215 protein-coding genes, 2 pseudogenes and 1 riboswitch (2 of these 218 cut by a window edge) are annotated in these 230,686 nt (G+C 45.7%); of the genes and pseudogenes, 157 read left to right on the forward strand and 60 right to left on the reverse strand.

Features of this window, described 5'->3' with window-relative positions; genetic code table 11:
• The 16 genes from NST22_RS03530 to purD form a co-directional block, all read left to right on the forward strand.
• Nucleotides 1-775: the 3' portion of a hypothetical protein gene (locus tag NST22_RS03530; protein WP_003242783.1), read on the forward strand. Its footprint begins 29 nt before the window's first position; the window shows 775 of its 804 coding nt (coding positions 30-804); the start codon falls outside the window, past its left edge; it ends in the stop codon at nucleotides 773-775.
• Nucleotides 776-933: 158 nt separating this feature from the next.
• Nucleotides 934-1,101, forward strand: a complete 168-nt coding sequence (locus NST22_RS03535; RefSeq protein ID WP_003244066.1) for a Fur-regulated basic protein FbpA — start codon at nucleotides 934-936, stop codon at nucleotides 1,099-1,101.
• Between the two features lie 213 nt (nucleotides 1,102-1,314).
• The gene (locus NST22_RS03540; protein WP_009966729.1) at nucleotides 1,315-1,869 is read left to right on the forward strand and encodes a DUF5698 domain-containing protein; all 555 of its coding nucleotides are present in this window, start codon (nucleotides 1,315-1,317) and stop codon (nucleotides 1,867-1,869) included.
• A complete protein-coding gene (locus tag NST22_RS03545) occupies nucleotides 1,869-2,066 on the forward strand; it encodes an NETI motif-containing protein (protein WP_003219403.1) in 198 nt (65 codons plus the stop codon). Before NST22_RS03540 ends, NST22_RS03545 begins: the two co-directional genes overlap by 1 nt.
• Nucleotides 2,067-2,145: 79 nt before the next feature.
• A riboswitch (purine riboswitch) is annotated at nucleotides 2,146-2,247 on the forward strand.
• A 141-nt stretch (nucleotides 2,248-2,388) separates the two neighbouring features.
• On the forward strand, nucleotides 2,389-2,877 hold the full coding sequence (gene purE, locus NST22_RS03550; protein ID WP_003244134.1) for a 5-(carboxyamino)imidazole ribonucleotide mutase: 489 nt from the start codon (nucleotides 2,389-2,391) through the stop codon (nucleotides 2,875-2,877).
• Entirely contained in the window at nucleotides 2,870-4,012 is a 1,143-nt protein-coding gene (purK, locus tag NST22_RS03555) for a 5-(carboxyamino)imidazole ribonucleotide synthase (protein WP_009966735.1), read from the forward strand. The genes purE and purK overlap by 8 nt, the downstream gene beginning before the upstream one ends.
• Nucleotides 4,009-5,304 carry an adenylosuccinate lyase gene (purB, locus tag NST22_RS03560; RefSeq protein ID WP_019712794.1) on the forward strand — a complete coding sequence of 432 codons (1,296 nt, stop codon included), beginning with the start codon at nucleotides 4,009-4,011 and terminating at the stop codon, nucleotides 5,302-5,304. The genes purK and purB overlap by 4 nt, the downstream gene beginning before the upstream one ends.
• A 73-nt stretch (nucleotides 5,305-5,377) precedes the next feature.
• Nucleotides 5,378-6,103: a phosphoribosylaminoimidazolesuccinocarboxamide synthase gene (gene purC, locus NST22_RS03565; protein ID WP_003242871.1), complete on the forward strand. Its 726-nt coding sequence runs from the start codon at nucleotides 5,378-5,380 to the stop codon at nucleotides 6,101-6,103.
• A complete protein-coding gene (purS, locus tag NST22_RS03570) occupies nucleotides 6,096-6,350 on the forward strand; it encodes a phosphoribosylformylglycinamidine synthase subunit PurS (RefSeq protein WP_003219409.1) in 255 nt (84 codons plus the stop codon). Before purC ends, purS begins: the two co-directional genes overlap by 8 nt.
• Nucleotides 6,347-7,030 (forward strand): phosphoribosylformylglycinamidine synthase subunit PurQ, encoded by a 684-nt coding sequence (gene purQ / locus NST22_RS03575; RefSeq protein ID WP_003243954.1) that lies wholly within the window; start codon nucleotides 6,347-6,349, stop codon nucleotides 7,028-7,030. Before purS ends, purQ begins: the two co-directional genes overlap by 4 nt.
• Nucleotides 7,014-9,242 carry a phosphoribosylformylglycinamidine synthase subunit PurL gene (purL, locus tag NST22_RS03580; RefSeq protein WP_003244429.1) on the forward strand — a complete coding sequence of 743 codons (2,229 nt, stop codon included), beginning with the start codon at nucleotides 7,014-7,016 and terminating at the stop codon, nucleotides 9,240-9,242. The genes purQ and purL overlap by 17 nt, the downstream gene beginning before the upstream one ends.
• Nucleotides 9,218-10,648 (forward strand): amidophosphoribosyltransferase, encoded by a 1,431-nt coding sequence (gene purF, locus NST22_RS03585; protein ID WP_003233947.1) that lies wholly within the window; start codon nucleotides 9,218-9,220, stop codon nucleotides 10,646-10,648. Before purL ends, purF begins: the two co-directional genes overlap by 25 nt.
• Before the next feature lie 101 nt (nucleotides 10,649-10,749).
• Nucleotides 10,750-11,790, forward strand: coding sequence for a phosphoribosylformylglycinamidine cyclo-ligase (gene purM, locus NST22_RS03590; RefSeq protein WP_015715442.1), 1,041 nt, complete (start codon nucleotides 10,750-10,752; stop codon nucleotides 11,788-11,790).
• Nucleotides 11,787-12,374, forward strand: a complete 588-nt coding sequence (gene purN, locus NST22_RS03595) for a phosphoribosylglycinamide formyltransferase (RefSeq protein WP_015252651.1) — start codon at nucleotides 11,787-11,789, stop codon at nucleotides 12,372-12,374. The genes purM and purN overlap by 4 nt, the downstream gene beginning before the upstream one ends.
• Nucleotides 12,371-13,909, forward strand: a complete 1,539-nt coding sequence (gene purH, locus NST22_RS03600) for a bifunctional phosphoribosylaminoimidazolecarboxamide formyltransferase/IMP cyclohydrolase (protein ID WP_019712795.1) — start codon at nucleotides 12,371-12,373, stop codon at nucleotides 13,907-13,909. Before purN ends, purH begins: the two co-directional genes overlap by 4 nt.
• 15 nt (nucleotides 13,910-13,924) lie before the next feature.
• Nucleotides 13,925-15,193 (forward strand): phosphoribosylamine--glycine ligase, encoded by a 1,269-nt coding sequence (gene purD / locus NST22_RS03605; protein WP_003242993.1) that lies wholly within the window; start codon nucleotides 13,925-13,927, stop codon nucleotides 15,191-15,193.
• Nucleotides 15,194-15,232: 39 nt separating this feature from the next.
• Here the strand turns inward: purD and NST22_RS03610 are convergent, their stop codons facing one another.
• Complete coding sequence (locus NST22_RS03610) at nucleotides 15,233-15,652, reverse strand: Lrp/AsnC family transcriptional regulator (RefSeq protein ID WP_003242890.1); 420 nt, start codon at nucleotides 15,650-15,652, stop codon at nucleotides 15,233-15,235.
• Between the two features lie 143 nt (nucleotides 15,653-15,795).
• Here NST22_RS03610 and NST22_RS03615 point away from each other — a divergent pair, with 143 nt between their 5' ends.
• Nucleotides 15,796-17,070, forward strand: coding sequence for an amino acid permease (locus tag NST22_RS03615; protein ID WP_003242474.1), 1,275 nt, complete (start codon nucleotides 15,796-15,798; stop codon nucleotides 17,068-17,070).
• Between the two features lie 14 nt (nucleotides 17,071-17,084).
• Here NST22_RS03615 and NST22_RS03620 read toward each other — a convergent pair whose 3' ends face one another.
• Nucleotides 17,085-17,312, reverse strand: a complete 228-nt coding sequence (locus NST22_RS03620; protein ID WP_003233931.1) for a DUF2892 domain-containing protein — start codon at nucleotides 17,310-17,312, stop codon at nucleotides 17,085-17,087.
• A 128-nt stretch (nucleotides 17,313-17,440) separates the two neighbouring features.
• Between NST22_RS03620 and NST22_RS03625 the strand changes: the two genes are divergently transcribed.
• The 3 genes from NST22_RS03625 to NST22_RS03635 are packed head-to-tail and all read left to right on the forward strand — an operon-like array spanning nucleotide 17,441 to nucleotide 20,522.
• Complete coding sequence (locus NST22_RS03625) at nucleotides 17,441-19,183, forward strand: adenine deaminase (protein WP_003233929.1); 1,743 nt, start codon at nucleotides 17,441-17,443, stop codon at nucleotides 19,181-19,183.
• Nucleotides 19,184-19,209: 26 nt separating this feature from the next.
• Nucleotides 19,210-20,205, forward strand: a complete 996-nt coding sequence (locus NST22_RS03630; protein WP_003233927.1) for a DUF3048 domain-containing protein — start codon at nucleotides 19,210-19,212, stop codon at nucleotides 20,203-20,205.
• 2 nt (nucleotides 20,206-20,207) lie between these two features.
• Nucleotides 20,208-20,522, forward strand: a complete 315-nt coding sequence (locus NST22_RS03635; protein ID WP_003219429.1) for a YerC/YecD family TrpR-related protein — start codon at nucleotides 20,208-20,210, stop codon at nucleotides 20,520-20,522.
• 34 nt (nucleotides 20,523-20,556) lie between these two features.
• On the opposite strand, the gene NST22_RS03640 is transcribed toward NST22_RS03635, so the two are convergent.
• Nucleotides 20,557-22,134, reverse strand: a complete 1,578-nt coding sequence (locus NST22_RS03640; RefSeq protein ID WP_003233925.1) for an FMN-binding glutamate synthase family protein — start codon at nucleotides 22,132-22,134, stop codon at nucleotides 20,557-20,559.
• Between the two features lie 264 nt (nucleotides 22,135-22,398).
• Here NST22_RS03640 and NST22_RS03645 point away from each other — a divergent pair, with 264 nt between their 5' ends.
• The 5 genes from NST22_RS03645 (at nucleotide 22,399) to NST22_RS03665 (ending at nucleotide 29,774) form a co-directional block, all read left to right on the forward strand.
• Nucleotides 22,399-23,085, forward strand: coding sequence for a heptaprenylglyceryl phosphate synthase (locus tag NST22_RS03645; RefSeq protein WP_003233922.1), 687 nt, complete (start codon nucleotides 22,399-22,401; stop codon nucleotides 23,083-23,085).
• Between the two features lie 61 nt (nucleotides 23,086-23,146).
• Nucleotides 23,147-25,366, forward strand: a complete 2,220-nt coding sequence (pcrA, locus tag NST22_RS03650; protein ID WP_003233919.1) for a DNA helicase PcrA — start codon at nucleotides 23,147-23,149, stop codon at nucleotides 25,364-25,366.
• A 23-nt stretch (nucleotides 25,367-25,389) separates the two neighbouring features.
• On the forward strand, nucleotides 25,390-27,396 hold the full coding sequence (gene ligA / locus NST22_RS03655) for an NAD-dependent DNA ligase LigA (RefSeq protein ID WP_003233916.1): 2,007 nt from the start codon (nucleotides 25,390-25,392) through the stop codon (nucleotides 27,394-27,396).
• 15 nt (nucleotides 27,397-27,411) lie between these two features.
• Nucleotides 27,412-28,602, forward strand: a complete 1,191-nt coding sequence (locus NST22_RS03660; protein WP_003242795.1) for a CamS family sex pheromone protein — start codon at nucleotides 27,412-27,414, stop codon at nucleotides 28,600-28,602.
• Nucleotides 28,603-28,763: 161 nt separating this feature from the next.
• Nucleotides 28,764-29,774, forward strand: a complete 1,011-nt coding sequence (locus NST22_RS03665; protein WP_010886430.1) for a phosphotransferase enzyme family protein — start codon at nucleotides 28,764-28,766, stop codon at nucleotides 29,772-29,774.
• Nucleotides 29,775-29,811: 37 nt separating this feature from the next.
• Here NST22_RS03665 and NST22_RS03670 read toward each other — a convergent pair whose 3' ends face one another.
• Nucleotides 29,812-30,510, reverse strand: a complete 699-nt coding sequence (locus NST22_RS03670) for an MgtC/SapB family protein (RefSeq protein WP_010886431.1) — start codon at nucleotides 30,508-30,510, stop codon at nucleotides 29,812-29,814.
• Nucleotides 30,511-30,616: 106 nt separating this feature from the next.
• Entirely contained in the window at nucleotides 30,617-32,095 is a 1,479-nt protein-coding gene (gene opuE, locus NST22_RS03675; protein ID WP_003242814.1) for a proline transporter OpuE, read from the reverse strand.
• 413 nt (nucleotides 32,096-32,508) lie between these two features.
• Between opuE and gatC the strand changes: the two genes are divergently transcribed.
• The 3 genes from gatC to gatB are packed head-to-tail and all read left to right on the forward strand — an operon-like array spanning nucleotide 32,509 to nucleotide 35,716.
• Nucleotides 32,509-32,799 carry an Asp-tRNA(Asn)/Glu-tRNA(Gln) amidotransferase subunit GatC gene (gene gatC, locus NST22_RS03680; RefSeq protein ID WP_003219442.1) on the forward strand — a complete coding sequence of 97 codons (291 nt, stop codon included), beginning with the start codon at nucleotides 32,509-32,511 and terminating at the stop codon, nucleotides 32,797-32,799.
• A 15-nt stretch (nucleotides 32,800-32,814) separates the two neighbouring features.
• Nucleotides 32,815-34,272 (forward strand): Asp-tRNA(Asn)/Glu-tRNA(Gln) amidotransferase subunit GatA, encoded by a 1,458-nt coding sequence (gatA, locus tag NST22_RS03685; protein ID WP_003242878.1) that lies wholly within the window; start codon nucleotides 32,815-32,817, stop codon nucleotides 34,270-34,272.
• A 13-nt stretch (nucleotides 34,273-34,285) separates the two neighbouring features.
• Nucleotides 34,286-35,716 (forward strand): Asp-tRNA(Asn)/Glu-tRNA(Gln) amidotransferase subunit GatB, encoded by a 1,431-nt coding sequence (gene gatB, locus NST22_RS03690; RefSeq protein WP_003219444.1) that lies wholly within the window; start codon nucleotides 34,286-34,288, stop codon nucleotides 35,714-35,716.
• A gap of 14 nt (nucleotides 35,717-35,730) precedes the next feature.
• Here the strand turns inward: gatB and NST22_RS03695 are convergent, their stop codons facing one another.
• Nucleotides 35,731-36,600, reverse strand: a complete 870-nt coding sequence (locus NST22_RS03695; protein WP_003243222.1) for a TetR/AcrR family transcriptional regulator — start codon at nucleotides 36,598-36,600, stop codon at nucleotides 35,731-35,733.
• 131 nt (nucleotides 36,601-36,731) lie between these two features.
• On the opposite strand from NST22_RS03695, the gene srfP reads away from it, so the two are divergent.
• From srfP to rlmD (NST22_RS03710), 3 genes are all read left to right on the forward strand, one after another.
• Nucleotides 36,732-39,890, forward strand: a complete 3,159-nt coding sequence (gene srfP / locus NST22_RS03700; protein ID WP_003242663.1) for a surfactin resistance protein SrfP — start codon at nucleotides 36,732-36,734, stop codon at nucleotides 39,888-39,890.
• A gap of 322 nt (nucleotides 39,891-40,212) precedes the next feature.
• Nucleotides 40,213-41,124, forward strand: a complete 912-nt coding sequence (locus NST22_RS03705) for a diacylglycerol kinase (RefSeq protein ID WP_003233894.1) — start codon at nucleotides 40,213-40,215, stop codon at nucleotides 41,122-41,124.
• Between the two features lie 255 nt (nucleotides 41,125-41,379).
• Nucleotides 41,380-42,759: a 23S rRNA (uracil(1939)-C(5))-methyltransferase RlmD gene (gene rlmD / locus NST22_RS03710; RefSeq protein ID WP_003233892.1), complete on the forward strand. Its 1,380-nt coding sequence runs from the start codon at nucleotides 41,380-41,382 to the stop codon at nucleotides 42,757-42,759.
• 12 nt (nucleotides 42,760-42,771) lie between these two features.
• Here the strand turns inward: rlmD (NST22_RS03710) and NST22_RS03715 are convergent, their stop codons facing one another.
• A complete protein-coding gene (locus NST22_RS03715; protein ID WP_003233891.1) occupies nucleotides 42,772-43,674 on the reverse strand; it encodes a recombinase family protein in 903 nt (300 codons plus the stop codon).
• A 52-nt stretch (nucleotides 43,675-43,726) separates the two neighbouring features.
• Here NST22_RS03715 and NST22_RS03720 point away from each other — a divergent pair.
• The 4 genes and pseudogenes from NST22_RS03720 to NST22_RS03735 all read left to right on the forward strand — a co-directional run.
• A pseudogene (locus NST22_RS03720) lies at nucleotides 43,727-43,990 on the forward strand (recombinase family protein); the annotation flags it as partial.
• 74 nt (nucleotides 43,991-44,064) lie between these two features.
• Entirely contained in the window at nucleotides 44,065-46,704 is a 2,640-nt protein-coding gene (locus NST22_RS03725) for a class I SAM-dependent DNA methyltransferase (protein ID WP_003244282.1), read from the forward strand.
• 11 nt (nucleotides 46,705-46,715) lie between these two features.
• Nucleotides 46,716-48,515 carry a DEAD/DEAH box helicase gene (locus tag NST22_RS03730; protein ID WP_003233883.1) on the forward strand — a complete coding sequence of 600 codons (1,800 nt, stop codon included), beginning with the start codon at nucleotides 46,716-46,718 and terminating at the stop codon, nucleotides 48,513-48,515.
• Nucleotides 48,516-48,627: 112 nt separating this feature from the next.
• Nucleotides 48,628-49,776, forward strand: a complete 1,149-nt coding sequence (locus NST22_RS03735; protein ID WP_003244035.1) for a GIY-YIG nuclease family protein — start codon at nucleotides 48,628-48,630, stop codon at nucleotides 49,774-49,776.
• Nucleotides 49,777-50,037: 261 nt separating this feature from the next.
• Here NST22_RS03735 and NST22_RS03740 read toward each other — a convergent pair whose 3' ends face one another.
• The 4 genes from NST22_RS03740 to yeeF all read right to left on the reverse strand — a co-directional run bounded on the left by NST22_RS03740 (nucleotide 50,038) and on the right by yeeF (nucleotide 53,340).
• Entirely contained in the window at nucleotides 50,038-50,343 is a 306-nt protein-coding gene (locus NST22_RS03740; RefSeq protein WP_003242885.1) for a hypothetical protein, read from the reverse strand.
• A gap of 66 nt (nucleotides 50,344-50,409) precedes the next feature.
• Complete coding sequence (locus NST22_RS03745; RefSeq protein ID WP_003233877.1) at nucleotides 50,410-50,616, reverse strand: bacteriocin immunity protein; 207 nt, start codon at nucleotides 50,614-50,616, stop codon at nucleotides 50,410-50,412.
• Nucleotides 50,617-50,855: 239 nt separating this feature from the next.
• Entirely contained in the window at nucleotides 50,856-51,311 is a 456-nt protein-coding gene (locus tag NST22_RS03750) for a TIGR01741 family protein (protein WP_010886434.1), read from the reverse strand.
• Nucleotides 51,312-51,330: 19 nt separating this feature from the next.
• Complete coding sequence (gene yeeF, locus NST22_RS03755) at nucleotides 51,331-53,340, reverse strand: LXG family T7SS effector deoxyribonuclease toxin YeeF (RefSeq protein ID WP_003242909.1); 2,010 nt, start codon at nucleotides 53,338-53,340, stop codon at nucleotides 51,331-51,333.
• A 211-nt stretch (nucleotides 53,341-53,551) separates the two neighbouring features.
• Between yeeF and NST22_RS03760 the strand changes: the two genes are divergently transcribed.
• From NST22_RS03760 to NST22_RS03925, 34 genes are all read left to right on the forward strand, one after another.
• Nucleotides 53,552-54,574 (forward strand): hypothetical protein, encoded by a 1,023-nt coding sequence (locus NST22_RS03760; protein ID WP_003243884.1) that lies wholly within the window; start codon nucleotides 53,552-53,554, stop codon nucleotides 54,572-54,574.
• 161 nt (nucleotides 54,575-54,735) lie between these two features.
• Nucleotides 54,736-55,866: a response regulator aspartate phosphatase RapH gene (gene rapH / locus NST22_RS03765; RefSeq protein ID WP_003243267.1), complete on the forward strand. Its 1,131-nt coding sequence runs from the start codon at nucleotides 54,736-54,738 to the stop codon at nucleotides 55,864-55,866.
• On the forward strand, nucleotides 55,856-56,029 hold the full coding sequence (gene phrH, locus NST22_RS03770) for a phosphatase RapH inhibitor PhrH (protein WP_003242557.1): 174 nt from the start codon (nucleotides 55,856-55,858) through the stop codon (nucleotides 56,027-56,029). Before rapH ends, phrH begins: the two co-directional genes overlap by 11 nt.
• A 159-nt stretch (nucleotides 56,030-56,188) precedes the next feature.
• Nucleotides 56,189-56,908 (forward strand): YebC/PmpR family DNA-binding transcriptional regulator, encoded by a 720-nt coding sequence (locus tag NST22_RS03775; protein ID WP_003242611.1) that lies wholly within the window; start codon nucleotides 56,189-56,191, stop codon nucleotides 56,906-56,908.
• 133 nt (nucleotides 56,909-57,041) lie between these two features.
• On the forward strand, nucleotides 57,042-57,479 hold the full coding sequence (yeeK, locus tag NST22_RS03780; protein ID WP_003244206.1) for a spore coat protein YeeK: 438 nt from the start codon (nucleotides 57,042-57,044) through the stop codon (nucleotides 57,477-57,479).
• A gap of 114 nt (nucleotides 57,480-57,593) precedes the next feature.
• Nucleotides 57,594-58,178 carry a TetR/AcrR family transcriptional regulator gene (locus NST22_RS03785; protein WP_003243181.1) on the forward strand — a complete coding sequence of 195 codons (585 nt, stop codon included), beginning with the start codon at nucleotides 57,594-57,596 and terminating at the stop codon, nucleotides 58,176-58,178.
• 78 nt (nucleotides 58,179-58,256) lie between these two features.
• Nucleotides 58,257-58,700, forward strand: coding sequence for a nuclear transport factor 2 family protein (locus NST22_RS03790; RefSeq protein WP_003233857.1), 444 nt, complete (start codon nucleotides 58,257-58,259; stop codon nucleotides 58,698-58,700).
• Nucleotides 58,697-59,557 (forward strand): NAD-dependent epimerase/dehydratase family protein, encoded by an 861-nt coding sequence (locus NST22_RS03795; RefSeq protein WP_003243852.1) that lies wholly within the window; start codon nucleotides 58,697-58,699, stop codon nucleotides 59,555-59,557. The genes NST22_RS03790 and NST22_RS03795 overlap by 4 nt, the downstream gene beginning before the upstream one ends.
• Before the next feature lie 126 nt (nucleotides 59,558-59,683).
• Nucleotides 59,684-59,932 (forward strand): spore coat-associated protein CotJA, encoded by a 249-nt coding sequence (cotJA, locus tag NST22_RS03800; protein ID WP_003219489.1) that lies wholly within the window; start codon nucleotides 59,684-59,686, stop codon nucleotides 59,930-59,932.
• A complete protein-coding gene (cotJB, locus tag NST22_RS03805; RefSeq protein WP_003219491.1) occupies nucleotides 59,916-60,179 on the forward strand; it encodes a spore coat protein CotJB in 264 nt (87 codons plus the stop codon). Before cotJA ends, cotJB begins: the two co-directional genes overlap by 17 nt.
• Nucleotides 60,180-60,193: 14 nt before the next feature.
• Nucleotides 60,194-60,763: a spore coat protein CotJC gene (cotJC, locus tag NST22_RS03810; protein WP_003233850.1), complete on the forward strand. Its 570-nt coding sequence runs from the start codon at nucleotides 60,194-60,196 to the stop codon at nucleotides 60,761-60,763.
• A 124-nt stretch (nucleotides 60,764-60,887) separates the two neighbouring features.
• A complete protein-coding gene (locus NST22_RS03815; RefSeq protein ID WP_003244053.1) occupies nucleotides 60,888-61,430 on the forward strand; it encodes a GNAT family N-acetyltransferase in 543 nt (180 codons plus the stop codon).
• 22 nt (nucleotides 61,431-61,452) lie between these two features.
• Entirely contained in the window at nucleotides 61,453-61,755 is a 303-nt protein-coding gene (locus NST22_RS03820; protein WP_009966766.1) for a YesK-like family protein, read from the forward strand.
• Between the two features lie 114 nt (nucleotides 61,756-61,869).
• Nucleotides 61,870-62,499, forward strand: coding sequence for a YesL family protein (locus NST22_RS03825; RefSeq protein WP_010886435.1), 630 nt, complete (start codon nucleotides 61,870-61,872; stop codon nucleotides 62,497-62,499).
• Nucleotides 62,496-64,229, forward strand: a complete 1,734-nt coding sequence (gene yesM / locus NST22_RS03830) for a two-component system sensor histidine kinase YesM (protein WP_003243833.1) — start codon at nucleotides 62,496-62,498, stop codon at nucleotides 64,227-64,229. The genes NST22_RS03825 and yesM overlap by 4 nt, the downstream gene beginning before the upstream one ends.
• A complete protein-coding gene (gene yesN, locus NST22_RS03835) occupies nucleotides 64,229-65,335 on the forward strand; it encodes a two-component system response regulator YesN (protein ID WP_003244566.1) in 1,107 nt (368 codons plus the stop codon). Before yesM ends, yesN begins: the two co-directional genes overlap by 1 nt.
• 103 nt (nucleotides 65,336-65,438) lie before the next feature.
• On the forward strand, nucleotides 65,439-66,722 hold the full coding sequence (locus NST22_RS03840; protein ID WP_003243860.1) for an ABC transporter substrate-binding protein: 1,284 nt from the start codon (nucleotides 65,439-65,441) through the stop codon (nucleotides 66,720-66,722).
• On the forward strand, nucleotides 66,719-67,648 hold the full coding sequence (locus NST22_RS03845) for a sugar ABC transporter permease (RefSeq protein WP_003233835.1): 930 nt from the start codon (nucleotides 66,719-66,721) through the stop codon (nucleotides 67,646-67,648). Before NST22_RS03840 ends, NST22_RS03845 begins: the two co-directional genes overlap by 4 nt.
• Before the next feature lie 3 nt (nucleotides 67,649-67,651).
• Nucleotides 67,652-68,542, forward strand: a complete 891-nt coding sequence (locus tag NST22_RS03850; RefSeq protein WP_003233833.1) for a carbohydrate ABC transporter permease — start codon at nucleotides 67,652-67,654, stop codon at nucleotides 68,540-68,542.
• A gap of 15 nt (nucleotides 68,543-68,557) precedes the next feature.
• Nucleotides 68,558-69,592 (forward strand): rhamnogalacturonyl hydrolase YesR, encoded by a 1,035-nt coding sequence (yesR, locus tag NST22_RS03855; protein WP_003243366.1) that lies wholly within the window; start codon nucleotides 68,558-68,560, stop codon nucleotides 69,590-69,592.
• A gap of 22 nt (nucleotides 69,593-69,614) precedes the next feature.
• Complete coding sequence (gene yesS / locus NST22_RS03860; RefSeq protein WP_003233827.1) at nucleotides 69,615-71,900, forward strand: transcriptional regulator YesS; 2,286 nt, start codon at nucleotides 69,615-69,617, stop codon at nucleotides 71,898-71,900.
• Nucleotides 71,901-71,913: 13 nt separating this feature from the next.
• Nucleotides 71,914-72,612, forward strand: coding sequence for a rhamnogalacturonan acetylesterase (rhgT, locus tag NST22_RS03865; protein WP_003233825.1), 699 nt, complete (start codon nucleotides 71,914-71,916; stop codon nucleotides 72,610-72,612).
• On the forward strand, nucleotides 72,605-73,267 hold the full coding sequence (locus NST22_RS03870) for a YesU family protein (RefSeq protein WP_003233822.1): 663 nt from the start codon (nucleotides 72,605-72,607) through the stop codon (nucleotides 73,265-73,267). Before rhgT ends, NST22_RS03870 begins: the two co-directional genes overlap by 8 nt.
• A complete protein-coding gene (locus NST22_RS03875; protein ID WP_003233820.1) occupies nucleotides 73,264-73,890 on the forward strand; it encodes a YesL family protein in 627 nt (208 codons plus the stop codon). The genes NST22_RS03870 and NST22_RS03875 overlap by 4 nt, the downstream gene beginning before the upstream one ends.
• A 120-nt stretch (nucleotides 73,891-74,010) precedes the next feature.
• Nucleotides 74,011-75,873, forward strand: coding sequence for a rhamnogalacturonan lyase (gene rhgW / locus NST22_RS03880; RefSeq protein ID WP_010886436.1), 1,863 nt, complete (start codon nucleotides 74,011-74,013; stop codon nucleotides 75,871-75,873).
• A 45-nt stretch (nucleotides 75,874-75,918) separates the two neighbouring features.
• Nucleotides 75,919-77,757 (forward strand): rhamnogalacturonan exolyase, encoded by a 1,839-nt coding sequence (gene rhgX / locus NST22_RS03885; protein ID WP_010886437.1) that lies wholly within the window; start codon nucleotides 75,919-75,921, stop codon nucleotides 77,755-77,757.
• A gap of 157 nt (nucleotides 77,758-77,914) precedes the next feature.
• On the forward strand, nucleotides 77,915-78,568 hold the full coding sequence (locus NST22_RS03890) for a rhamnogalacturonan acetylesterase (protein ID WP_003244014.1): 654 nt from the start codon (nucleotides 77,915-77,917) through the stop codon (nucleotides 78,566-78,568).
• A 7-nt stretch (nucleotides 78,569-78,575) separates the two neighbouring features.
• The gene (gene yesZ / locus NST22_RS03895) at nucleotides 78,576-80,567 is read left to right on the forward strand and encodes a beta-galactosidase YesZ (protein WP_003242572.1); all 1,992 of its coding nucleotides are present in this window, start codon (nucleotides 78,576-78,578) and stop codon (nucleotides 80,565-80,567) included.
• Between the two features lie 43 nt (nucleotides 80,568-80,610).
• Nucleotides 80,611-83,184 (forward strand): hypothetical protein, encoded by a 2,574-nt coding sequence (locus NST22_RS03900; protein ID WP_003243379.1) that lies wholly within the window; start codon nucleotides 80,611-80,613, stop codon nucleotides 83,182-83,184.
• Nucleotides 83,185-83,305: 121 nt separating this feature from the next.
• Nucleotides 83,306-84,814, forward strand: coding sequence for an extracellular solute-binding protein (locus NST22_RS03905; protein WP_003244341.1), 1,509 nt, complete (start codon nucleotides 83,306-83,308; stop codon nucleotides 84,812-84,814).
• Nucleotides 84,815-84,868: 54 nt separating this feature from the next.
• The gene (locus tag NST22_RS03910) at nucleotides 84,869-85,825 is read left to right on the forward strand and encodes a sugar ABC transporter permease (protein ID WP_003244086.1); all 957 of its coding nucleotides are present in this window, start codon (nucleotides 84,869-84,871) and stop codon (nucleotides 85,823-85,825) included.
• A 13-nt stretch (nucleotides 85,826-85,838) separates the two neighbouring features.
• The gene (locus NST22_RS03915; protein ID WP_003242715.1) at nucleotides 85,839-86,726 is read left to right on the forward strand and encodes a carbohydrate ABC transporter permease; all 888 of its coding nucleotides are present in this window, start codon (nucleotides 85,839-85,841) and stop codon (nucleotides 86,724-86,726) included.
• Nucleotides 86,727-86,734: 8 nt separating this feature from the next.
• The gene (gene lplD / locus NST22_RS03920) at nucleotides 86,735-88,075 is read left to right on the forward strand and encodes an alpha-galacturonidase LplD (RefSeq protein WP_003244472.1); all 1,341 of its coding nucleotides are present in this window, start codon (nucleotides 86,735-86,737) and stop codon (nucleotides 88,073-88,075) included.
• Nucleotides 88,076-88,157: 82 nt separating this feature from the next.
• Nucleotides 88,158-88,853, forward strand: a complete 696-nt coding sequence (locus NST22_RS03925) for a DUF421 domain-containing protein (protein ID WP_003233805.1) — start codon at nucleotides 88,158-88,160, stop codon at nucleotides 88,851-88,853.
• A 36-nt stretch (nucleotides 88,854-88,889) separates the two neighbouring features.
• Here the strand turns inward: NST22_RS03925 and hmoA are convergent, their stop codons facing one another.
• The 3 genes from hmoA to NST22_RS03940 form a co-directional block, all read right to left on the reverse strand.
• A complete protein-coding gene (gene hmoA / locus NST22_RS03930) occupies nucleotides 88,890-89,216 on the reverse strand; it encodes a heme-degrading oxygenase HmoA (protein ID WP_003243958.1) in 327 nt (108 codons plus the stop codon).
• A 103-nt stretch (nucleotides 89,217-89,319) separates the two neighbouring features.
• Nucleotides 89,320-89,682 (reverse strand): VOC family protein, encoded by a 363-nt coding sequence (locus tag NST22_RS03935; protein ID WP_003233803.1) that lies wholly within the window; start codon nucleotides 89,680-89,682, stop codon nucleotides 89,320-89,322.
• A gap of 91 nt (nucleotides 89,683-89,773) precedes the next feature.
• Nucleotides 89,774-90,268, reverse strand: a complete 495-nt coding sequence (locus NST22_RS03940) for a hypothetical protein (protein WP_339232956.1) — start codon at nucleotides 90,266-90,268, stop codon at nucleotides 89,774-89,776.
• 197 nt (nucleotides 90,269-90,465) lie between these two features.
• Here NST22_RS03940 and NST22_RS03945 point away from each other — a divergent pair.
• The 4 genes and pseudogenes from NST22_RS03945 to NST22_RS03960 all read left to right on the forward strand — a co-directional run bounded on the left by NST22_RS03945 (nucleotide 90,466) and on the right by NST22_RS03960 (nucleotide 93,405).
• Nucleotides 90,466-91,337: pseudogene (locus tag NST22_RS03945) on the forward strand (STAS domain-containing protein).
• Between the two features lie 154 nt (nucleotides 91,338-91,491).
• Nucleotides 91,492-91,659 (forward strand): YezD family protein, encoded by a 168-nt coding sequence (locus NST22_RS03950; protein ID WP_003244522.1) that lies wholly within the window; start codon nucleotides 91,492-91,494, stop codon nucleotides 91,657-91,659.
• A 109-nt stretch (nucleotides 91,660-91,768) separates the two neighbouring features.
• Nucleotides 91,769-92,413 (forward strand): Bax inhibitor-1 family protein, encoded by a 645-nt coding sequence (locus NST22_RS03955; RefSeq protein ID WP_003244397.1) that lies wholly within the window; start codon nucleotides 91,769-91,771, stop codon nucleotides 92,411-92,413.
• Nucleotides 92,413-93,405, forward strand: coding sequence for a DMT family transporter (locus NST22_RS03960; protein WP_003243771.1), 993 nt, complete (start codon nucleotides 92,413-92,415; stop codon nucleotides 93,403-93,405). The genes NST22_RS03955 and NST22_RS03960 overlap by 1 nt, the downstream gene beginning before the upstream one ends.
• A 23-nt stretch (nucleotides 93,406-93,428) precedes the next feature.
• Here the strand turns inward: NST22_RS03960 and yetL are convergent, their stop codons facing one another.
• A complete protein-coding gene (gene yetL, locus NST22_RS03965) occupies nucleotides 93,429-93,932 on the reverse strand; it encodes a transcriptional regulator YetL (protein ID WP_003233796.1) in 504 nt (167 codons plus the stop codon).
• A 162-nt stretch (nucleotides 93,933-94,094) separates the two neighbouring features.
• On the opposite strand from yetL, the gene NST22_RS03970 reads away from it, so the two are divergent.
• Nucleotides 94,095-95,204: an FAD-dependent oxidoreductase gene (locus NST22_RS03970; protein WP_003243182.1), complete on the forward strand. Its 1,110-nt coding sequence runs from the start codon at nucleotides 94,095-94,097 to the stop codon at nucleotides 95,202-95,204.
• A 34-nt stretch (nucleotides 95,205-95,238) separates the two neighbouring features.
• Here the strand turns inward: NST22_RS03970 and NST22_RS03975 are convergent, their stop codons facing one another.
• Nucleotides 95,239-96,309: a DUF3900 domain-containing protein gene (locus tag NST22_RS03975; protein ID WP_003233793.1), complete on the reverse strand. Its 1,071-nt coding sequence runs from the start codon at nucleotides 96,307-96,309 to the stop codon at nucleotides 95,239-95,241.
• A 149-nt stretch (nucleotides 96,310-96,458) separates the two neighbouring features.
• Here NST22_RS03975 and cypD point away from each other — a divergent pair, with 149 nt between their 5' ends.
• From cypD to NST22_RS04010, 7 genes are all read left to right on the forward strand, one after another.
• Complete coding sequence (cypD, locus tag NST22_RS03980) at nucleotides 96,459-99,644, forward strand: bifunctional P-450/NADPH--P450 reductase (RefSeq protein WP_003242884.1); 3,186 nt, start codon at nucleotides 96,459-96,461, stop codon at nucleotides 99,642-99,644.
• 446 nt (nucleotides 99,645-100,090) lie between these two features.
• Nucleotides 100,091-102,010: a lipoteichoic acid synthase LtaS1 gene (gene ltaS1 / locus NST22_RS03985; protein ID WP_339232971.1), complete on the forward strand. Its 1,920-nt coding sequence runs from the start codon at nucleotides 100,091-100,093 to the stop codon at nucleotides 102,008-102,010.
• Nucleotides 102,011-102,245: 235 nt separating this feature from the next.
• Complete coding sequence (locus NST22_RS03990; protein WP_003244408.1) at nucleotides 102,246-103,010, forward strand: glucose-1-phosphate cytidylyltransferase; 765 nt, start codon at nucleotides 102,246-102,248, stop codon at nucleotides 103,008-103,010.
• A 6-nt stretch (nucleotides 103,011-103,016) separates the two neighbouring features.
• Nucleotides 103,017-103,985 carry a GDP-mannose 4,6-dehydratase gene (locus NST22_RS03995; protein ID WP_003244102.1) on the forward strand — a complete coding sequence of 323 codons (969 nt, stop codon included), beginning with the start codon at nucleotides 103,017-103,019 and terminating at the stop codon, nucleotides 103,983-103,985.
• A gap of 23 nt (nucleotides 103,986-104,008) precedes the next feature.
• On the forward strand, nucleotides 104,009-104,920 hold the full coding sequence (locus NST22_RS04000) for a putative nucleotide-diphospho-sugar transferase (protein WP_003243130.1): 912 nt from the start codon (nucleotides 104,009-104,011) through the stop codon (nucleotides 104,918-104,920).
• Nucleotides 104,921-104,948: 28 nt separating this feature from the next.
• On the forward strand, nucleotides 104,949-106,127 hold the full coding sequence (locus tag NST22_RS04005) for a glycosyltransferase family 2 protein (RefSeq protein ID WP_003233779.1): 1,179 nt from the start codon (nucleotides 104,949-104,951) through the stop codon (nucleotides 106,125-106,127).
• On the forward strand, nucleotides 106,128-107,063 hold the full coding sequence (locus tag NST22_RS04010; RefSeq protein WP_009966783.1) for a putative nucleotide-diphospho-sugar transferase: 936 nt from the start codon (nucleotides 106,128-106,130) through the stop codon (nucleotides 107,061-107,063).
• 30 nt (nucleotides 107,064-107,093) lie between these two features.
• Here the strand turns inward: NST22_RS04010 and NST22_RS04015 are convergent, their stop codons facing one another.
• The 3 genes from NST22_RS04015 to NST22_RS04025 form a co-directional block, all read right to left on the reverse strand.
• Nucleotides 107,094-108,323, reverse strand: a complete 1,230-nt coding sequence (locus tag NST22_RS04015) for an MFS transporter (protein WP_003243467.1) — start codon at nucleotides 108,321-108,323, stop codon at nucleotides 107,094-107,096.
• A gap of 110 nt (nucleotides 108,324-108,433) precedes the next feature.
• Nucleotides 108,434-109,141 (reverse strand): YjjG family noncanonical pyrimidine nucleotidase, encoded by a 708-nt coding sequence (locus NST22_RS04020; RefSeq protein ID WP_003244307.1) that lies wholly within the window; start codon nucleotides 109,139-109,141, stop codon nucleotides 108,434-108,436.
• Nucleotides 109,142-109,232: 91 nt separating this feature from the next.
• Nucleotides 109,233-110,618: an amino acid permease gene (locus tag NST22_RS04025; protein WP_003242995.1), complete on the reverse strand. Its 1,386-nt coding sequence runs from the start codon at nucleotides 110,616-110,618 to the stop codon at nucleotides 109,233-109,235.
• A gap of 249 nt (nucleotides 110,619-110,867) precedes the next feature.
• Between NST22_RS04025 and yfmT the strand changes: the two genes are divergently transcribed.
• From yfmT to NST22_RS04060, 7 genes are all read left to right on the forward strand, one after another.
• Nucleotides 110,868-112,325, forward strand: a complete 1,458-nt coding sequence (gene yfmT / locus NST22_RS04030) for a benzaldehyde dehydrogenase (RefSeq protein ID WP_003244104.1) — start codon at nucleotides 110,868-110,870, stop codon at nucleotides 112,323-112,325.
• A gap of 13 nt (nucleotides 112,326-112,338) precedes the next feature.
• Entirely contained in the window at nucleotides 112,339-113,199 is an 861-nt protein-coding gene (locus NST22_RS04035) for a methyl-accepting chemotaxis protein (RefSeq protein ID WP_003233767.1), read from the forward strand.
• A gap of 134 nt (nucleotides 113,200-113,333) precedes the next feature.
• A complete protein-coding gene (locus NST22_RS04040; RefSeq protein WP_003244423.1) occupies nucleotides 113,334-115,223 on the forward strand; it encodes an ABC-F family ATP-binding cassette domain-containing protein in 1,890 nt (629 codons plus the stop codon).
• A 122-nt stretch (nucleotides 115,224-115,345) separates the two neighbouring features.
• A complete protein-coding gene (locus NST22_RS04045) occupies nucleotides 115,346-115,792 on the forward strand; it encodes a YfmQ family protein (protein ID WP_003243426.1) in 447 nt (148 codons plus the stop codon).
• A gap of 124 nt (nucleotides 115,793-115,916) precedes the next feature.
• Entirely contained in the window at nucleotides 115,917-116,339 is a 423-nt protein-coding gene (locus tag NST22_RS04050) for a MerR family transcriptional regulator (protein WP_003243655.1), read from the forward strand.
• Nucleotides 116,340-116,404: 65 nt separating this feature from the next.
• On the forward strand, nucleotides 116,405-117,595 hold the full coding sequence (locus tag NST22_RS04055) for an MFS transporter (RefSeq protein ID WP_003233759.1): 1,191 nt from the start codon (nucleotides 116,405-116,407) through the stop codon (nucleotides 117,593-117,595).
• A gap of 290 nt (nucleotides 117,596-117,885) precedes the next feature.
• Nucleotides 117,886-118,041, forward strand: coding sequence for a hypothetical protein (locus NST22_RS04060; RefSeq protein ID WP_010886440.1), 156 nt, complete (start codon nucleotides 117,886-117,888; stop codon nucleotides 118,039-118,041).
• Nucleotides 118,042-118,160: 119 nt separating this feature from the next.
• On the opposite strand, the gene NST22_RS04065 is transcribed toward NST22_RS04060, so the two are convergent.
• Complete coding sequence (locus NST22_RS04065) at nucleotides 118,161-119,717, reverse strand: ABC-F family ATP-binding cassette domain-containing protein (RefSeq protein ID WP_003233752.1); 1,557 nt, start codon at nucleotides 119,715-119,717, stop codon at nucleotides 118,161-118,163.
• 172 nt (nucleotides 119,718-119,889) lie between these two features.
• On the opposite strand from NST22_RS04065, the gene NST22_RS04070 reads away from it, so the two are divergent.
• On the forward strand, nucleotides 119,890-121,020 hold the full coding sequence (locus tag NST22_RS04070; RefSeq protein ID WP_003233750.1) for a DEAD/DEAH box helicase: 1,131 nt from the start codon (nucleotides 119,890-119,892) through the stop codon (nucleotides 121,018-121,020).
• A gap of 67 nt (nucleotides 121,021-121,087) precedes the next feature.
• A complete protein-coding gene (locus NST22_RS04075; protein ID WP_003243349.1) occupies nucleotides 121,088-121,534 on the forward strand; it encodes a GNAT family N-acetyltransferase in 447 nt (148 codons plus the stop codon).
• 52 nt (nucleotides 121,535-121,586) lie between these two features.
• Here NST22_RS04075 and NST22_RS04080 read toward each other — a convergent pair whose 3' ends face one another.
• Both NST22_RS04080 and NST22_RS04085 read right to left on the reverse strand, forming a co-directional pair.
• The gene (locus NST22_RS04080; RefSeq protein WP_003242607.1) at nucleotides 121,587-122,606 is read right to left on the reverse strand and encodes an NADP-dependent oxidoreductase; all 1,020 of its coding nucleotides are present in this window, start codon (nucleotides 122,604-122,606) and stop codon (nucleotides 121,587-121,589) included.
• 481 nt (nucleotides 122,607-123,087) lie between these two features.
• Nucleotides 123,088-124,308 carry an MFS transporter gene (locus NST22_RS04085; protein WP_003233743.1) on the reverse strand — a complete coding sequence of 407 codons (1,221 nt, stop codon included), beginning with the start codon at nucleotides 124,306-124,308 and terminating at the stop codon, nucleotides 123,088-123,090.
• A 335-nt stretch (nucleotides 124,309-124,643) separates the two neighbouring features.
• On the opposite strand from NST22_RS04085, the gene NST22_RS04090 reads away from it, so the two are divergent.
• A complete protein-coding gene (locus NST22_RS04090) occupies nucleotides 124,644-126,107 on the forward strand; it encodes a formylglycine-generating enzyme family protein (protein ID WP_003244287.1) in 1,464 nt (487 codons plus the stop codon).
• Between the two features lie 572 nt (nucleotides 126,108-126,679).
• On the opposite strand, the gene yfmF is transcribed toward NST22_RS04090, so the two are convergent.
• The 5 genes from yfmF to NST22_RS04115 form a co-directional block, all read right to left on the reverse strand.
• A complete protein-coding gene (gene yfmF, locus NST22_RS04095) occupies nucleotides 126,680-127,480 on the reverse strand; it encodes a Fe(3+)-citrate ABC transporter ATP-binding protein YfmF (RefSeq protein WP_003233737.1) in 801 nt (266 codons plus the stop codon).
• A 12-nt stretch (nucleotides 127,481-127,492) separates the two neighbouring features.
• Nucleotides 127,493-128,494 carry a Fe(3+)-citrate ABC transporter permease YfmE gene (gene yfmE / locus NST22_RS04100; RefSeq protein ID WP_003243506.1) on the reverse strand — a complete coding sequence of 334 codons (1,002 nt, stop codon included), beginning with the start codon at nucleotides 128,492-128,494 and terminating at the stop codon, nucleotides 127,493-127,495.
• Complete coding sequence (fecD, locus tag NST22_RS04105) at nucleotides 128,491-129,492, reverse strand: Fe(3+) dicitrate ABC transporter permease FecD (protein ID WP_003243835.1); 1,002 nt, start codon at nucleotides 129,490-129,492, stop codon at nucleotides 128,491-128,493. Before fecD ends, yfmE begins: the two co-directional genes overlap by 4 nt.
• 71 nt (nucleotides 129,493-129,563) lie before the next feature.
• Nucleotides 129,564-130,511 carry a Fe(3+)-citrate ABC transporter substrate-binding protein YfmC gene (gene yfmC / locus NST22_RS04110; RefSeq protein ID WP_003243996.1) on the reverse strand — a complete coding sequence of 316 codons (948 nt, stop codon included), beginning with the start codon at nucleotides 130,509-130,511 and terminating at the stop codon, nucleotides 129,564-129,566.
• Nucleotides 130,512-130,619: 108 nt separating this feature from the next.
• The gene (locus NST22_RS04115) at nucleotides 130,620-130,988 is read right to left on the reverse strand and encodes a YfmB family protein (RefSeq protein ID WP_003233730.1); all 369 of its coding nucleotides are present in this window, start codon (nucleotides 130,986-130,988) and stop codon (nucleotides 130,620-130,622) included.
• 243 nt (nucleotides 130,989-131,231) lie between these two features.
• Between NST22_RS04115 and NST22_RS04120 the strand changes: the two genes are divergently transcribed.
• The 10 genes from NST22_RS04120 (at nucleotide 131,232) to nosA (ending at nucleotide 141,521) form a co-directional block, all read left to right on the forward strand.
• Complete coding sequence (locus NST22_RS04120; protein WP_003233729.1) at nucleotides 131,232-131,579, forward strand: general stress protein; 348 nt, start codon at nucleotides 131,232-131,234, stop codon at nucleotides 131,577-131,579.
• A 190-nt stretch (nucleotides 131,580-131,769) separates the two neighbouring features.
• Nucleotides 131,770-133,032: a pectate lyase gene (locus tag NST22_RS04125; protein ID WP_003244025.1), complete on the forward strand. Its 1,263-nt coding sequence runs from the start codon at nucleotides 131,770-131,772 to the stop codon at nucleotides 133,030-133,032.
• A gap of 126 nt (nucleotides 133,033-133,158) precedes the next feature.
• Nucleotides 133,159-134,595, forward strand: a complete 1,437-nt coding sequence (locus tag NST22_RS04130) for an anion permease (protein WP_003233725.1) — start codon at nucleotides 133,159-133,161, stop codon at nucleotides 134,593-134,595.
• Between the two features lie 126 nt (nucleotides 134,596-134,721).
• Complete coding sequence (gene yflR / locus NST22_RS04135) at nucleotides 134,722-136,350, forward strand: two-component sensor histidine kinase CitS (RefSeq protein ID WP_003242967.1); 1,629 nt, start codon at nucleotides 134,722-134,724, stop codon at nucleotides 136,348-136,350.
• Nucleotides 136,322-137,002: a two-component response regulator CitT gene (citT, locus tag NST22_RS04140; protein WP_003242754.1), complete on the forward strand. Its 681-nt coding sequence runs from the start codon at nucleotides 136,322-136,324 to the stop codon at nucleotides 137,000-137,002. Before yflR ends, citT begins: the two co-directional genes overlap by 29 nt.
• A 2-nt stretch (nucleotides 137,003-137,004) precedes the next feature.
• Nucleotides 137,005-137,964 (forward strand): tripartite tricarboxylate transporter substrate binding protein, encoded by a 960-nt coding sequence (locus NST22_RS04145; protein ID WP_003242528.1) that lies wholly within the window; start codon nucleotides 137,005-137,007, stop codon nucleotides 137,962-137,964.
• Nucleotides 137,965-137,990: 26 nt separating this feature from the next.
• Nucleotides 137,991-138,116, forward strand: a complete 126-nt coding sequence (locus NST22_RS04150) for a hypothetical protein (RefSeq protein ID WP_003233716.1) — start codon at nucleotides 137,991-137,993, stop codon at nucleotides 138,114-138,116.
• 43 nt (nucleotides 138,117-138,159) lie between these two features.
• The gene (gene citM / locus NST22_RS04155; RefSeq protein WP_003242978.1) at nucleotides 138,160-139,461 is read left to right on the forward strand and encodes a citrate transporter CitM; all 1,302 of its coding nucleotides are present in this window, start codon (nucleotides 138,160-138,162) and stop codon (nucleotides 139,459-139,461) included.
• Nucleotides 139,462-139,516: 55 nt separating this feature from the next.
• Complete coding sequence (locus NST22_RS04160) at nucleotides 139,517-140,311, forward strand: MBL fold metallo-hydrolase (RefSeq protein ID WP_009966790.1); 795 nt, start codon at nucleotides 139,517-139,519, stop codon at nucleotides 140,309-140,311.
• A 118-nt stretch (nucleotides 140,312-140,429) separates the two neighbouring features.
• Entirely contained in the window at nucleotides 140,430-141,521 is a 1,092-nt protein-coding gene (gene nosA, locus NST22_RS04165) for a nitric oxide synthase (protein WP_003243309.1), read from the forward strand.
• Here the strand turns inward: nosA and NST22_RS04170 are convergent.
• Entirely contained in the window at nucleotides 141,512-141,787 is a 276-nt protein-coding gene (locus NST22_RS04170) for an acylphosphatase (protein WP_003243829.1), read from the reverse strand. The two genes, nosA and NST22_RS04170, sit on opposite strands and share 10 nt — an antisense overlap.
• 66 nt (nucleotides 141,788-141,853) lie before the next feature.
• On the opposite strand from NST22_RS04170, the gene NST22_RS04175 reads away from it, so the two are divergent.
• Complete coding sequence (locus NST22_RS04175) at nucleotides 141,854-142,519, forward strand: MOSC domain-containing protein (RefSeq protein WP_003243175.1); 666 nt, start codon at nucleotides 141,854-141,856, stop codon at nucleotides 142,517-142,519.
• 40 nt (nucleotides 142,520-142,559) lie between these two features.
• Here the strand turns inward: NST22_RS04175 and NST22_RS04180 are convergent, their stop codons facing one another.
• The 4 genes from NST22_RS04180 to map form a co-directional block, all read right to left on the reverse strand.
• Nucleotides 142,560-142,697, reverse strand: coding sequence for a YflJ family protein (locus NST22_RS04180; RefSeq protein ID WP_003233704.1), 138 nt, complete (start codon nucleotides 142,695-142,697; stop codon nucleotides 142,560-142,562).
• Nucleotides 142,698-142,853: 156 nt separating this feature from the next.
• Nucleotides 142,854-143,009, reverse strand: coding sequence for a hypothetical protein (locus NST22_RS04185; protein ID WP_003244572.1), 156 nt, complete (start codon nucleotides 143,007-143,009; stop codon nucleotides 142,854-142,856).
• 106 nt (nucleotides 143,010-143,115) lie between these two features.
• A complete protein-coding gene (locus NST22_RS04190; RefSeq protein WP_003242951.1) occupies nucleotides 143,116-143,430 on the reverse strand; it encodes a DUF3243 domain-containing protein in 315 nt (104 codons plus the stop codon).
• Nucleotides 143,431-143,511: 81 nt separating this feature from the next.
• The gene (gene map, locus NST22_RS04195) at nucleotides 143,512-144,261 is read right to left on the reverse strand and encodes a type I methionyl aminopeptidase (protein WP_003233698.1); all 750 of its coding nucleotides are present in this window, start codon (nucleotides 144,259-144,261) and stop codon (nucleotides 143,512-143,514) included.
• A gap of 171 nt (nucleotides 144,262-144,432) precedes the next feature.
• Between map and nagE the strand changes: the two genes are divergently transcribed.
• Nucleotides 144,433-145,791, forward strand: a complete 1,359-nt coding sequence (nagE, locus tag NST22_RS04200; protein ID WP_003243372.1) for an N-acetylglucosamine-specific PTS transporter subunit IIBC — start codon at nucleotides 144,433-144,435, stop codon at nucleotides 145,789-145,791.
• A 32-nt stretch (nucleotides 145,792-145,823) separates the two neighbouring features.
• On the opposite strand, the gene ltaS is transcribed toward nagE, so the two are convergent.
• On the reverse strand, nucleotides 145,824-147,773 hold the full coding sequence (gene ltaS, locus NST22_RS04205; protein ID WP_003233694.1) for a lipoteichoic acid synthase: 1,950 nt from the start codon (nucleotides 147,771-147,773) through the stop codon (nucleotides 145,824-145,826).
• Nucleotides 147,774-147,873: 100 nt separating this feature from the next.
• Between ltaS and NST22_RS04210 the strand changes: the two genes are divergently transcribed.
• The 3 genes from NST22_RS04210 to NST22_RS04220 all read left to right on the forward strand — a co-directional run bounded on the left by NST22_RS04210 (nucleotide 147,874) and on the right by NST22_RS04220 (nucleotide 149,962).
• Nucleotides 147,874-148,011 carry a hypothetical protein gene (locus tag NST22_RS04210; protein ID WP_010886442.1) on the forward strand — a complete coding sequence of 46 codons (138 nt, stop codon included), beginning with the start codon at nucleotides 147,874-147,876 and terminating at the stop codon, nucleotides 148,009-148,011.
• A gap of 18 nt (nucleotides 148,012-148,029) precedes the next feature.
• Nucleotides 148,030-148,422, forward strand: coding sequence for a DUF1992 domain-containing protein (locus NST22_RS04215; RefSeq protein WP_003233692.1), 393 nt, complete (start codon nucleotides 148,030-148,032; stop codon nucleotides 148,420-148,422).
• Between the two features lie 124 nt (nucleotides 148,423-148,546).
• Nucleotides 148,547-149,962, forward strand: a complete 1,416-nt coding sequence (locus tag NST22_RS04220) for a sodium:alanine symporter family protein (RefSeq protein WP_003243631.1) — start codon at nucleotides 148,547-148,549, stop codon at nucleotides 149,960-149,962.
• On the opposite strand, the gene NST22_RS04225 is transcribed toward NST22_RS04220, so the two are convergent.
• The 4 genes from NST22_RS04225 to NST22_RS04240 are packed head-to-tail and all read right to left on the reverse strand — an operon-like array spanning nucleotide 149,959 to nucleotide 153,951.
• On the reverse strand, nucleotides 149,959-151,035 hold the full coding sequence (locus NST22_RS04225; RefSeq protein WP_003243872.1) for an endospore germination permease: 1,077 nt from the start codon (nucleotides 151,033-151,035) through the stop codon (nucleotides 149,959-149,961). The two genes, NST22_RS04220 and NST22_RS04225, sit on opposite strands and share 4 nt — an antisense overlap.
• A 23-nt stretch (nucleotides 151,036-151,058) precedes the next feature.
• Nucleotides 151,059-151,259 carry a hypothetical protein gene (locus NST22_RS04230; protein ID WP_003233686.1) on the reverse strand — a complete coding sequence of 67 codons (201 nt, stop codon included), beginning with the start codon at nucleotides 151,257-151,259 and terminating at the stop codon, nucleotides 151,059-151,061.
• A gap of 15 nt (nucleotides 151,260-151,274) precedes the next feature.
• Nucleotides 151,275-152,429, reverse strand: a complete 1,155-nt coding sequence (locus NST22_RS04235) for a Ger(x)C family spore germination protein (protein WP_003243672.1) — start codon at nucleotides 152,427-152,429, stop codon at nucleotides 151,275-151,277.
• Complete coding sequence (locus NST22_RS04240; protein ID WP_003233683.1) at nucleotides 152,410-153,951, reverse strand: spore germination protein; 1,542 nt, start codon at nucleotides 153,949-153,951, stop codon at nucleotides 152,410-152,412. The genes NST22_RS04235 and NST22_RS04240 overlap by 20 nt, the downstream gene beginning before the upstream one ends.
• A gap of 192 nt (nucleotides 153,952-154,143) precedes the next feature.
• Here NST22_RS04240 and treP point away from each other — a divergent pair, with 192 nt between their 5' ends.
• The 4 genes from treP to NST22_RS04260 all read left to right on the forward strand — a co-directional run bounded on the left by treP (nucleotide 154,144) and on the right by NST22_RS04260 (nucleotide 158,854).
• Nucleotides 154,144-155,556, forward strand: a complete 1,413-nt coding sequence (gene treP, locus NST22_RS04245) for a PTS system trehalose-specific EIIBC component (protein ID WP_003233682.1) — start codon at nucleotides 154,144-154,146, stop codon at nucleotides 155,554-155,556.
• Between the two features lie 70 nt (nucleotides 155,557-155,626).
• On the forward strand, nucleotides 155,627-157,312 hold the full coding sequence (gene treC / locus NST22_RS04250; protein ID WP_003244272.1) for an alpha,alpha-phosphotrehalase: 1,686 nt from the start codon (nucleotides 155,627-155,629) through the stop codon (nucleotides 157,310-157,312).
• 20 nt (nucleotides 157,313-157,332) lie between these two features.
• Nucleotides 157,333-158,049, forward strand: coding sequence for a trehalose operon repressor (treR, locus tag NST22_RS04255; protein WP_003233679.1), 717 nt, complete (start codon nucleotides 157,333-157,335; stop codon nucleotides 158,047-158,049).
• Nucleotides 158,050-158,188: 139 nt separating this feature from the next.
• A complete protein-coding gene (locus tag NST22_RS04260) occupies nucleotides 158,189-158,854 on the forward strand; it encodes an NAD(P)H-dependent oxidoreductase (protein WP_003243096.1) in 666 nt (221 codons plus the stop codon).
• Nucleotides 158,855-158,890: 36 nt separating this feature from the next.
• On the opposite strand, the gene NST22_RS04265 is transcribed toward NST22_RS04260, so the two are convergent.
• Nucleotides 158,891-163,279, reverse strand: coding sequence for a multifunctional 2',3'-cyclic-nucleotide 2'-phosphodiesterase/3'-nucleotidase/5'-nucleotidase (locus NST22_RS04265; RefSeq protein ID WP_010886443.1), 4,389 nt, complete (start codon nucleotides 163,277-163,279; stop codon nucleotides 158,891-158,893).
• 242 nt (nucleotides 163,280-163,521) lie between these two features.
• Here NST22_RS04265 and yfkM point away from each other — a divergent pair, with 242 nt between their 5' ends.
• A complete protein-coding gene (gene yfkM / locus NST22_RS04270; protein ID WP_003243504.1) occupies nucleotides 163,522-164,040 on the forward strand; it encodes a general stress protein 18 in 519 nt (172 codons plus the stop codon).
• Between the two features lie 39 nt (nucleotides 164,041-164,079).
• Here yfkM and NST22_RS04275 read toward each other — a convergent pair whose 3' ends face one another.
• Complete coding sequence (locus tag NST22_RS04275; RefSeq protein ID WP_003243812.1) at nucleotides 164,080-165,270, reverse strand: MFS transporter; 1,191 nt, start codon at nucleotides 165,268-165,270, stop codon at nucleotides 164,080-164,082.
• Nucleotides 165,271-165,362: 92 nt separating this feature from the next.
• A complete protein-coding gene (locus NST22_RS04280) occupies nucleotides 165,363-165,578 on the reverse strand; it encodes a DUF1128 domain-containing protein (protein WP_003243712.1) in 216 nt (71 codons plus the stop codon).
• 202 nt (nucleotides 165,579-165,780) lie between these two features.
• Between NST22_RS04280 and yfkJ the strand changes: the two genes are divergently transcribed.
• From yfkJ to NST22_RS04295, 3 genes are read left to right on the forward strand one after another with little or no spacing between them, the layout of a single operon-like run.
• Complete coding sequence (gene yfkJ, locus NST22_RS04285; protein ID WP_003243480.1) at nucleotides 165,781-166,251, forward strand: protein-tyrosine-phosphatase; 471 nt, start codon at nucleotides 165,781-165,783, stop codon at nucleotides 166,249-166,251.
• 17 nt (nucleotides 166,252-166,268) lie between these two features.
• Nucleotides 166,269-166,589: a hypothetical protein gene (locus NST22_RS04290; protein ID WP_003242981.1), complete on the forward strand. Its 321-nt coding sequence runs from the start codon at nucleotides 166,269-166,271 to the stop codon at nucleotides 166,587-166,589.
• A gap of 23 nt (nucleotides 166,590-166,612) precedes the next feature.
• A complete protein-coding gene (locus NST22_RS04295) occupies nucleotides 166,613-167,440 on the forward strand; it encodes a YihY family inner membrane protein (RefSeq protein WP_003242564.1) in 828 nt (275 codons plus the stop codon).
• A 198-nt stretch (nucleotides 167,441-167,638) separates the two neighbouring features.
• On the opposite strand, the gene NST22_RS04300 is transcribed toward NST22_RS04295, so the two are convergent.
• On the reverse strand, nucleotides 167,639-168,814 hold the full coding sequence (locus NST22_RS04300) for an MFS transporter (protein ID WP_003243008.1): 1,176 nt from the start codon (nucleotides 168,812-168,814) through the stop codon (nucleotides 167,639-167,641).
• A gap of 167 nt (nucleotides 168,815-168,981) precedes the next feature.
• On the opposite strand from NST22_RS04300, the gene cax reads away from it, so the two are divergent.
• Nucleotides 168,982-170,037, forward strand: a complete 1,056-nt coding sequence (cax, locus tag NST22_RS04305; protein WP_003242902.1) for a calcium/proton exchanger — start codon at nucleotides 168,982-168,984, stop codon at nucleotides 170,035-170,037.
• Between the two features lie 70 nt (nucleotides 170,038-170,107).
• The gene (locus NST22_RS04310) at nucleotides 170,108-170,902 is read left to right on the forward strand and encodes a YfkD famly protein (protein ID WP_003233657.1); all 795 of its coding nucleotides are present in this window, start codon (nucleotides 170,108-170,110) and stop codon (nucleotides 170,900-170,902) included.
• A gap of 38 nt (nucleotides 170,903-170,940) precedes the next feature.
• Here NST22_RS04310 and mscC read toward each other — a convergent pair whose 3' ends face one another.
• Both mscC and yfkAB read right to left on the reverse strand, forming a co-directional pair.
• Nucleotides 170,941-171,783, reverse strand: a complete 843-nt coding sequence (gene mscC / locus NST22_RS04315; RefSeq protein ID WP_010886444.1) for a mechanosensitive ion channel protein MscC — start codon at nucleotides 171,781-171,783, stop codon at nucleotides 170,941-170,943.
• The gene (gene yfkAB / locus NST22_RS04320) at nucleotides 171,784-172,905 is read right to left on the reverse strand and encodes a radical SAM/CxCxxxxC motif protein YfkAB (RefSeq protein WP_003233655.1); all 1,122 of its coding nucleotides are present in this window, start codon (nucleotides 172,903-172,905) and stop codon (nucleotides 171,784-171,786) included.
• A 144-nt stretch (nucleotides 172,906-173,049) separates the two neighbouring features.
• Between yfkAB and NST22_RS04325 the strand changes: the two genes are divergently transcribed.
• Together NST22_RS04325 and pdaA are read left to right on the forward strand one after the other, a co-directional pair.
• A complete protein-coding gene (locus tag NST22_RS04325; protein WP_003223132.1) occupies nucleotides 173,050-173,235 on the forward strand; it encodes an SE1561 family protein in 186 nt (61 codons plus the stop codon).
• 100 nt (nucleotides 173,236-173,335) lie between these two features.
• Complete coding sequence (gene pdaA / locus NST22_RS04330) at nucleotides 173,336-174,127, forward strand: delta-lactam-biosynthetic de-N-acetylase (RefSeq protein WP_003244439.1); 792 nt, start codon at nucleotides 173,336-173,338, stop codon at nucleotides 174,125-174,127.
• A 37-nt stretch (nucleotides 174,128-174,164) separates the two neighbouring features.
• Here pdaA and NST22_RS04335 read toward each other — a convergent pair whose 3' ends face one another.
• Together NST22_RS04335 and corA are read right to left on the reverse strand one after the other, a co-directional pair.
• On the reverse strand, nucleotides 174,165-175,025 hold the full coding sequence (locus tag NST22_RS04335) for an NAD(P)-dependent oxidoreductase (RefSeq protein ID WP_003243106.1): 861 nt from the start codon (nucleotides 175,023-175,025) through the stop codon (nucleotides 174,165-174,167).
• Between the two features lie 98 nt (nucleotides 175,026-175,123).
• A complete protein-coding gene (gene corA, locus NST22_RS04340; protein WP_003233650.1) occupies nucleotides 175,124-176,083 on the reverse strand; it encodes a magnesium/cobalt transporter CorA in 960 nt (319 codons plus the stop codon).
• A gap of 118 nt (nucleotides 176,084-176,201) precedes the next feature.
• Here corA and NST22_RS04345 point away from each other — a divergent pair, with 118 nt between their 5' ends.
• The 12 genes from NST22_RS04345 to NST22_RS04400 all read left to right on the forward strand — a co-directional run bounded on the left by NST22_RS04345 (nucleotide 176,202) and on the right by NST22_RS04400 (nucleotide 189,583).
• Complete coding sequence (locus tag NST22_RS04345) at nucleotides 176,202-177,065, forward strand: DNA-3-methyladenine glycosylase (RefSeq protein ID WP_003233646.1); 864 nt, start codon at nucleotides 176,202-176,204, stop codon at nucleotides 177,063-177,065.
• Between the two features lie 113 nt (nucleotides 177,066-177,178).
• Nucleotides 177,179-178,579: a 23S rRNA (uracil(1939)-C(5))-methyltransferase RlmD gene (gene rlmD, locus NST22_RS04350; RefSeq protein ID WP_003233644.1), complete on the forward strand. Its 1,401-nt coding sequence runs from the start codon at nucleotides 177,179-177,181 to the stop codon at nucleotides 178,577-178,579.
• A 623-nt stretch (nucleotides 178,580-179,202) separates the two neighbouring features.
• Nucleotides 179,203-179,469, forward strand: a complete 267-nt coding sequence (locus NST22_RS04355; protein WP_009966802.1) for a YfzA family protein — start codon at nucleotides 179,203-179,205, stop codon at nucleotides 179,467-179,469.
• 731 nt (nucleotides 179,470-180,200) lie between these two features.
• A complete protein-coding gene (locus tag NST22_RS04360; protein WP_003243992.1) occupies nucleotides 180,201-181,178 on the forward strand; it encodes a tRNA-dihydrouridine synthase in 978 nt (325 codons plus the stop codon).
• A gap of 195 nt (nucleotides 181,179-181,373) precedes the next feature.
• The gene (locus NST22_RS04365) at nucleotides 181,374-181,826 is read left to right on the forward strand and encodes a DUF6884 domain-containing protein (protein ID WP_003233638.1); all 453 of its coding nucleotides are present in this window, start codon (nucleotides 181,374-181,376) and stop codon (nucleotides 181,824-181,826) included.
• 29 nt (nucleotides 181,827-181,855) lie between these two features.
• On the forward strand, nucleotides 181,856-182,545 hold the full coding sequence (locus tag NST22_RS04370; RefSeq protein ID WP_003243897.1) for a hypothetical protein: 690 nt from the start codon (nucleotides 181,856-181,858) through the stop codon (nucleotides 182,543-182,545).
• 231 nt (nucleotides 182,546-182,776) lie between these two features.
• Complete coding sequence (gene acoA / locus NST22_RS04375; RefSeq protein WP_003242898.1) at nucleotides 182,777-183,778, forward strand: acetoin:2,6-dichlorophenolindophenol oxidoreductase subunit alpha; 1,002 nt, start codon at nucleotides 182,777-182,779, stop codon at nucleotides 183,776-183,778.
• A gap of 3 nt (nucleotides 183,779-183,781) precedes the next feature.
• Nucleotides 183,782-184,810 carry an acetoin:2,6-dichlorophenolindophenol oxidoreductase subunit beta gene (gene acoB, locus NST22_RS04380; protein WP_003243124.1) on the forward strand — a complete coding sequence of 343 codons (1,029 nt, stop codon included), beginning with the start codon at nucleotides 183,782-183,784 and terminating at the stop codon, nucleotides 184,808-184,810.
• Between the two features lie 13 nt (nucleotides 184,811-184,823).
• A complete protein-coding gene (acoC, locus tag NST22_RS04385; protein ID WP_003244059.1) occupies nucleotides 184,824-186,020 on the forward strand; it encodes an acetoin dehydrogenase complex dihydrolipoyllysine-residue acetyltransferase in 1,197 nt (398 codons plus the stop codon).
• A 20-nt stretch (nucleotides 186,021-186,040) separates the two neighbouring features.
• Nucleotides 186,041-187,417: an acetoin dehydrogenase complex dihydrolipoyl dehydrogenase gene (gene acoL, locus NST22_RS04390; protein WP_003243007.1), complete on the forward strand. Its 1,377-nt coding sequence runs from the start codon at nucleotides 186,041-186,043 to the stop codon at nucleotides 187,415-187,417.
• Between the two features lie 115 nt (nucleotides 187,418-187,532).
• Complete coding sequence (gene acoR / locus NST22_RS04395) at nucleotides 187,533-189,350, forward strand: acetoin dehydrogenase operon transcriptional activator AcoR (protein ID WP_003244100.1); 1,818 nt, start codon at nucleotides 187,533-187,535, stop codon at nucleotides 189,348-189,350.
• A gap of 53 nt (nucleotides 189,351-189,403) precedes the next feature.
• Nucleotides 189,404-189,583, forward strand: coding sequence for a small acid-soluble spore protein H (locus NST22_RS04400; protein WP_003244276.1), 180 nt, complete (start codon nucleotides 189,404-189,406; stop codon nucleotides 189,581-189,583).
• A gap of 35 nt (nucleotides 189,584-189,618) precedes the next feature.
• Here the strand turns inward: NST22_RS04400 and NST22_RS04405 are convergent, their stop codons facing one another.
• Genes NST22_RS04405 through NST22_RS04430 form a run of 6 tightly spaced genes read right to left on the reverse strand, consistent with a single transcriptional unit; the run spans nucleotide 189,619 to nucleotide 193,461 of the window.
• Nucleotides 189,619-189,948: a YnfA family protein gene (locus NST22_RS04405; RefSeq protein ID WP_010886445.1), complete on the reverse strand. Its 330-nt coding sequence runs from the start codon at nucleotides 189,946-189,948 to the stop codon at nucleotides 189,619-189,621.
• A gap of 49 nt (nucleotides 189,949-189,997) precedes the next feature.
• Nucleotides 189,998-190,540, reverse strand: a complete 543-nt coding sequence (locus NST22_RS04410; protein WP_003244119.1) for a YfjD family protein — start codon at nucleotides 190,538-190,540, stop codon at nucleotides 189,998-190,000.
• A gap of 9 nt (nucleotides 190,541-190,549) precedes the next feature.
• Nucleotides 190,550-191,107: a YfjD family protein gene (locus NST22_RS04415; RefSeq protein WP_003244496.1), complete on the reverse strand. Its 558-nt coding sequence runs from the start codon at nucleotides 191,105-191,107 to the stop codon at nucleotides 190,550-190,552.
• 31 nt (nucleotides 191,108-191,138) lie between these two features.
• Nucleotides 191,139-191,906 carry a hypothetical protein gene (locus NST22_RS04420; RefSeq protein WP_003243767.1) on the reverse strand — a complete coding sequence of 256 codons (768 nt, stop codon included), beginning with the start codon at nucleotides 191,904-191,906 and terminating at the stop codon, nucleotides 191,139-191,141.
• Nucleotides 191,907-191,917: 11 nt separating this feature from the next.
• Nucleotides 191,918-193,141 (reverse strand): hypothetical protein, encoded by a 1,224-nt coding sequence (locus NST22_RS04425; protein ID WP_003243998.1) that lies wholly within the window; start codon nucleotides 193,139-193,141, stop codon nucleotides 191,918-191,920.
• Between the two features lie 5 nt (nucleotides 193,142-193,146).
• On the reverse strand, nucleotides 193,147-193,461 hold the full coding sequence (locus tag NST22_RS04430; protein ID WP_003243177.1) for a WXG100 family type VII secretion target: 315 nt from the start codon (nucleotides 193,459-193,461) through the stop codon (nucleotides 193,147-193,149).
• Between the two features lie 335 nt (nucleotides 193,462-193,796).
• Between NST22_RS04430 and glvA the strand changes: the two genes are divergently transcribed.
• The 16 genes from glvA to lnrN all read left to right on the forward strand — a co-directional run bounded on the left by glvA (nucleotide 193,797) and on the right by lnrN (nucleotide 212,900).
• Nucleotides 193,797-195,146: a maltose-6'-phosphate glucosidase gene (glvA, locus tag NST22_RS04435; protein ID WP_003244008.1), complete on the forward strand. Its 1,350-nt coding sequence runs from the start codon at nucleotides 193,797-193,799 to the stop codon at nucleotides 195,144-195,146.
• A 64-nt stretch (nucleotides 195,147-195,210) separates the two neighbouring features.
• A complete protein-coding gene (glvR, locus tag NST22_RS04440) occupies nucleotides 195,211-195,975 on the forward strand; it encodes a MurR/RpiR family transcriptional regulator GlvR (RefSeq protein ID WP_003233607.1) in 765 nt (254 codons plus the stop codon).
• A 14-nt stretch (nucleotides 195,976-195,989) separates the two neighbouring features.
• Entirely contained in the window at nucleotides 195,990-197,573 is a 1,584-nt protein-coding gene (gene malP, locus NST22_RS04445) for a PTS maltose transporter subunit IIBC (RefSeq protein WP_003233606.1), read from the forward strand.
• Between the two features lie 105 nt (nucleotides 197,574-197,678).
• Nucleotides 197,679-199,400 (forward strand): ABC transporter ATP-binding protein, encoded by a 1,722-nt coding sequence (locus tag NST22_RS04450; RefSeq protein ID WP_003243936.1) that lies wholly within the window; start codon nucleotides 197,679-197,681, stop codon nucleotides 199,398-199,400.
• Nucleotides 199,394-201,208, forward strand: a complete 1,815-nt coding sequence (locus tag NST22_RS04455) for an ABC transporter ATP-binding protein (RefSeq protein ID WP_003244082.1) — start codon at nucleotides 199,394-199,396, stop codon at nucleotides 201,206-201,208. The genes NST22_RS04450 and NST22_RS04455 overlap by 7 nt, the downstream gene beginning before the upstream one ends.
• 154 nt (nucleotides 201,209-201,362) lie before the next feature.
• Nucleotides 201,363-201,767 carry a DoxX family oxidoreductase CatD gene (gene catD, locus NST22_RS04460; RefSeq protein ID WP_003244204.1) on the forward strand — a complete coding sequence of 135 codons (405 nt, stop codon included), beginning with the start codon at nucleotides 201,363-201,365 and terminating at the stop codon, nucleotides 201,765-201,767.
• A 17-nt stretch (nucleotides 201,768-201,784) separates the two neighbouring features.
• Entirely contained in the window at nucleotides 201,785-202,642 is an 858-nt protein-coding gene (gene catE, locus NST22_RS04465) for a catechol 2,3-dioxygenase (RefSeq protein WP_003233597.1), read from the forward strand.
• Nucleotides 202,643-202,735: 93 nt separating this feature from the next.
• Nucleotides 202,736-203,680, forward strand: coding sequence for a helix-turn-helix domain-containing protein (locus NST22_RS04470; protein WP_003243004.1), 945 nt, complete (start codon nucleotides 202,736-202,738; stop codon nucleotides 203,678-203,680).
• Nucleotides 203,681-203,854: 174 nt separating this feature from the next.
• Nucleotides 203,855-205,303 carry a sugar porter family MFS transporter gene (locus NST22_RS04475; RefSeq protein ID WP_003244331.1) on the forward strand — a complete coding sequence of 483 codons (1,449 nt, stop codon included), beginning with the start codon at nucleotides 203,855-203,857 and terminating at the stop codon, nucleotides 205,301-205,303.
• Between the two features lie 26 nt (nucleotides 205,304-205,329).
• Nucleotides 205,330-206,271, forward strand: a complete 942-nt coding sequence (locus NST22_RS04480; RefSeq protein WP_003244504.1) for a sugar phosphate isomerase/epimerase — start codon at nucleotides 205,330-205,332, stop codon at nucleotides 206,269-206,271.
• Nucleotides 206,272-206,280: 9 nt separating this feature from the next.
• Nucleotides 206,281-207,462 (forward strand): Gfo/Idh/MocA family oxidoreductase, encoded by a 1,182-nt coding sequence (locus NST22_RS04485; protein WP_010886447.1) that lies wholly within the window; start codon nucleotides 206,281-206,283, stop codon nucleotides 207,460-207,462.
• Nucleotides 207,463-207,585: 123 nt separating this feature from the next.
• Entirely contained in the window at nucleotides 207,586-208,788 is a 1,203-nt protein-coding gene (gene lnrJ, locus NST22_RS04490) for a two-component system sensor histidine kinase LnrJ (protein ID WP_009966811.1), read from the forward strand.
• Entirely contained in the window at nucleotides 208,785-209,447 is a 663-nt protein-coding gene (lnrK, locus tag NST22_RS04495) for a two-component system response regulator LnrK (protein WP_003242530.1), read from the forward strand. Before lnrJ ends, lnrK begins: the two co-directional genes overlap by 4 nt.
• Before the next feature lie 143 nt (nucleotides 209,448-209,590).
• Nucleotides 209,591-210,526, forward strand: a complete 936-nt coding sequence (gene lnrL, locus NST22_RS04500; RefSeq protein ID WP_003244346.1) for a linearmycin resistance ATP-binding protein LnrL — start codon at nucleotides 209,591-209,593, stop codon at nucleotides 210,524-210,526.
• A gap of 12 nt (nucleotides 210,527-210,538) precedes the next feature.
• A complete protein-coding gene (gene lnrM, locus NST22_RS04505; protein ID WP_003242483.1) occupies nucleotides 210,539-211,729 on the forward strand; it encodes a linearmycin resistance permease LnrM in 1,191 nt (396 codons plus the stop codon).
• A gap of 13 nt (nucleotides 211,730-211,742) precedes the next feature.
• Complete coding sequence (gene lnrN / locus NST22_RS04510; RefSeq protein WP_003243650.1) at nucleotides 211,743-212,900, forward strand: linearmycin resistance permease LnrN; 1,158 nt, start codon at nucleotides 211,743-211,745, stop codon at nucleotides 212,898-212,900.
• 72 nt (nucleotides 212,901-212,972) lie between these two features.
• Here lnrN and padR read toward each other — a convergent pair whose 3' ends face one another.
• Entirely contained in the window at nucleotides 212,973-213,521 is a 549-nt protein-coding gene (padR, locus tag NST22_RS04515) for a transcriptional regulator PadR (RefSeq protein WP_003233588.1), read from the reverse strand.
• A gap of 272 nt (nucleotides 213,522-213,793) precedes the next feature.
• Here padR and estB point away from each other — a divergent pair, with 272 nt between their 5' ends.
• Both estB and NST22_RS04525 read left to right on the forward strand, forming a co-directional pair.
• Nucleotides 213,794-214,426 (forward strand): esterase EstB, encoded by a 633-nt coding sequence (estB, locus tag NST22_RS04520; RefSeq protein WP_003243184.1) that lies wholly within the window; start codon nucleotides 213,794-213,796, stop codon nucleotides 214,424-214,426.
• A gap of 188 nt (nucleotides 214,427-214,614) precedes the next feature.
• Nucleotides 214,615-215,703: an acyltransferase family protein gene (locus NST22_RS04525; protein WP_003242504.1), complete on the forward strand. Its 1,089-nt coding sequence runs from the start codon at nucleotides 214,615-214,617 to the stop codon at nucleotides 215,701-215,703.
• A gap of 35 nt (nucleotides 215,704-215,738) precedes the next feature.
• Here NST22_RS04525 and NST22_RS04530 read toward each other — a convergent pair whose 3' ends face one another.
• Together NST22_RS04530 and NST22_RS04535 are read right to left on the reverse strand one after the other, a co-directional pair.
• Nucleotides 215,739-216,356: a TetR family transcriptional regulator gene (locus NST22_RS04530; protein ID WP_003243967.1), complete on the reverse strand. Its 618-nt coding sequence runs from the start codon at nucleotides 216,354-216,356 to the stop codon at nucleotides 215,739-215,741.
• Nucleotides 216,322-217,575: an MFS transporter gene (locus tag NST22_RS04535; protein ID WP_003242507.1), complete on the reverse strand. Its 1,254-nt coding sequence runs from the start codon at nucleotides 217,573-217,575 to the stop codon at nucleotides 216,322-216,324. The genes NST22_RS04530 and NST22_RS04535 overlap by 35 nt, the downstream gene beginning before the upstream one ends.
• Nucleotides 217,576-217,698: 123 nt before the next feature.
• On the opposite strand from NST22_RS04535, the gene bstA reads away from it, so the two are divergent.
• Nucleotides 217,699-218,235, forward strand: a complete 537-nt coding sequence (bstA, locus tag NST22_RS04540) for a bacillithiol transferase BstA (RefSeq protein ID WP_003243944.1) — start codon at nucleotides 217,699-217,701, stop codon at nucleotides 218,233-218,235.
• Here the strand turns inward: bstA and NST22_RS04545 are convergent.
• Entirely contained in the window at nucleotides 218,232-219,788 is a 1,557-nt protein-coding gene (locus NST22_RS04545; RefSeq protein WP_003243108.1) for an MFS transporter, read from the reverse strand. The two genes, bstA and NST22_RS04545, sit on opposite strands and share 4 nt — an antisense overlap.
• Nucleotides 219,789-219,898: 110 nt before the next feature.
• The gene (locus NST22_RS04550; RefSeq protein WP_003244538.1) at nucleotides 219,899-220,381 is read right to left on the reverse strand and encodes a MarR family transcriptional regulator; all 483 of its coding nucleotides are present in this window, start codon (nucleotides 220,379-220,381) and stop codon (nucleotides 219,899-219,901) included.
• A gap of 171 nt (nucleotides 220,382-220,552) precedes the next feature.
• On the opposite strand from NST22_RS04550, the gene mprF reads away from it, so the two are divergent.
• Nucleotides 220,553-223,123 (forward strand): bifunctional lysylphosphatidylglycerol flippase/synthetase MprF, encoded by a 2,571-nt coding sequence (mprF, locus tag NST22_RS04555; protein ID WP_003242495.1) that lies wholly within the window; start codon nucleotides 220,553-220,555, stop codon nucleotides 223,121-223,123.
• A 17-nt stretch (nucleotides 223,124-223,140) separates the two neighbouring features.
• On the opposite strand, the gene NST22_RS04560 is transcribed toward mprF, so the two are convergent.
• Nucleotides 223,141-224,118: an iron-siderophore ABC transporter substrate-binding protein gene (locus NST22_RS04560; protein ID WP_003242746.1), complete on the reverse strand. Its 978-nt coding sequence runs from the start codon at nucleotides 224,116-224,118 to the stop codon at nucleotides 223,141-223,143.
• Nucleotides 224,119-224,248: 130 nt separating this feature from the next.
• Between NST22_RS04560 and NST22_RS04565 the strand changes: the two genes are divergently transcribed.
• The 4 genes from NST22_RS04565 to NST22_RS04580 all read left to right on the forward strand — a co-directional run bounded on the left by NST22_RS04565 (nucleotide 224,249) and on the right by NST22_RS04580 (nucleotide 227,946).
• Nucleotides 224,249-225,250, forward strand: coding sequence for an iron ABC transporter permease (locus tag NST22_RS04565; RefSeq protein WP_003242478.1), 1,002 nt, complete (start codon nucleotides 224,249-224,251; stop codon nucleotides 225,248-225,250).
• Nucleotides 225,247-226,278 carry an iron ABC transporter permease gene (locus tag NST22_RS04570; protein WP_003243057.1) on the forward strand — a complete coding sequence of 344 codons (1,032 nt, stop codon included), beginning with the start codon at nucleotides 225,247-225,249 and terminating at the stop codon, nucleotides 226,276-226,278. Before NST22_RS04565 ends, NST22_RS04570 begins: the two co-directional genes overlap by 4 nt.
• Nucleotides 226,279-226,392: 114 nt before the next feature.
• Nucleotides 226,393-227,274 carry a PhzF family phenazine biosynthesis protein gene (locus NST22_RS04575; protein WP_003242763.1) on the forward strand — a complete coding sequence of 294 codons (882 nt, stop codon included), beginning with the start codon at nucleotides 226,393-226,395 and terminating at the stop codon, nucleotides 227,272-227,274.
• Nucleotides 227,275-227,361: 87 nt separating this feature from the next.
• A complete protein-coding gene (locus NST22_RS04580; protein ID WP_003243940.1) occupies nucleotides 227,362-227,946 on the forward strand; it encodes a nitroreductase in 585 nt (194 codons plus the stop codon).
• Nucleotides 227,947-227,984: 38 nt separating this feature from the next.
• On the opposite strand, the gene NST22_RS04585 is transcribed toward NST22_RS04580, so the two are convergent.
• The 3 genes from NST22_RS04585 to NST22_RS04595 all read right to left on the reverse strand — a co-directional run bounded on the left by NST22_RS04585 (nucleotide 227,985) and on the right by NST22_RS04595 (nucleotide 229,319).
• On the reverse strand, nucleotides 227,985-228,176 hold the full coding sequence (locus tag NST22_RS04585; protein ID WP_003233561.1) for a YfhD family protein: 192 nt from the start codon (nucleotides 228,174-228,176) through the stop codon (nucleotides 227,985-227,987).
• A 66-nt stretch (nucleotides 228,177-228,242) separates the two neighbouring features.
• Nucleotides 228,243-228,353, reverse strand: a complete 111-nt coding sequence (locus NST22_RS04590) for a YfhE family protein (RefSeq protein ID WP_003223230.1) — start codon at nucleotides 228,351-228,353, stop codon at nucleotides 228,243-228,245.
• 54 nt (nucleotides 228,354-228,407) lie between these two features.
• The gene (locus NST22_RS04595) at nucleotides 228,408-229,319 is read right to left on the reverse strand and encodes a TIGR01777 family oxidoreductase (protein ID WP_003244332.1); all 912 of its coding nucleotides are present in this window, start codon (nucleotides 229,317-229,319) and stop codon (nucleotides 228,408-228,410) included.
• An 88-nt stretch (nucleotides 229,320-229,407) separates the two neighbouring features.
• Here NST22_RS04595 and recX point away from each other — a divergent pair, with 88 nt between their 5' ends.
• From recX to NST22_RS04610, 3 genes are all read left to right on the forward strand, one after another.
• The gene (gene recX, locus NST22_RS04600; RefSeq protein ID WP_003243354.1) at nucleotides 229,408-230,202 is read left to right on the forward strand and encodes a recombination regulator RecX; all 795 of its coding nucleotides are present in this window, start codon (nucleotides 229,408-229,410) and stop codon (nucleotides 230,200-230,202) included.
• Nucleotide 230,203: 1 nt separating this feature from the next.
• A complete protein-coding gene (locus NST22_RS04605; protein WP_003244592.1) occupies nucleotides 230,204-230,518 on the forward strand; it encodes a YfhH family protein in 315 nt (104 codons plus the stop codon).
• A gap of 142 nt (nucleotides 230,519-230,660) precedes the next feature.
• A protein-coding gene (locus tag NST22_RS04610) for an MFS transporter (RefSeq protein ID WP_003243500.1) crosses the window boundary here: on the forward strand, nucleotides 230,661-230,686 show its beginning. It continues 1,168 nt past the right edge of the window; 26 of the gene's 1,194 nt are visible here — the first part of the coding sequence; it begins with the start codon at nucleotides 230,661-230,663; its stop codon lies off the right edge, out of view.

Raw genomic sequence — 230,686 nt, forward strand, 5'->3', positions numbered from 1 at the left:
AGAAGAAATTAACCAGAGTGAAAGAATAGATGCAGATGAAGAACCGCTATCGAGAATGTCCAGAAAGGCGAGCCGGCAAAGCAAGCAGAAGCAAAAACAAAAGCAGAAACCGCGCCAGGAACGCGGTGAATCAACTGTTAAAGACAAGCTTGCGTCTGTTTGGGCAGCCATCAACAGATATTGCGGTTTTGCGTTCTCGATTTTAAAATCTCCGGCGAAAACTGTCGTAACGGATGGTTTTTCTCATTATAAGTACGGTCTGATTTCAATGCTTATATTCAGTATCATTTTTTCAATTGGGAATTGGTTTCAGTTAAAGGCAAGCTGGAATCGGCCGCTCGGTTTCGGAGAACGCCATCATGCTTTCTATGACGGGTTTTTAGTTGTTCTTGTGTATTTGCTGATCTTTTTCGCGGTAATGGTCTTTGCTATATGGGCTGTCTCCCGCTATATGATGAAGCAGAAGGTGACGTTCAGAGAAGCGGCTGCCGTATTGGGTTCATTGCTTGTACCCGTAATTGCTGTTTCAATCCTTTGGCTGATCTTTGCGATCGTAAATATCCCAATGCTGACAGTACTGTTTACGGTGCTGATCTTGTTTTCCATCTTTTTTATCATCGCGCTGTATGTACAGCGTGTGTACCAGGCGGCACAAGATGCACCAATTGATTATATCTATTGTGTATTTGCAGTAGTTGCGATAGCGCTGCTGTTTACGGCAGTGACTTGGCCGTTTATTTCTGAATATATTACGGCGTCGTTGATTCCGCTTTAATGAAAAAACCGGCTAATCCTAGCCGGTTTTTTTATGTCACACTTTTTACAAATATATCTAAAAAACATAGTTGATTTGTAGGATTAACCCGTGTATGATGGGGAAAATGCTGAAAACGTCCAGCGCAAAAACCTTTATGTTTAAGGAGGATGATGGACATGGCTGATGTACTTCGCCGAGCAATTAACCAAAAGAAGCAATTTTTAAAAACCAAATTACTGCTCTCGGAATTTTATCAAGGAAGAGGGGAACAGCTTGCTGACTACACGCTGAGTGAGCTTGAGAAAGAATACAAGTCCCTTCAGAAAATGAAAAAAGAGATCTGACAATAGATATAAAGAGGTGAGTCTGCTGAAAAGCGGGCTTTTTTGTTTTGATTTTGAAAAGGCGAGAAAGAGGGTAAACTACTACTGTTCAACACATAAAAGCGTGTCGAAATATTTTGCTTAAGCTTACGGGCGAAGCTGATTGTAAACGGCTCATTTCTCTAGTAGAATATGAATGCTTTGTGCAAGCTGAAGAGTAGGGGGATGAATAAAATGATGCAAACCATCTTATCAAATGGGATAGCCATGGTTCTCATAATTCTCATTATTAATATTGTCTATGTGTCATTTTTTACGATAAGAATGATTTTAACGCTGAAAGGACAGCGTTATTTAGCGGCCGGCATCAGTACGATTGAAATACTGGTTTATGTGACAGGACTGAGTCTGGTGCTCGATAACTTAGACCAGATTCAAAATGTGATCGCGTACGCGCTCGGTTACGGTCTTGGCGTAATTGTCGGCATGAAAATAGAAGAAAAATTGGCGCTTGGCTATATTATGGTCAATGTGATTACGAAGGAGCTCGATCTTGATCTTCCGAAGCAGCTCCGTGAAAAAGGCTACGGCGTGACAAACTGGGTGGCAGGCGGGCTTGAAGGCGACCGCACAGCCCTTCAGATCCTGACGCCGAGAAGATATGAACTCCAGCTATATGATACGATTAAAACACTTGATTCAAAAGCCTTTATTATTGCGTACGAACCAAAAACAATCCACGGCGGCTTCTGGGTCAAAGCGGTGAAGAAGAGGAGAATTAAAGAATAATGGCAAAGCCGAAGAAGAAAAAGTTTGAAGTGACAGAGCAGCAAACGATTGATGCGGTGCTTCAGCAAATGAAAGAAGAAGGATATCTGCCTGTAAGGCGAATGGAAGAGCCTATTTTTATGGAAAAAAAGGAAAATGGGTCAATTCAGATCGTTCCGTGCGGGAAAAAAATCGTATTTGAAGGGAAATTGATCTAAAACACGAACATTAGTAGAATGAATTTTTGTATCGTTCGATAATATCGTTGACATTATCCATGTCCGTTGTTAAGATAAACATGAAATCAAAACACGACCTCATATAATCTTGGGAATATGGCCCATAAGTTTCTACCCGGCAACCGTAAATTGCCGGACTATGCAGGAAAGTGATCGATAAAACTGACATGGATATATCGCAGAAGCGAACGACTGACGATACATGTACCATGCCCGGTTTGTATTGCTTCCTCATAAGTGCAATGCAGAGCGGGTATTTTTTATTTTCTGAAAACAAAAGCATTAGAAGGTGGGGAACAGAATGCAGCCGCTAGTAGGAATCATCATGGGAAGCACTTCCGATTGGGAGACAATGAAACACGCATGCGACATACTTGACGAACTCAATGTTCCGTACGAAAAAAAGGTCGTTTCCGCTCACCGGACGCCTGATTTCATGTTTGAATATGCTGAAACTGCTAGAGAAAGAGGCATCAAGGTGATTATTGCCGGTGCCGGAGGAGCGGCGCATCTGCCAGGGATGACGGCTGCGAAAACAACACTGCCAGTCATTGGAGTTCCGGTTCAGTCCAAGGCGCTGAACGGAATGGATTCACTTCTTTCCATCGTCCAAATGCCTGGAGGCGTGCCTGTTGCGACAACATCCATCGGCAAAGCGGGTGCTGTGAACGCAGGCCTGTTAGCGGCGCAAATTTTGTCAGCATTTGACGAAGACCTTGCCCGTAAGCTGGATGAGAGAAGAGAAAATACAAAACAGACAGTGTTAGAAAGCAGTGATCAGCTTGTCTAAACAAATCATCTATCCGGGAGCTGTAATCGGCATTATCGGCGGCGGCCAGCTTGGGAAAATGATGGCTGTGTCCGCCAAACAAATGGGGTATAAAGTCGCGGTCGTTGATCCGGTGAAAGATTCGCCGTGCGGGCAGGTTGCGGATGTCGAAATTACCGCTCATTATAATGACCGTGAAGCGATTCGAAAATTGGCTGAAATCAGCGATATCATCACATATGAGTTTGAAAACATCGACTATGATGCGCTGCATTGGCTAAAAGATCATGCGTATCTCCCGCAAGGAAGTGAGCTGCTGCTTATTACCCAAAACCGTGAAACAGAGAAAAAAGCAATTCAATCCGCGGGCTGTGAAGTCGCACCGTACAGCATCGTCAAAACAAAGAATGAATTGAAACAGGCAGTACAGGAGCTCAGGCTTCCGGCAGTGCTGAAAACATGCCGCGGCGGGTACGACGGCAAAGGCCAATTTGTGATAAAAGAAGAGGCGCAAATGGAGCAGGCAGCCGCTCTGTTAGAACACGGAACTTGCATTCTTGAAAGCTGGGTTTCTTTTAAAATGGAACTGTCGGTGATCGTCGTTAGATCGGTAAACGGTGAAATTTCAACATTTCCGACAGCTGAAAACATTCACCACAACAATATTCTTTTCCAAAGCATCGTGCCCGCACGGGTAGAGAAAGGGATTCAGCAGAAGGCTGCTGATCTCGCAGTTAAGCTTGCAGATGAGCTTAACCTTGTCGGACCGCTTGCTGTTGAGATGTTCCTGACAGAGGACGGAGAGCTTTTGGTCAATGAACTGGCGCCAAGACCGCACAATTCAGGGCATTATACGCTGGACCTTTGCGAGACGAGCCAGTTTGAGCAGCATATCAGAGCGGTATGCGGGCTTCCGCTTGGGAAGACAGATTTGCTGAAGCCGGGCATGATGGTGAATCTTCTCGGCGATGAAGTGAAGCTTGTTGAGGAAGACCCGGAGCTTTTAAAAGAGGCAAAGCTATATATATACGGAAAACATGAAATCAAAAAAGGCCGCAAAATGGGGCATATTACATTTATGAAGCAGCCTGAAGACGAATGGATTCAGGAGATCACAAATAAATGGATGAATAGAGACGGAGGACAAGCAGAATGATCGAACGTTATTCAAGACCTGAAATGTCCGCGATTTGGACGGATGAAAACAGATTTCAAGCATGGTTAGAGGTTGAAATTCTTGCCTGTGAAGCGTGGGCGGAGCTTGGCGTCATTCCGAAAGAAGATGTAAAGGTTATGCGCGAAAACGCGTCATATGACATCAACCGCATTTTAGAAATCGAAAAGGACACGCGCCATGACGTTGTCGCTTTTACGCGCGCTGTATCCGAATCACTGGGCGAAGAAAGAAAATGGGTGCATTACGGCTTAACGTCAACTGACGTTGTTGATACGGCTCTTTCCTACTTATTAAAACAGGCAAACGATATTTTGCTCAAGGATCTTGAGAGATTTGTTGACATTATAAAAGAAAAAGCGAAAGAACATAAATACACAGTCATGATGGGGCGCACACACGGCGTACACGCTGAGCCTACAACATTCGGCTTAAAACTTGCGCTTTGGCATGAAGAAATGAAACGTAATCTTGAGCGCTTCAAACAAGCGAAAGCAGGCATCGAGGTTGGAAAGATTTCCGGTGCTGTCGGCACATATGCGAACATTGATCCATTTGTTGAACAATATGTCTGTGAGAAGCTCGGATTGAAAGCAGCACCGATTTCCACTCAAACCCTTCAGCGTGACCGCCATGCTGACTATATGGCAACACTTGCTTTGATCGCGACAAGCATCGAGAAATTCGCTGTGGAAATCCGCGGACTGCAAAAGAGTGAAACACGTGAAGTAGAGGAATTTTTCGCGAAAGGGCAAAAGGGTTCATCTGCAATGCCGCATAAACGAAATCCGATTGGCTCTGAAAACATGACAGGCATGGCGCGCGTGATCCGCGGCTACATGATGACAGCTTACGAAAATGTTCCATTATGGCATGAGCGCGATATTTCTCATTCTTCAGCAGAACGAATTATTCTTCCGGATGCGACAATTGCGCTGAACTACATGCTGAACCGCTTCTCCAACATCGTGAAGAACTTAACGGTCTTCCCGGAAAACATGAAGCGCAACATGGACCGCACTCTCGGCCTTATCTATTCTCAGCGTGTGCTCCTTGCTTTGATTGACACAGGCCTGACTCGTGAAGAAGCCTATGATACAGTTCAGCCGAAAGCAATGGAAGCGTGGGAAAAACAAGTGCCGTTCCGCGAGCTTGTGGAAGCGGAAGAGAAAATCACGTCACGTCTTTCTCCAGAAAAAATTGCTGACTGCTTTGATTACAATTACCATCTGAAAAATGTTGATCTGATCTTTGAACGTTTAGGTTTAGCATAGAAGAAGCTTTTAGCGGCTTCTTCTAAGCCGCCGCAGTTTGAAAATTCCCAACATTCGGGTTAGGAGGCCTTCCGTGAATATTGTGAAGAATGAACTTTTATACGAAGGAAAAGCAAAAAAGATCTACAAAACCGATGACGAAAACACGCTGTATGTCGTGTATAAAGACTCCGCCACTGCCTTTAACGGCGAGAAAAAAGCAGAAATCAGCGGAAAAGGGCGCTTAAATAATGAAATTTCAAGCCTCATTTTCAAACACCTTCATGCTAAGGGCATTAACAATCATTTTATCGAGCGCATTTCGGAAACGGAGCAGCTCATTAAAAAGGTAACGATTGTGCCGCTTGAAGTCGTGGTAAGAAATGTTGTGGCAGGAAGCATGTCCAAACGTCTCGGCATTCCAGAAGGCACGGAGCTTGAGCAGCCGATTATCGAGTTTTACTACAAGGATGACGCGCTGGGTGATCCGCTCATCACAGAAGATCATATTTGGCTTTTGAAGGCGGCGACTCCTGAGCAGGTAGAAACCATTAAGTCCATTACAACAATAGTAAATGAAGAGCTTCAAAGCATCTTCGACGATTGTCATGTCAGATTAATAGATTTCAAGCTTGAATTCGGTTTAGATGCAGAAGGGCAAGTGCTTTTGGCGGATGAAATATCTCCTGACACATGCCGCTTGTGGGATAAAGAAACGAACGAAAAGCTGGACAAAGATTTATTCAGACGCAATCTGGGAAGCTTAACCGACGCATACGAAGAGATTTTCAATAGACTGGGAGGCATTCATCATGTATAAAGTAAAAGTTTATGTCAGCTTAAAAGAAAGTGTACTAGATCCACAAGGGAGCGCTGTCCAGCATGCCTTGCACAGTATGACTTACAACGAAGTTCAAGATGTGCGCATCGGGAAATACATGGAGCTTACCATTGAAAAATCTGACCGTGATCTTGACGTGCTAGTGAAAGAAATGTGCGAAAAACTTCTTGCGAACACAGTGATTGAAGATTATAGATATGAGGTTGAGGAGGTAGTCGCACAGTGAAATTTGCGGTGATTGTGTTACCCGGCTCCAACTGTGATATCGATATGTATCATGCTGTAAAGGATGAGCTCGGCCATGAAGTGGAATACGTCTGGCATGAGGAAACAAGCCTTGACGGCTTCGACGGCGTGTTAATTCCGGGAGGATTTTCTTACGGCGATTACTTAAGATGCGGCGCCATCGCCCGATTTGCGAATATTATGCCAGCTGTCAAACAAGCAGCGGCTGAAGGAAAACCTGTTCTTGGCGTCTGTAACGGATTCCAGATTTTACAGGAGCTTGGGCTGCTGCCAGGCGCAATGAGACGCAACAAAGATCTGAAGTTCATTTGCCGTCCGGTTGAATTGATTGTTCAGAACGACGAAACCTTATTCACAGCTTCCTACGAAAAGGGAGAATCGATTACAATCCCGGTTGCCCATGGTGAAGGGAATTTCTACTGTGATGACGAGACGCTTGCTACATTAAAGGAAAACAATCAAATTGCTTTCACATACGGCTCTAATATTAATGGAAGTGTCAGCGACATTGCCGGTGTCGTGAATGAGAAAGGCAATGTATTAGGCATGATGCCTCACCCTGAGCGCGCGGTCGATGAACTGCTTGGAAGCGCCGACGGTCTTAAATTGTTCCAGTCTATCGTGAAAAATTGGAGGGAAACTCATGTCACTACTGCTTGAACCAAGTAAAGAACAAATAAAAGAAGAGAAACTGTATCAGCAAATGGGTGTCAGTGATGATGAGTTTGCATTGATAGAATCCATTCTTGGAAGATTGCCGAACTACACAGAAATCGGAATTTTTTCTGTCATGTGGTCTGAGCATTGCAGCTATAAAAACTCAAAGCCGATTCTGCGTAAATTCCCGACAAGCGGCGAGCGTGTGCTGCAGGGGCCGGGGGAAGGCGCCGGAATCGTTGATATCGGTGATAACCAAGCGGTTGTGTTCAAAATTGAATCACATAACCACCCATCAGCTCTCGAGCCTTACCAAGGCGCTGCGACTGGCGTAGGCGGAATTATCCGTGATGTATTCTCAATGGGTGCACGCCCAATCGCTGTATTGAACTCTCTTCGATTTGGTGAACTGACTTCACCCCGCGTGAAGTACTTGTTTGAAGAAGTAGTAGCGGGTATCGCCGGATACGGCAACTGTATCGGCATCCCGACAGTCGGCGGAGAAGTGCAGTTTGACAGCAGCTATGAAGGAAATCCGCTCGTCAACGCAATGTGCGTCGGTTTAATCAACCATGAAGACATCAAAAAAGGCCAGGCAAAGGGTGTCGGCAACACAGTAATGTACGTAGGAGCGAAAACAGGGCGTGACGGCATCCACGGCGCTACGTTTGCTTCTGAAGAAATGTCAGACTCGTCTGAAGAAAAGCGTTCTGCTGTCCAAGTCGGCGATCCGTTTATGGAGAAGCTTTTGCTTGAAGCATGTCTGGAAGTCATCCAATGCGACGCCTTAGTCGGCATTCAGGATATGGGAGCTGCCGGTTTAACAAGCTCAAGTGCAGAAATGGCAAGTAAAGCCGGTTCTGGCATTGAAATGAATCTTGACCTGATTCCTCAGCGCGAAACAGGCATGACCGCGTATGAAATGATGCTTTCTGAATCACAAGAACGGATGCTTTTGGTTATTGAGCGCGGACGTGAGCAGGAAATCATCGATATTTTTGACAAGTATGATCTTGAAGCGGTTTCTGTCGGACATGTGACAGATGATAAAATGCTTCGCCTGACACATAAAGGAGAGGTTGTGTGCGAGCTGCCTGTTGATGCCTTGGCAGAAGAAGCACCGGTTTACCATAAGCCTTCTCAAGAGCCTGCTTACTATCGCGAGTTTTTGGAAACAGACGTTCCGGCTCCGCAAATTGAAGATGCGAATGAAATGCTGAAGGCCCTTCTTCAGCAGCCGACGATTGCGAGTAAAGAGTGGGTTTATGATCAGTATGACTACATGGTGCGCACGAATACAGTTGTCGCTCCTGGGTCTGATGCTGGTGTTCTCAGAATCCGCGGAACGAAAAAGGCGCTGGCGATGACGACAGACTGTAACGCGCGTTATCTCTATCTTGATCCTGAAGTCGGAGGGAAAATTGCTGTCGCTGAAGCAGCGCGCAACATCATTTGCTCAGGCGCAGAACCGCTTGCGGTGACAGATAACCTTAACTTCGGAAACCCTGAGAAGCCGGAAATCTTCTGGCAGATCGAAAAAGCGGCAGACGGCATAAGCGAAGCGTGCAATGTTCTCAGCACTCCGGTTATCGGCGGTAACGTATCGCTTTATAACGAATCAAACGGCACGGCGATCTATCCGACACCAGTTATCGGCATGGTCGGCCTAATTGAAGATACAGCGCACATTACAACACAGCATTTCAAACAAGCAGGAGATCTCGTATACGTGATCGGCGAAACAAAACCAGAGTTTGCCGGAAGCGAGCTGCAAAAAATGACAGAAGGCCGTATTTACGGCAAAGCGCCGCAAATCGATCTTGATGTCGAGCTGTCTCGTCAAAAAGCACTGCTTGACGCGATTAAAAAAGGCTTCGTTCAATCTGCGCATGATGTGTCTGAAGGCGGCTTAGGCGTAGCGATTGCGGAAAGTGTCATGACGACGGAAAACCTTGGCGCTAATGTGACTGTAGAAGGGGAAGCGGCGTTATTATTCTCTGAATCTCAATCCCGCTTCGTCGTTTCAGTGAAAAAAGAACATCAAGCTGCGTTTGAAGCAACTGTCAAAGATGCGGTTCATATTGGTGAGGTAACAGCTGACGGAATTCTGGCGATTCAAAACCAAGACGGACAACAAATGATTCATGCGCAAACGAAAGAGCTTGAACGCGTATGGAAAGGAGCTATCCCATGCTTGCTGAAATCAAAGGCTTAAATGAAGAATGCGGCGTTTTTGGGATTTGGGGACATGAAGAAGCCCCGCAGATCACGTATTACGGTCTCCACAGCCTTCAGCACCGAGGACAGGAGGGTGCTGGCATCGTAGCGACTGACGGTGAAAAGCTGACGGCTCACAAAGGCCAAGGGCTGATCACTGAAGTATTTCAAAACGGCGAACTCAGCAAAGTAAAGGGAAAAGGCGCTATCGGGCACGTTCGGTACGCAACGGCTGGAGGCGGCGGATACGAAAATGTTCAGCCGCTCCTCTTCCGTTCCCAAAACAACGGCAGCCTGGCGCTTGCTCATAACGGAAATCTTGTCAATGCCACTCAGCTGAAGCAGCAGCTTGAAAATCAAGGGAGCATCTTTCAAACCTCTTCGGATACAGAGGTTTTGGCTCACCTGATCAAAAGAAGCGGACACTTCACGCTGAAGGATCAAATTAAAAACTCGCTTTCTATGCTGAAAGGCGCCTACGCGTTCCTGATCATGACCGAAACAGAAATGATTGTCGCACTTGATCCGAACGGGCTGAGACCGCTATCCATCGGCATGATGGGCGATGCTTATGTGGTCGCATCAGAAACATGCGCATTTGACGTCGTCGGCGCAACGTACCTTCGCGAGGTAGAGCCGGGGGAAATGCTGATCATTAATGATGAAGGCATGAAATCAGAGCGTTTTTCCATGAATATCAATCGTTCCATTTGCAGCATGGAGTACATTTATTTCTCCAGACCAGACAGCAATATTGACGGTATTAATGTGCACAGTGCCCGTAAAAACCTTGGGAAAATGCTGGCTCAGGAATCCGCAGTTGAAGCTGACGTCGTAACCGGGGTTCCGGATTCCAGTATTTCAGCGGCGATCGGCTATGCAGAGGCAACAGGCATTCCGTATGAGCTTGGCTTAATCAAAAACCGTTATGTTGGCAGAACGTTTATTCAGCCGTCCCAGGCTCTGCGTGAGCAAGGCGTCAGAATGAAGCTGTCTGCGGTGCGCGGGGTTGTAGAAGGCAAACGCGTCGTGATGGTGGATGACTCTATCGTACGCGGAACAACTAGCCGCCGGATTGTCACGATGCTTAGAGAAGCGGGTGCGACAGAGGTGCATGTGAAAATCAGTTCACCGCCGATCGCTCATCCGTGCTTTTATGGCATTGATACTTCCACACATGAAGAACTGATCGCGTCTTCGCATTCTGTTGAAGAAATCCGTCAGGAAATCGGAGCCGATACCCTCTCATTTTTGAGTGTGGAAGGGCTGCTGAAAGGCATCGGCAGAAAATACGATGACTCGAATTGCGGACAGTGTCTCGCTTGCTTTACAGGAAAATATCCGACTGAAATTTACCAGGATACAGTGCTTCCTCACGTAAAAGAAGCAGTATTAACCAAATAAAACTTGAAAAATGACATAAAGGCAGCGCAGTTCGGCTGCCTTTCTCTTTCTGCCCTCGTTCGGGGAGATATTTTGAAAAGCGCCTTAAAGGAGTGAATAGGATGTCTGAAGCATATAAAAACGCAGGAGTTGACATCGAAGCCGGATATGAAGCTGTCAAACGAATGAAAAAACACGTGGAGCGCACGAAACGGCTTGGCGTTATGGGCAGCCTTGGCGGTTTTGGCGGCATGTTTGACCTGTCTGAGCTTTCTTATCAAAAACCAGTTCTCATTTCGGGAACGGACGGTGTCGGCACAAAATTAAAGCTCGCTTTTTCCATGGATAAGCATGACACGATTGGCGTGGATGCTGTTGCAATGTGTGTCAATGACGTGCTGGCACAAGGTGCAGAGCCGCTGTTTTTCCTCGATTATTTAGCGGTTGGCAAAGCGGACCCAGTGAAAATTGAACAGATTGTACAAGGTGTTGCGGAAGGCTGTGAGCAGTCAGGTTCAGCCTTAGTCGGCGGTGAAACGGCTGAAATGCCGGGACTCTATACAGCTGATGAATACGATATTGCCGGTTTCTCAGTCGGAGTGGCAGAAAAGGACGAAATCGTGACTGGAGAAAATATCGAAGAGGGCCATCTGTTGATCGGCCTCAGCTCCAGCGGCCTTCACAGCAACGGCTTTTCCCTTGTCAGAAAAGTGCTTCTGGATGATGCGGAGCTGGACCTCGATACAACATATGAGCCGTTTGAACGCCCGCTTGGCGAGGAATTGCTTGAACCGACAAGGATTTACGTGAAGCCTGTGCTTGCCGCGGTCAAAAGCGGAAAAATCGACGGCATGGCGCACGTGACAGGCGGAGGATTTATTGAAAATATTCCGCGTATGCTTCCGGAAGGCTTAAGTGCGGAAATTGATCATGGCTCATGGCCGATCCCGCCGATTTTCTCTTTCCTGCAAGAGTACGGCAAGCTGAAGGAAGAAGACATGTTCAACGTCTTTAATATGGGGATCGGTTTTGTTTTGGCTGTCAAAGAAGAGCATCTGACAGATGTGATCAGAACGCTTGAAAGCCATGGCGAAAAAGCCTATTTAATCGGGCGTGTGAAAAAAGGTGAAGGCGTCACATTCGGCGGTGCGGCACTTTCATGAAAAAGTTTGCGGTATTTGCATCAGGAAACGGTTCAAACTTCGAAGCCATCGTTACGCGTTTGAAGGAGGAGAACTGGGATGCGTCAGCAGCGCTCCTCGTTTGCGACAAACCGCAGGCGAAAGTCATCGAACGGGCGGAAGCATTCCACATTCCATCCTTTGCATTTGAGCCGAAGTCTTATGAAAACAAGGCCGCATTTGAACAAGCCATCATTGAACAGCTTCGTCTTCACGAGGTTGAATTGATTGTTCTTGCCGGCTATATGAGGCTAATTGGTGATACGCTCCTTCAAGCATATGGAGGAAAAATCATTAACATTCACCCGTCGCTTCTTCCGGCGTTTCCTGGGATCGACGCAGTCGGACAGGCGTTCCGGGCGGGTGTGAAGGTGGCCGGAATCACCGTGCATTATGTCGATGAAGGAATGGATACAGGTCCGATCATCGCTCAAAAGGCAATCGAAATTGATGAACATGATACATTGGAAACAATCGAACAGCGGATTCACAAGCTTGAGCATAAATGGTATCCGAGTGTGATTAAACAGCTATTAGGATTAAATAACAGAGGTGAAAAGGCATGACCATTAAACGTGCGTTAATCAGTGTTTCAGATAAAACAAATCTCGTTCCTTTCGTAAAAGAACTGACAGAGCTTGGCATTGAAGTCATCTCCACAGGCGGAACGAAAAAGCTTCTTCAAGAAAACGGTGTGGATGTGATCGGAATTTCTGAAGTGACAGGCTTCCCTGAAATTATGGACGGCCGGTTAAAAACCCTTCACCCGAATATTCACGGCGGCCTTCTGGCGGTTCGCGGCAATGAAGAGCATATGGCGCAGATCAATGAACACGGGATTCAGCCGATTGACCTCGTTGTCGTCAACCTCTATCCATTTAAAGAAACGATTTCTAAGGAAGACGTCACATATGAAGAAGCGATCGAAAATATCGACATCGGCGGACCTGGCATGCTGCGTGCGGCATCAAAGAACCATCAGGATGTCACGGTTATCGTCGATCCGGCCGATTACAGCCCAGTGCTAAATCAAATCAAAGAAGAAGGCAGCGTATCTCTTCAGAAAAAACGCGAGCTCGCGGCAAAAGTATTCCGTCATACTGCGGCATATGATGCACTGATCGCTGACTATCTGACAAATGTTGTCGGTGAAAAAGAACCAGAGCAATTCACTGTGACATTTGAGAAAAAACAATCGCTTCGCTATGGAGAAAACCCGCATCAGGAAGCAACTTTCTATCAAACAGCTCTTCCTGTCAAAGGCTCCATTGCGCAAGCAGAACAGCTTCACGGAAAAGAGCTTTCTTACAACAACATTAAAGACACGGATGCGGCAGTTCAAATCGTTCGTGAATTCACTGAACCGGCTGCTGTTGCTGTGAAGCACATGAACCCGTGCGGTGTAGGAACAGGAAAAACGATCGCAGAAGCGTTTGACAGAGCGTTTGAAGCGGATAAAACATCTATCTTCGGCGGCATTATCGCGCTGAACCGTGAAGTGGACAAGGCAACTGCCGAAGCGCTTCACAACATTTTCTTAGAAATCATCATTGCGCCTTCATTCAGCCAAGAAGCGCTCGACGTCCTGACTGCGAAGAAAAATCTCCGTCTGCTGACGCTTGACGTATCCGCCGCTGTTCAAAAGGAAAAACAACTGACATCTGTTCAAGGCGGGCTGCTGATTCAAGATTTAGATATGCACGGCTTCGATGATGCTGAGATTAGCATTCCGACAAAAAGAGAGCCGAACGAGCAAGAGTGGGAAGACTTGAAGCTTGCTTGGAAAGTCGTGAAGCATGTGAAATCAAATGCGATTGTTCTCGCGAAGGACAACATGACAGTCGGCGTGGGAGCAGGCCAAATGAACCGCGTCGGATCGGCAAAAATCGCAATCGAGCAAGCAGGGGAAAAAGCGAAGGGCAGCGCGCTCGGTTCGGATGCATATTTCCCAATGCCAGATACTGTCGAAGAAGCGGCAAAAGCGGGCGTTACAGCCATCATTCAGCCAGGCGGATCGATCCGAGATGAGGATTCCATCAAAAAAGCGGATGAATACGGCATTGCCATGGTATTCACCGGCATCAGACACTTCAAACATTAAGGGGATGAAAACGACGTGAATGTATTAATTATCGGTAAAGGCGGAAGAGAACATACGCTGGCGTGGAAGGCAGCGCAAAGCAGCCTCGTCGAGAATGTATTTGCCGCTCCCGGAAATGACGGCATGGCAGCTTCCGCTCAGCTTGTAAACATTGAGGAAAGCGACCACGCAGGGCTTGTCTCATTTGCAAAACAAAATCAGGTCGGCCTGACCATTGTCGGCCCTGAGGTTCCTTTAATTGAAGGTCTGGTGGATGAATTCGAAAAAGCGGGCTTACATGTGTTCGGTCCGTCAAAAGCTGCGGCGATCATCGAAGGAAGCAAACAGTTCGCTAAGGATTTAATGAAGAAATACGACATTCCGACCGCAGAATACGAGACGTTTACATCCTTTGATGAGGCGAAGGCATATGTGCAGGAAAAAGGTGCTCCGATTGTGATAAAAGCAGATGGACTTGCAGCTGGAAAAGGCGTTACTGTGGCTATGACAGAGGAAGAAGCAATTGCGTGCTTGCATGACTTTCTTGAAGATGAAAAGTTCGGTGATGCGAGCGCGTCCGTTGTCATTGAAGAATATCTTTCTGGTGAAGAATTTTCTCTAATGGCCTTTGTCAAAGGGGAAAAGGTGTATCCGATGGTGATTGCCCAGGATCACAAGCGGGCGTTTGACGGAGACAAAGGCCCGAATACAGGCGGCATGGGCGCCTACTCGCCAGTTCCGCAAATTTCGGAAGAAACGGTCCGCCATGCTGTAGAAACGATCGTTAAGCCGGCTGCAAAAGCAATGGTACAAGAAGGCCGTTCCTTCACTGGCGTTTTGTACGCTGGATTGATGCTTACTGAAAACGGCTCGAAGGTCATTGAATTTAATGCCCGTTTCGGCGATCCGGAAACACAGGTCGTGCTTCCGCGCATGGAATCTGATCTGGTACAGGTGCTTCTTGATCTTTTAGATGATAAGGAAGTTGACTTAAGATGGAAGGATACCGCGGCAGTGAGTGTTGTGCTTGCATCAGAAGGGTATCCGGAAAGCTATGCAAAAGGCACGCCGATCGGCAGCCTTGCAGCAGAAACTGAGCAGGTCGTGGTCTTCCATGCCGGAACGAAAGCAGAAGGTGGAGAGTTCGTTACAAACGGGGGGCGCGTCGCCAATGTGACGGCTTTTGATGAAACGTTTGAAGCGGCTAGAGACCGAGTGTACAAAGCGGTTGATGAAATTTTCAAACCGGGACTCTTTTTCAGAAAAGACATTGGGGCACGCGCTTTAAAGGCTGCCCAAAAATAAGTGAGGAAAACCCGCAGAATAGCTGCGGGTTTTTTGTTATCAAAAAGCGGGATGGCAGCTAGAAGAAGAAAGCACAACGAGCGTGGTTGGTTTTCCATGGGCCATCGAGGTGTCAATAAAATCCTCAAGCGTATGTACCGATTCAGTCACGACCTTTGTCACATAGCTGTACATCCCCGTGATGCGGTGGTTTTCTGCTACATCAGGATGCGATGTTGCAAAGGCGGCGTAGTGCTTGCAGCTTTTCGGCTCCATGAGAATAAAAGCGGTGACATGCTTGTTTAGTTTTTCGTAACAGATATTCGCGCTGTAGCCGGTAATCACTCCTTTGTCTTCCAGCTTCCTGACACGCTCCGCCGCGCTTGGCGAGCTGAGTCCGACAAGCTTTCCCAGCTCAACCATCGTTAATCTGCCGTTTCGCTGCAAATGCGAGAGAATCTGAAGGTCTGTATCGTCCATTTGTCTGGCTCCTTTACATATTTAGGCGAATGAATGAAAATTCCTTTGATCGTAAGGTAATGCTGTTGATTTAACTTCATTGTAGCATATGGATGCCGTCTTATTTTTTCTATAATAAAGCCATCAATCAGAGAGGGGGCATCATGTTGCCAGAATTGCAGCGCTCTATTACTTGGATACAAGGGACGGCGTTAACGATTGGGGCGGTTTTAGGATGCGGGATATTAATCCTGCCGTCTGTCACCGCGGACACGGCCGGCCCCGCTTCTTTATTTGTTTGGGTGTTCATGTCCTTCTTATCCTTTTTTCTTGTCGGCACGCTGGCCCGGCTTGTGAAAATAGCGCCTAGCGCGGGAGGAATCACGGCTTATGTGCAGCTGGCCTTTCAGAAAAAAGCCGGGGCTATTTTGGGCTGGATCATGTTAGGGTCCGTTCCGATCGGCGTTCCCATCATCGCTTTGACTGGCGCGCATTACGTCAGTTACATCACAGAGGCGGCCGATTGGCAGATTACATTGATTGCTGGTTGCATGCTGGCTATATCTATTTTGCTTCATATGAGAGGGATTCAACTATCAGCAAACATTAGTACACTCGTTATATGTGTCATCGTATTTCTGCTTGTCACTTCTATTGCTGTGTCATTGCCACACGTCACGATAGCAGAATTCAAGCCGTTTCTTCCGCATGGCTGGTCTGCCGCTGGATCTGTTTCTGTTATGATTTTTTTCTCTTTTGTAGGCTGGGAAATGATTACCCCGTTGGCTGAGGAATTTCATCGTCCTGAAAAAGATGTCCCGCTCAGCTTGTTTTTGGCAGCGTCTTGTGTGGCGGGGCTGTATATCATGCTGTCATTTGTGACCGTGGGTACTCATTCATATGGAGAGAATGGAGAAATTGCATCGCTTGCCATGCTCATTTCAAAAGGAGCAGGAGAAAGCGGTGTATATGTCACGGTATGTTTAGCGCTGTTTATTACATTCGCCACCATCCATGCCAATATTGCCGGTTTTTCAAGAATGGTGTACGCATTGGCGAGAGAGGGGCACATACCCGTATTTTTTGGAAAACTCAGTGCGACAAAACGTACGCCTATTCGCGTTTTGACAGCGATGGCCGCAGTGTTTGGCTTAGTGCTTGCAGCGCATGGTCTGTTTCAAATCGATTTGACGACTCTGTTGAAAGGGCCGAGCGCGGCTTTTATCGCATCTTACATATGTACAATGGCGGCAGCACTGAAACTGCTGGGCAGGAGAGATATAGGCTGGTGGATGGCGCTCGGGGCATTTGTGGCGTGCGCGGTGATTTATTCATTCAGCGGCTGGGCACTGCTTTATCCGGCAGTGCTGGCAGCTGCAGGATATTTCTATATGAAAACAAAGGGTGGGCATAAAAAAAAGCTTGATCACGTTTTGTGATCAAGCTTTTCCATTTATCCGTTTTGATGCTCGTTATTTCCAGAATCGCTGTGTTGAAACATGTAGGTCACAGGACAGAAGCGCAAGATTCCCGAACCCGCTTTCATGGCCCCCATAAAGATGTAAAAGAGATGCATTCTGCACCAAGGTTTTTTCGTAAACTTTGCACTGGCGGCTGACATAATCGTCAATCCGCAGGCGATTCTGAACACGGCATTGATGAGACTGATGTTTGGCTTCAAGGAAATCCGCTCCTTTTACTTAAAAAAGTTTTTTAATCGAACCTTCAAAAATTTGTAACGTTTTTATCGTGCGTGATGAGGAAGGATGTGATACCATGAGTCTAATACATGTAAAGGAGAGTATGTGAATGTCCGAACGCACCTTTAACTGGAAAAACAAAGACATCAGGGCACAGGTTGATGTTGTAGACTCAAAGCTGCTTCCAACGCTCCTTTTACGGAATGCTCTCGTCTTAAATCCATATGTAAAACAATGGCTGAAAAAAAACATTTGGATTTATCAGGACCGCATTGTTTATGTGGGTCATGAACTTCCGAATAGAGCCGAAGAAATTCATACGATTGATTGTGAAGGAAAATACATTGTGCCAGGTTATATTGAACCGCACGCACATCCTTTTCAAATATATAATCCCCAAACACTGGCGGAATATGTGTCTCAATACGGAACAACGACATTCGTGAATGATAACTTATTTTTGCTTTTGCAAAGCGGAAAAAAGAAAGCGCTTACGATTTTGAATGAACTCAAAAAGCAGCCTGTCCAGTATTTTTGGTGGTCACGCTATGACCTCCAGACCGAGGTTCTGAACGAGGACCACGTCCTTCCATTTGACGTCAGAAAACAGTGGATTGAACATCCGGATGTGATTCAAGGCGGAGAAATGACCGGATGGCCTCGCCTGGTAGATGGTGATGATTTAATGCTCCACTGTATGCAAGCTACAAAGAAACAGAGAAAACGTATTGAAGGGCATTTTCCCGGCGCTTCTGATAAAACGCTTACAAAAATGAAGCTGTTCGGTGCGGATTGTGATCATGAAGCGATGACAGGTGATGAAGTGATGAGAAGGCTGGAACTGGGCTATTATGTTTCCCTTCGGAACTCTTCCATTCGCCCCGATGTAAGAAAAATCTTGCAAGAGCTGCATGAGAAGGGCTTCCGCTATTATGACCACTTCTTTTACACGACAGATGGCGCAACCCCGAATTTCTATAAAGGCGGCATGACAAACGAGCTGATTCGCATTGCGTTAGAAGAAGGCGTACCTGCAATCGACGCCTACAATATGGCATCATTTAATATCGCAAAGTATTACCAAATGGATGATTATTTAGGAGTTGTCGGACCGGGCAGACTGGCATCGCTAAACATACTGGAAGATCCGTTAAATCCGAATCCAGTGACTGTTCTGTCAAAAGGGACCATTCTGCGTGAAAACGGCTGTGATTTGAAGGCGTTTACAAAGACGGACTGGCACAAAGGCGGTCTTGTCCCGCTTGAGCTTTCATATGATATGACGATGGATGACTTGCAGTTTTCTATGCCGATGGGCGTGAAAATGCGGAATGCGGTTATTATGGAGCCATATATGATTGAGATCGACAATTCGATGGAACAGCTCTCGTTTGACCATGATGAAAGTTATTTGACGATGCTCGACAGACACGGGAAATGGCGCGTCAATACGATGATAAAAGGGTTTGCCTCAAGCGTGCAGGGATTTGTAAGCTCCTTTACGACGACGGGCGACATTGTCGCGATTGGAAAAAATAAAGCGGATATGCTGCTCGCTTTCGCCCGCATGAAAGAAATCGGAGGAGGAATTGTTTTAGCGGAGAACGGAAACATTCTGCATGAAATCCCGCTTGCGCTGTGCGGCTGCGCCTCTTCGGAAGCGTATGAAGACGTGCTTGAGAAGGAACAAAAGCTGAGAGATCTTTTGACTGAAAGAGGCTATGAGTTTTGCGATCCTATCTATACGCTGCTCTTTTTGCAAAGTACGCACCTTCCGTATATACGCATTACGCCAAGAGGAATATTCGACGTCATGAAAAAAACTGTACTCTTTCCATCGATAATGCGTTAAAATATAAAAGAGCAGGGAGCCGACATATGAAAAAATGGATGACAGTTTGCGCGCTGTGTTTCGTGTTTTTTCTGCTGGTATCCTGCCAGCAGAAGGATGCTGTCCCGGATACTGCAAAGAAGCTGAAAGCTCCTTTAACGGGGCTAAAGACTGAACAGAAAGTGACTGAACGCCGCCCTGTTGCTGTTGTGGTGAACAATCACCCGAAGGCGAGGCCGCAGTCGGGTCTGTCTAAAGCCGACATTGTCATAGAAGCGCTAGCCGAAGGGCAAATCACAAGATTTCTGGCCATTTTCCAAAGCCAGATGCCTGAAACTGTCGGACCTGTGCGGAGCGCGCGGGAATATTTCGTCACTCTCAGCAATGGCTTTGACAGCATATTTGTCCATCACGGCTGGAGTCCCGGCGCCAAAAAGCAGCTGGAATCCGGAGCTGCCGATTATATGAACGGATTGGATTTTGACGGAAGCTTATTTTGGAGAGCTGATTTCAGCAAACCGCCCCACAATTCCTATACGTCTTATGATTACATAAAAAAGGCGGCAGAACAAAAGGGTTATAAGCTGAAGCAGGAAACAAATCCGCTGCTGTTTCAAACATCAGATGCAAAACCTGCAAATGAATCTTACAATGTTCGGGTAGATTATGGAACAAATAACGTTACAAATCTTGTCGAATACAACTATGATAAAAAAGCTGAATTTTATACAAGAAGCTCTGATGGTGTCATAACGACAGACCGGGAAACCGGAAAGCCGGTTGCAATGCAAAATATTTTCATTGTTGAAGCCAGCCATCATATTATTGATCAAGATGGAAGGCGGGACATCGACTTGGAATCAGGAGGAAAAGGTCTGTTGTTTCAGCACGGAAACGTCATTGAAACAGACTGGAAACAAGTGAATGGCAGAATTGTGCCGGTAAAAGACGGCAAGTGGCTTCCGTTTGTGCCAGGAAAGACTTGGATCAATATCGTACCTGATCTTGATGCGGCTTCCATTAGTAAAGGAGAAGGTGTGTAACGATGCAAATCGATAAATTACGCGGCAAAGAGCTGGACCAGTTATTTAACTCGATCTTATCGCTGAAAGACCTGGAGGAATGTTACCGATTCTTCGATGATCTATGCACAATTAACGAAATTCAATCGCTGGCTCAGCGCCTTGAAGTGGCGCGCATGCTTCGCGAAGGAAACACGTATCATAAGATTGAAACAGAAACAGGCGCTTCCACGGCTACGATTTCCCGTGTGAAACGCTGCTTAAATTACGGAAATGACGCTTATGAAATGGCGCTTGACCGTGTGAAGGAGACGGAAACAGAGTCTTCTTCCAAATAAAAAACCGCCCTGCCGTCTGGCAAGGGCGGTTTCTTTATGAAACAAATTGATGGATCAGGTTGTCGATATTGATGATACTGCCATCCTCTTTCCGATAGACAACATGCTCCTTGGAAAAATGAATCGGCGAATTAATCCCTGCTGCGGCTGCAAGGTTAAATAGTCCCTCGCGCAATGAAATAACGTAGTTGCAGACACGATGCTGTTTTTCCTCAACGCTCAGTGCTTTTTGCAATTTCGGATCTGTCGTCGCCACACCTGCCGGACAGGTGTTGGTGTGGCAGACGAGAGCGCGGATGCAGCCAACGGAAAACATCATGCCGCGTGCGATGTTAACAAAGTCAGCGCCGAGGGCTAAGGCGACCGCGATTTTATCAGGAGTCAGGAGCTTTCCGGAAGCAAAGATTTTCAGCTGGCTGCGCAAGCCGTACTGTTTAAGAAGCGTGTCCACAATAGGCAGCGCTGTCATAATCGGAAGGCCGACTGTATCCGCGAGCTCGTAAAAGGAAGCTCCGGTACCGCCTTCACTTCCGTCGATCGTGATAAAATCCGGATGCTTTCCGCTTTTCTGCATATGAGAGAAAAGCTCATGCAATTCTTCAGGATGCCCTGCGACCAGTTTGATGCCGACTGGCTTTTGTCCGACATCTCTAAGTTTTTCAATAAAGTCGAGCATTTCAGGAGGGTTTGAGAATTCATAAAAGCGGTTCGGGCTGTCAATCGACTTTCCAGGTTCGACATTCCGAATGTCTGCCACTTCCTCTGATACTTTGGCGCCGTCCACATGGCCGCCGCGGGTTTTCGCTCCTTGTGCCAGCTTTAGCTCAAACGCTTTAATCTGGTCAATCCTGCTTTTTCTTTTAAATTCCTCCCACGAAAATTCCCCGTTTCTTTTGCGCACGCCGAATAGGCCCGGTCCGATTTGGCAAATGATATCGGCGCCGCCCTTTAAGTGATATTCAGACAATCCCCCTTCACCTGTATTCATCCAGGTGCCGCCTGCCAGATGGAGCCCTTTTGAGAGCGCCGTAACAGCCCGTTCTCCAAGAGAACCGTAGCTCATGGCAGACTGGCCGACTAAGCCCTTCACATAAAATGGCTTCTCGCATGTATGCTCGCCAATCACCTGTACATCATCAGGATGGAGAAAATACGGGTCTGCCTTGATATGTTCGGCATGCTCCTTGCGTTTGAACAGATTGTCAGCATCCATTTTATAGATTTGGGTTTCAATTTTTGGCGTTTGATTTACATGCATTTCTTCCCTTTGTTTTGGAAACATAGCGTTACGGATATAATAGCCAGGTTTATCAAAATCTCTTACAGATCCAAAGCCCATCATTCTGCTTTTGTATTTGCCGGAGATGACGGTTTGCTCATATTCCTTTCGTGAAAATGGCTGCTCTTCATTGTCATTGCTGTATAAATACTGTCTGAGCTCCGGCCCGATTTTTTCAAGGATATACCGAAACCTTCCGATGACGGGATAGTTGCGAAGAATTGAGTGCTCCTGCTGTTTTTCATCCTTTATGTAGATCCAGGCAAACAAGACGATCGGGATAGCGATGATCCCAATGATAAATGCGATGAGTGCTATTATGATGGTTTCCATCTCTCAGCCTCCCTTTTTATGTAACCATTTCCACAGTAGAACACTTTCCAAACAATAGCAGAAGGAATCTGGTGAAAAATGTGTGCTCCTGCCGATACAGGACTCACCATGCAGGTACTGCCATATGCTCTCTTTTTTTATGAAAAAAGAATCAAAACACCTTTTTCAGTGAATAACGAGATTAACGGCTTTTTCCGTTTTTCCGCGCTATGTGAATTTGTTATAATGTTTAAATGGTAACAAACGAATGGAGGAACGTATGACGTGTACGATGTAACGGAGTGGAAGCATGTCTTTAAACTCGATCCAAATAAAGATTTGCCTGACGAACAGCTGGAGATTCTTTGCGAATCAGGAACGGATGCGGTCATTATCGGAGGAAGCGATGGTGTGACAGAGGATAATGTCCTGCGGATGATGTCTAAGGTAAGACGGTTTTTGGTGCCGTGTGTCCTAGAGGTATCAGCGATTGAAGCGATTGTTCCCGGCTTTGACTTATATTTTATTCCGAGTGTATTAAACAGCAAAAACGCGGATTGGATTGTCGGAATGCACCAGAAAGCCATGAAGGAATACGGAGAACTGATGTCTATGGAAGAAATCGTGGCGGAGGGCTACTGCATCGCAAATCCAGATTGCAAAGCCGCGGCACTGACTGAAGCGGACGCCGATCTGAATATGGATGATATTGTCGCCTATGCGCGTGTGTCGGAGCTGCTGCAACTGCCGATTTTTTATTTAGAATACAGCGGCGTGCTTGGAGACATAGAAGCTGTCAAGAAAACGAAGGCTGTATTGGAAACGTCCACCTTGTTTTACGGCGGCGGCATCAAGGATGCGGAAACGGCCAAGCAGTACGCAGAGCATGCGGACGTGATCGTTGTAGGCAATGCGGTGTATGAAGATTTTGACAGGGCTTTGAAAACAGTAGCGGCTGTGAAAGGCGAGTAGTAAATTGTACGGATTTGGTTTATGATAGAACGTATGTTTTGTATAGGCGGGTGAACAAATTTTGAATTATATTAGCAATCAATTACTAAGCGGTTTAAACCCCGTTCAGCAGGAAGCAGTCAAAACAACGGACGGGCCTCTTTTGCTGATGGCGGGAGCGGGTAGCGGAAAGACGCGTGTCCTGACCCATAGAATTGCTTATTTAATGGCAGAAAAGCATGTGGCGCCGTGGAACATTCTGGCGATCACATTTACAAATAAAGCGGCACGCGAAATGAAAGAACGTGTGGAAAGCATCCTCGGACCCGGCGCGGACGATATCTGGATCTCCACATTCCACAGCATGTGCGTGCGGATCTTGCGCAGAGATATCGACCGGATTGGGATCAACCGAAATTTCTCCATCCTTGATACGGCTGACCAGCTTTCAGTGATCAAGGGGATTTTGAAGGAGCGCAATCTTGATCCGAAGAAGTTTGACCCGAGAAGCATCCTCGGCACGATCAGCAGTGCAAAAAACGAATTGACCGAACCGGAGGAATTCTCTAAAGTTGCTGGCGGCTACTACGATCAGGTGGTCAGCGATGTATATGCTGATTATCAGAAGAAGCTATTGAAAAACCAGTCGCTCGATTTCGACGATTTAATTATGACGACGATTAAACTGTTTGACAGAGTGCCTGAAGTGCTTGAATTTTATCAGCGCAAATTCCAGTACATCCACGTTGATGAGTATCAGGATACGAACAGGGCACAATACATGCTCGTTAAGCAGCTTGCCGAGCGTTTCCAGAACCTTTGCGTTGTGGGGGATTCTGATCAGTCAATCTACAGATGGCGCGGCGCGGATATCACCAACATTCTTTCATTTGAAAAAGATTATCCGAATGCAAGCGTGATTTTGCTAGAACAAAACTATCGTTCAACGAAACGGATTTTGCGCGCGGCTAACGAGGTCATTAAAAACAACTCTAACCGCAAACCGAAAAATTTGTGGACGGAAAATGATGAAGGCATCAAGATTTCCTATTATCGCGGTGATAATGAGTTCGGTGAAGGACAGTTTGTGGCCGGCAAAATTCATCAGCTTCACAGCACAGGCAAGCGGAAGCTGTCGGATATCGCCATATTATACCGGACAAACGCGCAGTCCCGTGTGATTGAGGAAACGCTTCTCAAAGCGGGCTTGAACTATAACATTGTCGGCGGCACAAAGTTCTATGACAGAAAAGAAATTAAAGACATTCTTGCGTACCTGCGCCTCGTATCCAATCCGGATGACGATATCAGTTTCACGCGCATTGTCAATGTGCCGAAGCGCGGAGTCGGCGCGACATCACTTGAAAAAATCGCTTCGTATGCGGCCATAAACGGCTTGTCCTTTTTCCAAGCGATTCAGCAGGTTGATTTTATCGGCGTCAGTGCCAAAGCGGCAAACGCGCTTGACAGCTTTAGACAGATGATTGAAAACCTGACCAATATGCAGGATTACTTATCCATTACAGAGCTGACAGAAGAAATTCTTGATAAGACGGAATACAGAGAAATGCTGAAGGCTGAGAAATCGATCGAAGCCCAAAGCCGTTTAGAAAATATCGACGAGTTCCTGTCTGTTACGAAAAACTTTGAACAGAAAAGTGAAGACAAGACACTCGTTGCGTTCCTGACAGACTTGGCATTGATCGCAGATATTGATCAGCTCGATCAGAAGGAGGAAGAGTCAGGCGGCAAGGATGCGATCACCCTGATGACACTGCACGCCGCGAAAGGACTGGAGTTTCCGGTTGTTTTCTTGATGGGGCTTGAAGAAGGCGTCTTCCCGCATAGCCGTTCACTCATGGAGGAAGCGGAAATGGAAGAAGAACGCCGCCTTGCGTACGTTGGGATTACAAGGGCGGAACAGGAGCTTTATCTGACCAATGCTAAAATGCGCACCTTGTTTGGCCGGACAAATATGAACCCGGAATCTCGCTTCATTGCTGAAATACCGGATGATTTATTGGAAAACCTAAATGAGAAAAAAGAAACAAGAGCGACGTCTGCGAGAAAAATGCAGCCGAGACGCGGCCCTGTTTCACGCCCGGTATCCTACGCCAGCAAAACAGGCGGCGACACCTTGAACTGGGCAGTCGGAGATAAGGCGGGCCATAAAAAATGGGGAACAGGAACTGTCGTCAGCGTGAAAGGCGAAGGAGAAGGGACAGAGCTTGATATTGCCTTCCCGAGCCCTGTCGGCGTGAAACGCCTGTTAGCAGCATTTGCTCCTATTGAAAAGCAGTAATTGAAGAGGAAAGGAAGAAGCAGATGGACAAAGAAACAGCGAAGCAGCGGGCAGAAGAACTGCGCCGCACCATCAACAAGTATAGCTATGAATATTACACCTTAGATGAACCGAGCGTCCCAGATGCCGAATACGACAGATTGATGCAGGAGCTGATCGCGATCGAGGAGGAGCACCCAGACCTCAGAACGCCTGACTCTCCTACGCAGCGCGTCGGCGGAGCCGTGCTTGAAGCGTTTCAGAAAGTCACCCACGGCACACCGATGCTCAGTCTGGGCAACGCCTTTAATGCTGATGATCTTCGTGATTTCGACCGCCGTGTGCGCCAGTCCGTCGGCGACGATGTGGCGTATAATGTGGAGCTGAAAATAGACGGTCTTGCTGTTTCTCTCCGTTATGAAGACGGCTATTTTGTCAGAGGGGCCACAAGAGGTGACGGGACGACGGGAGAGGATATCACGGAGAATCTGAAGACGATCCGCAATATCCCCCTTAAAATGAACCGTGAGCTGTCGATCGAAGTGCGCGGCGAGGCGTATATGCCGAAGCGTTCGTTTGAAGCACTCAATGAGGAACGGATTAAAAATGAGGAAGAACCGTTCGCCAATCCGCGAAATGCCGCGGCGGGATCTCTCAGACAGCTCGATCCGAAAATTGCAGCGAAACGAAACCTCGATATCTTCGTCTACAGTATAGCGGAGCTTGACGAGATGGGTGTAGAGACGCAAAGCCAAGGGCTTGATTTTCTCGACGAACTCGGATTTAAAACGAATCAGGAACGAAAAAAATGCGGCAGCATAGAAGAAGTCATTACGCTGATCGATGAGCTTCAGGCGAAGCGCGCGGACCTGCCGTACGAAATAGACGGCATTGTCATTAAAGTCGATTCTCTCGATCAACAGGAGGAGCTCGGTTTTACGGCGAAAAGCCCGCGCTGGGCCATCGCGTATAAGTTTCCTGCTGAAGAGGTCGTGACGAAGCTTCTCGATATCGAATTAAATGTCGGCAGAACGGGTGTGATTACGCCGACTGCGATTCTTGAGCCGGTAAAAGTTGCCGGCACAACGGTCTCAAGAGCATCCCTTCATAACGAAGATTTAATTAAAGAGAAGGACATTCGGATTTTGGATAAGGTTGTCGTCAAAAAAGCGGGCGATATCATCCCGGAAGTTGTGAATGTCCTCGTTGACCAGCGCACAGGAGAAGAAAAGGAATTCAGCATGCCGACGGAATGTCCTGAATGCGGCAGTGAACTCGTCCGGATCGAAGGAGAAGTGGCGCTTCGCTGCATTAACCCTGAATGTCCGGCGCAAATCCGGGAAGGGCTTATCCATTTCGTTTCCCGGAATGCCATGAACATTGATGGGCTCGGCGAACGAGTGATCACACAGCTGTTTGAGGAAAACCTTGTCCGCAATGTGGCAGATTTATATAAGCTGACGAAGGAACGAGTCATCCAGCTCGAGCGCATGGGCGAAAAGTCCACTGAAAACCTGATCAGCTCCATCCAAAAATCAAAAGAAAATTCGTTAGAGCGCCTGCTGTTTGGGCTTGGCATCCGTTTTATCGGATCAAAGGCCGCAAAGACGCTTGCCATGCATTTTGAAAGCTTGGAGAACCTGAAAAAAGCCTCTAAAGAGGAACTTCTCGCGGTAGATGAAATCGGTGAAAAAATGGCTGATGCTGTGATCACCTATTTTCATAAAGAAGAAATGCTTGAACTCTTGAATGAACTTCAGGAGCTGGGCGTAAACACGCTCTACAAAGGCCCGAAAAAAGTAAAAGCAGAGGACAGCGACTCTTACTTTGCTGGTAAAACAATTGTTCTGACAGGAAAGCTGGAAGAGCTGTCAAGAAACGAAGCCAAAGCGCAAATCGAAGCGCTGGGCGGAAAGCTGACTGGAAGCGTCAGCAAAAACACAGACTTAGTCATCGCCGGAGAAGCGGCGGGAAGCAAGCTGACAAAAGCACAAGAGCTGAACATTGAAGTGTGGAATGAAGAACAGTTAATGGGAGAGCTAAAGAAATAAGAGGAGTGTTTTCTATTGAAAAAGACGTTGGCATTGGCGGCAACGGCGGCAGTATTAATGCTGTCTGCCTGCTCGTCAGGTTTCGGGGGGGAGAAGGAGGAAGAGATTACGCAAAAGACGGCGAAATCGTCAGAAAAAGCGATTGTCCCGAAATATAATATCTCTGACTCCTATTACAAAATGGTGCTGCCGTTTAAGGCAGGCAAAGCGCGCGGCTTAACAACGGAACAGCTGAATACAAGGCTGGACATTGACGAATTTGAAACAGGGCTGATGCGCCTTGCCCAAGATTCTTTCTCAACTGACGATTATCTGTTCCAAGAAGGACAATATTTAGATGAGGATACAGTATTAAGCTGGCTGGCACGGAAAAAAACGGGCTCTGATTTGAAAAAAGCCGAAAAAGAAGATAAGAACTTCAAAAATGAAGGCTTGAACCCGGCGCTCCCGAGTTCTGGTTCAACAGAAGAAAAGAACGAAAGCAGCCCAATTTATTTAGCATCCATGCTTGAGCACGATTATTTAGTCAGAAAAGACAAGAATTCTATCCAGCTTGGCGGCGTCATGATCGGACTGGCGTTAAACTCAGTGTATTACTATCGTGAAAAAACTGGCGACCCGCAAAAAGAAGTGGAGATTAAAGACAGCACGCTTCGCCAGCAGGGAGAAAAAATTGCACAGGAGGTTATTAACCGCCTCCGCAAAAAAGATAACTTGAAGAATGTGCCGATTACCGTGGCGCTCTACAAGCAGGCGTCAAAAACATCGATTGTGCCGGGGAACTTCATCGCCAAAACAGAGGTCAAAGCAGGCTCTACTGATATCTCAAATTGGGATGACATCAATGAAAAATATGTATTCTATCCGGCGGATACAACCACAGCAGAAAAGTACCCGGATGACACCGAGGTCTTTAAGCGGTTCAAAAACTCAATTGAAGAATATTTCCCGAACTATACAGGCGTTGTCGGTACAGCGCTGTATGAAAATGATGAAATGAAGAAAATGAAGATTGACATACCAATGCAATTCTACGGAAAAAGTGAAGTTGTCGCGTTTACCCAGTTCTTAACGGGTGAAGTGATGGACTACTACTCTAAGAGCTCAGTTGATGTCGAAGTCAATATCACGTCCTCAGACGGACAGGAAGCGGTCATTATCCGCAATGCCGGAGATAAAGAGCCGACTGTTCACATTTATGACTGATAGAAAACCCTTGTGCCATATTGGCACAAGGGTTTTTATGTTACAATTAACAGGAAAAGGGAAAATATTTTCACTTCTGCCGAAACACAAATCAAGGGGAGGTATGTTGATGCTGGAAATCGTGTGAAAACAATCATTATCAAATCTATAGCAATGAAAGGATGTTAGACGTGCATAAAGATATCAAAAAAATATTTCATGAAGAGCAGGTTTTGGCAGAAGCTGCAGCGAGATACGGTTTCTCAAAAGATCAGGTGCGTTTTCTGGCTGATGCGGAAAACTATGTATATGAATGTATGAAAGACAATCAACCTTATATTTTAAAGATTACCCATACGATTCGGAGATCTTCTGATTATATGATGGGAGAGATGGAATGGCTCCGTCACCTTGCAATAGGGGGAATTTCAGTAGCCAAACCGCTCCCGTCGCTGAACGGAAAAGACGTAGAAGCAGTGCCGGACGGAAACGGCGGGTCATTTTTATTGAGAGTGTATGAGAAAGCGCCGGGGCAAAAAGTGGATGAATCGGACTGGAATGAAACGCTATTTTATGAGCTTGGCAGATACACAGGCAGCATGCACAGCCTGACAAAAAGCTACAAATTGAGCAATCCCGCTTTCAAAAGACAGGAATGGGATGAAGAGGAGCAATTAAAGCTGAGAAAATATGTGCCTGAAGATCAGATAAAGGTGTTTCAGCAAGCCGATTCTTTGATGAATGAACTGCGGAGGCTCCCGAAAAGCCAGGACAACTACGGCTTGGTGCATGCGGATCTGCACCATGGCAATTTTAACTGGGATCATGGCAAAATCACGGCATTTGATTTTGATGATATCGGCTACAACTGGTTTGTTAACGATATTAGCATTCTTCTCTACAATGTCCTGTGGTATCCTGTTGTGCCATATGATGATAAAGCTGCGTTTACAGAAGAATTTATGACGCATTTTATGAAAGGGTACTGGGAGGAAAATGAGCTTGACCCTGCATGGCTGATGATAATACCTGATTTCCTCCGCCTTCGCCATATGCTGATTTACGGATTGCTGCATCAGATGTTTGACCTTAACACAATAGGAGAAGAGGAAAAAGAAATGCTGGCCGGTTTCAGAAGAGATATAGAGAATGGCACGCCGATTACAGCATTTGATTTTTCAGCACTGGTGTAGATAGAAAAAGCCAATGGGATTCCAGTCCCATTGGCTTTTATAATGTATCACACTTCACGCCGACTACGCCTTCAATGGCTTTAATGTCATAGTAGACATCGGTCGTGTATCTGTTTTTATGGACGCGGACCTTCACTTCCATAATTGGAAAATCCTTTTCGCCTAGGTCGTCGATCCGAACGGAGTGTGCTTTGATATCTCTTCTTTTCATTTCTTTTAAAATCTCTGTCATTTTGTCTTTATCAGAAAGTGACATTCTGATGCGGATGTCTTTTTCCTGCAGGCGGTCGGGGCCGATTTTTCTGACCACCCATGGGAGAAATTCCACACTGATCAGGATGAACAGAAGACTGGCAAACGCTTCTTTATAAAAACCGGCTCCCGTAGCAAGCCCGAGCCCCGCTGCCCCCCAGATCATGGCCGATGTCGTCAGGCCGGAAATGACATCATTGCTTTTTCGCAGGATGACACCGGCGCCGATAAACCCGACGCCGGAGATGATTTGTGCCGGCAGACGAAGCGGATCCATCATGATGCGGTAGTATTTAGGGAAATGATATGCCGCATTAATACTGACGATCGTCAGCATGCATGAGCTGACTGCGATGACAATACAGGTTTTTAATCCGAGCGGCTTATTTTTTAATTCGCGTTCAAGCCCGATGACCATGCCAATCAATGTGGCAATGCCCAATTTCAATAAAATATCAGGATCAATATACCAGCTCAACAGCAAACTTCCCCCTTCTCTATGGTGTTTTTAAATAAATATGATTTTCTCACAGTATTTATAGCAAAACAAGAGCACAAAAGCCACCAAGCTGCGCTTGATGGCTTATTGCTTACTTTTTGCGTTTTAACAGCTTTTCCATGACACCGAATAATCGGTAAGAGGCTTTTGCAGGACGTTTTGTGATCATGCTGACAATGATGCCGGCAATCATACTGAGAATAAACCCAGGGATGATTTCGTACACACCGGTTGATTTTGCCAGGCCGGTTGTAATCCAGATCAACACGGTCGCAGCCCCGACAATCATGGCAGCAAGCGCGCCCCATTCGTTCATTCGTTTCCAATACAGACTGAGCAGAATCGCAGGCCCGAAAGCTGAACCGAAGCCGGCCCAAGCGTATCCGACCAAATCAAGAATGGTGCTGTTCGGGTTCAATGACAAGAGTACCGCGATAACGGCAATGACTAAGACGGACAATCGCCCGATCATGACCAATTCTTTATCAGAAGCTTTTCGTCTGAAAAATGACCGGTATAAATCCTCTGTTACAGCACTTGCTGTGACCAAGAGCTGTGAGGAAATCGAACTCATGATGGCAGCCAAAATAGCTGACAATAAGAACCCTGTAATTAATGGGTGGAACAAGATTTTAGAGAAGATAATGAAAATCATCTCCGGATCTTTTACAGCAACTCCGAATTTATGGGCGTATGCAACACCGATTAAACCCGTCAGCACGGAACCTAGAACTGTAATGATCATCCAGCTCATGCCGATTCGGCGTGCAGGTTTTAAATCTTTAATGTCTTTAATGGCCATAAATCGGACGATGATATGAGGCTGGCCGTAGTAGCCCAACCCCCAGGCTAAATAGGAAATAATGCTAATGACGCTCGCGCCTTTAAAAATATCCAATAAATGTGGATTAACAGCGTCGATTTCATGGAAAGTCGGAGCAACGCCGCCCACATGGGTAAAAGCAACGATCGGCACAAGCACTAGTGCTGCAAACATGATCGCACCCTGCACGAAGTCAGTCAGACTGACAGCAAGGAAACCGCCAAACAGTGTGTATAACACGACAACTGCGGTGGTCAGAAACAGGCCTAATTTGTAATCCGCACCAAAAGCAGATTCAAACAGCCGTCCGCCAGATACCATACCGGAAGAGGTATACAATGTGAAAAAGATCATGATGATCAATGCAGATACGATTTTCAGCAGTGATGAAGAATGCTGGAATCGTTTATCAAAGAAATCAGGAATTGTAATCGCATCATCTGCCGCTTCTGTATAAGCACGCAGCCTTGGAGCCAGCAGCAAGTAATTTGAGTACGCCCCGATTGTAAGACCTAAAGCAAGCCATAAGGTGGACAGCCCTGTCGCAAACATCGCGCCGGGAACACCCATCAGCATCCATCCGCTCATATCGGCCGCGCCGGCAGACAAAGCAGTAACGAATGGTCCGAGGCCTCTTCCTCCAAGCATGTAATCATTGATGTCAGTGGTTTTCTTGAATGCATACCAGCCGATTAACAGCATGGCAATAAAGTAAATTCCTAAAGATATAATAATTTCAATACTCACGTTTTACCCTCTCTTCATTTCTAATAATGTTGCATCACCTCTCAAATTGATGGTGCCAGTTAAGCAGCCTGGCGTAAGTGCAAAACAAAAGAAATTCTTTTGCGGGTGCACTTGGTAACTTAACCTAACAAAGTATTCCCGGCCATTCAAGCGATGAAACATTGATCATAAGCTGGAAATACCGTTGCAAACCTAGAAGGGAATAAAGAATAAAACGCTTTCAAAAAATAATTAAAGTAAAAATATTCAGAAAAATATTTCGTTTCTCCTTCTCCTCATTTTAGTATAAAATATATAGGGTATTGTTTCGAAAACACAGGCCTGTCTCAAGGCGTTTTGTTGCTTTAAAGGGCTTGTTTTTGATATGATCAGTATTATATGACTTAACGGAGAAATATGTGGAGGTGGATCATATGTCACGAATTTCAATAGAAGAAGTAAAGCACGTTGCGCACCTTGCAAGACTTGCGATTACTGAAGAAGAAGCAAAAATGTTCACTGAACAGCTCGACAGTATCATTTCATTTGCCGAGGAGCTTAATGAGGTTAACACAGACAATGTGGAGCCTACAACTCACGTGCTGAAAATGAAAAATGTCATGAGAGAAGATGAAGCGGGTAAAGGTCTTCCGGTTGAGGATGTCATGAAAAATGCGCCTGACCATAAAGACGGCTATATTCGTGTGCCATCAATTCTGGACTAAAGGAGGGACACAAGAATGTCATTATTTGATCATAAAATCACAGAATTAAAACAGCTCATACATAAAAAAGAGATTAAGATTTCTGATCTGGTTGATGAATCTTATAAACGCATCCAAGCGGTTGATGATAAGGTACAAGCCTTTTTGGCATTAGATGAAGAAAGAGCGCGCGCATACGCGAAGGAGCTTGATGAGGCGGTTGACGGCCGTTCTGAGCACGGTCTTCTTTTCGGTATGCCGATCGGCGTAAAAGATAATATCGTAACAAAAGGGCTGCGCACAACATGCTCCAGCAAAATTCTCGAAAACTTTGATCCGATTTACGATGCTACTGTCGTTCAGCGCCTTCAAGACGCTGAAGCGGTCACAATCGGAAAACTGAACATGGACGAATTCGCCATGGGGTCATCTACAGAAAACTCAGCTTACAAGCTGACGAAAAACCCTTGGAACCTGGATACAGTTCCCGGCGGTTCAAGCGGCGGATCTGCAGCTGCGGTTGCTGCGGGAGAAGTTCCGTTTTCTCTTGGATCTGACACAGGCGGCTCCATCCGTCAGCCGGCATCTTTCTGCGGCGTTGTCGGATTAAAACCTACATACGGACGTGTATCTCGTTACGGCCTGGTCGCATTTGCGTCTTCATTGGACCAAATCGGACCGATTACACGTACGGTTGAGGATAACGCGTTTTTACTTCAAGCGATTTCCGGCGTAGACAAAATGGACTCTACGAGTGCAAATGTGGACGTGCCTGATTTTCTTTCTTCATTAACTGGCGACATCAAAGGACTGAAAATCGCCGTTCCGAAAGAATACCTTGGTGAAGGTGTCGGCAAAGAAGCGAGAGAATCTGTCTTGGCAGCGCTGAAAGTCCTTGAAGGTCTCGGCGCTACATGGGAAGAAGTGTCTCTTCCGCACAGTAAATACGCGCTTGCGACATATTACCTGCTGTCATCTTCTGAAGCGTCAGCGAACCTTGCACGCTTTGACGGCATCCGCTACGGCTACCGCACAGACAACGCGGATAACCTGATCGACCTTTACAAGCAAACGCGCGCTGAAGGTTTCGGAAATGAAGTCAAACGCCGCATCATGCTCGGAACGTTTGCTTTAAGCTCAGGCTACTACGATGCGTACTACAAAAAAGCGCAAAAAGTGCGTACGTTGATTAAGAAGGATTTCGAGGACGTATTTGAAAAATATGATGTTATTGTTGGACCGACTACACCGACACCTGCGTTTAAAATCGGTGAAAACACGAAGGATCCGCTCACAATGTACGCAAACGATATCTTAACGATTCCGGTCAACCTTGCCGGCGTACCGGGAATCAGTGTGCCATGCGGATTAGCAGACGGACTTCCGCTCGGCCTGCAAATCATCGGAAAACACTTTGATGAAAGCACTGTATACCGCGTTGCTCATGCATTTGAACAAGCAACAGACCATCATAAAGCAAAACCTGAACTGTAAGGGGTGAAAAGAATTGAACTTTGAAACGGTAATCGGACTTGAAGTCCACGTTGAGTTAAAAACAAAATCAAAAATTTTCTCAAGCTCTCCAACGCCATTCGGCGCGGAGGCGAATACGCAGACAAGCGTTATTGACCTCGGATATCCGGGCGTCCTGCCTGTTCTGAACAAAGAAGCCGTTGAATTCGCAATGAAAGCCGCTATGGCGCTCAACTGTGAGATCGCAACGGATACGAAGTTTGACCGCAAAAACTATTTCTATCCTGACAACCCGAAAGCGTATCAGATTTCTCAATTTGATAAGCCAATCGGCGAAAACGGCTGGATCGAAATTGAAGTCGGCGGCAAAACAAAACGCATCGGCATCACGCGCCTTCATCTTGAAGAGGATGCCGGAAAACTGACGCATACGGGCGACGGCTATTCTCTTGTTGACTTCAACCGTCAAGGAACGCCGCTTGTTGAGATCGTATCAGAGCCGGACATCCGCACGCCGGAAGAAGCGTACGCATATCTTGAAAAGCTGAAATCCATCATCCAATATACAGGCGTTTCTGACTGTAAAATGGAAGAAGGCTCACTTCGCTGTGACGCCAATATCTCTCTTCGTCCGATCGGCCAAGAGGAATTCGGCACAAAAACAGAATTGAAAAACTTGAACTCCTTTGCGTTTGTTCAAAAAGGCCTTGAGCATGAAGAAAAACGCCAGGAGCAGGTTCTTCTTTCCGGCGGCGTCATCCAGCAAGAAACTCGCCGTTATGATGAAGCAACGAAGAAAACCATTCTTATGCGTGTCAAAGAGGGATCTGACGACTACCGTTACTTCCCAGAGCCAGATCTAGTCGAGCTCTACATTGATGATGAATGGAAGGAACGCGTAAAAGCAAGCATTCCTGAGCTTCCGGATGAGCGCCGCAAGCGTTATATCGAAGAGCTTGGCTTGCCTGCATATGACGCAATGGTTCTGACGCTGACAAAAGAAATGGCTGATTTCTTCGAAGAAACCGTTCAAAAAGGCGCTGAAGCTAAACAAGCGTCTAACTGGCTGATGGGTGAAGTGTCAGCTTACCTAAACGCAGAACAAAAAGAGCTTGCCGATGTTGCCCTGACACCTGAAGGCCTTGCCGGCATGATCAAATTGATTGAAAAAGGAACCATTTCTTCTAAGATCGCGAAGAAAGTGTTTAAAGAATTGATTGAAAAAGGCGGCGACGCTGAGAAGATTGTGAAAGAGAAAGGCCTTGTTCAGATTTCTGACGAAGGCGTGCTTCTGAAGCTTGTCACTGAGGCGCTTGACAACAATCCTCAATCAATCGAAGACTTTAAAAACGGAAAAGACCGCGCGATCGGCTTCCTAGTCGGACAGATTATGAAAGCGTCCAAAGGACAAGCCAACCCGCCGATGGTCAACAAAATTCTGCTTGAAGAAATTAAAAAACGCTAATAAAAAAGCAGCCCTTAGAGGCTGCTTTTTTTATGGTCAAATTGAGATAAAGACAAGATGAGGGCCCGAAGCCTTTCAACTTCTTTGTCGTTGGTTCCGGCCAAATTGGACAGCATGCCTTTAATAATCGGCTTGCGCGGTTTATCCTGAGTCAATTCTTCCTCGATAACATCAAGTGACACGGTGATATCCTCGGGCAGCGTGCTGTTTTCTTTCACTTTCTGAATGTCCTCAAGCAGCTGGTCTTTTCCCGCAGGCATCGGGTTAAAAATGTCTTTTGATACAATCGGATTGAGTGCAGAACGGCTCAGCCCCTGTACAAGATCATCCAGTCTCTCAATAATAAAGGCTGAGATTTCTTCTGCATCGATATTAAGCTCACCGTTAAATACCATCACGTTCATATAGGAATGCACAATGCCTCTTGCCATGATGGACAGATCTGCGACATACCGCTCGATTCCTTCGCCATAGGATACCAGCAAGGCGTTCCGGTACAGCTTATCCGTCTCCATGGTTACTTTGTAAAAGTATTGCTTGATTTCTTGATTTTCCGGAATGATATTTTCGGTAAGCAAAAGAACGATAAAATCTTTATGATCGCGAAAATCCTCAAATTGAGCGCCAATTTGCTTTTTTAACACTTCCTTAGGCGGCTTTCCGGCGAGATCTTCTTCTATATTTTTCATTTTGTTCATAGACATACCGATATAATATTCACAGGCAGATAACAGCAGCGCTTCTTTCGATTTGAAGTGCAAATAAAAAGCGCCCTTCGAAATGCCGCATTCACTGGCGATTTCTTGGATCGTCGTAGCTGCGAATCCTTTTTTCGCAAATAAACGAATGCTGGTTTTTATGATTCTCTCTTTTTTTTCATTCATGACGTGCTTCCCCTTAATCCTTGAAAAATTTAGTAAAATTTTCTGGTATATGAGTTGACGTTGTTGCGTTATAACGTTTAGTATTATATAGAATGACCAGTCAGTCAATAAAAAATGTAATGGAGGATATGATGAACCACGTTATTAATTTCGTTCTGAAAAACAAATTCGCCGTATGGCTGATGACGATTATTGTAACGGCAGCCGGCTTGTATGCGGGTATGAATATGAAGCAAGAGTCTATTCCTGACGTGAACATGCCTTACTTGACGATCAGCACGACATATCCGGGTGCAACACCAAGCCAAGTGGCTGATGAAGTGACCAAACCGGTTGAACAAGCCGTACAGAACTTGGACGGTGTCAGCGTTGTGACGTCGACGTCCTATGAAAACGCATCGTCGGTCATGATTGAATATGATTATGAGAAAGATATGGACAAAGCGAAAACAGAAGCAGCTGAAGCGTTAGAAAACGTCAACCTGCCTGATGACGCGAAGGATCCGGAGATTTCACGCTACAGCTTGAACTCATTCCCGATTCTGACGCTGAGCGTGTCCAGTGATAAAGATAATCTGCAAGAGCTGACGAAACAAGTGGAGGACAGCCTCGTTTCTAAGCTTGAAGGCATAGAAGGCGTTGCGTCCGTCCAAGTATCAGGCCAGCAGGTGGAAGAGGTTGAATTCTCTTTCAAAGAAGACAAACTGAAGGAATACGGCCTTGATGAAGATACAGTCAAGCAAGTGATTCAAGGTTCAGATGTGACAACTCCGCTTGGATTGTACACATTCGGAAATGAAGAAAAATCTGTCGTCGTCAGCGGCGATATTGAAACAATTAAAGATTTGAAGAATATGAGAATCCCGACGGCATCTGCTTCAAGTGCAGGCAGCAGCGCAGCATCTCAAGCAGGTGCGCAGAGTGCTCAAGCAGCCCAAAGCGCGCAAGCGGCAGCACAGGTGCAGCAAAGCGCAAGCACAGCAGTGCCGACGGTCAAGCTTTCTGACATTGCTACAATTAAAGATGTGAAAAAAGCTGAATCCGTTTCACGCACAAATGGCAAAGACAGCATCGGCATCAACATCGTCAAAGCAAACGATGCGAATACGGTAGAGGTTGCCGACGATGTCAAAGCTGAGCTGAAAAAGTTCAAAGAAGACCATAAAGGCTTCAATTACAGCGCAACTCTCGACATGGCGGAGCCGATCACACAGTCAGTTGACACGATGTTAAGCAAAGCCATCTTCGGTGCTATTTTTGCGATTGTGATTATTCTCTTATTCTTAAGAGATATCAAATCAACATTAATTTCTGTTGTTTCAATTCCATTATCATTGCTGATCGCACTCCTTGTGCTGCAGCAGCTTGATATCACATTGAATATTATGACGCTCGGCGCAATGACCGTTGCCATCGGACGTGTAGTCGATGACTCCATCGTTGTGATCGAGAACATTTACCGCCGCATGAGACTCAAAGATGAGCCGCTCCGCGGAAAAGCCTTGGTTCGTGAAGCGACGAAGGAAATGTTTAAACCGATCATGTCATCAACGATTGTGACAATCGCGGTATTCCTGCCGCTCGCACTTGTAGGCGGACAAATCGGTGAATTGTTTATTCCATTTGCCTTAACGATTGTTTTTGCGCTTGCCGCATCCCTAGTGATTTCAATCACGCTTGTGCCGATGCTCGCACACAGCCTGTTCAAAAAATCATTAACCGGTGCGCCGATTAAAGCGAAAGAACACAAACCTGGCAGACTTGCAAACATCTATAAAAAAGTATTGAACTGGGCGCTGAGCCACAAATGGATCACGTCTATCATCGCGGTTCTGATGCTCCTTGGAAGCTTGTTCCTCGTACCGTTAATCGGTGCCAGCTACCTGCCGTCCGAGGAAGAAAAAACGATGCAGCTCACATACAGCCCAGAACCGGGTGAAACGAAAAAAGAAGCCGAAAATGAAGCTGAAAAAGCGGAAAAAATCCTGCTTGACCGCAAGCATGTCGATACGGTTCAGTATTCATTAGGCTCTGGCAGCCCGCTTGCCGGAGGAGATTCTAACGGTGCGTTATTCTATATCAAATATGAAAGCGACACACCTGACTTTGATAAAGAAAAAGATAACGTTCTGAAGGAAATCCAAAAGCAATCTGACCGCGGAGAATGGAAGTCACAGGACTTCAGCTCTTCAGGCAATAATAACGAATTAACATACTATGTGTATGGCGATTCTGAAAACGATATTAAAGACACGGTCAAAGACATTGAAAAAATCATGAAAGATGAAAAGGATCTGAAAAACGTAAATTCAGGCCTTTCCAGCACATATGATGAGTACACATTTGTCGCTGACCAAGAAAAACTAAGCAAGCTCGGTTTAACCGCGTCTCAAATTTCTCAGGCCTTAATGTCACAAACATCGCAAGAACCGCTCACCACTGTGAAAAAAGACGGCAAAGAGCTTGATGTGAACATTAAGACAGAAAAAGACGAGTATAAGAGTGTGAAAGATTTAGAGAATAAAAAGATCACTTCCGCGACTGGCCAGGAAGTCAAAATCGGCGATGTGGCAAAAGTGAAAGAAGGATCAACATCAGATACCGTGTCAAAACGTGACGGAAAAGTCTATGCAGATGTCACAGGTGAGGTTACCTCTGACAACGTCACAGCCGTATCAGCTGCTATCCAGAAGAAAATCGATAAGCTTGACCACCCTGATAACGTATCGATTGACACAGGCGGCGTATCAGCGGATATCGCTGATTCCTTCACGAAGCTCGGTTTAGCGATGCTGGCAGCAATAGCGATCGTTTACCTTGTGCTCGTGATTACCTTCGGCGGAGCACTAGCGCCATTTGCGATTCTGTTCTCATTGCCGTTCACAGTCATCGGTGCCCTGGTCGGACTTTACGTATCAGGTGAAACGATCAGTCTGAACGCCATGATCGGTATGCTCATGCTGATCGGTATCGTTGTCACGAATGCCATTGTCTTAATTGACCGCGTGATTCATAAGGAAGCGGAAGGCCTGTCTACGAGAGAAGCGCTCCTGGAAGCCGGCTCTACACGACTCCGTCCGATCCTGATGACAGCCATTGCGACAATCGGCGCCTTGATTCCATTAGCCCTCGGCTTCGAAGGCGGAAGCCAGGTCATTTCAAAAGGACTCGGCGTAACGGTTATCGGCGGTTTAATCAGTTCAACGCTTCTGACGCTCCTGATCGTGCCAATCGTATATGAAGTATTGGCGAAGTTCCGCAAGAAAAAACCGGGAACGGAAGAAGAGTAAAAAACAAAAAGCCTCAGCTCTGCTGAGGCTTTCAGCTTGTTGAAAAACCCTCGCATTCGTTGTCAGGTCTGCGCGTCGGTGCTCACGAATTCTACATTCGCTCCGCTCCAATGCTCCCCCTTCCTAGACTACAAGGGTTTTCAATCAAGCTGAAAGAATGTTAAGGATGACAAAAGCTCAAAACAAGAATCAGTTTTGAGCTTTTGTGCGTTTTCACCTGTAAGATTATGTACATTTTGTTGCGATTTTTTTAACTCATAGTATAATTAAAGGTTGTTAGTGTAAAAATGGATCGGATACTCTTAAGTAGGATGATGAGATAATGAAACGTGCACGCATAATATACAATCCGACTTCAGGACGGGAGATCTTTAAAAAGCATCTTGCCCAGGTCCTGCAAAAATTTGAACAAGCCGGCTATGAAACCTCCACCCATGCGACGACATGCGCAGGAGACGCTACACACGCTGCCAAGGAAGCGGCATTGCGTGAGTTTGACCTGATCATTGCGGCAGGCGGAGACGGAACGATCAACGAGGTCGTCAACGGGCTTGCGCCTTTAGACAATCGTCCGACACTCGGTGTGATTCCTGTCGGCACAACGAACGACTTCGCCAGAGCGCTCGGAATCCCACGCGAGGATATTTTAAAAGCGGCAGATACGGTCATTAACGGCGTTGCCCGCCCGATTGATATCGGACAGGTCAACGGCCAGTATTTTATCAATATCGCCGGCGGAGGCCGTCTGACGGAGCTGACGTACGACGTGCCAAGCAAACTGAAAACAATGCTCGGCCAGCTTGCTTATTATTTAAAAGGAATGGAAATGCTGCCTTCACTTCGTCCGACAGAAGTCGAGATTGAATATGACGGCAAGCTGTTTCAAGGTGAAATCATGCTGTTTTTGGTCACGCTGACAAACTCCGTCGGCGGGTTCGAAAAGCTCGCGCCGGATTCCAGCCTGAATGACGGCATGTTTGATTTGATGATACTAAAGAAAGCAAACCTTGCTGAATTTATCAGGGTCGCCACGATGGCGCTTCGCGGAGAACACATCAACGACCAGCACATTATTTATACAAAAGCGAACCGCGTGAAAGTCAATGTATCAGAAAAGATGCAGCTGAACCTGGACGGCGAGTACGGCGGCATGCTGCCGGGCGAATTCGTGAATCTGTACCGGCACATTCACGTCGTCATGCCGAAGGAGAAAGCGGAACAGTTGGATGACTAAAACTTGGCTTGGTAAGCCAAGCTCAGAATGTTGACAAAATCCTAAAACAGTTTTCGTTTTAGGATTTTGTCATCTTTTCAGCGTGATTGAAAACCTTTGAAGTCTAGGAAGGGCGAGCATCGGAGCACAGCGAATGTTGAATTCGTGAGCACCGAAGCACAGGCCTGACAACGAATGCGAAGGTTTGCCTACACGCTGAAACTTGGCTTGAATAGGCCAAGTTTTTCTTTCGCTTAAAACTAGAGGTGATTATAGATGAAAATGAAACCCCCAGTAGAAAAAAATGAATACTACGATGTGACATTTGAGGATTTGACACATGAAGGAGCGGGCGTCGCAAAGGTCCAAGGCTTCCCGATCTTTGTGCCGAATGCCCTACCCGAGGAAAAAGCCCAAATCAAAGTGACACGCGTCAAAAAAGGGTTCGCCTTCGGCCGCCTGATTGAGCTGAAGGAAGAAAGCCCGCATAGAACGGACGCCCCATGCCCGATTTACAAACAATGCGGAGGCTGCCAGCTTCAGCACATGACCTACGAAGGCCAGCTCCTGTTTAAACAGAAACAAGTCAAAGACGTCTTAGAACGCATCGGCAAGCTGGACCTTTCAAAAGTCACCGTGCACCCGACACTCGGCATGGAAGACCCGTGGAACTACAGAAACAAAGCACAGGTGCCGGTAGGAGAACGGGAAGGCGGACTCGTCGCGGGATTCTATCAGCAAAGAAGCCATGACATCATCGACATGAGCGCCTGCCTGATCCAGCAATCCAAAAACGACGAAGCCGTTCAAGCTGTCAAAGACATTTGCGCAAACTACGGTGTCAAAGCCTACAACGAAGAACGCCACAAAGGCTGGCTCCGCCACATCATGGTCAGATACGGCGTTGTTACGGGCGAAATGATGATCGTCTTCATCACAAGAACAAGCGACTTCCCGCACAAAGCGAAGATCATCGAAGACATCACAGCGCAATTCCCGCACGTCAAATCCATCGTGCAAAACATCAACCCAAACAAAACAAACGTCATTTTTGGCAACGAAACAAACGTCATCTGGGGCGAAGAATACATCTACGACCTCATCGGAGACGTCAAATTCGCCATCTCCGCCAGATCGTTTTATCAGGTCAACCCAGAGCAAACAAAAGTGCTCTACGACAAAGCGCTTGAGTACGCTGAGCTTCAAGGGGAAGAAACCGTCATCGACGCTTACTGCGGCATCGGAACGATTTCTCTCTTCCTGGCAAAGCAGGCGAAAAAAGTGTACGGTGTAGAGATTGTGCCGGAAGCAATTGAGGACGCGAAGCGAAACGCCGAATTAAACGGCAACACAAACGCAGAGTTTGCTGTTGGAGAAGCGGAAACCGTGATTCCAAAGTGGTACGAAGAAGGCATTACAGCTGATACGCTGGTCGTCGACCCGCCAAGAAAAGGCTGCGACGAAGCCCTCCTGCGGACAATTGTGGAGATGAAGCCGAAGCGGGTAGTGTATGTGTCCTGTAATCCTGGCACGCTTGCGAGAGATTTGCGGGTGCTTGAGGATGGCGGGTACGTGACGCGCGAAGTGCAGCCTGTGGATATGTTTCCGCATACGAATCATGTGGAGTGCTGTGTGTTGATAAAATTAAAAGAATAAATAGTCAAAAATCTATGCTGATGGAACTGTTGGTTCTCTAAAACGATAATTGATTTCAATGGTTCCATTTGCATGTACTTCTATTTCATCTACTAACAAATGAAGCATTTCGGGGGTAAGTGTACCTTCCTTCATGAATTTATCTAAGCTCTTTTTAAAATCAATTATTTCTTTTTCAATCTTTTGAAATTCTAGGTCCTTAGATAGTTGGTGAAGGGTAGTTTCAAAATTTGAAATATCTTCATTGGTGATATTTATGGCTAATTGGTAATCTTCTTTAGATATAACACCATTAGCAAGAGAGATAACTAAATTGGATTTATCTCTCTTTTTATCGTTTAATTTTTCATTAATTTCGATTATCTTAGATTCGATTTTTTCTTTGTACTTTAACGCTTTTTCACTTAATTCTTTAAAATAATTTTCCTTACTGAATTTCAAATATATCTTATTTAGGTTGGTTATTACTTTATCAGTTAAATCTATTTCACTTACGTAATGATCACTACATGCTTTTAAACCATGTTTATTATAACTTCCACAAACATAACCTTTTCGATTCTTTTTAAAATGCATTGACCTCCTGCAATCTTTGCAAACCGCAGTATTTGTAAAGAGATGTACTTCAGCTTGAGGTCTCCTTCTTTTTCTAGTTATTAAAATCTCTTGTACAATAAGAAAGTCTTCTAAAGGTATGATTGGTTCGTGGCTTTTTTCAATAATTATTTGGTTTTCTAGGTTAACTGACCTTCTTCTTTTACTGGTAACACTCGGTCTATATTCTCTACATTGTTGTAGTGTCCCAGTATAGTGAGGATTTTCGAGAATTTTTCTTATTGAAGATCCGTGCCATTTGTCAGTAGCGTTCTTTTTGCGGGCAAGCTGCGAGGGACTAGTGACCCCTTCGTTATACAATCCCCTTGCTATTGCATCAAAGCCTTTTCCAGCAATATATTCTGAAAAGATTCTAATATTTACTATTTTCTCTGCGTTTGCTGAATTTGAGAGAGATATGATTGTAGAACGAACTCAAGAAGGTAAAATGTTGGCCAAGCAGAATCCGGATTTCCGAGAAGGAAGACCCAAAAAGTTCACAAAGCAGCAAATCAATCATGCATTAACATTACTAGAAAATCATTCGTATAAACAAGTTGAAGATATGACTGGGATATCAGTTTCTACACTTGTAAGAGCTAAAAAGAAGAAAGCTGCTGAAGCTATAAATGGATAAATATTGTGAATTAATTATTCAATATCTTGAGAAATTTTTATAAAAGTAATCAAAAGTTTAATGGGGGAAACGAAATGGCGCTCATTGATTTAGAAGATAAAATTGCTGAAATAGTGAATCGAGAAGATCATTCAGATTTCTTGTATGAATTACTCGGTGTATATGATGTTCCACGAGCTACAATTACGCGCTTGAAAAAAGGAAATCAAAACCTTACAAAACGGGTTGGTGAAGTACACTTAAAGAATAAGGTGTGGTTTAAGGAGGCTAAGAAAGGAAAGCTCTTTGACGCCCTTATTGATATAGAACAACAAGTTGAATATCTTTCAGCTAAGCCACGATATTTATTAGTTACTGACTATGATGGAGTATTAGCGAAAGATACAAAAACATTAGAGGCTCTTGATGTTAAATTTGAAGAACTTCCTCAGTATTTCGATTTCTTCCTTGCTTGGAAAGGTATTGAGAAAGTAGAGTTTGAAAAGGAAAACCCCGCTGATATTAAAGCAGCCGAACGTTTTGCACGGATATATGATGTACTTCGTAAAGAAAACAATATTATTGAGACTAATAGAGGGTTAGATTTATTTCTTATTCGTTTACTGTTTTGTTTTTTCGCAGAAGATACTGACATCTTCAAACGAAATAGTTTTACGAATTTAATTAAGACTTTGACTGAAGAAGATGGTTCAAATCTAAATAAATTATTTGCTGATTTATTTATCGTGTTAGATAAAAATGAACGAGACGATGTTCCATCTTATTTAAAAGAGTTTCCGTATGTAAATGGCCAGTTGTTTACTGAACCACATACAGAGTTGGAATTTTCTGCCAAATCCAGAAAGTTAATTATTGAGTGCGGTGAATTATTAAACTGGGCTAAAATCAATCCTGATATCTTTGGTTCAATGATTCAAGCTGTTGCTTCTGAAGAAAGCCGTAGTTATTTAGGTATGCACTACACAAGTGTCCCCAATATAATGAAGGTTATTAAACCGCTTTTCCTAGATAAACTTAATCAGTCTTTTTTAGATGCATACGATGATTATACAAAACTTGAAAATCTTCTAACACGAATCGGCAAAATTAAATTCTTTGATCCTGCATGTGGTTCAGGGAACTTTTTGATTATTACCTACAAAGAATTACGGCGTATGGAAATCAATATTATAAAACGACTTCAAGAACTCTTGGGAGAGTATCTTTATGTACCTTCAGTAACTTTATCTCAATTTTACGGAATAGAGATTGAAGATTTTGCACATGACGTTGCAAAATTATCACTTTGGATTGCTGAACATCAAATGAATGAAGAATTAAAAAATGAAGTTCATAATGCAGTACGCCCAACGTTACCACTTCATACAGCAGGGGATATTCGTTGTGCAAATGCTATTAGGGTTGAGTGGACTGAGGTTTGTCCCGCACAAGGATCTGAAGAAGTATATGTTTTTGGTAATCCACCGTATCTTGGTTCAAAAAAACAAAACAAAGAACATAAATCTGATATGTTATCAATTTTTGGAAAAGTCAAGAATGGTAAAATGCTTGATTATATTTCTGCTTGGTTTTACTTTGGTGCTAAATACGCTTCAACTACAAATGCAAAAGTTGCCTTTGTATCAACAAATTCAGTTACTCAAGGGGAACAGGTTTCTATCTTATGGAATGAGTTATTCAAGTTTGGAATTCAAATCAATTTTGCCTATAAATCTTTTAAATGGGCGAATAATGCTAAAAATAATGCTGCGGTAATTGTTGTGATTGTAGGTTTTGGCCCGTTAGATACCAAAGTAAACAAGTATTTATTTGTTGATGAAACGAAAAAGCTAGTTTCTAACATTAGTCCCTATTTAACTGATGGTGAAAATATTCTTGTTTCTTCTAGGACGAAGCCAATTTCAGACTTACCCAAACTGCATTTTGGGAACATGCCTAATGATGGCGGAGGATTACTCTTTACCATTACGGAATATACAGACGCAATCAATAAGTATCCTGAATTAGTTCCCTATTTTAAAAAGTTTATAGGTTCAGTAGAGTTTATTAATGGTGGTTTACGGTATTGTTTATGGCTTAATGAAGCAAAATATGAAAAAATAAAGTCTAATCCTCTAATACAAGAAAGAATCTCAATTTCAAAAAATCACAGGGAAAAATCAACAGATAAAGGAACGAATAAACTTGCATTAACTCCGTGGAAGTTTAGAGATACTCATGAAACAACTAATTATTCCATTGTTGTTCCATCTGTGTCTTCTGAAAATAGATTTTATATTCCAATGGGATTAGCAGGTGCAGATACAATTTTGTCAAATCTAATTTATGTAATTTACGATGCAGAAATTTACCTTCTAGGCATTTTGATGTCACGGATGCATATGACTTGGGTAAAAGCTGTAGCCGGAAGATTAAAAACTGACTATAGGTACTCTGCAGGTTTATGTTATAACACTTTCCCTATTCCTGAATTATCAACAAGAAGGAAGAATGAAATTGAAGAAGCAATTCTTGAAATTCTTGATCTTCGTGAAGAGCAGGGTGGTACATTAGCAGAGCTTTATAACCCTTCAACAATGCCAATTGAATTAAAAGTAGCACATGAAAAGTTGGATGGAATTGTAGAAAGAGCGTATCGTCAAAAACAATTTGAATCTGATGAAGAACGCTTAGAAGTATTGCTTAAATTGTATCAAGAAATGACAGAACGGTAGGTGTAAGGTGTATGGAAAATATAATTGAAATTAATTATAACCAAACTGGTAAAAGTAAGAAAACAAATGAATACGGTATGCGTGAAATGCAGGCAAGAGCTTTTGAAAAACGTAACTCACAATATCTCTTAGTTAAAGCACCGCCAGCTTCTGGGAAATCTAGAGCTTTAATGTTTATCGGTTTGGATAAGCTCATAAATCAAGGTTTGAGGAAAGTGATTGTTGCTGTACCTGAACGCTCTATAGGTTCTTCATTTAAAAATACGGATTTAAAAAGTTATGGTTTCTTTGAAAATTGGAAAGTTGATCCTAGAAATAATTTAACTGTTGGCGGAGATAACTCTAAGGTTAAATCTTTTGTTCGTTTTATGGAATCGGACGATCAGGTGTTAATATGTACGCACTCTACTTTGCGATTTGCGTTTGAAAAAATTGATGATAAAGCATTTGATAATTGTTTACTTGCAATAGATGAATTTCACCATGTATCGGCAGATGTCAATTCTCGATTAGGTGAATTGTTAAGAAGTATTATTCATAATTCATCAGCACATATTGTAGCGATGACTGGGTCGTATTTCCGTGGAGATTCTGTACCAATTTTATTACCAGAAGATGAGGAATTATTTGACAAGGTAACTTATTCCTATTATGAACAACTTGATGGATATGAATATCTAAAGGGATTTGGTATAGGATATCACTTCTATCAAGGCCAGTACACATCAGCTATTAATGAAGTATTGGATACAAATAAGAAAACAATCGTTCATATTCCAAATGTAAACTCAGGGGAATCGACAAAGGATAAGTACGATGAAGTTGGTAAGATACTTGATATGATTGGTGAAGTTGAATATCAAGATGATGATACTGGAATTATTTATGTTAAGCGACATTCTGACGGTAAAACATTGAAAATTGCAGATTTAGTAGATGACCAAGTTGGAAGAGAAAATGTCGTTGCGTATTTGCGTAATATTGAAGCCCTAGACGATTTAGATATAATTATTGCTCTTGGTATGGCGAAAGAGGGCTTTGACTGGCCGTTTTGTGAACATACTTTGACAGTTGGTTATCGTGGCTCACTTACAGAAATAGTACAAATAATTGGGCGCTGTACACGTGATAGTTACAATAAAACCTATGCTCAATTTACCAACCTAATCGCAATGCCTGATGCAAAGGATGAAGTAGTGACTTATACAGTGAATACAATGCTTAAAGCTATTTCTGCCTCACTTTTGATGGAGCAGGTCCTTACACCTGACTTTAAATTTAAACGTAGAAGAAATGAAAGTGAAAAATCTTCTACTACAGGAGAATTATTCGTTAAGGGATTGAAAGAACCATCAACAGAAAATGTCAAAAAGATTATTGAAAATGATATTAATGATTTAAAAGCAAAAATCATGCAAGATTCACAAGTCCAAAAAACATTTAGTGGAGAAGTAGATCCCAAAGTATTGAACAAAGTGTTGATTCCGAAAGTTATTCAAAAAGTATATCCAAATTTATCAGATGAGGAAATTGAGGAAGTTAGACAGCACGTTGTTCTAGATACAGTTATGAAAGGTGCTAAGTCTGAAGTTGTAGGAAGTAAAGAATTTATAAGAATGGCAGATAAGTTTATAAACATTGAGGATTTAGATATCAATCTGATTGATTCCATCAATCCGTTCCAAAAAGCATTTGAGGTTCTATCGAAAGAATTGAACTCACCAGTGCTAAAACTGATTCAGGAAACTATTGATGCAAAACGTATTAATTTTGATGAAGATGAACTAGTATTCATATGGCCAAAGGTTTAGGAATTTTATCGTTCAACTGGTAGAAGACCTGATTCAAAATCTGAAGACCCACTTGAAAGGCGTATGGGTGAAGCTGTATTATACATGCAAGAGCTTAGGAGGAAACGTGAAAATGGCAAGTAATAGATACCATTCTATTAATGAAATCATGGAAAGTCAGCTGTTTTACCAAATCACAACACCACCTAAGAAAACACAAAAAGCCCAGTATGATCCTGAAGTTGAAAAGTTTTTGGAGATTATTGAATTCGTCAAAGAAAATGGGCGAGAACCCCAAAAAGTCCCTACTGATTTAACTGAAAGAAGTTTAGCAAGTCGATTAATTGGGATTCGGAAAGATCCTGATCGTATGGAATATTTGAAAGAGTATGATGAAATTGGATTACTTGAAGTAAGATCGAAGGAACTAACAATTCCTAAAATTTCTTCAATTGATGATATTCTAAAAAGTGGCTCATCTGCATTATTAGGTGATAATTTAAATAATGATATAACTAGGTCAATTTTTGATACAAGTTCACTTCAAAAGGTTACGACAATGCCTGAATACGTTGCAAAGCGTAAAAAAATAAAAGATTTTGGAAAGTTTGAAGAGCTATTCAAGAAGTGCCACAAGGAAATTACAGAGGGTAAACGAAAAATTTTAACTTTCAAAAATGAACAAGACATACAGTCAAATAGTTTTTATATATTAAAAGGAGTTCTTCTTTATGTTGAAGATGTGGGAGAACGTAAAAAAGCAAAGGGAAAAACCAATGCTAGACTTCGATGTATATTTGAAAATGGAACGGAATCAGATATGTTACTACGTTCCTTATCAGCGGAGTTATATAAACATGGTAGACGTGTGACCGACAATGAAGATACATTGTTGGATAATGTTAGAGAAGATGATGTTTCGACTGGCTTTATTTACGTACTAAAATCTTTGAGTACAGATCCGCAAATTAGTTCCATTAAGAATTTATATAAGATCGGTTTTACAACTGGTTCAGTAGAAAATAGAATCAGGAATGCAGAAAATCAATCAACTTATCTTTATGCTCCAGTAGAAATTGTAACCACATATCAAGTGTTCAATATGAATGCTAGCAAATTTGAGACGGCAATCCATCATGCGCTAGCAAATAATAATTTGGATGTTTCTATTTTGGGGGCAAATGGAAAGATGTTAGTTCCTAAAGAGTGGTTCGTTGTCACACTTGAAGATTTACAAGCTGTAATAGATGAGATTGTGATGATGGTTCATCTTTATGACTAAATTAGTATATTAGGATTTTAGTATTAATAATAATTTTATAGTAGACTATGAAAAAATTTGATGCCATAACAATAACTTGTTCCGCTTTGGAGTTTGTCACAATTGTAGAATTATGTGTTGCGAGTATTAATAGGAAGGGGTTGAGCGACCGCAAAAAAAATTTTCGGTGCTGTCCGCAAAAGGGAGTTTGGGTGTTTTGCGTTATATTTGGTTGTGTGAAGGTTAGCGGAAACTCAATTCGTGAAGTTAGGATTGCGGTTATTACGACTGAGTAGTTTCGTCATACTCTTTTAGCAGTTTTTCTGTCTTATGCATTTCTTTGAGCATCGGATTCATGTAGTCGTTAGCTGATTCTAGATATGCTCTCGTCAGAGTGTCTAGTTTATTTCTAACTTTAGAGAGGTCTTCTTCGAATTTTCCATCCGATGATTGAAGGATAAATTCTTTTGCCTCTTCATATCTTTTTAATATGTTTTTCACCATTGGAGTTGGATTCTTTTGATTTATTGTTTTTATTACAGTGATTGTTAAATTTATTTGTTTTATTAATTCTTTTCTTACTGTCAAGGTGATGCTCCTTTTAAATCTCTATTCTATTTGAGAGTTGCTATATCTGTTTAATGGTTTGATAGACTACTCATCTTTATAATTTAGAGCAATTTTTACAACTTGTTCCGCTGTGTAATCTTCATTGCTCCAGAAAATTAAATCACTTGGTGCCGGATAAGGAACATTTTTCTCTAATAAATCGAGATATTCACTGACTTTCTCATCATCTAATGTTGGGTTCATTAATTCCTTTACAAGAAAGATCAACTCTTCTTTTGTCAGTTTATCCATTGTTTGCCCTCCAATAGATTGTATCTCCATTGATTTTACAAATGACTTTATTTCTTCTGATAATGTTATAGGTTGTTTGCATAATGATAGATAATTGTCTTGAGAAAAGTTAGTCTCATTATAGAGTTTATTAATTGTATTTATAACAATATATTCATATGGAAAACCTCTAAAATATCTTTATTTTAGATTGGTTTATAAAAAATAGCTCAGCAGAGTAGGGCTGAGCCATTTTTTAATTATAGACCGAGGTAACTAATTACAAATTCTTTATCATCCTCATCTTCAGGCAAAATACCAAGGTTTTTATATTCCCATATTGCGATTCTTTCATATCCATCTAATTCTGAGGCTAAAATATCATCATAATTATAATCTAATTGGAATTCTCCGCTACGATCCAATGTTAGTGTAAGGTTAGTCCAAACATCATCGTTATTATTTCTGTGTTCAGTTCTTAATTCTTCAAAAAGTTCTCTTAGTTCTCTTAACAACGTCTTGAAAATATCCTTGCTTACGTTGTAATGGCTAGGTATATCTTGTGAATAAATAATTTGATTATTTTCTGGTGTTCTGAAATGAAAAAGAACCATTGTGGAATCATCTAATACTTCTGCATAAAGATATATCTTTGTCCATTCACCAGGTATGATGTCATTGAGTTTTTCTCCAATAAGTTGATACAAATCTTGCATCTTCCTAGTTTCCATTCTTCTAACCCCCAGGCTGATTTTTAATAGAGACGCTTATTTCTTTTCTGCTCCCAATTTTGTAGGTTACATCGAAATATGATGGTCTAAGTGAATCCCCAGAATAGACTGGTTCTATTTGAACTGCTACTTTTTTAGGTGGTTTTTTGCTTAGGGCTTTTGCCCACTCCTGCTCCATCTCATACCATTTCCCACCGCTCCTATTAATCTGAGAATTCATCGGCACGATATTGTCAAACTGGCCTGAGCCTTTGAATTGGGTGGCGATTAAATGGCCGCCGTCATCGTCAGGCTTTCGGTCCTGGGGCTTTCCAGCATTCGTTTGTGCATATTGGTTTCGTTTCGCTTCTCCCAGCTGCAAGTCTGCTTTGACACTTGTAATTCTACCATAGTTGTCAGTCGTGTACGTGTAGCCTTCTTTTGTTTTGTAGATGATATTAGGCTTCAGCACTTTCTTTCTGCTCCATCTTGCGAAATGCTCGCCGTATTTGACGGTTACCGGCGGTACATGTGGCGCTGGAGTTCGTCTTCCGCTTGATGACGTTCCGTATGGTTTCGGCAGGATGACCTTGGCGAATTTTTGCAGTCCTTCTTTAAGCGTGACCCCGTTGACTGCGTTGTAAGGAACGCCTGCCGGCACTAAATCATGACGGGGATGATACGGGAGAATATCCGCAAGTGTGAGATCTCCGATTTGATTTAACTTGGTTTTGACGTGTTTTTTTGATACTTCAATGCCTGTGTTTACTTTTTGTTTGATGTGATCAACGGTTTGTTTTGAGACTGTTATGGCTTTTTGGGCTGTTGCTGATTTGCTTGCTGCTGTTTTGACTTTGGTCGTCACTTTGGCGGCTGTGCCAGTTTTTGAGACGGCTCCTACGCCTTTTGTGCCGACAATTGATGTGACAACAGTGCCAACCGCATATGACACCCATCTTGCTCTTGAGTAGGTGTCACCATTCACCATGTCTTTTTGATACGATTCTTCGATTGCCGCTGAAATGGCTTCATACGTTTTGATCGGGTGAGCCATCGCTCCGGTAATCGCTTCAACGGTTCCTCCCGGATCTGTGACCATATCCCACAGGCCTACGACCGCGTCTTTCCCGGAATCATAAAGGCCGACGGCAACCCCTTTGAAGCCTGCTTCAAGCTCACGCGTGTTTTCAATTTGGGTGAAGTATCTCTGTTGTTCAGCTGTCAGATTTTCATAGCCGATCGTTTTTGCCATTTCGTAGAATTCATCGGCATCTGCATAATCGTAGTTTTTCAGTCTTTCTTTCAGTTTCTCAATCTCGCGTTCCTTCGCTTCCTCTTTCTTAATCTTCAAGTAAGCCTCAGTCCGCTTTTCAATGTCGCCTTTTTTCTTATGTATGTCACTCTCACGGTACGCCTTGGCGTTGTAGTGGATGGGTGTGGCGTTTTTGCCTTTACCCGTTGCTTCTTGGAGCTTTTGGAAGTCGGATTTGATGAATTGTTCGTTTGGTTCAGACAGGGCGTATTCTGTTTTCAGGTCTTCGTCCAAGGCGTCCAATTTTTCCAGTGTTTTTTTGCGTTTGTCGTTGGCATCGGCCAGCTCGTCTTTGAAGGTTTCTGTTGAAAACAGGTCGAGCGGGAGGATGTCGTCGATATCGTTTAGGATGTCTTTCATCGCTTTTTTCTGTTCGGACATGATGGATTTAGATTTTTTATTGGCATTTGCCAGTTCGTGCTCCAGGAAGGATTCTTCGATGTATGCGTCTGAGAGGCCTTTGTCTTCGGCGGCTCCGGCGATGCTGTTGAAAAATGCGATTTTCATGTCGATGTAGTCGATCCACTGGTCGGCGACGCCGACGTGGTCGTGATAGAATGCCTTGATGTTGCTGGCGCCTTTTCCTGAGAATTCACTGTCACTGAGATCAGCGACTCCTTTTAACGCTTTTCTCAAGTTGACCATTTGCGTTCTTAGTTCTTTGTACTCTTTTGCACGGTCTGTCGCTTCCGAAAGCAGTGTTTTCGCTTCAAATACTTTCATGACCATTTCCCTTCTTTTGTTCGCTCAATATCAAAATTTTACCACGGGTCGGGATAAGGTGGGGGTGAGAACGTGTTTTGGTGGAAAAATGAGTCATTTGGCATGTGTCTTTATTCGTGGAGGGATTGGAGGAAACATGGTCGAAATGATATTGATTGCTACACATTTTTTGGAAGTTTGTATTCTATATTGTTTTTTAAGGAGCATGTTGATGACGAAAAAACGGATTACATTTGGTTTATTAGTTTTAATGGTATGTGTCATCCTGTTTGTTCTGTATGTTCAGTTACGCAATAAAGATAGTATTCCTGTCCAATCTTCCGCCATTCACCCCGAAGAAGACCGCATCTTTTTTATTTACTCCAATCCTTTCATAAAAGAAAGCGTGCTGCTTTCAACCTCTACAGGCGAACGGTTTAACAGGCGTACGTTTAAGGTGGCGGATGTGCCTTATATTCAAACGAAATCTTATGCATCAACAGACCTTGTATTATTGGCGGAACACGAGCCTTTTTACTACACGCTGGAGAAGGATGTGATCAAAGAGCATCCGCTGTCAGATCCATTTGCGTTTTGGTATGAGGGGAAGGATGTCACTATTGAGGCCTATAATGTTGATACGACGGGAAATGAGATCCACATAAACGACAGAAAAACGAAAAAGGAATATACCCTTACCTTGCCTCCGCTTGTCACAATGGGGGCCAGTGATGAGAACTTTATTTATATCATTCAAAGCATGTCTATTTACGTGATTGACAGAAAAACAGAGGAAATGATTGAGACCCTGAGCTTAGCCTCATACGCTGATCAATTCGCAGACTCGGAGGAATTTATCGTCGCGAGCTCGGATCATAAATTGACTGTGATTGAAAAAGGGACATGGAAGACGACATATATTGCGTATCCTGAAGATCTTGAATATGCAGATACTGTGTACTATGACAAAGAAAGCGGCAGTTTTTACGTGGCGTACGAGGACAAAGAGGGTGGAGCGAACTTGCTGGAATATGGGGAGGATTTTTCTATTCACACATACAGCTTGAAATTCCCTTATATGGAGGCGAAGTTTAAGGGGAATCTATTGTATATAGTTGCCCAGGAAGAGCATAAAAAGGGCATCGGCGGATACGTGGGTGTGTTTGATATCCATTCTAAGGAGATGCTTTATCAGTTTGATTTGCCTGAGGAACAGGTGAAGGTTCAGGATTTTGTTGTGGTTGACAATAAGTGAATACTATATGAAATAGAATGACAAAGACCCTTGCATAAAGGGTTCTTTTTTATGAAAAAAACAAATTGACAGGATGAAAAAACAATTTCTTCCTTCTATATTGTTTTCAAAATTTGGGATTGATAGAATATGACATATCTCATAGAGAAGGAGGGAAGCCGTTGAGTCAAGCCATACCGTCTTCGCGTGTTGGTGTTAAGATTAATGAATGGTATAAAATGATTCGCCAGTTCAGTGTTCCGGATGCTGAGATTCTGAAAGCGGAGGTTGAGCAGGACATTCAGCAGATGGAAGAAGATCAGGATTTACTGATCTATTATTCTCTGATGTGTTTTCGGCACCAGCTGATGCTTGATTATTTGGAGCCGGGAAAAACATACGGGAATCGCCCTACAGTGACAGAGCTTCTTGAAACGATCGAGACCCCTCAGAAAAAACTCACAGGTCTTTTGAAATACTACTCTTTGTTTTTCCGCGGCATGTATGAATTTGACCAAAAAGAATATGTGGAAGCGATCGGATATTATCGCGAGGCGGAGAAAGAACTGCCGTTTGTGTCAGATGATATTGAGAAAGCGGAATTCCATTTTAAAGTGGCAGAAGCGTATTATCACATGAAGCAAACCCATGTGTCGATGTATCATATTCTTCAAGCCTTGGACATTTATCAAAACCATCCTCTATACAGCATTAGAACGATACAAAGCTTGTTTGTGATCGCCGGCAACTATGATGATTTCAAACATTATGATAAAGCGCTCCCGCATTTAGAGGCGGCGCTGGAATTGGCAATGGACATTCAAAATGACAGGTTTATCGCCATTTCTCTATTGAACATTGCAAACAGCTATGACAGATCAGGAGACGATCAGATGGCTGTAGAACATTTCCAAAAAGCGGCGAAAGTAAGCAGAGAGAAAGTGCCTGATCTGCTTCCGAAAGTCTTGTTTGGATTAAGCTGGACATTATGTAAAGCGGGCCAAACACAGAAGGCGTTTCAGTTCATAGAGGAAGGATTAGACCATATCACAGCACGTTCTCACAAATTTTATAAAGAATTGTTTCTGTTCTTGCAGGCCGTGTACAAGGAGACTGTTGATGAACGAAAAATTCATGATCTTTTAAGCTATTTCGAAAAAAAGAACCTGCACGCTTACATTGAAGCATGTGCCCGGAGTGCTGCCGCTGTTTTTGAAAGCAGCTGTCACTTTGAACAAGCAGCTGCGTTTTATCGGAAAGTGCTGAAAGCCCAAGAAGATATTCTAAAAGGAGAGTGTTTATATGCCTATTAAGAAAAAAGTGATGATGTGTCTGGCTGTTACTCTAGTTTTCGGAAGCATGTCGTTTCCAACCCTGACAAACTCCGGTGGATTTAAGGAATCGACAGATCGAAATACGACGTATATCGATCATTCCCCTTACAAACTTAGTGATCAGAAGAAAGCCCTTAGCTAGGGCTTTTTCTTGCTTTACGGAAGACGTTCCATTTTCCACATCGCGGCATTCCTTCTATTTCTAACGCAAGACACTCGAAACAACCAAACCATTTGAGGTATAATGGATAAAGTGAATAACAGTATTTAGATTGATATATATGAAAGAGAGTGGAACATCATGGGCCGTAAGTGGAACAATATTAAAGAGAAGAAGGCGTCTAAGGACGCAAATACGAGTCGGATTTATGCGAAGTTTGGCCGTGAGATTTATGTGGCGGCGAAACAGGGCGAGCCTGATCCGGAATCCAACCAGGCGCTGAAGGTTGTGCTTGAACGTGCGAAGACTTACAGCGTGCCGAAAAACATCATTGAACGTGCGATCGAGAAGGCGAAGGGCGGAGCGGAAGAGAATTACGATGAGCTTCGTTATGAGGGCTTCGGGCCGAACGGATCAATGATTATCGTTGATGCGCTGACGAATAATGTAAACCGTACGGCGCCGGAAGTGCGTGCGGCGTTCGGGAAAAACGGCGGAAACATGGGTGTGAGCGGATCTGTTGCTTACATGTTTGACGCGACGGCTGTAATCGGTGTGGAAGGCAAAACGGCTGACGAAGCGCTTGAAATCCTGATGGAAGCGGATGTTGATGTACGTGACATTTTAGAAGAGGATGACAGCGCGATCGTGTATGCCGAGCCTGATCAATTCCATGCGGTGCAAGAGGCGTTTAAAAACGCGGGTGTCGAGGAATTTACAGTAGCGGAGCTGACAATGCTTGCGCAAAGTGAAGTAACGCTTCCGGATGATGCAAAGGAACAGTTTGAAAAATTGATTGATGCATTAGAAGATTTGGAAGATGTTCAGCAGGTATATCATAACGTTGATTTAGGTGAGTAAGGAGTGAGCAGGCTGTTATGGCCTGCTTTTTTTGTCCCGGAAATTGTTTTAGCTGTATGTAGGCGGCCGCCTATACGATCTATAAGATATTCTCATACTCTGGACTGTAACCTATGTGAAGGAGAGAGTAAATATGACTGATACAAGACATATGTATGGCGGACCTGGTTTTGGTCATTATCAGGGCTTTGGTATTGGCCACCCGGGCTATGGCATGCAAAGCACAGGCTATCCGGGCTATGGCATGTATGGAGGCCACCCGGGCTATGGCATGCAAGGCTACCCAGATCACGGCATACATGGAGGAGTCGGCGGCTATCCGGGATATGGTGGGTACGGCGGTTACCCAAGCGGCGGCTATGGAGGCTCTCCGGGAACTGGAAGCTATCCGAGCATGCACCATGAAAATGATGGCCATCACCACTATTATCACCATCATCATGATGGAAAAGATAATCTTCATCACCATCATCACCATGTTGGAAAGGATAATCATCACCACCATCATGATGGTCATTATGGCCACCATCATCACCATATGGGCCACTGGGGAAAAGACGGTTATAAATAAAGAAGATGATGATAAAAAGAGGACACTCTTGCAGATCAAGAGTGTTTTTTTAGCTTTTTTCTTGACTGTTCAGTCTGGAAAATGGTAACATTTGTTTCAGGAGGTGATCATTTTTTGGGGAGGAATAAAGAATTTGATACGGCGCTTGTTCTTCACAGGGCGATAGAGGTTTTTGGAGAGTATGGCTACGAAGGAACGTCTCTTCAGGATCTGCTCTCTCATTTAGGCATTGCGCGCCAAAGTTTGTATGATACGTATGGAACGAAGCGTGATTTGTTTTTGTCCGCTGTGAAATCGTATCTTGAAGGGAAAAACGCTGCCGTTATGGAAAGGCTTGAAGCGCCAGGATCTGTAAAGGAAGCCATTCGTGATATTTTTCAGGAGGGTGTCAATGCCCTGAGGGATCCGGAACGGGCGAAGGCGTGCTACATTATTAACAGCGCGATTGAACAGATCCCGCATGACCCTGAGCTTGCCCGGTATTTTGAAAGACAATCCAAGCAGCTTGAGGACGCTTTTTATCACGGGCTTTTAAGAGCGAAGGATCAAGGAGAATTGAATGGCGAAGATACTGATATATCTGCGCTTGCTCGGTACCTGAATCAGAGCAGGCTGTCACTGACATTTATTGCAAAAGTGACGGCAGATATGGATCGGCTTCAGGACCATGTTGACGTGAGTTTATCAGTGCTTGATTAACATGTGGTAAAGGATTCTTTGCCCATGTATGTACTTTTTGGACTGAATAGTCTAGAAATAAAAATGAGGTGATGATGAATGTTGATGAATGAGTTTGAAAAAGCATGTGAAACATTGAGAAAGTTTATGGCTTATATGCTTGAGAAGGACATGAAGAGCTGGACGGAGCTTTGGGATGAGAATGCTGTATTTGAGTTTCCTTATGCGCCGGAGGGATCACCAAAAAGAATAGAAGGAAAAGCGGCCATTTACGATTATATTAAAGATTATCCTAAGCAGATTCATCTTTCTTCATTTACCGCTCCGACAGTGTACCGTTCAGCAGACTCGAATACGGTGATTGCGGAGTTTCAATGTGACGGCCATGTGATTGAGACTGGACTGCCTTATCGCCAAAGCTATATCAGTGTCATCGAAACGAGAGACGGCCGCATTGTGCGTTATAGGGATTATTGGAATCCGCTTGTTGTAAAAGAGGCCTTTGGAGGATCATTTTTGCAAACAGAGGAGAGTGGGAAATGATGAAACAGAATCCGATTTTAATCACGGGCGGGACCGGCACAGTCGGCAGCCGAATCGCCAGCCGTTTAATAAAGCTGGGATACAGAGTGCGTATTGCAAGCCGGAAAAAGGGCGCGCTTGCTGATGCTGAGTATGTGTATTTTAATTGGAAGTACGCCTCCAGTTTTACGCCTGCTCTGGAACAGGTAAAACAGATCTATCTTGTTGCTCCGGTCGGTGTATTTGATCCGGCTCCCTATGTGCTTCCCTTTTTAAAGGAAGCAAAGCGTCTCGGCGCAAAGCGGGTAGTGATGCAAAGTGCGTCTGTTGTCTCCGAGAACGGTCCCGTGTTTGGCGCGCTTCACCAGGCAGTGCGCGAGTTTCCAGAATGGACGGTGCTGCGGCCCTCATACTTTATGCAAAATTTCATCAATGTCCAGCACCGCATGTCTATTCAAACGGAGGGGCGCATCACAACGGCTTCGGGTGAAGGAAAACTTGGGTTTATTGACGCTGATGACATCGCAGAAACAGCCGTCAGGGCTTTGATTGATGATGTTCCTCATCAAACACATCATATTCTGACAGGTCCCGAGGCGCTGAGCTATGCCGAAGCGGCGGAGATCATTGGAGCTGCGGCGGGACGCCGGGTGGAGCATGTCAGCATTTCTCGTTCCGAGCTGCAGCATAAAATGGAGGCAGGAGGTTTGCCCGCGGATTATGCCCATTTTATGGCGAAGCTTGATGAGGCAATTAGCCATGGTGCGGAACATCGGGTAACGGATACAGTGAAGCGTGTGACGGGAAAAGAACCTCGTTCGCTGTCAGAGTTTGCGGCTGCTCATGCTGCATATTGGACCTCATTTTGGACTGAATAGTCTAGAAAGACCTTCGGCGCTTCCGAAGGTCTTCTTATTGAAAAAGCTAAGTCGTGTTTTAGTCATAATCATGCCTCCTGCCTCATACCTATTAAGGTCATTGTTTTTGAGAAAGGAGGAGCCGGAATGAAGGATATGCAGCCGTTTACGCCTGTCAAATCATATACGCCCTTTCACAGCCGTTTTGATCCCTGTCCGCCCATAGGGAAGAAATATTACAGAACGCCCCCTAACCTTTATATGACCTTTCAGCCTGAGCACATGGAGCAGTTTTCGCCGATGGAGGCTTTGAGGAAAGGCACCCTTTGGAAGGATCTCTATGATTTTTATGAAAACCCTTATCGAGGGGGAGACGCACATGGCAAAAAAGGTTGACGCCGAATATTATCGTCAGCTAGAGCAAATACAGGCTGCTGATTTTGTGCTTGTTGAGCTGAGTCTTTATTTAAATACACATCCTCATGATGAAGATGCGTTGAAGCAATTCAATCAATATTCCGGCTATTCAAGGCACTTAAAAAGACAGTTCGAATCCTCTTACGGACCGCTTCTGCAGTTCGGCAACAGCCCCGCGGGCAAGGATTGGGATTGGGGAAAAGGGCCATGGCCGTGGCAAGTATAAGGAGGAATGCCTGAATGTGGGTGTATGAAAAGAAGCTGCAATACCCTGTCAAGGTCAGTACGTGCAACCCGACGCTGGCGAAGTATTTGATTGAGCAGTATGGCGGAGCGGACGGCGAGCTGGCCGCGGCTCTCCGGTATTTGAACCAGCGTTATACGATTCCTGATAAGGTCATCGGCCTTTTAACAGATATCGGCACGGAGGAGTTTGCCCATTTGGAAATGATTGCGACCATGGTCTATAAGTTAACGAAAGACGCCACACCGGAGCAGCTGCGTGAAGCTGGGCTTGGCGATCATTACGTCAATCACGACAGCGCGCTTTTTTATCATAATGCGGCGGGCGTGCCGTTTACCGCGAGCTATATCCAAGCGAAGGGCGATCCGATTGCCGATTTATACGAAGATATTGCCGCAGAAGAAAAGGCGCGGGCGACGTATCAATGGCTGATTGATATTTCGGATGATCCTGATTTAAACGATTCCCTGCGTTTTTTGCGTGAGCGTGAAATCGTACACTCTATGCGCTTCAGAGAAGCGGTTGAAATTTTAAAAGAAGAACGGGATAAAAAGAAGATTTTCTAATAGGCAGATTGGCCTCTCTTTCATACACCCTTTTACATACAGAGAAAATGGTCTGTTTTTGCAGTTTGGTCTGCATTATAATCAAGGTGTGTGTGCAAGCTTACTTTTTGATTGGGAGGCCTTTATGACAGCTTTTAAGATTGAGAACGAAACGATTGCAGATGGATTTTACGCGTGTCCGGCCGTCTATGAGGATGCAGAATCGATTACCGGGTTGCTCGTCCGAACAGCTGAATGGCTCCGGGATCGGGGTTCTAACCAATGGAGCGGACTTCTCAAAGGGCAAGATATACATGATATCACGGGGTCAATTGAAAAGGGACATGTGTTTGTGTTTAAAAAAGATGAAGAGCTTGCGGCTGTCGTGATGCTGCTGCCTGCACCGAGCGAGTGGGACCGGACGCTTTGGGGAGACGATGGGCATGAGGAGTCCATTTATTTACACCGCCTCGCAGTAAGCCGCCGGTTTGCGGGACAGGGGCTTGGAGCCCGCGTCCTTCAGTGGGCGGAGACGGGCATACACTTTCCGGAAAAAACGCGGATCCGGCTTGACTGTGTCGCTGATAGTGACGCCCTGCATTCCTTTTATCGGCGTATGGGATATGAATTCATGGGTGCTGATGCGTCCGGATATCATTTGTTTGAGAAAGAGATTACGGCAGAATAAGCGTCCTTTGCAGGGGGCTTTTTTGTCTTTTTCTAAAAGGGAGGCAGGCGATGTGTGGTCAATATTATTTGTGACAGGGATTGTGACGGCTTGTCTGTTTGCTGGCGTATCCGTATTGATGCGGATGAGATTTCCTGACAAAAGTCGGCCGGAATGGATGTTGGCCGGGCTGATCGTCCTTGGTGTGTTTGCGATCTGGTACAGCCTCGTGTATGTACGCGGCTGGGAAGGGGCTGCGCTCGGAATGCTTGGATTCAATGTCATTTTCGGAGCCATTGCCGGATATTTGATCGATAAGGCCATCCGGCGTTACAGGAAAAGATAAGGCTGCTGCCGTCTCTCAACAGGTCGAAATTTTCACAGACCGGCAGGAATTTTCTTTCGAAAGGAGAAATACATATTACTTTAAAATGAAAGCGTTTTCCAAAGCAGGAAGGTGATGTTGATGATACACAGTGTGGCAAATGGGCTGAATCATTTTTGTACGTGGGTGATGAGACTGGCCTATTTGAATGTGCTTTGGATTTTGTTTTCTCTTGCAGGCCTGGTTGTATTTGGGCTGATGCCCGCTACTGCCGCGATGTTTACAGTGGCGAGAGAATGGGCGAAGGGGAATACAGATGCCCCGGTGTTTTCTGTCTTTTTTCGGACGTTTAAAAAGGAATGGCGGGCATCACAGATCCTCGGGCTTATCGTTGTGACGGCTGCCCTGTTTCTGTTTGCGGATATGCGGATAGCGGCTCAGATGGACCAGCCTGTGCTCGTCAATGTATTCGTGAGCATTAGTTTGATTTTCGCGTTTGTTGTGCTGTATGTGTTCCCGGTATTTTCTCATTTTGACGTAAAAATCAGAGAGGTGCTGAGCATCAGCTTTTTCATTGCCTTCAGTCGTCCGGCGGTGACGCTTTTGATGGCAGCGGGCGCTGTCGGTGTGCTTTGTCTCGTTCTGTTTCATGTCACGTTTCTATTGTTTTTCAGCGGGAGTTTACTCAGCCTGATCTTAACGAAGCTGTCCTTTAAAGCGTTTCGGTCAATGGATCAGCGGCAGGAGAAAGAAAAGGCGGCATGAAGAAAAGAGTTGCTGGCTGGTACAGGCGGATGAAGATTAAGGATAAGCTGTTTGTGTTTCTATCGTTGATTATGGCCGTATCCTTTCTGTTTGTATACAGCGGGGTCCAGTATGCCTTTCATGTGTATGATGAGCAGATTTACCGCAAGTCCTCGGAGGTGCTTCGGATGTCTTCTGAAAGGATCGAAGACGAGCTGAAGAAGATAGAGGATGTGTCATATGAAATCATTACAGACGAACAGATTCAGCGCATCCTGAGCATGCAAAATCGGGATGATACGTATGATCAATATCAAATGAAGCAGGAGCTGTGGGATCAGCTTGCGGGATATGCCAGCGATGAAAAGTACATCGATTCCATTCATGTGATTGATGCCCGCGGCTCAGAGTATTCAGCCGGAAGCAGTTCTTCAGATCTTTTGCAGCAGGAGCAGGAAGAGGTATTTAAGCGAGCGAAAGCGAAAAGTGGAAGAAATCTTTGGATGACGCTCGGCGGGTCAGACCCCGTCCTGATTTCAGCACGGCAGATCAGGTCCTATCACCAGCTGAGTCTGAACGGCTTGGGCATGGTACTGATCCAGGTCAATGTAAAACAGATGATTCGTGATGTGCCGAAGGATTGGGGCGATTCAGTCGGAGACATTATGATTGCTGACCAAGGCGGTAATTTGGTGTATACGGCACATGCATCAGCGCATGTTCCTGAGGCAGCAAAAGAGACGTTGAAGCACCCCGGTTATGACTTGATAAAAAAGAATGGCAAACGTTACTTTATTTCTTATCTTCAATCATCCTACCAAAATTGGAGCTACTATAACGTTATCCCCTTTGATCAGATGTTCGCAAAAATTTCCTTTATGAAAACAGTGATCGGCACATGCTTTCTTCTCTTTTTCTGTGTGGTTTTGCTTTTCGGAAGGAAAATCGCCAACAGCATCACGGAGCCGATTGAACAGCTTGTGACCGCGATGAAATCGGTACAGCACAGCGGCATTGAAGCAGGTGTGTCGCTTTCTCTGCCGGAACATACACAGGATGAGGCCGGCATGCTGAACCGCCATTTTACTGTCATGATGAAACGGATTAATGAGCTGATGGAAGAAAATGTGGAAAAACAGCTCATCATTAAAGAAACCGAATTGAAAGCACTGCAAGCCCAGATCAATCCGCATTTTTTATATAACACGCTCGAGTCCATCAATTGGCTGGCCAAGGCGAATCAGCAAAAGCAAATCTCAAAAATGGTGGAATCGCTCGGTTTTCTTCTGCGAAACAGCATACATATGAAGAAGGATATCGTGACCATTCAGGAGGAGGCGGACATTGTACGTCACTATATGACCATTCAGCGATTTCGATTTGAAGAGCGCCTGAAATTCACGTTGGATATTGACGATGAGGTGAAGCATTGCCTCATTCCGAAACTGACGCTCCAGCCGCTTGCGGAAAATGCGATTCAATACGCGCTTGAACCCTTTACAAGGCCATGCGCCATCCGGATTCAGGCGAAAAAGGCGAAGGGCTGTGTCTGTATTACGGTCGAAGATAACGGCCCTGGCATGGATGGACGGATTCTTGAATCAACGGGTGGAAGAGGAATCGGACTTTGGAATATTCGCGAGCGCATCAGCCTGACATTCGGAGAGCCATACGGATTGCGGATTCATAGTGAGCATGAAAAGGGGACGAGGATTGTGATCACAATACCGTGCCGAAATGAGGTGGTGTGATGTATAAAATACTGCTGGCTGATGATGAGAGGATTATCCTTGATGGAATGGCGGGAATCATTGAGTGGGAGTCGCTTGGCGCCTCATTGATCGGAAAAGCGCAGAACGGACATGAAGCATATGAAAAGATTGTACATAAGCAGCCGCATATCGTCATCACAGACGTCAAAATGCCCGGCATGGACGGGCTTGAGCTGATCAAAAAGGTGTCAGCCGTCAGCCCGTCGGTGCAATTTATCGTCCTGTCCGGGTTTGGAGAGTTTGAGTACGCAAAGGAAGCCATGAAATATGGGGTGAAGCATTATTTGCTGAAACCCTGCAATGAACAGCAGATTATCAGCTCGCTGGAGGAAATCATTGCTGAGCTGAAGCGGCAAGATGTGCACAAAAAGAAAACAGCCCATCTGAAACACGAGCTGGACCATATCCGTTCCTTTGCAGCCGATCAATACTTGGAAGGCTTGATCGCCGGTGTGGCCCAGCTTTCTCCGCCGCCTTCACTTGCCGGAAAAAAGATCCGCCTCTTGATCTTAAAAGGGGAACAATCTATTGATGCTGCAGCCAGAGAGGCACTCGGATCGGCACTGACAGCGGTTTGCAGCAGCGGTGAATGGACCGTGCTCGCCGTAGAGGAGAACGCCGCTGAAAAGGTGGCGGAGGTTTTTGCGGACCGCAAGATGGCCATCAGTCAGGCGGGAGAACTCCGGCACGCGGGGCAGCTGTTTCGTGACACAGCTGAAGCGTCTGGTGACCTGCATGGGAGCGCAGTGATTTCAAAAATGATCAGGCTTATTGCCGACGAGCTCGGAAATCCGAATCTGTCCTTAAAATGGGCGGCGAAGGATATGCTGTTTATGAATCCTGATTATCTCGGGAAGTTATTTAAGCAGGAAACAGGCGAGAAATTTTCCCAATATGTTACACGGGTGCGTCTTGAGCATGCGATGAAGCAGATGAAAATAAGGAGGGACGTGAGCGTTTCAGAAATTGCTGAAGAAATCGGGTTTGGCGATAATCCGAAGTATTTCAGTCTTGTTTTTAAAAAATATACCGGTCTGACACCGTCAGAATTCAGAAGAAAACAGGGAGGCGCTTCCGCAGGATAGCCATCTCTGTTTTTTTGACTTTCGCCACTGTTTTTTGAGTGTTTCGCCCTATCCGAACGCTTTAAAATAAAATGTAAGCACTTACATTAAAGGGGGGATTGGTTTGAAGAAGATTTGTTACGTGCTGTTATCCCTTGTCTGCGTCTTTTTGTTCAGCGGATGTTCAGCGGGTGAAGAGGCCTCGGGAAAAAAAGAAGATGTTACACTCAGAATCGCGTGGTGGGGCGGGCAGCCAAGGCATGATTATACAACTAAGGTAATTGAACTATACGAGAAAAAGAATCCGCACGTCCATATTGAAGCGGAATTTGCGAACTGGGATGACTACTGGAAAAAGCTTGCGCCCATGTCTGCCGCCGGCCAGCTTCCTGATGTCATTCAAATGGATACCGCTTACTTAGCCCAATACGGAAAGAAGAACCAGCTGGAAGATTTAACGCCGTATACAAAGGATGGAACGATTGACGTCAGTTCAATCGACGAGAATATGCTGTCGGGCGGAAAAATCGACAATAAGCTTTATGGATTTACGCTAGGTGTCAACGTGCTGTCTGTGATTGCCAATGAAGATTTGCTGAAAAAAGCCGGTGTGTCTATCAATCAGGAAAACTGGACGTGGGAGGATTACGAGAAGCTGGCGTATGATCTTCAGGAAAAAGCCGGTGTCTACGGTTCCAACGGAATGCATCCGCCTGATATTTTCTTCCCTTATTATTTGCGCACAAAGGGTGAGCGCTTTTATAAAGAAGACGGCACTGGCCTCGCGTATCAAGATGATCAGCTGTTTGTCGATTACTTTGAACGGCAGCTGAGGCTAGTGAAAGCGAAAACGTCCCCAACACCTGATGAAAGCGCACAGATTAAAGGGATGGAAGACGATTTTATCGTCAAAGGCAAATCAGCGATTACATGGAACTACTCCAATCAATATTTGGGCTTTGCCCGGCTGACAGACTCGCCGCTGTCTCTCTATCTGCCGCCGGAGCAAATGCAGGAAAAGGCGCTGACACTGAAGCCCAGTATGCTGTTTTCCATTCCGAAAAGCTCTGAGCATAAAAAAGAGGCAGCGAAATTTATTAATTTCTTCGTGAATAATGAGGAAGCGAACCAGCTGATTAAAGGCGAGCGAGGCGTTCCAGTCTCCGACAAGGTGGCGGATGCGATTAAACCGAAGCTGAATGAGGAAGAAACCAACATCGTGGAGTATGTAGAAACCGCGTCAAAAAACATCAGCAAAGCCGATCCGCCAGAGCCTGTGGGAAGCGCGGAGGTCATCAAGCTGCTGAAAGATACGTCAGATCAGATTCTGTATCAGAAGGTATCGCCGGAAAAAGCCGCCAAAACGTTCCGGAAAAAGGCCAATGAGATATTAGAGAGGAATAATTGACGGGAAATGGGGCTGACGCAATGAAAAAAAGCCGGAGTATAAGAAAAGACAATCTGGCGGGATATGCTTTTATTTCTCCGTTTATCATCGGGTTCCTATGCTTTACGGTGATTCCGATGGGGGCGTCCCTGTTTCTGTCCTTCACGAGCTATGACTTGTTTACGGCGCCGAAATGGATCGGGCTCGACAACTTTAAGGAAATGTTTACGGGTGACGAAAAGTATTGGCAGTCTCTGAAGGTGACGTTTACGTATGTGCTTGCCGGGGTTCCGCTCCGCCTCGGCTTCGCGCTTTTTATCGCTGTCATTTTAAACAATGCAGCAAAAGGAACGGCCATTTACAGAACGCTCTTTTATCTGCCTTCGATCATCGGCGGGAGCGTCGCCGTGGCGATTATGTGGCGCAATATTTTTGGCAATGACGGGGTCATCAATGCGCTGCTGTTTTTTGTCGGGATTGATCAAAAAATTCTTTGGTACCAGAATCCGACAAGTGCGCTGTGGACATTGATTCTGCTGTCCGTCTGGCAGTTCGGGTCGTCAATGCTGATTTTTTTGGCCGGGCTGAAAAACATTCCGTCTTCGTATTTGGAAGCGGCAAGTGTGGATGGGGCAAATCGGGTGCAGCGTTTCTTCAAGATCACGCTTCCGATCCTTACACCGATTATTTTCTTTAACCTAGTGATGCAGACGATTTCTGCTTTTATGACATTTACACCTGCCTATATCATTTCGAAGGGCGAGGGCGGGCCGCTTGACGGGACACTTCTCTATTCGCTCTATTTGTTCCAGCGTGCGTTTAACTATTTTCAAATGGGCTACGCATCGGCGATGGCGTGGGTCATGCTTGTCATTGTCGGGCTGATTACGCTCATATTGTTTAAAACATCGTCATATTGGGTTCATTACGAGTCAAAGGAGGAATGACGGATGGAGCCGGTCAACCAGCCTGTCAGAGAAGCCCCGGTTTTTGAGAGAAAAAAAGCCGGGCGCGTCAGTCCCAAACGCATACTGTTCCATGTTTTTACGGCAACGCTGGCGGTGTTGCTGCTGTACCCGGTTATTTGGCTGTTTGTCAGCTCGTTTAAAGAAAGCGCCAGTATTTTTACAACCTCACATTCTCTCATTCCAGACCCTTTTATTCTCAGTAACTATGCTGAAGGGTGGAAGGGCATTGCGGGACAGCCGTTTCTGACGTTTATTAAAAACTCGGCGATTATTGTCGGGCTGTCAACAATCGGTGCCGTCATGTCATCGGCTGTCATTGCGTACGGATTTGCGCGTATACCGTTTAAGGGAAAAAAATTTTGGTTTGCGTGCATGATGGGGACGTTAATGCTGCCTCATGAAGTGTTGATGATTCCGCAGTATATTATGTTTGCGAAATTAGACTGGCTGAATTCCTTTAAACCAATTGTCGTTCCGCAATTTTTCGGGCATGCGTTTTTTATCTTTCTGATGATCCAGTTTATCCGGACGATTCCCGAGGAGCTGGATGAAGCCGCGCGAATCGACGGATGCGGACGCTTTGCCTGCTTTTGGCGGATCATTCTCCCGCTGATTGCCCCCGCGCTTGCGACGTCTGCGATTTTCTCCTTCTATTGGAAGTGGGAGGAGCTGATTCAGCCGCTCTTGTATTTGAATAAGCCGGAGCTTTACCCTGTTTCACTTGCGCTGAAGCTTTTTCTCGATACAGAGTCGGCTTCGAACTGGGGCGCGATGTTTGCCATGTCAGCCGTCTCGTTATTGCCTGTGATTCTTGTTTTCTTTTTGTTTCAGAAATATATCGTTCAGGGCATCAGTACGACCGGATTAAAATAAAAAGGAGTGTTGCAGATGGCACAGCTTATCTTTGATGAAGAAAAGGTGACGTCGGTTATTGACCGGATCGTGAAACGGACATTTCAGATGGATTTTGCGTGGGATTGGCCGGGCGGCGTTGCGTTTTACGGTGTGGCGGAGGCCTATGAAGCGACGGAAAACGAGGAATATATCAATCTGTTAAAAACGTGGGTGGATGAACAGCTGGAGGATGGGCTGCCGCCGCTTTCGATCAACGGAGTTTCCATTGGGCATACGCTTTTGTTCCTCCACAAGGTGACAGGTGATGACGTGTATTTGGAAACAGCGGCCGAGATGGCGGAATATGTGCTGCATAAGGCGCCGCGCTTTGGCGAGGGTATCCTTCAGCATACGGTGAATGCGGCAGAATACGTATTCCCTGAACAGGCATGGGCGGATACGCTGATGATGGCTGGGCTGTTTATGCTGAGAATCGGGCGGGTCATGGAGCGTGAGGATTATTTTGAAGACGGCCTGCGCCAGTTTCACGGACATGAGGATGTGCTTCAGGACCCTGTCACGAATTTGTACTACCACGCCTGGGACAACAAAGCGCAAAATCATCTGTCGGGGATTTATTGGGGCAGGGCGAACGGCTGGGCGGCACTCACGATGGCAAAGGCGCTCCCGCTTATTGAGGTGACACATCCTTCCTTTATGATCATCGACGGATCGCTCAGAGACCAGCTGAGCGCGCTTGTCCGGCTTCAGGATGAATCAGGGCTGTGGCATACAATTTTGGATGATCCGGATTCTTATCTGGAGGTTTCGGCATCAGCGGGTATTGCTTCTGCTCTGATGTCGAGCGGAAAGCTGTATACAAAATATGTGCAGAAATCGCTTGCCGCCATTTTGGATGCAGTGGAAGAGGACGGACGGGTCAGCAGGGTATCGGCCGGGACAGCCGTCATGAAAAATGCCGAAGGATACAAACAGGTGCCTTACAAACGAATACAAGGATGGGGGCAGGGACTTGCGCTGACGTTTCTTGCTGATGTTTTGAAAACGAAAAAACGCTTGTATCAGTAAAGATAGCGGCGGGGGGAGAGGGATGAAAAAACAGCCTCAACAGAAGGAACGGGTTTCTCGCTGGAAGGGAACGTATTTCAAAAGAAACTTTGTCTTCATTTTGCTGATTGCCTGTATTCCCGGATTGCTGACTGGCGGCGCAATCTACTTTCTTTCGATCGACAAGGTGGAGAAAGAGCTGCAGAGATCGCATGAAACACAGGTGGCGCGTGAGGTCAGCCGAATGGATGAGAAGCTGGGAGTGCTTGAACTGGCACTCACCCAGATGGCCTACGATTCTTCACTGATGAACGGATTGGCCGAGAGGGATTTGGAGAAAGACTTTACGTTCTCCTATCAATTAACGAAAAAGCTGTTTCTTTTGCGGGATCAGCAGCCGCTGATCGAGCAGGCTTCCATCTTTCTGAACAGCCCCCGGCCACTTGTGCTGAGCCCTGAATACAGCGCTTTGACAGAACAGGAGGCGCTTCGCAAGTATCGCTCGCTGCTTGCCTCAGACCACAGCATTTATTGGAAACGGTCGGGAAACCAAGCGATGCTGATCCAGCTCATTCCGGGCGCGGCGGAGAAACCGTTCGGCGCGATCATGCTGGCGGTTGATCCGAAAGAAATGGAATCAATCCTGCAAAGCTTGTCCCCCTATCCTGATGGCAGTGCGTTGCTTTTAGATCAAAATCGAGAGGTGCTGTTTCATGAGGGGGAAAAAGATTTTGAAAAGACTTTACTTCATGAGATAAAAAAACAGCCTGCTGAGAACGGCCATTTTCAGATGGAATGGGAAGGCAAGGTGTATTCTGTCTCCTTTGGAGAAATGAACCGGATGCATCAGCAATGGACCTTTGTGTCAGCGGCGCCTCTTTCAGCTATTACAGCGCCGATGGTGTTTTTATCAAAAGTGATCATCGTGATGCTGGTCATTTGCATCGGTTTGGCGGTGTGCATGACATGGTATGCATCAAAAAAAATCTATCGTCCCATCCAGCATTTGCTTGGCTTGTTTACCGGAGGAGAGAAGAAAACATGGCAGGCGTCCGGGCAGGATGAATTCAAATGGATTGAAAAGAGATGGCAGGATCTATCCCTTGAAAGCCGGAAGCTCCAACAGCAGCTCCTGCGGCAGACGCCCCATATGAAAAAGAGTTTTTTGCAGCATCTCTTACAGAGCGATTTTTACTATGACAACGAGGAAAGCCTCAGATTTCGGATGGAGGAGGCTGGCTGGAACATCGGCGGAAACGTGTTTCATGTGCTTGATCTACAGGTGACAGGGCTCCGCTGTGAAAAAAGCATCTTCCGTGAAGGTGATGAACAGCTTGCCGTGTTTACACTGACTAATATCGCTGAGGAATTGGCGGCTAAACGCGTTTTTCAGCTCTCCATACTTGATATCGGCCGGCTTTCTGTCACCGTTCTTGTGATGAAAACAAACAGCTCTGATCTGAAGGCGTATATAACGGAGCTGGCACGCCAATTTGGAGATGTAACCGGACTATGCCTGACCTCGACATTGAGCAGCAAGACGGAGCGTGTCACGGAAATTCCTTCTTTATTTCAGGATGTGAAATGCGGCAAATCCCGCAGGAAGTTTGCTAACCGGGATCAGGTCATTGATTTGCAGGCCGACTTCCCTCGGGATGAGCAGTTCGCTCCTTATTACCCTTTTGAGCTGGAAAAACAAATTGTTCAGACCATCCGGCTGGAAAGAAAACAGGAAGCCAAGGAACTGATAGATGGATGTATGAAGGAACTGTCGGAAAAAGCGGCCATAGACAGGCATGTGCATTCCGCCCTGATTCAGCTGTTTTCCCGCATTCAGGAGGATATTTTGCATTCCGGGCTCAATCCCAGCGAACTGTTTCAGCACCGGAATCCGTTTCTTGATATTTCAGAATTGCGCGAACCTAACGAAGCGGCGGCCTGGCTGATGGATGTAGTGGTGACGCCTTACCTTTCCAAGCTTGAGGGCAGAAAAAACAGACAGCAAAAGCAGCTGGCAGAACGTGTGATTGCGATGATTCACGAACAGTATATGGCGGACATTTCATTGGAAAGCTGTGCCGATGCGCTTGGCATGAATTCCTATACGTTAAGCAAGGCATTTAAGCAAGTGACCGGCATTAATTTTATCGATTATGTGACCCAGATCAGAATCGAAAAGGCGAAAGAACTGCTGGTCAATACGAATAAAAAAATTCATGATGTGTCTGAAGAAGTCGGCTATCGCCACAATTATTTCAATCGGATTTTTAAAAAACAGGTCGGCATGCCGCCGGGTGTCTTCAGGCAAATGTATCAGGAAACGCCGTGAAAGGAGAGAACATGTGATGAAGAAACCGATTCAAGTATTTTTAGCGGGGGATTCCACTGTGAGTGACTGCCCGCCTCATGAAGCGCCGATGGCGGGGTGGGGGCAGGTATTCGGGCAATTGTTTTCTGAAGGTGTGCTGGTCCGCAATCATGCCAAAGGAGGAGCGAGCACCAATTCTTTTGTGGAGGAAGGAAGGCTTCAAGCAATTGCCGAGCACATCACACAAGGCGATTATTTGTTGATTCAATTCGGCCACAATGACCAAAAACCGCGGGGGACGAAGCCGTACTCCACATTTCAGCAGTTTCTTACCTTGTTTGCAGATACGGCACGCGAAAAGGGCGCGCATCCTGTGTTCGTCACATCGGTGCAGCGCCGCCGCTTTGATGAAAACGGACGGATCGAGCATACGCTCGGTGAGTATCCCGATGCGATGAAAGCACTGGCGAAGGAGCTCGATGTACCTGTGATTGATCTGCTTGCGAAAACAAAGGTGCTGTATGAAGCATACGGGCCGGAGGAGTCGAAGCGATTGTTCGTTTGGTTTCAGCCGAATGAACATCCGAATTACCCGGACGGCATTGAGGACAATACGCATTTTTCGGAAAAAGGTGCAATGGAGGTTGCGAAGCTTGTGGCAGAAGGCATTGAAGAGCTCGGACTTCCGCTTAAGGACCACCTTGTGAGCCGGGAGGGAAAAGAACATGTATAAGGAAGGCGCTTGCTTGTACCGCAATCCGCTCCGGTCTAAAAGCGATGTGAAGGATTGGCGGATGGAGGGAGGCGGACAGATCTCATTTGACGATCACAGCTTGCACCTGTCACATGTCCAGGATGAAGCGCACTTTGTCTTTTGGTGTCCGGAAACCTTTCCAGACGGCATCATTGTGACATGGGACTTCTCTCCGATCGAGCAGCCTGGACTGTGTATGCTGTTTTTTGCCGCTGCGGGTATTCGCGGCGAGGATTTGTTTGACCCAAGTCTCAGGAAAAGAACAGGAACATACCCTGAGTATCATTCAGGAGATATCAATGCCCTCCACCTGTCGTATTTCCGCAGAAAATACGCGGAGGAAAGAGCGTTCCGCACCTGCAATTTAAGAAAAAGCCGCGGTTTCCATCTCGCCGCAATGGGGGCCGATCCGCTGCCTTCTCCAGACGACGCTGATTCTCCGTATCGTATGAAGCTGATCAAAGACAAAGGCTATGTGCACTTTTCAATCAATGGTCTGCCCATTCTTGAGTGGATGGACGACGGCAGCACATATGGGCCTGTGTTAACAAAAGGAAAAATCGGGTTCCGGCAGATGGCCCCCATGAAAGCCGTTTACAGGGATTTTGCCGTGCATCAAGCGGTGAGAAGATGAAGACGACTGTAACGGATGCGCTTTATGCAGGCTGCGAAGCGGTGGTGAAAATAGCATGGCTCAACGGGCTGTGGCTGTTGTTTACACTTTTGGGCGGCGTTCTTTTCGGATGGGCGCCGAGCACAGCTGCGATGTGTGCCGTTATAAGGAAATGGCTGATGGGGCAAAAGGATGTCCCGATATTTTCGTTATTTCTCGATACCTATAAAAAAGAGTTTCTCAAGGTTAATGCGATCGGATTGGCGTTTTCGGCTCTTTTGCTCATATTGTCTGCCAACTATCATTATTTTTCTGCCAGTACGAATTGGCTGTCCTTTGCCGTAACAAGCTGCACGCTGCTTGCAGGGCTTTTGTATATCATCGCGCTGATGTATGTGTTTCCCCTTTATGTGCATTACCAGCTCCCGCTTCGCAAATATATTCCGCAGGCACTGCTGTTTGGCGCCATGAGACCGCTGACAACTGGCTGTATGCTGATCGGGTGCGGATTTGTCCTTTATTTGCTGTATACGCTTCCTGGCCTGATCCCATTTTACGGCCCGTGTTTATTTGGGCTTGTGTTGATGTTTTTTGCTCTTAGGGGATTTCAAAAGACGGAGGCCCAGCACCATCAAGCCGGGTAACAAAAAAATGACAAATAAGCAAAAAAGTGCAGTGTCCGAAATAGGCAGATGCAAAAAAGTGAAATTGAAGACAGCTCACAAAGCGCATAAAATCCAATTTAAGTAAGCGCTTACAGATAAATGAGAAGGAGCTGTCTGATGATTAGACGAAGGAAACGCATGTTTACCGCTGTTACGTTGCTGGTCTTGTTGGTGATGGGAACCTCTGTATGTCCTGTGAAAGCTGAAGGGGCAGCGCGGCAGATGGAAGCGCTGAACCGGGGGCTTGTAGCGGTCAAGACGGACGGGGGCATTTTTGTCAGCTGGCGGTTTCTTGGAACCGAAAACGCATCTGTTTTGTTCAATGTGTACAGAGACGGGCAAAAACTGAATGCTGCGCCTGTCAAAACAACGAACTATGTGGATAAAAACGGTTCGGCGGGCTCAACGTATACGGTTCGGGCTGTTGTAAACGGTACCGAACAGCCGGCTTCTGAAAAAGCCTCCGTATGGGCGCAGCCGTATCATTCCGTCCCGCTGGATAAACCGGCTGGCGGCACGACGCCAAAGGGTGAATCTTACACGTACAGCGCTAATGACGCAAGTGTTGGCGATGTGGATGGTGACGGGCAATACGAGCTGATCCTGAAATGGGACCCGTCCAACTCAAAAGACAATTCACAGGATGGCTATACGGGTGACGTGCTGATTGACGCGTATAAACTGGACGGCACAAAGTTATGGCGGATCAATCTCGGCAAAAACATCAGAGCGGGCGCGCACTACACCCAGTTTATGGTGTATGACCTTGATGGTGACGGAAAAGCAGAAGTGGCAATGAAAACGGCAGACGGGACAAAAGACGGCACGGGCAAAGTAATTGGAAATGCCAATGCAGATTACAGAAATGAACAGGGGCGTGTGCTTTCAGGCCCTGAATATCTCACTGTGTTTCAAGGTTCAACCGGGAAAGAGCTTGTCACCGCAAATTTTGAACCGGCGCGCGGCAATGTGTCGGATTGGGGAGACAGCTACGGCAACCGTGTTGACCGTTTTCTCGCCGGCATTGCCTACCTTGATGGACAGCGGCCGAGCCTGATCATGACCAGAGGGTATTACGCTAAAACCATGCTAGTTGCCTATAACTTCAGGGACGGAAAGCTGTCAAAGCTTTGGACGCTGGACTCCTCAAAGTCAGGAAATGAAGCGTTTGCCGGACAGGGGAATCACAACCTGAGCATCGCGGACGTTGACGGGGATGGAAAAGATGAGATTATTTTCGGCTCAATGGCTGTTGATCATGACGGGAAAGGCATGTACTCGACCGGCTTAGGCCATGGGGATGCCCTCCATACAGGAGATCTTGATCCGGGCCGGCCGGGGCTTGAGGTGTTTCAAGTTCATGAGGACAAAAATGCAAAATACGGCTTATCTTTCCGGGATGCTGCAACTGGAAAAATCCTTTGGGGCGTTTATGCCGGCAAGGATGTAGGCCGGGGAATGGCTGCTGATATTGACCCGCGTTATCCGGGACAGGAGGTGTGGGCAAACGGTTCTCTCTACTCAGCGAAAGGGGTCAAAATCGGAAGCGGGGTTCCGTCCTCGACCAACTTCGGCATCTGGTGGGACGGCGATCTGCTCCGGGAACAGCTGGACAGCAACCGAATTGATAAGTGGGATTATCAAAACGGCGTATCGAAAAATATGCTGACTGCATCAGGCGCAGCGGCTAACAACGGCACAAAAGCAACACCAACGCTTCAGGCTGATCTGCTCGGTGACTGGCGCGAGGAAGTGGTGTGGAGAACGGAGGACAGCAGTGCTCTGCGCATTTACACGACGACCATTCCGACTGAGCACAGGCTGTATACGCTGATGCACGATCCGGTGTACCGGCTTGGCATCGCCTGGCAAAATATCGCCTATAACCAGCCGCCGCACACAAGCTTCTTTTTAGGAGACGGCATGGCGGAACAGCCAAAACCAAATATGTATACGCCTTAACTGAAAGGGGGAAGGAACGGGCTGCGCGCAGCCCGTTCCCATCAAATGAAACCAAAAAAGAGGCAAATGGAATACCTGACCAGAGGTTTGATTGCGGTACAGACAGAACAGGGCGTGTTTGTCAGCTGGCGTTTTCTCGGCACGGATCATGAGACGACGGCTTTTCACCTTTATCGGGATGGAAAGCGGATCACCCGCGATCCAATCGCTGAAAGCACTAATTTTCTCGATCAAAACGGAACGGCTGACTCTGTTTATCAAGTGGCGGCTGTCAATAAAGGACGGGAAGAAAAGCTTTCCAAGAAAGCTCGTGTTTGGCAGGAAAATGTCCTGGAGGTTCCTCTTGCCAAACCGGAAGGCGGTGTGACGCCGGACGGAAAGCCGTACACTTACAGCGCCAATGATGCCAGTGTCGGGGATATAGACGGGGATGGAGAATATGAAATGATCCTGAAGTGGGACCCGTCCAATTCAAAAGACAACGCTCATGACGGTTATACCGGGGAGGTGCTCATAGATGCCTATAAACTGGACGGCACCTTTTTGTGGCGCATCAACCTCGGCAGAAACATCAGAGCGGGTGCTCATTACACGCAATTTATGGTGTATGACCTTGACGGTGACGGAAAAGCAGAAATCGCCATGAAAACAGCTGACGGCACAACAGACGGGAAAGGACATATCATCGGTGATGAGCAGGCCGATTTTAGAAACGAACAGGGCAGAATTTTGTCCGGTCCGGAATATTTGACCGTGTTTAAAGGAGAAACCGGTGAGGCGCTCACGACCGTGGAATATGAACCGCCCCGCGGCAAGCTGGAGGATTGGGGAGACGGCTATGGAAACCGGATGGACCGTTTTCTCGCCGGGACCGCTTATTTGGATGGGGAGCGGCCGAGCCTTGTTATGGCGCGCGGCTACTATACGAGAACCGTGCTCGTGGCATACGATTTCAGAAACGGAAGGCTCAAAAAACGATGGGTATTTGACTCCAACCAGCCGGGACATGAAGCATACGCAGGACAGGGGAACCACAGCTTGAGCGTGGCGGACGTCGACGGAGACGGAAAGGATGAAATCATATACGGCGCAATGGCTGTCGATCATGACGGAACCGGCCTGTACTCAACGGGCCTCGGGCACGGAGACGCGATGCATGTAGGGGATCTGGACCCGTCACGAAAAGGGCTTGAAGTGTTCCAGGTGCATGAGGACGCCACGAAGCCGTACGGACTGTCGCTGCGAGATGCCGGAACCGGTGAGATATTATGGGGCGTCCATGCTGGAACTGACGTTGGCCGGGGCATGGCGGCTCATATTGATCCAAGCTACAAAGGATCGCTCGTCTGGGGAATTGATCCGCCGGGCAATGATGGCATGTCGTACGGGCTTTTCACGAGCAAAGGCGAAAAAATCAGCGACAAAGCGCCCTCTTCAGCCAATTTCGCCATCTGGTGGGACGGTGATTTGGTCAGAGAACTGCTTGATCATGACTGGGACGGAACGATCGGCAGGCCAAAGATTGAAAAATGGGATGCTGAAAACGGCTGTCTGAAGACGATATTTCAGCCGGCCGGCGTGTTGTCCAACAACGGCACGAAAGGAAACCCGGTTCTTCAGGCCAACCTGTTCGGAGACTGGCGGGAAGAAGTGATATGGAGAACGGAAGACAGCAGCGCGCTCCGTATCTATACAACAACACATCTCACCCGCCACTGCTTTTACACGCTGATGCATGATCCGGTTTACAGGCTCGGCATCGCCTGGCAGAATACCGCCTACAACCAGCCGCCGCACACGAGCTTTTACCTCGGAACGGGAATGAAAAAACCGCCGAAGCCCGCCCTGTACATAGCGGGAAGCAAAGCGGAGGCGCCGCTGTAGGAGGACTAAGGGATAAGACGCAAAGGCTGAACGCTACGCCAAGATGATTAGAGAACTGGCAGGACGAACCAATGCTCAAGCGCTGTACGCACCGGTTTTTTCAAGGGAAGAGCTATCCGTGATGGAAGCTGTATAAAAAACGAGGAGGAATGAAAAAATGGCAAATCATATTTATCTTGCCGGCGATTCGACTGTTCAAACGTATGGAGACAGCACAAATCAAGGGGGCTGGGGGCAGTTTCTCGGCTCGCATCTGCCGGAGCATATTCAAGTGATCAACAGAGCGATCGGGGGAAGAAGCTCGAAAACATTTGTGGAAGAGGGCAGGCTTCAGGCAATCCTCGATGTGATTGAGCCGGATGATTGGCTGTTCGTGCAGATGGGCCATAATGACGCGTCAAAAAATAAGCCGGAGCGCTACACCGAGCCCTATACTACTTATAAACAATATTTAAAGCAGTATATCGCAGGCGCGCGGGAAAAAGGCGCCCATCCGCTTCTCATTACCCCCGTAGCCCGCTTTCATTACGAAAACGGCGTGTTTTTGAACGATTTTCCTGATTACTGCATTGCCATGAAGCAGACGGCCGCTGAGGAGAATGTCCAGCTCATTGATCTGATGGAGAAAAGTCTCGCTTTCTTTACTGAGAAGGGCGAGGAAAAAGTGTACACCTATTTTATGATTTCAGAAGGGATTAACGATTACACGCATTTTACAAAAAAAGGCGCAAATGAAATGGCGAAACTTGTGGCAAAAGGCATAAAGGAGCTCGGCCTGCCATTGACAGAATCGATCATCAAAGAAAGGTGAAAATGTGATGAGAAAACTGTATCATGGCGCTTGCTATTATCCGGAATTATGGGATGAAGAGACGATTCAGCAGGACATTGACATCATGCGTGAAGTTGGCGTAAATGTTGTGCGGATCGGCGAATTTGCCTGGTCAGTCATGGAACCTGAAGAAGGAAAAATTGACGTCGGTTTTTTCAAAGAAATCATCGCCCGGCTGTATGATAGCGGGATCGAAACGATTATGTGCACGCCGACGCCTACCCCGCCGATTTGGTTCTCACATGGCCGGCCCGAACGCATGCATGCCAATGAAAAAAGAGAGATCATGGGGCATGGCTCCCGTCAGCATGCCTGTACGAACAACCCGTATTTCCGAAAAAAAGCCGCCATCATCACCACAGCCATCGCCAAGGAGCTTGGCCGGCTCCCGGGGCTGATCGGATGGCAGCTAGACAATGAGTTTAAATGCCATGTTGCAGAATGCATGTGTGAGACATGCTTGCGCCTATGGCATGACTGGCTCAAAAATCGCTACGGGGTAATTGAGCGCTTGAATGAAGCTTGGGGAACCGATGTGTGGAGCGAGACCTATCAGACGTTTGAGCAAGTCCCGCAGCCGGGACCGGCCCCGTTTCTGCATCATGCCTCTCTACGCACTATGTATCAGCTGTTTTCGATGGAGATGATCGCTTCGTTTGCGGATGAACAGGCCAAAATCATCCGCTGCTATTCAGATGCGCCGATCACGCATAACGGATCAGTCATGTTCAGCGTGGACAATGAGCGAATGTTTCAGAATCTCGATTTTGCCTCCTATGACACGTACGCTTCGCAGGAAAACGCCTCTGCCTTTTTATTGAACTGTGATTTATGGAGAAATCTGAAACAAGGGCGCCCGTTTTGGATTTTGGAAACGAGTCCGTCGTATGCCGCCTCGCTTGAAAGCTCCGCTTACCCGCACGCAGACGGGTATTTGCAGGCCGAAGCCGTATCGTCCTACGCCTTAGGGAGCCAGGGGTTTTGCTACTGGCTATGGCGACAGCAGCGTTCAGGCAGCGAGATTTCCCACGGTTCGGTTCTCAGTGCCTGGGGCGAACCCACCATCGGCTATCAAAATGTGCTGGCGGTTGAGCGGGCAAGAAAGGAAATCGAGCCTATTATTCTATCGACTGAACCCGTTCAAGCCGAGGCGGCGATGACTTACTCTGACAGAGCAAAAGCATTTATTAAAACTGAGCCTCACCGGGGACTCCGGCATCGTTCGCTTGTGACGCATTTTTATGAACGTATTCTCAACACGGGGATTCACCGTGACCTTATTCCGGAAGGCGCTCCACTGGACGGCTATCGCTTGCTGTTTACGCCATTTGTGCCGTATTTGTCTTCTGAATTTATCAAAAAAGCTTCGGCATTCGCTGAAGCGGGCGGCATCTGGATCACCGGGCCGCTGACAGGAGGACGCACATGCGAGCATACCATTCATACCGATTGCGGACTTGGCGAACTTGAGAAAACGTCAGGGATCAAAACACTTTTTACCTTTCCGATGAATGAGAACGTGAATACAGGAAAAGCGTTTGGCATCACGGCGCCGCTCGGACTGTGGAGCGCGGTGTTTGACACAGAGAGCGGAAACACCCTTGGCACGGTTGAAGCAGGACCGGGGGCGGGCCATGCTTTTCTGACGGAACGGAATTACGGCGAGGGGAAAATTGTCATGCTGGGCTCGCTTCCATCCGGGAAAGAAGGGGATGCGATGCTGGAAGCGCTCGTCAGGCATTATGCGGAGGAAGCTGTTATTTCCAGCCGGTCGGATGTGACACCCGGCACGATCGTTGCCCCGCGTATAGGCGAAAACGGCCTTGTGTGGATCGTTGTGAATATGGATGGAAAAGGCGGGAGCGTGACATTGCCGGAATCGGGAACGGATTTGTTGACGCACCGCTTGGAAAAGGCGGGGAGACTGGCGGTCGGACCGCATGAATACCGTGTGATTCAATTTGACAATCACAGCTGATTCTTTGTATCGAATCAGCTTTTTTCTATGGAGGGAGAGACAGATGAAAAAGATCAAATGGTTATCAGGACAGCCAAAGGTGACAAGCGGCGTGACGTGGGGCATGCCATGGAAAAAAGGAGAATTAAAAAAAGGAGACCGTCTGGCGCTTATGAATGAAAACGCGGAAACGCGATATGTGCAAAGCGAACCGTCGGCCTATTGGCCGGACGGGAGCATCAAGTGGACGAAGCACGCGGCGGTGTTTGGCGGTCAGGAAAACCAAAGCTTTACAGTGCACAAAAGAGAAGTGCCGCAGCCAACTGAATCGCTCAGCATTCTTGAGACAGAGCATGATATCCAAGTGGATACAGGAGCACTCGTTTGTACCATTCATAAAACAGGATCTGATTTCATTCAATCATTGCAGATCAATGGAAAGCCGATCGCCGCAGGCGGGAGGCTCGTTGCGATAAGAGAAACGAGAAAAGAGTCAGCGGCGAAAATGGTTCTTTTGCATGAAAGGTCTGTCAGCTTTATCAAACGGGCGGCGATTGAGCAGAGTGGTCCTGTCAAAGCAGTAGTCAAAATCGAGGGAGTGCATGTGCTTCATAAAACGTATGAGGAATGGCTGCCGTTTGTCATCCGATTAACGTTTTATGCCGGGCTGTCTGAGATCGGCCTTGTGCACACGCAGCTGATTGACAGGAGCGGTAAACTAGAATTCGTTAAGGGGCTCGGCATCGAATTCGACCTTTTTTTGGAGGGAGAGCCGTACAACCGCCATTTCCGCTTTGCGGGAGAGAAAGGGATGTATAAAGAACCCGCCCAGCTGTTTGGCACACGTAAATTCAATGAACGATATCCGCTTTATGAAAAACAAATCAATGGCGAAATGCTGTCTCCAGATGAAGAGCATAAGGAATGGTTTGCACATGGCACACAGAATGCGGTTTGGGACGATGTCAAGATCGTGCAAGATTCCAGCGATCATTACAGCCTGTCAAAACGGACCGGAAAAGATTATGCGTGGGTTGGAATGCTGCATGGCAGCCGGGCGAAGGGGCTCTGCTATGCGGGCGGAAAAAATGGCGGTGTGGCTCTCGGCCTGCGGTATTTCTTTGAGAAATATCCTTCAGCACTGGAAATCACAGGTCTTGCCGGCAGCCGCCCCAAAATGACTATCTGGCTTTGGCCTCCGGACGGCGAAGCGATGGATTTGCGGCATTATACAGGAAACACTCACGTGGCCAGCGCGTATGAAGGCTTTGATGAAATGCGCTCTGATCCGACAGGCATTGCGAACACAAATGAAATAAGCCTGGCGTGCTTTTCGCACATGCCGTCTGACGAAGTCCTCAATGCGCTGGCTGACAAATGGCAGGCGCCCCCGCTCATTGTATGCGAGCCGGACGTCTATTACGAATCAAAAGCACTCGGGGTATGGAGCATCATTGACACATCCCATCCGCTCAAAAAAGAGCTGGAAGAACAGCTTGATGCGGCCTTTCTGTTTTATAAAAAGGAAGTAGAGCAACGCAGATGGTACGGTTTTTGGCATTATGGCGATGTCATGCATACGTATGACCCGATCCGGCATATGTGGCGGTACGATCTCGGCGGATACGCATGGCAAAACAATGAGCTCGTTCCGACCCTATGGCTGTGGCAGGCGTTTTTCCGCTCAGGCAGAGAGGATATCTTCCGAATGGCAGAAGCCATGACCCGCCATACGAGTGAAACGGACAGCTTTCACCTCGGTGAATATGCCGGGCTTGGCTCACGGCATAATGTTGTGCACTGGGGATGCGGCTGCAAGGAAGCGAGAATCAGCATGGCCGGGCTTCATAAATTCTATTATTATCTGACGGGTGATGACCGGACGGGAGATCTTTTGACAGAAGTGAAGGATGCCGATTATGCCCTTGTCAAAACCGATCCGATGCGCGCTTTTTACGAGAAAGGCAAGCACCCGACTCACGCCAGAACGGGACCGGACTGGGCGGCGTTTTGCTCGAACTGGCTGGCGGAATGGGAGCGGACCGAAAATTCGGAATATCTCAAAAAAATCGAAACGGGAATCAACTGTCTGAAGCGGCTGCCGCTCCGCTTATTATCTGGCCCGACATTTGAATATGATCCGGCGACCTCGATGCTTCATCATATGGGAGACGGCATTGCGGGCGGATATCATATGATCATTGCCTTCGGCGCGCCGCAAGTGTGGATGGAGCTGGCTGAGCTTCTTGATGACTGGGAATGGGAGGATATGCTGAGTGAATTCGGCGAATTTTACACACTCAGTGATGAGGAAAAACGAAAAAAAAGCGGAGGCGCTCTTCATGACGGGCATTTTCACTGGCCGATGTTCGCCGCCGGTATGACAGCCTACGCCGCAAGAAAAAAGCAAGATCCTCATCTCGCCGCCAAAGCGTGGAATCTTTTGCTAGAAGATAAGCTCAGCCATACGCCGCTTCCGATCAAACCGGAGCGCATCGAGACATGGACGCAGCTAGAGGAGCTTCCATGGGTGACAACGAACACTGTCTCTCAATGGTGTTTAAATGTCATAGCGGCGCTGGAACTGATCGGAGATTCCCTTCCGGCAAAAAAAGAAACATCGGGCAAAAAAGGATAACAGCCGGAATTTCATAGGAGAAATGGTGCAAAAAATGAAGATTGCAAGAATTTATGTAAGCGCTTTATATTGAGAGGGGCAAAGGGGAAATGCAAATTGAAAAAAGGGGGACTTACGCAACATGAAAATAAGAATGCGAAAAAAATGGATGGCCTTGCCGCTTGCTGCCATGATGATCGCCGGATGCAGCCATTCGGAAACATCCAATTCAGCAAGCGGTTCGAAAGATACGATCAAAATTATGGCGCCGCTCTTATCGCCGGAAAGCCCAAGTGATAAGAGCCCTTCATTAAAAGCGCTCGAAAAATACACAGGCAAAGAGATTAAGGTCACATGGGTGCCTGATTCATCCTACAACGACAAATTCAACATCGTCATGGCTTCAGGAGAGATGCCTCACGCGATTGTCATTAAAGATAAGTCAGCCGGCTTTATCAAATCTGTCAAAGCAGGGGCGTTTTGGGAGCTGTCTCCTTATTTAAAAGACTACAAGAATTTAAGCCAGGCAGATGAAAAGATTTTGAAGAACAGCTCGGTGAACGGCGAGGTGTACGGAATCTACAGAACGAGGGATCTGATCAGGGCGTGTATGATCATCAGAACCGACTGGCTGAAAAATGTCGGTCTGGATATGCCGGAAACGCTTGATGATTTCTATGAAGTGCTGAAAGCCTTTAAGGAAAAAGATCCTGACGGAAACGGCAAGGATGATACGTACGGCATGGTCGTGCCGAAATGGATGGGACTCGGCAACGGAAGCCCATGGGATGTTCTGCAAATCTGGTTCGGCGCTCCGAACCGCTACGGTGTTGAAAACGGAAAGCTGATTCCAGATTTTACAACGAAGGAATACATGGATGCGCTCACGTTTTTTAAAAAGCTCTATGATGAGGGCTTGATCAATAAGGACTTTGCTGTCATGGATTCTGCGAAGTGGAATGATCCGGTTGTAAAAGGAAAAGCGGGTGTCATCGTTGATACAGGCTCAAGAGCGTCTCAAATCCAAAGCGCGATGGAGGAGGCGGATGAGTCGAACAAGGATATCATTGATATCGTCGGCTCGCTTGAGGGACCGAATGGCAAGCGCACCTTCCCGACATCTGGTTATTCAGGCATGATCACGATACCAAAATCAAGCGTCAAAACCGAAAAAGAGCTGAAAGAGGTGCTGTCCTTCCTCGATAAGATGAATGATAAGGAAGCGCAGATTCTCACGAACAACGGAGTGAAGGGCCGCAATTACGAGCTCAAGGACGGCGTATTCACCTCACTTGAAAAAAACAATAAATCTCTCCTGTATGAGCATGAAGGCTTGGCACAGTTCAGCATGTCGATTCCGAAAAGCGAGTATTACATCGAAGACCAGAAAACCAAGCTCTTCCAGCATCGCAAGGACATCATAACCGAAGGAGAAAAAATAGCCGTCTTTAACCCTGCTGAGTCGCTTGTATCTGATGTCTATACCCAAAAAGGAGCCCAGCTTGACAACATCATCCTCGACGCGAGAACACAATTTATCATTGGAGAAATTGATGAAAAAGGGTTCGATGATGCGGTGGAGCTTTGGAAAAAAAGCGGCGGCAATGAACTGATGAAGGACTTGAACAAATTGTACCAATCGTCAAAATAAACCGATGCGCCTGCCTTTCGGCGGGCGCCCCGGTATCACGAAAGGAGAACAGATATGGAAACAGTGCCGAAGAAGAGAGATGCACCTGTTCTCACCGCTGGAAAAGGCATCAGCTGGATGGCTGCGCTCAAACGGGACAAATGGCTTTATCTTCTTCTTATTCCCGGTCTGCTTTATTTCTTGATTTTCAAATACTTGCCGATGTGGGGTGTGCTGATCGCTTTTAAAGACTATTCGCCATATCTCGGCTTCTGGAAAAGCGAATGGGTCGGCTTTGATTATTTCAAAGACTTTTTTATGAATCCGGATTTTTTCCGGCTGCTGCGCAACACCCTCATGCTGGCGAGTCTGGATCTTTTGTTTGCCTTTCCCGCGCCTCTCATTTTGGCTCTGCTTTTGAATGAGGTAAGAAAGGCCGTGTATAAAAGATGTATCCAAACCTTTATTTACGTACCCCATTTTGTATCATGGACAATTGTGGTCAGCATCACCTTCGTTTTCTTTACTGTCGATACAGGTGTGATCAACAAATTGATTATGAGCCTGACAGGTGAGCAGATTTCTTTCTTGTCGGATGCAGACTGGTTCCGGCCAATGATTGTGATGCAAAGCATTTGGAAGGAGACAGGCTGGGGAACGATTCTATTTTTGGCAGCGCTTGCTACGGTTGATCAAGAGCAGTATGAAGCGGCCATCATGGACGGAGCGGGGCGGTTCAGGAGAATGTGGCATATTACGCTGCCGGCGATTAGAAGCACCATTATCGTTTTGTTGATTTTAAGAATCGGCAGCTTTTTGAATCTTGGCTTTGAACAGGTGTATTTGATGACGAACTCACTCAACCGCAGTGTGGCTGACATCTTCGACACGTATGTGTACATGATGGGGATTACCCAAGGGGCGTATAGCTACAGCACGGCGGTCGGTTTGTTTAAATCAGTTGTCGGGATTATCTTGATTTTTGGCGCCAATTACATTGCGAAAAAGTTTGATCAGGAAGGATTGTTTTAGAGGAGGGAGAGGTATGGCTGAAATTCACACGATGCACAACACCAAAGCCGGACGGGTGTTTGACGTCTGCAACATTCTGTTTCTCGGCGGTGTCGGCGCGATTACCATTTTGCCGTTTTTATATATTATCGCCGGTTCCTTTGCGACAGAAGCGGAACTCGCCCAGCGGAGCTTCTTTATTTTCCCGAAAACCTTTACACTTGATGCTTACAAGTATGTGTTTTCGACACCGACGTTCCTTCGAAGCATGGGCGTGTCCATCTTCATCACGGTGGTTGGGACGGCTGTACAGCTGTTTTTTACCTTCACGATGGCGTATCCGCTGGCGAAACGGCATGTGAAGGGACGGAATCTGCTGTTGAATCTGGTGATTTTCTCCATGCTGTTTTCAGGCGGCATGATTCCGACGTACCTTGTCGTAAAATCACTTGGCCTTTTGGATACGTATTGGGCATTGATTCTGCCGATGGCGATTAATCCGTTCAACCTTATTATTATCAAAAACTTCTTTCAGCAGCTGCCGCGCGAGCTGGAGGAATCAGCAAAAATTGACGGCTGTTCCGAAATCGGCGTCTTCTGGCGGATCGCCCTGCCTCTGTCAAAGCCAGTTATTGCGACCTTTGCGCTGTTTTATGCGGTCGGGATTTGGAATGATTTCTTCCACGCTCTCTTATATATCAATGACAGTGCAAAATGGCCGCTGCAAATGGTGCTTCGCCAAGTCACAATTTTATCGGATTTAACGGCGACCAATGGTGATACGATGCAAAATGCAGTTCCGCCGGAGCAGGGAATTAAACTCGCTGTCATTGTCATTGCGACGCTGCCGATTTTGGCGGTCTATCCATTTTTACAAAAACACTTTGCAAAAGGAATGCTGATCGGTTCGGTGAAAGGCTGAGAAAGGGAGTGTTTCATATCAGTACATTAGATCAGATTAAGATTGCCTATATCGGCGGGGGGTCCCAAGGCTGGGCCAGAAGCCTGATGAGTGATTTGTCGATTGATGAACGGATGTCAGGCACGGTGGCGCTCTATGATCTTGATTTTGAAGCCGCTCAGAAAAATGAAGTGATCGGCAATCACAGCGGGAACGGCAGATGGAGATATGAGGCTGTTTCTACTTTGAAAAAGGCGTTATCAGCCGCGGATATCGTCATTATTTCCATTTTGCCGGGATCACTGGATGATATGGAAGTCGATGTGCACTTGCCTGAGCGCTGCGGTATTTATCAGTCTGTAGGTGATACTGTCGGGCCTGGAGGGATCATCAGGGGCTTGCGTGCTGTGCCGATATTTGCGGAAATTGCCCGGGCAATAAGAGACTACGCACCTGAATCATGGGTCATTAATTATACAAACCCGATGTCTGTCTGTACAAGAGTGCTGTATAAAGTGTTTCCCGGCATCAAAGCGATTGGCTGCTGCCACGAGGTATTCGGGACGCAAAAGCTATTGGCGGAAATGGTCACGGAAAGGCTGGGGATTGAGGTGCCGCGGCGTGAGGATATCCGCGTTAATGTGCTCGGCATTAACCATTTTACATGGATCACAAAAGCCTCTTACCGCCATATTGACCTGTTGCCTATATTCCGTGAATTCAGCGCGCACTATGGGGAATCAGGATATGAGCTGGAGGGGGAATGCTGGAGGGACAGCGTCTTTTGTTCGGCACACCGTGTTGCGTTTGATTTATTTGAAACGTATGGCGCCATCCCTGCTGCGGGTGACAGGCATCTGGCAGAGTTTCTTCCCGGCCCATACCTCAAACAGCCTGAAGTATGGAAATTTCATCTCACACCTATATCATTCAGAAAACAAGACAGAGCTGAGAAACGACAAGAAACAGAACGGTTGATCGTGCAACAACGGGGCGTTGCTGAGAAAGCTTCGGGAGAAGAAGGCGTGAACATCATAGCGGCTCTTCTCGGATTGGGTGAACTCGTCACAAATGTAAATATGCCGAATCAAGGCCAGGTCTTAAACCTTCCTATACAAGCCATTGTCGAAACAAACGCATTCATCACAAGGAACCGTGTCCAGCCGATTTTGTCCGGAGCGCTTCCGAAAGGTGTGGAAATGCTGGCGGCTAGGCATATATCCAATCAGGAGGCAGTGGCGGACGCAGGTTTAACAAAGGATACTGGCCTCGCGTTTCAAGCCTTCCTCAATGACCCGCTTGTCCAGATTGACCGCAGTGATGCAGAGCAGCTTTTCAATGACATGCTCCAATGCATCATGCAAAGCTGAGCTTGCCGATTAGCTCTTTCCGGTTTAGAAAGGAAAGCATTGACCATACTGATAGTATAATCAAGAAGTAGGTGCTATCAATATGGGAAATTATTTAAGTGTTGCGGTAGAACTGGTCTGCGGTTTAGGCATTTTATTTATCATCTTAAAGCTTCTCGGGAAAACCCAATTTTCTCAAATTACGCCGTTTGACTTTATTTCTGCTTTAATTTTAGGTGAATTGGTCGGAAATGCCGTCTACGATCATGAAATCAAAATCAAAGAAATTATTTTTGCTTCGCTATTGTGGGGCGTGCTGATTTATATTATTGAATTTATCACGCAAAAAATGAAATCATCGCGAAAGTTCTTGGAGGGCGAGCCGAATATCGTCATCCGCAAAGGGGAGCTTCAATATAAAGTAATGAAGAAAAATAAGATAGACATTAACCAGCTGCAAAGCCTATTGAGGCAAGCTGGGAGCTTTTCGATCCAAGAAGTAGAATATGCGATTCTTGAAACAAACGGGATGGTCAGCGTGCTTCCAAAATCAGACTTTGACAAACCGACAAATAAGGATTTGCAGATTCCTTCGAAGTCCGTTTCTCTGCCGATCACGTTAATCATAGATGGAGAGATTGTGCGGGATAATTTGAAGGAAGCAGGTGTGGATGAACAGTGGCTGAAACAAGAATTGAAAAAGAAGAACATTGATAAGACAGAGGACGTGTTATTTGCAGAATGGCATAAAAATAAGCCGCTGTATACTGTAACGTACGAACAAAGCAGATCAACATGACTCTTAGAAAAAAGCTTGCAGCAAGGCGCAAGCTTTTTATTGATTGTATGTCCCTTGTTTGACAGCACGTACATGGTACATGCTCACTTCAGTGCTGATCAGATAGTCAGGCTTTGGTTTGCCTTTGTTTGCTTTATGGCCGGCGATATGCGCATCGCTTTTTTCCCATTGCTTCCAGTGATCCTCTGATTCCCAGCGAATCATGACAACAACTTCTTCATCACCGCGGCGCACATTTTTCTCAAGCACTGTCACATCAATTAAACCTTCTTGTTTTTCAATGATTCCTTCAGCGCTGAAACGTTCTATGACTTTATCTGCAAAGCCTTCTTTAACCGTCATTTTTCTCAACTGTACAAACATTTGTCTCACTCCAATCATTCTCACATATGAATAATTGTAAATGAAATTCATTCTCAATGTCAAAGAAAGCGCAGGGCGGAATCGAACCGCCGTGCGCAACAGTTTATTCTTTTAATAAAAACACATTTCCGTCTTCGTCCTTAAATTGAACGAAGGTGCCCCACTCCATTTGATTGGGCTCACCGAGAAATTCTACACCGTTTGTCTTCATTTTCTCGTATGTACCAAAGATGTCTTCGCATTCAAACACAATAGAAGCCTTCATTTGCTCTGAGCCTTTCATCATGGCTTTCGGGTAAATGACTAAACGAGTCTCGGCTCCTTTTGGCGCAACCTCCAGCCAGCTTGCTTCAGGTCCCATTGGGTGATCCGCTGCAATATCAAAGCCTACCTTCTCTGTCCAAAATTGCTTCGCTTTCTGCTGGTCCTCGACATATACAGCAACAGTGCCAATTTGTTTGATCATAGGGAAACCTCCAAGTTGAAAAGATAATAATACTATAACCTGTTTACGGCCGAAGTAACATAAAAAAATCAGCCGGGAAACCGGCTGATTATTAAAATGAGCAGCTTACAACATCGATGTGATTTGTGTCTAAGGCGAAATAAACCCAGCGGCGCCGTGAGGAATCCCAATAAAAGCCGCCGACGGATCTTCTGCCAAGGATGATCGGGTAAAACCAAAATGAGCGGCCATTGGTTAACCAGACATAGGTAAATCGGAAAAGGCAAGGACGAATGGTGATTGGTTCAACTAACAAAACGGCTCCTTGAGAACCCTGCGGTTTTGGGGGGTTCGCTGGTATTTGGGAAGGAGGAGGTCCCTGCGGCGCACCGCCGAAGCCTGGGCTGGCACCGCTGCCAATACCAGGGCCGGAGCCGCCGCCAAAGCCTGGAACAGCACCACCGCCAATGCCAGGACCGGAGCCGCCGCCAGAGCCCGGAACAGCGCCGCTGCCAATGCCAGGCCATGGATATCGGTATTCATATTCAAAAGCAGGCCAAGGCTCATAAAAATGCCCCGCAAACATATAAGGATCAACATAATACATGTGATAACGTCCTTTCTCATTGTAAACTGTACATTGCAGTTTATGCGGGCGGACTCTTATTGGTGCATTCGCCTAAGGATATGAAGCTGGAATGCTCTCAGAGAGCAGAATCATTTGATTTTTCTCTAGTCTTATTCACAATTCCGATTTATCATTTTATAATGAAAGTGCTTCTATTACGAAAAAGGAGACAGACCGTGAATATCGATCAATTATTATATCAATATATCATAGACAACACTGCGGATATTACTGAGAAATGGTTCAGTTTGCGTTGCCAGCTAAAAGGCGAGCTATATTCCGCCAGCCATTTAAGTGAAGAAACGAAAACACTTTTAACCGAGCAGCATACATTTACCAATATAACAATCGCAAGCGCATTTCTGGAGGATCAAACCGATTTTCAAGAAAACATGACAAAATGGGCGCAAAACGTTGCGAAAAACAGGGTAGAGCAGGATGTTCAAGTGCATGAGGTCGTAGAAGCCATATCCAATTCAAGAATCTCATTCTGGGACGCAGTCGCCACATTTATAAAAGAGAATCAGGAGATTGTGACAAATGAGGATGCAGACCGATGGAACCGCATTGTGAATCAGTCGTTCGATAAGCTGATTATTGAATTCTCCGAGCAGTACCAAAAATTCATGCTGATGAGGCTTACATCTCAGCAGGAACTGATCTCAGAGCTTGGCTGCCCGGTCATTTCCATTGCCGATGGAATCGGGATATTGCCGCTTATCGGCTCCATTGATACAAAACGGCACAGGTCATTTTAGAAACAGTGCCGGTCCGCTGTGTCGAGAGAAAAATCACAAGCCTCGTCGTTGATCTTTCGGGTGTTCCGATTGTGGATACCATGGTGGCTCAGCAATTGTACAACCTGTCTAAAACACTTTTCTTATTAGGCGTCAAAGCCGTATTTTCAGGAATTCGCCCGGATGTGGCCCAAACATCGATTCAATTGGGGCTTGATTTTAGTGAATATGAAACGTACGGCACGCTGAAGCAGGCATTAGAAAACATGGGTGTCCGCTGTATTGTTGAGGAATTGGAAGAAAACAAATAGGAAGTTTCCAGGCATATGATTGTCCGTCACCGGGTGATCATATGCCTTTTTGATTTGAACAGAAATCACCATTGATTTATCGAAAAAAACATAATATTATAATTCTTATAAGAATACTGTGAATTAAAACCTATTCAACAGGGGGGAAGGTCTTTTGGTTTCTAAATCAACGATTGATCCGGAAGTGATTGAAAAAATCATCAGCTCGCTGGAAACACTCGATTTCGGCACGGTTCAGATTACGGTTCATGATTCTCAGATTACCCAAATTGAGAAAATAGAAAAGCACCGTTTTTCGCTGAAAAGGAAAGAATCAAAATGATAATGTAAAGGGCGTTTGTTTTCATTAAATTCTCCTTAAAACATATACATATTTCATCCAATTTTTATATAATAGACCTTTAAGATCATTTTTTAGGAGGATTTTTGACATGCAAGCTACGGTTCACGAGAGTAAGCAATCGATCATGCAACGCATTTTGACAGTCTTTGTCTTCACATTGCTGATCGCGACTGTCGGCCTTTTTATCGGCCAATTTGTTCCTGTCGCTTTGATGCTGCCGCTTTCTATTCTTGAAGTGGCGATGATTATTCTGGCCTTCTGGATGCGCAGAAGAAAAGCGGTCGGGTATGCGTTTGTATATACATTCGCGTTCGTTTCCGGCATTACCTTATTTCCGATCGTCAGCCATTACGCTTCCATCGCCGGCGCCTATGTCGTGCTCGAAGCCTTTGGCTCTACATTTGTCATTTTTGCCGTCTTGGGCACAATCGGCGCAAAAATGAAGAAGGATTTATCCTTCCTGTGGTCGTTTCTGCTGGTTGCGGTGCTCGCACTCGCAGTGGTAGGGATTTTCAACATTTTCAGCCCGTTAAACTCAGCGGCGATGATGGCGTATTCCGTGATCGGAACCATCGTCTTTTCCCTTTACATTTTGTATGATTTGAACCAAATCAAGCACCGCCACATTACGGAAGACTTGATTCCGGTTATGGCGTTATCGCTGTACCTAGACTTTATCAACTTGTTCATCAACCTGCTCCGCTTCTTCGGCATTTTGAGCAGTGATGATTAATGAAAAAGCGTCTGTCATTGGATAGGCGCTTTTTGCCATACATCAAAAAGGCAGGTGGAGTATTGGTGAAAAAACAAATGGGCGCATATGTATCTCTGGCAGCAGCTATGGCGATCGTCGGCAGTTCTGTCGTTGTCGGCAAGCTGATGGTCGAACGGATTCCGGTCTTTCTTTCCTCAGGATTGCGTTTTTTGATCGCTTCTGTCGTATTGCTCATGCTGCTGTTTTGCATTGAAAAAGGGTTTCCGGCTTTGACGAAAAAAGATGTGTTCGTATTACTGGTGCAATCATTCACAGGCGTGTTTTTGTTCAGTATTTGCCTGCTGTATGGGGTTCAATATACGACGGGAACGGAAAGCGGCATTTTGACAAGCACAACCCCCATGTTGATCGGTATTTTATCCTTTTTCCTGCTGAGAGAAAAAATTGAGAAAAAGACGCTGATCGGCATTTTGCTGGCGGTTTGCGGCGTAATGGCGATTAATTTGTTTGGAGCCGGGAGCCAAGACGGGACGCCGCACGCCTTATTCGGGAACATGCTGATCATTGCTGCAGTCATTGGCGAAGCGTTGTTTACATTGATGGCCAAGCTGCTATCCCCGCATATTTCGGCACTGGCGATTTCGACCTTCGTATCGCTCTTCGGCTTCCTGTTTTTTCTCCCGTTTGCTTTGTTTGAGGCCTCTTCATTTGATTACAGCGTGCCGACTGTTTTGGATTGGTCGTATGTGCTGTATTACGCGCTTTTTGTCACTGTTTTGGCGTTTTACTTATGGTATAGCGGGGTGACGAAGGTGCCGGCGGGTGTATCGGGCATTTTCACATCCGTTCTTCCGGTCTCAGCTGTCATTTTGTCAGGCGTGATATTGAAGGAGCCATTTGAGTTTGTGCATTTCATCGGCATTGCATGTGTCATCGGCGGCATATTTGTTACGGTCATAAAGAAAAAACAGCCGGATGCGTATCCGGCTGCAGAAGAAAAGACGCTATAGCCTGTCCGGATCGGACGGGTTTTTTAGTCTTTAAACACGCTCAGCCTTTCAAAAAGATCACCAAGCATCTTCACGAACATGTCTTTTTCCTCGTCGCTGTAGTTTTCCATGACAGCGGATATTTTGCTGAAATGGCCGGGCAGAAATTGCTCCAGGCGTGCTTTGCCTTCTGTTGTCAGTTCAATGCTGATTTTTCGTTTATCCTCTGTGTGATGCCTGCGGCTGACAAAACCGTCTCTCGCCAGCCCGTCTAGCAGGCCTGTAATTGTTGCTTTCGTGACATTTGACCGCTTGGCAAGCTCTGTCGGACTTAACCTATGATCCTTGGCATCAAAGAGCAGCATCAGGATTTTGAATTTTCCTTCTGAAAGCCCTCGGCCAGCAAAGTAATGCTCCATCACATGATTCATTTTTTTTGAAATATCAAAAAGAGATAAAAACAATTCAAGAGAGCCGGCGTCAATATTGGCATACGTTTCGGCGTGCTCTGTTATATGCTTATATTTCGGTAAATGTTTTAATTCCATCGCAATTAGCTCCCGTACATTCGTTGTGACACGATTATAAAGGAGGGAAAACCATAACGCAACTTGGCTTGGAGATGATTGACAGCTTTTCTTGGGACATAGTAAGGTAATATAGTTAGGCGCCTAACTAATACATATAGAGCTGAAAAGGTGGTTATTGATATGAAACATATGTTAATAGCAGGAGGCGGAATCGGCGGCTTGTCAGCGGCCATTTCTCTCCGTAAGGCAGGGTTTTCCGTCACCTTATGTGAAGCGGCTTCAGAAAATCGAAAAACAGGTGCGGGGATTCTTCAGCCGCAAAACGCACTGGCGGTGTTGAAAGAACTGGGCGTATTCGAAGATTGCTGTAAGCACGGCTTTCAAACAGAATGGTTTAAAACGTTTGATGAACAGGGGAATTTGCTGTTTCAAGTCAGTGAATCCTTTTTAGACGATTCACTTCCGGGACGCAATAATATCCTGCGCAAAACGTTAAATGACATTCTCATGAAGCATGCCGAGGCAGTGGGTGTAGACATCAAGTGGGGGAAAAAGGTTGTCGCCTATGAAGAAACTGCTGAATCGGTCACTGCCTTATGTGAAGATGGAGAAAAGATGCAGGCTGACATTCTGGCGGGCTTTGACGGCATTCACTCCGTTGTTCGTGATAAGATGCTGCAAAAGGAAACGGAAAAAGAGCATCTCGGCATGGGAGCGTGGCGCTTTTATATCGAACTTCCTGATTACACATTCGAGGACGCAACATTCATGTATAGAAGCGGAGACACACAAATCGGGGTGGTGCCATTGGCACAACACGCTGGCTATGTCTTCGTCCTCCAGCCTTGCACGAGCGATTACTGGGATGAGGAAGATACCCGGTTTGATAGAGTAAAAGAGATTCTTTCTGGTTTTCGGGGGCTGGATTTTGTCACAAAGCACATGTCAAAACAGCATCCTGTCATCTTTAACAAACTGGAGCAGGTCGCCGTGCAGGAGCCATGGCATAAAGGCCGCGTCATCATCGGAGGAGACGCCGCCCACGCCGGTGCGCCAACCCTGGCACAAGGAGCGGCAATGGCGATCGAGGATGCCATCGTCCTCGCCGAAGAACTCCAAAACCACGCCGACCACGAAACAGCATTACAGGCGTACTATAAAAGAAGAGCCCCACGAGCGCTCAAAGTCCAGAACCTATCATCTGAAATCGTCCGCCGCAGGCTGAAAGGAGAGCCGGGAGCGGAAGAACTGATTGGGGAGTGCTATGCGGTGTTGAGGGAAGGGTATTAAATAGGAAAAGTCCAGAAAGTGATTTCTGGACTTTTTAGTCTTGCTCTGTTTTATTCCTTATCCGCTCAATCACCTCATGCAGCCCCTCAGGCTTATAAAACTCCACCGGTGAACTGCCTTTCTCAAACGAAATCGTCTCGGCTTCAATCAGCGCGACATAGCGCCCGTTTACTTTTGCGAGATGAATAGAATCGCCAAAATCCGCTAGCAATCCCTTAATCTCTGTTTCTCCGACTTTCATTTTCAGCTGGGCCTCTGGCGTGTGCTCGATGATTTGGGCGGAGGCTTCGATGACTTGATGGGTGTCGAGGCGCTCTTGGATTTCCCGTTTTTCGCTTGCTTCCCAAATCTCAATGTCGTGCTCGAACTGCTTGAGTTCTTCGCTGTTGTCTTCAAATGTCTCGTAGACGTGCTCTTGTACCATGTTCATGACCTGATTTTTCATGATTTCTGGCATCGATTCTCCGTACTCGACGAATTTCAGAAAGTCCTCAAAATAGCGGGCGTGCGAGGCCTGGTGGATTTTCAGTTCACCTTCCTCGACCATTCCTTCCTCTGGCATGTACGGGTATTGGATGCTTTTCATGTTTTTTGTCGTGATCGCCATTTCGACTTTTTTAATGAGAGAAGACGCGTCAGAGATGCGGGCGACCTTCGGCTCAAAATCACATTTCATAATGAAGACAAATGACTCATCAAAGTATTTTCTCGGCACGGCCGAAGCGACGAGAAACACGCCGCCGCGAACCGCGCTTGTGTCAAGGTACGTGCGGACGAACTGCTCGCTCAGCTCATTGAAGTCTTCTTTTGTTTCCGCCAGACGCGCGCGGTTGAACATGTTGTAGTTTGGGTTGGAATCGAGCTCGTGGCCGGGCTCGACGATAAAATGGCCGATTTTCGTCGGCACCTGCTCGGACTGCGGATGGCGGTCGGCTTTCCGTTTAACGATTTTTTTCAGTTCCCCGTCGAGAAAGTCCTTCAGCTCGCTTTCTTCAAATTCTCCCGTATCAAGGGTCTGGAAGTGCTTGAACTGCTTGTTCGCCTGCTCATCTTTGCCTTCCACCTGTATGACATAAAAGGATAAAAACCGAATTTCAAAATCCATATATAAACTCACCTTATTCGCGTATTGTACAGCTTCTCAAGTATAGAAAAAACAGCGATCATGCGTCAATTGGGAGAACGGAATAATCATGACCATGAAAGGGAAATGTAGTCAAATAGAAGGCATTTCATACGGAAAGGAATGGTTCGATGAAGGAAACAAGCCCGATTCCTCAGCCGAAGACGTTTGGGCCGCTCGGCAATTTGCCTTTAATTGATAAAGACAAACCGACGCTTTCGCTGATCAAACTGGCGGAAGAACAGGGCCCGATTTTTCAAATCCATACACCCGCGGGCACGACCATTGTAGTGTCCGGCCATGAATTGGTGAAAGAGGTTTGTGATGAAGAACGGTTTGATAAAAGCATTGAAGGCGCCTTGGAAAAGGTTCGCGCATTTTCCGGTGACGGATTGTTTACGAGCTGGACGCATGAGCCTAACTGGAGAAAAGCGCACAACATTCTGATGCCGACGTTCAGCCAGCGGGCCATGAAGGACTATCATGAGAAAATGGTCGATATCGCTGTTCAGCTCATTCAAAAATGGGCAAGGCTCAACCCGAATGAAGCAGTCGATGTCCCGGGAGATATGACCCGGCTGACGCTCGACACCATTGGGCTATGCGGGTTTAACTACCGCTTTAACAGTTACTACAGAGAAACGCCCCACCCGTTTATCAACAGCATGGTGCGGGCGCTTGATGAAGCGATGCATCAAATGCAGCGGCTTGATGTTCAAGATAAGCTTATGGTCAGAACAAAGCGGCAATTCCGCTATGATATTCAAACGATGTTTTCGTTAGTCGACAGCATTATTGCAGAGCGCAGGGCGAATGGAGACCAGGATGAAAAAGATTTGCTCGCCCGCATGCTGAATGTGGAAGATCCGGAAACTGGTGAAAAGCTCGACGACGAAAATATCCGCTTTCAGATCATCACGTTTTTGATTGCCGGCCATGAAACAACGAGCGGCCTGCTTTCCTTTGCGACTTACTTTTTATTGAAGCATCCTGACAAACTGAAAAAGGCGTATGAAGAGGTCGATCGGGTGCTGACGGATGCAGCGCCGACCTATAAACAAGTGCTGGAGCTTACATACATACGGATGATTTTAAATGAATCACTGCGCTTATGGCCGACAGCTCCGGCTTTCAGCCTTTATCCAAAAGAAGACACAGTCATTGGCGGAAAATTTCCGATCACGACGAATGACAGAATTTCTGTGCTGATTCCGCAGCTTCATCGTGATCGAGACGCTTGGGGAAAGGACGCAGAAGAATTCCGGCCGGAACGGTTTGAGCATCAGGACCAAGTGCCTCATCATGCGTACAAACCATTCGGAAATGGACAACGGGCCTGTATCGGCATGCAGTTTGCCCTTCATGAAGCCACACTTGTGTTAGGCATGATTCTAAAATATTTCACATTGATTGATCATGAGAATTATGAGCTTGATATCAAACAAACCTTAACACTTAAGCCGGGCGATTTTCACATCAGTGTTCAAAGCCGTCATCAGGAAGCCATTCATGCAGACGTCCAGGCAGCTGAAAAAGCCGCGCCTGATGAGCAAAAGGAGAAAACGGAAGCAAAGGGTGCATCGGTCATCGGTCTTAACAACCGCCCGCTTCTCGTGCTGTACGGCTCAGATACCGGCACCGCAGAAGGCGTCGCCCGGGAGCTTGCTGATACTGCCAGTCTTCACGGCGTAAGGACAAAGACAGCACCTCTGAACGACCGGATTGGAAAGCTGCCGAAAGAGGGAGCGGTTGTCATTGTGACCTCGTCTTATAATGGAAAGCCGCCAAGCAATGCCGGACAATTCGTGCAGTGGCTTCAAGAAATCAAACCGGGTGAGCTTGAGGGCGTCCATTACGCGGTATTTGGCTGCGGCGACCACAACTGGGCGAGCACGTATCAATACGTGCCGAGATTCATTGATGAGCAGCTTGCGGAGAAAGGCGCGACTCGGTTTTCTGCGCGCGGGGAAGGGGATGTGAGCGGTGATTTTGAAGGGCAGCTTGACGAGTGGAAAAAAAGCATGTGGGCGGATGCCATCAAAGCATTCGGACTTGAGCTTAATGAAAACGCTGATAAGGAACGAAGCACGCTGAGCCTTCAGTTTGTCAGAGGGCTGGGCGAGTCTCCGCTCGCTAGATCGTACGAAGCCTCTCACGCATCCATTGCCGAAAATCGTGAACTCCAGTCCGCAGACAGCGATCGAAGCACTCGCCATATCGAAATTGCATTGCCGCCGGATGTTGAATATCAAGAGGGCGACCATCTTGGCGTATTGCCAAAAAACAGCCAAACCAATGTCAGCCGGATTCTTCACAGATTCGGTCTGAAGGGAACCGACCAAGTGACATTGTCGGCAAGCGGCCGCAGTGCGGGGCATCTGCCATTGGGCCGTCCTGTCAGCCTGCATGATCTTCTCAGCTACAGCGTCGAGGTGCAGGAAGCAGCCACAAGAGCGCAAATACGTGAACTGGCGTCATTTACAGTGTGTCCGCCGCATAGGCGCGAATTAGAAGAACTGTCAGCAGAGGGTGTTTATCAGGAGCAAATATTGAAAAAACGAATTTCCATGCTGGATCTGCTTGAAAAGTATGAAGCGTGTGACATGCCGTTTGAACGATTTTTAGAGCTTTTACGGCCGTTAAAACCGAGATACTATTCGATTTCAAGCTCTCCAAGAGTGAATCCGCGGCAAGCATCGATCACAGTCGGTGTCGTGCGCGGCCCGGCGTGGAGCGGCCGTGGCGAATACAGGGGTGTGGCATCAAATGATTTAGCTGAGCGTCAAGCCGGTGATGATGTCGTGATGTTTATCCGCACACCGGAATCCCGGTTTCAGCTTCCGAAAGACCCTGAAACGCCAATTATTATGGTCGGGCCAGGCACGGGAGTCGCGCCATTTCGCGGTTTCCTTCAAGCCCGCGATGTTTTAAAGCGGGAGGGCAAAACGCTCGGTGAGGCTCATCTCTATTTTGGATGCAGGAACGATCGGGATTTTATTTACCGAGATGAGCTTGAGCGGTTTGAAAAAGACGGAATCGTCACTGTCCACACAGCCTTTTCCCGAAAAGAGGGCATGCCGAAAACATATGTCCAGCATCTCATGGCTGACCAAGCAGATACATTAATATCAATCCTTGACCGCGGTGGCAGGCTTTATGTATGCGGTGATGGCAGCAAAATGGCCCCGGATGTGGAGGCGGCACTTCAAAAAGCGTATCAGGCTGTCCATGGAACCGGGGAACAAGAAGCGCAAAACTGGCTGAGACATCTGCAGGATACCGGTATGTACGCTAAGGATGTCTGGGCAGGGATATAGATAAAGAAGACTGGAGACATCCAGTCTTTTTAGTCCTTTCGAAAAAATGGTGATCGCGCTAAACATTGATGCATACAATAACTTCAGTCCGCCGGAAGGGCGGGCTGTCTGCAAAACCTATTTTTCGTTTTTGCTAGTTTATGTTATTCTTATACTCGGTATCTATTTCTTTTTTCAAAAGCACACATGACAAAAGAAATCCTTTTTTTATTTCCGAGAAAAAAATGTGAAACGAAATGAAGGTTTCTTTCGTCCAGTGATTGGTTTCCAAATGGTTGTAATAAAAATGATATGGTGCGAAACATAAATATTCCGGCTTGCCGCGGTGTATTTATTGTTGTGTGATGCCTTGATTTTGTTTGGAAAGAAGGAATTGGAAGGCAGGATATAAAGAGCAGGTAAATATGAATGAAGAACTTAAAGTGTTTAAGAAAGTAGAGGTTGCCATGAAGAAACTTTTTTCTTACAAACTTAGCTTTTTTGTGCTGGCTGTTATACTGTTTTGGGCAAAAACGTATTTATCCTACAAGACTGAGTTTAATCTTGGGGTAAAAGGCACAACTCAGGAGATCCTCCTGATATTTAACCCATTCTCAAGCGCCGTCTTCTTTTTAGGACTGGCTTTGCTGGCGAAAGGGCGTAAATCAGCCATTATTATGCTGATTATCGATTTCTTGATGACATTTGTGTTATATGCAAATATTTTATTCTATCGTTTCTTTGACGATTTCTTGACGTTCCCGAACATTAAACAGTCCGGAAACGTTGGAAACATGGGAGACGGGATTTTCAGTATCATGGCCGGTCATGATATTTTCTATTTCTTAGATATTATCATTTTGATTGCGGTATTGATCTGGAGACCTGAATTAAAAGAATACAAAATGAAAAAACGCTTTGCATCTTTAGTGATCCTTTCTGGGATCGCACTGTTTTTCATCAACCTGCACTATGCGGAAAAAGACCGTCCGCAACTGCTGACAAGAACGTTTGACCGCAATTATATTGTGAAATATTTAGGTTTATACAACTACACCATTTATGACGGTGTACAGACGGCTCAAACAGAGACGCAAAGAGCCTATGCAAGCAGCGATGATTTAACAAGTGTCGAGAATTACACGACGTCTCATTATGCGAAACCAAACGCCGAGTACTTCGGCTCTGCCAAAGGCAAAAATATCATTAAAATTCACCTCGAAAGCTTCCAGTCATTCCTGATTGACTACAAGCTAAACGGTGAAGATGTGACGCCTTTCTTAAATAAACTTGCGCACGGCGGGGAAGATGTGACGTATTTTGATAACTTCTTCCATCAGACAGGCCAGGGAAAAACATCTGATGCCGAGCTGACAATGGATAACTCGATCTTCGGTCTTCCTGAAGGCTCCGCGTTTGTGACGAAAGGCGAAAACACCTACCAGTCGCTTCCTGCGATTTTAGACCAGAAGGAAGGCTATACAAGCGCCGTCCTGCATGGTGATTACAAATCGTTCTGGAACCGTGACCAGATTTACAAACATATCGGATATGACAAGTTCTTCGACGCAAGCACGTATGATATGTCAGATGAAAATGTGATTAATATGGGGCTTAAGGATAAGCCGTTCTTTACAGAATCGATTCCAAAGCTTGAATCTCTTAAACAGCCATTTTATGCGCATTTGATTACATTGACAAACCATTATCCGTTTAACCTTGATGAAAAAGACGCGTCTCTTAAAAAAGCGACAACAGGCGATAACACAGTTGACAGCTACTTCCAGACAGCGCGTTACCTTGACGAAGCGCTTGAGCAATTCTTCAAGGAGCTGAAGGAAGCCGGCCTGTATGACAACTCAGTCATCATGATTTACGGTGACCATAACGGTATTTCTGAAAACCATAACCGAGCGATGAAAGAGATTCTTGGAAAAGAGATCACAGATTATCAAAACGCACAGAACCAGCGTGTGCCGCTGATGATCCGCGTTCCTGGCAAAAAAGGCGGAGTGAACCATACGTATGGCGGCGAAATTGACGTCATGCCGACACTTCTGCACTTAGAAGGAATTGATTCTCAGAAATATATCAACTTTGGTACTGATTTATTCTCTAAAGACCACGACGATACGGTGGCATTCAGAAACGGAGACTTCGTAACGCCGAAGTACACATCAGTCGACAATATCATTTACGATACGAAGACAGGTGAAAAACTGAAAGCGAATGAAGAAACGAAGAATCTGAAAACAAGAGTGAACCAGCAGCTGAGCCTTTCAGACAGTGTCCTGTACAAAGACTTGCTGAGGTTCCATAAACTAAATGATTTCAAAGCCGTTGATCCGTCAGACTATCATTACGGCAAGGAGAAAGAAATCAAATAAGATGAAAAAGAGCCTTGAGCGGGCGCATTGCCTTCGCTCAAGGCTCTTTTTTTGGTTATACAACCAACTTGAAAAAATAGATTCCATTTGGTCACCAAGGCTGGCTTTCTCTCATATCATTACAGTAGATTTTGAAACCGGATTGAAATCGGACAAATTATCGGGGAAATGCCTTGATAGATTGTGAAGATGTACCAGGTTTCGAACTCAATATTCATAGAGATGAGGGGTAGAGATGAAAGCGGTCATTCTCTGCGGCGGAAAAGGAACGAGAATGAGTGAAGTCACGAATGACATTCCTAAACCGCTCGCCATGATAGGCGGCAAACCGATTCTATGGCATATTATGAAAATTTATCAGTACTACGGAGTAAACGAGTTTATTCTGCTTTTGGGCTATAAAGGAGAAAAAATCAAGGAATACTTTCTCGACTATGAATGGAAGCACAACAGCCTGACACTCGACAGCTCTACGGGAGAGGTACAGATGCTGGGGCAGCCTGAAACGTGGAAAATTACGTTTTTGGAGACTGGGGTAGATACGCTGACAGCCGGAAGAATCTTGCAGGCGAAAGACTATATCGGTGATGAAACATTTCTGCTCACCTATGGAGACGGGCTGGCCAATATCAATCTTTTCCATCTCATCAGCTATCATCAGACAAAAGGTGCTGCCGCGACTGTCACCGGCATTGACAAAGTCTCGCAGTTTGGCACCTTGACAGTTGAGGATGGCATGGCGAAAACATTTTCTGAGAAGACATCAAGTGATGGAATCATCAACGGCGGATTCTTCGTTCTTAGTCCAAAGGTTTTCGATTATTTGCCGAAGGACGGGAACACGATGTTCGAAGATGAACCGCTGAAGAACCTTGCCAAAGATGGGGAGCTTGCTGTGTACCGCCATTACGGATTTTGGACGGCCATCGATACGTATAAAAATCTCTTAGAAGTCAACAAAATGTGGAATCAAGGACAACAAGTATGGAAGGTATGGTGAATTGATTTGAGTTTCTGGAAAAATAAAAACGTATTTGTCACGGGATGCACAGGTCTTTTAGGAAGCTATTTGGTGAAAGAGCTGATCGAACAGGGCGCAAACGTTACGGGGCTAGTCAGGGATCATGTGCCTCAATCCAATCTTTATCAGGGAGAACATATCAAGAAAATGAACATCGTGCGGGGCTCTCTTGAGGACTTGGCTGTGATTGAACGCGCGCTTGGCGAGTATGAGATCGACACAGTCTTTCATCTTGCTGCACAAGCGATTGTCGGCGTGGCAAACCGCAACCCGATTTCTACCTTTGAAGCGAATATCCTCGGCACCTGGAATATTCTCGAAGCCTGCCGCAAGCATCCGTTAATTAAGCGGGTCATTGTCGCTTCAAGTGATAAAGCTTACGGCGATCAAGAAAACCTTCCATACGATGAAAACATGCCGCTGCAAGGCAAGCACCCGTACGACGTCTCAAAAAGCTGCGCAGATCTGATCAGCCACACCTATTTTCACACGTACGGGCTTCCGGTCTGCATTACGCGCTGCGGAAACTTATACGGCGGCGGAGATTTGAACTTCAACCGCATCATTCCTCAGACGATTCAGCTTGTGCTGAACGGGGAAGCGCCGGAAATCCGAAGCGACGGCACATTTGTACGGGACTACTTCTATATTGAAGACGCCGTTCAGGCTTATCTGCTTCTTGCAGAAAAAATGGAAGAAAACAATCTTGCCGGAGAGGCCTTTAACTTCAGCAATGAGATCCAGCTGACCGTACTTGAACTGGTAGAGAAAATATTAAAGAAAATGAACAGTAATCTGAAACCTAAGGTGCTGAATCAGGGAAGCAATGAAATCAAACATCAATATTTATCCGCGGAAAAAGCAAGAAAGCTGCTGAATTGGACACCGGCCTACACTATTGATGAGGGACTTGAAAAAACGATTGAGTGGTATACGGAATTCTTCAAAAAGTAATGTGAAACGAGGTGAACAAGACTGTGACCAGCGCGTATTGCACCGTTTTATCAAAAGGAAGATTATATCAGGCAGTCGCTTTGTTTAAGTCGTTAGAGCAAGTTGATCAAGACAGTCCCATTTTTATACTTTGCATGGATGAAGATACGCACCGCGTGTTACAGAAGCTGAAGATGAAGCAGCTGAACCTTGTGCCGGTGGCCGCTCTTGAAAATGAATTGCTGCTGAAGCTGAAGGAAACTAGAGATCAAAGTGAGTATTGCTGGACGATGAAGCCGATCTTTCTGCAAGCTGTGCTGAACAGCAATCCTGAGCTGGAGCGTGTGACGTATATTGACGGGGATCTCTTTTTCTATGCAGATCCATCGCCGATTTTTGAAAACCAGCCGGACTGCTCGGTGTTGCTTTCACGAGGGGATATTGTAATCCCTTCTTTTGAGAAAGAGCAGATTGACATGCTGCAGCGTCTTTTAGGCAGATATAATTCCGGGTTTATCAGCTTCAAGCATGATGATGCAGGCACGGATTGCTTGGAGTGGTGGAAGGAACGCTGTCTTGAGGAATGCAAAAATGCACCGGGTGAAGGGAAATTCGGTGATCAGGGCTATTTGGATTATATGTCTGAGCTGTTTCCGAATGTGTGTGACATTACAACACCCGGCGTGAACATCGGCCATTGGAATTATGGACAGCATACGTTTTCCTGGAAAGATGGCCGGATCGTGCTGGAGGATGGCAGTCCGCTGATCTTTTATCATTTCAGCGGATACCGAATCGTCAGCATCAATGAAATCAAACAGATTCATGAAACAACCCGCACAGATCTGCCGTTTGTGCATGAACTGTATCAAGAGACACTGCCGCATATCATTCAGCACATGCAAACGTTAGACCCTGAATTTAACGGTTTTGCTTCAAAAGATGACAACAAATAAATGAGTAAATACAGGAAGTGAAAATGAAGTGAAAGCAAGCGTTATTATTCCTGCATATAATTCGAAGGAGCGTCTTTACAACAGCCTTCTGTCATTAAACCAGCAGGAGTGCGATGAAGAATTTGAAGTCATTGTAGCGGACAATGGCTCTGAGGACGGGACGCTCTCGATGCTTGAGTCATTTCAAGCTGATTTTCCGCTGATCTTTACACGGATTAAAGAAAACAGGGGCATTGCGTACGGACGAAATCAGGCGCTTCGCAATGCCAGAGGAGACATCCTGATTTTCCATGACAGCGATATGCTTGCGGCAAAGGACCTTGTGGCAAAACATATTAAAGCCCATGAGAACGAAGAGAATCTCGTCGTGTGCGGGTTGTTTTGGAAACGGATCTACAGTTTTTACTATGAACGATTTGAAGAAGAACATAAGGAACAGCTCGCAAAGCTCACAGGTGAAATGCCGAAGAAAGACAAACAAAAGCTGCTGGAGGAAGCGGACATCAAAAACGGAAGCTTTCTTGATAAAAGCTTTGACCTCGATACCGACTTTATAGACGTGCTCAAGAAGATTTTAGATGAGTACGGCGATGACTTGAAAGGCTATCATATGCCATGGCGCTTTTTTATCACGAATAATTCCTCTGTGAAACGCAAGCATGTGGTTGACCTCGGTTTATTTGACGAAGGCATTGTGCGGTACGGGTTTGAGGATTATGACCTCGGGATCAGGCTTCATCAGGCCGGATTGACCTTCAGGCTTCGCCGTGATATTGTCAGTGTTCATCAGGAACATCCAAGCAATTGTAAGTCTGTAGACGATATTCGGGCAAACATTGCCTATATGTGCGATAAATACAATAACATCCGCTCCTTAGACGTTCATCTCGCTTTTAATGGGCCGTTCCCGCCTGACATGACGAACAGAATCATGGCTGATATTCAAAAGCTGCTGGAATCACAGAAATATGATATGCTGCTGAATCTGTTTCTTGAGCTTCTGCATGTTGTTAAAGAGCGCAACATTGATCCGGATTGGCGAAAGAAATCCCCAAGGGTGACGGCGAAAAGCTTTGATTTGCAAACTGTCCGCAAGCTTCTGCCTAAGGCGAAGAAAAAGCTAGGCGTGAACGATTTTGCCAACGCACTGTATGCGCTTGTCAACGATTTGCTGCACGTGGATCTTAGATCATTGGATGTGGTATAAGTGAGTACATTTCATTTTTCAACGATAGTGTCAAGGACACATATCTTTAAGCTCATGCCTATGATTCATTCTCTCCATGAGCATTGCGATGATTTTCATTTATATGTGCTGTGTGTCGACCAGAAAGCGTATGAATTGCTTCAGCACGTTCCATGGGAGCATGTAACCTTTGTGCAGCTGCATGAAATGGAAGACCCGGAGCTGTTGAAAGCGAAAAGCAACAGAACGTTTCATGAATATTGCTGGACGTTAAAGCCCGCCTTTTTGTTTCATGTGATGAGCAAGTGGGATGACGCTGAATACTTTGCCCATATGGATACGGATCTATTTTTCTTTTCTGATCCGGCACGTATTTTTGCAGAAAACCCAACGGCGTCTCTGTATTTGACTGATCATCGTAATTCGCCGCGCTTCATGTCCTACTACGACCGAACCGGACGCTTTAATACAGGCTTTGTCGGCGCCGGTAATACAAAGGAAGCATATGAAGCGGTGTGGCAGTGGAGACAGGACTGTATTGAATTTTGCACGGTCGAAATGGATACGGAACGAAAGACATATGGTGATCAAAGATATGTGGAGAAATGGCCGGAGCAGTTTAAAGGTGTTCATGTTGTCAAATCCATAGGAGCCAATACAGCGCTTTGGAATATCGAAAACTATAAGGTCGGGCAAAAGGACGGCCGCGTGTATATAGATGAAACGCCGCTGATTTTCTATCATTTCTCTGGGTTTACGCTGGTGACAGAAAAAGAGTTTAATCTTTGCTGGTACTACCGGATTGAAGACGAAGCGACAATTAAGATGATTTATATGCCCTATATATTAAATCTGAAAAGATGGATTGATGAAATACAGTCGGCGTTTCCGGACTTTGCGGATGGCTTTATCCCGAAGCACGCAGTGCCTGACACTCATTTTATCCAGCTGGATTAAAAAACCCCCTGCCGCCTGGCAGGGGTTTTTTCAGCTATGCCATTCTCTCAGCTTCTGGTCACTTGGCAATAGGAAGGCAAGGATGCCGAGGACAGGGAGAAAGGCAATGGCGATCATCGTCGGGGTCAGTCCCGCGGCATCAATCAGAGCGCCCAGCGCCACAGCGCCGATTGCGCCCATCCCGAAGGCAAGCCCGACGGTTAAACCGGACATTGTGCCGATTTTTCCAGGAACTAGCTCCTGTGCGTAGACGACCGTTACAGAAAAGCTCGACATCAGAACCAAGCCAATCAATGCGAGCACGCCGTAGGCGAGAACCGGGCCGGCAAATGGCAGCACAATCGCCAGCGGCGCCGAGCATAACAGCGAACCGAGGATAACGAAGCGTTTTCCAAAACGGTCTGCAAGCGGGCCGCCGAGAAACGTGCCGATCGCGCCGAACAGCAAGAAGACAAAAATATAGCTTTGTGCCTGCTGAATGCTTACGTGATAGGTATCCATCGCGTAAAACGTGTAAAAGTTACCGATCGCACTCGTATACCAAGAACGAGCAAAAATGAGAAATATAATAATAATAAGAGCAGATACAACAGATTTGGTGATGGCCGTGTTTTCAGCCGTTTTCTTTTGCTTGCCTGATTTCTGGGCAAGGCTGCCGAGACGTGAGGCGTACCATTTCGCAATATACATGAGAAACATAACAGCAAGCGCGGCGACAAGCGTGAACCAAACAGCGCCGAATTGCCCGAGCGGCACAAGGATCAGCGCGGTGATCAGCGGTGCCATCGCCTGGCCTGAGTTTCCGCCCACCTGATAAATCGATTGGGCGAGCCCGCGTTTTGTGCCGGCGGCCATATACGCCACACGGGAGCCCTCCGGATGGAAAATGGCCGAGCCTAATCCAATGAAAAACACACAGCATAAGATCGTTATGAATGACGGGGCAAATGCAAGGCCCAAAATGCCAAGCATGCTGGCGGTCAAACCGACTGGCAGCGCATACGGCCGCGGCCGTTTATCGGTATACCAGCCGACAACAGGCTGCATGACGGATGACACCATGTTTAATGTGAAAGCAATGATGCCGAGCTGTGTAAACGTCAGGCTCATGGAGCGTTCCAAAATAGGGAACATGGCCGGAATCACAGCCTGAAGCGAATCGTTGAGCATATGGCAAATTCCGATAATAATCAAAATCGGATACACCGTGGTGCCTGGTTTTTGAACTGTTTTTTCTTTTAACGGGGCGGCGATAGCCATTGAGTCTCCTCCTTACATATATAACCAAAGCATACCACCATATTATTCATAAGGTGAAGAATTTATCAAGAGGAAAAAAGATTCTTATGAAAGAAATACCGTCAGCCTGATTAGCAGCTGACGGTATTTTCGATATTCAAAATGTGATATAGCTCTTCAAGCTTACGAATCTCATAGGTTGGTATGATCTCTGGCACATTCGGCTTCATGTCAGGGTTCATCCAGCAAGTATCAAGCCCGGCGAGCTGTCCGCCTTTGATATCAGCAGTTAGTGAATCCCCGATGATTAATGTGTGCTCTGCTGAAAATTGAGGAATCCGTTCAAACACGTAATTGAAATATTCCTTCATCGGCTTTTGGAAGCCGGTGTCTTCAGAAACGAAAATGTCCTTGAAGAATGGAAATAATCCTGAATCACGGAGACGCTTATATTGTGTGTGAGACACGCCGTTTGTCACGATGTACAAATCAAACTGTTGCTGCAGATTTGAGATGAGATCAAATGCACCGTCAATAAGCTGATGTCCTTCTTCAAGAAAGCGGCGGTATTTTTGCTCAAGCAAAGCGCCGTCCGCTTCGTAACCGTACTCCTTGAGCAAAGCGGAAAAACGTGTGTTTACGACTTCATCCCGTGTCATCTTACCTTCTTCAAAGGCTCTCCAGAGACCTTGATTGATGGTTTTATACTGCGCCTTCATGTCATTTGTTAAAGGAATGTTCTGATCTTCAAACAGCAAACGCAGGGCTAAAGCTTCTGCCGCTTGAAAATCAAGGATGGTATCATCTACATCAAATAATAAAGTGCGGTATCGCTTCATCTGTGTGTCTCCCTTTCTCATATGTATTCAAAGTATAGCACATAAAAAAAGGAAAAAGCCGGCGGGTGAGGCACCGCCGGCTGAAAAGAGATTATTTGTTTAATAAGCTGTGTTTTCTCGAATATAGGAAGTAAACCAGCGTTCCGACAGCGATCCAGATGACAAATGAAAGCCATGTGACGCCGGGAAGGCTGTACATGAACCAAAGGCAGATGCCTGCGCTGATAATCGGCACAACCGGAACGAATGGCACTCTGAAGGACGCTTTGATTTCAGGATGTTTCTTTCTTAACACAATGACAGCAATGGAAATGACCGTAAACGCGGCAAGTGTTCCCATGTTCACCAGATGGGCCAGCGTTCCGAGGTTAATAAAGCCGGCGATTCCCGCTGCAACGATCCCTGTCAGCCATGTGTTGCGGAACGGGGTTTTAAATGACGGATGAACCTTTGCGAACAATCCAGGCAGAAGGCCGTCTCTGCTCATGGCAAATGTCAAGCGGACCTGTGCGTACAGCAAAGCGAGCATCACCGTCGTAATCCCGATAATCGCACCGACAGAAATAATTCCGGCAACAGCGTCCTGTCCGACGAATTTCAGCGCAAAGGATACAGGATCTCCGACATTCAATTTGGCATAAGGCATCATGCCTGTCAGCACAAGCGATACCGCGATGTACAGAACCGTACAGACGGCTAGAGCTGAAATAATGCCGACGGGCATGTTTTTTTGCGGATTTTTCACTTCCTCTGATGCGTTAGAAACCGCGTCAAACCCAAGGTACGCGAAGAATACAGTGGCAGCGCTAAGTATGACGCCTTTCATCCCGAATGGCATAAAAGGAGACCAGTTATCCGGTTTCACATAGCCGATGCCGACAATAATGAACAATAATATGATCGCGATTTTCATCAGTACGATGACGTTGTTAAAGCGTGTGCTTTCCTTGACGCCTCTGCTGACAATCGCAGTGATGAGGAGAATGATCACCGCAGCCGGAAGGTTAAATACGGCGCCCGCCATGCTTCCCGGCGCTCCTGTCAGTGCAGCCGGAATATGAAGATTGAAGCCGGCAAGCAGTGATTGAAAGTATGAAGACCAGCCGGTGGCAACCGCCGACAGTGCAATGACATATTCAAGCATGAGATCCCATCCGATCAAAAAGGCGAGCAGCTCTCCAAGTGTCACGTATGAGTATGAGTACACGCTTCCCGAAATCGGAATGGAAGACGAAAACTCAGCATAACAGAAAGCAGCCAGCGCACAGGCGAGCCCCGCTAAAATAAACGATATGATGAGGGCGGGACCTGCACCGGTCGCTGCCACTGTTCCTGTAATGACAAAAATCCCTGTACCGATGACACAACCGATACCGAGCAAGGTTAAATCAAATGCGCTTAACGTACGGGCAAGGCTTTTTGACTTGCTCTGCGCACTCAATGTTTCAAGCGGTTTTTTTCTAAATAATGAACTCATCAAAAGTTCCTCCTAGAAATATTCAAAATATTCTAATCATTATATGCAGTTCTTGTTGTATTATATTGTCGAAATTTGACGTAGTCAATAAAATATTTTTCTGCTTTAAATGATAGAAGCGAAACAGCGTTGTCGTATCATAGGATAGTAATTTTTACTAATCGTATATTCAATTTTATGCAAGATGAACCGATAGAAAAAATAGATTCGCCCATATTTTGATTTGCGGTTATAAAGGAGATGCTGACCATGTTTCAATATGAAGAGTTGAATAAACAGTTTATCGGCGGGAAATGGCAGGAGGGCAGCAGCCCAAATGTATTGGAAAACAAAAATCCTTATACTCAAAAAACATTCACAACATTCCGTAAAGCGACTGCTGACGATGTAGATGAAGCGTATCGGGCAGCGGCGCTGGCAAAGAAAAAATGGGATGCGGTCAACCCGTTCGAGAAAAGAACCATTTTAGAAAAAGCCGTCACGTATATTGAAGAAAATGAAGAAGCCATTATTTATTTGATTATGGAGGAGCTAGGCGGTACAAGGCTCAAAGCAGCTTTTGAAATCGGTCTTGTCAAAAACATCATAAAAGAAGCGGCAACGTTCCCAATCCGCATGGAGGGGAAAATTCTTCCGTCAACAATAGATGGCAAGGAAAACAGATTATATCGCGTGCCGGCAGGCGTTGTCGGTGTCATCAGTCCGTTTAACTTCCCATTCTTTTTATCTATGAAATCAGTGGCGCCTGCACTCGGAGCCGGCAATGGCGTTGTGCTAAAGCCGCATGAGGAAACGCCGATTTGCGGCGGAACGCTGATTGCGAAAATTTTTGAGAACGCGGGAATTCCAGCGGGGCTGCTGAATGTTGTTGTCACAGACATTGCTGAAATCGGCGACAGCTTCGTTGAGCATCCAGTGCCGCGGATCATCTCATTTACCGGTTCTACGAAAGTCGGCAGCTACATCGGACAGCTTGCGATGAAGCATTTTAAAAAGCCGCTTCTTGAGCTTGGCGGGAACAGCGCCTTCATCGTACTTGAGGATGCAGATATAGAATATGCGGTCAATGCGGCGGTGTTCAGCCGATTTACACATCAAGGGCAGATTTGCATGTCAGCCAACCGCGTGCTTGTTCATTCTTCTATTTATGACAAGTTCCTTGAGCTGTACCAGGCAAAAGTGGAATCGCTGAAAGTCGGCGACCCAATGGACCCTGATACGATTATCGGGCCATTAATCAACAGCAGACAGACGGACGGGCTGATGAAGACTGTAGAGCAAGCAATTGAAGAAGGCGCTGTACCAGTGAAGCTTGGCGGATTTAACGGGACGATCGTGGAACCGACGATCTTAAAAGACGTCAAACCGTTCATGAGCATTGCCAAGGAAGAGCTGTTCGGACCAGTCGTCTCCTTTATGAAGTTTGATTCAGAAGACGAAGCGGTGGATATCGCAAACGAAACCCCGTTTGGCTTGAGCGGTGCCGTACATACGTCAAATCTTGAGCGCGGCGTGGCTTTTGCGAAACGCATTGAAACAGGCATGATTCACGTCAATGACACGACCATCAATGATGAACCGAATGTAGCCTTCGGCGGTGAAAAGCAATCAGGCCTCGGCCGTTTAAACGGTGAGTGGAGCCTCGAAGAATTTACAACGCTGAAATGGATCTCGGTCCAGCACGAAAAACGCAGCTTCCCTTATTAATGAAAAGGAGTGAATGGAATTGACCATAAATACGGAAAAAGAAACCGCAGATATTCTGGACGCATTTATCAAAGTAGCCCCTTATTTAAACAGCCTGGTTCAGGATGATATTACAATCGGCATTTATGATACGGAAAAACTGCTCGTGAATATACCGGCCAAAACCTTTTCGCTGAACGTAAAAGCCGGCGATCCGCTGCAGGAAGGGGATATCATCACAGATGCCATCCGCAGCAATCAGAAGAAGACGAGCATGGTTCCGAAAGAATTGTTCGGCTTCCCATTGATCGCGCGTGCCATCCCGCTGCACGACGAGAATGGAAGAGTCATTGGAGGCGTCGGCCTCGGAACGAGCCTTGAGGAGTCGTCAAAGCTGCATGATGTCGCGGAAAGCTTATCAGCTGTTGTTGAACAAACAGCCGCGGCTATTTCCGACATTTCTGAATCAATTAACGGGTTTTCAACTCAAATGTCGGGCATTTCCTCTCAGGCGAAAAAAGTAAGCGAAAGCGCCGGTGAAATCGCCGATATTTCAGTAACTGTTAAAGGCATCTCGGACCAAAGCAATCTGCTCGGCTTGAACGCCGCGATCGAAGCGGCAAGAGCAGGGGAGTCCGGAAAAGGATTCTCTGTCGTCGCAGATGAGATCAGAAAGCTAGCGACGCATTCAAAAGAAAATGTCGGCCAAATTGACCAGATTACGAAAAAAATCCACAGCCTGCTGAAAGGGCTGGAGGAATCCATTGAGTCGATTAACCAGCATACAGACGGACAAGCCGCTGCTGTTGAACAAATTTCCGCCACGATGCAGGAGATTTCAGGAAGCGCGCAGCATCTTGCGAAAATGGCCGAAAAAGCGCTTGAGGAAGAGTAAGAGACCGGGGACAAACATCCCCGGTCTTTTTCTTATCCTGCATTTCCATGAAATTCGTCTGACGTTTTACTAGTTTTATTCCAGCGGCTGATTTAAAATGTACACATGAACTTACGTGAGGATTGATAGGAACCATGAGCATATTAAAAGCGGAAAATCTTTATAAAACATACGGAGATAAAACATTATTTGACCATATCTCCTTTCATATTGAAGAGAATGAGAGAATCGGATTAATCGGGCCGAACGGAACAGGAAAATCAACGCTGTTGAAAGTGATTGCCGGCTTGGAATCTATCGAAGAAGGAGAAATCACGAAATCCGGAAGCGTGCAGGTCGAATTTCTTCATCAAGACCCGGAGCTGCCTGCGGGGCAAACAGTGCTGGAGCATATCTATTCCGGTGAATCGGCTGTGATGAAAACCTTGCGTGAATATGAAAAAGCGCTGTATGAACTGGGGAAAGATCCCGAAAATGAACAGCGCCAGAAACACCTGCTGGCAGCACAAGCGAAAATGGACGCGAACAATGCATGGGATGCAAACACCTTGGCAAAAACCGTATTGTCTAAGCTGGGCGTCAACGACGTAACAAAACCGGTCAATGAGCTCTCAGGCGGCCAGAAAAAACGGGTGGCCATTGCCAAAAACTTAATTCAGCCCGCTGATTTGCTCATTTTGGACGAGCCGACAAACCATTTGGATAATGAAACGATTGAGTGGCTTGAAGGGTATTTAAGCCAATATCCCGGCGCCGTCATGCTGGTGACGCACGATAGATATTTCTTAAACCGTGTCACCAACCGCATTTATGAGCTTGAAAGAGGCAGCCTCTACACTTACAAAGGCAACTATGAAGTGTTTTTAGAAAAACGCGCGGAACGGGAAGCGCAGGCTGAGCAAAAGGAAACGAAGCGGCAAAACCTGCTGCGCCGCGAACTGGCTTGGCTCAGACGAGGAGCGAAAGCCCGCTCCACAAAACAAAAAGCGAGAATTGACCGGGTAGAGACGCTTAAAGAGCAGACAGGCCCTCAGTCATCAGGTTCACTCGATTTTGCCATTGGCTCGCACCGTCTCGGAAAACAGGTTATTGAAGCGGAGAACGTCATGATCGCTTATGACGGCCGCATGCTCGTCGACCGTTTTAATGAACTTGTCATACCAGGTGAACGGATCGGGATCATCGGGCCGAACGGCATCGGGAAAACAACGCTGTTAAATGCCCTTGCCGGCCGTCATACGCCGGACGGAGGCGATATTACGATCGGACAGACGGTCAGAATCGGCTACTATACTCAGGATCATAGTGAAATGAACGGTGAGTTAAAAGTCATTGACTATATAAAAGAAACGGCGGAGGTCGTAAAAACGGCAGATGGCGATATGATTACAGCTGAACAAATGCTCGAGCGTTTCCTCTTCCCGCGTTCGATGCAGCAGACGTATATCCGCAAGCTGTCCGGCGGGGAAAAACGCCGTTTATACTTGCTTCAGGTTCTCATGCAGGAGCCGAATGTCCTGTTTCTCGATGAGCCGACGAACGATTTGGATACTGAAACATTAAGCGTTCTTGAGGATTATATTGACCAGTTCCCAGGCGTCGTCATCACCGTATCCCATGACCGCTATTTCCTTGACCGCGTCGTCGACCGTTTGATTGTATTTGAAGGAAATGGTGTCATTTCCCGCTTTCAAGGCTCCTATAGCGACTATATGGAGGAGTCAAAAGCGAAAAAAGCGGCCCCAAAACCGGCAGCTGAGGAAAAAACGGCTGAAGCCGAGCCGAAGAAAAAACGGAAAAAGCTTTCTTACAAAGACCAGTTGGAATGGGACGGCATCGAAGATAAAATTGCCCAGCTGGAAGAAAAGCATGAACAGCTTGAAGCTGACATCGCCGCAGCAGGCAGTGATTTTGGCAAAATCCAAGAGCTGATGGCCGAGCAGGCGAAAACGGCGGAAGAGCTTGAGGCTGCGATGGACCGCTGGACAGAATTGTCCCTCATGATCGAAGAACTGGAAAGCTAAAAAGCGTGGCCGCAGCAGGCCGCGCTTTTTTTCACATAATGGACAAAAACGAACCGGCCTGCTTATGTTAGGATAAAGTTGTGTGTCAGCGGCACATGGAAAACTAACGGAGATGATGAAGTATGACATGGGCGATCGTGATGTTAATTCTCATGAGTCTGGTGAAAATCGTATTAACCTGTCTTCCTACAGGCGTCATAGAATGGCTGCTCGGCAAATTTGAAGTGCACGCCAAGCTGAGTGACGAAAATGCGAGTCTCTCTCTAGATGGAAAACGCCTCGAGGGTGCAGAGAAGCAGAAAGTGATTGATCAATTTAACGAAGCTATCTTCCTGGAAAAATATTATATCTATCCAGGTGATGAAGAGCGTTATTTACATCCGGAAAACGGCGGCACGCCTCTGGTGATAGATACAAAAAAAGGAAAAAAAGACGTGAAGCTGTTCGTGTACCGCTACGACGACCATATCGACGTCGTGAAACAGTACAAGAAGAAAGTGATCGCGTATCGAGTGCTTTCTGAAAGCCTTCAAAAAGAGTCTCTGTCAGTGGCGGGAAGTTTAGCTTAAACAGGAAAGTGAAAGACGGGTGCTGTATGCTGCTCGTCTTTTTTATTGTTTTTTAAAACTTAACGTTTACGTTAAGGTTCAAAAGGTGTATAATGGTAACAGAAACGGCGAAGGGGGATTTACCTTGGAATGGATGAAGATTGATCAAGTGGCCAAAAGAAGCGGGCTGACAAAGCGGACCATCCGGTTTTATGAAGAAATCGGCTTGATTCCGGCGCCGAAACGGACAGACGGCGGTGTAAGGCTTTATTCAGAGGATGATATGGAGGAGCTTGAGAAAGTCATCAGCACAAAAGAGGTGCTCGGTTTTTCCCTTCAGGAGCTTCAGCATTTCATGGAAACCAGCCGCCAGCTAGAGTTAAACAAAGAGGGGTATTTGTTGTCACTGGATCCTAAGGAACGGAAAGAAAAACTGGAGGAAATTCAGGAAACCCTGAATCACCAGCTGGATTTGATTGATGAGAAAATCCGCACATTCCAAAGCTTTAAAGAACGCCTGCAGGGCATGAAAGGCAAAGCGGAACGCGCCATTCAATCAATCGAATGAAAAGTTTGTTAAACGCTATTTTTGTAGCGTTTCTTTTAATGGAATAAAGATGGAGGTTAGGTCAAATGGATAAGACAACACAAGTGAATCAGAAAACGGGTTTGCTCAGCCAGCCAAAAGCGGTATGGGCTGTCGCGTTTGCCTGTGTGATTTCTTTTATGGGAATCGGGCTGGTCGATCCAATTCTTCCGGCCATTGCCGCACAATTGCATGCTTCACCTAGTGAAGTATCACTCTTGTTTACAAGTTATTTGCTTGTAACCGGATTTATGATGTTTTTCTCAGGAGCCATTTCCAGCCGCATCGGCGCGAAATGGACATTAATTCTCGGACTTATTTTTATTATTGTGTTTGCGGGGCTTGGCGGCAGCTCAAGCTCAATCGCTCAGTTAGTCGGCTATCGCGGCGGCTGGGGATTAGGGAATGCTTTGTTTATTTCAACAGCGCTTGCGGTCATCGTTGGCGTGTCAGTCGGCGGCAGCGCCCAAGCGATTATTTTGTATGAGGCCGCGCTCGGTCTCGGGATTTCTGTCGGGCCGCTTGCAGGCGGAGAGCTCGGAAGCATTTCATGGCGCGCACCGTTTTTTGGAGTATCTGTCCTGATGTTTATTGCGTTAATCGCGATTTCTTTCATGCTTCCGAAGCTGCCGAAACCGGCGAAACGCGTCGGTGTGTTTGATGCGATGAAGGCACTCAAATATAAAGGCCTGCTGACAATGGCGGTATCGGCATTCCTATACAACTTTGGATTTTTTATTTTGCTAGCTTATTCTCCGTTCGTACTGGATTTAGATGAACACGGTCTTGGATATGTCTTCTTCGGCTGGGGCCTTCTGCTGGCGATTACGTCAGTCTTTACGGCGCCGCTCGTGCACAAAGCGCTGGGCACAGTGCGTTCGCTAGTCGTTCTCTTTATCGCCTTTGCGGCCATTCTCGTTATTATGGGGATCTGGACAGACCATCAGACTTTGATTATTACATGTATCGTTGTCGCTGGTGCTGTCCTCGGTATGGTGAATACGATCATGACAACCGCTGTGATGGGTTCTGCGCCGGTTGAACGTTCAATCGCGTCTTCAGCCTACAGCTCAGTCCGCTTCATCGGCGGCGCGCTCGCCCCGTGGATTGCAGGAATGCTGTCAGAACACTTTACTGCAAGCACACCATATACAGTAGGCGGAATCGTCGTTTTTGTCGGCATGCTTGTCCTTCTCATGGGACGTAAACATCTTGCTGGAATTAAGGCGGGGCATTAATAACGAAAGACACTGCGCATATGCAGTGTCTTTTTATTCGTTATAATGCATCATAATCGAATTGGTGCAGGAAAGGACAACCTTTATGACACAATTTTACTATTTTCCGGCTGAAAACTCCCTTTAGAAACCGGTTTTTTCGGTCAGCAAGAACGGCGTTCGCGGAAAGGGCATCCGCTTCGGTCAGGCATTGATGCGGCTGGGATTTATCTTGCAGAAGCTGAGAATGTGTCCGTTCATTTACGATTGCCATTTCAGTGATGGTTCATGCTGTAGAGGGGACGTTTGCCATGGATAAGGCAAAACCTGACGAATATGATCAGAAATGTTTAGAAACGCTCTATCAATACATACACAGCGTCATGAAAAACAGCTTTTCTCGGTCGAGTGGTTTACCGCTTGGGAAGATGAGGAGGATTTTGAGCTGTCTGCCAAAAGAGAGCTGACACTTGATGAATTCACATCTCCATTGCAGCTCATTTTAAAAGACAGAGAGCTTTTGAGAATCGTTCAGAAAAAATGGCAGTAAAAAACCCGCCCTTTAGCAGGCGGGTTTTTTTATAAATTAAAGCACTTTCGTCGTCCAAGACTCGCAGTTCCACGTTTCTGTCGCAATATCCATATAAAAGTCTGGCTCGTGGGAAATGAGCAGAATGGAGCCTTTATATTCTTTCAGGGCGCGCTTGAGCTCTTCCTTGGCATCGGCATCCAAGTGGTTTGTCGGCTCATCGAGCACCAGCAGGTTTGTTTCTGAGTTGATTAGCTTGCACAATCTGACTTTCGCTTTTTCGCCTCCGCTTAATACGGAGACGCGGCTTTCGATATGCTTTGTCGTCAGCCCGCATTTTGCCAGAGCGGCACGGATTTCATACTGCGTATAAGAAGGGAATTCGCTCCATACTTCTTCGATGCACGTATTGTTGTTTGTTTCCTTGACCTCTTGCTCGAAATAGCCGGTATAGATGTGCTCACCGCGTTCAACAGAGCCTTCGAGCGGCTGGATTTCACCAAGCAAACTTTTCAGCAATGTCGTTTTTCCGATCCCATTCGCGCCGTAAAGGGCGATTTTTTGGCCGCGCTCCATGCGGAGGTTGAGCGGACGGGACAGCGGGGAATCGTAACCGATCACGAGATCCTTCGTTTCAAAAATCAGCTTGCCTGACGTTCTCGCCGGCTTAAAGTGGAATTCCGGCTTTGGCTTTTCTGCCGCAAGCTCGATCATATCCATCTTATCGAGTTTCTTTTGGCGGGACATCGCCATGTTTCTCGTGCTGACACGCGCTTTGTTGCGGGCGACGAAATCCTTCAGCTCCGCGACTTCCTGCTGCTGCTTTTTGTAGGCCGCTTCAAGCTGCTGTTTTTTCACCTCGTAGACTTCCATAAACTGATGGTAGTCGCCGACATAACGTGTCAGCTCTTGATTTTCAACGTGATAAATCAGGTTGATGACACTATTCAAGAACGGAATATCGTGGGAAATCAGGATGAACGCGTTCTCGTATTCCTGCAGGTAGCGTTTCAGCCATTCAATATGCTGTTCATCAAGATAGTTGGTCGGCTCATCGAGAAGCAGAATTTCCGGCTTTTCAAGGAGAAGCTTAGCGAGAAGGACCTTTGTGCGCTGTCCGCCGCTCAAATCGGTGACATCTCGCTCTAAACCGATATCGCTCAAACCGAGACCGCGGGCGATTTCTTCCACCTTGGAATCAATGACATAAAAATCATTGTTTGTCAGCGCGTCTTGAATGACGCCGACTTCTTCAAGCAGCTTCTCGAGCTCGTCGGGATCAGCCTCGCCCATTTTGTTGTAAATCTCGTTCATTTCCTCTTCCATCGCAAATAAATAATGGAATGCGTCTTTCAGGACGTCGCGAATGGATTTTCCTTTTTCCAGCACGGTATGCTGATCAAGGTATCCGACACGGACATTTTTTGACCATTCGACTTTTCCCTCATCAGGTTCAAGCTTTCCGGTAATAATATTCATGAAGGTTGATTTTCCTTCACCGTTTGCGCCGATCAAGCCGACGTGCTCGCCTTTTAACAGGCGGAAGGAAACGTTATTAAAAATGGCCCGGTCCCCGAAACCGTGGCTTAAATCCTTTACAGATAAAATACTCATGTTTACACCTCTATCGTTATCAAACACGCACAATCGGCGTGTAATATTCACCCTTTTGATTATAAAGGAGGATTCGGAATGTTGAAAGGTATAGGAAAGAAAAAGAAAAATTGCGTTCCGGGCGAGGTTTTGAGATACTATGGAATAGATTTCAGGAATTGAGGAGAACAAAATGACGCAAACTTGGCCATTTTTACATAATGCACAATCATTTATACAAGAGAATTGGAATGCTTCCGGCTTTCAAAAGCCAACCCCTGTTCAGGAGCAGGCAGCCCAGCTGATCATGGACGGAAAGGATGTCATTGCAGAATCGCCGACAGGCACAGGGAAGACGCTGGCGTATGCGCTGCCGGTCTTGGAGCGGATCAAACCAGAGCAAAAGCATCCGCAGGCGGTGATTTTAGCGCCTTCCCGTGAGCTGGTCATGCAGATTTTTCAGGTGATTCAGGATTGGAAAGCGGGCTCAGAGCTGCGCGCGGCTTCCTTAATCGGCGGGGCGAATGTGAAGAAACAGGTCGAAAAGCTGAAGAAACATCCGCATATCATCGTCGGCACGCCAGGCAGGGTGTTTGAACTGATTAAAGCGAAGAAACTCAAAATGCATGAAGTGAAAACGATCGTGCTTGATGAAACGGATCAGCTCGTCCTGCCGGAGCATCGCGAAACGATGAAGCAAATCATTAAAACAACATTAAGAGACCGCCAGCTTCTATGTTTTTCTGCCACGCTCAAAAAGGAAACAGAGGACGTGCTCCGCGAATTGGCGCAAGAGCCTGAGGTGTTGAAGGTGCAGCGAAGCAAGGCGGAGGCAGGGAAAGTGAAGCATCAATACCTGATTTGCGACCAGCGCGACAAAGTGAAGCTGCTGCAAAAGCTGTCAAGGCTTGAAGGCATGCAGGCACTCGTATTTGTGAGAGACATTGGCAACCTGAGTGTATATGCGGAAAAACTGGCATATCACCACGTTGAACTCGGCGTTTTGCACAGTGAAGCGAAAAAAATGGAGCGAGCGAAAATCATTGCCACATTCGAAGACGGAGAGTTTCCTCTTTTATTGGCGACTGACATTGCCGCACGCGGTTTAGATATTGAAAACCTGCCATACGTGATTCATGCTGATATTCCAGATGAAGATGGCTATGTCCACAGATCAGGACGAACAGGCCGGGCCGGAAAAGAAGGCAACGTGCTGAGCCTTGTGACAAAATTGGAGGAATCTAAGCTGAAAAAAATGGCGAAGAAGCTTGGTGTTGAGCTGAGTGAAGCTGTGTATGCAGGCGGAAAACTGAAGACGAAATAAAAAGAAGGGCGAAGAGCCCTTTTTTTGTTGTAAAATAATAGAAAAGATTTTGCGCGGAGGTGGGAAAATGGCTTCAATAGACAGGTTTCAAGTAATGCAGGAGCCAGAGCTGAAAATCCTTGAACACTGGTTTGAGAATGAGGATACCAGACGGAGAATGGATGGGATGCTGCTATTAGATGAGTGGTATGCACGAGTAAATAAAGATAAACACGATACTGTCATCATGGCGTATGATGGACAGCTGCCGGCAGGGATGGTCGTTATTGAGTTCGGAGAGGAGCGGACATATATTGGATTGATCGTCAATCCTTTGTACCGGCTTAAAGGGTATGGAAAACAGATACTGCAAAAGCTGATGACCGAACCTGATTTTACTAGCGTGCGAGAATGGGTGGCATGCATTGAAGAAGACAATCGAATCAGTTTAGCTTGCTTTCAAGCAGCAGGATTCACTTTAGAAGACACGGAACCTGATGAAGATGGTTTTCTTACGCTGATTCTTCGCAACTGATCTCATCGAAACACAAAAGGAGGGCAAAAAGCCCTCCCGTTTTCATCTTCATTCAGCTCGGATCACTGACCTTGATCAGCTGTTTCCCTTTATTTTCTCCCTTAAATAAACCGAGAAACGCGTCAGGAATGTTTTCGAAGCCTTCTGTGATGGTTTCCTCGTAATGGAGTTTACCAGCCTTCAGCCATTCTGCCAGCTGTTTTGCTCCCTCAGAAAAACGATCGGAGTAGTCGCTTACGATAAAGCCTTGCATCAGCGACTTCGTTTTAATGAGTTTTGATTGGACACGAGGGCCCATGTCATCTGCTTCGCTTTCTGCGTTATAGGAAGAAATGGCGCCGCACACCGGAATGCGGGCAAATTCATTGAGCAGATTCATCACCGCGTCTGAAATCGGTCCGCCGACATTGTCAAAATACACATCGACACCGTCAGGACAAGCGTTTTGAAGCGCTTTTTGGATATCATCCGCTGTTTTGTAATTGATGGCTTCGTCAAACTGAAGCTCCTGTTTTAAATAGTCGATTTTTTCATCAGAGCCCGCGATGCCGACGACTCGCGCGCCTTTGATTTTGGCAATTTGCCCGACTGTTGAACCGACGGCTCCGGCAGCTCCTGAGACAACCACGGTTTCGCCTTCCTTCGGGCGTCCGATGTCCAGCAATCCGAAGTATGCTGTTAAGCCGGTCATTCCCAAAATGCCGAGATAGGCCGAAGCGGGAGCAAGGCTTGTATCAATTTTTCGCAAGGCAGACTCGCTCACAGCGGAAAATTCCTGCCAGCTGAGATTTCCGATGACGATATCGCCTTTTTTCAGATGATTCCCGTCTGACACAACTTCAGCGATAACCCCTCCAGAAAGCGCTTTATCCAAGGCGAACGGCTCAACATATGACTTCGTATCCTGCATACGGCCGCGCATATAAGGGTCAACCGATACATAAAGCGTTTTGACAAGCACTTCCCCTTGCTTGGGTTCAGGAACCGGAATGGTTTCAAAGCGAAAGTCTTCATGAACAGGAATACCTTGTGGACGTCTTGCTAATTGAATTTGCTGCTGAGATGCTGTCATTTTCATCCTCCTATCACTTGGTTGACACCACTGTAACATGGACAGGAGAGGAAATACAAAAGGTAAGCTGGCATACAAAAAAGGTTATAGATGAGCTTATGCTTTCTACAAGCTCTTTTGTTTTAAAAGTTCTCTTTAGTCATTTATCATTATTAGAAAACAGAACAGAAAAAGAGCTCCTGTACACCTAGCTAAGATTGGCTAGTGTGTATGTCGATTCTTTTTCATATTCTTGCAAGCATCTGCGAGGGGGAGCTTAGTCGTTCACATTTTGCTTTCGCATCAATCTGCAATAGCAAAGTCTATGCGATTTTTTTACATCAGCAAAGATTTGTTCAATTTTTTCCTTTTATGCCGAGTTTTTCTGAAACAGATAATTGATGGTACTCAACCATTTTCTTTTGGTCAATAAAGTAATGTTTACTTATTAATTAAACACGCGAAAAAGCAAACGAAAACATAATTAAATTTTATATATTTATTAAAAGCTTATATGTTTATTTACCTTTTTTTTGAATTGTAATTGAGAAAATCCATATATTGCGGACACTAATAAAAGAATACCTGCTGAAACATAAACTAAACGAACTCCAAGGAAATCTGAAATAGCCCCTATAGCCAGAATTGAAAACATAAAAATGAACTGTACTAAAGAAGACCTTGCAGACATTATATTAATTCGAGTTTGCTCGGTTGTTATGTTCTGAATAAGTGTTTCTTGTGTAAGATCTCTTAATATATAAGCCGGCCCCATAAAGAGAACCAAAATTAGAGCTAAGTATGAATTACTTATAAAACCATATATTAAAGTTAAACTTCCATATGAGACAGCGCCAATTAACATAAAATTAATTAACTTATTTTGAAATCTCTCCGACAGCTTATATATTATAAATCCCCCTATCATCGAACCTAAATAATATGCTCCATTAATAAATCCCCACCATGATTCTCCTTTATGCAAGACTTCGTTAACGAAAGCTAAAGAGACAGATCCTATCCAAATCATTCCTGCCCATGACTCAATTAAATCCATAATAATAATTGTTCTAAGTTTCTTTTGGCTAAATAAATACCGCCAACCACTTACTATACTCTTATTGGGAGAATTTTTTTCACGTATGACAGAATTAGCGTGGCCATGTGGTAGACAAAATAAAAGAGAAAGAAGAGATGTAAACAACAAAAAGATAGTAAGTATAATGGTATATCCCTCACCTAAAAATGCAATTATGAGACCACCTAAAGACCAGCCTACAAATTGAAAAGTTTGGTCCACTGTAGATAATAATCCATTTGCTTTTACTCTTCTATCAGGAGAGATTATTTCCCCTATAATTGCACTTTTTAAAGGTGAGAACCATCCATTAAAAAAGGAAATACAGCTAATAATAATAAAGACTAAAATGAGAGTTTGATTAGAGTAAGTTCTTAATAAAGCATAGAACAAACATATTAATAACAGCATTTGTATCAATTGAGAAATAATTATTGTAAGAGGCAGTTTTAATCGAATTGTTATTAACGGTAATATAGCACTTCCAAAAATACGAAAAATAATACTTATTAATGTCACCATAGAGGCGATGGTTGTCGAATTGGTCATTTTAAACAAAAACGAAATCACTACCATAGTATATAGAGAAAAACCTAAATTTGTAGTGGTCTGGCTAAATAAAATAGAATAATAACCTTTACTCATATGTATCCTCCCTTGGAATAATTTTTCTCGGTAAAGAGCTTAAACATATTTAAACACCTTAAAACAACAAAAGTAAAGAAAAAATTTCCTTGTAAACTATTTACTTTTATTCTATTTATTGTTATTGTTTATTTAAGTTCTCTGACTATTCTATCAATATTCAGGGAACCACATATCTTATTAAAGGGGGGAAAACCATGAGAAAATTAAGAAAAAACTGGAGAAAATCGATTGTTAGCCCGGTTCTTTATACTAATGAAAAATGGTAAACACTTAGGGAATAGCATTTAATGCTATTCCTTATTTCAACAAACAAATCGGGAGGTTATCGTAATTTGACTCTATTAATGCAAGATCATAAATCAATTTACAATAAAGATATAGAAATATTAATTGAAGTTGAAGAACTTATTACTTCTGTTCCAGAAAATAAAAAAAATGATTTTAAGAGTTTAATCGATAATAGAATTATGACTCTACTAAATAAAATTCAACACCCTGTAGCAGCGGAAAATGTGTTTGGGATGTGTATTGCTTATCCGAATACTTACATAAGGTATAGATTAATTGATTTCGTTGAAAAATGGGTACCTTATTTCTCTGCTGTAGAAACTATAATCAATCTAACCCAGGATCCGGATGATTTAGTTTCTTTTAAAGCTATGGATGTCTGTGCAAATCATAAAATTGAAGAATCTGTAGCATATTTGTCTTCGATTATTGATGATGTCCGGGAGAGTATAAGCTACCCTAAAAAACCTGTGGGATTAGGGGCCCAAAAAGTATTAAGTACATTATTAGATATATTCGGTGTTGAAAAACATGAAGAGCTAGTAATGCTAAAAAATTATTTTGATCAAAATGGTATACTTCCTAATAACTTTGACTTTGAAGAAAAAATTCCTCAAAGTCTAATAGAGGAATTCGAAAAAACAGAAGAAGATGGGATGATTTTAATTCCGGGTGGCTTTTTTGAATTCGGTTTAAATGAAAATGAAATTCCTGACAAAACATTTAATTGGAAAGATGCTGTTCCTAGACAAAAAGTATGGTTACCTCCATTTTTTATCGATAAGTATCCTGTTACAAATAAAGATTATGATATCTTTACCGAGTTCATAGAGGAAAATGGGCATATATTCTGTCATCCTAATGAACCGCAGAATAAACAACATAGAAGAAATACATATTGGGATGATAGGTATTTAGATAATCATCCCGTTACAGGTATAGATTTTTATGATGCATTTGCTTACGCAAGATATAAGGGGAAAGAATTGCCAACCGAGTTTCAATGGGAAAAAGCTGCTCGAGGCGAAAAGGGTAATGTCTGGCCTTGGGGAGATAAATTTGATCCTGCAAAGGTTCAATATGCTGGAAGTCTTTATAATGAACCCATTACTTCTTTAAAGTCCTGGAGAGAAAATTTATTAAAAGCTCATGCTGATAAAGAATTAAATCATTTAACAAGTGATATTTTTGAACAAAATGGTGAAAGTCCCTATGGAGTATGCGGTATGATCGGCGGAACATGGGAGTGGACTAGAAGTGAGCTTAAAACAAAGAGAGCTTTCCACCCTATTTTTGAGAATGTACCATTTAATAGTGTTAACTCATTTGCCGTTCTTAAAGGAGGATCATTCTTCTCTCATCCAGGCTTAATGTTCCCTTCTTTTAGAGCAAAAGATATTCCTTTCTGTCGACACAATGAAATGGGGATTAGATGCGTAAAGAATATTCCAGTATATAAAATTAGAGAATCAATTAATGGGCCAATTACTAATAAAGCAATTTATTAATCATTCTAGGTTAGAGACTTGATAAAAGTATACTAACATTGTGTAGTAATGTTCAGCTTGTAGAAAAAACAATGTTTTTTCTACAAGATTTTATTTTAAATGCTTTTCAAAATTATCAGGGATTGAGAATCAGAAAAAGAGCCATTAAGCTCGATCTTAGCTAGGTATTACGATCTTCTGTATATTATTGTGAGAAATATAGAAGATTCAGTTAGTTAGCATTTCGATTTTAAGCTGAGCCTGCAATAGCAAAGCATCTGTTTTGATTATTCTTTTTCTGATACATAAGCTAATTTTGTCGCTTTTCTTTTTTGTCTTTTCACGCATTTCGAGGATGACTTACTATAATTCTTTCAGCTTTTCTATGTGTTAAGATTCGAATAGATGAAATAACTTTAACAAGTTGGTCAATAAGAACAGATTTAACTTTATGTTAAAAGAGTATCTCGTATAGAACATAAGAAGAATGACGAGTTTTTTAAGATTATCATCAATTATGTGAGAATAAAATATTATAAGGGAAAATGAAGGCTGTCACGTTTCTCGACAGCCCTAGGGAATTCCTCTCCTTTTCATTTCGCCCGTAATTTCGGGCACAGTCCCGTCGGCAGGCACATTGGCTTCTGGTCGATCGGGCTTCTCATGATGCAGCATTCCAAGCCGAAGACTTCACGGAAAAATGGCTGGGTGAACACATCTTCCGGTGTTCCGGCGTTGTATATTTTTCCGTCCAGCACACTGATCAGATAGTCAGCATATTGAGCGGCTTGGTTTAAATCATGGAGCACCATGACAACGGTGCGGCCATGGTCGCGGTTCAGCTTTTTCAGCAGTTCAAGCACTTCAATCTGATGTGAGATGTCTAAATACGTGGTCGGCTCATCAAGCAAAAGCAAATCAGTGCCTTGCGCAAGTGCCATGGAAATCCAGGCTCTTTGTCTTTGGCCGCCTGAGAGGGCATCAAGTGTCCGATCCTTCAGTTCAATCATGCCCGTTGCTTCCAGCGCCCACTCTACCATGTCATGATCCTCTTGGGTATGCTTGGATAACAGCTTTTTGTGAGGATGTCTGCCAAAATAGCATAATTCCTCTACCGTCAATCCTTCAGGAGCCTGAGGAGATTGTGGAAGAATGGCCAGTTTTTTTGCGACTTCTTTTGATGGCTGGCGGTGGATGTCTTTTCCTTCTAGTAGCACTGTACCGCTTTTTGGGGCCATCAGCCTGGCGAGCGATTTGAGGATTGTTGATTTACCGCAGCCATTAGCGCCGATGAGCGCAGTGATTTTTCCTTCTTCTATCTTTAAGTCGACTCCGTCAATAATCACTGTACTGTCATATGAAAGAGTGAGCTGGTCTGCAGCCAGTTTTCCCATGGTATCCTCTCCCTACTGTTTCCTCGCTTCGAATTTCAATAAATATAAGAAATAAGGCGCGCCGATCACGGCTGTCAGTATTCCGGCAGGTATTTCAACCGGAGGCATGATGCCGCGCCCTAACGTATCTGCAATTAATAATATAATAGCACCAATCAATGCCGATGCAGGCAGTAAATATTTAGCTTTTTCTCCGGTAAGCCGTCTGGCGATATGCGGAGCAAGCAAGCCGATAAAACCGATTGAGCCGACGACGGCTACACAGCTTCCCGCCAGCGCCACCGCGGTGAAAATCAGGATGAATCTCAGCCGGTTTGCGTTTTCTCCGAGACCCTGTGCAAGCTCATCCCCGAGTGACATAAGATCCAGCTTCGGTATGAGTATGCAGACGATCGGAAAAAGAATCAAAAGCCATGGCGCAAGCAGCTTGACTTCTTCCCAGTTTCTTCCCCAGAGGCTTCCTGTCAGCCAAATGAGTGCAGCATTCACGTCGCCTGGAAACTTGACCATCATATATTGCATTCCGGCGTGGCAGACCGCGCCTAAAGCAATGCCTGATAAAGCCAGTGAAGAGGGCTGAATGCTCTTTTTTCGGGCTATCATTAATAATAGTACAGCAATAATGGCGGCTCCGGCAAATGCGGAGAACGGAAGCACGTATACCGGCGACTCAGGAAAGATGAGAATCACAGCCATCGCCGCAAGTCCGGAGCCTTTTGAAATGCCGACAACGTCCGGGGAAGCGAGCGGATTTCGGATCACACCCTGTAAAATCGCTCCGGCAGCGGCAAGTCCAGCACCTGCCAAAATCGCTAATATAATGCGGGGAAGGCGATATTGCTGGATGATAAATTCAAAGGAATGATCCAGTCCCAGCAGATTCGTCACTACCGCATCAGGTGAAATGTATAATGCACCGATTCCAATGCTGATGACGGACAGAACGATTAAAATCACGGCCAATATGAGTATCGCCAGTAAGGGGCGTTTTTGTTTTCTGGTTGTTTTCTTCATTTCAGGTTTCGCCCTTTCCTTGCCAAATATAAGAAAAACGGCGTTCCGATAATCGCGGTGACAATGCCGACCGGTGATTCATAAGGAAATGCAATCCATCTGGCCAGAACATCTGCGTACACCAGCAAAATGGCACCGAACAGTGCCGAAAACGGAAGCACGTATTGATAATGTTCTCCGATCAGCTTGCGGACAATATGCGGGACGAGCAGCCCGACAAAGCCAATCGGCCCGGCGACGGCTACGGAAGCGCCGGAAAGAATTAAAATAATCAAACTGATCAGAATCCTGATGCCGTTCATATTTTGTCCAAGCCCTTTTGCTGTTTCGTCTCCGAGACCGAGAACAGAAACAGAACCGGAAAATACGAGGGCAAGCCCGATGCCAATGACAGAAAAAGGAGCGATGGTTATGACGTCCTGCCAGTTGCTGCCGTCGATTGCGCCTGTCATCCAGTACAGAACATCCTCACCTGACTCATTTAAAATAATGATGGCCTGTGTCATAGAGGAGAGGAACAAGTGCACGGCCATTCCTGACAGCGCCAGCTTGACAGGCGTCATTCCGCCGGATGAGGCAATCATATACACAATCGCGCCGCCTGCTGCCGCACCCGCAAAAGCGAATATAACAGATGAATAGGGCGATGCCGGCAGAATGACGAGAGAAGCAACAACAAAAAGCGATGCACCCGCATTCACACCGAAAATTTGGGGTGAAGCCAGAGGATTTCTGGTCATAGCCTGCATCAGCGCCCCTGCTACAGCTAGGCTGGCGCCGACAAAAACGCCGATTAATGTGCGGGGAAGGCGAAGAGTAGAGATGATGAGCTGTTCCTTTGAACCGTCCCATACAAAAAGATATTTCAATGAATCTATGATGCTGATGTCTGAGGCTCCTACTGAAAGATTCAGCCCAAGCCCAAATATAAAAATAATCAGTGCAATGATAAACATCATCAGTCTTGATGATGAGCGCCGTTTGGCTGAATGATACAACAGTCTCACTTCCTTACTGCGTCTGGTTGCAAAAACGAAGAAGCAAGGATTCCCCTCGCTTCTCATTTGTCCTATTTATTATACACTTTTTTAAGCACATCTTTGGCGCTTGTTTCACTAGACTTGATGCCTCTGAATCTTGTCCAAGTGTCACGGTCCGCATCATAGACTTGTCCATTTTTCACCGCTTTGAGATTTTTCCAGAGCGGGTTCGTTTTCCACTCATCTACAATGGTTTTGCCTTCGTTGGCTGAGATGAACAAAATATCAGGATCGATTTTGCTCAATTGCTCAAGGCTGACCTCTTGATAGGCGTTATCTGACTTCACAGCGTGTGTAAAGCCTAGCATTTTAAAGATTTCTCCGTCATAGGATGATGATGTATGAAGCTGGAAGGAATCCGCTCTTGCAACGCCGAGAACGATGTTGCGGTTTTCATCTTTCGGAAGTTCGGCTTTTAGATCGTTGATGACTTTTTTGTGCTCGGCAAGCTTTTCTTTTCCTTCATCTTCTTTATTTAATGCTTTAGCAATGGTCGTAAAGCTGTCGATCGTTTCGTCATATGTCGCTTCACGGCTTTTTAATTCAATCGTCGGGGCGATTTTTTTCAGCTGTTTATAAATGTTTTTATGGCGCTCAGCGTCAGCGATGATTAAATCAGGCTTCAAGGAACTGATGACCTCAAGATTGGGTTCGCTGCGTGTGCCTACAGATGTGTAATCAATGGAGCTGCCGACAAGCTTTTTAATCATATCTTTTTTGTTGTCATCTGCGATGCCCACCGGCGTAATGCCGAGATTGTGAACGGCATCCAAGAATGAAAGCTCAAGCACAACCACCCGCTTAGGTGTGCCGCTTACTGTCGTTTTTCCTTCTTCGTCATGGATCACTCTGGAATCCTTAGACTCGCTTTTGCCGCTTCCGTTGTTATTCTGGCTTGATGAACAGCCGGATACAATGAGGCAGGCGAGCAATAAAACACTCATGATGGCAATCAACTTGTTAGAATAGGTGCGCATGTCATTCTTCCTTTTTTCAGATTTAGTAATGAGAATCATTATCACATGTAACACTATAATAGCATGGCTTATCATGTCAATATTTTTTTAGTAAAGAAAGCTGCGTTTTTACTGCTTTCTCATGAAAGCATCATCAGACACAAATAAGTGGTATGCAGCGTTACCGTGTCTTCGAGACAAAAACGCATGGGCGTTGGCTTTAGAGGTTTCGAACATATCAGCAGTGACATAAGGAAGGAGAGTGCTGAGATAACCGGACAATTTCTTTTCTATTTCATCTGTTAGTGCAAATTCAATGTCGCCGATATTCATGATAATCGAGAAAACAAAGTCGATATCGATATGAAAATGTTCCTCGGCAAAAACCGCAAGCTCGTGAATTCCTGGTGAACATCCGGCACGCTTATGGAAAATCTGTTTGACTAAATCACTCACAATCCAAGCATTGTATTGCTGTTCTGGTGAAAAGTATTGCATTAGACATACCTCCTGCTCGTACGGATAAAGGCAGCGTTTCATGGTCGTGTGCTCCGTGCAGCGGCTTCTCCTTAATTTTGATTTTTCTGAAAATAGGTCCCGTTCCTATCACTTTACCATGGACGGAAAACAAATAGCTACTACCATTCCTCCTGTTTTTCTCTTCAATGTTCTGGAATCTGTTTCAGGTACAGACGATCGGGTATGAAAGAAATATAGAAAACATGAAGGAGGAATATCGACATGAAACCAGTTGTAAAAGAGTATACAAATGACGAACAGCTCATGAAAGATGTAGAGGAATTGCAGAAAATGGGTGTTGCGAAAGAGGATGTATACGTCTTAGCTCACGACGATGACAGAACGGAACGCCTGGCTGACAACACGAACGCCAACACGATCGGAGCCAAAGAAACAGGTTTCAAGCACGCGGTGGGAAATATCTTCAATAAAAAAGGAGACGAGCTCCGCAATAAAATTCACGAAATCGGTTTTTCTGAAGATGAAGCCGCTCAATTTGAAAAACGCTTAGATGAAGGAAAAGTGCTTCTCTTTGTGACAGATAACGAAAAAGTGAAAGCTTGGGCATAAAGCAAGGAAAAAACCAAAAGGCCAATGTCGGCCTTTTGGTTTTTTTGCGGTCTTTGCGGTGGGATTTTGCAGAATGCCGCAATAGGATAGCGGAACATTTTCGGTTCTGAATGTCCCTCAATTTGCTATTATATTTTTGTGATAAATTGGAATAAAATCTCACAAAATAGAAAATGGGGGTACATAGTGGATGAAAAAAGTGATGTTAGCTACGGCTTTGTTTTTAGGATTGACTCCAGCTGGCGCGAACGCAGCTGATTTAGGCCACCAGACGTTGGGATCCAATGATGGCTGGGGCGCGTACTCGACCGGCACGACAGGCGGATCAAAAGCATCCTCCTCAAATGTGTATACCGTCAGCAACAGAAACCAGCTTGTCTCGGCATTAGGGAAGGAAACGAACACAACGCCAAAAATCATTTATATCAAGGGAACGATTGACATGAACGTGGATGACAATCTGAAGCCGCTTGGCCTAAATGACTATAAAGATCCGGAGTATGATTTGGACAAATATTTGAAAGCCTATGATCCTAGCACATGGGGCAAAAAAGAGCCGTCGGGAACACAAGAAGAAGCGAGAGCACGCTCTCAGAAAAACCAAAAAGCACGGGTCATGGTGGATATCCCTGCAAACACGACGATCGTCGGTTCAGGGACTAACGCTAAAGTCGTGGGAGGAAACTTCCAAATCAAGAGTGATAACGTCATTATTCGCAACATTGAATTCCAGGATGCCTATGACTATTTTCCGCAATGGGATCCGACTGACGGAAGCTCAGGGAACTGGAACTCACAATACGACAACATCACGATAAACGGCGGCACACACATCTGGATTGATCACTGTACATTTAATGACGGTTCGCGTCCGGACAGCACATCACCGAAATATTATGGAAGAAAATATCAGCACCATGACGGCCAAACGGATGCTTCCAACGGTGCTAACTATATCACGATGTCCTACAACTATTATCACGATCATGATAAAAGCTCCATTTTCGGATCAAGTGACAGCAAAACCTCCGATGACGGCAAATTAAAAATTACGCTGCATCATAACCGCTATAAAAATATTGTCCAGCGCGCGCCGAGAGTCCGCTTCGGGCAAGTGCACGTATACAACAACTATTATGAAGGAAGCACAAGCTCTTCAAGTTATCCTTTTAGCTATGCATGGGGAATCGGAAAGTCATCTAAAATCTATGCCCAAAACAATGTCATTGACGTACCGGGACTGTCAGCTGCTAAAACGATCAGCGTATTCAGCGGGGGAACGGCTTTATATGACTCCGGCACGTTGCTGAACGGCACACAGATCAACGCATCGGCTGCAAACGGGCTGAGCTCTTCTGTCGGCTGGACGCCGTCTCTGCATGGATCGATTGATGCTTCTGCTAATGTGAAATCAAATGTTATAAATCAAGCGGGTGCGGGTAAATTAAATTAAGAAAGTGAAAAACACAAAGGGTGCTAACCTTTGTGTTTTTTAATTAATTAAAATGTTTATTAACTTAGTTAAGGAGTAGAATGGAAAAGGGGATCGGAAAACAAGTATATAGGAGGAGACCTATTTATGGCTTCAGAAAAAGACGCAGGAAAACAGTCAGCAGTAAAGCTTGTTCCATTGCTTATTACTGTCGCTGTGGGACTAATCATCTGGTTTATTCCCGCTCCGTCCGGACTTGAACCTAAAGCTTGGCATTTGTTTGCGATTTTTGTCGCAACAATTATCGGCTTTATCTCCAAGCCCTTGCCAATGGGTGCAATTGCAATTTTTGCATTGGCGGTTACTGCACTAACTGGAACACTATCAATTGAGGATACATTAAGCGGATTCGGGAATAAGACCATTTGGCTTATCGTTATCGCATTCTTTATTTCCCGGGGATTTATCAAAACCGGTCTCGGTGCGAGAATTTCGTATGTATTCGTTCAGAAATTCGGAAAAAAAACCCTTGGACTTTCTTATTCACTGCTATTCAGTGATTTAATACTTTCACCTGCTATTCCAAGTAATACGGCGCGTGCAGGAGGCATTATATTTCCTATTATCAGATCATTATCCGAAACATTCGGATCAAGCCCGGCAAATGGAACAGAGAGAAAAATCGGTGCATTCTTATTAAAAACCGGTTTTCAGGGGAATCTGATCACATCTGCTATGTTCCTGACAGCGATGGCGGCGAACCCGCTGATTGCCAAGCTGGCCCATGATGTCGCAGGGGTGGACTTAACATGGACAAGCTGGGCAATTGCCGCGATTGTACCGGGACTTGTAAGCTTAATCATCACGCCGCTTGTGATTTACAAACTGTATCCGCCGGAAATCAAAGAAACACCGGATGCGGCGAAAATCGCAACAGAAAAACTGAAAGAAATGGGACCGTTCAAAAAATCGGAGCTTTCCATGGTTATCGTGTTTCTTTTGGTGCTTGTGCTGTGGATTTTTGGCGGCAGCTTCAACATCGACGCTACCACAACCGCATTGATCGGTTTGGCCGTTCTCTTATTATCACAAGTTCTGACTTGGGATGATATCAAGAAAGAACAGGGCGCTTGGGATACGCTCACTTGGTTTGCGGCGCTTGTCATGCTCGCCAACTTCTTGAATGAATTAGGCATGGTGTCTTGGTTCAGTAATGCCATGAAATCATCCGTATCAGGGTTCTCTTGGATTGTGGCATTCATCATTTTAATTGTTGTGTATTATTACTCTCACTATTTCTTTGCAAGTGCGACAGCCCACATCAGTGCGATGTATTCAGCATTTTTGGCTGTCGTCGTGGCAGCGGGCGCACCGCCGCTTTTAGCAGCGCTGAGCCTCGCGTTCATCAGCAACCTGTTCGGGTCAACGACTCACTACGGTTCTGGAGCGGCTCCGGTCTTCTTCGGAGCAGGCTACATCCCGCAAGGCAAATGGTGGTCCATCGGATTTATCCTGTCGATTGTTCATATCATCGTATGGCTTGTGATCGGCGGATTATGGTGGAAAGTACTAGGAATATGGTAGAAAGAAAAAGGCAGACGCGGTCTGCCTTTTTTTATTTTCACTCCTTCGTAAGAAAATGGATTTTGAAAAATGAGAAAATTCCCTGTGAAAAATGGTATGATCTAGGTAGAAAGGACGGCTGGTGCTGTGGTGAAAAAGCGGTTCCATTTTTCCCTGCAAACAAAAATAATGGGGCTGATTGCGGCTCTGCTGGTCTTTGTCATTGGTGTGCTGACCATTACGTTAGCCGTTCAGCATACACAGGGAGAACGGAGACAGGCAGAGCAGCTGGCGGTTCAAACGGCGAGAACCATTTCCTATATGCCGCCGGTTAAAGAGCTCATTGAGAGAAAAGACGGACATGCGGCTCAGACGCAAGAGGTCATTGAACAAATGAAAGAACAGACTGGTGCGTTTGCCATTTATGTTTTGAACGAAAAAGGAGACATTCGCAGCGCCTCTGGAAAAAGCGGATTAAAGAAACTGGAGCGCAGCAGAGAAATTTTGTTTGGCGGTTCGCATGTTTCTGAAACAAAAGCGGATGGACGAAGAGTGATCAGAGGGAGCGCGCCGATTATAAAAGAACAGAAGGGATACAGCCAAGTGATCGGCAGCGTGTCTGTTGATTTTCTGCAAACGGAGACAGAGCAAAGCATCAAAAAGCATTTGAGAAATTTGAGTGTGATTGCTGTGCTTGTACTGCTGCTCGGATTTATTGGCGCCGCCGTGCTGGCGAAAAGCATCAGAAAGGATACGCTCGGGCTTGAACCGCATGAGATCGCGGCTCTATATCGTGAGAGGAACGCAATGCTTTTCGCGATTCGAGAAGGGATTATTGCCACCAATCGTGAAGGCGTCGTCACCATGATGAACGTATCGGCGGCCGAGATGCTGAAGCTGCCCGAGCCTGTGATCCATCTTCCTATAGATGACGTCATGCCGGGAGCAGGGCTGATGTCTGTGCTTGAAAAAGGAGAAATGCTGCCGAACCAGGAAGTAAGCGTCAACGATCAAGTGTTTATTATCAATACGAAAGTGATGAATCAAGGCGGGCAGGCGTATGGGATTGTCGTCAGCTTCAGGGAGAAAACAGAGCTGAAGAAGCTGATCGACACATTGACAGAGGTTCGCAAATATTCAGAGGATCTCAGGGCGCAGACTCATGAATTTTCAAATAAGCTTTATGCGATTTTAGGGCTGCTTGAGCTTGGGGAGTATGATGAAGCCATTGATCTGATTAAAGAGGAATATGCGATACAAAATGAACAGCATGATCTTTTATTCCATAACATCCATTCGCAGCAGGTGCAGGCCATTTTGTTAGGGAAAATAAGCAAGGCATCGGAAAAGAAGGTCAAGCTGGTGATTGATGAGAACAGCTCACTCGCGCCTCTTCCTGCGCATATCGGCTTGTCCCATCTTATTACGATTATTGGCAATTTAATTGATAACGCTTTCGAAGCTGTAGCGGAGCAAAGCGTGAAGGAAGTTTTGTTTTTTATCACGGATATGGGCCATGACATTGTCATTGAAGTATCAGACACAGGGCCCGGTGTGCCGCCAGAGAAAATAGAAGCTGTGTTTGAGAGAGGCTATTCTTCAAAGGGGATGAGGAGAGGCTACGGTCTGGCCAATGTGAAAGACTCAGTGCGTGAACTGGGCGGCTGGATCGAACTGGCGAATCAAAAAACTGGCGGGGCGGTATTCACTGTATTTATACCGAAGGAGAAACAAAGGGGGAATCCATTTGATTCACATCGCGATTGCGGAGGATGATTTTCGAGTTGCGCAAATCCATGAGAGATTGATTAAACAGCTTGATGGATTCAAGATTATCGGCAAGGCGGCTAACGCAAAAGAGACATTGGCGCTTTTGAAGGAACACAAGGCTGATTTGCTTCTGCTGGATATTTATATGCCGGACGAGCTTGGGACCGCGTTGATTCCTGATATACGAAGCCGATTTCCTGAAGTGGACATTATGATTATCACAGCGGCAACAGAAACCCGTCATTTGCAGGAAGCGCTAAGGGCGGGAATTGCCCACTATTTGATCAAACCCGTAACAGCTGACAAGTTCAGGCAGGTGCTGCTTCAGTATAAAGAAAAAAGGAAGCTGCTCATGTCTCAGCCGGAGGTCAGCCAATCCATGATCGACCATATTTTTGGGAACGGTGTGAAGACAGCTTTGCCGGCAGAGGATTTGCCGACTGGCATTAATTCGATTACACTGCGAAAAATTAAGGAAGCGCTTCAGACTGCGTCAGAAGGATTGACAGCGGAGGAACTTGGGGAAAAAATGGGGGCGTCACGAACAACTGCCCGCCGTTATGCCGAGTACCTTGTGTCAAAGGAAGAAGCAAGAGCCGAGCTTGAATACGGGATTATCGGCAGGCCGGAGAGAAAATATTATTTGGCGGCGGATTAGATATGAAAAAATCTATAATCCTATTGAATATTCTATTGATCTTTATGCAGGGTGATATCAGGCAGGCGGCTGCGCCGCGCCTGCCGGACGGGCCGATAGAAATTGTCGTCCCTGCCGAACCTTCTGGCGGCTGGGATGTCACAGCGCAGGCGATCCAATCAGTTTTGAGGCAGAAGCAGATCGTGAAGGATGATGTTCATATCGTCTATAAATCCGGCGGCGGGGGAGAGAAAGGCTGGAAATATGTCAACAAAAGCAGCAAACAAACCATCAGCATGACGTCCAGCCTAATATTGAGCAATGATCTTCTCGGGCAAAGCAAATTAAAAATGTCCGATTTTACGCCGCTCGCCATTCTCTCCAAGGAATGGCAGACGGTTGCATTGCCAAAAGGATCAGCGTTAACAAATGGCAAGGATGTGCTGAATGAGATCAACATGCATCCCGGCAAGGTGAGAATCGGCTTTGCCCCGGGGTTTGGCAATGATGATCAGCTCTCGTTCGTCAGAGCGGCAGATATGTACGGCATTGACCCGTTTGACATTCAATTCTCACAGTATGACAGCAGCGAACAGCTCATTCAGGCGCTGATCAGACATGAGATAGAAGCGGCTTCCATGACACTTTCTGAAGCGAAACCATATGAACGAAACGGCGATATCACGTTAGCCGCTGTAACGTCTGATAAAAGACTTCCCGGTTTTCCAAATGTACCGACGTGGAAGGAGCAGGGAATCCCGTTTGTTTTTTCTCATTGGAGAGGGATTTTGGGCCCGAAAAATATGTCTGAGGAAGAGATTTCTTACTGGGATCAAGCGCTAAAGAAGGTCACCTCCTCACCTGAATGGAAGCGGAAAATAAACGAACAGGACTGGGAAAGCTTTTATTTAAACAGCAGGGAAACGAAACGGTTTTTAGAAGAGCAATCTGCTTTTTATCAAAGCATCATGACAGGAAATTAAAATCCCGACATCCCGGGATTTTTTTCATGCCGAAAATTGATCAAAAAGAACAAAACGGTTTTAAAAAATTAAAAATACAAAAAAACCAAATTATTTACTTGCGGTTGGTTTTCCCATACGATGGCAAAAAGGCAAGACAAAAAGGGGAGTAAGGGAGAAAAAAATGTAAGCGGATTCATTTAAGGGGGAATGGATGTGTTAGCAATCTTAGGCTTTCTCATGATGCTTGTGTTTATGGCATTGATCATGACAAAACGGCTTTCTGTTTTAACAGCATTAGTTTTGACGCCGATTGTGTTTGCGCTTATCGCCGGATTTGGATTTACTGAAGTTGGGGACATGATGATTTCGGGGATTCAGCAAGTCGCGCCGACTGCGGTCATGATTATGTTTGCGATCTTATATTTTGGAATTATGATTGATACAGGCCTGTTTGATCCAATGGTTGGCAAAATTTTAAGCATGGTCAAAGGAGACCCTTTAAAAATTGTTGTCGGGACAGCGGTTCTTACAATGCTCGTCGCCTTGGACGGAGATGGCTCGACAACGTACATGATTACGACAAGCGCCATGCTTCCGCTCTATTTGCTGCTAGGCATCCGGCCAATTATCTTGGCAGGAATCGCGGGAGTCGGCATGGGAATCATGAACACGATTCCATGGGGAGGTGCGACGCCGAGGGCGGCGAGTGCGCTGGGGGTTGATCCAGCTGAGCTTACAGGGCCGATGATTCCTGTCATTGCAAGCGGGATGCTTTGTATGGTGGCAGTTGCGTATGTGCTTGGAAAAGCGGAACGAAAGCGCCTTGGTGTGATTGAACTGAAACAGCCAGCCAATGCCAATGAACCGGCTGCTGCGGTTGAAGATGAGTGGAAGCGGCCGAAGCTTTGGTGGTTCAATTTATTGTTAACGCTTTCTTTAATAGGATGTTTAGTATCGGGTAAAGTCAGTTTAACCGTACTGTTTGTCATTGCGTTTTGTATTGCGCTGATTGTGAATTATCCCAATCTCGAGCATCAGAGACAGCGCATCGCGGCGCATTCCAGCAACGTGCTGGCTATCGGTTCAATGATTTTTGCTGCGGGGGTGTTCACGGGGATTTTGACAGGCACGAAAATGGTTGATGAAATGGCGATCTCGCTCGTGTCCATGATACCGGAACAAATGGGCGGATTGATCCCGGCGATTGTTGCCTTAACAAGCGGCATTTTCACATTTTTGATGCCGAATGACGCGTATTTCTACGGGGTGCTGCCGATTTTATCAGAAACAGCTGTCGCATACGGTGTGGATAAAGTGGAAATTGCCAGAGCCTCTATTATCGGCCAGCCGATTCATATGCTGAGTCCGCTTGTGCCATCCACTCATTTGCTTGTCGGACTCGTCGGAGTTTCTATTGATGACCATCAAAAATTCGCATTGAAATGGGCGGTTCTCGCAGTGATCGTCATGACGGCTATCGCTCTATTGATCGGTGCGATCTCTATTTCCGTATGATAATTCAGGCGTAATGACACACACTAACGGCATACAACATTCCGGAGGTGTCATTATGAGTGATCCTTATATGCCGCTGACTTCAGTCAGAAGCGGAGCGGGGTTCGAAGCGGCAAAAGGGGTGCACGGCCTGACTGTGCAAATTGCGAATGTCTATTTTATTCAGCTGCCTTCTGAACCTCACTCATTTGTTTTAATTGATGCCGGCATGCCCCAATCAGCCGGCGTGATTGTCAATGAAGCCAAACAAAGATTCGGTGAAGGGTTTCAGCTGAAGGCGATTATCCTCACACACGGGCACTTTGACCATATTGGGGCAATCGAAGAGATCCTTGAGCATTGGGATGTGCCTGTTTATATCCATTCTCGGGAAATGCCTTATGTAACAGGTAAAGAGGATTATCCTCCGGCTCGTCCTGACAGCAAGAGCGGGCTGGTCGCTAAGCTGTCGCCGCTGTTTCCGCGGCACTCTATCGATATTTCCTCACATGTCCAGGCACTGCCGGAAGACGGTTCAGTTCCTTTTCTTGACGAGTGGATGTGGATCGCGACACCAGGACACACGCCGGGCCATATTTCGTTATTCCGCGATGACGGCCGCGTGCTTGTGGCAGGTGATGCTGTTATTACAGTGGAACAGGAGAAAATGGCTGACGTCTTGATACAAAAACAGGAGCTTCACGGGCCGCCGGCTTATTTCACGCCTGACACAGAGACGGCCGCTGAGTCCATTCTAAAGCTGGCCGGTCTTGAACCGGAAGCGTTATTGACCGGGCACGGCATACCGATGACCGGCAAAAACTTTCGAAGTGACTTAACTGAATTGGCAAATCGGTTATCGTCTATTTGACACCCGCACCACGCGGGTGTTTTTTATTGTTTTCCAGGAAGTTGCAGAAAAATCATTTGTCTTGCCGCTTAAAAACGATACAATGAAAAGCATGAAGTGATGTGAAGGGGAGAGTTTGTTGGAAGAAAAAGAAATACTCTGGAACGAAGCGAAAGCGTTTATTGCCGCATGCTATCAGGAATTGGGAAAGGAGGAGGAAGTGAAAGACCGTCTCGCGGACATTAAAAGTGAAATTGACCTGACCGGAAGCTATGTACATACGAAGGAAGAGCTGGAGCACGGAGCGAAAATGGCTTGGAGAAACAGCAACCGCTGCATCGGCAGATTGTTCTGGAATTCGCTGAATGTTATCGACAGACGAGACGTCCGGACGAAGGAGGAAGTGCGTGATGCCCTCTTTCACCATATTGAAACCGCCACCAATAACGGGAAAATCAGACCGACCATTACGATTTTCCCTCCGGAAGAGAAGGGTGAAAAGCAAGTCGAGATCTGGAATCATCAGCTGATCCGGTACGCTGGATATGAGTCAGACGGAGAAAGAATCGGCGACCCGGCTTCCTGTTCCCTGACAGCAGCCTGCGAAGAGCTCGGCTGGCGCGGAGAGCGAACGGATTTTGACCTGCTGCCGCTCATTTTTCGCATGAAAGGGGACGAGCAGCCTGTCTGGTATGAGCTGCCGCGTTCACTTGTGATTGAGGTTCCAATCACACATCCGGACATCGAGGCGTTTTCTGATTTGGAGCTGAAGTGGTACGGCGTGCCTATTATTTCTGATATGAAGCTTGAGGTCGGGGGCATTCATTATAATGCCGCGCCATTTAACGGCTGGTATATGGGCACGGAGATCGGAGCGAGAAACCTCGCAGATGAAAAGCGGTACGACAAGCTCAAAAAAGTAGCGTCCGTGATCGGCATCGCCGCTGATTACAATACGGATTTATGGAAGGATCAAGCGCTAGTTGAATTGAATAAAGCTGTGCTGCACTCGTATAAAAAGCAGGGTGTCAGCATCGTTGACCATCATACAGCGGCAAGCCAGTTTAAACGGTTTGAAGAACAGGAGGAAGAAGCGGGCAGAAAGCTGACGGGGGACTGGACGTGGCTGATTCCGCCAATTTCACCCGCTGCCACTCATATCTTCCACCGCTCCTATGATAACTCAATCGTTAAGCCGAACTATTTTTATCAAGATAAGCCTTATGAGTAAACAATAGAAAATCGATGATGGCCTTCAAGGCTGCGGGATTCAGTCACAGAGATGTCGGTAACCTTTGAGAAAGGGCTTCCGTTCTTTACAGCCTCAACAAACGATTGCAGGGCGTTTTCCGGACCCTCTGCCAAAATCTCGACACGCCCGTCATCACGGTTTTTGACCCAGCCGGCCAGTTTTCGCTTATCAGCTTCCATTTGAACAAAATAGCGAAAGCCCACACCTTGAACCCGGCCGTCTACAATGATTCGGTATTGAAGCATGTAAAAACCACCTTTTCTTTTTATGATAATCAATCATTTTACAACCTGTAAAGGGGATGTGTTTGTATGAAACAAGAGCGCTATTCAGTTCTTTCTCTTAATCTGGGAAAACCGCAGACGCTTGAATATGACGGAAAGAAAATCGAAACCGGCATCATGAAGCGGCCGGCTAAATCAGCCGTCATGCTGTATCGGGAGAATTTTGAAGGAGACGGACAGGCGGACCTCGTCAACCACGGCGGACCTGATAAGGCTGTCTGTGTCTACCCGGCGGAGCATTATCCGTTTTGGGAAGAGTTCCTCTCAAGACCGCTGTCAAATGCCGCATTTGGAGAAAATCTGACGGTCGCGGGCCTGACTGAGGAGAATGTTTGCATCGGGGATGTGTTCAGACTTGATGAAGCTGTTGTTCAGGTCAGCCAGCCGCGCCAGCCGTGTGTAAAGCTGGCGAAAAAGTTTGGTGTAAAAGAAATGGTGCTGAAGGTCCAGCAAACCGGCTATACAGGGTTTTATTTTCGCGTGCTGGAGGAGGGCAGGGTGTCTCCCGGCGCGAACCTTGAATTGCTGTCCAGAGGAGAGAAAGGCATATCCGTCCAGTTCGCGAACCGCATCAACTACCATGATGCAAAAAATCTCACCGCCATTGAACGGATTTTAAGTGAGGCTGCACTATCGGAAAGCTGGAGAGCGTCCTTTATGAAAAAAAAGGACAGGCTGCTGCCGGTTGAATAGAAAAAAGCCGCGCATATCAACGTGCGCGGCTTTGCCATATTTAAGATTGTTTTTTCTTTGATTCAAGCAGGTTGGCAAGAAAATAGGTTTTATAGCTTTGAAGCTTTCTTCCTTCATGGTGCGTGATCCCCTGCTTTTTTAGTTCTGCCACATACCAGCCTTTACTGCCGTAATGCATGTCAGAAAACTCCTTTCCCTATCTGATTTCGAAACGATTGGCATTGTAACATCTATAAAAAGATGCTGAAAAGAGATGCGGGGAAAACTGAGCCTTTCGCACTAGATGTACGAATGTTCTTCTGAATGTATATGCGGAGCAAAAGCCGAATATGATTTAATGGCCGGTTAGTTTGATCATGACAACGCCAAATGTCATAATGGCGAAAACAATGCCGATATATGTGAGCATCCCGTTTTTTTTCTTAACGCCGTAAACGGTCATAATGATGCCTTCAATGAAAAAAATGATGCCGAAAATAATAAACCACATGCAGATAAAGGCTCCTTTCACAGACATAATAGTAGTGTAGCATATCTGAAAGAGCCGGGCTGTGACAATATCAAGAAAGCCGGGCGCATATCGCCCGGCTCATGTTTTATTGTTTATCAACCAATTTGACCAGAAGCTGTGCCAAATGTTCTTTCTCATCTTCGTCTGCAACGCTCCAAAGCTCTTGCAGCAGCATTTCTTCACCGTTTTGCGGCTCTTCATGCTTTGCGAGGTAGTCTCCCAGGATCGCAGCGCTTTTTACAAGCTTGCCGTCATCCAATCCCAGCTTTTTGCCTCGGTTGACTTGTTTTTTCAGGTAGCCTTTAAATTCCTCAAAGTCTTTTAAAATGTCTTCTTTTATTGTGCCATGCATCGCGTTCATTTCGTTTTCAATTTGGATTTTTTCTTGATCTCTGTTCATTGCAAGACCTCCTCGTACAGAATAATGATGCTTTACCTGCAATTGGAGGAGGTTAAACCTGCCGGAAGCCCGGAATGTGTTTTACAGTTTCGTCAGGATAATCGGTTCATCTTTTGTGATGACGATCGTGTGTTCAACTTGGGCAACCATGCTTTTATCCGGCGTCTTGAACGTCCAGCCGTCTCCAGCTTCAACAATCGTTTCTGCTTTCGTTGAAATAAACGGTTCAAGCGCGATGACTGTGCCATTTTTGAACAGCGCATTATCAAACGGATCATAATAGTTCATGATGTGGTTCGGCGCTTCATGCAGGCTTCGGCCGATTCCGTGGCCGGTCAGGGTTTTGATGACGGTAAAGCCTTGAGAGCGTGCTTCATGATAAACGGCTCTTCCGATCTGGTTTTGGCGCTTGCCCGCTTTTGCCTGCTGAAGCCCCTTTTGAAAAGCGTTTTCCGCGCATTGGCAAAGCTTATGAAGGCGTTCTTCTCCTTCACCGAGCACAAATGAGATGCCTGTGTCGGAATAGAAGCCGCCAAATTCAGCGGAGATGTCGATGTTGACAAGGTCCCCTGCTTTTAAAATTTTGGATGTGCTTGGTATGCCGTGAGCCACTTCATCATTTACGCTGATACATGTCACACCTGGAAAATCGTATTCCTTCTCAGGAGCTGAAACGGCGCCGTGCTCATCAAGCACAGCTTTTCCGATAAGGTCAAGGTCTTTTGTGCTCATGCCGGGCTCTGCCTTCCGCTTCATTTCTTCACGCGCAAGCGCGACGATTCTTCCGATTTTTTTCAGGCCTTCTAATTCTTGATCGTTTGTTACAATCATCTGTCATTCCCGCTTTCTTTTTAAATAATCTAGATTAAGCTTACCACAACTGTCTTAAAAATAGGAAACACACGGACCTGGGAAAAAAGAAATACCCCCGGGAAAATTGGTATAGATCACTAGATATCTTATATGGTATATTTGAAAAAAAAGGGTATGAGGGGGATGGGTATGCTTTCATTTTTACAAAAACTCGGGAAGTCATTTATGCTCCCGATTGCGGTTCTGCCTGCGGTTGGAATTATCCTTGCGCTTGGCAGAGAGGATGTATTTAATATCCCGTTTGTCTATCAGGCGGGGACGGCGGTTTTTGATCATCTGCCGCTTATTTTTGCGATCGGTATTGCCATCGGCATTTCAAAAGACAGCAATGGGGCAGCGGGTTTATCAGGGGCGATATCGTATCTGATGCTTGACGCGGCAACAAAGACAATTGATAAAACAAATAACATGGCGGTGTTTGGGGGAATTATTGCCGGTTTAATTGCCGGTTACACCTATAACCGCTTCAAGGATACCAAGCTGCCTGAATATCTCGGGTTCTTCAGTGGCAGACGGCTTGTGCCGATTTTAACAGCCATTATTACGATCATTTTAGCGGGCATATTCGGAGTGGTCTGGCCGCCGATTCAATCGTGTATCAACTCGTTTGGAGAGTGGATGCTCGGGCTCGGCGGCATCGGGGCAGGCATATTCGGCCTATTCAACAGGCTGTTAATTCCGCTTGGCCTTCACCATGTGCTGAACAATATTTTCTGGTTCCAATTCGGAGAATATAACGGAGTGACAGGGGATTTGGCGCGCTTTTTCGCGAAAGATCCGACTGCGGGCACATATATGACCGGATTTTTCCCAATCATGATGTTCGGTCTTCCGGCGGCGTGTCTGGCTATGGTTGTGACTGCGAAGCCGTCTAAACGGAAAGCGACGGCTGGAATGATGATTGGATTTGCTTTAACGGCGTTTATCACAGGGATTACGGAGCCGATTGAGTTTGCATTTATGTTTTTATCTCCGCTTTTATACGCTGTTCACGCGGTCTTAACCGGGTTATCTTTATTTATCGTCAACTGGCTCGGCATCCGCTCAGGCTTCTCTTTTTCAGCCGGAGCTATCGATTATGTGCTCAGCTATGGAATCGCGGAAAAACCGCTGCTTCTGCTTTTGGTAGGTATATGCTATGCGGCAGTATACTTTATCGTGTTTTATGTACTGATTAAGGCTTTGAATTTAAAAACGCCTGGACGGGAAGACGATGATGTGGATGAAGTGCTGGATGAAAATACTGTTCAGGATGTAAATGAAAACATCATGCTGAAAGGGCTCGGCGGAAAAGAAAACCTTCAAACCATTGATCATTGCGCCACAAGGCTGCGACTGACTGTGAAGGATACCGCTTTGGTGGATGAAGCACTGCTAAAGAAAGCAGGCGCAAAAGGGGTTGTCAAATCGGGCGGGCAATCGGTTCAAGTCATTATTGGCCCGAATGTGGAATTTGCAGCTGAGGAATTGAGGGCTGCTGTCAAATAAAAAAGCGGAGAGGGCAACCTCTCCGCTTTTTCTTATTTATCTTCGTTATCCTTTGACGTTTCGGAAGAATCTTCGTCATGTTTTGTGTAATCATAATCAGAAGGATTCACCTTCTTAAAACCTTTCGGCTCGTAGAACCGCAGCAGGTCTCCGTTTATGATTTTATCGGACATTTCAAGTTCCTTCTTGACGAGTGAGTCTTCTGACTTGTCGACTTCGGATTCATCGAGTTCTTTTCCGGTTTTCGTGTCGTAATACTTACCGGATATTTTCGTGTACTTCGGTGAAATAAAGTCTCCGTTTCGGAACGGAATCACTTCACGGTGTTCTTTCGATAAAATATCAGAACCGGACATCAGATAGTCCTTCGTATCCACTCCGAGCAGATGCAGAATGGTAGGAGCCACATCAACGTCTCCGGCATATTTATGAACTTTCTCGCCCTTCACGCCGGCAGCGTGGATAAAGAGCGGCACCCGTTGAAGCTGGGCGTTGTCGTAATCAGTGATTTCATCCTTGCCAAGCACTTTCGCCATCGCTTTATTGTGGTTTTCAGAGATGCCGTAGTGGTCTCCGTACATCACAATAATCGATTTATCATATAACCCGTCTTTTTTCAGATCATTGAAGAATTGTTCAATGGACTGATCAAGGTAATGGGCTGACTGGAAATAGTTATCGACGACAGAGTCACCAAAGTCTCCAGCCGGGAAGTCTGTATCCCCCTCATCCATTCCGAATGGGAAGTGGTTGGAAAGGGTAATGAACTTCGTATAGAACGGCTGCGGCAGGCTTTCCAGCAGCGGCATTGATTCTTTGAAGAACGGTTTGTCTTTCATGCCGTAGTTTTTCGTGTTTTCTTCGTTCATGTCATAGTAAGCAGAATCAAAGAATTTATCAATGCCTTCCGCCTTGTACATTTCGTTACGGTTCCAGAACGTCTGCGTGTTCCCGTGGAAAGTAGCAGATGTGTAATTCTTAGACTTCAGAATCGCCGGAACGGATTGCAGCGTGTTTTGCGCTTTGTTTACGAAAACTGAACCTTGAGCCAGCGGGTACAGAGAGTTTTCCATCATAAATTCAGCATCAGATGTTTTACCTTGTCCCGTTTGGTGGAAAAAGTTATCAAAGTAGAACGTTTCGTTATCATGTGCCAGTTTATTTAAGAATGGTGTCACTTCTTTGCCGTCAATTTTATAGTCGATGATAAATGACTGCAAAGATTCAAGTGAAACGTAAATGACGTTTTTTCCTTCCGCTTTGCCGAAATACACGTTATTCGGCACATCGTAATTGGCTTTCATGTAGTTTTCTACTTCCGTTACGTCGCTGGAATCGGCAAGCGCGCGCTGGCTGTTGGACTTGATATTCTGTACAGCGTCATAAATCGTGAAATTGTATGTTCCCAAGTATTTCACAAGATAGTTCCGGTCGAATGATCTTGTCAGCAATTCAGGACGGTCTGATTCCGCAACTGCCAGGTTGATCAAGAACACAAGAATTGAAGACGCAAAAATAATTCGGAACGATTTTTTGCTTGACGTTTCGGCAGGCTTGTTTACTTTGATCGCCAAGATGATCAGGATGATCGTATCGATAAAGTAAAAGGCGTCAGTCGGTCTCATCAGCGAAAATGCGCTGTCACCGAGTTGGCCGCCGTTTGTTTTAGCCTGCATAATGACCGGAATTGTAATAAAATCATTGAAAAATCTGTAGTACACAATGTTGGCGTACAGTAAAAAAGACATTAAAAAATGAATCACTATAATGGCTGTCTGCTGTAATTTTTTCTTGAACAAGAGTCCAAAGCCAAGAAAGAACAAGCTTGAGCTAAGAGGATTCACAAAAAGCAATATTTTTTGTATCGTGTTGTCTATTCCTAAGTTGAAATTCAGGACATAACCGACATACGTTTTGATCCATAACAGGACGACCGCAATTAAGAAGAAGGCCAGTCCTCTTTCTTTTATAAATGTTTTCATTGTTACACTCCTTTTTTCCGATCCAGTTCGAGCGAAACGATAGAAAAAACGAACGTATCCAATATAACACGAATCAGCAGATTAGAAAAGTGAAAATCGTATGAGGGAGAAAGTGGCGAAAAACGCCGTCGAATCAACGTTTCGCTTTGATATTACCAAATGTAAAACAAGGTATCTTTCTAGAAATAAAGGAATAAAATGGTACATTGAGAATTGTATGATAAAATATAAGGTATAGATAAAAAGAGGTGAAATGATGGATTTTTCCCATATTGTGTCTGAAGATAAAATTAAGCGCGCCATCAAAGACGGGGACTTTCAAAACCTCCCGGGAATGGGGAAGCCGCTGCCGAAGGATGACGCGGCACACTTGCCGGAATCGCTGCGCATGGGCTATCGTATTTTGAAAAACGCGGGAATGGCAGAGGACGAGGGCGCGCTCAAAAAAGAGCTTATGACCATCGACCATTTAATCGAAAAGTGCTATGACGAAAAAGAACGCGAGCAATTAATCAGAAAAAAATCTGAAAAGCAATTGCTGCTTGATAAGCTTGTCGACAAAAAAGGCATGTTTTCAAAGCCAGCATCCGCTTTTTATAAGAATAAAGTATATGACCGGCTTGGACGAAACAGACCTTCTTCCAGCTGATTTGTCTTGTCTGCAGGATGGCGATTGATAAAAGCCATCCTTTTTATGTTCCAAGTTCTATGTCAAAAGGTTTATGTTTTTCCATCTATGGGAAATGATTCATAAACGAAAAAAGGGTGATGGGATGGAACGACTATTAGTATGGATAGAGCATATATCTGATTGGCTGTGGGGTCCGCCGCTAATCATCCTGCTGACGGGGACGGGCTTGTATTTCACTATTTTGCTGAAAGGTTTTCAATTTCGCTATCCTTTATACATTTTCAAACAGACAATCGGCAGTGTAGGAAAAAAGCCGAAGGGAGAAGGCACAGTCACACCGCTTCAGGCATTGACCTCAGCCCTCAGTTCAACGATCGGTGCAGCGAACATTGTCGGTGTGCCCGCCGCTATTATGTTTGGGGGACCAGGAGCGGTTTTTTGGATGTGGCTTATTGCCTTATTTGCCATGGCGATTAAGTTTTCTGAAAGTGTTCTTGCTGTTCATTACAGAGAAAAAAATGAGCAGGGTGAATACGTCGGGGGACCGATGTATTACATAACAAAAGGGCTGCGCATGAAATGGCTCGGCGTATTCTTCTCTGTTGCGCTGATTGTGGAGCTGATTCCCAGCATTATGGTTCAGGGAAATTCGGTTTCAGTCTCGCTTGCCGAGACGTTTTCTTTCAATAAAATATACGCAGGAATCGGAATTGCATTTTTGATTGGGTTAGTGGTGATAGGAGGGGTAAAGCGGATCGGAAAAGTAACAGAGTTTGTCGTGCCTCTTATGGCAGGGGCATACGCAGGTGCCGGTCTCCTGATTGTTCTCATGAATCTATCATCAGTGCCGGCGTTTTTCTCTCTCGTTTTTTCAAATGCGTTTACCTCTTCTTCAGCAGTTGGAGGGTTCGCAGGTGCTGCGTTGGCGGAAACCGTTCGCTGGGGATTTGCCCGCGGGCTGTATTCTAATGAAGCCGGGATGGGAACAGCCCCGATTGCACATGCGGCAGCAATGACTGATCATCCTGTGCGGCAAGGGTTTTGGTCTGTGATCGGCATTGTCATTGACACCTTAATCATCTGTACGACTACCGCTTTTATCGTCCTTGCATCCGGTGTATGGACAGGGAAGAACGCCTCAAATGACCCGGCAGCACTGACAACGGCCGCATTTCAGCACTATTTCGGTTCTGGAGGAGGATACTTCGTTTCGGTTTCCCTGGTCTTCTTTGTCGTATCAACCATTATGGTTGTCATTTTTTACGGCGTAAAGCAAGCTGAATTTCTGTTCGGGCGGCTGGCAGGACATGTGATTAAATTCGTTTATTTAGCGGCTATTATCATAGGTGCCGCAGGCGGAGCAAAAGCCATTTGGGGCGTATTGGACTTAGCATTGGTTTTTATTGTTGTCCCGAATGTGATTGCGCTCTTGTTATTGAGCAGAAAGGTAAAAGCGCTGTACACCGAATTCTTTACATCTGAACAGTACTACCTGAAAGATATAAGAAAAACGAAACAAAAGCCTGTTTATCCAACAAAAGAAGCTAAAAATTCCTAGTGTTTTGCTTTTGCGCCGAACAATGCTTTGCTTTTTATGATCAAATAAATGAGTAAAGGCAGCAAAAGAGAAATCACTACATTAATGATTGGTTTGATTCTGTTAAAGTCGATTAGCTGATTTGTATTTAAAAAAAACCAAAAGCCGCATACGACTGAGAACATGCCGGTTGGTGTATACATGGCTTTCGGGTCGATTTTTGAGTGTAAAAACGAAAGGCCGTATACCACGATATATAGGGAACCTGCTATCTTCACCATAATGACCGGAATCCAAAAAGCCGCGATGATCAGGTCTGAGCGATCCAGAAAATCCGTAATGCGGATCTGCCTGATGACCATATAAGCAGGATCAAAGAAAGTAGATGTCAGGTTGGGACCAAAGACAGAAATTGAAGAAAATAACATCACGGCCAGCAATAAAGCGCCCAGCAGTATCGCGAAAATGGTGTATTTTAGCGGGACGCTCCGGTTTGAGAAGAGAAGCGGAAGGATAATCAATTCCCCCATTGTCCCAAACGCGTAATAGCCTGATTGAAGGTATGGGATTAGACCTTCAAAAACAGGTGTCAAGTTTTGAAGCTCAATTTGTGTGGCCAGCGTAAATGGAAGGAACAAGACCAGGATGCCGAATGGAAATAGGAATATCTGCGCCATTCTGGTCAATGTTTCTTTTCCCTCTCTGGCAATACAGATCGCCACAAAGATAATAACACCGCCAAGAACAGCCATTGGTGTTCTCGGGAGAAATAAAATGTTAATCAAATTGATGAAAAAACGTATATCATGAGCATTGATTAACAGGAAATACAAAGAAAACAGTAAAATGATAATCCGGCCTGCGATTGGTGAGGAATCGCTCAGCAGCTCATAGATATTTTTATCCTGATGCTTTTTCATCAGCCTATGCATGAGCCAGAGTGCCGGAATCACGATGACAACGCCGAGGATGTAGCTGTGCCAGGCATTTTGTTTTGCTGATTCGATCATGAGAATCGGAGCATGCTTTAATCCGACTGCTAACGTATACAGAGCTCCGAAAAATAATCCTTGGTATGCAGAGGTCTTGTCCATAAAGCACATCCTTTCTGTCATGTTCAAAACGGAATATATTTAAACAGGTGCCCCAGCCGCGGAAGCAGGGGATTCACTCTCATATAAATCCATAGAAAAGCACTTCCTGCAATTAGCAGGCTGAAGGCCCATTTTGTTAGATTGTTAGCGGAACGAAAATTCTTCCATTCATATGCGTATATGGCAATGCACACAATCAATGTCTGTACGATATAGCTGATCATGCTGACGCACCTCCATTAATGGCTGATCGTTTTGTATAGGACACCGCCCTGCTCAATCGTCACAATTGGGACGACGTGAACCTCCATATCCTTATATACCTCTTCCCATTCCTTTTTCAGCAGATTCTTCGTGGTTGCCGTGCTTCTGATGGTCCTGTCTTGAAAGCCGGCCGGGTCCGCCTTTAGCTTTTGCAAACGATGAACGGTGCTGATCACGTCCTTCTTTATGGTTCTGTTTAATGCTTTTTGAATGATGTAATACTGGTCATTTTCTCTCGTCTCATAGGTTGATTGGTTTTCCATAATAATTCCTTTGGCTCTGATCTCGATTGTCATTGACAGCTTTCCGTTTTTTTCAGCGGCATGAAAGGATGCATTGGACTTTTGAAGCTGAATGGATGCTTGCCCCATTTGATTCGGCAGGTCTACTATGAATTCTGGCTGGCGGGCTTGATTCAGCAACATCAGGGCTGCTGTCATGTGTTCATCTTTGAAAATATCCATCAATCTGTCCTTTTTAAAGATCGCAAGCCCGTCAATTTTCAAATTAGATTTGCCTTTCCCTCCAGGTTTTGTTTTAGATGCAGAGATGACCGGTGCATACGGATCACTGCCTATTTCTACTAGATCAGACATGAATCTGCTTAAGAAAACGGGGCGGCTCGTTGCGATAATGGCCAGCTCCCGAATCATTTCCGCCGGAAACTGTTCAAGCTGAACATCGGTATTTAAAATGTCCCGCGCTTCTCCCCGGCTGACTAAAATGAGCGCCGTTAATCTGTTCTGCGGATTTCGCGTTAAAATATCAAAGACTGGGGCAACGCCGTCTCTCGCCATATCCTCTCCAATAATGACTGTACGTCTGTGGGACGTATTGATTGTCCGTGACAAGGAGGTTTGCAGCTTGTTGTTCGCTTCTCTGATCGTAGTGCCGGAAGCTGAATCAACATACCATGTTTTTGAACCGGCAGTTCCGCCGCCGCCCCCTGTTTGTCCGCCTAATTGGCCGACCAAGGGAATCTGCATGGCCACTCGATACTGATCTTTTTTCTTATCAATGGCTGAGCTGACAACAAATGCAATGTCATTGATTTCTGTCCGGTCCCAGCACCCCGTTAGAAGGATACAAATGAGAAGCGGCAAAACACACTTATATATTGTTTTCTTCATCTTTTGGGTCCTCTCTTTTCGCTCCCTTCTGTCCGTTGCCGCGCGAATACGTGCCCGGCCTTCTGGTCATCGTCCACCAAGGCGCCCTGACAAAAATATCTTTTACTTCATCTCGTTTAAACGGAGAAATCCCGGATAAATAAGGAATGCCGAAAGATTGCAGCTTGCATAAATGAAGCACTAAGATAATCGTGCCGAGCATAATGCCGAATATCCCAAAAATACTCGCCAAAAACATAAGCGGGAAACGAAGCATCCTGATGGAGATAGCTAAGTTAAACCGCGGAATTGTAAATGACGCGATCCCTGTTAACGATACGATGATCACCATGGGGGCAGACACAATTCCCGCTTCAACAGCGGCTGTCCCAATGACTAGGGCCCCGAGAATACTGACGGTCTGGCCGATGGTTTTCGGCAGGCGCACTCCCGCCTCACGGAGAGCCTCAAAAGAAATTTCCATAATCAATGCTTCTATGATGGCGGGGAAAGGAATCGGTTCACGCGCAGAGGCCACACTGAACATTAAGTTTGTCGGCATTAAGTCCTGGTGGTATGTAATAACGGCAACATAAATAGCCGGCAAATATAAAGCAACGAATAAAAACATATAGCGAAGCCAGCGGATTAAGTTAGACATCAAATAACGCTCATAGTAATCTTCACTGGCCTGCATAAGCTGCCAAAACGTAATCGGGCCTGTTAAGACAAAGGGCGTATTATCTGTGAAAATGGCAAATCGGCCTTCGAGAAGCTGGGCGGCGACGGTGTCCGGCCTTTCTGTGTATTGCAGCTGGGGGAATGGCGAGTACGTGTCGTCTTCGATAAATTCTTCAATATATCCGCTTTCTAAGACAGCATCAATCTTTATCTTTTTGATTCTTTTTTTTGCTTTGTCAATAACCTTTGGATCGGCAAGCCCGTCAATATAGGCCAAGACAACATCGGTTTTGGTTTTCGTGCCGATTTTAAAAGAGATCATTTTAAGCTGAAACGTTTTGACGCGAAAGCGCACAAGAGCGGTATTGACCCTGAGGCTTTCAGTGAAGCCCTCTCTTGACCCTCTGATGGTCGATTCTGTTATCGGCTCTTCAATGCTTCTTCTTTGTCCGCCTTTTATATTTAAGATCAGGCCTTTTGAGTGCCCGTCGGCAAATAAAACCGCGTTCCCCTCAATGATGGATGCAGCCACTTTGCTCATACTCGTTTCTAATGCAACACTTGAAATTGATAGAGTATTTTGCAGCGCCTCTTCATGTTCATCTATTTGATCCGTCAAATGCATTAAGAAAGGGCGGAGGGCGTGATCCTGAATATGTTCAGATTTTACAATTCCTTCGATATAAACAATAAATCCGCACAGCCCGTTTCCAAAGTCAAATTGTCTAAATACGATGTCTGAGCAGCCTTCTGTTAATAAGGTCAGATTTTCGAGGTTTTCCTTCAAATTGGGAGAGATCGGTCTGTCCTGATTGTCTTCAAGCTCTTTGATGAGCTGAAGCGCTTTGTCGCGTTTATTCATAGAGGCTCACCCTGCTTTTTAATGTCATATTCAATAAGTGCTTGTGACTTTTAGGGTAACCTTGTCTGTTTCATATATTCCAGACTAGGATGAAAGCGCTATAAAAAAGTGTTGACTACCTGTATATACAGGAATACAATATGATTATAAGTTGTATATACAAGTTATAAAAACGGATACGGAGGGGTTGGCATGGGGGAACTGAACAAATCGGCACGTCAGATTGTCGAAGCAGTCGGCGGTGCTGAAAATATTGCAGCGGCAACTCATTGTGTTACACGTTTGCGTTTTGCTTTAATAGATGAAAGCAAGGTTGACCAAGAGATGCTTGATCAAATTGATGTGGTAAAGGGATCATTCTCGACAAACGGACAGTTTCAGGTCGTAATCGGCCAGGGAACTGTCAATAAAGTATATGCTGAACTGGTTAAGGAAACGGGGATTGGCGAGTCAACAAAGGATGAAGTGAAGAAGGCCTCAGAAAAAAATATGAATCCTTTGCAGCGTGCTGTGAAAACGCTTGCAGATATTTTTATTCCAATATTGCCTGCGATTGTCACGGCGGGTCTTTTAATGGGGATCAATAACATTTTAACGGCGGAAGGCATTTTCTTCAGCACAAAATCGATTGTGCAGGTTTATCCGCAGTGGGCGGATCTTGCTAATATGATTAACCTGATTGCAGGCACGGCCTTTACGTTTTTGCCTGCGTTAATCGGATGGTCTGCCGTCAAGCGGTTCGGCGGCAATCCGCTTCTCGGCATTGTGCTCGGGGTTATGCTCGTGCATCCTGATTTGCTGAATGCGTGGGGATATGGCGCGGCAGAACAAAGCGGAGAGATCCCGGTATGGAATCTATTCGGCCTAGAGGTGCAGAAAGTCGGCTATCAGGGCCAGGTGCTCCCAATTTTGCTTGCTTCTTATATGCTGGCGAAGATTGAGGTATTTTTAACAAAACGCACACCTGAGGGCATACAGCTGCTCGTTGTCGCACCAATTACGCTTCTCTTAACAGGATTTGCCTCTTTTATCATTATCGGCCCGATTACATTTGCGATCGGTAATGTACTGACTTCAGGGCTTATCTCGGTGTTTGGTTCTTTTGCCGCACTGGGCGGTCTGTTATATGGCGGTTTCTACTCAGCGCTCGTGATTACCGGTATGCATCACACGTTTCTTGCAGTCGACCTGCAGCTCATCGGTTCAAAGCTCGGCGGCACCTTTTTATGGCCGATGCTGGCGCTTTCTAATATCGCACAAGGTTCGGCGGCTCTGGCCATGATGTTTATCGTGAAGGATGAGAAACAAAAAGGCCTCTCCCTCACATCAGGGATTTCTGCTTATCTTGGCATTACAGAGCCTGCCATCTTTGGGGTGAATCTGCGATACAGATTCCCGTTTATCATTGCAATGGTCAGCTCTGGCCTGGCCGGAATGTATATTTCTTCTCAAGGTGTGCTGGCAAGCTCCGTCGGTGTCGGCGGCGTGCCGGGGATTTTCTCAATCATGAGCCAGTACTGGGGCGCGTTTGCAATCGGGATGGCTATTGTATTGATCGTGCCGTTTGCCGGAACATACGCGTATGCGAGATTCAAACATAAATAACAAGTGGGGAGCGGGACGTGTTGAACGTTCCCTTTTCCCGTTTTCAATTTAAATATGGTGGTGGAAACAGATGAAAACAGAACAAACGCCATGGTGGAAAAAAGCTGTGGTTTATCAAATTTATCCGAAAAGCTTTAACGATACGACAGGAAATGGTGTTGGCGATCTGAACGGCATTATTGAAAAGCTGGATTACTTAAAAACGCTACAGGTGGATGTGCTTTGGCTGACGCCGATTTATGATTCTCCCCAGCATGATAATGGGTACGATATTCGTGATTATTACTCGATTTATCCTGAATACGGAACGATGGAGGATTTTGAGCGGCTAGTGTCCGAAGCACATAAAAGAGACCTGAAAGTCGTCATGGATCTTGTTGTCAATCATACGTCAACAGAGCACAAATGGTTTCGCGAGGCGATCTCTTCAATAGACAGCCCGTACCGTGATTTTTATATATGGAAAAAACCGCAGGAAAACGGTTCTGTTCCGACGAACTGGGAATCGAAATTCGGCGGCTCGGCATGGGAGCTTGACGAAGCATCGGGCCAATACTATTTGCATCTGTTTGATGTGACGCAGGCTGATTTGAATTGGGAAAATGAAGAGGTCAGAAAGCATGTCTATGACATGATGCATTTTTGGTTTGAAAAGGGAATAGACGGCTTTAGGCTTGATGTCATCAACCTGATTTCTAAAGATCAGCGCTTTCCGAATGCGGAGGAAGGCGACGGCCGCTCTTTTTACACTGACGGGCCGCGGGTGCACGAATTTCTGCATGAAATGAACGAAAAGGTGTTTTCACATTACGACAGCATGACGGTCGGTGAGATGTCTTCAACAACCGTAGACCACTGCATCCGGTATACGAATCCTGACAATAAAGAACTTGATATGACATTCAGCTTCCATCATCTCAAGGTTGACTATCCTAACGGCGAAAAATGGGCCTTGGCGCCGTTTGATTTTTTGAAGCTGAAGGAGATCCTATCTGACTGGCAAACGGGGATGCACGCAGGAGGGGGATGGAACGCTCTGTTCTGGTGCAATCATGATCAGCCGCGCGTCGTATCAAGATATGGAGATGATGGCGCATATAGGGTGAAATCGGCGAAAATGCTTGCTACGGCCATTCATATGATGCAGGGCACGCCTTATATTTATCAGGGCGAGGAGCTGGGGATGACGAATCCGAAGTTCACTGACATAAGCTCCTATCGGGATGTCGAATCGCTGAACATGTATCACGCCTTTAAGGAAAAAGGAATGGCTGATCAAGATATTACAGCCATTTTACAGGCGAAATCCCGTGACAATTCCAGAACCCCCGTTCAGTGGGATGCTACGGAAAATGGTGGTTTTACAACGGGCACACCATGGATACCGGTTGCAGGAAATTACCGGGAAATCAATGCTGAAGCGGCGCTGAGGGATCAGAATTCGGTGTTTTACCATTATCAAAAATTGATTCAGATTCGCAAAATGTATGACATTGTGACAGAGGGTACGTATGAGATAATTGCAAAGGATGACCCGAACATTTTTGCGTATCTCAGACACGGCAGCAATGAAAAGCTGCTCGTGATCAATAATTTTTACGGGACAGAGGCGGCCTTTACACTGCCGGACTCTTTAGCGCCTGACGAATGGAAGGCAGAGGTGCTGTTGACGAACGATGAAGCAAGGGAAGGGCTTCAGAACATGACGCTTCGCCCATATGAGTCCATTGTTTATCGTTTAACGAAACCGTGTTAAACTAAGCTGGGTGGTCCATAATGAAGGTGAATAAATTCATCACAATTTATAAAGACATCGCACAGCAAATTGAAGGCGGCCGATGGAAAGCGGAGGAGATTCTTCCGTCTGAACATGAGTTGACCGCACAGTACGGTACATCAAGAGAAACGGTCCGAAAGGCGCTTCATATGCTCGCGCAAAACGGTTATATCCAGAAAATCAGGGGAAAAGGCTCCGTCGTGCTCAATCGTGAAAAAATGCAGTTTCCCGTTTCGGGCCTTGTCAGCTTCAAGGAGCTCGCGCAAACGCTTGGCAAAGAAACGAAAACAACTGTACACAAATTCGGGCTGGAGCCTCCGTCAGAGCTGATCCAAAAACAGCTCCGGGCCAATCTGGATGACGACATCTGGGAAGTCATCAGGTCTAGAAAGATTGACGGGGAACATGTGATTTTGGACAAGGATTACTTTTTCAGAAAGCATGTCCCTCACCTGACGAAAGAAATTTGTGAAAACTCCATATATGAATATATAGAAGGAGAGCTCGGTCTTTCGATCAGTTACGCCCAAAAAGAAATTGTAGCCGAGCCGTGTACGGACGAGGACAGAGAGCTGCTCGATTTACGCGGCTATGACCATATGGTCGTGGTGAGAAACTACGTCTTTTTGGAGGATACCAGTTTGTTTCAATATACGGAAAGCAGACACCGTCTCGACAAATTCCGATTTGTTGATTTTGCGCGGCGGGGGAAATGAGAGAGGCGCCTGCCTGCGGCAGCGCGCTTTTTTGTTTGGTATCAAAATTGATACTATCCAACAAAAATGTGCGTACTTTTACTTTTTATCATAATGGCTACAATAGAGATGAGAGTAATCTAAAGGAGAGGTGTTTTACATGGCAGATCTAAAGACACAAATTCTGGATGCATACAATTTCAGGCATGCGACTAAGGAATTTGACCCGAATAAAAAAGTGTCAGACAGCGATTTTGAATTTATTTTAGAAACAGGAAGACTGTCTCCGAGCTCACTCGGCCTTGAGCCTTGGAAATTTGTCGTCGTCCAAAATCCGGAATTCCGCGAGAAGCTTCGTGAATACACATGGGGCGCGCAAAAGCAGCTGCCGACCGCAAGCCATTTCGTCCTGATTCTTGCGCGTACAGCGAAGGATATCAAATATAATGCGGACTACATCAAACGTCATTTAAAAGAAGTAAAACAAATGCCTCAAGACGTGTACGAAGGCTATTTAAGCAAAACAGAAGAATTCCAGAAAAACGATTTGCATTTGCTTGAAAGTGACAGAACATTGTTTGACTGGGCATCAAAACAAACCTATATCGCGCTTGGCAACATGATGACTGCCGCTGCGCAAATCGGTGTTGATTCCTGCCCGATCGAAGGCTTCCAGTACGATCACATTCACCGTATTCTTGAAGAAGAAGGCCTTCTGGAAAACGGAAGCTTCGATATTTCTGTGATGGTGGCATTCGGCTACCGAGTGAGAGACCCTCGTCCGAAAACAAGATCTGCTGTTGAAGATGTTGTGAAGTGGGTTTAAAAGAAGAAAGCTGCTCGCATAGCGAGCAGCTCTTTTTTATGCCTGATTCGCTCTATTCTGTTTTCTCCTCTGATGTAAGTACATTGCCGTTCCGAGTGCGCTGATCAGAAATCCGGCCAACAGGATCGAGTACATGGATGTGGCTGTGTCCGGAAGCAGGCCGCCAGCCGGACCGTCTGTTCCTGATCCGCCCGAACCGTTTCCACCAGAGCCGTTAGTCGGTTGAGTGCCGGGAGGCGTATCATTTCCTCCGTTTCCGTCAGTTGGCTGTTTTCCGCCTGGTTTGTCGGAGCCTCCGCCATGATTGCCGTCATCACCGCCTGTCGGTTGATCTGACGGGAATGCCGGCGGTTTGTTGTTTGAACCGGAATTTAAGATCGTGTATTCGCTGAAGTGGTTTGTATATCCTGTCACCATATCATCATCGACTGATCCGTGACCTGTCTTTGTGAAAGCTTTCTTTTTTCTATCGACGTGATAAATGGCAGGGTTATGGGCTTCTTCAATATCAAACATGCGAAGCGAAAGCTGTACGGGCTCCTTGAATGATTTTATTTCTTTTCCTTTTTGCTTCACTGTAAAGTCATATACATCTGACAGTGACACATCCAATTCTCCCGTAGACTTGATTCCGATTGCAGTGTCTGCGGTTTTAAGGTTCGCCATTGGCATCTTCATGCTGTACCAGTAGTTGAACATCGTCAATGAAGGATCTGACTCTCTTTCTTTCAAAAGTTTGACCTGATCTTTTTTCACTTTAAGATTGATAGGCTTCTCTTGAGATCCTTCATGTATTCCATAATAGACAAATGGCGTGTTGGCATTTTTAGCATAAATCGCAAATTTGTCTTCATCAAGTGTCCAGCTGCCGTCCTTCTGCTTTGTCGGCAGGAATACTTCTTTGATTCGTCCTTCAACTTTAGGAGAGACCTTGTTTCCTAGTTTTTTCAGCTGTTCGGTGAAAATCTCATAATCAACGTAGCCAAGGTCTTCACCATGGGAGGCTTCTGTAAAGACAGAATATCCGTCTCCTCCGGCACCGACAAAATTATTTGTTGCCACGCGGTAGGTATCATCCGTATTTATAGCAACTTTGTCTCCGTTAGGCGATTCAATTTTCACTTCTAACACACGGTGTCCAGGTTTGTTGTTTAATGTAAAGGTATATTCGATTCCGGCCACCTGAGGGAAAGCGCCGCCGCCATTTTCCACATTGCTTAGGCCTTGTTCAAGGGCTTCTTTAATTTGTTTTCCGGTTAAATCGGCCACGTAAAGCGTATTGCCGAACGGCATCACGTTGAGCACCTCGCCGAGTGTGATATCACCTTTGTCAATGCCTGCTCTGATGCCGCCGCCATTTGTTATCGCTATTCTGGCGCCGGCTGCTTCTTTCGCTTTTGCCAGCATACCGTCCGCGATGAAGTTTCCGAGATTCGTTTCTTTCGTGCGCACATGCTCACGCTGGCCGTCAAGCGCCACATCCGTGTAGCCGACTTTTTCATTTTTCACGTCCTCTAATTCATTTTTGAACTGATCGAGCTCTTGTTTTGCTTCTGGGTTTTCTTCTGTATGTTCATCAATTGGCAGCACGCTCAGATTTGATTTATCTGTTTGCACAACGCCTTTTTCATCAAACGCGACATCAACGCGCCCCAAGAATTGGCCGTATTCTTTTGCCTGCGCCACGATCGTCGGTTCTTCGTTGTTCACGACCTCCATTTTGTCTACGAGGGTGTGAGTGTGTCCGCCGATGATCAAATCAATGCCTTTTACTTTTTTGGCTAGCTCAAGATCCCGGTTATGTCCGATGTGGGTTAAAGCAATAATTTTATTTACCTTTTCTTCTTCTTGAATCGCTTTGACGGTGTTTTGTGCTGTTTCAAAGGCATCATTGAATACGATGCTTTTGCCCGGGCTTGATGTGGTGGCTGTATCTTCTGTTGTCAGGCCGAATACGGCGACTTTCTCCCCGTCAACGTCTAACAGAATGTAAGGGTGAATGCCGGCCTCTTTCTTTTCACCTGCCGTAAAGGTTTGCGGCTTTTTGACAAATGATTTCAGCTTGGGCTCATTTGACACATCTACGTTTGCACTGACAATCGGAAATTCCGGCGCTTCAAAGTGATAGCGGTTCGCCGGATCAACGGTTGCGCTGTTTCCGCTTAGAAAATCAGAAAGCACCGTCGGGCCTTTGTCAAATTCATGGTTTCCGAAGGTCATGGCGTCATAGCCCATCATGTTCATCATTTTCAGATCGGCCAAACCGTTCCATTTAGTAAAATACAGATCGCCGGAAAACACATCTCCCGCATCAAGGAGAATATTGTGATTTGTTTCGCTGCGTACTTCGTTGATTTTCGTCATTCGTCTCGCTGCATCATCGAGATGGGCGTGCGTATCATTGGTGTGCATGACGGTCAGATCCCACAGTCCGTCTTTAGGAGGATCTGGATTTGAATCATCATCGAATTGCAGCTTATACACACCATAGCCTTCATTCGCAGACTTGCCTACATAAGCGACATCGTCTGCTTTATCGGCAAATGGCTTGGCCAAAAGCGAGGATTCAAACGTCAGATTCGTGCCGGAAACAGGCGCGATTGACCAGTTGTTGTCTGCTTTTGGATTGACTGTTTTTTGTTCAATAATGTAATCCATCAGCACCTGCCTATTTTCAACTGCAGAGCCGTGGACAATTTTATCGCTCGTCAGATGAGGGAACCCGCCGCCTCCGGACGCACGATAGTTATTGGTGACTACGAGAAATTCCTGGCTTGGGCTGATCGGCTTGCCTTCATAGGAAAGATTGATGATACGGGATGAATCCGCATTGATCACTTTTCCGTTCTCATTGTATTTAGCCGGTTTTGTCACATCGACCTGATATGTGACACCGTCAATCACGTCAAAATTATAGGAGCGGAAATTCTCGTTCAGCAAGGCCTGGTCGCCGCCTTTAGCTGGATCAATTTGATTGAATTGGCCTGCTGACATCTCCAGCCAGTCCTTGACCTCGCTGCCTGTCAGCTTGACGATTTGAACAGTATTATCGTAAAGATACAAGTCACCGACATTTTTAATCGCAAGATCTCCGGCTGGAATGTTTGTATAGTAATTGGCTCCGTTTCTGCCGCCTGCTTTAAACGGCGCTCCAGCGGATAAAATCGGCAGGTTCTTGTACTCGGTATCCTTCATTTCTTTTTCAGCGTACCACTTTTGCGCGTCAGTCACGATCTGAATGGAAGGATCATCTTTGACCTGTGCAAAGAAGCTGTTAATATCTGCTTCGGTTTTGCCGACTGGCTTTCGGACATACTCCAGTGTGTTTTGGTGTGTTTGCTGAATGGTGTTTGTAACGGTTTCGTTTCTTGATGTGACGTTGCCAGCAATAGATTCAATACTTCCTTTGGAATCTGCTACCTTCCATGAGCCGTCCGCCTTTTCAAGCTTGAGGTCAATCACGCCTAAATATTTGCCCCAGCTGCTTGGCATGACGACAGGAATGCCGTTAATTGTTCCCTTTTCCACATTGAACTGAGCAACACCCGCATACTCGGCGGAAGGAAAGAGTCCGTGCTGATGGCCCGAGATAATCGCGTCAATGCCTTTCGTTTTGGTGGCAAGGTCAAACACGGCGTTTTCTGCGCCTGATGATTGCGCCTGCTTTTCAATGCCGGTGTGGGCGAGGGCAATAATGACATCTGCGCCTTCCGCCTTCATTTTCGGGATCGTTTCATTGGCGGATTCTACGATATCCTGCACCTGAACTTGCCCCTCGAGATTCTTTTTGTCCCATGTCATGATTTGCGGCGGGACAAAGCCTATGTAGCCGACTTTTACTTTCTGCTCATTACCGTTTTCATCAATGAGGGTTTTTTCATTAATCACATACGGCGTATAACGGTTTTCGCCGCTAGTTGTTTTGACGTTGGCATTTACAATCGGGAAATCGGCTCCTTTGATTGTGCCGTCGAGAAAGTCGAGCCCGTAGTTGAATTCATGATTGCCAAGCGTTCCGGCGTCGTATTTCAGCGCATTCATGACGCTGATAATCGGATGGGTTTTCGTGCCGGAGATAATGTCGTCTTTTTGATATTTCACCGCGTATTCACCCAGCGGATTCCCTTGAATCAAGTCGCCGTTATCCACAAGCAGGGTGTTAGGGTTTTGCTCGCGGTGCTTTTGGATCAATTGCGCTGTTCTCGCCAGACCGAAATCCGCCGTTTCTTTGTCGCTGTAGTAATCGTAATCCATCATGTTGGCATGAATATCAGTCGTAGCCAAAATACTCAGATGCACCTGAGGAGCCGCGCTTTCTTCTGCATGAATGGGTGGTGTTGGGAGGATTAGGCTAAGTATCATAATTGGGGGCAAAAGAATACGGAGAATGTTTTCGACGTGTGTTCGTCTTTTCTGTATTCTCACCAGTTCTCCACCTTTCAACGAAATTTGTGTTACAGCTCCTATTGTAAGAATATTTTGTAACTATTTGTAGGTGTTTCTTTATGATTATTGTAAAAGGGAGAAAAATGAGTATTATGTAGCAGTATCAAACGACAAATACTGGGCATTTATGCTTATCGTTTGTCACAATCGCGGAATGTTTATTTTAGTGTGGCTGGGGTAGAGTGTTTTATGTAGACATATAAAGCGGGAGGTTATGAATCATGGGGAAAAAAATTGCAGTTGTTTTAACATATTATTTTGAGGACAGCGAGTACACTGAGCCTGCGAAAGCCTTTAAAGAAGCGGGACATGAACTGACTGTCATCGAAAAAGAAAAAGGAAAAACAGTAAAAGGCAAGCAGGGAACAGCGGAAGTGACGGTTGACGCGTCCATTGACGACGTAAATTCTTCAGACTTTGATGCGCTTTTGATTCCTGGAGGATTTTCACCAGACCAGCTTCGCGCTGACGATCGTTTCGTCCAATTTACAAAAGCGTTTATGACTGACAAAAAGCCGGTATTTGCCATTTGCCACGGCCCGCAGCTTTTAATCAATGCGAAAGCGCTCGACGGCCGAAAAGCGACGGGCTATACGTCCATTCGTGTTGACATGGAAAACGCCGGTGCCGACGTTGTGGACAAGGAAGTGGTTGTTTGCCAGGATCAATTGGTCACTAGCCGCACACCGGACGATATACCGGCATTTAACCGCGAGTCATTGGCATTGCTTGAGAAATAAGAAAAAACGGACGCTCTTGGGCGTCCGTTTTTTTGTTGCTTAGGCTTGAGCACCTGTCAGTTTCTTGTACCTGTAATACAAGAAAGCAGCTGCAGCCGTTCCGATGACCGCAATGCCGAAGTCGAATATGAAAATATGGGCGATGCCCCCCGCTTTTGCGATAAGCCCTGTTGCAATCGGCAGCAGAATCGATGCAAGACTTGAAGCAGTCGCTACAATTCCGGTAACGGTTCCTTTTCGCTTCCAGAAAAGCTCTGTCATTAACGTAATGGTAATTTGAAACACACCCGCAGTTGAAAAGCCTAAGAAAAAGGCAGTGATGTCCAGCACAACTGGGATATGAACGGTCAGCATGACTGCGAGCGTACATAAAGTAATAATAGGATATAAGAGCGTTATGAAGACAGGTTTGACCCATCTATTCAGCAAAACGGCTAATAATAAAACAGATGCCAGAGATCCTATACTATAATAGCTCAGCAATTGTACAGATGCTGATTCAGCTAAACCGGCTGCCTTTTGCGCGTAGCTCGGGAGCCAGATTTGAGAAACCGTAAATAAAGCCGTGGATGTAAAACCGATGATAATCAGTGCGGTGCCTTCCTTCTGAAAAACGGGTTCAGACAAGAAAACGGGAGATTCCTGTTGGCCGCTATTAGTTGGTTTCTTATGTTTTTTAGGAAACGAAAGCGTTGATAAATAAATAATATTCAGGAGATAGACCGCTGCCGGCAGATAAAAAGCAAATCCGTAAAACATGCTGTGGTCTGCTAAAAATGTGATCAAAAGCGGCAAAAGTGCGGCCCCCACAGACATAAAGGCTTTAACCAAGACATTTGCCGAACCGGAAGCAGACGGAAAGAGCTCGGTTAGGGCCGGATATGTTCCGGCATCCATGGCTGAATTAGCGACTCCGGCTAATAAAGCGAACACAAACGCCAGCTCATAGCTCGGTGATAAAGGAATACCGACTAAAAAGACGGCCATAATTCCCGCAGAAGCGACAACAAGCGGCTTTCTGCCGATTTTATCTGATAGAACGCCGGAAATGCCGTATGTCAGCAGTTTGCCAAACCCGATAGCGGCAATGACATAACTGATGCCGGTCGGATCGGTATTCCACTGTTTTGTTAATGAAGACATATTGGATGCGAGAATGATGTTGACCATCCCCAGAAAGAAGTAGTTGATATACATTCCGGATGCTGTTTTGATAGATGTCGTTTGCATGCTTGTACTCCTTCAAATCTTATTCGAACACTTTGCTGTTTTGGTTTGGGGAAATGATAAAAAAGACTCGCCGAGTTTCCGGCCAGTCTCCATTATTTACGAAGCGAGGCTAATTCTTGAGCAATCGCCTGCATTTCACTTGGGCTGAATGATTCTTTTTTCATCACCATTCTGTGAAGGTACGTGAGGTCTTCAATCTTCTCATCACTGAAATCCTCCGCTTTGATTACGCCGACGTTCAGCATGTTCAGCTTTTGGGAAATCTCTTCAATCATTTGAGTTAATGTTTCTGTATTTGGGCTGGACAAAGGGTTCCATCCTTTCTATGCGCAATATAGGTATGTTTTATTCTAACAGAATTCCATCAGAAAAAAACCCTATTCTAAAAGCAGGCTGTTCATTCCAAAAAAGTGAAGACATCAGTTGAAAAGAAAATGAACATCCTACTAAGATATTCATGAAGGTTTCTTTTTAGAGAAATAGGGGCAAAGAATAGGGAGGTTGCACATCATGATAAGCGTGTTATTTGTTTGTTTAGGTAACATTTGCCGGTCTCCGATGGCGGAAGCGATTTTTAGGGACCTGGCAGCCAAAAAAGGATTAGAGGGGAAAATCAAGGCGGACTCAGCCGGTATTGGCGGCTGGCACATCGGCAACCCCCCGCATGAGGGAACGCAGGAGATATTGCGCAGAGAAGGAATCAGCTTTGATGGCATGCTGGCGCGTCAAGTCAGCGAACAGGATCTGGACGATTTTGATTACATCATTGCAATGGATGCAGAAAATATCGGAAGTCTCAGAAGCATGGCGGGTTTTAAAAACACCTCGCATATCAAAAGGCTCTTGGACTATGTTGAAGATTCAGATCTGGCTGACGTACCCGATCCTTACTACACAGGGAACTTTGAAGAGGTCTGCCAATTAATCAAAACGGGCTGTGAGCAGTTGCTTGCATCCATTCAAAAAGAAAAACAATTGTGAGTGAAAGGAGAATTTGCATGAACAACGAACGTTTAATGCTGAAAGGGATATTTCTCGGAGCTGCGGCAGGCGCGGCGTTATCACTGCTCCATAAGCCGACAAGACAGGCGTGCGGGATGAGATGGCTGACATGCAAGCATAAACTTTCACTGTACAAAAGCAACCCAGAGCTGTTAAAAAACACTGTCATCACAAAAGTGGATGAGGCCAAAAAGCTCGCCCGAACGCTTTCAAAGGAAGTCGACTTTGTGAACCAGCAGGTGAAAGAGCTGAAGAAAACAACGCCGCAAGTGATGGAACTCGTGCAAGAAACGAAAGAGCATTTTTCAAAAAAATGATCAAACATGCGAGGTGAGACGACATGAGTTTTTTGAAAGAGCTTTTCAGCAGATACACCCTTCATGAAGGACAAAGTAAATCAGCGGAGCTGGCGTATTTTTTTCTATTGTCACTGTTTCCGTTTTTGATTTTTATGCTGACGCTCACCGCGTATCTTCCGCTTTCTACCGATGATGTTTTAGGAGTCATAGAACAATATGCTCCCGCCAGTGCGATGTCACTCGTTGAATCCATTACCCATCAAACCTTAAATAATCGAAATGGCGGTTTGCTGTCATTCGGGATTATCGCCGCATTATGGTCTGCGTCTAATGGAATGAATGCGATCGTCCGGTCGCTGAACCACGCGTATGATGTGGAAGAAAACCGCTCTTTTATCATTGTTCGTCTAACCTCGATTTTTTTGACGATTGCCATGGTATTTACGATTTTAGTGGCTTTGCTTCTGCCGGTATTTGGCCGGGAGATTGGAAGGCTCGCTTCTGACTTTGTCGGCGCGTCGGATCTGTTTTTATCCGTCTGGGCCGCCATTCGCTGGGGTGTCAGCCCGCTTGTGCTTTTGATTGTTTTTTCCGCGCTGTATGTGATTGCGCCGAACAAAAAGCTGTCTCTCCGGTTTGTCATGCCGGGTGCGGTCTTTGCGACTATCGGCTGGATCATTGTCAGCACATTGTTTTCATTTTACGTCAGCACGTTTGCGAACTATAGCGCCACTTACGGGAGCATCGGGGGAATCATCGTTCTGATGATTTGGTTTTACTTGAGCGGCATTTTAATTATCCTAGGCGGAGAAATCAACGCTCTTTTACATAAACGTAAAAAGCTTCCTGATGAAAATCCCTACCATTAGCGCACCCTATAAACGAACTTCGGTTCAAAAAGAAGTCGGGGGGATATCGTGATGACCAAGCATACGAAAAAAGGCGGAAGCCATAACAAACAAAACTCGAAAAGCAAATCGAGCCATAAAACAAGCGGAAGCGCCAACGGACAAAACGGCTACCATTAGCATAAAAGCCTCCTGACATGATGTCGGGAGGCTTTTTGATTAAGAAGATGAAGAATAGGTTTCAGCCGGTGACCAGCTTTTCGGTTTGCCCAGCACAAGGGCCAGCCACACAGCGCTAAGCGTGAGAGTAATGAAGTAGAACAAGTTTGCGCTTTCAAATGTCTGCATATACCAGCCGCCGGCAACTGGGCCGAGGATGCTACCGAGACTGAATGTAATGCCGCAAAGCAGGTTTCCCGCCGGCAGGAGGTGAGGCGGAAGAAGGTCTGTCATATAGCTGATGCCAAGTGTAAAGGTTGATCCGACTGCCATTCCTGCAATAAAAAAGCAGCCGCCGATCACGTAGGGCGAAGGAAATACACCGGCGATGAAAAAGCAAAGAGCCCCAGTCAGTAAAATCACCAGCAGCACATTCCGCCTGCCGTATTTATCGCTGAGGATGCCGAGCGGAAACTGAAAGATAATGCTTCCAATCGCAAATGCGGGAAGGATGATCGCTACTGCGTCTACTGATATCCCCAAACGGAGCGCGTACACCGGAAAGCTTCCGTTCAGCGCCGTTTCCAGAAAGCCATAGCCAAATGTAGGCATAAAGGCAACCCACCCAAACAGCATGGCCTGATAAAATCGCCTGAAACTATTGTCTGATTTGGTTTCATGAGGACTGGTTTCCGGGTATGCATTTTGTAGAAAGAAAACAAAAAGCCACGCAAACAGACTGATGCAGCCGGACACGATAAAAGGAAGCGACGGACTCAGCTTGACAAGCGGCACCATGAACGGGCCTGCGGCAAAGCCAAGGCCAAAGGAAAGCCCATAAATAGACAGGTTTCTTCCGCGATTTTGTTTTGATGACATGGAGGTCACCCACGTTTGCGTAGAAAAGTGAAGCATGTGGTCGCCGATTCCAATGAACAGGCGAAGCAGGAACCAGACCCAAACTGACTGAAGCCAAATAAATCCGAATAAGCTTAAAATGACAATGCTTCCGCCCATGACGATCAGCGGCTTGAACCCGAGCTTTCTGAGCGGTGCTTCCATAAACGGCGAAGCCAAAAGCACACCGATATACAGCCCGGTCGCGTGCAGGCCGTTGATAGCAGCGGATTCTCCATTTGTTTCAAAAATGATTGAAATGACAGGCAGCAGCATGCCTTGTGAAAACCCGGAAATGGAAACGAGCAAGACAAGGATAAAGAAATGAAATCGTGACATCGTGTCAGTTCTCCTTATATGGAATCTATGTTGATCGTACAACGTTTTCCAAAAGCAGGCAACCTGAAAAAAGCCTATATCACGCTATACATTTGCCCTCGTGTAATCATGAAGGTTTTTGTGAAGAATAAAAATAAAACAAGTCATAAAAAAGGAGCTATTTCACCATGAATCGTATCTTTTTTATTTTAGTGGCGGCCGGTGTTCCGCTTTCTGTGATTGGCAGTTTGATGCATTGGCCTTCCGCGGTTCTATTTGCAGTTTATTGCGTGACGATTATCGCGCTTGCAAGCTATATGGGGAGGGCGACAGAATCACTGTCCATCATTGCAGGACCGCGTATCGGCGGTTTGTTGAATGCAACCTTCGGGAATGCGGTGGAGCTGATTATTTCCCTTTTTGCATTAAAAGAAGGCCTGACAGGAATCGTGCTTGCCTCTTTAACCGGTTCAGTGCTGGGGAACCTGTTGCTGGTAGCGGGCCTATCGTTTTTTGTCGGCGGTTTAAAATATAAGCGGCAGGAATTTAATATCCATGATGCCCGCCATAACTCCGGGCTTCTGATTTTTGCCATCATTGTCGCCTTTGTGATTCCGGAGGTATTCTCTGTTGGTATGGGAAACGCCAGCAAGCTCAATTTAAGCATCGGCATCAGCATCATTATGATTCTGTTATATGTGGCGGCGCTGTACTTTAAACTTGTCACGCATCGGGGCGTTTATCAGCCGAATAATGCCGCTCAGACTGAAGAAGAGGAAGAGCCAGAATGGTCAGGGAAGGTTGCGACGATTGTCTTGTTTGCGGCAACGATTGTGGTTGCATACATATCCGAAAACCTGGTCCATACCTTTCACTCGGTGGCTGAACAGTTCGGGTGGAGCGAGCTGTTTATTGGGGTCATCATCGTGGCGATTGTAGGAAATGCGGCGGAGCATGCGTCAGCGATTATTATGGCCTTCAAAAATAAAATGGACATTGCTGTTGAAATTGCAGTAGGCTCTACGCTGCAGATCGCTATGTTTGTCGCACCGGTTCTCGTCATCTGTTCTATCTTTTTTCCGACAAGCATGCCGCTTGTATTTACATTGCCTGAGCTCGTCGCGATGGTATCAGCGGTTCTCTTGATGATCGCGATTTCGAATGACGGGGATTCCAACTGGTTTGAAGGGGCGACACTGCTTGCTGCATATGTCATTATGGCGATCGGCTTTTTCCTTCTTTAACCTGAAAAAATGATGGATAACAACAAAGCGGGATGAAAAGACTAAGGGAAAATGCCATAGAAAGAGTGATATGATGAAAAAGCTATTTCATTCCACACTTATTGTGTTGTTATTCTTTAGTTTTTTCGGCGTTCAGCCCATCCACGCGAAAAAGCAGTTTAAGGTTCCTAATTCTGTCGCAAGCATTTCAAAGGAAAACACGTATCCGAATGCTTCACAGGATCAGCCAATGCTTCAGCCGAGCAAGCTGGCAAAGGAATTGCTCGATCATTCTGAGGTAAAGATTGAAAATCCGCATCTCATCAAAATGCTGAATGAATCCAACATATCCGGCACACCGCTTGCAGTAGGGTACCGGGCGACAATATTTCTCGGGAAATGGGCGCTCGGCTATGAATCAAATGAAACAGTCGCAAACTGGGAATATAAAAAAATCAATACAAACCGTGCGGATAACCGCGGCGGGAAAGAAACGGCTGAAATGCATTATGCCCAGGAACAGCAGTACAGAGTGAAGGGCGGCTTGACAGCTAAAGTTCCAAATGCTGAAGATGTCAAAAGCATGATGATGCAAAAAGCAATGAAGAAAACGAACCTCCCGCTTGCATTTGAGACGGTCATCGGGGCTGGCACAAAACGGGATCAGATTTATAAAGTCGCTCCTAAAAAAATCGGTTATCTACATGCATATGCACCGGCTGTGAATGAAAAAGGAAAAGTGACTTACGGAGAAGTGTACTTAGTGCTGAAAGGAAATAAACGAAAACTCGTCGTGAAAAATGTCACGTCACAGGGAATCGGCGCGTGGATTCCGGTTCAAGATCATGTCACGTTTGGCTTTCAGCTTTCCTCACTGCCAAGATAAATAAAAAACTGATTCCAACTCGGAATCAGTTTTTTTGTTTATTGGGTTCTCTCGATTCGGACCGCTTCCTCAAGCATTTGCACATTGTTTTGGTAGAGCTGGCGAACGAGAACCCGTCTTACTGCAAGGCTGGCACTGAAATAATCATCATCTTTCACCATGCCTTTAACCGTAAATTCGACGCCGCGATTGATTTTATTCAATGCGGTGATGCCGTGGATTTGAAACGGTTCTGTCGGATTGCCGAATTCATCCCGCTTCAATGAATCACGAAGCTCTTCATTCAGCATGTCACATGCCTCTTCCAACACGCTGTACACGCGGTCCGGATCTTCTTTAAAGCTGATAAGAAAGGATTCGGTAATCCGCATAAAATCAATATTATAGTTCTCTATTTGTCTGACCTCGCCGTTGCTGATGGTGAGCAGCTTCCCGCTCCATTCCCGGATTTGCAGCGAGCGGAGGCCGATTTCCTCCACTGTCCCGTTGAACAAGTTGTTGACGGTGACATAATCGCCTTTGTGCAGCTGGCGTTCATATATTAAGAATACACCAGCCAGCACATCTTTGATCAGCGATTGGGCGCCAAAACCGATCACGATACCTGCTACGCCCGCCCCGGCCAATATCTTGCCGAAATCATGCACAAATAAAGAAATAACGTAAAAGATAAAACCAATTGTTGCCGTATACTGGGTGACAGAACGGACAAGGCTTTCAATCGTTTTTTCCTTTTTTTCTTCAATAAAGTCCGTCCGTTTAAAAAATAGCTGTACCAGCCGGTTGATGATAAAGACACCGATCCAAAGGATAACGGCAACGAGGAGAATATCGACGATTTTATTTTGAAAAATCTCCGTAAGTGTTTCTTTCATCCGCATCTAACTCCTGGCTTGACGTTTTGTGAAGTCTGTATCCTGATAATAACTGTTTTTGACAAGAACATTCGGTCCGAGGCACCGGACATTCGGGCAGTGGCAACTCAGTTCTTTCGCAAGCTTGGTCTCTCTCCACTTTTCATAGGCGGAAGGGAGGCTGTCCGTCTGAATGTTGCCAAGCGGCGGGGTATCACCGAAATCGGTCACGATAATGTTTCCGTCGAAAATGTTCACATTCAGGCGGGATCGGCCGTCAGGGTCATTTCGCACTGTGACGTTTTTCGCCGCGCGAAGCCGGCGAAGCAGCTTTTGGTCGTCTTCGTCCGGACTGCAGGCATAAAACGGCAGCGTTCCGAACAGCATCCACGTATTTTCATCACGAATATCCAGCAAGCGGTGAATGGCCTGTCTCATCTCTTTCAGGCTGAGGGATTCAAGAGCGCTTGCGAAATCGCTTGGATACATTGGGTGGACCTCGTGACGCTGACATTTCATATCTTCTGTGATTTGGCGGTGAATATGCTCAATATGCGGAAGTGTTCGTTTGTTCAGCATCGTTTCCGCAGATACCATTACTCCGGCATCCACGAGCGTGCGGCTGTTTTCGATCATTTTTTCAAAATAGCGCGCGCGCTGTTCGAAGGTCGGTTTTCTGTCCATCATGGCAAAGCCGATTTCAGCAAAATCTTCAACTGTTCCCCAGTTATGTGAAATATGTAGCACATCGAGATACGGAATGATCCATTCGTACCGCTCGATGTCGAGGGTCAGATTTGAATTAATTTGTGTCCGCACACCCCGTTCATGGGCATATTTCAATAAAGGAACAACATATTCTTTTACTGATTTCAACGAAAGCATCGGCTCTCCGCCTGTGATGCTGATGGATCTGAGGCGCGGGATTTCCTCCAGCCGTTTTAACAGAAGATCTATTGGCAGAGCATTCGGGTCTTTAGGCTGCAATGTATAGCCTACAGCACAATGCTCGCATCTCATATTGCACAGTGTCGTTGTTGTGAATTCAACGTTTGTCAGCTGCATGTCTCCGTATTGGTCAACATCCATATAGGCTTCCCAAGGGTCAAACTCGGGCGTAATCGGACGCAGCTTCGTGTTTTGTGTCATGACTATCTAACTCCTTTATAAATGGGCATACTAACGCTGCCAACAGTTAATTTTAGACCTGATTTGCCAAGATCGCAAGTAGCGCGGCGATTGAAAAACGGCAAAAAATGAGCTACCATAATAAAAAATGAATGGAGGAACAGAATGGGGAACGCCGTAAACAATAAAGATCAGCAGATTGATTATTTAAAGAACAGACTTGACATGTTTATGAACGTCATCGATTCATTAGACCCTGAAGCAACCGACGTTGAAGATATAGACAGGCTTATCAGCATGCTTGATGACCTGGAAGCCAAATACGAACGTTTTAAAAAAGATTGGGAATAAAACCGCGTGCCCGCCGCGGTTTTTTTATTGGCATAAAGCAACAGTATAAAACAAAGTCTCTATCTGTAAAATAAGAAAAAATGCAGAAGGAGCGCTGGCCATGAAGTGGATGTGTTCAATATGCTGCGCCGCCGTATTGCTTGCCGGAGGTGCAGCACAGGCGGAAGCGGTGCCGAATGAGCCGATTAATTGGGGCTTTAAACGAAGTGTCAATCATCAGCCGCCAGATGCCGGGAAGCAGCTGAACAGTTTAATTGAAAAATATGACGCGTTTTATTTAGGGAATACAAAGGAAAAAACGATTTACTTAACGTTTGATAACGGATATGAAAATGGCTATACGCCAAAAGTGCTTGATGTCTTAAAAAAACATCGCGTAACAGGAACGTTTTTTGTCACCGGGCATTTCGTAAAGGACCAGCCTCAGCTGATCAAACGAATGTCAGATGAGGGCCATATTATCGGCAATCATTCCTTTCACCATCCGGATTTAACGACAAAAACAGCTGATCAGATTCAGGATGAACTTGATTCAGTCAACGAAGAGGTTTATAAAATTACGGGAAAGCAGGACAACCTGTATTTGCGTCCGCCGCGCGGCGTGTTCAGTGAGTACGTACTGAAAGAAACGAAACGCCTCGGCTATCAAACCGTTTTCTGGTCGGTCGCTTTTGTTGATTGGAAAATCAACAACCAAAAGGGAAAGAAATATGCCTACGATCATATGATCAAGCAGGCGCACCCGGGAGCCATTTACCTGCTTCACACCGTATCGAGGGACAATGCAGAAGCGCTGGATGACGCGATTACAGATCTGAAAAAACAGGGCTACACTTTTAAAAGCATTGATGATCTGATGTTTGAGAAAGAAATGAGGCTGCCGTCTTTGTAAAAGAGAAAGACCTCTCCTTAAACGGAGAGGCTTTTCTTTATTTTATACATTTAATCAGTGCGGCCCAGTCCAGATCCCCGAAGCCTTTCTCAATCCCGCTTTCAAAATGGCTCTTGGCCAGCTCGGCAAGAGGAAGATTTGCAGAAACCCGTTTTGCGGCGGCGAGTGCCAGGTTGGTATCCTTCAGCCCTAAAGACATTTTGAAGCCGGCCGGCTCAAATTTCTGCTCGGCCATAATGGTTCCGTAATTTTGATAGACTGGAGAACCAAAGAGCGCGCTGGCGATTTCTAAAAATTGTTTTTGTTCTAAGCCGTATTTCTCCATCATTAAAAAGGATTCAGATAACGCCTCCAGCATGGACACAAGCAAGAAATTAATGCTGATTTTGGCTGCATTTGCCGTCTTGCTTTCTTCGCCGACGTCAAATATCTGCTGGCTCAGGCTGTCGAGCAGAGGCTTGGCAGCTTGCTTTGCTTCCGCCGGTCCGGCTGTTATGATACGGAGCGCGGCTTTGGCTGCGGCATCCGGTCTGCCAAGGACAGGAGCGGCGAGAAAAAATTGTCCTTTCTCTGCATGAGCCGCTGCGAGCTTTTCTGAGAACTCAACACTGATTGTGCTCATCGAGATGTGTATGCCGTTCTCTGCTAATCCTTCAAGCAGCCCGTCTTCTCCGAATGTCACGGTGCTGACAGAATCATCATCTGCAAGCATTGTGATGACAATATCAGCGGACTTTGCCGCCAGCCGCGGCGTATCAGCTGCCTGTGCGCCTTCTGTGACAAGGTCTTCTGTCTTTTGTTTCGTCCGGTTATAGACAGTCAATTCGTAGCCTGCTTGAAGAACATTTCGGGCAATGGGCTGTCCCATATTGCCGAGTCCGATGACAGCAATTTTCAATCTAATCACTCCCTGAATATTTTTTCCATTATAAACAATATGAACAGAATATGCATAGCGATCGGCTTACAACAAAAAAGAACAGCTGCTCGCTGTCCTCATTTAAAAATATTGAACCATCCTTTATGTACAAACCAAATCAGCATTCCAATCACAAGCGCGGCCATCAGGCCAAGTACAGCGAAATATCCGTATTTCCAATGCAGCTCCGGCATAAAGTCGAAGTTCATACCGTATACACCGGCAATAAAGGTGAGCGGGATGAAAATGGTTGATACGATCGTCAGTGTCATCATAATCGCATTCATCCGGTTTGAGTTTAGCGTCACGTAGCTGTCACGCAAGTCGGACGTCATGTCACGGTTGGATTCCACAATTTCAGACAACTTTAACAAATGATCATATATGTCGCTGAAATAGGCTTTCGTTTCCCGCTGCTCTTTCACATGGTCAAGGCTTAAAATCCGGTAGAGCAAATCACGCATCGGGATAATCGTCCGTCTCAAATGCAATAGGTCTGTTCTGAGATCAAACACCTCGTTCATCAGCGTTCCATACGTTTTGTGGGGACGGCTTTCTTCAATTTCATTCAGCCGGTCTTCAATTTTATACACGAGAGGAAAATATTCATCAACAAGCTGATCCATGATCATATAAGAAATATGCCCGGGCCCTTTTTTCAATATGTCCGGTGAAGCATACAAACGCTCCCGGACTTTAGCGATACCGGGCGTTTCGTGTAAATGAAAGGTGACGACAAATTTTTCGCCTTGAAAGATATCGACTTCCTCCGTCTCAAGTGTTTCCTTATTCAGCGCATGAATCACGTAAAAACGATAGCCGTCATAATGGTCAAGCTTTGGCCGCTGCATATGCTGGAAGCAATCCTCAATGGCAAGCGGGTGAAAATGAAAAAAATCTCTCAATAACGCCGTTTCCGTATCCTCCGGGCCGTAAAAATCAACCCAGTACCATGCAATATCAGGCTGTTCCACTCGTTCGATCGGTATATTTTTCAGCAGCTGATGCTCTGTTGTGATTGCGGTAATGTTGATCATAAACAACCCTCCACCTGCCATTATATCATGCGGTCTTTATGAGAAAAGTATACGGTACTCTCTGCCTAATTCCAGCGGCATGTTATACTGAACAAAAACGGAAAAAAGGGTGGATCTCATGTGGAAGGAAAAAGTATCTGTCACGCCTCCGTATCATTTTGACCGCGTGCTGGACAGGCTGTCTTTAGACCCCCTCAATGCTGTTGATCGAGAGGCGAGGGAAGTCCGTGTGCCAATCAGAAATCAAGCGGGGGACGTATGTATTGTAAAGGTACAGGCGTTAGGCCATGCGGGCGAGCCTGAGTTCCTCGTCAGCGGGGAAACGGATCAGGGAGAAATGATGAAGGAAATCAAGCGGATTTTTCAATGGGAAAATCATTTGCAGCACGTTCTGGATCATTTTTCAAAAACGAGCCTGTCCGCCATTTTTGAAGAGCATGCCGGGACGCCGCTTGTTCTGGACTACAGCGTGTACAACTGCATGATGAAATGCATTATCCACCAGCAGCTTAATCTTTCCTTCGCTTACACGCTAACAGAACGGTTTGTTCATGCGTTTGGCGAGCAGAAGGATGGCGTGTGGTGCTATCCAAAGCCGGAAACGATTGCGGAACTCGATTATCAGGATCTGCGTGATCTGCAATTCAGCATGAGAAAAGCGGAATACACCATTGATACATCAAGGATGATCGCAGAAGGCACACTCAGCTTGTCAGAGCTGCCGCATATGGCGGATGAAGACATTATGAAGAAACTGATCAAAATCAGGGGTATCGGCCCGTGGACCGTGCAAAACGTCCTCATGTTCGGACTTGGCCGTCCCAATTTATTCCCGCTTGCCGATATCGGCCTCCAGAATGCCATCAAACGCCACTTTCAGCTGGACGATAAGCCGGCAAAGGATGTCATGCTGGCGATGAGCAAGGAGTGGGAGCCTTATTTAAGCTATGCGTCTTTGTATTTGTGGAGGAGTATAGAATAATTCGTCTGACAATGAAGGAAATCCTGCAAACGTGTTATACTAGAAAGATGTGAAAAAACCATTTCACTTTCTGCCATCCGCAGAAAGCTTCATATAGAAACGGAGAGAACAACGTGAACCAACAAAAGAAACAGGCGCCCGTCGAACTGAAGGTCGGACAAACTTTTCCGCTGACGATTAAGCGTCTCGGCATTAACGGAGAAGGTGTTGGCTATTTTAAGAAAAAAGTCGTCTTCGTGCCCGGCGCGCTTCCTGGCGAAGAAGTTGTTGTGCAGGCCACAAAGGTCCAGCCGAAGTTTTCGGAGGGCCGCATTAAGAAAATCCGCAAGGCATCTGAGCACCGGGTGGCACCGCCTTGCCCTGTTTATGAACAATGCGGCGGCTGTCAGCTTCAGCACCTTGCATACAGCCAGCAGCTTCGGGAAAAACGTGATATCGTCATTCAGTCTCTTGAACGCCATACGAAGTTTAAAGTTGAAAACATGGAAATCAAAGAAACGATTGGCATGGACAACCCGTGGAATTACCGCAATAAAAGCCAATTCCAGATCGGGCGCTCGCAAAGCGGCAGCATCATCGCCGGCTTATACGGCCTTGATTCTCATGATATCGTGCCGATTAAAGACTGTATCGTTCAGCATCCGGCAACGAACAAAACAACAGGCATCGTCCGCCGCATTTTAGAGGACTTCAATGTGTCTGTTTATAATGAAAGAAAACGAAAAGGCGACGTTCGCACGATCGTGACGAGAGTCGGCTTTGAAACAGGCGAAGTGCAGGTCGTGCTTGTAACCGCAAAAGAAACGCTTCCGCACAAGGAAGAAATCGTCAAAGCGATTCAAAAGCGATTGCCAGAGGTCAAATCCATTATTCAGAATGTAAACGGGGCGAAAACCTCAGTGATTTTTGGTGAGAAAACAAAACAGCTCGCCGGAAAAACAGTGATTCAAGAAGTGCTCGGCGACGTATCTTTTGAATTGAGCGCCCGCGCTTTCTTCCAGCTCAATCCGGAACAGACCGTCAAGCTGTATGATGAAGTGAAAAAAGCGGCGCAGCTGACCGGAAAAGAAAAAGTCGTTGATGCGTATTGCGGCGTCGGCACTATCGGCATGTGGGTTGCGGACGGAGCGAAGGAAGTCCGCGGCATGGACGTCATCAAGGAATCAATTGACGATGCTAAGAAAAACGCCAAAAAACACGGCATGGCAAATGCCACATACGTAACAGGAACAGCCGAGCACTGGCTCCCGAAATGGACGAAAGAAGGCTTCCGCCCGGACGTCGTCATTGTAGACCCGCCAAGAACGGGCTGTGACAGCACGTTCTTGGACACGATCAAAAAAGTCAAACCGAAACGCTTTGTCTACGTTTCCTGCAATCCATCCACGCTTGCGAAAGATTTGCAGACGCTGTCGAAGGACTATCGCGTGGACTATATTCAGCCTGTCGATATGTTTCCGCAGACGGCGCATGTTGAAGCAGTGGCGAGGCTTGTATTAAAATCGTCTAACTAAAAAGAACATTTCCCAGTCATAAAATAGTTTTCCTAATAAGACCTGGATTTCGGTAAAATAAACAATTCCGATTTCCGGGTCTTTTTCGTGCGCAGCTCTTGTCCTAACGGTCTGTTCTCAATTTTATCTTCCTTCTTTTCGCGGAGATCTTTATTTTAACTGGCGAAAAGAATTGAAAAAACGTGTTGAAAAGCAGGTGAAAAAAAGCGTTATTTAACCGGAAAAATATCCTCCCAGTATGTTTAAAATACATGAGTAGAATGATGTAAAATCATAGATGTATTTTCATAATTTGTAAAATTATATATTGACTTGCAGTTATTACGTGTGAAATATTGATGATAGGAATATAAGGAAAGTATGGCGTATATCATTTCAAGAGTCATTCGATGTAAAAAGTTGAAACATTGTAATAAATGAAAGAGGTGAAAATGATGGCCAACCCCATTTTAAAATGCATAACGTATGAGCACTACAACAATTAAAATAGTGCCGAGACGATAACAACTATTACAGTAATACCTACAATGGTTATATCCTTGCGACAATCATGCTTCATAATATAATGATTTTAGATTGACACTTGGCTAAAAAGTATTGCAGAGAAGGAAATGGATAATTAAATGGATAAAGTATATAAAAGAAGTTGGTTTCAAACATTTTTGGCATTTTTAGTATCTCAGCTTTATTTTAATTTTGTAGAATTAACGGGATGGGGTCCTAAGTATAGAGAAATGAATGGATTCCCAGCAAACATAGTTGAACTAGATTTCTTTCAAACATATCTTTCATTCTATGATAATCCATGGTTTAATATTATTACTGTTTTCTTGGGAGTTTTCACTATTATACAAATAATTACAGGGATAACAAAGGATATTCGAAATTAAAGCAATAACTTCTGATGCCTTATTTAATGATGAAAGAAAATGTACACTTTCTTAATTATCTTATGAGTGAAGACTGCGACACTTAGTCAGCAGTCTATTTTATGGTTCTGGATCAGGATTACCGAATTATAACCCTATACAAATATATAGTAGGTTGCCACTTGCTGCGTTGGTTATTTTCTAAATCATGAGCAAATCCCAAATGATTCAGATTGAAGTTCTTGAATTCTTTTAAATAAGGGTTTATTTTCTCTTCTCATCCTCTTTACTCCATGTGATTCACAAGTGGTAGCAGCTTAAGTAGGTTTTTTCATTCTCTTGAGTACTCAGTTATACCACCCCCAACTCAATTTGCTTTATCTCTATTAGTTTTTCCGCAAATATGATATAGAGATACGGATATGGTGTAGTGTTAAATATCTTATCTTCAATAACAGGGCAATTATTTTGCGTTGGTAATATGGAGAACTCATATGATATTCTATTTAGGTTGGAATCCTTTTTATCCAAAAAGTTCAAAAGCAAGGCCACTAAGAAAGACGAAGGTCAGCGCCAGTTAACCAGAATATAAAAAATAGGGTAGATAATCATCCCACGTGAAATCTTCAAAATTTACTATAGATTGATAAGAAATGCTTTCGCATGCGATAAGTGTAAAAGAAGCATGGTCAGTTTTTAATTTGGGATAAAGGTTCAGCCGTATCCCATAATGAAAGGATTTGATTTTTGTTATGACAGAAAATTTCTGGCGTGAATTACCACGGCCGTTTTTTGTACTGGCACCAATGGAAGATGTGACAGATGTTGTTTTCCGGCATGTAGTAAGTGAAGCAGGCAGACCGGATGTGTTTTTTACAGAGTTCACAAACTCAGAGAGCTATTGCCACCCGGATGGGAAGGATAGCGTGCGCGGCCGTTTGACTTTTACAGAGGATGAACAGCCAATTGTGGCCCATATATGGGGAGATAAGCCTGAAAACTTCCGTAAAATGAGTATTGGCATGGCAGAGTTAGGATTTAAAGGACTAGATATCAATATGGGCTGCCCTGTGCCTAATGTGGCGGGGAATGGAAAGGGAAGCGGCCTTATTTGCCGTCCTGCAGTTGCGGCAGAATTAATACAAGCTGCAAAAGCAGGGGGATTGCCTGTAAGCGTGAAGACAAGACTTGGATACACGGATGTGGATGAATGGCGCGAGTGGCTGACACACATTTTGAAACAGGATATTGCGAATCTTTCTATTCATCTGCGTACAAGGGCAGAAATGAGCAAAGTAGATGCGCATTGGGAGCTCATCCCAGAGATTAAGAAACTTCGTGACGAGGTGGCACCAGATACATTGCTAACAATAAACGGGGATATTCCTGACCGTCAAACTGGCTTGAAACTTGCTGAACAATACGGCGTCGATGGAATTATGATAGGGCGCGGTATTTTTACAAATCCTTTCGCTTTTGAAAAGGAGCCGAAAGAGCATAGCAGCAAGGAATTGCTTGATCTCTTAAGGCTGCATCTGGATCTCCATGATGAATATTCAAAAGAAGAAGCCCGTCCATACAAGCCTCTTCCTCGCTTTTTCAAGATTTATCTCCGCGGATTCCGAGGGGCAAGTGAATTAAGAAATCAATGCATGAACACAAAGTCAACAGATGAAGTGCGTGCATTGCTCGACGACTTTGAGAGAAAGTATCTTGATGGGATAGAGTAACAGCAGTGCTTGATTCAAAAAAGGCTAACAAAATAAAGGGATTTTTACACAATTCTTGACTAAAATAAACCTGGATTTTCGGTAAATCCGGGTCTTTTTTGTACGCAGCTTTTACTCAGCCTGTCTTTTCTCTAATTTATTGTAAGAAAATAATGGTATATTTAGTGGAGATATCATATAAAGGGGGAGAGGAAAATGAAACGGCTATGCATCATCCCCTGCGGCAAGAAAAAAATCTGGGATGTCCAGCCTGATGCCGGGCCGGTAAGAGCAGAGGACGCTTATCTCAGCCCGTTTCATCAGGCGTGCGAGCGGTATGCAAAAACATTTTTCGATGAGTGGGTGATTTTGTCGGCGAAGCACGGGTTCCTCCGCCCTGATGATCTCGTTTCGGGAAATTACGATGTCACTTTTGGCACCGGTCATCCGGAAATCATGACAGCGGACGAGCTGCGCCGTCAATTTCACGAAAAAGGCTTTTCTGATATCGAAGAGCTAGTCATGCTTGGCGGAAAAAAATATCGAAGCGTTCTAAACGCCGTCATCGGAGAACACCAGCATATCAGCTGGCCGCTATCATCATACAAAGGCATAGGCTATATGCTCCAAGCGCTGAACCGGGCTGTTGAAGAAAAGCATGAACTGTAGCACGTACATATGAGGAAAAGAGTGGGAACATGAAAAAACTTGTGTTTGGCTTGCTTGCCATTGTGTTATTCGGATGCGGACTATATATCTATCATGTATGGTTCGGTGATCCATTTTCGAAAAATGCTGCAGAACAGAAGCTAGTGTCTTATGTGAAACAAACCTATCCTAAGAAAGAAATCAAGATCACGAATGGGGTATATAACGCTAAAACGTCTGAATATGTATTTGAAGCAACCTCCCAATCTCATCGCTACCCAATGTGTACGAAGGGATTTCTGCATCCTAAAGTAACGTGCGATGGAATTGAAGAAGCGTATACCGAATCAGTAGCAAAACATGTAAATGAAGAAGCAACGAAGGCAATCGAAGCAGATCTGAAAAAAGCGGTTCCTCGATTTATAAAAGCTGATGCTGCTTTGAGTATCGAAAACGGACAGTTCACGTTAGATACAAAATGGAACAAAAAGCTGGCTGAAAAAGCGCCTATGAGCATGACGATTCAGTTAGACGCCAGCGGGTTATCAAAAACAGATGCCGCAAAGATGGCGGAAACGGTCAGAAAAACGCTTAATGAAAAGGGATATACATACTCAAACGGCACGATAGACTGTATGCAGAAGGACGGGGACGGCGGTATTGGATATGTCAAATATTCAATTGATTTTCTTTCAAAAGCAGCTATTCAGTCAAACGATGCAGAGGAACTAGGAAGTTAAAAAGATTTCCAAGGAAATAAATACGTCGATCATTGTCAAAGGCCGGGTGATATCCGGTCTTTTTTTTGCATGCTGTAAAACGAGACAAATGAATCAGTTTGAGACAAAACGAGACACACGTCTCAAACTGTCTCCAAAGTGAAGATGAGAAGACTGATTTTACGGGCTCAAAAGACTGGCACACTTCTTGCATTTATAATGGTGAACCCTAAATAGAAGGAGGCGCACAAAATGAAATTGTTAAAACGAGAAGGCTTGTCATTAACTGAGGAAAAAGCGCTGTGGATGTACCAAAAGATGCTGGAGATCAGGGGCTTTGAAGACAAAGTGCATGAACTGTTCGCCCAGGGAGTGCTTCCCGGATTCGTTCATTTATATGCCGGTGAGGAAGCCGTGGCTGTAGGGGTGTGCGCTCATTTACATGATGGCGACAGCATTACAAGCACCCACAGGGGACATGGACATTGTATCGCCAAAGGCTGTGACCTGGACGGCATGATGGCGGAAATTTTCGGGAAAGCGACCGGATTGTGCAAAGGCAAGGGCGGTTCTATGCACATTGCGGATCTTGATAAAGGCATGTTAGGCGCAAATGGAATCGTCGGGGGCGGCTTTACGCTCGCATGCGGATCAGCGCTCACGGCTAAATATAAACAGACTAAAAATGTAAGCGTTTGCTTTTTCGGGGACGGGGCAAATAACCAAGGTACCTTCCACGAAGGGCTGAATTTAGCGGCTGTATGGAACCTTCCTGTCGTATTTGTTGCTGAAAACAACGGCTATGGCGAAGCTACCCCATTTGAGTACGCATCAGCCTGTGATTCAATCGCCGATCGGGCGGCTGCTTATAACATGCCGGGGGTTACAGTTGACGGCAAAGATATTTTAGCAGTTTACCAGGCAGCCGAGGAAGCGATAGAAAGAGCAAGAAACGGCGGCGGCCCGTCTTTGATTGAATGTATGACCTACAGAAACTACGGCCATTTCGAAGGAGATGCCCAAACCTATAAAACGAAGGATGAAAGAGTTGAGCACCTTGAAGAAAAAGATGCCATTCAAGGTTTTAAAAACTACCTTTTAAAAGAAACAGATGCTAATAAGCTGTCAGACATTGAACAGCGTGTCAGCGAATCGATTGAAAAAGCCGTCTCGTTCAGCGAAGACAGCCCATATCCAAAAGATTCGGAGCTGCTGACAGATGTGTATGTGTCATATGAAAAAGGAGGAATGTAAGAGATGGCGAGAGTCATAAGCATGTCAGACGCGATCAATGAAGCAATGAAGCTTGCGATGAGAAAAGACGAAAATGTGCTTTTGATCGGTGAGGATGTCGCCGGGGGAGCGGCGGTCGATCATTTGCAGGATGATGAAGCATGGGGCGGTGTATTAGGGGTCACAAAGGGACTCGTACAGGAATTCGGGCGTACAAGAGTGCTGGACACTCCGATTTCTGAGGCAGGCTATATGGGAGCGGCTATGGCTGCGGCATCAACCGGTTTGAGACCGATTGCCGAGCTGATGTTTAACGATTTTATCGGCACGTGCTTTGATCAGGTGATCAACCAAGGGGCGAAATTCCGTTATATGTTCGGCGGAAAAGCGCAAGTGCCGATTACCGTCCGCACCACATACGGAGCAGGGTTCCGGGCCGCTGCCCAGCATTCACAATCGCTGTATGGCCTTTTCACGAGCATCCCTGGACTGAAGACAGTTGTTCCATCCAATCCGTATGATGCCAAAGGTCTTTTGCTTGCAGCAATAGAAGATAATGATCCGGTGTTTTTCTTTGAAGACAAAACGTCCTACAACATGAAGGGCGAGGTGCCGGAAGATTATTATACAATTCCCCTCGGAAAAGCGGATATCAAACGCGAAGGCAATGATGTTACGCTCTTTGCAGTCGGCAAGCAGGTCAATACTGCGCTTGAAGCGGCTGCACAGCTTTCAGAGAGGGGCATCGAAGCCGAGGTCCTTGATCCCCGCAGTCTGTCTCCTCTGGATGAGGATGCGATTTTCACATCGTTAGAAAAAACAAACCGGCTGATCATCATTGATGAAGCCAATCCGCGATGCAGCATTGCCACGGATATTGCTGCGCTTGTCGCTGACAAGGGCTTTGATTTGCTTGATGCGCCGATTAAACGGATTACAGCGCCGCATACACCGGTTCCGTTTTCACCAGTGCTTGAAGATCAATATTTGCCGACACCAGATAAAATTGTCAGCGTCACGCTTGAATTGCTTGGCGAGCCGGCATTGAATTAAAGGGGGGACACAAATGGCGGTAAAAGTAGTGATGCCAAAATTGGGAATGGCCATGAAACAAGGGGAAGTATCGATATGGAATAAAAAAGTAGGCGACCCGGTTGAAAAGGGAGAAAGCATTGCCAGCATTCAATCGGAGAAAATTGAAATGGAGATCGAAGCGCCTGAAAAAGGAACGCTGATCGATATCAAAGTGAAAGAGGGAGAAGAGGTTCCGCCCGGCACAGCTATCTGCTATATCGGGGACGCCAATGAGTCGGTGCAGGAAGAGGCGGGGGCGCCTGTTGCTGAAGACAATATGCCGCAAGCCGTCCAGCCCGTCAAACAAGAAAACAAACCCGCAGCCTCCAAAAAAGATCGAATGAAAATATCTCCAGTCGCCAGGAAAATAGCAGAAAAAGCAGGATTAGACCTAAAACAACTGAAAGGAACTGGACCAGGCGGACGAATCGTGAAGGATGACGTAACAAAGGCTCTTGCTGAACAGAAAAAAGATCAAGCAAAGCCTGTTTCGGAGCAGAAAGCGCAGGAAATCCCGGTGACAGGCATGAGAAAGGTCATCGCTGCCCGAATGCAGGAAAGCCTGGCAAACAGCGCGCAGCTGACGATCACGATGAAAGCTGATATCACCAAGCTTGCCACTCTTCAAAAACAGCTTTCACCAACTGCGGAAGAGAGATACGGCACAAAACTGACGATCACTCATTTTGTCTCAAGAGCCGCCGTTCTCGCTCTGCAAGCTCACCCTGTGCTGAACAGCTTTTATCAAAATGAGCGCATCATCACACATCCCCATGTGCACCTTGGTATGGCTGTAGCCTTGGAAAATGGCTTAGTGGTGCCTGTCATCCGCCATGCTGAAAAGCTATCGCTGATTGAACTGGCTCAATCCATCTCAGAAAATGCCAAAAAAGCACGCGAGGGACGTGCGGGAAGCGAAGAACTGCAAGGATCTACTTTCTCCATTACAAACCTTGGCGCGTTTGGAGTTGAGCATTTCACACCGATACTAAATCCGCCGGAAACAGGCATTCTCGGCATCGGAGCAAGCTATGACACACCGGTGTATCAAGGGGAGGAGATCGTCAGAAGCACGATCCTGCCACTCAGCCTGACATTTGATCACAGAGCGTGTGACGGCGCCCCTGCCGCTGCATTCCTGAAGGCGATGAAAACATATTTGGAAGAACCCGCAGCATTAATTTTATAGGAAAAGCAGGTGAAAACGACATGACATTAGCCATTATCGGCGGCGGACCTGCAGGCTATGCGGCTGCGGTTTCCGCGGCACAGCAGGGCAGAAACGTGCTGCTCATTGACAAAGGCAAGCTTGGGGGGACCTGCCTGAATGAAGGCTGCATCCCGACAAAGTCTTTGTTAGAAAGCGCAAACGTTCTTGATAAAATCAAGCATGCCGACAGCTTTGGAATCGAACTTCCGGCAGGTGCGATATCAGTCGATTGGAGTAAAATGCAAAGCCGAAAACAACAGGTTGTCAGTCAGCTTGTCCAAGGCGTTCAGTACCTAATGAAGAAAAATCAAATACAGGTTGTAAAGGGAACAGCCTCCTTTCTTTCTGAAAGAAAGCTCTTGATCGAAGGAGAAAACGGAAAAGAAATCAGAGAGGCGGACCAAGTATTGATTGCCTCCGGGTCAGAGCCAATCGAGCTGCCTTTTGCCCCATTTGACGGCGAATGGATCCTCGACAGCAAAGACGCGCTTTCTCTTTCCGAGATTCCGTCTTCACTAGTCATTGTCGGCGGCGGTGTCATCGGGTGTGAGTATGCAGGGCTGTTCGCCAGATTGGGATCGCAGGTGACCATCATTGAAACAGCGGACCGGCTGATCCCGGCTGAAGATGAAGATATTGCCCGTCTCTTTCAGGAGAAACTTGAGGAAGACGGTGTCGAAGTGCATACTTCATCCAGATTAGGGCGGGTGGATCAAACGGCCAAAACGGCAATATGGAAAAGCGGTCAGCGAGAGTTTAAAACGAAGGCCGATTATGTGCTGGTGGCGATCGGCAGAAAACCCCGTCTTGACGGATTGCAGCTGGAACAGGCCGGAGTTGATTTTTCTCCAAAGGGCATTCCGGTGAATGGGCACATGCAGACGAACGTGCCTCATATTTACGCGTGCGGAGATGCTATAGGGGGCATTCAGCTCGCGCATGCCGCTTTCCATGAGGGCATCATCGCTGCTTCTCATGCTTCCGGAAGGGATGTCAAAATCAATGAGAAACATGTGCCGCGCTGCATCTATACGTCCCCGGAAATCGCGTGTATCGGAATGACAGAACGACAGGCAAGAAGCATATACGGGGATGTGAAGATCGGCGAATTTTCATTTTCCGCAAACGGCAAGGCGCTCATTAAACAGCAAGCGGAAGGAAAGGTCAAAATCATGGCTGAACCGGAATTCGGCGAAATCGTGGGTGTCTCGATGATTGGCCCGGATGTAACCGAGCTCATCGGCCAAGCGGCAGCGATCATGAATGGTGAGATGACGGCAGATATGGCGGAGCATTTTATCGCCGCCCATCCGACTTTATCGGAAACATTGCATGAGGCGCTGTTAAGCACGATCGGCCTTGCGGTACATGCATAATAAAGGAAAAAGCAGGCGCATGGATATAAGGCGCCTGCTTTTTTATTGTTGAAAGCGCTTTATTTTTCCCCTACAATAGATGAAAACGGCGTGTAAGGGAGGAGCGATCAAGGAAATGAATTCGGTCCCAAACGATTTGCAAACCTGGAAACGTTTTGTGAAAGACGGTGTGCTTGACGAAGCCCGATTAAGAAAACGGATTGCAGAGTCATGGCATCGCTGCAAAAAAGCTGAGGTCAATCCTTATTTAGAAAAAGGCCCGAAGGTTTTACAGCAAACGGAGCTGGATCAGCAGTCAAAAAAACATTCATTCTTCTTGACGACCGCAAAGCCTTACCTCGAAAAACTGCTGCCTGCCATAAAAGAAATGGAAATGATGGCGCTGTTAATTGATTCAGACGGTGTTGTTCTGGCATTGGACGGCCATCCGCGCGCGCTCTATGAAGCCAAACGCATCAATTTCGTCGAAGGGGCATGCTGGACAGAAACGGCTGTCGGAACAAATGCGATTGGCACGGCGCTCCACATCAGCGAGCCGGTTGCAATACAAGGATCAGAGCATTACTCTATCGCTTCCCATCTTTGGAACTGTTCAGCTGCTCCGATTCACCATGAGGATGGCAGCCTTGCGGGTGTAATTGACATATCATGCCCGGCGGCAGGCGCGCATCCTCATATGCTTGGTATTGCCACGGCGATTGCCTATGCCGCTGAACGGGAACTCGCAGCTAAAAGCCGTGAGAAAGAGCTGGAGCTGATCAGCCGTTTTGGGGAGAGAGCTGCATCCAGTGTGCCGATGGTGCTCTGTAATACCAAGCAGCACATCATCAGTGCGAGCATGCCGATTCGAACCTCAATGCCGGATTGGCAGGGCCGGCACCTGTACGAGTTGAAGGAACGGGGCTATTCAATCGAAAATGCTGTCACCATAGGAGATGGCGGCACTTGTTTTTATCTTTCGGAACAAAAGAAAAAGAAGGCGTTTCGATTCAATGGAGTGATCGGGCAAAGCGGCCGATCGCAAGCGATGCTGATGCACCTTGAACGAGCAGCTGCGACGGATGCATCGGTCTGTTTGTCGGGTGAAACGGGTACGGGGAAGGAGGTCGCGGCTCGCGCGCTTCATGAGAACAGTGAGAGACGGCACGGTCCGTTTGTTGCTGTCAATTGCGGAGCGATTCCGTCTGATTTGATTGAAAGCGAACTGTTCGGATATGCAGAGGGCGCTTTTACGGGAGCGAAACGAAATGGCTATAAAGGCGCCTTTCAAAAAGCGAATCAAGGCACATTATTTTTAGATGAAATCGGAGAAATTTCCCACTCGATGCAGGTTGCACTTTTACGGGTGCTTCAGGAACGCAAGATAACGCCAATCGGCGGGACGAAAGAAATTCCGGTTGATATCAGAGTTATTGCCGCCACACATTGTGATTTACGCGAGCTTGCCGAAAACGGAAAAATCAGAGAGGACTTGTTTTACCGTCTTCATGTCTATCCAATTGAACTCCCTCCATTACGCGATCGCACCGAGGATATCCCGGATCTCTTTGAGTACTACAAACAGAAGAATCATTGGCCAGGCGATCTTCCTTCTGATTTTTGTAATGTGCTGAAGCAATGGAAGTGGCCGGGGAATATCCGCGAGCTGTTTAATGTGTTTGAACGTCTTTCTATCAGATTTCCGGACGGCCGGCTGAGAGATGAATCGCTTCCCGCTTTACTGGAAGCCGCTGGATTGCCGGCCAGCTCTGCAGAAAAAAAGCCGGCTGCTGCCGGCGTGCTTACTTTTCGTGAGCAAATCCAAAAGGATATGATGATCAAAGCGCTTGAATCTGCAAAAGGAAACGTCTCTCAAGCCGCAAAAATCAGCGGGATCCCCCGAAGCACTTTCTACAAACGCCTGAAAAAATTCAACTTGTCCGCTGAATCATAAAGCATACTTCCTTCAGGAAATGGAAACGTTATGTATTGAAGGAGGGTGTTACGATGAATATTCAAAGGGCGAAAGAAATTGTAGAATCTCCCGACATGAAGAAAGTAACATATAACGGCGTTCCTATTTACATTCAGCACGTAAATGAAGAAACTGGAACAGCAAGAATTTATCCGCTTGACGAACCGCAAGAGGAGCATGAAGTGCAGCTGAACAGCTTAAAAGAGGATTAAACAAAAATGGCCCGCTTCATAAGCAGGCCATTTTGTTATCCGCGCGGCGCAAATAAAATAACACAGACACCGATGAGACAAATGAATGCGCCGATCCAGTCATACAGATCAGGTGTTTTCCGGTCAACAAGCCATCCCCACAGGACCGCAAGCACGATGAATACTCCGCCATAAGCGGCGTATACACGGCCGAAAGATGGGAAGGACTGAAACGTCGGAAGAATGCCGTATACAATGAGGATCAGCGCCCCGGCGATTCCGTAGCCAGCTGGCTTTGCCTCTCTCAGCCATAGCCAAACCAGATATCCGCCGCCAATTTCAGCAAGCCCTGCCGCGAGAAATAAAAGAATGGTAATCAGCATCATGAGCACTCCTCAATTTGCATTTATCTTTCATTATAGAGGAGGAGAGCTTTTAAAGCTTCGGATGATTCTCAAATTCCTTCAAATACGCTTTTCGCTGAACCTCTGTAAATTGGCTGATCCAATTGTTTTGAGCCTCTTCATTCAAATGGGGAAGGATATAGCGTTCAACCGCTTCGAAAAACAGCGGATTCGTGATGATGTTCCAGGTCGGGATTCGAACGATTTTGCCGTCTGTTTTCTCGATGATAATATCCTCAAAAAAGATCCCTTTCAAACTGTATTGATGGCGTCCCATATAAAGCCGCTTCACCTCGGAAAACAGCACGCTGCGCTTTCTCAAGAAGATTTCGCCACTAGGTCCGGTCTTTATGGTGAAAATGACATTTCCACGGCTTGTGAACGCAGGAAAAGCCATAAAGAATGTGATCAATCCATAAATCATCGCCAGTAATCCGCCGCCCAAATAAAGCAGGGCATATTTAGATTCAAACGTGAGGGCTTCAGACACCAGCCAGACTCCCACAATAAAGGCGCCCCCTGTAGCGAGGAACAGCCAAGCCCTTAGAAACATCATGCTTTTTACTTCAATCATGTGCTGCCCCTAAAGCTTCGGATGATTCTCAAATTCCTTCAAATACGCACTGCGTTGGATGTCTGTAAACTGTCCGATCCAATTGCTTTTCGCCTCTTCATTCAGATGTGGAAGGATATAGCGTTCAACCGCTTCGAAAAACAACGGATTCGGAATGATGTTCCAAGTGGGAATGCGAATGGTCTTCTGATCCACGGTTTGGATCAATATATCTTCTTGGAAGATTCCTTTTAGACTAAATTTATGGCGGCTCATCTCAATTTTCTTGATATCAGTAAACGTAACAGACACTTTGTCAGTGAACACTTCTCCATTTTTTCCTGTCTTGATGCGGAAAATGGTATTTCCCCGCGGGGTGAAAGCCGGAAAGAAGATGATAAATAAATATAAACAAAACAAGGTGAACAGAAAGCCAGCAGGAATGGCTAATAGGTAATATTTCGTTTGAAACGTAATACCCATATAAAAGAGCCACAAACATGCTAATCCCATACCGGCAGATCCGACAAAAGCCCATATTCTCAGGAACATTTTGCTTTTGACTTCAATGATTTCTTGGTTTTTCAATGCTTTTCTCCTTTTGTTAATTCAATTCTTATCATTTTGAAATGATTTGATTTACAACATCCTTATGAGCAGGGAGGATAGAAAATTCATTCTGGGTGATGCCTGTGACAAGCCAAGTATGGTGGGCCCCCGGCAGGACGAATGCCATGTCAGCCACTTCAGGAGTGTTATCTTTTCCATATGCCAGACGCATAAGTGTATCCATTTTCCCTTTCCGCAAAGCCAGATCATTTGCAAATCGGGTAACGTCCTCTTGGTGGTCATGTTTTTCAAGGAACTCTTTTAGATATGAAGGGTTGTCTGAAGCGCCCTCCAAGAGTTTTTCAAATTCATTTGATGTCAATGTTACAATCGATTCTCTTTTATCCTCTGTATCTATTATATGTAAAAACTCATCTGTCTTAGCAAGTAACCCTTCACTTGATTCCATTTTTGTAATGCGATGGACTTGTTCATCAAAAAGGAGTTCGTGAGAGTAGGTGCCGAATTTTGATACATGGCATGACACATTCTGTTCGGCACCTTGCCCGTTAAATTTAGAAAGCTTCACTGTATAGTCAGCGTCGTTTAATACATGGATAAACGGACAGTACTCGTCCTTTAACCGATATTGATGGTTCCGATATTCCGCTGCATCCTTGGCTAAGAGTGAGCGGCACGCGGCTTCAAATAAGGCGCCGAGCTGTTCATCTTCTATTTCCGGAAAATAGGCCTGCTTCAAGGCCATTCCCTGTTCAAAAAACCCTTCGCTGTAAAAGCAAAACAAGAGTTCTTCTATGCTAATTGTAAACTGCTTCATTGTTTATTCTCCTATCCAAATGAAAATTTCCCTTTAAGGAAATGGGTTGCGCCGTGTATAAGCGAATCCGCTGTTTTCTTTGCTTTTTCCATTCCTTTTTTCGCGCTGTCTATCCCTTTATGTATCGATTTATTCGCCGCATCTATGCCGTCATTCACTGATTTGACGACTTTGCCGGCTGATTCCAGCCCTTTTTTGGCTGTATCAACAACAGCATGGATCGGTTCTTTCAGCTTTAAGGCTGCTTTTTCAGCAAAACCGGCTGTATATTTGGCGATTTGTTCTCCGACGACTCCGCCAATGTATGAACCTGCTGCCCCAAGAAGGACAGTACCCACAGGTCCTGCAAAGCTTCCGATTGCACCGCCGATGACAGCACCAGCTGTGGCACCGCCGGCAACAAAAATCGTATTATTCACAGCATTCCCGACGGCCTTGGCGTTTTCACGCTTGAGAACTTCCGGTTTATCCTGGTATTTTGCATAATTTTCAGCAATTTTCACGCCTGCTCCGAATGTTTCGGTCGCTCCGGTAATCAGTGTGGCGGTAATGGCATTTCCTTTCGCGAATCTCAAGCCCGTTTTTCCCACATCCTTCAAAGTGGAGCGTACGCCGGCTTCATTAAGAAATCCTTTTGTGTAGCTTCTGACGCTGTTTGAAAAATCCACCGTGTCCTGAGGAAAGTATTTTGTAAACTTTTTATGTACCAAATCTGAAAATGGACGGTTTGTCTTTTTCAACAAATATTTAGGATTCAAAAGCACTCTTGCCGCTTTTTGATAACGTGAGCTGTCAACGGCCCTGGAAATATCCAAGAGCAGTTTTGAGTGCTGGGCTGTATGCAAGCCGCTTGGTTGTTTCACAAATTTCGTAAGCCCTAATCCGTAATATTTTCCCTGCGTCAGCATAAGAGCGGTTAAGCTTGTCATCGTACCGTATTTGTCGTAGGCATTGTAGAGCTTTCGCAAAATATCATCTTGTTCCACAAATTTATCGCCTGTTTTTCTGATGAAAATCTCATTGTCACTCAGCTTAGTGACGAGCGCCTTTCCTGAGCTCCACGCATCGCCCACTCCAGAAAAACAGCTGCTGTAGCGGGGATCGCATTGCAAAATCATCTGCCCCAGCTCCACATGCAGGTCCTTATATTTGTTTTCCATATCAGTTAATTCAGTGACTACATCATTTGCAAGCTGTTCGAGCTTATCCGGATCAACTGCAATGTTTCCTGACACACCGTTCACCTCCCGAGTTTATGTCTTTCCTCTCTTGCTTTACGCTCCAGTTCTTCCATTCTGGCAATTTCAGCTTTTCGTTCTTCTATTTTGACAGCGGCAGCCTTCAGCTCTTGGCTTGTTTCAAGCAGCTCCTGTTCGAATTGATCGTAGGCGGCTTTCGTTTCCTCGAAATCCTGGTCAAACGAATCTCTTGCTTTGCCCTGCCAAGCATCTCCCAATGCAGATAACCGGGATTCAAGCAGCATTTTGGAGCTTCTGACCTCTTCTGCGGCCGCACTATACTTGTTTGCCAGCTCAATGACTTTATATGAGTCCAACTTTTGTCCCCTGCCTTTTCTAAATTCACGCACAATTGGATGTTTTATATAAATGATTATAAATAATTCGGCATGTATCCGAATCGTACAAAAGAACCTTTTCATAAGAATTGGAAGGGCGTATATTCACTTAAAATTCACAGTTGGTGAGACTTTAAGATTACAAAAAAGGTAAAAAAACCAAATCTCTCAGACATAAGGCAAATGAGAAATTTCCCGCTCTATGGGAAAAAACACTAAAGTTGATCAAATGACCTAAGTGCGCCAAACGTGTTACGGGACGAGCTATCTCATGGTATAAATGGAATTGTAAACGTTATCAAGGAGGTCGTCATATGAAGAAAAAATCATTCTCAATCGTAATAGCGGGCGGAGGGAGCACTTTCACTCCAGGGATCGTACTCATGCTCTTGGACCATTTGGAGGAGTTTCCGATCAGAAAGCTGAAGCTGTATGATAATGATAAGGAGAGACAGGATCGAATTGCAGGCGCCTGTGACGTTTTTATCAGAGAAAAAGCGCCGGATATTGAATTTGCAGCGACGACTGACCCGGAAGAAGCTTTTACAGATGTCGATTTTGTTATGGCGCACATCAGAGTAGGGAAATACGCGATGCGCGCGCTTGATGAGCAAATTCCGTTAAAGTACGGAGTTGTCGGCCAGGAGACGTGCGGGCCGGGCGGGATCGCATACGGTATGCGTTCGATCGGCGGTGTGCTTGAAATATTAGATTACATGGAAAAATACTCGCCTGATGCGTGGATGCTCAATTATTCCAATCCGGCGGCAATTGTGGCTGAAGCTACGAGACGCCTTAGACCGAATTCTAAAATTCTCAATATCTGTGATATGCCGGTTGGGATCGAAGACCGGATGGCGCAAATTCTTGGCTTATCCTCAAGAAAAGAAATGAAGGTCCGCTATTACGGATTGAATCATTTCGGCTGGTGGACATCGATTCAGGATCAAGAGGGCAACGATTTAATGCCGAAGCTGAAGGAACATGTATCCCAATACGGTTATATTCCGAAAACAGAGGCTGAAGCTGTGGAGGCAAGCTGGAATGACACGTTCGCCAAAGCGCGTGACGTGCAGGCTGCAGATCCTGACACACTGCCGAATACGTATTTGCAATATTATTTGTTCCCAGATGATATGGTGAAAAAATCAAATCCGAATCATACGCGGGCGAATGAAGTCATGGAAGGGCGCGAAGCTTTTATTTTCAGCCAATGTGACATGATCACACGTGAACAGTCCTCGGAAAACAGCGAAATTAAAATCGATGACCACGCATCGTATATCGTTGATCTTGCCCGGGCGATTGCCTACAACACAGGTGAAAGAATGCTGTTGATTGTTGAAAATAACGGTGCAATTGCGAACTTTGACCCGACTGCGATGGTTGAGGTGCCATGCATCGTCGGCTCAAATGGACCTGAACCGATTACCGTTGGCACCATTCCGCAATTCCAGAAAGGGCTCATGGAGCAGCAGGTATCCGTTGAGAAGCTGACTGTTGAAGCGTGGGCAGAGAAATCGTTCCAAAAGCTGTGGCAGGCGCTGATCCTGTCAAAAACAGTGCCGAACGCGCGTGTGGCAAGACTCATTCTTGAGGATTTAGTGGAGGCCAACAAAGACTTCTGGCCTGAGCTTGATCAAAGCCCAACCCGCATATCATAAATGAAATTCCCCCATTTTCGAATCTGTAATTGTATATAATAGAAAGAAAATGGGGGGATCTGATATGCAGCTCGAAGAACTGATCAATCAGCACTACAGCAAATTGAATGACAACGATTTTCATATTTTAAAATATATATTGAATCATAAGCACACATGCTATCACCTTGGAATCGACGCGCTGGCCAAAGCTTGCAGTGTATCGCGTTCCTCAATTTTACGGCTTGCCCAAAAGCTCGGTTTCAGCGGTTACAGTGAATTTCGCGTCTTTTTAAAGTGGGAAGATCAGCCGGAAGAAGGCGAGAGTATGAGTTTTGAAAAGCTGCTTGATGATATTGAAGCAAATTTGAAGTTTTTACGGACAAAGGACATGACGGACATGTGCCAGCTGATTGATGCAGCTGACCGCATTTTCGTCTACGGTTCTGGAAATGCGCAAAAGATATGCGCCCGCGACCTGCAAAGAATGTTTATTCCGCGCCATCGCTATCTTATTTTGATTGAAGACACAAATGAATTTAATTTGATGCGCGATGATTTTAAAGTGAACGATCTGTTTATCATCATTTCTCTTTCCGGAGAAACACCGGAGCTGATTCCTCAGGCAAGAATGCTTTCTGCAAAGGGTATTCCCTTTATTTCCATTACGAATTTAAAAAACAATGTCCTCGCCCAGCTGACTCCGCATAATCTTTATGCGACAAGCAAACCTGTGACATTAAGCGATAGAACGGAAATTGTCGCTTTTGCACCGTTTTTTCTCGTTGGCGAAGCATTGTTCCGCGCATATGTTGATTACAAAGAGGCAGAAAAAAATGACAATGAGTAGCAGGGGGTTCTGGTATGATGCAAAAAATTCAGCGCTTTGGAAGCGCGATGTTTGTGCCTGTTTTATTATTCGCGTTCGCCGGCATTATCGTCGGTATCAGCACGCTCTTTAAAAATAAAACCCTCATGGGACCGCTCGCCGATCCTGACGGTTTTTGGTATCAGTGCTGGTATATCATTGAGCAGGGCGGCTGGACTGTTTTTAACCAAATGCCGCTCTTATTCGCCATTGGCATCCCGGTTGCTTTGGCGAAGAAAGCTCAGGCACGCGCCTGTTTGGAAGCGCTTACTGTCTACCTGACATTCAACTATTTTGTCAGCGCGATATTGACGGTATGGGGAGGAGCATTTGGCGTCGACATGAATCAAGAGGTCGGCGGAACGAGCGGGTTAACGATGATTGCGGGCATAAAAACGCTCGATACCAACATCATCGGAGCCATCTTTATTTCTTCGATTGTCGTCTTTTTGCATAATCGCTATTTTGATAAAAAACTGCCCGATTTTCTCGGCATCTTTCAAGGCTCAACATATATCGTGATGATTTCCTTCTTTATTATGATCCCAATTGCGTTGGCTGTGTCTTATATTTGGCCGATGGTTCAATCGGGAATCGGCTCGCTTCAAAGCTTCCTGGTTGCTTCTGGGGCGGTGGGCGTTTGGATATACACGTTTTTGGAACGGATTTTAATTCCGACCGGCCTTCATCACTTTATTTACACGCCGTTTATTTATGGCCCGGCTGTAGCGGAAGGCGGGATCGTCACGTATTGGGCACAGCATCTCGGCGAATATTCGCAAAGCGCCAAACCGCTGAAGGAGCTCTTTCCGCAAGGCGGATTCGCGCTTCACGGCAACTCGAAAATCTTCGGTATTCCGGGTATCGCCCTGGCTTTTTATGTGACAGCCAAAAAGGAAAAGAAAAAACTCGTCGCAGGGCTGCTGATTCCTGTCACACTGACAGCGATTGTCGCCGGTATTACAGAGCCGATTGAGTTTACGTTCTTATTCATTTCACCTTTCTTATTTGCGGTTCACGCCGTGCTTGCCGCCACAATGTCGACAGTTATGTATATGGCCGGCGTCGTCGGAAATATGGGAGGCGGACTGATTGAGGCGGTAACCTTGAACTGGATTCCGCTCTTTGGCAGCCACGGTATGACATATGTGTATCAAATTTTGATCGGGCTCTCGTTTACAGCAATTTATTTTTTCGTCTTCAGATTTTTAATCCTCAAATTCAATATCGCTACACCAGGACGGGAAAAGGATGAACAGCAGGAAACAAAGCTATATTCGAAAAAGGAATACAGAGAACGAAAAAACAAGGATGAAACGGCCTCCGCTGCTGAAACGGCTGATGACACCGCTTTTCTGTATATTGAAGCGCTGGGCGGAAAAGACAACATCACTGAAGTCACAAACTGCGCCACCCGCCTCAGAGTCAGTGTCAAGGATGAAACAAAGGTTGAACCCGACAGCGTATTCCGCGCGCTTGGCGCACACGGCGTTGTCAGGAACGGGAAGGCGTTTCAGGTAATTATCGGATTAAGCGTGCCGCAGATGCGGGAGCGTGTGGAAAAAATATTGAATCAATAAAGACTGCCCTCCTTTTCGGGAGGGTTTTCGTTTGCCGTCAAAAAGACCGCCATAGTAAAGTAAAGAAAGAGACAATCGAGTAAAAAGGGGTTTGGAGGCTTTTACATGCAAAAGGCTTTGTCGTTTTTAAAACCATATTCATTGCTGGCGGGAATTGCTCTGATTCTTATGCTGACGGAGCTTGCAGTTGAACTGATGCAGCCTTTATTGATTGCAAAAATCATCGACGATGGGATATTGAAGCAAGATCTGCGGCATGTATGGATATGGGGCACGGTCATGATCGGGCTGACCGTGTTATCCTTTGCGGCGGGGATGCTGAATTCCTTTTATGCCGCCCATGTCAGCCAAAGCTTTTCCTATGATACGAGAAAAGGGCTTTTTCAAAAAATCCAGTCCTTCTCCTATTCCACATTTGGACAGTTTTCGTCCTCTTCTTATATTACAAGGCTGACAAACGACGTCACACAGGTTCAAAATATGATTTTTATGAGTTTGCGGTTTATGCTGCGGGCTCCCTTAATGATTGCAGGCGGCATTGTGCTGTCGCTTGCCGTTAATGTGAAACTCGGGTTTTTTCTGCTTGTGACCATTCCGATCCTGATCTTGTTTTTGCTATGGGTATTAAGGAAAGGCGGGGCACTGTTCCGCTCAGTGCAGAAAAGGCTGGATCAAGTGAACACCATCATGCAGGAAAATTTAATTGCAATCAAGCTGATCAAAGCGCTGCTTCGCGGCAGCCACGAAGTCAAACGATTTATCAAAGCCAACACAAGGCTGATGGAAAAAACGGTTTCGGCCTTTCAGCTTGTGGAATTCACGATGCCTGTACTGATGCTGCTGATGAATCTCTGCATCCTTTTGATTTTGTGGGCGGGGTCCTACAGTATTACGAGCGGAAGCACTCAGGTTGGCGATGTTGTTGCGATAATTAACTACGCAACACGAATTACAGGCGCGCTTTCGATGTTTCCGTTTTTGATTATGATTTTCACCCGGGCGAAGGCTTCAGGGGATAGAATCGGTGAGGTGCTTGAAACAGAAGGCGACGAGCGGGAGGAAGGCACCATATCTGATCGTTTGTCAGGACGGATTGAGTTTCAGCATGTATCCTTTCGCTATCCTGAAATGGACAGAGAAGCGCTCAGGAATGTCTCATTTTCCGCAAAGCCAAGAGAAACGATCGCGATTCTCGGTGCGACGGGCTCGGGCAAGTCCACGCTTTTTCAGCTCATTCCGCGGCTTTATCAGCCGGATTCAGGCCGCATTTACATAGATGAAAAGCCGGTTCAAGATATTCCGGCTGAAGGGCTGCGCAGGCAAATTGGATATGTACCGCAGGAAGTCCTCTTGTTTTCCGGCACAATCAAAGAAAACATCGCTTGGGGCAAAGAAAATGCTTCACTAGATGAAATAATGGATGCGGCAAAACTTGCGCAAATTCATGAAACGATTTTAAAGCTCCCAAATGGATATGACACTGTTTTGGGGCAAAGAGGCGTCAACCTGTCCGGCGGCCAAAAGCAGCGGATTTCCATTGCGCGGGCGCTGATTCGAAAACCGGCTATCCTTCTATTAGATGACAGCACAAGCGCGCTTGATCTGCAAACGGAGGCGAAGCTGCTTGAAGCAATCAGCACATACCATTGCACAACTTTGATCATTACACAAAAAATAACCACGGCGATGAAAGCTGATCAGATTTTGCTGCTTGAGGACGGCGAACTGATTGAAAAAGGCACTCACAGTGAGCTGCTTTCTGAATCTCAGTTATACAAGCGCATTTACGAGTCACAATTCGGAAGGGAGGGGAGCGAGTCATGCTAAAAGACATCCGCAAGCCTTTCCAATATCCCAAACTGCCAATTGACAAAAAAGAAGGCGCGAAAAAGCGGGCGAAAGCAAAGGATACAAAGGGCACACTGAGACGAATCTGGTCTTACTTGGCTGAAAGAAAAGGACTGCTCATACTTGTCATGCTAATGGTTGTCATCAGCGCCATATTCGGACTCCTTGGTCCCTTTGTGATCGGAAAGGCCATCGACCATTTTATCGTCGGGAAAACGGTCAGCGGCTTGATTCCTGTTTTGCTTCTTCTGCTCGCTATCTATATCATTCAGTCCCTGTCGCTTTGGTTTCAAAACTATTGGATGATTACGATCTCGCAGGGCACGGTTTTCAGAATGAGAAGCGAATTGTTCACCCATCTGCATGAGCTGCCGATTCCATTTTTTGATAAACAGCGGCACGGCGAGCTGATGAGCCGGGTGACGAATGACATCGAAAATGTCAGTTCTACCTTAAACACGTCAGTCATTCAAATTTTGTCAAGTGTGATCACCTTTGTCGGGACGATTGCGGTGATGCTGTACATGAGCCCGCTCCTTACTTTGATTACGCTGACCATTATTCCGGTGATGGCAGCGAGCCTGAAATGGATCACCAACCGAACGGGAAAGCTGTTTAAAGAACAGCAGAAAAACCTTGGTGATCTGAATGGGTATATTGAGGAATCTGTTTCAGGCGCAAAGGTCATCAAAGCATATTCACGTGAGAAGCAGATTACTGCTGAATTCCTCGAAAAAAACGCTGCACTCAAGACGTCGGGCTTTTGGGCGCAGACGATTTCCGGGTTTATTCCGAAGGTCATGAACTCTTTGAATAACTTAAGCTTTACAATGATTGCGGCAATCGGCGGTTTGTTTGCGCTGAAAGGCTGGATCTCGATCGGCTCCATCGTTGTCTTTGCCGAGTATTCAAGACAATTTACACGCCCTTTAAACGATCTGGCCAACCAGTTTAATACGATGCTGTCCGCAATCGCCGGCGCTGAACGGGTGTTTGACGTGCTTGATGAAAAAGAAGAGCGCGAGGATGAAAAGAACGCCGTGCATCAGCCCATCCAAACAGGCAGCATTGAATTCCGGGATGTGTCCTTCGGTTACGATAAAGGGCAGCAGACACTGAAGCATTTACAGTTTACCGTGCCTGCGGGGCAGTCCATCGCGTTTGTAGGACCGACGGGGGCGGGGAAGACAACCGTCACTAACCTTCTCGCCCGTTTTTACGAGCCTAACGATGGAAAAATTTTAATCGATGGTACAGATATTAAAACCCTTACTAGAGCAAGCCTAAGAAAAAACATGGGGTTTGTTCTTCAGGATTCTTTCTTATTTCAGGGAACGATCAGAGAAAACATTCGCTACGGCAGGCTTGATGCTTCTGATCAGGAAGTCGAAGCCGCTGCAAAAACAGCGAATGCCCATAGTTTTATTGAAAGGCTGCCAAAAGGGTATGACACCGTACTGACGCAAAACGGTTCGGGCATCAGTCAAGGGCAGAAGCAGTTGATTTCTATAGCGAGGGCGGTGCTTGCCGATCCGGTTCTTCTCATTTTGGATGAAGCGACAAGCAACATTGATACCGTTACAGAAGTCAACATTCAAGAAGCGCTCGCCCGTTTAATGGAAGGAAGAACAAGCGTCATCATTGCCCACAGGCTGAACACCATTCAAAGAGCGGACCAGATTGTGGTGCTAAAAAACGGTGAAATGATTGAAAAAGGCAGCCATGACGAGCTGATTCGGCAAAAAGGATTTTACAGTGACTTATATGAAAGCCAATTTGAGAAATAGACCTTTGTCCTGCACAGAGGTCTTTTTTTGTTACAGTTTTATAGTACTTTTATTTCATTTTCGTAAAATGTAACAAAATTACTTGACGTAAACAAGTTATGTATATATACTAGCTTACATTAAGTAAGTGATAACATTTATCAAGGAGGATAAAATGAATAAATCATTTGAAATTGGCACATTACTTTTAAGAGTTATTACAGGTATTATCTTTTTTGTTCACGGTTTATCAAAGTTTCAGGGAATGGAGGGCACCATCCAATTTTTCGGCAGCATAGGCCTTCCAAGCTTTATGGCGTATGTCATCGCAGCGATTGAACTGATTGGCGGAGTGCTTGTCTTCTTCGGATTGGCTACACGTATTGTCGGTGTACTGTTCGCTCTTACACTGATCGGCGCCATCATCACTGTTAAGCTGAAAGCGCCATTCATGGGCAATGCAGAATTTGATTACCTTCTGCTTTTGACATCCATTCACCTGGCGCTTACTGGAAGTCGATTCCTGGCGCTGGACCCATTTGTGTTTAAAGGAAAAAAGAACGGAAACGTTTCAGCATAAGAAAAGAGGCATGCAGCATGACCAGCATTCATGAGGATACACACATTGGCTATGCCAAACTCACAATTCGCAGTCTGGAGCGTTCGCTTCAGTTCTACTGTAACGTCATCGGTTTTCAAGTCTTAAAAAAGACGGACCGCCAAGCGGAATTAACGGCTGACGGGAAACGCGTACTGCTTATTCTTGAAGAAAATCCGAGCGCTGTCGTCTTGCCTGAACGGTCTGTGACAGGCCTTTATCACTTTGCGATTCTTCTTCCGGACAGGAAAGAACTTGGGATCGCGCTCGCCCGCCTGATTGAACACGGCATTGCTATCGGACATGGAGACCATGCTGTCAGCGAAGCGCTCTACCTGTCTGATCCTGACGGAAACGGCATTGAAATGTACGCTGACCGCCCCCGCAGCACGTGGCAGCGTGATCGGGAAGGAAACTACGTCATGACGACAACCGCTGTTGACATTGAGGGCCTTCTGGAAGAGGCAGGAGATGAGCGGAAAACATCGCTTCCGAACGATACAATCATCGGACACATTCATCTGCATGTCAGTGATTTGAAAGAAGCAAAGGCGTTTTATACAGATGTACTGGGCTTTGACATTGTCGGAAACTATGCGGGCATGTCCGCCCTCTTCGTTTCAGCCGGGGGGTACCACCATCATATCGGCTTAAACATTTGGGCGGGAAGAAATGCGCCGCCTAAACCGACAAATGCCAGCGGACTAGATTATTATACTGTTGTCCTGCCCCACCAAGAGGAGCTGGATTTGGTGGCAAACCGAGTCAAACATGCCGGGTATTCGATTGAAGAGACGGAAAACAGCTTTCGTGTGAAAGACCCTGTTTCCGGCGCCTATATTACATTTGTGATTTAACTGCAATCCCCTTGCCGAAATAACGGCAGGGGGATTTTTTATTTTTGTCCGCCTTGTTATGATGAGAGAACCAACTTGTTAGGAGGCGTTTACATGGAACTCAACCACCTTGTGACGGGCAAAATAGCATTAAATCAATATGTGCATCGCTTAGAGCAAAAGGATGTTTCATTTTACGTCCACTACTGGGGAGCGATGACGAACCACTATAACACACTGCTTCATAAGCATTCCTTTTATGAAATTTGTTACGTGGTAAGAGGTGAAGGATATTACCTTGAAGGCGATCGTACATATCCGCTTCGTGAACAGACGATTTTTTTGTCAAAGCCGGAGCATTTGCACCAAATCAAAAGTGAAACAGGGCTGTTCCTTTTTTACGTCGCTTTCGAGCTGAGCGAGGATCAGTCAAGCGCCGAATGGATCAAAGTGATGGAAGAAGTGAAACAAAGCCCCTTTATCACAATGCAATTGAAAGATGGCGAACCGCCGGGCCTGCTTTGGAAAACGTTAATGCTGCAAGCAGCGCAACCTGTCAATGCTTTTGACAAAGAGATCCTATCTCATTTGTCGCATGCATTGATCCTGTCATTAATCCAAACCTTTCTCCCGTACGCCCAACGCCCGAAACAAAAGCAGCCCATTCACACATCTTCTGCTTTGCTGACAGAGGTGAAACTGCACATAAAAGACAATCTGTCACAGCCGTTAAAGCTGACGGATGTCGCTAGCCACTTTCATATCTCAGGGAGGCATTTATCACGTTTATTTGCAGCAGAACTGGGCGTCAGCTACTCAGAATTTGTCCAAAATGAAAAAATAAACAAAGCTGCCGAACTGCTGAAATCAACGAATTTGTCGATTAAAGAAATAGCGGAAGAAATCGGTTTCTCAGTACATTATTTCACTCGCGTCTTTTCCGCTAAAATCGGCAGCTCTCCAGGGCTTTTCCGCTCCCTTTATAAAGACTCAAAAATGACCGCATTTCAAATCAATAAACCTTTTCAAAAAATCGAACAGGCCAAGCCGCACGAATAAGATGTCCTGAAATGACAAAACAATGTCTTCATATGATAAAGACGCGAGAAATCTCGTTGTCTTATAATCTTTTTAGAAAGCGGTTACAACAAGGGGTATTGCTGAAGGAGGGATGCATTGGCTTATGCTTGGTGTCGGGTGCTCTGCCATTCTTGAAAGAAGGGGAAGAAAGCCGTGAGTACAAAAAAGAAAGAGGCTGTAATAGGAAAAGAAAGCTTAGCTCATAAAGGGCTTTTACGAACGATTACATTGGTATCTACATTCGGCGGCCTGTTGTTCGGTTATGATACGGGTGTCATTAATGGGGCACTTCCTTTTATGGCAACTGCAGGTCAGCTGAATCTTACACCTGTTACAGAAGGACTGGTTGCGAGTTCCCTGCTTCTCGGGGCAGCCTTCGGGGCGATGTTTGGAGGACGTCTGTCCGATCGGCACGGCCGCCGAAAAACGATCCTTTATTTAGCCTTACTCTTCATCGCAGCCACACTTGGCTGTACCTTTTCACCAAACGCGTCCGTGATGATTGCCTTTCGTTTTCTGCTTGGACTGGCGGTTGGCTGCGCTTCTGTAACGGTTCCAACCTTTTTAGCGGAAATTTCGCCGGCAGAACGCAGGGGACGAATCGTGACACAAAATGAACTGATGATCGTAATTGGCCAGCTTCTGGCATACACCTTTAACGCCATTATTGGCAGCACAATGGGGGAGAGCGCAAATGTATGGCGGTATATGCTGGTCATCGCGACACTTCCGGCTGTTGTGTTATGGTTCGGAATGCTCATCGTGCCTGAAAGCCCGCGCTGGCTGGCAGCTAAAGGCAGAATGGGTGACGCCCTGCGGGTGCTTCGGCAAATCCGTGAAGACAGTCAGGCACAGCAGGAAATAAAAGAAATCAAACATGCGATTGAGGGCACAGCAAAAAAGGCCGGCTTTCATGATTTTCAAGAGCCGTGGATAAGGCGCATTCTATTCATTGGGATTGGAATCGCCATCGTACAGCAAATTACCGGTGTCAATTCGATTATGTACTATGGGACAGAAATTCTGAGAGAAGCCGGTTTTCAAACAGAAGCTGCATTAATCGGCAATATTGCAAACGGTGTTATTTCAGTTATTGCGGTCATTTTTGGGATATGGCTTCTCGGCAAAGTCCGTCGCCGGCCCATGCTGATCATCGGACAGATTGGCACGATGACAGCCCTTCTGCTGATCGGGATTTTATCCATTGTCCTTGAAGGAACACCCGCCCTGCCGTATGTTGTGCTGAGTTTGACCATTTTGTTTCTTGCGTTTCAGCAGACTGCCATTTCTACGGTGACGTGGCTGATGCTCTCGGAAATCTTTCCTATGCATGTGCGGGGGCTTGGCATGGGGATCAGCACCTTCTGCTTGTGGACAGCTAACTTTCTCATTGGATTCACCTTTCCCATTTTGCTCAATCATATTGGGATGTCGGCGACATTTTTTATCTTTGTCGCTATGAATATCCTAGCGATTCTATTTGTGAAAAAATATGTGCCTGAGACAAAAGGGCGGTCACTTGAACAGCTTGAGCATTCCTTTCGCCAGTATGGCCGCCGCGCTGATCAGGAAATCCAAAATCAAACAACTCACTTATCGTAACCTGAGATACCAGGAGGAATCTATCAATGAAACTATCTTATGTAACAGACAGCCTAGGGCATTTGCCTTTTGAAGACATGCTCAATTTTGCCGCAAAGCTTGGGATCGATACACTTGAAATGACAACCGGGGGCTGGTCGCCGGCACCTCACTTGAATCTTGATGAATTGCTGCAAAGCAGCGAAAAAAGAAAAGAATTTTCACAAGCGCTGGAAAAGCGGAACATGACACTTTGCGCATTAAACTGCTCGGGGAACCCTTTAGATCCGGGTGAATTGGGCAAATCGCACAGAGACATAACTGACAAAACGATGGAGCTGGCTGGATTATTAGGCGTCAAAAAAGTGATCATGATGAGCGGTTTGCCAGCCGGCGGCCCGGACGACAAAGTGCCGAACTGGATCACATACACAGTAAGCTGGCCTCCCGTTTTAAAAGATATCCTCAACTATCAATGGGAAGACGTTGCGATCCCATATTGGAAGAAGCTTGTCAAAAAAGCGGAGGCCTGCGGCGTGGGGAAAATAGCGCTTGAGAACTTCAGCTCTCAATTAGTCTATAATCCTGAGACTCTCTTTCGGCTCAGAAATGCAGTCGGCCCGATGGTCGGTTTGAATCTTGACCCGAGCCATTTGTTATGGATGGGCGCAGACCCGATCATCGCAGCAAGGGAGCTCGGCTCAGCCATTCACCATGTCCATGGGAAAGATGTCAGAATTGAAAGATATTTATCGGCGGTCAACGGACTTTTAGAAACAAAAGAAGTGACAGATCCTGCAAACCGGGCGTGGAATTACGTAGCTGTCGGCTGTGGACAGGATTTACAGTGGTGGAAGGAATTTTTTTCAGTTGTAAAAATGATGGGATATGAAGGTGAGGTTTCTTTAGAAATGGAGGATCTGACGATGTCACCTGAAGCGGGCATCCGTACTTCTGTAGAAGCTTTAAAACAAACCATCAGCCAATAGGAGGTTTTCATGATGCTAAATGGAGAAAGAATCATCTCTAAGCCGCTTCGCTGGGCAATGGTAGGCGGCGGGCGGCTCAGCCAGGTTGGATATAAACATCGTATTGGAGCGCTGAGAGACAATACTGCTTTTCAATTAACTGCTGGCGCTTTTGATATCGATGCCGAAAGAGGAAAAGATTTCGGGGTGAACCTTGGAGTGGATGCGGAACGCTGTTATCCCAACTATCAAACCATGTTTGCCGAGGAAGCGAAAAGACAGGATGGCATAGAGGTAGTATCGATTGCCACTCCGAACGGCACTCATTATGAGATTTGTAAGGCGGCGCTTGAAGCAGGAGTGCATGTCATCTGTGAAAAACCGCTGTTCTTCACTTCAGCAGAGGGGCAGGAAATCAAAGCGCTCGCAGAGAAAAAAGGGAAAATTGTCGGCGTGACGTACGGTTTTTCAGGCAATCAAATGCTTCTTCAAATGCGTGCGATGATTGAACAAGGAATGATCGGCGATATTCGCGTGGTTGACTTGCAGTACACACACGGTTTTTGTGCAACAGATGAAGGTGAAAAGATAAGCGCTGCACAGAAATGGCGTGTCGACCCTGCGATCGCCGGGCCAAGCTTTGTGCTGGGCGATTTATCTACCCACACGTATTATATGTCACAGCTTATTATGCCAAAGATGAAAATTAAGGAGCTGCTGTGTGACCGACAGAGCTTCGTCGGCAGCCGCGCACCGCTAGAGGATAATGCCCATGTGCTGATGCATTATGAAAATGGAGCGGTCGGAACGATGTGGACATCGTCAATCAATGCCGGATGTATGGATGGCCATAGAATCCGGATTGTCGGCTCAAAGGCAAGCATTGAGTGGTGGGACAGCAAGCCAAATGAACTGACGTATGAAGTGCAGGGAGAGCCGGGCCAGACACTCGTTCGCGGCATGCCGTATTTAGATGATGTTTGCAACGCCGATGAACGACTGGGCGCCTTACACAGCGAAGGGCTGTCCGAAGCATGGGCCAATATTTATCTTAAATTTGCCATTGCGATAGACGCCAAAAACCGTGAAGATGAAGAAATCTTGAACAACTTGGTTTATCCTGACATTGATGCAGGGATCGAGGGCATTCGCTGGATTGAGAACTGCGTGCGCTCGGCAAACCAAGGGTCAGTTTGGGTTGAATTTAAATAAATGAGGGAATGCGCCGCATATGACATAAAGTTCATATGCGGTTTTTATTTTCCAGAAACTCCTGTCAAAAATGCCCTGAGGCAGGTATGATAAGAAGGGAATTGGGTATCGGGAGTGATGAGCGTGAAAGCTCTTTTTTTTACGAGAATGTTCACCTTGATGGTGAGCTGTTTAATGTATCTGTCCATTGTGAAAGAGGATAACTGGTTTGGATATGTATTTATAGCAGCAGGTGCTGCCATGTATGCAGCCAATCATGTTTTGCTGACAAAAGAGACAAATGCCATCTGGTTCTGCCTGATTGATATTGCAATCGGCTTTTCGTTCGGATTTATCTTTCCCGGCACAGGTTTGTTCATTATTATGCTTTGTCCGGTTGCGGTCGCCTTTTTTCTGCGGGGGTTTCCTAAAAGAACAGCATGGTCTGTCTTATGTCTTTCCTCTATTTTATTTTTGACCGTCCTCATCCGTACATATGCGATGTTCGGCAATGAATTTGTCATTGATCATTTGACTAGCATGACATTCGTTGTCTTCTGCGGTGTCGTGGGCAAATTAATCCGCAAGCTGTTGGATGCGCAGGATACGGCAAAACAGCAGTTTCAGGAACTGACGGAGTCCCATCTGGCGCTGTCTGCTGCACATCAGGAGCTCCATTTATATGCGAAGCAGGTTGAAGAGCTGACTGCCATTTACGAGCGGAACAGAATGGCGCGTGAAATCCATGATACAGTGGGGCATAAAATGACGGCCCTTCTCGTCCAGCTGCAGCTTTTGCGTGAATGGCAAAAAAGAGACAGCCAAAAAGCGGATGAGACAGTAGGTGTCTGTGAAACACTTGCCCGTGAAGCGCTTGATGATGTCCGCTTATCAGTACGCACTCTGCAAACTGAAAACGATCCTTCGCTAATCGAATCGCTGAAACAGCTGACAGAGGACTTTTGCAAAAATGCAGGAGTCACAACAGAATTTGCGGTCAGCGGTGATCCTGCAATCATCCCGCTGTCTCTCCATCCGACCCTGATCAGAACGGTGCAGGAAGCACTGACCAATGCCAAACGGCACGGCGGCGCCGCAGCCTGTTCGATACAGCTTGCCTGCACAACGGACAGCATCAGCCTTGTCATTAAGGATGACGGCAAAGGCAATCCTGAGGCAGCACTTGGTTTTGGTCTCTTGAATATGAAAAAGCGGGCAGCGGAGCATGGCGGAATGATCCGCTTTGAAAGCGAACGGGATCAAGGATTTACTGTAAATGCAGAATTTTCACTTGCCAATAAAAAATGGAGCTTCGGGCCCGTGCAGCAAAAGGAGAGTTTATCATGATTAAGATCATCATTACCGACGATCAGGATATCGTCAGAGAAGGGCTGGCATCCCTGCTCCAGCTCCGAGAAGAGCTCGATGTGATCGCAACGGCGCGAAACGGACAGGAAGCCTTCGAAAAGGCGAAAGAGCTGGAGCCGGATATCGTGTTAATGGACATCCGCATGCCGGTTTCCAACGGGGTGGAGGGAACAAAATTAATCACAAGCTCGCTGCCAAGCGTAAAGGTTTTGATGCTGACAACCTTTAAGGATTCAGCGCTGATTGCTGAAGCGCTTGAAGAGGGAGCAAGCGGGTATCTGCTGAAGGATATGTCTGCAGATACGATTGTAAAAGCAGTGATGACTGTTCATTCTGGCGGAATGGTGCTTCCGCCGGAATTGACTGCCCAAATGCTGAATGAATGGAAGCGTGAAAAACAGCTGAAAGGAATAAATGAGATAGAAAAACCTAACGAGCTGCTCGACCTGACCGAGCGCGAAATCGAAGTTCTGGCTGAGCTGGGATACGGGCTGAATAACAAAGAAATTGCCGAAAAGCTTTACATTACAGAAGGCACAGTCAAAAACCACGTTTCAAATATTATCAGCAAGCTGGCTGTCAGGGACAGAACCCAAGCCGCCATTTACTCGGTCAGATATGGTGTATCTGTCTTTTGACATATGACGTTTTGCATATACGCTTCTCTGAAAAGGCCTTTTACAGGCCTTTTTTTCATGCCCTATGTTCTATCTGCCGCTACATGCCGCACGCCTTTCTTTCTTCTACAATGGCAATGGATCAAAAAAAGGAGTGAGACGACGTGCTGCAAGCAGAAAACATCAAAAAGGCATACGGAAAAAAAACAATCGTGAAAGGCATTTCTTTTTCCCTCAAAAAGGGGGAGTCGTTCGGTCTGCTCGGGCCTAACGGTGCGGGGAAATCCACAACCATCTCGATGATTTCCGGCCTTGTGCCGCATGACAGCGGGAACATCACGGTGGGCGGCTATGTTATCGGAAAAGAAACGGCCAAAGCGAAACAAAAAATCGGCATTGTTCCGCAGGAAATTGCATTATATCCGACGCTGACGGCTCATGAGAATCTTATGTTTTGGGGGAAAATGTACGGACTTACGCACGGTGAGGCCAAAAAAAGAGCGGCTGAGGTCCTTGAATATGTCGGTCTGACTGAGCGGGCTAAAGATAAGATTGAAACATTTTCCGGGGGGATGAAACGAAGAATCAACATCGGTGCGGCTTTAATGCATAAGCCCGAGCTGCTGATTATGGATGAACCGACTGTCGGTATTGACCCTCAATCGAGAAATCACATTTTAGAAACGGTCAAACAGCTCAACGAAACGGGCATGACGGTGATCTATACGAGTCATTACATGGAAGAAGTTGAGTTTTTATGCGACCGGATCGGGATAATTGATCAGGGGGAAATGATTGCGATTGGCACAAAAACTGATTTGTGCAGCCGCCTTGGGGGCGATACCATCATTCAGCTCACGGTCAGCGGGATCAATGAAGCGTTTCTTGTGGCGATCCGATCTCTGGCCCATGTGAATGATGTAACAGTACATGAATTAGAGCTCAAAATTGACATTTCTGCGGCTCATCATGAGAAAGTCGTCACAAGCCTGCTTGCTGAAGCCACTGCTCATCATATAAACCTGCTGTCTCTTCAGGTGCAGGAACCGAATCTGGAGCGCCTGTTTCTGAATCTGACCGGCCGCACGTTGCGGGATTGAGGAGGGACGGCAATGAAAAAAAGCATATGGATCGCATGGAAAGATGTGAAAATCAGAATCACGGACAGAAAAGGGTTTATGATGCTTATCCTAATGCCGCTCATCCTAACCTGTATTTTAGGCGCAGCGCTCGGATCAGTTGTTGACGGAGGCAGCCGGATTGATGATATCAAAGTCGGCTACATTCAATCAGACCAGTCAGATACAGCAAACATGTTTACAAAAGATGTTCTCAAAAAAATGAAGTCGATAAAGGTCACAAAAGTCGGCAGCAAAGACAAGATGAAAAAACTGATTGATGAAAAGAAAATCGATGTAGGCATCGTTATCCCGAACCATTGGGAAGCCGGCAAAACCTCAGCTGTTGTTAATGCCGCTCCTGATCAAACATTGAAAAGTTCCATCATTGAAACAGCTGCAAGCTCATTTATAGAGCAATATAAAGCGGTAAAGGAAGCCGCGTCAGGCTCAATGGACTACATCAGTAAAACGGAAGCTGTAAAGCAAGGAAAACTTGACCCTGCACAGTTTGCAGAAAAGCTGGCAAAGACGCTAGAAAAAGAAACAGGTGACAAGCTTACTATTGCGGAAAAATCTGTCGGCAGCAAAGCCGTTACCAGTTTTCAATACTATTCGGCGGCAATGCTTTGCATGTTTATGCTGTTTCATATCACAGTCGGGGCGAAATCATTTTTACAGGAAAAGGATACGGAGACGCTTGCCAGAATGCTGATGACGCCTGCGCAAAAATCCGTCATTCTCTTCGGAAAATGGCTTGGGACGTATCTGTTTGCCATCATACAATTTTTCATATTTCTGATCGTCACAATCAACGTATTTGGTGTGGACTGGGGCGGTAATCTGCTGTTAGTGAGTGTACTCGGGCTTTCTTACGCCGCAGCTGTATCTGGTATTTCAATGCTGCTTGCGTCGTGCATCAGCGATATGAAAACTGCAGATGCGATAGGCGGCTTCGGCATTCAATTGCTTGCGGTTCTCGGCGGGTCCATGCTGCCGCTGTACCAATTTCCGGACGTCTTGCAGTCTGTATCCAAAGCGGTGCCAAATCGCTGGGCGCTTGACGGCTTTCTTTCTTTAATGGAAGGGGGAGGCTGGGCTGACCTTCAAAAGCCTGTGCTTCTTTTTGCGGCGATCGGCTTTTGTTCACTTGTAATTGGTATCAGACGGCTTCATACAAGATAAGGAGGTACAAAAGGTGAAAAAAATTCTAGCCATTTGCGGCATTGAGCTTTCTCTCATTTTTAAGAAGCCACAGAACTATTTGATCATGTTTGCTGCCCCGCTTTTGCTTACCTTTGTATTTGGGAGTATGCTCAGCGGCAATGATGATAAGGTGCGGCTTGCAATCGTTGATCAGGACGATACGATTCTCTCACAGCATTATATTCGGCAGCTGAAGGCACACGATGATATGTATGTATTCGAAAACATGTCTGAAAGCAAAGCGTCAGAAAAGCTGAAACAAAAGAAAATTGCCGGGATCATCGTCATTTCCCGCTCGTTCCAGACACAGCTGGAAAAAGGCAAACATCCTGAGCTGATTTTCCGTCACGGCCCTGAGCTGTCGGAAGCGCCGATGGTCAAACAATATGCAGAAAGCGCATTGGCAACGCTCAATATTCAGGTGACCGCGGCAAAAACGGCATCTCAGACAGCGGGAGAGAACTGGAAGGCGGCGTATAAAACGGTTTTCGCCAAAAAACATGAAGATATAGTTCCGGCTGTAACACGACAGACGCTCAGTGATAAAAAAGAGGGTGCGGAAGCAAGTGACACAGCCTCCAGAGCAGCAGGGTTTTCCATCCTGTTTGTCATGCTGACCATGATGGGAGCGGCTGGAACCATTTTAGAAGCAAGAAAAAACGGCGTATGGTCCAGATTGCTTACAGCCTCTGTCAGCCGAGCCGAAATCGGTGCTGGGTATGTGCTGTCCTTCTTTGTCATTGGCTGGATTCAATTTGGAATATTGCTTCTTTCCACCCATTGGCTGTTTGGCATCAACTGGGGGAATCCGGCTGCAGTTATTGTATTAGTGTCACTTTTTCTATTGACCGTTGTCGGCATTGGATTGATGATTGCGGCCAACGTCAGAACGCCAGAACAGCAGCTTGCGTTCGGCAACTTGTTTGTCATCGCAACATGTATGGTGAGCGGGATGTATTGGCCGATCGACATTGAACCGAAATTTATGCAATCCATCGCTGAATTTCTTCCGCAAAAGTGGGCGATGAGCGGGTTGACAGAGATTATCGCTAACGGTGCCCGCGTCACAGATATTCTCGGAATCTGCGGCATTTTGCTTGCATTTGCTGCGATCACTTTCGCAGCGGGGCTGAAAGCGCTCCGAGCCTAAAAAACATCTGCCGTTTAGGCAGATGTTTTTTTGCATGTGGGTACATTCGTATGGGTGCAGCCTGAACTGCGGTTAATCCTTATCTATCATAGCTAAAATTGATTCCAGCCAAGAAACGTAATTTTTCTCCCGCTCCAGCGCTTTCGTTAGCACAAGATAGTGGCCGAAGTCCGGTGAAGAAAATGACATCGGCTCTGCTGAAGCCATAAGCTTTTCATAGCTTCCCTGTAAGTCAGAAAGCTTGGCCTGGCGTTTTTGCAGCTGGTCTTTGAACAAATCAGAAGCCTCCTGGCGCGATAGACAAGAAATGAAATAAGCCTTCAGCATAAATTCATCCTTCACCGTCTCGGGTATCGGCTGGTGGCGGATCAGCCAGTCATGCAGCTCCTGCTTTCCGCTGTCTGTCAGGGTGTACATCTTTTTCTCCAGCTTTGTGCCCTGAATCGTTGTCCGGAACGTGATAAATCCTTCATCCGTCAGCTTTTTGAGCTCAGGGTAAATCTGGCTGTGCTTGGCGCTCCAAAACTGGCCGAGCTCCTCTTTAAAATAACTCGTAATATCGTATCCACTCAATTCGCCTTTTCGCAAAAGCCCTAATATGGCGTATTTTAATACTCTCATGCTATCCTCCGTGTCTGGCTGTTTCGCAAAACAGATGAGCCGGTGCTCAACTGTGATTCTAACTGCCTATTCCCCTTATTATAGAAAAGGGAGGAAGGGAACACAACCGGGCTCTTTGGAAATGAAGATAAAAGGTTTGTCAGAAGGTATCCGATTTATCTCCGTCAATATAAAAGAGATTTAAATTTAATTTTCAGAAAAAATAGTAACGATATTGATTTTTTATATATAATAGGAAATTGGTGGTATGAAAATTTTTTGGGGGAATAAACGTGAAAAAAGTACTTATGGCATTCATTATTTGTTTATCGCTGATTCTATCTGTTTTAGCCGCTCCGCCGTCTGGCGCAAAAGCTGAGTCAGTACATAATCCTGTCGTTCTTGTTCATGGAATAAGTGGTGCATCATACAACTTTTTCGCTATTAAAAACTACTTAATTTCTCAAGGCTGGCAAAGCAACAAACTGTACGCAATTGATTTTTATGATAAAACAGGAAACAACCTAAATAACGGCCCGCAGCTTGCTTCATATGTTGACCGTGTTTTAAAAGAGACTGGGGCAAAAAAAGTAGATATTGTGGCTCATAGTATGGGAGGCGCCAATACGCTGTACTATATTAAATATTTAGGCGGGGGCAATAAGATTCAAAATGTCGTAACGCTTGGAGGGGCTAATGGTTTAGTGTCATCAACCGCGCTGCCGGGCACAGACCCTAATCAAAAGATCCTCTATACATCTATTTACAGTCTCAATGATCAAATTGTCATCAATAGCTTGTCTCGGTTACAAGGAGCGCGAAACATCCAGCTTTATGGCATCGGTCATATTGGCTTGCTTTCTAATAGCCAAGTGAACGGCTATATCAAAGAAGGGCTGAATGGCGGAGGCCTCAATACAAATTAATATCTTCAAAAAACAACCTGCTGTCTCCGTTACAGTGGGTTTTTTCGTCTGAGAAAGCCATAGGGTCTTATGACCTTAGTCTATCATGCATACGTCAATTTATGACATCAGGCACTTTTTCAAATAGAGCGGACATGTTAAGGTACAACCATCGATTTCTATCAATTTGAAATAAAAGGAGCGCTGTTATGCAAATTAAAGAAATTTTTATGATCCGCTGCATTTCGTGCTTAAGTGTCGTCTTGCTCCATATCATTTCAATGGTCCTGATGCTTCAGGCAGAAGCTCTTGCAGATATTTCTCACACTGTTGATTCTTTCCGCACACTCCTGATGTTCAGCACGCCCGCTTTTATTTTCATCTCTGAATTTTTACTGGCCCGTTCTTATCCTGATGGGGTGCCTGACGGTTTTTTAAAGAAGCGGGGAAAAGTGATTTTTGTTCCTTTTTTATTTATCGCAGCCATCGATGCGCTGCTGATGACCAGTGCGATGGGGGGAGAGGTAACCTTTCTCGCGTTTGTGCAAAAATATCTGGCGAACGTATTCTTAGGAAACTTTATCGGATACTTCATTCTCGTCATCTTTCAATTTTACATGCTGCATATGATGTTTCATGAGTATTTGAAAAAAGCATCGCCGAAATGGGTGCTGTCTATCTCATTTGTGGTGACAGCCGCTTATTTAGGCTATTTCTCCGCAGCCAGCCCGGCTCCTGCTTCTGAAGAGGGAGGGGCATTTCCGTTCTTCTGGGTTCCGTTCGCAGGCTGGCTTTTCTACTTTTGTCTAGCCTACTATTGCGGAAAAGAATACAAGCGTTTTTTAGCGCTGCTGAACCAATACCGCTGGGTGGTGTACGGCGCCGCAATTGCTTCTGGGGCGCTGGTTGTCACTGTTTCTTATGTCGGTGAAATCGGCATGATCAGCTCGAAGCGGCCTGATATCATGCTGTATTCAACAAGCATGATTTTCCTGTGTTTTCATTTGTTTTCCAAAATGAAGCATGTGCCGAAAATCATGATGTTTATCAGCAACTATTCCTTTTCGATTTATCTGCTTCATGCCTATTTTATGATTATAGGCTACGTGTTGCTTTTGAATATGCCCGAAATTCCTGCCGTACCGGCTGTTCTCCTGTTGTTTGCCGTGTGCACAGCCGGCCCGATTATGACCTCATGGGCGCTGAATAAGTTCAAATACGGGTATTTATTTGTGGGGAAAATTTATCAGCCAAAACAGAAGAAGGTAACAGTCGAAGTGCGTGATCACGCAGGGTGAAAAACAAGCGGCAGGAGGGCTCCTGCCGCGTTTCTTTACTTCTCATCCGCTTGCAGAACTGTTTTTAAATATAGTTTTGCAGACTCAGCAAGTCCAGATACATCAGCCTTTTCTTCATCGAAATACAGGGCGTTTTGAATGATGCCGTCATTCATATTGAGGAAAAACTTGGCGATAGTCGCAAGAGGCTGAACCGGCTGAAACTCTCCCTGATCGATCCCTTTTTGCAATAGCCTTGAAAACCTTTCCACAAAAAGATCATACCTTTTCTCCAAATACTGCCGCCGTTCTTCATTGCGCCAAGCTGTCACTAAATATTCAAATTGCACCGGCGCCAGCGTATCTGCTACATCTCGCAGGCCCTCAGTCAGTTCATCCAAATAGCTGGAAATGGAGGCCCAAACACTTTGGTGTTCAGCTGATTTATCAAGCTTTCGGAGTCCTTCATCCAGCCCTGTTTCAATAATGCGGCGAAACATCTCCTCAGTGCTTGAAAAATAAAGATAGACACCGCCCCGGCTGAAACCTGACTCTTCTACAACATCCTTCATCGTCGTTAATTCGAATCCTTTTCGTTTAAAAACCGTTTTGGCAGCCTCTAAAATCTCTGCCTGCCGTTTATCCTTGTGCTCCTTTGTTACTTTTGGTGACAAGATATCGCCTGCTTTCTGCAATTTTCTTACCTATAAGTGTAATCAACCCAATCATGATCAGCAAGCAGCCACAGACAAGAAAAGCAAGTGATACACCGATCCATTCCGCCAGCACGCCCCCGCCCGCCATGCCGAGGATAGAGGCGAGGGTTGTCGCACTCTGAATAGCGCCGAACACCCTACCGCTGTAATCGACAGGCACTGTTGTTTGCACGAGAATCTGAAATGGAATATGGACGAGGCCGAAAGCCGCCCCCATGATGAAAAAAGCAAATATAAAGAGAGTGATGCCGGCAATTCCCATACCGCTTAGGAATGGCGCACCTCCAGTTGCTAGTCCAAGAAGAAGGGTTCCAGCTGAGAAATAAAGCAAATAAGAAGTGATTCGCCGTCTGCCGGTAATGGCCGCTGTAAGGAGCATCCCGGCTCCGCTTACGGCCATGCACCAGCCTGCCAGCTCGGGCGGAGCTCCTGAAAAGGAGCGGATAAGAATAATCGCTTGGGAATCACCAATCTGCAAAACAAAGAGAACGACACAAGCTGTTAGTAAGCCTGTTAATAGAAGCGGCATCCGTTTCAAAAACTGAAGGCCTTCCTTGATAGAAGTAAGTGCTGCTGTTTTTTCTTGAGGTGTATTGGCTTTTTGTAAAAAAGCATCTCTGGGAAGGAAAAACAAAATGACAGCGGAAAGAAAGAAGGCGCCGGCGTTTATATAAAAAACAGAGTGTATCGAGAAAGCAGCGATCAGCGTGCCGCCAAGGGCAGGGCCGAAGATTTTTGAGCTGTTATCAATGATGCTGCTGACGGAAACGGCCTGCTGAATGTGTGCTTCCGGAGCCAATTCCTTAAGCTTTCCGTTTTTAGCAGGTAAAAAAAGTGAAGAAAAACAGCTCTGAACGGATAGCAATACGTAAAGCTGCCAAAGCTCACTGACATAAACGCAGCTGATAACAGTGAGGGCACGGCCGATTTCAGATAGAAACATGATCGTTTTTCTGTCAAAACGGTCGGCAAGCAGACCCGATACAGGTCCGAGTACAATGACAGGCAAAGCAAACGACATCATTAAAAGCGACATATCTAATGGAGAAGCATGAAGCTGAAAAGCGGCTAATGTTAGCACGGCCAAAATGTGAAGCCAGTCTCCAAGTGAAGAAATGGTTTGCGAGGCTAACAGTGTCATCAGTCCTTTTTGATTGCGAAACAACGGTTTTTCCATGATTCATCCTCCTGATTATTAAAATGACACTAGTGTCGTTTTTAATTGTATGGGAAAAAGACACAATATACAATCTTTTTCTTGTAAAATAAAGGAGAAGATTGAATAGAAGGGAGAACATTCATGACATCAGTCAATCTAAGCTACCCAATAGGAGAATACAAGCCGAGGGAATCCATATCGAAGGAGCAAAAAGATAAATGGATTCAAGTACTTGAAGAAGTGCCGGCAAAATTGAAGCAAGCTGTAGAGGTCATGACGGACAGCCAGCTTGACACACCGTACCGGGACGGTGGATGGACCGTTCGGCAAGTTGTTCATCATCTGGCTGACAGTCATATGAACAGCTATATTCGTTTTAAATTGAGCTTGACGGAAGAGACACCGGCTATCCGTCCGTATGATGAAAAAGCATGGTCGGAGCTAAAAGACTCGAAAACGGCAGATCCGAGCGGCTCACTCGCGCTTTTGCAGGAGCTTCACGGAAGATGGACGGCTCTGCTCCGCACCCTGACGGATCAGCAATTTAAGCGCGGATTTTATCACCCTGATACAAAGGAGATCATTACCCTGGAGAACGCGCTCGGCCTGTATGTCTGGCACTCACATCACCATATCGCTCATATTACGGAGCTTTCCAGACGGATGGGGTGGTCTTAACGCTTTTGCCGGCGGAAAGCCGGAATACTGATAGCAGCAATCACCAGAAGTGAGACCACAGCAGCCGCTGCATATAAATGATCATAGCCGCTGGCGACACTCGCATGAATGGCGTCGCTTATCGCGGTTTTGACTTCAGGAACGGGAATGCGTTCGATTTGTTCTTGTAAAGAAGAAACTTCAGAACTGTCGATCTCCGGAATCATCTGCATCGCCTTTTCTGAATATCCGCTGTCCGATAAGCGGCTGTTGATCTCATCACCTATTTGGTCAAACCCGGCTGTGATAAAACCTGCATAAAGAGTAGGCGCCAAGGTCAGTCCAATTTGCCTTACTAATGAAAGCGTGCCAAGAGCTGTACCCTTATTTGTTTTTGCCGCTTCTGATACAAGGACGTTCAGCGGAGCGCCTAACAGAAAGCCAAAACCGATCCCAGCTGCCACACTTGCGATCACAAACTCCCATTTTTCCGTGACCCAGAGCGGAAATAAAGCAAACCCCGCACATGAGATGATTCCCGAAAGAATAACGGTTTTTACAGGACCTTTTTTGTCGGTAAGTGCTCCGCCAAGCCAAGCGCCGATTCCGGAAGCCAACGCAAGCGGTGTCATCCAATAGCCTGCTTTTGCGGCAGGGACACCCAAATACTGTTCGACATATGACGGGATAAAAATGACTGCCGCCAAGAGCCCCCCGGATAACAAACCGATGATAAGCGTGCGCTGAAACATATGGTTTCGCAGCAGAGAATACGCCAAAATGGGATCGCCTCCTCGCATTTCAACTCTCTTTTCATACGAGATAAGCGCTGCAAAACAGAGTATGCCAAAAATAATACATCCATAAACCTCCGGATTCCCCAAGCTGTGTAAGAGATTTGCCCCGTCAAGATTGGTCATGCCGTACATCACAGCTAAAATCGACAGGGACAAAAGGAAGATTCCGGCCGCATCGAGGCGCTTAGCCTCAGGTGCTTTTGTTTCCGCGATAAAACATGCGCCGAAAACAACCAATAGCACGGCAATCGGCAAATTAATCAAAAATAGCCAATGCCAAGACCCGGTCCAATCAAGCAGAAAGCTTCCGATATTTGGCCCGAGCACAGCGGCCATCCCGTTCATTGCGCCAAGCAGCCCAAGCGCCTTCCCCTGTTTTTCCTTTGGAAGGGTCGCGAGAATGTGAGAGCTGCCGATGATGAAAATCCCGCCGCCTCCAAGCGCCTGAATCAGCCGCGATATCAGAAAGAGCGGGAAGCTTTGGCTCAAAGCAACAAGCAAAGAACCAAGTCCGAACAGGCAAACCTCAATGAGAAAGAGTTTTTTTCTGCCGTAGCGGTCGGAAAGTTTTCCGACGATTGGCACACTGACGCTAAGACCGAGCGTATAAAGGGTAATGCCCCATGATCCCCAGGAAGGGGAAACGGAAAACGACTCGTTTATCGTTGTTAAAGCAGCCGAAATAATTCCGTTATCTAAAGCAGCCATAAACACGCCAATCGTAAACAGGCTGATTGCCCACTTTTGGCTTTTCTGCTCTGTTAATGCTTCAGACATTTTCGTCAACTCCTTTTAGTTCACTTGAAATATATTATTCATTTTAAATGAACTAAATGTCAAATAAAAAAAGCCTGCTCCCGCAGTTTGCGGATGACAGACTTACTGATTTATTCTTTTTTCGCATTCTCTAATGCTCTTGAAAGGATAGACAGCCCTTCGTAAACAGCCTGCTTTTCTTCAGGGGACAGCAGCTCTAATGAACGCTTCAATTTCAGGTGGCCCTTTTCATACAAACCCCGGAAAATCTTTTTCGCATTCTCTGTCAACTGAACAACTACAGAGCGGCGGTCCTCTTCAGAATGTGAGCGTTTGACAAATCCTGATTTTTCAAGCCGGTCAAGCAGCCCAGTTGTATTGGACAGGGAAGCCCCCATTTTTTCAGCAATGTCGCTCACTTTCAATGTTCCATGGTTGTTTAATAGCATCAGCACCTTCATTTGCGGCATGCTCATATCCAGTTTCATCCACTCGGACACATCACCGAGCCCGGCGGACGTTAAGACTTTCATATAGAGCACCCATATTTCCCGTTCCTCCGATGAAAGAATGTTTTCGTTTAAGACTGTTGTATCGTGTAAATTATATTCCATTTCATCACTTCCTCATCATTCACTCCTCTTACCATATTACTCGATTTTCACTCCTGAAAGAAAGTGAGCAGAAACCGCATGCGGGACTTTGTCCGAAAAATAACGGTAGTGTATAATGAGTTGGAGATTATTGGGGGAGAGGATCGAACTAGAATATGATTGGAGAGACCATTGCTGATTAAAAAGAATGCTTTATCAATATTAAAAATCGTTTTTCCTATTGCTGTTTTGCTATTTGTTATTTATCAATCGAAAAAAGAACTGACAAATCTGTCATTCAAACGTACGCTCATGGTCATCAACGGACTGGAACGAACGGATTTATTCATGCTTGTGTTGATCGGCTTGCTGGCTGTTGCGGCTATGTCGCTGTATGATTACGTCCTGAAGTACTCACTGCGCCTATCGATCACAAACGGAAAAGTTTTCAGGGTTTCCTGGATCGCCAATTCATTTAATAATGTGTTGGGATTCGGCGGTTTAGCCGGAGTCGGGTTAAGAATGATGTTCTATAAGGAGCATACGAAAGACCATAAGGCACTCGTGAAAGGAATCGCCTGGCTCACATCATCTATGCTGCTCGGATTATCTGTTTTCAGCATTTTCGTTGCTGCGAGAGTGCTGCCAGTTGATGAAGTGATTCATGAGAAGCCTTGGCTGTGGGCGGTCGTTATCGGTTTTGCACTGATATTGCCGTTATCTTTAGCGGTGTCCAAAATAAAAGACCGCAAAGCTGGGGACGAAGAGAATGCGGATAAAGTGAAAAATCCGATTTTCGCATATATTGGAGCTTCAGTTGTTGAATGGCTCATGGCCGGGACCGTCATCTATTTTGCTTTGTTCGCTATGGGCATTCATGCAGATATCAGGTATGTGTTCGGGGTGTTCGTCATTGCGGCGATCGGAGGAATGATCAGCCTCGTGCCGGGCGGCTTCGGCTCGTTTGACCTTTTATTTTTGCTGGGGATGGAGCAGCTTGGCTATCATCAAGAGGCCATCGTTACTTCTATTGTGTTGTACAGGCTCGCCTACTCATTTATCCCATTTATCTTGGGACTGTTCTTTGCCGCCGGCGACCTGACGGAAAATACAATGAAGCGGCTCGAAACGAACCCGCGCATCGCACCGGCAATTGAGACGACAAACGTTCTGCTTGTTGTTCAGCGTGCGGTATTAGTGAGAATTTTGCAAGGCTCGCTTTCCCTTATTGTGTTCGTAGCAGGTCTGATTGTCTTGGCCTCAGTTTCCTTGCCGATTGACAGGCTGACGGTTATACCGCACATTCCGCGCCCGGCGCTTTTGCTGTTCAACGGCCTGTCCTTAAGCTCAGCGCTCATTCTGCTCATTTTGCCGATCGAGCTTTATAAACGGACAAAACGTTCCTACACGATGGCCATTACAGCGCTTGTCGGCGGCTTTGTGTTCAGCTTTTTAAAAGGGCTTAACATCAGCGCGATATTCGTACTGCCGATGATTATCGTATTGCTTGTGCTATTGAAAAAACAATTTGTCCGCGAACAGGCATCCTATACACTGGGACAATTGATATTCGCTGTGGCGCTGTTTACTGTGGCGCTCTTTAACTACAATCTGATCGCGGGCTTTATTTGGGACCGGATGAAGAAGGTGCTGCGTCACGAATATTTCGTCCACAGCACCTCGCATATTACACATGCAACCATCATGGCGATCATCATTGTGCCGCTGTTCTTCTTGATATTTACAGTGGTCTATCATAAGAGAACGAAACCGATCGGAGAGAAAGCTGACCCTGAGCGTCTTGCTGCGTTTCTCAATGAAAAAGGCGGCAACGCGCTGAGCCATCTTGGTTTTCTTGGAGATAAGCGGTTTTATTTTTCTAGCGATGGAAATGCACTGCTTCTGTTTGGGAAAATCGCCAGAAGGCTGGTCGTGCTCGGCGATCCATCTGGCCAAAGAGAATCATTCCCGCTCGTGCTGGAAGAATTTCTGAACGAAGCGCATCAGAAGGGATTCAGTGTTTTGTTCTATCAAATTGAACGAGAGGACATGGCGCTGTATCACGATTTTGGCTACAACTTCTTTAAATTGGGTGAGGAAGCATATGTAGATTTAAATACATTTACCTTGACTGGGAAGAAAAAAGCCGGCCTTCGGGCAATCAATAACCGCTTTGAGCGGGAGGAGTATACTTTCCATGTGGATCATCCCCCATTTTCTGATGCGTTTTTGGAGGAGCTGAAGCAAATCTCAGACGAATGGCTCGGCTCGAAAAAAGAGAAGGGATTCTCGCTCGGATTTTTTGATCCTTCCTATTTACAGAAAGCGCCGATCGCCTATATGAAAAATGCAGAAGGAGAGATCGTTGCATTCGCAAATGTCATGCCGATGTACCAGGAAGGAGAGATATCGGTCGATCTGATGCGCTATCGCGGCGACGCTCCAAATGGCATTATGGACGCATTGTTTATCCGTATGTTTTTATGGGCAAAGGAAGAGGGCTGTACGTCATTTAATATGGGGATGGCACCCTTGGCCAATGTCGGCACTGCCTTTACATCCTTCTGGTCCGAAAGGTTTGCCGCTGTCATTTTTAATAATGTCAGATACATGTACAGTTTCAGCGGCCTAAGAGCCTTTAAAGAAAAATATAAACCGGAGTGGCGAGGGAAATACTTAGCGTATCGGAAAAACAGATCTCTTTCTGTCACCATGTTCCTCGTTACACGTCTGATTGGCAAAAGCAAAAAAGACTCCGTCTAATAAGACGGAGTCTTTTTTTATTTCGTTTTTAAGAAGTAGGTTTCAATATCATCAAGCAGGTAGTTTGCGGCTTTAATTCCGCCTGCGGTTGTCCATACGACGTCATCGACTTCATGTGCATTACCTGACTTCACGGCCTTCAGGTTTTTCCATAGTGAACTGCTTGTCCACTGATTGGCCCATTTTTCATTTTCTTTTGCATTATCGGCTTTATAAGTGAAATAAAACAGCACATCAGCATCCATATCAGGAATAGATTCTTTACTGTCGGTTGAGAACGTAAATTGGTCCTTTTGTTTCTTAAACAGTTCCACTTGTTTTTCAGGGCGTTTGAAGCCAAGCTGGTCTAAAATAATCCCAGGAAATGAATCGGTATAATAGATTCTTGATTCACCGGATAAAAAGCGTACGACTGAAACGGTTTTGTTTGTCTGGTCGCCCAGCTTGTTTTTTAAATCAGAAACACGTTTATCAAAATCGGCAATGACTTCCTTGCCTTTGTCCGCCTTATTCACCGCGTTGGCGTATAGAGTCAGGTTATCCTTCCAGTTCCCGGCCAAAGATTCAGCAAAAACAGTCGGCGCAATCGCATTTAACTGATCATAAATTTTTTCCTGGCGCACTTTGTTTCCAATAATCAAATCAGGCTTTAATTCTGCGATGGCTTCCACATTCGGTTCCGTTTCAAGACCGACGTTTTTAACACCTTTCATGTCATCTTTCAGATAGTCATACCACGGGTCGCCCTTCCATGACTTTACGGCTCCGACCGGCTTAATGCCAAGCGCTAAGAGCGCCTCTGTTCCTTCATTAGTTAAAACAACAATCCGTTTTGGATTGGCGGGGATGTTGTCTGATGTCCCCATTGCATGTTTGACCGTTCTTGTTTTGCTGCTTGACACCTCGCTGTTGCTTGAACTTTCTGAACTATTACAGGCAGAAAGTACCATAACGGCCATTAAAAATACGAATAGCATGCTGATATGCTTTTTCATCTTTTTCCTCCCAATATTGAAATTCATTATCATTTAGATCATAATAAGCAGTGTTAAGAGTGTCAATCCCTAATTGAGGATTATTCTCAAAAACAAACATTACATAGTAAATAACTAGGAGAATTAGATCATGATCTGCAAAAAGGCATCTTCAAAATGGATTGTGTTAGTATGTCTGATTTTCATTTTACTGACGGCTGTCTGCGCAAGCGTCGTGTATGGCTATACAGGTACGTCATGGAGACAGGTCTATCAGGCGTTTACTTCCTTCAATGGAACAAATGAGCATGTCATCATCAAGGATGTCAGGCTTCCGCGCGCTTTGGTTGCGACAGTCGTCGGCGCCTCGCTTGCAGCCGCGGGCGCTCTCATGCAGGCGCTCACAAAAAATCCGCTTGCGTCACCGGGGATTTTCGGGATTAACGCCGGTGCAGGTTTTTTTATTGTTGCCGGATCGTTTTTTCTGCATATTCAGTCACCTCAGGCATTAGTATGGAGCTCGTTTCTGGGGGCAGCATTTACCGCTGCGATCGTCTATGCAGCAGGCTCGCTTGGGAGGGAAGGGCTGACGCCAATCAAACTGACGCTGGCGGGAGCTGCCATGGCAGCCATGTTTTCTTCTCTGACACAGGGCTTGCTGTCTGTCAACGAACTCGAGCTTGCCCAGGTGCTTTTTTGGCTGACTGGCTCTGTGCAGGGCCGGAGTCTGGATCTGTTGATGACGATGTTTCCATATGCAGCGGCAGCGCTGGTAATCTGCTTCTTTCTCGGCCAAAAAATTAATCTCCTCGTTATGGGAGAAGATGTGGCAAAAGGACTCGGCCAAAAAACAGGCCTGCTGAAATTTGTGATGGCGCTTTGTGTTGTCATGCTTGCAGGGTCCGCTGTCGCCATTGCCGGGCCGATTTCTTTTATCGGCATCATTATTCCGCATTTTGCCCGCTTTGTCGTTGGTAATGATTATCGCTGGGTTCTGCCATTTTCCGCTGTTTTGGGTGCCATTTTGCTTGTTTGCGCGGATATCGGTGCGCGATATATCATTATGCCTCAGGAAGTTCCTGTCGGGGTCATGACCGCCATCATCGGAATGCCTGTGTTTGTGTACATCGCAAGAAGGGGGGCGAAGCTATGAAACTTCGTTTTGGCGTTACTGCGGCTGAAAAGAAAGCATGGATCGTCTTTTTGGTTTTACTGGGGTTAACAGCTGCTGTACTCATCATAAGCGCTGGTCTCGGACAAAGGTTTATTCCTCCCTGGGATGTAGCAAAAACATTCTTTGGTGCAGGTTCCAAGCTGGATGAACTGATGATCATGTCGTTCCGCATGCCAAGAATTTTGACGGCTTTATGCGCCGGTGTCTGCTTGGCAGCGGCAGGCGCGATATTGCAGGGGCTCGTCAGAAACCCTCTCGCATCTCCGGATATTATCGGAATAACAGGAGGAGCGGCGGTAGCGGTCGTGCTTTTAATGATGTTCTTCTCAGACCGCAGCAGTTCACTTACGATCAGTCTGTCATGGCTTCCAGCAGCCGCATTTATCGGCGCATCGGCTGTCGGGCTCATCGTCTATTTACTGGCATACAAAAATGGCGCCTCCACATTTCGGCTGGTGCTTATCGGAATCGGATTTTCAATGTCGGCGCAGGCGATGACTACCCTGTTGATGATCAAAGGCCCGATTTACCGAGCATCACAAGCCAATGTGTATATCACTGGGTCAGTTTATGGGTCAAACTGGCAGCATGTAAAAATAGCTATTATCTTATCTGTCATTCTCTTATTCATTTGTTTTGTCGCGCTAAAAAATATGAATATACAGGTGCTGGGTGAAGATATTGCGGCGGGTGCAGGAAGCGCTGTGCAGCGAAATCGTTTTTTCTTGCTCCTTTTGAGTACGGCTCTTACTGGTTGTGCAGTTTCAGTTGCCGGCACAATCGGTTTTGTCGGGCTGATGGCGCCCCATATTGCAAGACGGCTTGTCGGCTCATCTTATGGCGCGCTGCTCCCAGCGTCGGCACTTATTGGAGCTCTGCTCGTTTTAACAGCTGATATCGTCGGCAGAACCTTATTTGCTCCGGTGGAAGTGCCGGCCGGCGTCTTTACAGCGGCTATCGGCGCACCTTATTTTATTTATTTGCTCTATAAAACAAGAAATTCTTAATCGTTACACCCATTTTCTTAAAAAAGAAAATGGGTTTTTTTGATAATGACTGAAGATTCGTAATTATTTTTGCTATACTGACAGAGACATTGATAAAGAAAGGGCGGCAGATGAATGAAAGAAGCAGAGGTATTAAAATATGAAGCATTTACAAGCAGTCCCGGCAAAGGAAACCCCGCAGGCGTCGTTTTGCAGGGAGACGATTATACGGAAGACGAGATGCAGATCATAGCTGAACGTGCCGGGTATTCAGAAACCTCCTTTATCCGAAAAAGCGAGTCGGCCGATCTTGAACTCCGTTACTTTACCCCTGGACACGAAATGAATTTGTGCGGTCATGCGACAGTTGCTTCTCTTTACGCATTATGTGAGAAAGGAATGCTGGAGAGCGGTAAAACGTACAGCATCCAAACGAAAGCGGGTATCCTGCCTGTGAAGATTTCTGAAAAAGATGGCCGCATTCATATCACGCTTGAACAGGCCTCTCCGCAATTCAAACCATTTACAGGCGATCGGAAAAAACTTGCGGACGCACTGGGTATCACCGATGAAGATTTTCATGAAGACCTTCCGATTGTGTTTGGCAGCACTGGGATATGGACAGCCATCGTTCCGCTTAAATCATTGGAGGCTTCCAAAAAAATGGTGCCAGATAACAAACAATTTCCGGAAGTGTTAGTTGATCTGCCAAAAGCTTCAGTCCATCCGTTTACCTTTGAAACCGTCCATCCCGACAGCGACCTGCACGGGCGCCACTTTTCATCCCCGTATTCGGGAACGATTGAAGACCCCGTGACCGGCACAGCATCCGGCGTGATGGGGGCTTATATGAAACATTATGGCAATGCCGAGCAGCATAAATTTATCATTGAACAAGGGCAGGAAATTGGAAAAGACGGAAAAGTGGAGATCGAAATGAACGAAGCCGGCGGCCATGTGAAAGTGAACATGACAGGAACAGCCGTTTACTCAGAAACCCGTATTCTTAAAATCTAATACGGATGATGGTTTACAAAAAGATGCACTTTCCGTTATCATTATGAAATGATAATCATTTTCAATTGCATAGGAAGGTGAGACGGTATGCCTCAAACCGAACAAATACATCAGCATTCAGTACTGAGGGACATCATACGCAGCAGAAGATCGATTCGAAAGTTTAAACAAGAGCCAGTACCTTCAGCAGTCATTCTTGACATGCTTGAAACGGCAAAATATGCGCCAAATCACAGAGTGACAGAGCCATGGAGATTTATTTACGTTTCCAGTGAGACAGGTAAAGCGAACCTCATTAATACATTTGCAGCGTTCTCTAAGAAATCCAAGCCGGATATGACAGAGGAAAAGCTTCAAAATTTCAAAAACACACTTGGGCGCGTTCCGGGATTTCTCCTCGTCGTGTTTCAGGAAGATGAAAACGAAAGAGCGCGGGACGACGATTTTGCGGCAACAAGCTCGTTGATTCAAAATCTTCAGCTTCTCGCTTGGGAAAAAGGAATCGGCATGGTTTGGAAAAGCGGAAAAATCCTTTATGACAAAGAAGTCCATCAGGCCTTTGGTTTACAGGATAATGAGCGTTTCGCCGCCATCATACAAACAGGTTATCCTGACGAGGCGCCGGAAGTGAAAAAACGCACACCGATCCGCGACCGATTCACTGAAATGTAAAAAACCCCTTGTCTCAAACGGAGACAAGGGGTTTTTCATTAACGAGATTTCTTTTTCGCTCTGTTGTCGGCTGCTTTCGCACGCTCTTGCGCTTCGCGGTCATCTGCATCAGCAAGCTCGGTTGAATATTCTTCGTAAACGCCGTCAGTTTCCCTTTTTAAGGCATCGGGAACTTGTGGAAGCTTTTGTTTGTTTTTATCACGGTTTTTGTGGATATGATTTCTGCCCATATCAAATTCCCCCTAAAAAGTGATATCAAACAAATATAGTATTTGGTTTTAAGGGGCTATGTATTCCTACTTCCGCTTAGCAGCTTTTTCCGCTTTTTTAAATTCGCCTGAATAAAGAACTTCCTGCATTTTTTTCAGGTTGGCGCCTTGCTGGTGCTTCTCCCTCTTTTTTTCCATAAAAAGGACCTCCTTCAACCATGTTATTCTTAAGGTTGACGCTTCCTGCTGTTTTTATACAGTCTTTCGGTCCGCTATCAGCTGTGAGAGTGCAAATTCAAGATCCGAATATGTAAAACGAAATCCAGAGGTTATCGCTTTTTTCGGAAGAGCGCGCTGTCCTTTCACAATCAAAAGACTCATTTCACCCAATGCTTTTGATAAAAAGAATTCCGGGACGGGGAGCCAGTGCGGGCGGTGCTTCACCCGTGCAATCGTTTTTCCGAATTGCTTCATGTCCACAGGATTGGGCGCGGTGACATTCATTGGGCCTGAGATGCCGGCGTTTTCCACCGCATATCGGATCATCTGGGCCGCATCCTCGACATGAATCCATGACAGCCACTGCCTTCCCGTTCCGATCGTTCCGCCGGCCAGAAACTTATAGGGGAGAATCATGAGCGGGAGAGCGCCTTTTTCTCCAAGCATCACGCCAAATCTCGCATAAACTGTCCGGATGCCCATCGCTTCAATATGCTGTCCTTCCTTTTCCCACAGGTGTGCAGTATGGCTGAGAAAATCCTCATCTGACGTTGCAGAATCCTCTGTGAAAGTTTTCTCAAGGCTTGTGCCGTAAATGCCCACGGCACTGGCTTGGATCAATGTCTTCGGCTTCTCCTTCTGTTTCTGAATAAGCCGCTGCACTTCACGCGTCGCATTGATACGGCTGGAGAGAATGTGCTGCTTCGTTTTTTCTGTCCAGCGGCCAAAAATCGATTTTCCCGCAAGATTTATCCAGACATCAATATGAGGAAGTTCCTGCTCCGGTGCGGCTCCTTCCGACAGCCATTGGACATATGTCATATTTTTTTGTTCAGTTTCCCTTGCGTTTCTTGATAAAATATAAACATGGTGTCCCTGGCGGGTAAGAACGCCTGTCAGATGCTGGCCGAGAAAACCGGTTCCGCCCGTCATTGCGATATTCATGAACATCTCTCCTCATCGTTCTAATAAATATACTTTACCTCATTGTAATAAAAGAAAACGCGTTTCAGGCCTGAGAAGGGAGATTAAGATGCCGTTTATTACAAAAATATCAACGCAAAAAAAGAATACGGAACGCTTCAATATTTTTCTGGATGATAAATACGCCTTCAGCGTGGACGCGGATGTGCTCGTGAAATTTGAGCTCAAGAAGGGAAAAGAACTCGATGATCTTGACATCATTGAGATTCAATACGGCGATGAAGTGAAGAAAGGCTTCAACCGTGCGCTTGACTTTTTATCCTATCGAATGCGGTCGACGAAAGAGGTCGAGGATCACTTAAAGAAAAAAGAAACCTCGCCCCCCGTCATTGCGGAAGTCATCCATAGGCTTAACGATTACAAGTACTTAAACGACCAGGAATTTGCCGCAGCCTATGTCAGCACTCACAAAAAAACAAACGGAAAAGGCCCTGATGTTTTGTTCAGAGAGCTAAGAGCGAAGGGAATTGATGACGATACAATTAAGGAGGCGCTAAGTTCCTTTTCCTTTGAAGATCAGACAAGAGAAGCGGTCAAGCATGTTGAAAAGCTTCTCAAAAAAGATAAAAAGCTTTCGACGAAAGAACTCAAACAGCGCGCCCAGCTGCAGCTTCAGCGCAAGGGCTTCTCATTTGATGTTATCAGCGCGGCGATGGATCAGATTGAATATGAAAATGATGAAGACACAGAGAAAGAAGCGCTGCGCCTTCACGCGGAAAAAGCGTTTAGAAAATACCGCTATGACGGCTCATATGAAAGCGCCATGAAGGTCAAACAATTTTTATTCCGCAAAGGATTCTCACTCGATTTAATCGAGCAATTACTGCAGGAAGAGGAGTACTGAAATGGAGAAACGATACAGTCAAATGACACCGCATGAACTCAATACCGAAATCGCATTACTTTCTGAAAAAGCAAGAAAAGCCGAACAGCATGGAATCATAAACGAACTGGCAGTGCTCGAACGGAAAATTACGATGGCAAAAGCATATTTGCTGAACCCGGAAGATTACTCACCGGGAGAAACATATCGTGTGGAAAACACTGAGGACGAGTTTACCATCAGTTATTTAAATGGCGTTTTCGCATGGGGATACAGGACCTCTTCCCCTCAGCAAGAGGAAGCGCTGCCAATCTCAGTATTGCAAGAAAAAGAATAAAGCGTAACAGGAGGCTGATGATCAGCCTCTTTTTGTTTGCAGCACATTTACACGAATTCTTAAAGAAAAAATCATTGAATTCACTTGAAAAATCTTTTAAGATGAAACTCGTTGTTTTTTAAAATCAAAGGAGGCGATGACGTTGAGTATCAAAAACCCATCTGTAAA

Origin of the sequence: Bacillus sp. PS237 (genome assembly GCF_037963345.1) — a bacterium.
Taxonomy (GTDB): Bacteria; Bacillota; Bacilli; order Bacillales; family Bacillaceae; genus Bacillus; species Bacillus subtilis.

Excerpts from the sequence above, each read along its gene's own strand:
- NST22_RS04485 (WP_010886447.1), top strand. The coding sequence starts at position 206,281 with ATGATGCTAAATGGAGAAAGAATCATCTCTAAGCCGCTTCGCTGGGCA.
- NST22_RS04550 (WP_003244538.1), bottom strand. The coding sequence starts at position 220,381 with ATGGAATATAATTTACACGATACAACAGTCTTAAACGAAAACATTCTT.
- cotJB (WP_003219491.1), top strand. The coding sequence starts at position 59,916 with ATGGCAAAAAAGGTTGACGCCGAATATTATCGTCAGCTAGAGCAAATA.
- cotJA (WP_003219489.1), top strand. The coding sequence starts at position 59,684 with ATGAAGGATATGCAGCCGTTTACGCCTGTCAAATCATATACGCCCTTT.
- NST22_RS04035 (WP_003233767.1), top strand. The coding sequence starts at position 112,339 with ATGGAATTGACCATAAATACGGAAAAAGAAACCGCAGATATTCTGGAC.
- cypD (WP_003242884.1), top strand. The coding sequence starts at position 96,459 with ATGAAGGAAACAAGCCCGATTCCTCAGCCGAAGACGTTTGGGCCGCTC.
- NST22_RS04260 (WP_003243096.1), top strand. The coding sequence starts at position 158,189 with ATGGCAGATCTAAAGACACAAATTCTGGATGCATACAATTTCAGGCAT.
- NST22_RS03535 (WP_003244066.1), top strand. The coding sequence starts at position 934 with ATGGCTGATGTACTTCGCCGAGCAATTAACCAAAAGAAGCAATTTTTA.
- yfkJ (WP_003243480.1), top strand. The coding sequence starts at position 165,781 with ATGATAAGCGTGTTATTTGTTTGTTTAGGTAACATTTGCCGGTCTCCG.
- NST22_RS04470 (WP_003243004.1), top strand. The coding sequence starts at position 202,736 with ATGGAACTCAACCACCTTGTGACGGGCAAAATAGCATTAAATCAATAT.
- NST22_RS03625 (WP_003233929.1), top strand. The coding sequence starts at position 17,441 with ATGTCCGAACGCACCTTTAACTGGAAAAACAAAGACATCAGGGCACAG.
- cotJC (WP_003233850.1), top strand. The coding sequence starts at position 60,194 with ATGTGGGTGTATGAAAAGAAGCTGCAATACCCTGTCAAGGTCAGTACG.
- NST22_RS04480 (WP_003244504.1), top strand. The coding sequence starts at position 205,330 with ATGAAACTATCTTATGTAACAGACAGCCTAGGGCATTTGCCTTTTGAA.
- NST22_RS04180 (WP_003233704.1), bottom strand. The coding sequence starts at position 142,697 with ATGCATTACGGCAGTAAAGGCTGGTATGTGGCAGAACTAAAAAAGCAG.
- NST22_RS03540 (WP_009966729.1), top strand. The coding sequence starts at position 1,315 with ATGATGCAAACCATCTTATCAAATGGGATAGCCATGGTTCTCATAATT.
- NST22_RS03925 (WP_003233805.1), top strand. The coding sequence starts at position 88,158 with ATGGGAAATTATTTAAGTGTTGCGGTAGAACTGGTCTGCGGTTTAGGC.
- NST22_RS04240 (WP_003233683.1), bottom strand. The coding sequence starts at position 153,951 with ATGAATAAACGCGACAAAGCGCTTCAGCTCATCAAAGAGCTTGAAGAC.
- NST22_RS04590 (WP_003223230.1), bottom strand. The coding sequence starts at position 228,353 with ATGGAAAAAAAGAGGGAGAAGCACCAGCAAGGCGCCAACCTGAAAAAA.
- ltaS (WP_003233694.1), bottom strand. The coding sequence starts at position 147,773 with ATGAAAACATTTATAAAAGAAAGAGGACTGGCCTTCTTCTTAATTGCG.
- NST22_RS03815 (WP_003244053.1), top strand. The coding sequence starts at position 60,888 with ATGACAGCTTTTAAGATTGAGAACGAAACGATTGCAGATGGATTTTAC.
- NST22_RS03735 (WP_003244035.1), top strand. The coding sequence starts at position 48,628 with ATGGCAAGTAATAGATACCATTCTATTAATGAAATCATGGAAAGTCAG.
- NST22_RS03915 (WP_003242715.1), top strand. The coding sequence starts at position 85,839 with ATGGCTGAAATTCACACGATGCACAACACCAAAGCCGGACGGGTGTTT.
- yesS (WP_003233827.1), top strand. The coding sequence starts at position 69,615 with ATGAAAAAACAGCCTCAACAGAAGGAACGGGTTTCTCGCTGGAAGGGA.
- NST22_RS04145 (WP_003242528.1), top strand. The coding sequence starts at position 137,005 with ATGAAAAAATCTATAATCCTATTGAATATTCTATTGATCTTTATGCAG.
- purE (WP_003244134.1), top strand. The coding sequence starts at position 2,389 with ATGCAGCCGCTAGTAGGAATCATCATGGGAAGCACTTCCGATTGGGAG.
- yetL (WP_003233796.1), bottom strand. The coding sequence starts at position 93,932 with ATGGAATTAAAACATTTACCGAAATATAAGCATATAACAGAGCACGCC.
- NST22_RS04410 (WP_003244119.1), bottom strand. The coding sequence starts at position 190,540 with ATGATTGAAGTAAAAAGCATGATGTTTCTAAGGGCTTGGCTGTTCCTC.
- treP (WP_003233682.1), top strand. The coding sequence starts at position 154,144 with ATGGGGGAACTGAACAAATCGGCACGTCAGATTGTCGAAGCAGTCGGC.
- NST22_RS03615 (WP_003242474.1), top strand. The coding sequence starts at position 15,796 with ATGTTGCCAGAATTGCAGCGCTCTATTACTTGGATACAAGGGACGGCG.
- NST22_RS04125 (WP_003244025.1), top strand. The coding sequence starts at position 131,770 with ATGAAAAAAGTGATGTTAGCTACGGCTTTGTTTTTAGGATTGACTCCA.
- NST22_RS03905 (WP_003244341.1), top strand. The coding sequence starts at position 83,306 with ATGAAAATAAGAATGCGAAAAAAATGGATGGCCTTGCCGCTTGCTGCC.
- NST22_RS04275 (WP_003243812.1), bottom strand. The coding sequence starts at position 165,270 with ATGCAAACGACATCTATCAAAACAGCATCCGGAATGTATATCAACTAC.
- NST22_RS04185 (WP_003244572.1), bottom strand. The coding sequence starts at position 143,009 with ATGTGGTTTATTATTTTCGGCATCATTTTTTTCATTGAAGGCATCATT.
- purH (WP_019712795.1), top strand. The coding sequence starts at position 12,371 with ATGACCATTAAACGTGCGTTAATCAGTGTTTCAGATAAAACAAATCTC.
- malP (WP_003233606.1), top strand. The coding sequence starts at position 195,990 with ATGATGCAAAAAATTCAGCGCTTTGGAAGCGCGATGTTTGTGCCTGTT.
- yfmE (WP_003243506.1), bottom strand. The coding sequence starts at position 128,494 with ATGAAGAAAACAACCAGAAAACAAAAACGCCCCTTACTGGCGATACTC.
- NST22_RS03725 (WP_003244282.1), top strand. The coding sequence starts at position 44,065 with ATGGCGCTCATTGATTTAGAAGATAAAATTGCTGAAATAGTGAATCGA.
- NST22_RS04130 (WP_003233725.1), top strand. The coding sequence starts at position 133,159 with ATGGCTTCAGAAAAAGACGCAGGAAAACAGTCAGCAGTAAAGCTTGTT.
- NST22_RS03850 (WP_003233833.1), top strand. The coding sequence starts at position 67,652 with ATGGAGCCGGTCAACCAGCCTGTCAGAGAAGCCCCGGTTTTTGAGAGA.
- recX (WP_003243354.1), top strand. The coding sequence starts at position 229,408 with ATGCCGTTTATTACAAAAATATCAACGCAAAAAAAGAATACGGAACGC.
- NST22_RS04160 (WP_009966790.1), top strand. The coding sequence starts at position 139,517 with ATGAGTGATCCTTATATGCCGCTGACTTCAGTCAGAAGCGGAGCGGGG.
- ligA (WP_003233916.1), top strand. The coding sequence starts at position 25,390 with ATGGACAAAGAAACAGCGAAGCAGCGGGCAGAAGAACTGCGCCGCACC.
- yfmT (WP_003244104.1), top strand. The coding sequence starts at position 110,868 with ATGTTTCAATATGAAGAGTTGAATAAACAGTTTATCGGCGGGAAATGG.
- NST22_RS03955 (WP_003244397.1), top strand. The coding sequence starts at position 91,769 with ATGCAAGCTACGGTTCACGAGAGTAAGCAATCGATCATGCAACGCATT.
- purF (WP_003233947.1), top strand. The coding sequence starts at position 9,218 with ATGCTTGCTGAAATCAAAGGCTTAAATGAAGAATGCGGCGTTTTTGGG.
- NST22_RS04040 (WP_003244423.1), top strand. The coding sequence starts at position 113,334 with ATGAGCATATTAAAAGCGGAAAATCTTTATAAAACATACGGAGATAAA.
- NST22_RS03900 (WP_003243379.1), top strand. The coding sequence starts at position 80,611 with ATGAAAAAGATCAAATGGTTATCAGGACAGCCAAAGGTGACAAGCGGC.
- NST22_RS04400 (WP_003244276.1), top strand. The coding sequence starts at position 189,404 with ATGAATATTCAAAGGGCGAAAGAAATTGTAGAATCTCCCGACATGAAG.
- acoC (WP_003244059.1), top strand. The coding sequence starts at position 184,824 with ATGGCGGTAAAAGTAGTGATGCCAAAATTGGGAATGGCCATGAAACAA.
- corA (WP_003233650.1), bottom strand. The coding sequence starts at position 176,083 with ATGATCAACATTACCGCAATCACAACAGAGCATCAGCTGCTGAAAAAT.
- NST22_RS04220 (WP_003243631.1), top strand. The coding sequence starts at position 148,547 with ATGGAACGACTATTAGTATGGATAGAGCATATATCTGATTGGCTGTGG.
- NST22_RS03775 (WP_003242611.1), top strand. The coding sequence starts at position 56,189 with ATGGGCCGTAAGTGGAACAATATTAAAGAGAAGAAGGCGTCTAAGGAC.
- glvR (WP_003233607.1), top strand. The coding sequence starts at position 195,211 with ATGCAGCTCGAAGAACTGATCAATCAGCACTACAGCAAATTGAATGAC.
- catD (WP_003244204.1), top strand. The coding sequence starts at position 201,363 with ATGAATAAATCATTTGAAATTGGCACATTACTTTTAAGAGTTATTACA.
- mscC (WP_010886444.1), bottom strand. The coding sequence starts at position 171,783 with ATGCGGATGAAAGAAACACTTACGGAGATTTTTCAAAATAAAATCGTC.
- rlmD (WP_003233892.1), top strand. The coding sequence starts at position 41,380 with ATGAAAATGAAACCCCCAGTAGAAAAAAATGAATACTACGATGTGACA.
- NST22_RS04045 (WP_003243426.1), top strand. The coding sequence starts at position 115,346 with ATGACATGGGCGATCGTGATGTTAATTCTCATGAGTCTGGTGAAAATC.
- NST22_RS03975 (WP_003233793.1), bottom strand. The coding sequence starts at position 96,309 with ATGGATTTTGAAATTCGGTTTTTATCCTTTTATGTCATACAGGTGGAA.
- NST22_RS03665 (WP_010886430.1), top strand. The coding sequence starts at position 28,764 with ATGTTAGACGTGCATAAAGATATCAAAAAAATATTTCATGAAGAGCAG.
- NST22_RS04525 (WP_003242504.1), top strand. The coding sequence starts at position 214,615 with ATGCAAATTAAAGAAATTTTTATGATCCGCTGCATTTCGTGCTTAAGT.
- NST22_RS04215 (WP_003233692.1), top strand. The coding sequence starts at position 148,030 with ATGGATTTTTCCCATATTGTGTCTGAAGATAAAATTAAGCGCGCCATC.
- NST22_RS03940 (WP_339232956.1), bottom strand. The coding sequence starts at position 90,268 with ATGTATTATGTTGATCCTTATATGTTTGCGGGGCATTTTTATGAGCCT.
- acoR (WP_003244100.1), top strand. The coding sequence starts at position 187,533 with ATGAATTCGGTCCCAAACGATTTGCAAACCTGGAAACGTTTTGTGAAA.
- rhgX (WP_010886437.1), top strand. The coding sequence starts at position 75,919 with ATGAAACCAAAAAAGAGGCAAATGGAATACCTGACCAGAGGTTTGATT.
- map (WP_003233698.1), bottom strand. The coding sequence starts at position 144,261 with ATGATTGTAACAAACGATCAAGAATTAGAAGGCCTGAAAAAAATCGGA.
- purL (WP_003244429.1), top strand. The coding sequence starts at position 7,014 with ATGTCACTACTGCTTGAACCAAGTAAAGAACAAATAAAAGAAGAGAAA.
- gatA (WP_003242878.1), top strand. The coding sequence starts at position 32,815 with ATGTCATTATTTGATCATAAAATCACAGAATTAAAACAGCTCATACAT.
- NST22_RS04580 (WP_003243940.1), top strand. The coding sequence starts at position 227,362 with ATGCCTCAAACCGAACAAATACATCAGCATTCAGTACTGAGGGACATC.
- acoA (WP_003242898.1), top strand. The coding sequence starts at position 182,777 with ATGAAATTGTTAAAACGAGAAGGCTTGTCATTAACTGAGGAAAAAGCG.
- bstA (WP_003243944.1), top strand. The coding sequence starts at position 217,699 with ATGACATCAGTCAATCTAAGCTACCCAATAGGAGAATACAAGCCGAGG.
- NST22_RS03760 (WP_003243884.1), top strand. The coding sequence starts at position 53,552 with ATGACGAAAAAACGGATTACATTTGGTTTATTAGTTTTAATGGTATGT.
- NST22_RS03960 (WP_003243771.1), top strand. The coding sequence starts at position 92,413 with ATGAAAAAGCGTCTGTCATTGGATAGGCGCTTTTTGCCATACATCAAA.
- NST22_RS03875 (WP_003233820.1), top strand. The coding sequence starts at position 73,264 with ATGAAGACGACTGTAACGGATGCGCTTTATGCAGGCTGCGAAGCGGTG.
- yfkM (WP_003243504.1), top strand. The coding sequence starts at position 163,522 with ATGGGGAAAAAAATTGCAGTTGTTTTAACATATTATTTTGAGGACAGC.
- hmoA (WP_003243958.1), bottom strand. The coding sequence starts at position 89,216 with ATGTTTGTACAGTTGAGAAAAATGACGGTTAAAGAAGGCTTTGCAGAT.
- purB (WP_019712794.1), top strand. The coding sequence starts at position 4,009 with ATGATCGAACGTTATTCAAGACCTGAAATGTCCGCGATTTGGACGGAT.
- NST22_RS04175 (WP_003243175.1), top strand. The coding sequence starts at position 141,854 with ATGAAACAAGAGCGCTATTCAGTTCTTTCTCTTAATCTGGGAAAACCG.
- NST22_RS03750 (WP_010886434.1), bottom strand. The coding sequence starts at position 51,311 with ATGCAAGATTTGTATCAACTTATTGGAGAAAAACTCAATGACATCATA.
- yeeK (WP_003244206.1), top strand. The coding sequence starts at position 57,042 with ATGACTGATACAAGACATATGTATGGCGGACCTGGTTTTGGTCATTAT.
- yeeF (WP_003242909.1), bottom strand. The coding sequence starts at position 53,340 with ATGAAAGTATTTGAAGCGAAAACACTGCTTTCGGAAGCGACAGACCGT.
- NST22_RS04020 (WP_003244307.1), bottom strand. The coding sequence starts at position 109,141 with ATGAAGCGATACCGCACTTTATTATTTGATGTAGATGATACCATCCTT.
- phrH (WP_003242557.1), top strand. The coding sequence starts at position 55,856 with ATGCCTATTAAGAAAAAAGTGATGATGTGTCTGGCTGTTACTCTAGTT.
- NST22_RS03610 (WP_003242890.1), bottom strand. The coding sequence starts at position 15,652 with ATGGACGATACAGACCTTCAGATTCTCTCGCATTTGCAGCGAAACGGC.
- catE (WP_003233597.1), top strand. The coding sequence starts at position 201,785 with ATGACCAGCATTCATGAGGATACACACATTGGCTATGCCAAACTCACA.
- purN (WP_015252651.1), top strand. The coding sequence starts at position 11,787 with ATGAAAAAGTTTGCGGTATTTGCATCAGGAAACGGTTCAAACTTCGAA.
- NST22_RS04295 (WP_003242564.1), top strand. The coding sequence starts at position 166,613 with ATGAGTTTTTTGAAAGAGCTTTTCAGCAGATACACCCTTCATGAAGGA.
- NST22_RS03635 (WP_003219429.1), top strand. The coding sequence starts at position 20,208 with ATGCAAATCGATAAATTACGCGGCAAAGAGCTGGACCAGTTATTTAAC.
- yesR (WP_003243366.1), top strand. The coding sequence starts at position 68,558 with ATGGCACAGCTTATCTTTGATGAAGAAAAGGTGACGTCGGTTATTGAC.
- NST22_RS03890 (WP_003244014.1), top strand. The coding sequence starts at position 77,915 with ATGGCAAATCATATTTATCTTGCCGGCGATTCGACTGTTCAAACGTAT.
- NST22_RS04370 (WP_003243897.1), top strand. The coding sequence starts at position 181,856 with ATGAAAAAACTTGTGTTTGGCTTGCTTGCCATTGTGTTATTCGGATGC.
- yfmF (WP_003233737.1), bottom strand. The coding sequence starts at position 127,480 with ATGGGAAAACTGGCTGCAGACCAGCTCACTCTTTCATATGACAGTACA.
- NST22_RS04420 (WP_003243767.1), bottom strand. The coding sequence starts at position 191,906 with ATGAAGCAGTTTACAATTAGCATAGAAGAACTCTTGTTTTGCTTTTAC.
- NST22_RS04575 (WP_003242763.1), top strand. The coding sequence starts at position 226,393 with ATGAAAGAAGCAGAGGTATTAAAATATGAAGCATTTACAAGCAGTCCC.
- ltaS1 (WP_339232971.1), top strand. The coding sequence starts at position 100,091 with ATGAAGAAACTTTTTTCTTACAAACTTAGCTTTTTTGTGCTGGCTGTT.
- NST22_RS04300 (WP_003243008.1), bottom strand. The coding sequence starts at position 168,814 with ATGTCACGATTTCATTTCTTTATCCTTGTCTTGCTCGTTTCCATTTCC.
- cax (WP_003242902.1), top strand. The coding sequence starts at position 168,982 with ATGAATCGTATCTTTTTTATTTTAGTGGCGGCCGGTGTTCCGCTTTCT.
- NST22_RS04060 (WP_010886440.1), top strand. The coding sequence starts at position 117,886 with ATGGATAAGGCAAAACCTGACGAATATGATCAGAAATGTTTAGAAACG.
- NST22_RS04605 (WP_003244592.1), top strand. The coding sequence starts at position 230,204 with ATGGAGAAACGATACAGTCAAATGACACCGCATGAACTCAATACCGAA.
- NST22_RS03990 (WP_003244408.1), top strand. The coding sequence starts at position 102,246 with ATGAAAGCGGTCATTCTCTGCGGCGGAAAAGGAACGAGAATGAGTGAA.
- padR (WP_003233588.1), bottom strand. The coding sequence starts at position 213,521 with ATGAGAGTATTAAAATACGCCATATTAGGGCTTTTGCGAAAAGGCGAA.
- NST22_RS04190 (WP_003242951.1), bottom strand. The coding sequence starts at position 143,430 with ATGAACAGAGATCAAGAAAAAATCCAAATTGAAAACGAAATGAACGCG.
- NST22_RS04535 (WP_003242507.1), bottom strand. The coding sequence starts at position 217,575 with ATGGAAAAACCGTTGTTTCGCAATCAAAAAGGACTGATGACACTGTTA.
- NST22_RS04115 (WP_003233730.1), bottom strand. The coding sequence starts at position 130,988 with ATGCAATACTTTTCACCAGAACAGCAATACAATGCTTGGATTGTGAGT.
- rhgW (WP_010886436.1), top strand. The coding sequence starts at position 74,011 with ATGAGAAGGAGCTGTCTGATGATTAGACGAAGGAAACGCATGTTTACC.
- NST22_RS03795 (WP_003243852.1), top strand. The coding sequence starts at position 58,697 with ATGATGAAACAGAATCCGATTTTAATCACGGGCGGGACCGGCACAGTC.
- NST22_RS04070 (WP_003233750.1), top strand. The coding sequence starts at position 119,890 with ATGACGCAAACTTGGCCATTTTTACATAATGCACAATCATTTATACAA.
- NST22_RS04455 (WP_003244082.1), top strand. The coding sequence starts at position 199,394 with ATGCTAAAAGACATCCGCAAGCCTTTCCAATATCCCAAACTGCCAATT.
- NST22_RS04405 (WP_010886445.1), bottom strand. The coding sequence starts at position 189,948 with ATGATGCTGATTACCATTCTTTTATTTCTCGCGGCAGGGCTTGCTGAA.
- NST22_RS04595 (WP_003244332.1), bottom strand. The coding sequence starts at position 229,319 with ATGAATATCGCAATGACGGGCGGAACCGGTTTTCTCGGCCAGCATCTG.
- NST22_RS04565 (WP_003242478.1), top strand. The coding sequence starts at position 224,249 with ATGATCTGCAAAAAGGCATCTTCAAAATGGATTGTGTTAGTATGTCTG.
- NST22_RS04080 (WP_003242607.1), bottom strand. The coding sequence starts at position 122,606 with ATGACAGCATCTCAGCAGCAAATTCAATTAGCAAGACGTCCACAAGGT.
- NST22_RS04075 (WP_003243349.1), top strand. The coding sequence starts at position 121,088 with ATGGCTTCAATAGACAGGTTTCAAGTAATGCAGGAGCCAGAGCTGAAA.
- pdaA (WP_003244439.1), top strand. The coding sequence starts at position 173,336 with ATGAAGTGGATGTGTTCAATATGCTGCGCCGCCGTATTGCTTGCCGGA.
- NST22_RS04365 (WP_003233638.1), top strand. The coding sequence starts at position 181,374 with ATGAAACGGCTATGCATCATCCCCTGCGGCAAGAAAAAAATCTGGGAT.
- NST22_RS04560 (WP_003242746.1), bottom strand. The coding sequence starts at position 224,118 with ATGAAAAAGCATATCAGCATGCTATTCGTATTTTTAATGGCCGTTATG.
- NST22_RS04585 (WP_003233561.1), bottom strand. The coding sequence starts at position 228,176 with ATGGGCAGAAATCATATCCACAAAAACCGTGATAAAAACAAACAAAAG.
- NST22_RS03545 (WP_003219403.1), top strand. The coding sequence starts at position 1,869 with ATGGCAAAGCCGAAGAAGAAAAAGTTTGAAGTGACAGAGCAGCAAACG.
- NST22_RS04085 (WP_003233743.1), bottom strand. The coding sequence starts at position 124,308 with ATGAGTAAAGGTTATTATTCTATTTTATTTAGCCAGACCACTACAAAT.
- NST22_RS03745 (WP_003233877.1), bottom strand. The coding sequence starts at position 50,616 with ATGGATAAACTGACAAAAGAAGAGTTGATCTTTCTTGTAAAGGAATTA.
- NST22_RS04230 (WP_003233686.1), bottom strand. The coding sequence starts at position 151,259 with ATGATCAGCTATATCGTACAGACATTGATTGTGTGCATTGCCATATAC.
- NST22_RS04025 (WP_003242995.1), bottom strand. The coding sequence starts at position 110,618 with ATGAGTTCATTATTTAGAAAAAAACCGCTTGAAACATTGAGTGCGCAG.
- NST22_RS03910 (WP_003244086.1), top strand. The coding sequence starts at position 84,869 with ATGGAAACAGTGCCGAAGAAGAGAGATGCACCTGTTCTCACCGCTGGA.
- NST22_RS04015 (WP_003243467.1), bottom strand. The coding sequence starts at position 108,323 with ATGGCTATCGCCGCCCCGTTAAAAGAAAAAACAGTTCAAAAACCAGGC.
- purS (WP_003219409.1), top strand. The coding sequence starts at position 6,096 with ATGTATAAAGTAAAAGTTTATGTCAGCTTAAAAGAAAGTGTACTAGAT.
- NST22_RS04065 (WP_003233752.1), bottom strand. The coding sequence starts at position 119,717 with ATGAGTATTTTATCTGTAAAGGATTTAAGCCACGGTTTCGGGGACCGG.
- gatC (WP_003219442.1), top strand. The coding sequence starts at position 32,509 with ATGTCACGAATTTCAATAGAAGAAGTAAAGCACGTTGCGCACCTTGCA.
- NST22_RS03825 (WP_010886435.1), top strand. The coding sequence starts at position 61,870 with ATGTTGATGATACACAGTGTGGCAAATGGGCTGAATCATTTTTGTACG.
- lnrM (WP_003242483.1), top strand. The coding sequence starts at position 210,539 with ATGAAAAAAAGCATATGGATCGCATGGAAAGATGTGAAAATCAGAATC.
- NST22_RS03790 (WP_003233857.1), top strand. The coding sequence starts at position 58,257 with ATGTTGATGAATGAGTTTGAAAAAGCATGTGAAACATTGAGAAAGTTT.
- NST22_RS03935 (WP_003233803.1), bottom strand. The coding sequence starts at position 89,682 with ATGATCAAACAAATTGGCACTGTTGCTGTATATGTCGAGGACCAGCAG.
- yfmC (WP_003243996.1), bottom strand. The coding sequence starts at position 130,511 with ATGCGCACCTATTCTAACAAGTTGATTGCCATCATGAGTGTTTTATTG.
- NST22_RS03630 (WP_003233927.1), top strand. The coding sequence starts at position 19,210 with ATGAAAAAATGGATGACAGTTTGCGCGCTGTGTTTCGTGTTTTTTCTG.
- NST22_RS04570 (WP_003243057.1), top strand. The coding sequence starts at position 225,247 with ATGAAACTTCGTTTTGGCGTTACTGCGGCTGAAAAGAAAGCATGGATC.
- NST22_RS04120 (WP_003233729.1), top strand. The coding sequence starts at position 131,232 with ATGAAACCAGTTGTAAAAGAGTATACAAATGACGAACAGCTCATGAAA.
- nagE (WP_003243372.1), top strand. The coding sequence starts at position 144,433 with ATGCTTTCATTTTTACAAAAACTCGGGAAGTCATTTATGCTCCCGATT.
- NST22_RS04290 (WP_003242981.1), top strand. The coding sequence starts at position 166,269 with ATGAACAACGAACGTTTAATGCTGAAAGGGATATTTCTCGGAGCTGCG.
- NST22_RS04150 (WP_003233716.1), top strand. The coding sequence starts at position 137,991 with ATGCCGAAAATTGATCAAAAAGAACAAAACGGTTTTAAAAAATTAAAA.
- NST22_RS04545 (WP_003243108.1), bottom strand. The coding sequence starts at position 219,788 with ATGTCTGAAGCATTAACAGAGCAGAAAAGCCAAAAGTGGGCAATCAGC.
- yfkAB (WP_003233655.1), bottom strand. The coding sequence starts at position 172,905 with ATGACACAAAACACGAAGCTGCGTCCGATTACGCCCGAGTTTGACCCT.
- NST22_RS03705 (WP_003233894.1), top strand. The coding sequence starts at position 40,213 with ATGAAACGTGCACGCATAATATACAATCCGACTTCAGGACGGGAGATC.
- NST22_RS04210 (WP_010886442.1), top strand. The coding sequence starts at position 147,874 with ATGAGGGAGAAAGTGGCGAAAAACGCCGTCGAATCAACGTTTCGCTTT.
- glvA (WP_003244008.1), top strand. The coding sequence starts at position 193,797 with ATGAAGAAAAAATCATTCTCAATCGTAATAGCGGGCGGAGGGAGCACT.
- purM (WP_015715442.1), top strand. The coding sequence starts at position 10,750 with ATGTCTGAAGCATATAAAAACGCAGGAGTTGACATCGAAGCCGGATAT.
- yesM (WP_003243833.1), top strand. The coding sequence starts at position 62,496 with ATGAAGAAAAGAGTTGCTGGCTGGTACAGGCGGATGAAGATTAAGGAT.
- NST22_RS04170 (WP_003243829.1), bottom strand. The coding sequence starts at position 141,787 with ATGCTTCAATACCGAATCATTGTAGACGGCCGGGTTCAAGGTGTGGGC.
- NST22_RS04055 (WP_003233759.1), top strand. The coding sequence starts at position 116,405 with ATGGATAAGACAACACAAGTGAATCAGAAAACGGGTTTGCTCAGCCAG.
- NST22_RS03970 (WP_003243182.1), top strand. The coding sequence starts at position 94,095 with ATGAAACATATGTTAATAGCAGGAGGCGGAATCGGCGGCTTGTCAGCG.
- NST22_RS04235 (WP_003243672.1), bottom strand. The coding sequence starts at position 152,429 with ATGAAGAAAACAATATATAAGTGTGTTTTGCCGCTTCTCATTTGTATC.
- NST22_RS04345 (WP_003233646.1), top strand. The coding sequence starts at position 176,202 with ATGTGGAAGGAAAAAGTATCTGTCACGCCTCCGTATCATTTTGACCGC.
- NST22_RS04225 (WP_003243872.1), bottom strand. The coding sequence starts at position 151,035 with ATGGACAAGACCTCTGCATACCAAGGATTATTTTTCGGAGCTCTGTAT.
- NST22_RS04450 (WP_003243936.1), top strand. The coding sequence starts at position 197,679 with ATGCAAAAGGCTTTGTCGTTTTTAAAACCATATTCATTGCTGGCGGGA.
- lnrK (WP_003242530.1), top strand. The coding sequence starts at position 208,785 with ATGATTAAGATCATCATTACCGACGATCAGGATATCGTCAGAGAAGGG.
- yesN (WP_003244566.1), top strand. The coding sequence starts at position 64,229 with ATGTATAAAATACTGCTGGCTGATGATGAGAGGATTATCCTTGATGGA.
- yesZ (WP_003242572.1), top strand. The coding sequence starts at position 78,576 with ATGAGAAAACTGTATCATGGCGCTTGCTATTATCCGGAATTATGGGAT.
- srfP (WP_003242663.1), top strand. The coding sequence starts at position 36,732 with ATGAACCACGTTATTAATTTCGTTCTGAAAAACAAATTCGCCGTATGG.
- NST22_RS04310 (WP_003233657.1), top strand. The coding sequence starts at position 170,108 with ATGATGAAAAAGCTATTTCATTCCACACTTATTGTGTTGTTATTCTTT.
- NST22_RS03730 (WP_003233883.1), top strand. The coding sequence starts at position 46,716 with ATGGAAAATATAATTGAAATTAATTATAACCAAACTGGTAAAAGTAAG.
- treC (WP_003244272.1), top strand. The coding sequence starts at position 155,627 with ATGAAAACAGAACAAACGCCATGGTGGAAAAAAGCTGTGGTTTATCAA.
- NST22_RS04355 (WP_009966802.1), top strand. The coding sequence starts at position 179,203 with ATGGATAAAGTATATAAAAGAAGTTGGTTTCAAACATTTTTGGCATTT.
- treR (WP_003233679.1), top strand. The coding sequence starts at position 157,333 with ATGAAGGTGAATAAATTCATCACAATTTATAAAGACATCGCACAGCAA.
- acoL (WP_003243007.1), top strand. The coding sequence starts at position 186,041 with ATGACATTAGCCATTATCGGCGGCGGACCTGCAGGCTATGCGGCTGCG.
- acoB (WP_003243124.1), top strand. The coding sequence starts at position 183,782 with ATGGCGAGAGTCATAAGCATGTCAGACGCGATCAATGAAGCAATGAAG.
- NST22_RS04360 (WP_003243992.1), top strand. The coding sequence starts at position 180,201 with ATGACAGAAAATTTCTGGCGTGAATTACCACGGCCGTTTTTTGTACTG.
- NST22_RS04325 (WP_003223132.1), top strand. The coding sequence starts at position 173,050 with ATGGGGAACGCCGTAAACAATAAAGATCAGCAGATTGATTATTTAAAG.
- NST22_RS03695 (WP_003243222.1), bottom strand. The coding sequence starts at position 36,600 with ATGAATGAAAAAAAAGAGAGAATCATAAAAACCAGCATTCGTTTATTT.
- NST22_RS03640 (WP_003233925.1), bottom strand. The coding sequence starts at position 22,134 with ATGGAAACCATCATAATAGCACTCATCGCATTTATCATTGGGATCATC.
- NST22_RS03870 (WP_003233822.1), top strand. The coding sequence starts at position 72,605 with ATGTATAAGGAAGGCGCTTGCTTGTACCGCAATCCGCTCCGGTCTAAA.